The 201,922-nt window shown below is 55.8% G+C and carries 195 protein-coding genes, 2 tRNA genes and 1 pseudogene; 118 read left to right on the top strand and 80 right to left on the bottom strand.

The window, feature by feature from the left end:
• Positions 1-339: 339 nt before the first annotated feature.
• The 7 genes from H6A25_RS01315 to H6A25_RS01285 all read right to left on the bottom strand — a co-directional run bounded on the left by H6A25_RS01315 (position 340) and on the right by H6A25_RS01285 (position 8,736).
• Positions 340-1,302 carry an ABC transporter ATP-binding protein gene (locus H6A25_RS01315; RefSeq protein WP_204750205.1) on the bottom strand — a complete coding sequence of 321 codons (963 nt, stop codon included), beginning with the start codon at positions 1,300-1,302 and terminating at the stop codon, positions 340-342.
• Between the two features lie 3 nt (positions 1,303-1,305).
• Complete coding sequence (locus H6A25_RS01310; RefSeq protein ID WP_204750204.1) at positions 1,306-2,319, bottom strand: ABC transporter ATP-binding protein; 1,014 nt, start codon at positions 2,317-2,319, stop codon at positions 1,306-1,308.
• Between the two features lie 7 nt (positions 2,320-2,326).
• Positions 2,327-3,244, bottom strand: a complete 918-nt coding sequence (locus tag H6A25_RS01305; RefSeq protein WP_204750203.1) for an ABC transporter permease — start codon at positions 3,242-3,244, stop codon at positions 2,327-2,329.
• A 13-nt stretch (positions 3,245-3,257) separates the two neighbouring features.
• Complete coding sequence (locus H6A25_RS01300) at positions 3,258-4,187, bottom strand: ABC transporter permease (protein ID WP_204750202.1); 930 nt, start codon at positions 4,185-4,187, stop codon at positions 3,258-3,260.
• Positions 4,188-4,311: 124 nt separating this feature from the next.
• On the bottom strand, positions 4,312-6,015 hold the full coding sequence (locus tag H6A25_RS01295; protein WP_204750201.1) for a peptide ABC transporter substrate-binding protein: 1,704 nt from the start codon (positions 6,013-6,015) through the stop codon (positions 4,312-4,314).
• A 208-nt stretch (positions 6,016-6,223) separates the two neighbouring features.
• On the bottom strand, positions 6,224-7,153 hold the full coding sequence (locus H6A25_RS01290; protein ID WP_204750200.1) for a MurR/RpiR family transcriptional regulator: 930 nt from the start codon (positions 7,151-7,153) through the stop codon (positions 6,224-6,226).
• Between the two features lie 125 nt (positions 7,154-7,278).
• Positions 7,279-8,736: an MATE family efflux transporter gene (locus tag H6A25_RS01285; RefSeq protein ID WP_204750199.1), complete on the bottom strand. Its 1,458-nt coding sequence runs from the start codon at positions 8,734-8,736 to the stop codon at positions 7,279-7,281.
• A 503-nt stretch (positions 8,737-9,239) separates the two neighbouring features.
• Between H6A25_RS01285 and H6A25_RS01280 the strand changes: the two genes are divergently transcribed.
• The 11 genes and pseudogenes from H6A25_RS01280 to H6A25_RS01230 all read left to right on the top strand — a co-directional run bounded on the left by H6A25_RS01280 (position 9,240) and on the right by H6A25_RS01230 (position 18,301).
• Complete coding sequence (locus H6A25_RS01280; RefSeq protein ID WP_204750198.1) at positions 9,240-11,579, top strand: anaerobic ribonucleoside triphosphate reductase; 2,340 nt, start codon at positions 9,240-9,242, stop codon at positions 11,577-11,579.
• 88 nt (positions 11,580-11,667) lie between these two features.
• Positions 11,668-11,781 (top strand): annotated as a pseudogene (gene nrdD, locus H6A25_RS01275) (anaerobic ribonucleoside-triphosphate reductase); the annotation flags it as partial.
• The gene (gene nrdG / locus H6A25_RS01270) at positions 11,771-12,262 is read left to right on the top strand and encodes an anaerobic ribonucleoside-triphosphate reductase activating protein (protein ID WP_204750197.1); all 492 of its coding nucleotides are present in this window, start codon (positions 11,771-11,773) and stop codon (positions 12,260-12,262) included. The pseudogene nrdD and the gene nrdG, both read left to right, overlap by 11 nt.
• A gap of 303 nt (positions 12,263-12,565) precedes the next feature.
• Positions 12,566-12,922, top strand: a complete 357-nt coding sequence (locus H6A25_RS01265; protein ID WP_204750196.1) for an arsenate reductase family protein — start codon at positions 12,566-12,568, stop codon at positions 12,920-12,922.
• A gap of 6 nt (positions 12,923-12,928) precedes the next feature.
• Positions 12,929-13,288: a YccF domain-containing protein gene (locus H6A25_RS01260; protein ID WP_204750195.1), complete on the top strand. Its 360-nt coding sequence runs from the start codon at positions 12,929-12,931 to the stop codon at positions 13,286-13,288.
• A 9-nt stretch (positions 13,289-13,297) separates the two neighbouring features.
• Positions 13,298-13,849 (top strand): RNA 2',3'-cyclic phosphodiesterase, encoded by a 552-nt coding sequence (gene thpR, locus H6A25_RS01255; RefSeq protein WP_204750194.1) that lies wholly within the window; start codon positions 13,298-13,300, stop codon positions 13,847-13,849.
• Positions 13,846-14,643: a M55 family metallopeptidase gene (locus H6A25_RS01250; protein WP_204750193.1), complete on the top strand. Its 798-nt coding sequence runs from the start codon at positions 13,846-13,848 to the stop codon at positions 14,641-14,643. The genes thpR and H6A25_RS01250 overlap by 4 nt, the downstream gene beginning before the upstream one ends.
• A gap of 27 nt (positions 14,644-14,670) precedes the next feature.
• Positions 14,671-15,387, top strand: coding sequence for an NAD-dependent protein deacylase (locus H6A25_RS01245; protein ID WP_204750192.1), 717 nt, complete (start codon positions 14,671-14,673; stop codon positions 15,385-15,387).
• A gap of 382 nt (positions 15,388-15,769) precedes the next feature.
• Complete coding sequence (locus tag H6A25_RS01240; protein WP_204750191.1) at positions 15,770-16,171, top strand: alpha-isopropylmalate synthase regulatory domain-containing protein; 402 nt, start codon at positions 15,770-15,772, stop codon at positions 16,169-16,171.
• 114 nt (positions 16,172-16,285) lie between these two features.
• The gene (locus H6A25_RS01235; RefSeq protein ID WP_204750190.1) at positions 16,286-17,164 is read left to right on the top strand and encodes a hypothetical protein; all 879 of its coding nucleotides are present in this window, start codon (positions 16,286-16,288) and stop codon (positions 17,162-17,164) included.
• Positions 17,165-17,317: 153 nt separating this feature from the next.
• Entirely contained in the window at positions 17,318-18,301 is a 984-nt protein-coding gene (locus H6A25_RS01230; RefSeq protein ID WP_204750189.1) for an ornithine cyclodeaminase family protein, read from the top strand.
• 285 nt (positions 18,302-18,586) lie between these two features.
• Here H6A25_RS01230 and H6A25_RS01225 read toward each other — a convergent pair whose 3' ends face one another.
• The 9 genes from H6A25_RS01225 to H6A25_RS01185 form a co-directional block, all read right to left on the bottom strand.
• Positions 18,587-19,846 (bottom strand): M16 family metallopeptidase, encoded by a 1,260-nt coding sequence (locus H6A25_RS01225; protein WP_204750188.1) that lies wholly within the window; start codon positions 19,844-19,846, stop codon positions 18,587-18,589.
• 116 nt (positions 19,847-19,962) lie between these two features.
• Positions 19,963-22,110, bottom strand: a complete 2,148-nt coding sequence (locus H6A25_RS01220) for a polyribonucleotide nucleotidyltransferase (RefSeq protein WP_243423120.1) — start codon at positions 22,108-22,110, stop codon at positions 19,963-19,965.
• A gap of 190 nt (positions 22,111-22,300) precedes the next feature.
• Positions 22,301-22,567, bottom strand: coding sequence for a 30S ribosomal protein S15 (rpsO, locus tag H6A25_RS01215; RefSeq protein ID WP_118425244.1), 267 nt, complete (start codon positions 22,565-22,567; stop codon positions 22,301-22,303).
• Between the two features lie 169 nt (positions 22,568-22,736).
• On the bottom strand, positions 22,737-23,435 hold the full coding sequence (locus tag H6A25_RS01210; protein WP_204750187.1) for an aspartate/glutamate racemase family protein: 699 nt from the start codon (positions 23,433-23,435) through the stop codon (positions 22,737-22,739).
• A 23-nt stretch (positions 23,436-23,458) separates the two neighbouring features.
• Positions 23,459-24,646: a M20 metallopeptidase family protein gene (locus H6A25_RS01205; RefSeq protein ID WP_204750186.1), complete on the bottom strand. Its 1,188-nt coding sequence runs from the start codon at positions 24,644-24,646 to the stop codon at positions 23,459-23,461.
• Positions 24,643-25,878 carry a DUF4129 domain-containing protein gene (locus H6A25_RS01200; RefSeq protein ID WP_204750185.1) on the bottom strand — a complete coding sequence of 412 codons (1,236 nt, stop codon included), beginning with the start codon at positions 25,876-25,878 and terminating at the stop codon, positions 24,643-24,645. The genes H6A25_RS01205 and H6A25_RS01200 overlap by 4 nt, the downstream gene beginning before the upstream one ends.
• Entirely contained in the window at positions 25,875-26,951 is a 1,077-nt protein-coding gene (locus tag H6A25_RS01195; protein ID WP_204750184.1) for a DUF58 domain-containing protein, read from the bottom strand. Before H6A25_RS01195 ends, H6A25_RS01200 begins: the two co-directional genes overlap by 4 nt.
• 14 nt (positions 26,952-26,965) lie before the next feature.
• Positions 26,966-27,910 carry an AAA family ATPase gene (locus tag H6A25_RS01190; RefSeq protein WP_345941562.1) on the bottom strand — a complete coding sequence of 315 codons (945 nt, stop codon included), beginning with the start codon at positions 27,908-27,910 and terminating at the stop codon, positions 26,966-26,968.
• Between the two features lie 110 nt (positions 27,911-28,020).
• On the bottom strand, positions 28,021-28,191 hold the full coding sequence (locus H6A25_RS01185) for a DUF362 domain-containing protein (RefSeq protein WP_118425230.1): 171 nt from the start codon (positions 28,189-28,191) through the stop codon (positions 28,021-28,023).
• Between the two features lie 133 nt (positions 28,192-28,324).
• Between H6A25_RS01185 and H6A25_RS01180 the strand changes: the two genes are divergently transcribed.
• The 5 genes from H6A25_RS01180 to H6A25_RS01160 all read left to right on the top strand — a co-directional run bounded on the left by H6A25_RS01180 (position 28,325) and on the right by H6A25_RS01160 (position 33,034).
• Positions 28,325-28,468, top strand: coding sequence for a hypothetical protein (locus tag H6A25_RS01180; protein ID WP_204750183.1), 144 nt, complete (start codon positions 28,325-28,327; stop codon positions 28,466-28,468).
• A gap of 111 nt (positions 28,469-28,579) precedes the next feature.
• The gene (locus tag H6A25_RS12935) at positions 28,580-29,035 is read left to right on the top strand and encodes a CtsR family transcriptional regulator (protein ID WP_204750182.1); all 456 of its coding nucleotides are present in this window, start codon (positions 28,580-28,582) and stop codon (positions 29,033-29,035) included.
• Positions 29,036-29,056: 21 nt separating this feature from the next.
• Positions 29,057-29,539: a UvrB/UvrC motif-containing protein gene (locus H6A25_RS01170; RefSeq protein WP_204750181.1), complete on the top strand. Its 483-nt coding sequence runs from the start codon at positions 29,057-29,059 to the stop codon at positions 29,537-29,539.
• A complete protein-coding gene (locus H6A25_RS01165; RefSeq protein WP_204750180.1) occupies positions 29,536-30,546 on the top strand; it encodes a DUF6074 family protein in 1,011 nt (336 codons plus the stop codon). Before H6A25_RS01170 ends, H6A25_RS01165 begins: the two co-directional genes overlap by 4 nt.
• A gap of 22 nt (positions 30,547-30,568) precedes the next feature.
• The gene (locus H6A25_RS01160) at positions 30,569-33,034 is read left to right on the top strand and encodes an ATP-dependent Clp protease ATP-binding subunit (RefSeq protein WP_204750179.1); all 2,466 of its coding nucleotides are present in this window, start codon (positions 30,569-30,571) and stop codon (positions 33,032-33,034) included.
• Positions 33,035-33,078: 44 nt separating this feature from the next.
• Here H6A25_RS01160 and H6A25_RS01155 read toward each other — a convergent pair whose 3' ends face one another.
• The gene (locus H6A25_RS01155) at positions 33,079-33,612 is read right to left on the bottom strand and encodes a stage V sporulation T C-terminal domain-containing protein (protein ID WP_204750178.1); all 534 of its coding nucleotides are present in this window, start codon (positions 33,610-33,612) and stop codon (positions 33,079-33,081) included.
• A gap of 207 nt (positions 33,613-33,819) precedes the next feature.
• Between H6A25_RS01155 and H6A25_RS01150 the strand changes: the two genes are divergently transcribed.
• The 3 genes from H6A25_RS01150 to H6A25_RS01140 all read left to right on the top strand — a co-directional run bounded on the left by H6A25_RS01150 (position 33,820) and on the right by H6A25_RS01140 (position 37,980).
• Positions 33,820-34,260 (top strand): MarR family winged helix-turn-helix transcriptional regulator, encoded by a 441-nt coding sequence (locus H6A25_RS01150; protein ID WP_204750177.1) that lies wholly within the window; start codon positions 33,820-33,822, stop codon positions 34,258-34,260.
• A 103-nt stretch (positions 34,261-34,363) separates the two neighbouring features.
• On the top strand, positions 34,364-36,091 hold the full coding sequence (locus tag H6A25_RS01145; RefSeq protein ID WP_204750176.1) for an ABC transporter ATP-binding protein: 1,728 nt from the start codon (positions 34,364-34,366) through the stop codon (positions 36,089-36,091).
• 5 nt (positions 36,092-36,096) lie between these two features.
• Complete coding sequence (locus tag H6A25_RS01140) at positions 36,097-37,980, top strand: ABC transporter ATP-binding protein (RefSeq protein WP_243423134.1); 1,884 nt, start codon at positions 36,097-36,099, stop codon at positions 37,978-37,980.
• A gap of 48 nt (positions 37,981-38,028) precedes the next feature.
• On the opposite strand, the gene H6A25_RS01135 is transcribed toward H6A25_RS01140, so the two are convergent.
• The 7 genes from H6A25_RS01135 to H6A25_RS01105 all read right to left on the bottom strand — a co-directional run bounded on the left by H6A25_RS01135 (position 38,029) and on the right by H6A25_RS01105 (position 45,229).
• A complete protein-coding gene (locus tag H6A25_RS01135) occupies positions 38,029-39,423 on the bottom strand; it encodes an MATE family efflux transporter (protein WP_243423118.1) in 1,395 nt (464 codons plus the stop codon).
• A gap of 204 nt (positions 39,424-39,627) precedes the next feature.
• Positions 39,628-40,008, bottom strand: a complete 381-nt coding sequence (locus H6A25_RS01130) for a DUF7577 domain-containing protein (RefSeq protein WP_204750174.1) — start codon at positions 40,006-40,008, stop codon at positions 39,628-39,630.
• A gap of 137 nt (positions 40,009-40,145) precedes the next feature.
• The gene (secG, locus tag H6A25_RS01125; RefSeq protein WP_204750173.1) at positions 40,146-40,385 is read right to left on the bottom strand and encodes a preprotein translocase subunit SecG; all 240 of its coding nucleotides are present in this window, start codon (positions 40,383-40,385) and stop codon (positions 40,146-40,148) included.
• A 101-nt stretch (positions 40,386-40,486) separates the two neighbouring features.
• Positions 40,487-41,461, bottom strand: coding sequence for a hypothetical protein (locus H6A25_RS01120; protein ID WP_204750172.1), 975 nt, complete (start codon positions 41,459-41,461; stop codon positions 40,487-40,489).
• Between the two features lie 12 nt (positions 41,462-41,473).
• Positions 41,474-43,033: a S41 family peptidase gene (locus tag H6A25_RS01115; RefSeq protein WP_204750171.1), complete on the bottom strand. Its 1,560-nt coding sequence runs from the start codon at positions 43,031-43,033 to the stop codon at positions 41,474-41,476.
• A 49-nt stretch (positions 43,034-43,082) separates the two neighbouring features.
• Positions 43,083-44,774, bottom strand: a complete 1,692-nt coding sequence (argS, locus tag H6A25_RS01110) for an arginine--tRNA ligase (RefSeq protein WP_204750170.1) — start codon at positions 44,772-44,774, stop codon at positions 43,083-43,085.
• A 35-nt stretch (positions 44,775-44,809) separates the two neighbouring features.
• Positions 44,810-45,229: a DUF1934 domain-containing protein gene (locus H6A25_RS01105; protein WP_204750169.1), complete on the bottom strand. Its 420-nt coding sequence runs from the start codon at positions 45,227-45,229 to the stop codon at positions 44,810-44,812.
• Between the two features lie 355 nt (positions 45,230-45,584).
• Between H6A25_RS01105 and H6A25_RS01100 the strand changes: the two genes are divergently transcribed.
• The 5 genes from H6A25_RS01100 (at position 45,585) to H6A25_RS01080 (ending at position 49,649) form a co-directional block, all read left to right on the top strand.
• Positions 45,585-46,964 (top strand): oxaloacetate decarboxylase subunit alpha, encoded by a 1,380-nt coding sequence (locus tag H6A25_RS01100; protein ID WP_118425201.1) that lies wholly within the window; start codon positions 45,585-45,587, stop codon positions 46,962-46,964.
• Positions 46,965-46,976: 12 nt separating this feature from the next.
• The gene (locus H6A25_RS01095) at positions 46,977-47,357 is read left to right on the top strand and encodes an OadG family protein (protein ID WP_204750168.1); all 381 of its coding nucleotides are present in this window, start codon (positions 46,977-46,979) and stop codon (positions 47,355-47,357) included.
• Positions 47,358-47,374: 17 nt separating this feature from the next.
• Positions 47,375-47,788, top strand: a complete 414-nt coding sequence (locus H6A25_RS01090) for an acetyl-CoA carboxylase biotin carboxyl carrier protein subunit (RefSeq protein ID WP_204750167.1) — start codon at positions 47,375-47,377, stop codon at positions 47,786-47,788.
• Between the two features lie 15 nt (positions 47,789-47,803).
• A complete protein-coding gene (locus H6A25_RS01085) occupies positions 47,804-48,970 on the top strand; it encodes a sodium ion-translocating decarboxylase subunit beta (protein ID WP_204750166.1) in 1,167 nt (388 codons plus the stop codon).
• Between the two features lie 151 nt (positions 48,971-49,121).
• The gene (locus H6A25_RS01080; RefSeq protein WP_204750165.1) at positions 49,122-49,649 is read left to right on the top strand and encodes a hypothetical protein; all 528 of its coding nucleotides are present in this window, start codon (positions 49,122-49,124) and stop codon (positions 49,647-49,649) included.
• A 344-nt stretch (positions 49,650-49,993) separates the two neighbouring features.
• On the opposite strand, the gene H6A25_RS01075 is transcribed toward H6A25_RS01080, so the two are convergent.
• From H6A25_RS01075 to H6A25_RS01045, 7 genes are all read right to left on the bottom strand, one after another.
• Positions 49,994-51,184: an iron-containing alcohol dehydrogenase gene (locus tag H6A25_RS01075; protein WP_204750164.1), complete on the bottom strand. Its 1,191-nt coding sequence runs from the start codon at positions 51,182-51,184 to the stop codon at positions 49,994-49,996.
• 216 nt (positions 51,185-51,400) lie between these two features.
• A complete protein-coding gene (locus H6A25_RS01070) occupies positions 51,401-52,147 on the bottom strand; it encodes an amino acid ABC transporter ATP-binding protein (RefSeq protein WP_345941561.1) in 747 nt (248 codons plus the stop codon).
• The gene (locus tag H6A25_RS01065; protein WP_204750218.1) at positions 52,131-52,817 is read right to left on the bottom strand and encodes an ABC transporter permease subunit; all 687 of its coding nucleotides are present in this window, start codon (positions 52,815-52,817) and stop codon (positions 52,131-52,133) included. The genes H6A25_RS01070 and H6A25_RS01065 overlap by 17 nt, the downstream gene beginning before the upstream one ends.
• Positions 52,818-52,914: 97 nt before the next feature.
• Positions 52,915-53,718 carry a transporter substrate-binding domain-containing protein gene (locus tag H6A25_RS01060; protein WP_204750162.1) on the bottom strand — a complete coding sequence of 268 codons (804 nt, stop codon included), beginning with the start codon at positions 53,716-53,718 and terminating at the stop codon, positions 52,915-52,917.
• A gap of 164 nt (positions 53,719-53,882) precedes the next feature.
• A complete protein-coding gene (locus tag H6A25_RS01055) occupies positions 53,883-54,698 on the bottom strand; it encodes a transporter substrate-binding domain-containing protein (RefSeq protein ID WP_204750161.1) in 816 nt (271 codons plus the stop codon).
• A 113-nt stretch (positions 54,699-54,811) separates the two neighbouring features.
• On the bottom strand, positions 54,812-55,909 hold the full coding sequence (locus H6A25_RS01050) for a DUF3810 domain-containing protein (protein ID WP_204750160.1): 1,098 nt from the start codon (positions 55,907-55,909) through the stop codon (positions 54,812-54,814).
• A gap of 14 nt (positions 55,910-55,923) precedes the next feature.
• On the bottom strand, positions 55,924-56,514 hold the full coding sequence (locus H6A25_RS01045; RefSeq protein WP_204750159.1) for an inorganic triphosphatase: 591 nt from the start codon (positions 56,512-56,514) through the stop codon (positions 55,924-55,926).
• 205 nt (positions 56,515-56,719) lie between these two features.
• Here H6A25_RS01045 and H6A25_RS01040 point away from each other — a divergent pair, with 205 nt between their 5' ends.
• The 9 genes from H6A25_RS01040 (at position 56,720) to H6A25_RS01000 (ending at position 65,251) form a co-directional block, all read left to right on the top strand.
• Positions 56,720-57,013 (top strand): cell division protein ZapA, encoded by a 294-nt coding sequence (locus H6A25_RS01040; RefSeq protein ID WP_204750158.1) that lies wholly within the window; start codon positions 56,720-56,722, stop codon positions 57,011-57,013.
• A 43-nt stretch (positions 57,014-57,056) separates the two neighbouring features.
• Positions 57,057-59,153 carry a U32 family peptidase gene (locus H6A25_RS01035; protein WP_204750157.1) on the top strand — a complete coding sequence of 699 codons (2,097 nt, stop codon included), beginning with the start codon at positions 57,057-57,059 and terminating at the stop codon, positions 59,151-59,153.
• A gap of 63 nt (positions 59,154-59,216) precedes the next feature.
• Positions 59,217-59,669 (top strand): dUTP diphosphatase, encoded by a 453-nt coding sequence (gene dut, locus H6A25_RS01030; RefSeq protein ID WP_204750156.1) that lies wholly within the window; start codon positions 59,217-59,219, stop codon positions 59,667-59,669.
• 9 nt (positions 59,670-59,678) lie between these two features.
• On the top strand, positions 59,679-60,281 hold the full coding sequence (locus tag H6A25_RS01025; protein ID WP_204750155.1) for a Maf family protein: 603 nt from the start codon (positions 59,679-59,681) through the stop codon (positions 60,279-60,281).
• 13 nt (positions 60,282-60,294) lie between these two features.
• Positions 60,295-61,128: a rod shape-determining protein MreC gene (gene mreC, locus H6A25_RS01020; RefSeq protein WP_204750154.1), complete on the top strand. Its 834-nt coding sequence runs from the start codon at positions 60,295-60,297 to the stop codon at positions 61,126-61,128.
• Between the two features lie 4 nt (positions 61,129-61,132).
• Entirely contained in the window at positions 61,133-61,645 is a 513-nt protein-coding gene (locus tag H6A25_RS01015; protein ID WP_204750153.1) for a hypothetical protein, read from the top strand.
• A gap of 24 nt (positions 61,646-61,669) precedes the next feature.
• On the top strand, positions 61,670-63,904 hold the full coding sequence (mrdA, locus tag H6A25_RS01010; RefSeq protein ID WP_204750152.1) for a penicillin-binding protein 2: 2,235 nt from the start codon (positions 61,670-61,672) through the stop codon (positions 63,902-63,904).
• 128 nt (positions 63,905-64,032) lie between these two features.
• A complete protein-coding gene (locus H6A25_RS01005; protein ID WP_204750151.1) occupies positions 64,033-64,779 on the top strand; it encodes a P-loop NTPase in 747 nt (248 codons plus the stop codon).
• 61 nt (positions 64,780-64,840) lie between these two features.
• Positions 64,841-65,251 carry a methylglyoxal synthase gene (locus tag H6A25_RS01000; RefSeq protein WP_118427936.1) on the top strand — a complete coding sequence of 137 codons (411 nt, stop codon included), beginning with the start codon at positions 64,841-64,843 and terminating at the stop codon, positions 65,249-65,251.
• Between the two features lie 37 nt (positions 65,252-65,288).
• On the opposite strand, the gene H6A25_RS00995 is transcribed toward H6A25_RS01000, so the two are convergent.
• Together H6A25_RS00995 and H6A25_RS00990 are read right to left on the bottom strand one after the other, a co-directional pair.
• Positions 65,289-65,777 (bottom strand): hypothetical protein, encoded by a 489-nt coding sequence (locus tag H6A25_RS00995; protein ID WP_204750150.1) that lies wholly within the window; start codon positions 65,775-65,777, stop codon positions 65,289-65,291.
• 122 nt (positions 65,778-65,899) lie between these two features.
• Positions 65,900-67,240: an S-layer homology domain-containing protein gene (locus H6A25_RS00990; RefSeq protein ID WP_204750149.1), complete on the bottom strand. Its 1,341-nt coding sequence runs from the start codon at positions 67,238-67,240 to the stop codon at positions 65,900-65,902.
• A gap of 387 nt (positions 67,241-67,627) precedes the next feature.
• Here H6A25_RS00990 and hisS point away from each other — a divergent pair, with 387 nt between their 5' ends.
• From hisS to H6A25_RS00975, 3 genes are all read left to right on the top strand, one after another.
• Positions 67,628-68,977: a histidine--tRNA ligase gene (hisS, locus tag H6A25_RS00985; RefSeq protein WP_204750148.1), complete on the top strand. Its 1,350-nt coding sequence runs from the start codon at positions 67,628-67,630 to the stop codon at positions 68,975-68,977.
• Between the two features lie 28 nt (positions 68,978-69,005).
• The gene (gene aspS / locus H6A25_RS00980) at positions 69,006-70,802 is read left to right on the top strand and encodes an aspartate--tRNA ligase (RefSeq protein WP_204750147.1); all 1,797 of its coding nucleotides are present in this window, start codon (positions 69,006-69,008) and stop codon (positions 70,800-70,802) included.
• A 189-nt stretch (positions 70,803-70,991) separates the two neighbouring features.
• On the top strand, positions 70,992-71,474 hold the full coding sequence (locus tag H6A25_RS00975; protein WP_204750146.1) for a hypothetical protein: 483 nt from the start codon (positions 70,992-70,994) through the stop codon (positions 71,472-71,474).
• Between the two features lie 265 nt (positions 71,475-71,739).
• On the opposite strand, the gene H6A25_RS00970 is transcribed toward H6A25_RS00975, so the two are convergent.
• From H6A25_RS00970 to H6A25_RS00955, 4 genes are all read right to left on the bottom strand, one after another.
• Positions 71,740-72,903 carry an amidohydrolase gene (locus H6A25_RS00970; protein ID WP_204750145.1) on the bottom strand — a complete coding sequence of 388 codons (1,164 nt, stop codon included), beginning with the start codon at positions 72,901-72,903 and terminating at the stop codon, positions 71,740-71,742.
• A gap of 62 nt (positions 72,904-72,965) precedes the next feature.
• Positions 72,966-74,432, bottom strand: coding sequence for a cardiolipin synthase (gene cls, locus H6A25_RS00965; RefSeq protein ID WP_204750144.1), 1,467 nt, complete (start codon positions 74,430-74,432; stop codon positions 72,966-72,968).
• Between the two features lie 256 nt (positions 74,433-74,688).
• On the bottom strand, positions 74,689-75,765 hold the full coding sequence (locus tag H6A25_RS00960; protein WP_204750143.1) for a tetratricopeptide repeat-containing glycosyltransferase: 1,077 nt from the start codon (positions 75,763-75,765) through the stop codon (positions 74,689-74,691).
• Between the two features lie 3 nt (positions 75,766-75,768).
• Positions 75,769-76,482, bottom strand: a complete 714-nt coding sequence (locus H6A25_RS00955; RefSeq protein WP_204750142.1) for a hypothetical protein — start codon at positions 76,480-76,482, stop codon at positions 75,769-75,771.
• Positions 76,483-76,702: 220 nt separating this feature from the next.
• Between H6A25_RS00955 and lexA the strand changes: the two genes are divergently transcribed.
• The 12 genes from lexA to H6A25_RS00895 all read left to right on the top strand — a co-directional run bounded on the left by lexA (position 76,703) and on the right by H6A25_RS00895 (position 87,942).
• Positions 76,703-77,293: a transcriptional repressor LexA gene (gene lexA / locus H6A25_RS00950; protein ID WP_204750141.1), complete on the top strand. Its 591-nt coding sequence runs from the start codon at positions 76,703-76,705 to the stop codon at positions 77,291-77,293.
• An 8-nt stretch (positions 77,294-77,301) separates the two neighbouring features.
• Entirely contained in the window at positions 77,302-79,332 is a 2,031-nt protein-coding gene (gene recG, locus H6A25_RS00945; RefSeq protein WP_204750140.1) for an ATP-dependent DNA helicase RecG, read from the top strand.
• 120 nt (positions 79,333-79,452) lie between these two features.
• Positions 79,453-79,890, top strand: coding sequence for a SpoVA/SpoVAEb family sporulation membrane protein (locus tag H6A25_RS00940; protein WP_204750139.1), 438 nt, complete (start codon positions 79,453-79,455; stop codon positions 79,888-79,890).
• Positions 79,891-79,903: 13 nt separating this feature from the next.
• Positions 79,904-80,920, top strand: a complete 1,017-nt coding sequence (spoVAD, locus tag H6A25_RS00935) for a stage V sporulation protein AD (protein ID WP_204750138.1) — start codon at positions 79,904-79,906, stop codon at positions 80,918-80,920.
• On the top strand, positions 80,908-81,264 hold the full coding sequence (gene spoVAE, locus H6A25_RS00930) for a stage V sporulation protein AE (RefSeq protein ID WP_204750137.1): 357 nt from the start codon (positions 80,908-80,910) through the stop codon (positions 81,262-81,264). The genes spoVAD and spoVAE overlap by 13 nt, the downstream gene beginning before the upstream one ends.
• Before the next feature lie 169 nt (positions 81,265-81,433).
• Positions 81,434-81,520, top strand: a tRNA-Leu gene (locus tag H6A25_RS00925).
• 87 nt (positions 81,521-81,607) lie between these two features.
• The gene (locus H6A25_RS00920; RefSeq protein WP_204750136.1) at positions 81,608-82,405 is read left to right on the top strand and encodes an amidohydrolase family protein; all 798 of its coding nucleotides are present in this window, start codon (positions 81,608-81,610) and stop codon (positions 82,403-82,405) included.
• A 25-nt stretch (positions 82,406-82,430) separates the two neighbouring features.
• Complete coding sequence (pnuC, locus tag H6A25_RS00915) at positions 82,431-83,186, top strand: nicotinamide riboside transporter PnuC (RefSeq protein WP_204750135.1); 756 nt, start codon at positions 82,431-82,433, stop codon at positions 83,184-83,186.
• A 155-nt stretch (positions 83,187-83,341) separates the two neighbouring features.
• The gene (locus tag H6A25_RS00910; RefSeq protein ID WP_204750134.1) at positions 83,342-85,522 is read left to right on the top strand and encodes an S-layer homology domain-containing protein; all 2,181 of its coding nucleotides are present in this window, start codon (positions 83,342-83,344) and stop codon (positions 85,520-85,522) included.
• 193 nt (positions 85,523-85,715) lie between these two features.
• The gene (locus H6A25_RS00905; RefSeq protein WP_204750133.1) at positions 85,716-87,380 is read left to right on the top strand and encodes a SulP family inorganic anion transporter; all 1,665 of its coding nucleotides are present in this window, start codon (positions 85,716-85,718) and stop codon (positions 87,378-87,380) included.
• Positions 87,381-87,464: 84 nt separating this feature from the next.
• A complete protein-coding gene (locus tag H6A25_RS00900; protein ID WP_204750132.1) occupies positions 87,465-87,755 on the top strand; it encodes a hypothetical protein in 291 nt (96 codons plus the stop codon).
• A 16-nt stretch (positions 87,756-87,771) separates the two neighbouring features.
• The gene (locus tag H6A25_RS00895) at positions 87,772-87,942 is read left to right on the top strand and encodes a hypothetical protein (protein WP_177614155.1); all 171 of its coding nucleotides are present in this window, start codon (positions 87,772-87,774) and stop codon (positions 87,940-87,942) included.
• 125 nt (positions 87,943-88,067) lie between these two features.
• Here H6A25_RS00895 and H6A25_RS00890 read toward each other — a convergent pair whose 3' ends face one another.
• The 5 genes from H6A25_RS00890 to H6A25_RS00870 form a co-directional block, all read right to left on the bottom strand.
• The gene (locus H6A25_RS00890; RefSeq protein WP_204750131.1) at positions 88,068-88,994 is read right to left on the bottom strand and encodes a TDT family transporter; all 927 of its coding nucleotides are present in this window, start codon (positions 88,992-88,994) and stop codon (positions 88,068-88,070) included.
• Between the two features lie 6 nt (positions 88,995-89,000).
• Complete coding sequence (locus H6A25_RS00885; RefSeq protein ID WP_204750130.1) at positions 89,001-89,543, bottom strand: C-GCAxxG-C-C family protein; 543 nt, start codon at positions 89,541-89,543, stop codon at positions 89,001-89,003.
• Between the two features lie 267 nt (positions 89,544-89,810).
• Complete coding sequence (locus tag H6A25_RS00880; protein WP_204750129.1) at positions 89,811-90,983, bottom strand: NAD(P)-dependent malic enzyme; 1,173 nt, start codon at positions 90,981-90,983, stop codon at positions 89,811-89,813.
• 46 nt (positions 90,984-91,029) lie between these two features.
• Positions 91,030-91,995, bottom strand: coding sequence for a transketolase family protein (locus H6A25_RS00875; protein ID WP_204750128.1), 966 nt, complete (start codon positions 91,993-91,995; stop codon positions 91,030-91,032).
• A 1-nt stretch (position 91,996) separates the two neighbouring features.
• Entirely contained in the window at positions 91,997-92,848 is an 852-nt protein-coding gene (locus H6A25_RS00870; protein WP_204750127.1) for a transketolase, read from the bottom strand.
• 522 nt (positions 92,849-93,370) lie between these two features.
• Between H6A25_RS00870 and H6A25_RS00865 the strand changes: the two genes are divergently transcribed.
• Positions 93,371-94,342: an ornithine cyclodeaminase family protein gene (locus tag H6A25_RS00865; protein WP_204750126.1), complete on the top strand. Its 972-nt coding sequence runs from the start codon at positions 93,371-93,373 to the stop codon at positions 94,340-94,342.
• A 23-nt stretch (positions 94,343-94,365) separates the two neighbouring features.
• Positions 94,366-94,665, top strand: coding sequence for a DUF6506 family protein (locus H6A25_RS00860; RefSeq protein ID WP_204750125.1), 300 nt, complete (start codon positions 94,366-94,368; stop codon positions 94,663-94,665).
• A gap of 926 nt (positions 94,666-95,591) precedes the next feature.
• Here the strand turns inward: H6A25_RS00860 and ppdK are convergent.
• Both ppdK and mnmA read right to left on the bottom strand, forming a co-directional pair.
• Positions 95,592-98,219 (bottom strand): pyruvate, phosphate dikinase, encoded by a 2,628-nt coding sequence (gene ppdK / locus H6A25_RS00855; RefSeq protein WP_204750124.1) that lies wholly within the window; start codon positions 98,217-98,219, stop codon positions 95,592-95,594.
• A gap of 124 nt (positions 98,220-98,343) precedes the next feature.
• Entirely contained in the window at positions 98,344-99,360 is a 1,017-nt protein-coding gene (mnmA, locus tag H6A25_RS00850) for a tRNA 2-thiouridine(34) synthase MnmA (RefSeq protein WP_345941565.1), read from the bottom strand.
• A gap of 341 nt (positions 99,361-99,701) precedes the next feature.
• Between mnmA and dnaA the strand changes: the two genes are divergently transcribed.
• The 11 genes from dnaA to nifU all read left to right on the top strand — a co-directional run bounded on the left by dnaA (position 99,702) and on the right by nifU (position 111,186).
• Positions 99,702-101,000: a chromosomal replication initiator protein DnaA gene (gene dnaA / locus H6A25_RS00845; protein WP_243423117.1), complete on the top strand. Its 1,299-nt coding sequence runs from the start codon at positions 99,702-99,704 to the stop codon at positions 100,998-101,000.
• Positions 101,001-101,231: 231 nt separating this feature from the next.
• Positions 101,232-102,344, top strand: a complete 1,113-nt coding sequence (dnaN, locus tag H6A25_RS00840) for a DNA polymerase III subunit beta (protein WP_204750122.1) — start codon at positions 101,232-101,234, stop codon at positions 102,342-102,344.
• A 37-nt stretch (positions 102,345-102,381) separates the two neighbouring features.
• A complete protein-coding gene (locus tag H6A25_RS00835; RefSeq protein ID WP_204750121.1) occupies positions 102,382-102,603 on the top strand; it encodes an RNA-binding S4 domain-containing protein in 222 nt (73 codons plus the stop codon).
• Complete coding sequence (gene recF, locus H6A25_RS00830; protein WP_204750120.1) at positions 102,594-103,709, top strand: DNA replication/repair protein RecF; 1,116 nt, start codon at positions 102,594-102,596, stop codon at positions 103,707-103,709. Before H6A25_RS00835 ends, recF begins: the two co-directional genes overlap by 10 nt.
• A gap of 10 nt (positions 103,710-103,719) precedes the next feature.
• On the top strand, positions 103,720-103,998 hold the full coding sequence (gene remB / locus H6A25_RS00825; protein WP_204750119.1) for an extracellular matrix regulator RemB: 279 nt from the start codon (positions 103,720-103,722) through the stop codon (positions 103,996-103,998).
• Between the two features lie 79 nt (positions 103,999-104,077).
• Positions 104,078-105,997, top strand: a complete 1,920-nt coding sequence (gene gyrB, locus H6A25_RS00820; RefSeq protein ID WP_207750784.1) for a DNA topoisomerase (ATP-hydrolyzing) subunit B — start codon at positions 104,078-104,080, stop codon at positions 105,995-105,997.
• A gap of 27 nt (positions 105,998-106,024) precedes the next feature.
• Positions 106,025-106,282, top strand: coding sequence for a PspC domain-containing protein (locus H6A25_RS00815; protein ID WP_204750118.1), 258 nt, complete (start codon positions 106,025-106,027; stop codon positions 106,280-106,282).
• Positions 106,283-106,458: 176 nt separating this feature from the next.
• On the top strand, positions 106,459-108,981 hold the full coding sequence (gene gyrA / locus H6A25_RS00810) for a DNA gyrase subunit A (RefSeq protein ID WP_204750117.1): 2,523 nt from the start codon (positions 106,459-106,461) through the stop codon (positions 108,979-108,981).
• Between the two features lie 8 nt (positions 108,982-108,989).
• The gene (rnhA, locus tag H6A25_RS00805) at positions 108,990-109,427 is read left to right on the top strand and encodes a ribonuclease HI (protein WP_204750116.1); all 438 of its coding nucleotides are present in this window, start codon (positions 108,990-108,992) and stop codon (positions 109,425-109,427) included.
• A gap of 131 nt (positions 109,428-109,558) precedes the next feature.
• Entirely contained in the window at positions 109,559-110,722 is a 1,164-nt protein-coding gene (gene nifS, locus H6A25_RS00800) for a cysteine desulfurase NifS (RefSeq protein WP_204750215.1), read from the top strand.
• Positions 110,723-110,742: 20 nt separating this feature from the next.
• Entirely contained in the window at positions 110,743-111,186 is a 444-nt protein-coding gene (nifU, locus tag H6A25_RS00795; RefSeq protein WP_118427973.1) for a Fe-S cluster assembly scaffold protein NifU, read from the top strand.
• 45 nt (positions 111,187-111,231) lie between these two features.
• On the opposite strand, the gene H6A25_RS00790 is transcribed toward nifU, so the two are convergent.
• The 7 genes from H6A25_RS00790 to H6A25_RS00760 all read right to left on the bottom strand — a co-directional run bounded on the left by H6A25_RS00790 (position 111,232) and on the right by H6A25_RS00760 (position 118,329).
• On the bottom strand, positions 111,232-112,083 hold the full coding sequence (locus H6A25_RS00790; RefSeq protein ID WP_243423115.1) for a YitT family protein: 852 nt from the start codon (positions 112,081-112,083) through the stop codon (positions 111,232-111,234).
• A gap of 202 nt (positions 112,084-112,285) precedes the next feature.
• Positions 112,286-112,924: a SanA/YdcF family protein gene (locus H6A25_RS00785; protein ID WP_204750115.1), complete on the bottom strand. Its 639-nt coding sequence runs from the start codon at positions 112,922-112,924 to the stop codon at positions 112,286-112,288.
• A complete protein-coding gene (locus H6A25_RS00780) occupies positions 112,908-113,402 on the bottom strand; it encodes a YbaK/EbsC family protein (RefSeq protein ID WP_204750114.1) in 495 nt (164 codons plus the stop codon). The genes H6A25_RS00785 and H6A25_RS00780 overlap by 17 nt, the downstream gene beginning before the upstream one ends.
• Before the next feature lie 114 nt (positions 113,403-113,516).
• Positions 113,517-115,406, bottom strand: coding sequence for a serine hydrolase domain-containing protein (locus tag H6A25_RS00775; RefSeq protein WP_204750113.1), 1,890 nt, complete (start codon positions 115,404-115,406; stop codon positions 113,517-113,519).
• Between the two features lie 309 nt (positions 115,407-115,715).
• Entirely contained in the window at positions 115,716-116,474 is a 759-nt protein-coding gene (locus H6A25_RS00770; protein WP_204750112.1) for an acyl-CoA dehydratase activase, read from the bottom strand.
• 3 nt (positions 116,475-116,477) lie between these two features.
• Positions 116,478-117,653, bottom strand: a complete 1,176-nt coding sequence (locus H6A25_RS00765) for a double-cubane-cluster-containing anaerobic reductase (RefSeq protein ID WP_204750111.1) — start codon at positions 117,651-117,653, stop codon at positions 116,478-116,480.
• Positions 117,654-117,834: 181 nt separating this feature from the next.
• Positions 117,835-118,329: a DUF5673 domain-containing protein gene (locus H6A25_RS00760; RefSeq protein WP_118427980.1), complete on the bottom strand. Its 495-nt coding sequence runs from the start codon at positions 118,327-118,329 to the stop codon at positions 117,835-117,837.
• A gap of 153 nt (positions 118,330-118,482) precedes the next feature.
• Here H6A25_RS00760 and H6A25_RS00755 point away from each other — a divergent pair, with 153 nt between their 5' ends.
• The 24 genes from H6A25_RS00755 to H6A25_RS00640 all read left to right on the top strand — a co-directional run bounded on the left by H6A25_RS00755 (position 118,483) and on the right by H6A25_RS00640 (position 140,042).
• Entirely contained in the window at positions 118,483-118,857 is a 375-nt protein-coding gene (locus H6A25_RS00755) for a VOC family protein (protein ID WP_204750110.1), read from the top strand.
• Positions 118,858-118,866: 9 nt separating this feature from the next.
• Positions 118,867-119,628: an alpha/beta fold hydrolase gene (locus tag H6A25_RS00750; protein ID WP_204750109.1), complete on the top strand. Its 762-nt coding sequence runs from the start codon at positions 118,867-118,869 to the stop codon at positions 119,626-119,628.
• 24 nt (positions 119,629-119,652) lie between these two features.
• Positions 119,653-120,537: a VIT1/CCC1 transporter family protein gene (locus H6A25_RS00745; RefSeq protein ID WP_204750108.1), complete on the top strand. Its 885-nt coding sequence runs from the start codon at positions 119,653-119,655 to the stop codon at positions 120,535-120,537.
• Positions 120,538-120,578: 41 nt separating this feature from the next.
• On the top strand, positions 120,579-122,135 hold the full coding sequence (locus tag H6A25_RS00740) for a UDP-N-acetylmuramoyl-tripeptide--D-alanyl-D-alanine ligase (RefSeq protein WP_243423113.1): 1,557 nt from the start codon (positions 120,579-120,581) through the stop codon (positions 122,133-122,135).
• A gap of 143 nt (positions 122,136-122,278) precedes the next feature.
• On the top strand, positions 122,279-123,475 hold the full coding sequence (locus tag H6A25_RS00735) for a D-alanine--D-alanine ligase family protein (protein WP_204750107.1): 1,197 nt from the start codon (positions 122,279-122,281) through the stop codon (positions 123,473-123,475).
• Positions 123,476-123,532: 57 nt separating this feature from the next.
• Positions 123,533-124,234, top strand: coding sequence for a GNAT family N-acetyltransferase (locus H6A25_RS00730; protein ID WP_204750106.1), 702 nt, complete (start codon positions 123,533-123,535; stop codon positions 124,232-124,234).
• Between the two features lie 328 nt (positions 124,235-124,562).
• On the top strand, positions 124,563-124,697 hold the full coding sequence (gene rpmH / locus H6A25_RS00725; RefSeq protein WP_118427986.1) for a 50S ribosomal protein L34: 135 nt from the start codon (positions 124,563-124,565) through the stop codon (positions 124,695-124,697).
• 52 nt (positions 124,698-124,749) lie between these two features.
• A complete protein-coding gene (gene rnpA, locus H6A25_RS00720; RefSeq protein WP_204750105.1) occupies positions 124,750-125,091 on the top strand; it encodes a ribonuclease P protein component in 342 nt (113 codons plus the stop codon).
• A 1-nt stretch (position 125,092) separates the two neighbouring features.
• Complete coding sequence (gene yidD, locus H6A25_RS00715; protein ID WP_204750104.1) at positions 125,093-125,305, top strand: membrane protein insertion efficiency factor YidD; 213 nt, start codon at positions 125,093-125,095, stop codon at positions 125,303-125,305.
• Positions 125,306-125,415: 110 nt separating this feature from the next.
• Positions 125,416-126,375: a YidC/Oxa1 family membrane protein insertase gene (yidC, locus tag H6A25_RS00710; RefSeq protein WP_204750103.1), complete on the top strand. Its 960-nt coding sequence runs from the start codon at positions 125,416-125,418 to the stop codon at positions 126,373-126,375.
• A 21-nt stretch (positions 126,376-126,396) separates the two neighbouring features.
• Complete coding sequence (jag, locus tag H6A25_RS00705) at positions 126,397-127,080, top strand: RNA-binding cell elongation regulator Jag/EloR (protein WP_204750102.1); 684 nt, start codon at positions 126,397-126,399, stop codon at positions 127,078-127,080.
• Positions 127,081-127,154: 74 nt separating this feature from the next.
• Positions 127,155-128,510: a tRNA uridine-5-carboxymethylaminomethyl(34) synthesis GTPase MnmE gene (gene mnmE / locus H6A25_RS00700; protein WP_204750101.1), complete on the top strand. Its 1,356-nt coding sequence runs from the start codon at positions 127,155-127,157 to the stop codon at positions 128,508-128,510.
• Positions 128,511-128,520: 10 nt separating this feature from the next.
• On the top strand, positions 128,521-130,389 hold the full coding sequence (gene mnmG, locus H6A25_RS00695; RefSeq protein ID WP_204750100.1) for a tRNA uridine-5-carboxymethylaminomethyl(34) synthesis enzyme MnmG: 1,869 nt from the start codon (positions 128,521-128,523) through the stop codon (positions 130,387-130,389).
• A gap of 1 nt (position 130,390) precedes the next feature.
• Positions 130,391-131,107, top strand: a complete 717-nt coding sequence (gene rsmG / locus H6A25_RS00690) for a 16S rRNA (guanine(527)-N(7))-methyltransferase RsmG (protein WP_204750099.1) — start codon at positions 130,391-130,393, stop codon at positions 131,105-131,107.
• Positions 131,108-131,244: 137 nt separating this feature from the next.
• Positions 131,245-132,081 carry a ParB/RepB/Spo0J family partition protein gene (locus H6A25_RS00685; RefSeq protein ID WP_243423111.1) on the top strand — a complete coding sequence of 279 codons (837 nt, stop codon included), beginning with the start codon at positions 131,245-131,247 and terminating at the stop codon, positions 132,079-132,081.
• A 215-nt stretch (positions 132,082-132,296) separates the two neighbouring features.
• Positions 132,297-133,052, top strand: a complete 756-nt coding sequence (locus H6A25_RS00680; RefSeq protein WP_204750211.1) for a ParA family protein — start codon at positions 132,297-132,299, stop codon at positions 133,050-133,052.
• A 29-nt stretch (positions 133,053-133,081) separates the two neighbouring features.
• Positions 133,082-133,948: a ParB/RepB/Spo0J family partition protein gene (locus H6A25_RS00675; protein ID WP_204750098.1), complete on the top strand. Its 867-nt coding sequence runs from the start codon at positions 133,082-133,084 to the stop codon at positions 133,946-133,948.
• A 29-nt stretch (positions 133,949-133,977) separates the two neighbouring features.
• A complete protein-coding gene (locus tag H6A25_RS00670; RefSeq protein ID WP_204750097.1) occupies positions 133,978-135,633 on the top strand; it encodes a CvpA family protein in 1,656 nt (551 codons plus the stop codon).
• A 418-nt stretch (positions 135,634-136,051) separates the two neighbouring features.
• Positions 136,052-136,438: a DUF4418 family protein gene (locus H6A25_RS00665; RefSeq protein WP_204750096.1), complete on the top strand. Its 387-nt coding sequence runs from the start codon at positions 136,052-136,054 to the stop codon at positions 136,436-136,438.
• 13 nt (positions 136,439-136,451) lie between these two features.
• Positions 136,452-137,660, top strand: a complete 1,209-nt coding sequence (locus H6A25_RS00660; RefSeq protein ID WP_204750095.1) for an ABC transporter permease — start codon at positions 136,452-136,454, stop codon at positions 137,658-137,660.
• Entirely contained in the window at positions 137,660-138,334 is a 675-nt protein-coding gene (locus tag H6A25_RS00655) for an ABC transporter ATP-binding protein (protein WP_204750094.1), read from the top strand. Before H6A25_RS00660 ends, H6A25_RS00655 begins: the two co-directional genes overlap by 1 nt.
• A 249-nt stretch (positions 138,335-138,583) precedes the next feature.
• Positions 138,584-139,165 carry a putative ABC transporter permease gene (locus tag H6A25_RS00650; protein ID WP_243423109.1) on the top strand — a complete coding sequence of 194 codons (582 nt, stop codon included), beginning with the start codon at positions 138,584-138,586 and terminating at the stop codon, positions 139,163-139,165.
• A 33-nt stretch (positions 139,166-139,198) separates the two neighbouring features.
• Positions 139,199-139,885 carry a CPBP family intramembrane glutamic endopeptidase gene (locus H6A25_RS00645; protein ID WP_204750093.1) on the top strand — a complete coding sequence of 229 codons (687 nt, stop codon included), beginning with the start codon at positions 139,199-139,201 and terminating at the stop codon, positions 139,883-139,885.
• 68 nt (positions 139,886-139,953) lie between these two features.
• A tRNA-Ser gene (locus H6A25_RS00640) sits at positions 139,954-140,042 on the top strand.
• 168 nt (positions 140,043-140,210) lie between these two features.
• Here the strand turns inward: H6A25_RS00640 and dltD are convergent.
• The 4 genes from dltD to dltA are packed head-to-tail and all read right to left on the bottom strand — an operon-like array spanning position 140,211 to position 144,306.
• On the bottom strand, positions 140,211-141,380 hold the full coding sequence (gene dltD, locus H6A25_RS00635) for a D-alanyl-lipoteichoic acid biosynthesis protein DltD (protein WP_204750092.1): 1,170 nt from the start codon (positions 141,378-141,380) through the stop codon (positions 140,211-140,213).
• Complete coding sequence (gene dltC / locus H6A25_RS00630; protein ID WP_204750091.1) at positions 141,377-141,622, bottom strand: D-alanine--poly(phosphoribitol) ligase subunit DltC; 246 nt, start codon at positions 141,620-141,622, stop codon at positions 141,377-141,379. The genes dltD and dltC overlap by 4 nt, the downstream gene beginning before the upstream one ends.
• Before the next feature lie 24 nt (positions 141,623-141,646).
• Positions 141,647-142,792 carry a D-alanyl-lipoteichoic acid biosynthesis protein DltB gene (dltB, locus tag H6A25_RS00625; RefSeq protein WP_204750090.1) on the bottom strand — a complete coding sequence of 382 codons (1,146 nt, stop codon included), beginning with the start codon at positions 142,790-142,792 and terminating at the stop codon, positions 141,647-141,649.
• Positions 142,789-144,306 (bottom strand): D-alanine--poly(phosphoribitol) ligase subunit DltA, encoded by a 1,518-nt coding sequence (gene dltA, locus H6A25_RS00620; RefSeq protein ID WP_204750089.1) that lies wholly within the window; start codon positions 144,304-144,306, stop codon positions 142,789-142,791. Before dltA ends, dltB begins: the two co-directional genes overlap by 4 nt.
• Positions 144,307-144,579: 273 nt before the next feature.
• Between dltA and dsdA the strand changes: the two genes are divergently transcribed.
• The 8 genes from dsdA (at position 144,580) to H6A25_RS00580 (ending at position 153,149) form a co-directional block, all read left to right on the top strand.
• Positions 144,580-145,929 carry a D-serine ammonia-lyase gene (gene dsdA / locus H6A25_RS00615; protein WP_204750088.1) on the top strand — a complete coding sequence of 450 codons (1,350 nt, stop codon included), beginning with the start codon at positions 144,580-144,582 and terminating at the stop codon, positions 145,927-145,929.
• A gap of 137 nt (positions 145,930-146,066) precedes the next feature.
• Positions 146,067-147,239, top strand: a complete 1,173-nt coding sequence (locus H6A25_RS00610) for an amidohydrolase (protein WP_204750087.1) — start codon at positions 146,067-146,069, stop codon at positions 147,237-147,239.
• A gap of 71 nt (positions 147,240-147,310) precedes the next feature.
• The gene (locus H6A25_RS00605) at positions 147,311-148,477 is read left to right on the top strand and encodes an amidohydrolase (RefSeq protein WP_204750086.1); all 1,167 of its coding nucleotides are present in this window, start codon (positions 147,311-147,313) and stop codon (positions 148,475-148,477) included.
• A gap of 96 nt (positions 148,478-148,573) precedes the next feature.
• Positions 148,574-149,263, top strand: coding sequence for a response regulator transcription factor (locus tag H6A25_RS00600; protein WP_204750085.1), 690 nt, complete (start codon positions 148,574-148,576; stop codon positions 149,261-149,263).
• Positions 149,260-150,615 (top strand): sensor histidine kinase, encoded by a 1,356-nt coding sequence (locus tag H6A25_RS00595; protein WP_204750084.1) that lies wholly within the window; start codon positions 149,260-149,262, stop codon positions 150,613-150,615. Before H6A25_RS00600 ends, H6A25_RS00595 begins: the two co-directional genes overlap by 4 nt.
• A 127-nt stretch (positions 150,616-150,742) precedes the next feature.
• Positions 150,743-151,606 carry a PepSY domain-containing protein gene (locus H6A25_RS00590; RefSeq protein WP_204750083.1) on the top strand — a complete coding sequence of 288 codons (864 nt, stop codon included), beginning with the start codon at positions 150,743-150,745 and terminating at the stop codon, positions 151,604-151,606.
• A 35-nt stretch (positions 151,607-151,641) separates the two neighbouring features.
• Positions 151,642-152,748, top strand: a complete 1,107-nt coding sequence (locus tag H6A25_RS00585; protein ID WP_204750082.1) for a PepSY domain-containing protein — start codon at positions 151,642-151,644, stop codon at positions 152,746-152,748.
• A 23-nt stretch (positions 152,749-152,771) separates the two neighbouring features.
• Positions 152,772-153,149: a hypothetical protein gene (locus tag H6A25_RS00580; RefSeq protein ID WP_204750081.1), complete on the top strand. Its 378-nt coding sequence runs from the start codon at positions 152,772-152,774 to the stop codon at positions 153,147-153,149.
• 45 nt (positions 153,150-153,194) lie between these two features.
• Here the strand turns inward: H6A25_RS00580 and H6A25_RS00575 are convergent, their stop codons facing one another.
• Positions 153,195-154,247, bottom strand: a complete 1,053-nt coding sequence (locus H6A25_RS00575; RefSeq protein WP_204750080.1) for a DUF3298 and DUF4163 domain-containing protein — start codon at positions 154,245-154,247, stop codon at positions 153,195-153,197.
• Positions 154,248-154,462: 215 nt separating this feature from the next.
• On the bottom strand, positions 154,463-154,933 hold the full coding sequence (locus H6A25_RS00570) for a zinc ribbon domain-containing protein (protein WP_204750079.1): 471 nt from the start codon (positions 154,931-154,933) through the stop codon (positions 154,463-154,465).
• A 200-nt stretch (positions 154,934-155,133) separates the two neighbouring features.
• Here H6A25_RS00570 and H6A25_RS00565 point away from each other — a divergent pair, with 200 nt between their 5' ends.
• Together H6A25_RS00565 and nudC are read left to right on the top strand one after the other, a co-directional pair.
• Positions 155,134-155,529 (top strand): VOC family protein, encoded by a 396-nt coding sequence (locus tag H6A25_RS00565; protein WP_204750078.1) that lies wholly within the window; start codon positions 155,134-155,136, stop codon positions 155,527-155,529.
• Positions 155,530-155,544: 15 nt separating this feature from the next.
• Positions 155,545-156,384, top strand: coding sequence for an NAD(+) diphosphatase (gene nudC, locus H6A25_RS00560; RefSeq protein WP_204750077.1), 840 nt, complete (start codon positions 155,545-155,547; stop codon positions 156,382-156,384).
• A 34-nt stretch (positions 156,385-156,418) separates the two neighbouring features.
• Here nudC and H6A25_RS00555 read toward each other — a convergent pair whose 3' ends face one another.
• The gene (locus H6A25_RS00555) at positions 156,419-157,264 is read right to left on the bottom strand and encodes a hypothetical protein (RefSeq protein WP_204750076.1); all 846 of its coding nucleotides are present in this window, start codon (positions 157,262-157,264) and stop codon (positions 156,419-156,421) included.
• Positions 157,265-157,427: 163 nt separating this feature from the next.
• Here H6A25_RS00555 and H6A25_RS00550 point away from each other — a divergent pair, with 163 nt between their 5' ends.
• Positions 157,428-160,001 carry a heavy metal translocating P-type ATPase gene (locus H6A25_RS00550; protein ID WP_204750075.1) on the top strand — a complete coding sequence of 858 codons (2,574 nt, stop codon included), beginning with the start codon at positions 157,428-157,430 and terminating at the stop codon, positions 159,999-160,001.
• The gene (locus H6A25_RS00545; RefSeq protein ID WP_204750074.1) at positions 160,001-160,267 is read left to right on the top strand and encodes a metal-sensing transcriptional repressor; all 267 of its coding nucleotides are present in this window, start codon (positions 160,001-160,003) and stop codon (positions 160,265-160,267) included. The genes H6A25_RS00550 and H6A25_RS00545 overlap by 1 nt, the downstream gene beginning before the upstream one ends.
• A gap of 253 nt (positions 160,268-160,520) precedes the next feature.
• On the opposite strand, the gene H6A25_RS00540 is transcribed toward H6A25_RS00545, so the two are convergent.
• Positions 160,521-160,973 (bottom strand): immunoglobulin-like domain-containing protein, encoded by a 453-nt coding sequence (locus tag H6A25_RS00540; protein ID WP_204750073.1) that lies wholly within the window; start codon positions 160,971-160,973, stop codon positions 160,521-160,523.
• Between the two features lie 162 nt (positions 160,974-161,135).
• On the opposite strand from H6A25_RS00540, the gene H6A25_RS00535 reads away from it, so the two are divergent.
• The 3 genes from H6A25_RS00535 to H6A25_RS00525 are packed head-to-tail and all read left to right on the top strand — an operon-like array spanning position 161,136 to position 162,999.
• Positions 161,136-161,492, top strand: a complete 357-nt coding sequence (locus H6A25_RS00535) for a PadR family transcriptional regulator (RefSeq protein WP_118748156.1) — start codon at positions 161,136-161,138, stop codon at positions 161,490-161,492.
• A gap of 15 nt (positions 161,493-161,507) precedes the next feature.
• On the top strand, positions 161,508-162,362 hold the full coding sequence (locus tag H6A25_RS00530; RefSeq protein ID WP_204750072.1) for a permease prefix domain 1-containing protein: 855 nt from the start codon (positions 161,508-161,510) through the stop codon (positions 162,360-162,362).
• Positions 162,346-162,999 (top strand): hypothetical protein, encoded by a 654-nt coding sequence (locus H6A25_RS00525; RefSeq protein WP_204750071.1) that lies wholly within the window; start codon positions 162,346-162,348, stop codon positions 162,997-162,999. Before H6A25_RS00530 ends, H6A25_RS00525 begins: the two co-directional genes overlap by 17 nt.
• Positions 163,000-163,247: 248 nt before the next feature.
• Here H6A25_RS00525 and H6A25_RS00520 read toward each other — a convergent pair whose 3' ends face one another.
• From H6A25_RS00520 to H6A25_RS00495, 6 genes are read right to left on the bottom strand one after another with little or no spacing between them, the layout of a single operon-like run.
• Positions 163,248-164,342, bottom strand: coding sequence for an aldo/keto reductase (locus tag H6A25_RS00520; RefSeq protein WP_204750070.1), 1,095 nt, complete (start codon positions 164,340-164,342; stop codon positions 163,248-163,250).
• 14 nt (positions 164,343-164,356) lie between these two features.
• Positions 164,357-165,463 carry an aldo/keto reductase gene (locus H6A25_RS00515; RefSeq protein ID WP_204750069.1) on the bottom strand — a complete coding sequence of 369 codons (1,107 nt, stop codon included), beginning with the start codon at positions 165,461-165,463 and terminating at the stop codon, positions 164,357-164,359.
• On the bottom strand, positions 165,460-165,981 hold the full coding sequence (locus H6A25_RS00510) for a flavodoxin family protein (RefSeq protein WP_204750068.1): 522 nt from the start codon (positions 165,979-165,981) through the stop codon (positions 165,460-165,462). Before H6A25_RS00510 ends, H6A25_RS00515 begins: the two co-directional genes overlap by 4 nt.
• 3 nt (positions 165,982-165,984) lie before the next feature.
• The gene (locus H6A25_RS00505) at positions 165,985-166,722 is read right to left on the bottom strand and encodes a carboxymuconolactone decarboxylase family protein (protein ID WP_204750067.1); all 738 of its coding nucleotides are present in this window, start codon (positions 166,720-166,722) and stop codon (positions 165,985-165,987) included.
• Positions 166,723-166,746: 24 nt separating this feature from the next.
• The gene (locus tag H6A25_RS00500; RefSeq protein WP_204750066.1) at positions 166,747-167,274 is read right to left on the bottom strand and encodes a cyclophilin-like fold protein; all 528 of its coding nucleotides are present in this window, start codon (positions 167,272-167,274) and stop codon (positions 166,747-166,749) included.
• Positions 167,275-167,326: 52 nt separating this feature from the next.
• The gene (locus H6A25_RS00495) at positions 167,327-168,097 is read right to left on the bottom strand and encodes an SDR family NAD(P)-dependent oxidoreductase (RefSeq protein WP_204750065.1); all 771 of its coding nucleotides are present in this window, start codon (positions 168,095-168,097) and stop codon (positions 167,327-167,329) included.
• A 141-nt stretch (positions 168,098-168,238) separates the two neighbouring features.
• Here H6A25_RS00495 and H6A25_RS00490 point away from each other — a divergent pair, with 141 nt between their 5' ends.
• Complete coding sequence (locus H6A25_RS00490; protein WP_204750064.1) at positions 168,239-169,141, top strand: LysR family transcriptional regulator; 903 nt, start codon at positions 168,239-168,241, stop codon at positions 169,139-169,141.
• A gap of 49 nt (positions 169,142-169,190) precedes the next feature.
• Here the strand turns inward: H6A25_RS00490 and H6A25_RS12630 are convergent, their stop codons facing one another.
• Together H6A25_RS12630 and H6A25_RS13130 are read right to left on the bottom strand one after the other, a co-directional pair.
• Entirely contained in the window at positions 169,191-169,526 is a 336-nt protein-coding gene (locus H6A25_RS12630; RefSeq protein ID WP_243423107.1) for a TM2 domain-containing protein, read from the bottom strand.
• Between the two features lie 13 nt (positions 169,527-169,539).
• On the bottom strand, positions 169,540-169,887 hold the full coding sequence (locus H6A25_RS13130; protein WP_204750063.1) for a DUF2752 domain-containing protein: 348 nt from the start codon (positions 169,885-169,887) through the stop codon (positions 169,540-169,542).
• Positions 169,888-169,987: 100 nt separating this feature from the next.
• On the opposite strand from H6A25_RS13130, the gene H6A25_RS00475 reads away from it, so the two are divergent.
• A complete protein-coding gene (locus tag H6A25_RS00475) occupies positions 169,988-170,293 on the top strand; it encodes a helix-turn-helix domain-containing protein (RefSeq protein ID WP_204750062.1) in 306 nt (101 codons plus the stop codon).
• Between the two features lie 46 nt (positions 170,294-170,339).
• On the opposite strand, the gene H6A25_RS00470 is transcribed toward H6A25_RS00475, so the two are convergent.
• Entirely contained in the window at positions 170,340-170,834 is a 495-nt protein-coding gene (locus tag H6A25_RS00470; RefSeq protein WP_204750061.1) for an HD domain-containing protein, read from the bottom strand.
• A gap of 223 nt (positions 170,835-171,057) precedes the next feature.
• Between H6A25_RS00470 and H6A25_RS00465 the strand changes: the two genes are divergently transcribed.
• The 4 genes from H6A25_RS00465 (at position 171,058) to H6A25_RS00450 (ending at position 176,287) form a co-directional block, all read left to right on the top strand.
• Positions 171,058-172,119, top strand: a complete 1,062-nt coding sequence (locus tag H6A25_RS00465) for an acyltransferase (protein ID WP_204750060.1) — start codon at positions 171,058-171,060, stop codon at positions 172,117-172,119.
• Positions 172,120-172,263: 144 nt separating this feature from the next.
• Positions 172,264-173,346 (top strand): glycerol dehydrogenase, encoded by a 1,083-nt coding sequence (locus tag H6A25_RS00460; protein WP_207750782.1) that lies wholly within the window; start codon positions 172,264-172,266, stop codon positions 173,344-173,346.
• Positions 173,347-173,664: 318 nt separating this feature from the next.
• On the top strand, positions 173,665-174,567 hold the full coding sequence (locus H6A25_RS00455) for a dihydrodipicolinate synthase family protein (RefSeq protein ID WP_204750059.1): 903 nt from the start codon (positions 173,665-173,667) through the stop codon (positions 174,565-174,567).
• Positions 174,568-174,652: 85 nt separating this feature from the next.
• Positions 174,653-176,287, top strand: a complete 1,635-nt coding sequence (locus H6A25_RS00450) for a MerR family transcriptional regulator (RefSeq protein WP_204750058.1) — start codon at positions 174,653-174,655, stop codon at positions 176,285-176,287.
• A gap of 33 nt (positions 176,288-176,320) precedes the next feature.
• Here the strand turns inward: H6A25_RS00450 and H6A25_RS00445 are convergent, their stop codons facing one another.
• The 5 genes from H6A25_RS00445 to H6A25_RS00425 all read right to left on the bottom strand — a co-directional run bounded on the left by H6A25_RS00445 (position 176,321) and on the right by H6A25_RS00425 (position 181,126).
• Positions 176,321-177,214: an EamA family transporter gene (locus tag H6A25_RS00445; RefSeq protein WP_204750057.1), complete on the bottom strand. Its 894-nt coding sequence runs from the start codon at positions 177,212-177,214 to the stop codon at positions 176,321-176,323.
• A 260-nt stretch (positions 177,215-177,474) separates the two neighbouring features.
• Positions 177,475-178,188, bottom strand: a complete 714-nt coding sequence (dapD, locus tag H6A25_RS00440; protein ID WP_430651150.1) for a 2,3,4,5-tetrahydropyridine-2,6-dicarboxylate N-acetyltransferase — start codon at positions 178,186-178,188, stop codon at positions 177,475-177,477.
• Positions 178,185-178,931, bottom strand: coding sequence for a 4-hydroxy-tetrahydrodipicolinate reductase (gene dapB / locus H6A25_RS00435; RefSeq protein ID WP_204750055.1), 747 nt, complete (start codon positions 178,929-178,931; stop codon positions 178,185-178,187). The genes dapD and dapB overlap by 4 nt, the downstream gene beginning before the upstream one ends.
• Positions 178,932-178,951: 20 nt before the next feature.
• Positions 178,952-179,839 carry a 4-hydroxy-tetrahydrodipicolinate synthase gene (gene dapA, locus H6A25_RS00430; RefSeq protein ID WP_204750054.1) on the bottom strand — a complete coding sequence of 296 codons (888 nt, stop codon included), beginning with the start codon at positions 179,837-179,839 and terminating at the stop codon, positions 178,952-178,954.
• Between the two features lie 87 nt (positions 179,840-179,926).
• On the bottom strand, positions 179,927-181,126 hold the full coding sequence (locus tag H6A25_RS00425) for an aspartate kinase (RefSeq protein WP_204750053.1): 1,200 nt from the start codon (positions 181,124-181,126) through the stop codon (positions 179,927-179,929).
• 232 nt (positions 181,127-181,358) lie between these two features.
• Between H6A25_RS00425 and H6A25_RS00420 the strand changes: the two genes are divergently transcribed.
• The 3 genes from H6A25_RS00420 to H6A25_RS00410 all read left to right on the top strand — a co-directional run bounded on the left by H6A25_RS00420 (position 181,359) and on the right by H6A25_RS00410 (position 183,528).
• On the top strand, positions 181,359-182,471 hold the full coding sequence (locus tag H6A25_RS00420; protein WP_204750052.1) for a M20 metallopeptidase family protein: 1,113 nt from the start codon (positions 181,359-181,361) through the stop codon (positions 182,469-182,471).
• Positions 182,472-182,545: 74 nt separating this feature from the next.
• On the top strand, positions 182,546-183,025 hold the full coding sequence (gene ybaK, locus H6A25_RS00415) for a Cys-tRNA(Pro) deacylase (protein ID WP_204750051.1): 480 nt from the start codon (positions 182,546-182,548) through the stop codon (positions 183,023-183,025).
• Positions 183,022-183,528, top strand: coding sequence for an AAA family ATPase (locus tag H6A25_RS00410; RefSeq protein WP_204750050.1), 507 nt, complete (start codon positions 183,022-183,024; stop codon positions 183,526-183,528). The genes ybaK and H6A25_RS00410 overlap by 4 nt, the downstream gene beginning before the upstream one ends.
• Positions 183,529-183,553: 25 nt before the next feature.
• Here the strand turns inward: H6A25_RS00410 and H6A25_RS00405 are convergent, their stop codons facing one another.
• From H6A25_RS00405 to H6A25_RS00395, 3 genes are all read right to left on the bottom strand, one after another.
• Positions 183,554-183,958, bottom strand: coding sequence for a hypothetical protein (locus tag H6A25_RS00405; RefSeq protein WP_118747529.1), 405 nt, complete (start codon positions 183,956-183,958; stop codon positions 183,554-183,556).
• A gap of 101 nt (positions 183,959-184,059) precedes the next feature.
• Positions 184,060-186,798: a preprotein translocase subunit SecA gene (gene secA, locus H6A25_RS00400; RefSeq protein WP_204750049.1), complete on the bottom strand. Its 2,739-nt coding sequence runs from the start codon at positions 186,796-186,798 to the stop codon at positions 184,060-184,062.
• A gap of 6 nt (positions 186,799-186,804) precedes the next feature.
• Complete coding sequence (locus tag H6A25_RS00395) at positions 186,805-187,734, bottom strand: fumarylacetoacetate hydrolase family protein (RefSeq protein ID WP_204750048.1); 930 nt, start codon at positions 187,732-187,734, stop codon at positions 186,805-186,807.
• Between the two features lie 267 nt (positions 187,735-188,001).
• Between H6A25_RS00395 and prfB the strand changes: the two genes are divergently transcribed.
• From prfB to H6A25_RS00365, 6 genes are all read left to right on the top strand, one after another.
• Positions 188,002-189,120 carry a peptide chain release factor 2 gene (gene prfB / locus H6A25_RS00390; RefSeq protein ID WP_204750047.1) on the top strand — a complete coding sequence of 373 codons (1,119 nt, stop codon included), beginning with the start codon at positions 188,002-188,004 and terminating at the stop codon, positions 189,118-189,120.
• A gap of 99 nt (positions 189,121-189,219) precedes the next feature.
• On the top strand, positions 189,220-189,987 hold the full coding sequence (locus tag H6A25_RS00385) for a TIGR00282 family metallophosphoesterase (RefSeq protein ID WP_204750046.1): 768 nt from the start codon (positions 189,220-189,222) through the stop codon (positions 189,985-189,987).
• Between the two features lie 54 nt (positions 189,988-190,041).
• Complete coding sequence (gene pgeF, locus H6A25_RS00380) at positions 190,042-190,857, top strand: peptidoglycan editing factor PgeF (RefSeq protein ID WP_204750045.1); 816 nt, start codon at positions 190,042-190,044, stop codon at positions 190,855-190,857.
• 5 nt (positions 190,858-190,862) lie between these two features.
• Complete coding sequence (locus tag H6A25_RS00375; RefSeq protein WP_204750044.1) at positions 190,863-192,404, top strand: ABC transporter substrate-binding protein; 1,542 nt, start codon at positions 190,863-190,865, stop codon at positions 192,402-192,404.
• A 158-nt stretch (positions 192,405-192,562) separates the two neighbouring features.
• Positions 192,563-192,910: an Asp23/Gls24 family envelope stress response protein gene (locus H6A25_RS00370; RefSeq protein ID WP_118428469.1), complete on the top strand. Its 348-nt coding sequence runs from the start codon at positions 192,563-192,565 to the stop codon at positions 192,908-192,910.
• Between the two features lie 16 nt (positions 192,911-192,926).
• A complete protein-coding gene (locus tag H6A25_RS00365) occupies positions 192,927-194,573 on the top strand; it encodes a DAK2 domain-containing protein (RefSeq protein WP_345941560.1) in 1,647 nt (548 codons plus the stop codon).
• 79 nt (positions 194,574-194,652) lie between these two features.
• Here the strand turns inward: H6A25_RS00365 and H6A25_RS00360 are convergent, their stop codons facing one another.
• The gene (locus tag H6A25_RS00360; protein ID WP_204750042.1) at positions 194,653-195,216 is read right to left on the bottom strand and encodes a phosphoribosyltransferase family protein; all 564 of its coding nucleotides are present in this window, start codon (positions 195,214-195,216) and stop codon (positions 194,653-194,655) included.
• Positions 195,217-195,478: 262 nt separating this feature from the next.
• On the opposite strand from H6A25_RS00360, the gene H6A25_RS00355 reads away from it, so the two are divergent.
• A complete protein-coding gene (locus H6A25_RS00355; RefSeq protein ID WP_243423105.1) occupies positions 195,479-196,921 on the top strand; it encodes an NCS2 family permease in 1,443 nt (480 codons plus the stop codon).
• Positions 196,922-196,969: 48 nt separating this feature from the next.
• Here the strand turns inward: H6A25_RS00355 and H6A25_RS00350 are convergent, their stop codons facing one another.
• Both H6A25_RS00350 and H6A25_RS00345 read right to left on the bottom strand, forming a co-directional pair.
• Positions 196,970-197,866 carry a polysaccharide deacetylase family protein gene (locus H6A25_RS00350; RefSeq protein WP_204750041.1) on the bottom strand — a complete coding sequence of 299 codons (897 nt, stop codon included), beginning with the start codon at positions 197,864-197,866 and terminating at the stop codon, positions 196,970-196,972.
• Between the two features lie 87 nt (positions 197,867-197,953).
• Positions 197,954-198,670 (bottom strand): lysophospholipid acyltransferase family protein, encoded by a 717-nt coding sequence (locus tag H6A25_RS00345; protein ID WP_204750040.1) that lies wholly within the window; start codon positions 198,668-198,670, stop codon positions 197,954-197,956.
• A 134-nt stretch (positions 198,671-198,804) separates the two neighbouring features.
• Between H6A25_RS00345 and H6A25_RS00340 the strand changes: the two genes are divergently transcribed.
• The gene (locus tag H6A25_RS00340) at positions 198,805-199,941 is read left to right on the top strand and encodes a M20 family metallopeptidase (protein WP_204750039.1); all 1,137 of its coding nucleotides are present in this window, start codon (positions 198,805-198,807) and stop codon (positions 199,939-199,941) included.
• 62 nt (positions 199,942-200,003) lie between these two features.
• A complete protein-coding gene (locus tag H6A25_RS00335) occupies positions 200,004-200,930 on the top strand; it encodes an L-lactate dehydrogenase (RefSeq protein WP_204750038.1) in 927 nt (308 codons plus the stop codon).
• Between the two features lie 46 nt (positions 200,931-200,976).
• Here H6A25_RS00335 and pdaA read toward each other — a convergent pair whose 3' ends face one another.
• Positions 200,977-201,774 (bottom strand): delta-lactam-biosynthetic de-N-acetylase, encoded by a 798-nt coding sequence (gene pdaA, locus H6A25_RS00330; protein WP_430651149.1) that lies wholly within the window; start codon positions 201,772-201,774, stop codon positions 200,977-200,979.
• Between the last annotated feature and the right edge of the window lie 148 nt (positions 201,775-201,922).

Raw genomic sequence — 201,922 nt, 5'->3', positions numbered from 1 at the left:
ACGCCAATGCGGCATGGTATATTGGCCATGTTTTCGGTTGTCCCGGAAGCGGGACGAGAAAACGGCCGCAAAAATCCGGTATAATAACCGCTTTGCGGTTATTATACCATAGCTGCAAGTCCATACAGACTTGCCACGCCAAAACAAAGCGTAAAATCGGCTTTGCCGATTTTGGCTATGGTGTAACATCAACAGCAGTCGTTTTGCTCACAAAACGACTGAATACATAGTATCCTGCCGCATAGATGCGGCAACTGTTGATATTATAACACAGCTTTTCACTGGATGGGAGAAATACAAACAAAAAAGGCGCCCATTCAGGCACCTTTTTTGTTTTGCTTACACATTACGCCAATGATGACAGGCTACGAAATGGCCGGGAGCCGCTTCTTCCCAGGCCGGAATCTCCTGGGCGCATTTGTCGGTGGCATAGGCGCACCGGGGGCGGAACTTGCAGCCCGAAGGAGGATCGATGGGGCTGGGCACCTCTCCTTCCAAGGGAATCCGTTTCCGGGTCTTTTCCGCATCGGGATCGGCCTCCGGAATGGCGGAAATCAAAGCCTTGGTGTAGGGATGCAGCGGCTGGCCGAAAATAGCCTGGCTGCTGCCCAGTTCCACCATACTGCCCAGGTACATGATACCCACCCGGTCGGAAATGTGACGCACCACCGACAGGTCATGGGAGATGAACAGATAGGTGAGGTGGTTTTCCTTCTGCAATTTGATCAGCAGGTTGATGATCTGTGCCTGGATGGACACATCCAAAGCGGAAATGGGCTCATCGCAGACGATGAACTCCGGCTCCACCGCCAAGGCCCGGGCAATACCAATGCGCTGGCGTTGGCCGCCGGACAGCTCATGGGCAAACCGGTTGGCATAATCTTCGGTCAGGCCCACCTTGCCCAACAACTCATTGACCTTCTCCTGCTTTTCTTGGTTGGTCATATGGTTGTGTACCGTCATGCCTTCCGAGATGATCTCGGCAATGGTCATACGGGGGTCCAGGGAAGAATAGGGATCCTGGAAGATCATCTGAGCCCGTTTTTTGAAATTCAGCAAAGCCTTTCCTTTGATATTGGAAACTTCCTGTCCATCGAAGAAAATCTGCCCCGATGTCTGAGGATAAAGCTTCAAAATCGTACGGCCGCAGGTGGTCTTGCCGCAGCCGGACTCGCCCACAAGTCCCAGTGTTTCGCCTTTGGCAATGGTGAGGGATACATTGTCCACCGCTTTCAGCGTGCGTTTTTTGCCCGCAGGGAAATACTTGCAGAGGTTTTTGACTTCGATCAAATTCTCACTCATGCTTTAAACCTCTCTTTCATAGAAGGATTTCACCTTGGGGGCGTCGGGATGCTGGAGCCAGCAGGACAGCCTGTGGGTGTCGGTCAAAACGGTCTCCGGTGGCATCTGCTCTTTGCAGATGGGCATACAGAACTCGCACCGTGCTGCAAAGGGACAATGCTCCAAAGGCAGGATCAGATCAGGAGGTGTGCCCTGCAGAGTATAGAGCTCCTGTTTGCTCTCCTTGGCCAGCTTGGGAACCGAGCTGAGCAAAGCCCAGGTATAGGGATGCTTGGCTTCATAGAAAATCTCCCGGGCTGTACCCCGTTCCACCACCTGGCCGGCGTACATCACCTGGATGCGATCGGCAAAATTGGCCACCACACCCAGGTCATGGGTAACCAGAATGATGGCTGTATTCAATTTTTCCTTCAGTTCCCGCAGCAGATCGATGATCTGGGCCTGAATGGTCACATCCAGAGCGGTGGTAGGTTCATCGGCAATCAGCAGATGAGGCTGACAGGCCAGGGCAATGGCGATCATTACCCGCTGACGCATACCGCCGGACATCTGATGGGGATAATCCTTGATTCTCCGTTCCGCATCGGGAATTTTAACCATTTCCAGCATATGAATGGCTTCCTTGGTGGCCTCTTCTTTGGAAAGGCCGCGGTGCAGCCGGAGTGTCTCAATGATCTGCTTGCCGCAGGTCATGGTGGGGTTGAGGGAGGTCATAGGGTCCTGGAAGATCATGCTCACATCATTGCCGCGATAATTGCGCAGCTCTTTTCCGTCCATTTTCAAAACGTCTTTTCCGGAAAAGATGATCTGGGACCCTTCTTTGATCACGGCCTGTCCTTTGGGGAGAAGCCGCATAATGGCTTTGGCCGTAACGGTTTTACCGCAGCCTGACTCTCCTACAAAGCACAGTGTTTCACCTTGGTTGATATGAAAGCTTACATCTCGCACAGCCCGCACTTCACCGGCATAGGTGTTAAAAGAGACCTGGAGGTCTTTTACTTCAAGAATTTTTTCCATATAGCGCCTACTTTCTCAGACGGGGATCCAGAGCATCCCGCAAACCGTCGCCCATCATCGTGAAGGCCAGCATAGTGATGGCGATCATCACAGCGGGGAAGAACAGCTGGAAGGGATAAAATTGGAATTGTGTCTGGGCGCTGGAAGCCAGAGCGCCCCAGGAAGTGTTGGGGGACTGAACGCCCAGGCCGATATAGCTCAGGAAGGCTTCCGAGAAAATATAGTTGGGAATGGCAAAGGTAATGGAAACGATGATTACGCTCAGGGTGTTGGGGATCATATGCCGTACAATGATCCGCAGCGGCTTGACGCCCAGGGCCTGAGCGGCCAGCACAAACTCCTGACTTTTCAGCTGAAGCATCTGGCCGCGAACCAGACGGGCTGTTCCGCACCAACCGGTAACCGTCATGGCCAAAATCAATGTGAAAAGTCCCTTGCTTTGGAATGTGATGGAGAACAAAATGACCACGATCAAGTAGGGAATACTGATAATGACTTCCACAATACGCATCATCACCGTATCCACTTTTCCGCCAAAATAAGCGGAAATTCCGCCGTAAAGGCAGCCTACAGTGGCCGAGATCAACGCACCCAGGAAACCGATGATCAGCGAAACCCGGCCGCCTTGCCACACTCTGGCAAACAGGTCACGCCCCAGGCTGTCGGTGCCGAACCAGTGCTCTGCAGAAGGAGATGCATTGCGGGAGGTGGGATCCACATCCTCATAGGAATATCCGCTGATGGCCGGGCCGAAAATCACAAAAAACGCCAAAACAACCAGCATGATCAGCGCAACAATGGCCAGCTTGTTTTTCCGGAAACGACGCCATACATCCTTCAGGTAACCTACCTGTGGACGGGCGATCCGCTCCGCGCCGGGCTCTACGCCGATGATCTCAAATTTTTCTTTAGGGATCGTTTGCATATTAAGCCCTCCTTTACTTTGCTTCCGAAATGCGGATCCGCGGATCGACCAACATATAGACAAAGTCCACAACAAGCTGCATCACCACAAACAGCGCGGCGTAGAACACCGTGGTTCCCATGGTCATGGTGTAGTCGTTGTTGTTGATGGAGCTGATGTAGTAGAAGCCGATGCCAGGGATGGTGAACATCTTTTCCACGATAAAAGCACCGGTAAAGATGCCAACGATCCGTCCGGAAAGAATCGTCACGGCCGGCAGCAGCGAGTTGCGCAGCACATGGCGGCGGACGATCTGTCCTTCGCTAAGCCCTTTGGAACGGGCGGTAAGGATATAATCCTGATCCAGCACATCCAGCATGCTGGACTTGATATAACGGGCATAGGTGGCAATCGTGCTGAAGCTGAGCACAATCACAGGCATAATCAAATGCTTGGGTTCGCCCCAACCGGAGGAAGGGAGCCAGCCAAGTTTGATGGAGAAAAAATACTGCATCAACGACACCAGCACAAACACCGGAATCGTAATGCCCATAATGGCAATGACCATCACCACATAATCCGGCCATTGATTCTTTTTCAAAGCCGCTATAATACCCAGGCAAACACCTATCAGCAGGCCGATCACCAACGCAATGCCGCCTACAAGACCGGAGACCGGAGATGTGGCTGAAATCGTAGCGCTGACCGAACGGCCAGGATACAGCAAGCTCTCACCCAGGTCACCCTGGAGCATATTTTTGATATAGATCAAATACTGCTCTACCAACGGTTTATCCAAACCGTACTTTGCATAGTAATTCGCCTTGGTTTGTTCCGGCAGTTCTCGGGCCATGCCGCCCAGAGGATCACCGGGGATGCTGCGCATCATGAAGAAAGTGACGGTGGCCACAATCAGCAGCGTCAGCAGCATATACAGGATGCGCTTGAGCACATAGCGTGTCAATCAAGACCCCTCCAATCATTTGGAAAATATCCGGGAAAGAAACGGGGGGCAACGCTCCAGGCGCTGCCCCCCGTTTTGCGTCACACAGTGATTTGATTTTCAACTAGCTCGCTGTGAACGGCCCTTACTTCTCGATGTAGATGTACTTGGAACCGGTGTTGGTAAAGCCCAGATCGCTGTATCCCTTCACATAGGGCTGGAAGAAGCGCTGCACCTGGTTGGTAGCCATGGGGGACACCACACATTCCTCGTTGATGAGGATCTGCTCGGCTTTGATATATTCCTGCATCCGGGTCTCTTCGTCCATTTCAGCCGTGGCAGCATTGAGGATGGAATCATATTCCTCGTTGGCCCAGCCGGTATTGATGGCGGTGGATCCGGTGAGCAGCAGGCTCAGGGTATCGTAGGGATCGTTGTAATAAGCGCCCCAGCCCATGAAGCCGGCCTGATAATCGCCGCTCTGCACATTGGAGTTAAAGATGCCCCATTCATTGAAGCTGGTTTCGATTTCCACACCCAGTTCGGTCTTAAAGACCTGCTGGAGATATTCGCCGATGTTGCGGGTCAGGGTATTGGTGGAGCCAAAGGAGAATGTCACATCCAGAGTGGAAGGATCATCGCCCAATCCCAGCTCCTGCATGCCCTGGAGCAGCAGATCCTTGGGGGTCTTGCCCTCGGCCGCCAGCTCTTCCTGCATAACCTTAATGTTATCGCCTGCAGTTTCACGGTAATTTGTTTCGCCCACGGTCATTGTGGGAACCACCCAACCATAAGTGGGAACACGCATGCCGTCATAGCAAACTTCGTTGAACTCTTCCCGGTCTACCGCCAGGGTAAAGGCTTTGCGGATATTTACATTGGAGAACAGTTCGTCTCTGATGTTGAAGAAGTTGAACGCCAGGTTGGCCGACAGATAAGGAGCATAGTTCTTATCCTGCCCCTGGAACATCTCCACATAATCCTTGGTGGTAACGGTAACCATATCCAACTGACCGCTGGAGAAGGCGTTATAATATGTAGTCTCGTCGGTCATGATGCTGTATGTGACCTTTTCCAGCTTGACGCTGTCCGCATCCCAGTAGTTCTCGTTCTTGCTCAGAACGATGGAATTGTTATGGGTCCAGGAATCCACCTTGAAGGGGCCGTTGCCGATGTAGGCTTCGGCTTCGGAACCAAACTGATCACCGTATTTTTCGATGATATCCTGCCGCTGGGGATAATACACAGTAGCGGGAAGCATTTCGATGAAGGTGGGCTTGGGAGCGCTCAGGGTGATTTCCAGAGTCTTTTCATCAATGGCCTTGACGCCCAGCTCGGAAACATCCATCTCACCTGCGGCGATGGCCGGGTAGTTGAGCAGGGGCTCCAGGAAGAAGCTGTTGGGGCAGCCAGTGTCCGGATCGGCACTGCGCTGCAGAGAATATACATACTGATCGGCGGTGACCGGTTCGCCATCCTGCCATTTCAGTCCATCCCGCAGATTGAAAGTCCAGACGGTGCCGTCTTCATTGCTTTCCCAGCTTTCTGCCTCGCCGGGACGCATTTCATATTCGGCATCTTCACCCTCACCGGTCTGGCACAGGCGAACCAGGCCTTCCATGGTGTCAATCATGATAGTGCTAGAGTAGGAATCCATGCGGCGGGAGATATCCAATGTGGAAGGTTCCGCCGAAATAAAGGTGTTATAAGACTGTTCAGAACCCTCTTTCTCGCCTCCAGAACCACCAGGGGCACTGGGGTCATCGGTGATGGATGCACCGCCGCCGGAGCAAGCGGCCAGGGAGAAACACATGACCAGTGCCAGGAACAATGCCAGGTATCGTTTCATAAAATAGAACCTCCTTCTGTATTCCTCCGATTGTGCAGATGCTCCAATAGGAGGGTTCAAGTTATAGAATTATTGCAGTGTTTGCTATTATAAAAGTCAATAAAATAATAAAAAACTGTGAATTTCACCTAAAAAATATGGGCAAAATTCACAGTTTTCCAATTTGCGGTATAAACTATCTATAAAATCAGTGTATATACTCTAATTATCAAAAAATTTTGGAGTTTCCGTGGGATCCTTTCATTTTTTTGGTAAAGACCTGGGAAAACTCCTGAGGAGAACAAAATTTACTGGTGTGCCGGGCGCTTTTTTCGATATTCAGCGCCGCGGAAAGCAGGTGGGCCAGCACCAGAAGCCCGCCGGGAGAATTGAGAAACAGCCTGCTGGAAGCAGGGGCTGTGAGCACCAGATCCCCAAAAGGCGCCACGGGAGACTGCTCCTTGGAGTCTGTCAGGGCCAAAATACGGCACCGTCTCTGCCGGGCAAACTCACACACTTTTGTGGTCATCACATAATAATCCGGCAAAGAAATGGGCACCAGCAATGTGCCCCCTTTCAGCAAGGGGAGGGCCGACTGCACGCTGTCATTCAGCTCGGTGTTCATCACAATGGATGGAAGCCCCATAGTGGCCAGGCGCATGGACAGAAAGTCGGCAATCTGCAGGGACACGCCCCGGGCGCAAAACACCGTGCAGTCGGCATCCAGCATCATCTCCGCCCCCTGAAACAGGGAAGGAATATCGATATGAGCAAACAGCAGCTTGAGAAGATCAAACTCTTCCTGACACACCTGATACAGCAGATTCTGTTTGTCATCCAGCTCGTATTCCGGTACACTGGCATTAAGATATTCATTCTGACGCTGCACTTCGATCTTGTTTCTCTCGTTGATGTACTTGCGAAACTCATATTTCAGCTCATTGTAATTCCCATATCCCAGCGCGGTACAGTAATTTAAAATGGTCATCTCCGAAACCTGAGTCCGGCCGGACAGATTTTTCATGGTCATAAAGGACATGGAATCCGGGTTTTCCAGCATATAATCGGCCAATACCCTTTGCTTCCTGGTCATATCCCCATATTTTTCCTGGATCCGTTCGATCACATTCATGGCGTTGCCCTCTTTTCTTTGCAGCATCCAAAAGGAGCATCCCGCCCACCTTTGTCACAGCTTATTATAGTAATACACTATTTTGCTCTATTCGTCCAGAGGATTTACCAAAAACACAAAAAAAGCCCTCCGGAAAACCGGAGGGCCTTTGCTCAGATGCGTATTTTTTTCCACTTGCCGGAAACAAACCGGAGCCAGACCAGCAGAGAACGAAGAAGCTGATCGGCTGCCAAAGCAACCCAAGCGCCATAAAGGCCCAGGCTCGTCAGATTGATGAGCAGGATCGCCAGGCCAGGCCGTACAAACAGCACGGTAATGGCAGTGATCACAGCGGTAGCACGGGTATCTCCGGCCCCTCGCAATGCACCGGCCAGAATAAACTGACTGGACTGGAAAGGCTGAATCAACGCTACAAACATCAGGATCTTGGCGCCCGTTTCCACGATCTGGGGATCGTCATTGTACAGCCCCACAATGGTTCTGCCGAAGAGAATAAAGCTGGCCATGATGAACAGGGACACGCACATGCCCAGACGCCGGGTCCGGGAGGTGTAATATTCCGCCATATCGGGCCGCTTTTTTCCCAGGCTCTGACCCATAAGGGAAGTGGCCGACACAGCGAAGGCCTGGCCATTCATAAAAGACAGCGCCTGAATGTTCATACATACCTGATGTGTGGCAAAGGCCACCGTGCCCAGACCAGCCACGGTACGGGAATAGATGATCATACCGGTACGCATGACCAACTGCTCGATCATAGCGGGAATGCCCACATTGAAAATGGAGAACATGGCCTCTTTCTGAGGCTTGAATCCCCGGGGGAAATCATGGATGGACAGGTGAACATAATTCCGGTGGCCCATCACCGAAGCAAAGGCCAGAACCATAGCCACCGCCTGGCCGATGACAGTGGCCAAAGACGCACCGGCCACTTCCATACGGGGGAAACCAAAATTGCCGTAGATCAGCAAATAGTTGAAGATCACATTGACCACATTGGCCGCCAGATTGTACATCATGGCGGTGCGGCTGTTGCCGGCGCCCCGCAGGGATGCGGTGATGGTACTGGTGAGGGCCACGGTGACGATGCCCAATGCCTGGATCTGCAGATAGATGGTACCGTCGGCCAGAGTGGATGCCTCGGCCGCGCCCATAAACTTCACCAGCGGCTCTGCAAACAGAAACACCAGCACGCCGCCGATCAGCGACAGCACCAGAGTCAGCAGCAAGGCCTGACGCAGGATCAGGTTGGCTTTGTTCTGCTGGGAAGCGCCTTTGTACCGGGCCACCAGGGCAGTAGCGCCCACATTCATGGCCTGGAACATGGTCATCATCAAAAATTTGGGCTGAGTGGTCAGCCCCACGCCGGCGATGGCGGCAGCTCCCAATTTGCCCACCATCATCAGGTCCACCATAGAGGCCAGCTGAGTCAGCGTCAGCTCGATGAAGGAGGGCCAGGCGATGCGTACCACATCCCGGTACATCATCTTGGAAGTGACCCCTTCCGGCAGCTTTTCGGTGGTCTTTCGTGCGGCCACCATGTGTTCGTCCCGGCCCGGTTCCACAAGGTCCAGAGCCAGGGAGGGCTGGACAGAAGATTTCGTTTTCATAAGACCGTCGCGCAGTGCGCGGCTGCCATCACTCCCCTTTCTCCGCATTTCTTTGTAAATAGTATATTACAATTCAACTACCCTGTCCAGCCGAGGGGCAAAAAAAGTTTAGTCACTAAACAGACTCCGTTTTCACACCCCATGGTATACCATGGGGAAAAATTTACTTTTTGTAAAAAGAGTCTTCCAGATAATACCTTGCACAAATTTTGGCCTTATTTTTCTCCGAATTTTTATCCCGTCTCTCAAACCCTTGCAGCTGCAAGGCTCCCATGGGGGAAGGTCGCCAGAACGGGCCACCGGACAGGGGCTTGACTGAAAAATCCCCCTTGCATTTTTCCAGGGGGTGAATTACTATATATACAGTTTGAAACGATTATCATCACTATATATAGTATGGCAAAACGACGGCACACAAGAACAAGGGCGCTGCCCCGAATGGGCCGCCGCTGGGGAGCAGGGGGGATGCCTTCCCTGCTTCCGCCATGCAAAGGAGGTTTTTTATGGCTGCTTCCAAACGGCTGCCGGTGCGGGTAAGCGCCGCTTCCTGGGCCGGACCGGTATCCATCCGCAAACGCAGCGGAGATGTGGTGCCCTTTGATCCCAGCAAGATCCGGGAGGCCATCCGCAAATCCAATGTGTCCGTGCGGGAAGAATCCCTTCCCTCCGCTGCCCTGGATGAGCTGACCCGCCGGGTGACCCGCTCCATTCCCCAGGGCCAGATCCCCGGAGTGGAACAGGTTCAGGATCTGGTGGAGGAGACCCTTATCAAAGCCGGTTATGCCAAAACGGCCAAAGCTTACATCCTCTATCGGGCGGAACACGCCAAAATCCGTCAGTCGGAAACCGACCTGATGGAGATCTATAAAGAACTGACCTTCTCCTATGCCGCCGACGCCGACATCAAGCGGGAAAACGCCAACATCGACGCCGATACCGCCATGGGAACCATGCTGAAATACGGCTCCGAGGGGGCCAAATATTTTGTGGACAACTACATCCTTCCCCGGGATGTGGCCGCCGCGCACATCAACGGCGACATCCACATCCACGACAAGGACTTCTATATGCTCACCGAAACCTGCTGCCAGATCGATCTGCTGAAGCTGTTCAAAAACGGCTTTTCCACCGGTCACGGCTATCTGCGGGAGCCGGCCAGCATCCAAAGCTATTCCGCTCTGGGCTGCATCGCCATCCAGGCCAACCAGAATGAAATGCACGGCGGCCAGTCGGTGCCCAACTTCGACTATGCCATGGCTCCCGGTGTGGCCAAAACCTTCCGCAAGGAATATTTCAAGGCACTGGGACAATATCTCAATGCCTTCTGCTCCCTGGAATACGGTCAGGGACAGGCTCTGGTTCAGAATGCCAAAGCACAGGTGGGGGAGGATGTGTCCATGGGCCAGCCCCAGCTCTACGGCGAACAGCTGGTGCCCTGGCTGACCCAGCAAGCGCTGCCCCAGGGCGGTACTCTCACCGCTGCACAGGCCCAGAAGGCCCATGATATGGCCACCCAGACCGCCATGGCGGAAACCGACCGGGCCACCTATCAAGCCATGGAAGCTCTGGTGCACAACCTGAACACCATGAACTCCCGGGCCGGGGCCCAGGTTCCCTTCAGCTCGGTGAACTACGGCACCGACACCTCCCCCGAAGGGCGGATGGTGATCCGCAATCTGCTTTTGGCCACCGATGCCGGTCTGGGCAATGGGGAGACTCCCATTTTCCCGGTACAAATCTTCAAAGTAAAAGAGGGAATCAACTACAACTCCCAGGACCCCAACTACGATCTGTTCCAGCTGGCCATCCGCACATCGGCCAAGCGGCTGTTCCCCAATTTCAGCTTCCTGGATGCCCCCTTTAACCTGCAATACTACAAGGAAGGGGATTATAACAGCGAAGTGGCCTATATGGGCTGCCGCACCCGGGTGATGGGCAATGTGCATGATCCGGAGCGGGAAATCACCTGCGGCCGGGGCAACCTGAGCTTTACCTCCATCAATCTGCCCCGCCTGGGTATCGAAGCCCACGGGGATCTGGACCGCTTTTATGAGATGCTGGATGAGAAGATCGACCTGGTCATCCGCCAGCTGCTTCACCGCTTCAAGATCCAGGCCGCCAAAAAAAGCCGCAATTACCCCTTCCTCATGGGACAGGGTGTGTGGATCGACAGCGACAACCTGGATGTGGACGAGCCTGTGGGTGAGATCCTCAAGCACGGCACCCTCAGCGTGGGCTTTATCGGCCTGGCCGAAACCCTGGTGGCCCTCACCGGCAAACATCACGGCCAGAGCCCGGAAAGCCAGAAGCTGGGCCTGGAGATCATCAGCCACATGCGCCGGCGGATGGATGAGGAATCCCAAAAGACCGGCCTGAACTTCACCCTGTTGGCCACTCCGGCCGAAGGGCTTTCCGGCCGCTTCCTCCGCATCGACCAGAAGATCTATGGCAAGCTTCCGGGAATCACCGACCGGGACTATTACACCAACTCCTTCCACATCCCTGTGTATTTCCCCATCCGGGCCTTTGACAAGATCCGGCTGGAAGCTCCCTATCACGCCCTGACCAACGCCGGCCACATCAGCTATGTGGAGCTGGACGGGGATGTGTGCAAAAACCCCAAGGCCTTTGAGGCGGTAATCCGCTGCATGAAGGAGGCCGGTGTGGGTTATGGCTCGGTGAATCATCCGGTGGACCGGGATCCGGTGTGCGGCTATACCGGCGTCATCGACGAGGTTTGTCCCCGCTGCGGCCGGAGAGAAGGGGAAGGCGTGTCCATCGAAAAACTCCGGGAGCTGCGGAAGAAATTCCCCGGTATGCCGAATTTTTACGGCTTGGAATAATTAAATAATAAATTTCACTTTGTATAGAAAGGAAGTCTGCATCATGACCGAAGGAAAACTGACACAGAAAGAGGCCTGCGTAGGCCAGGGCGTGAAATTTGAGCGGATCCGCCGGATCACCGGTTATCTGGTGGGCACCACCGACCGCTTTAACAACGCCAAGCGGGCGGAGGAAAAGGACCGGATCAAGCATGGCGTCTAAAGAGCTGCGGCTCAGCGGCATTGTGGAGGAATCCATTGTGGACGGGGAGGGCATCCGCTTTGTGGTCTTTACCCAAGGCTGCCCCCACCACTGTCCTGGCTGCCACAATCCCCAGACCCATCCTTTTGAAGGGGGATTTTTGGGGGATACTCCCGATCTGCTGCGGCGGATGGGAGAAAATCCCCTGCTGCAAGGCCTGACCATCTCCGGTGGGGAGCCATTCTGCCAGCCGGAAGCTCTTCTCCCTCTGGCCCGCGGGGCCAGGGAACAGGGGAAGGATGTGACCATCTATTCGGGCTACACCCTGGAACAGCTTCTGGAAATGGCCAAAGACCGTCCGGCCATTGGGGATTTGCTCCACGCCTGCGATATTCTGGTGGACGGTCCCTATGTGGAAGCGCTGCGGGATCTGACCCTGTCCTTCCGGGGCAGCTCCAACCAACGCATTCTGGTTTTAAAAGAGGTTCTGCCTCCCCAATGAAAAAAGCCCTGCATACCAGGGCTTACACATGTGGAAAAAGTGGCTATGCCACTTTTTCGAGTTTTTGCAAGGGGCTGCGTGCAGCCCACCGGCCACACTGGCCCCTTGAGAAGTGCAAAAAGCCACCCACAGGTCGTGACTTTTTGCAGATTGATTCGGGATAGGGCAAAAGCTCCTTCCTGCCTATGTCGTTTTCAACAACAAAAAAGCCCTGCATACCAGGGCTTTTTTGTTGCCCCTTTTCTGGAATAGGGGTACAATAGGGGCATACAAATCCGCCATCTGTTTCACAAGGAGGAATTTATGGTATTCATCTGTTATAACAAATGCAGCACCTGCAAAAAAGCGCAGGCCTTTTTGGACAGCCACGGTCTTTCTTATGAATCCCGGCCCATCAAGGAGCAGAACCCCACTGCCCAGGAGCTGGAGAAGTGGCATAAACAAAGCGGCCTGCCTTTGAAAAAATTCTTCAACACCAGCGGCCAGCTCTATCAGAAAATGGGGCTGAAGGACAAGCTGGGGGAAATGGAGGAAAAGGCCCAATATGATCTGCTGGCCCAGGATGGCATGCTGGTCAAGCGGCCCATCCTGCTTCTGGACAACGGCCGGGTCCTTCTGGGGTTCAAAGAAGGGGAATGGGCCGCCGCTTTGGAGGGATAACAGGCTATGGGCTGTTTGGGCAATCTGCTGTGGCTCTGCCTGGGCGGCTGGTCGCTAGGCCTTTCCTGGCTGCTGGCCGGCGTGCTGTGGTGCATCACCATTGTGGGCATCCCCATCGGCCTGCAATGCTTTAAATTTGCCGGGCTGGCTCTGTTTCCCTTTGGCAAGGAAGTGGTCTACGGAGGCGGCGCCGTATCCTTTTTGTTCAATCTGGTATGGCTCATCGTCAGCGGCCTGCCCTTGGCCCTGGTATCCGTGGGAGCCGGCCTGCTCTATTGCATCACCATTATCGGCATTCCTTTCGGGCTCCAGTGCTTCAAGCTGGCTCAACTGGCTCTGATGCCCTTTGGGGCCCGGGTGAAATAAGGAGGGGCTATGCGTCTGTTTATCGCCCTGCCGGTGACAAGGCGCTGCCGGGAACAGATCTGGGGTCTTTCCCAGCGGCTGCAAAAACGGGACCCGCTGGCCCGATGGGAAAGACCGGAAAAATTCCATCTGACTTTGGCCTTTCTGGGAGAGCAGCCCGATGAAAAGGCCGCCTGTCAGGCCCTTTCCAGGGTGGAAGGCCGAGAATTTGCTCTCACCTTTTCCCACCTGGGACGATTTCCCGGGGAAAAAGGAGATGTGATCTTCCTGCGTCCGCAGCCAAGCCATCCCCTCATGGAAATACAAAAACGGTTGGCTCAGCAGCTGGAGCAAGAGGGCATCTTTTTGGAAAAACGGCCCTTTTCCCCTCACATCACCCTTCTGCGTCGGGGGAAAAAGGAAACAGCCTGGGAGCGCCTTCCCCTGTCTCCCTTGGTTCTCCCTGTGCGGACGATTTCTCTCATGGAATCCATCCCGTCCCCTGGCGGCACCAGCTACCGCATCCTGCATCAGATCCATTTGGAAGAAATGCATACCAATCGAAAGGAGCGATCCATATGAAAGTATTCATCAGCGCCGACATCGAAGGCATAGCCACCACTCTTTCCCACGAGGATTGCCGCCCCGGCAATCCCAACTATCCCTACCACTGCGACGAAATGACAAAAGAAGTGCTGGCAGCCTGTGAAGGGGCCATGGAGGCGGGAGCCGACGAGATCGTCATCAAAGACGCCCACGGCCCAGCCTGCAACATCGACAGCAAAGTCCTGCCGCCCTGCGCCCAGATCATCAAAGGCTGGTCGGGGCATCCCTTCCTGATGGTGGAGGGGCTGGACAAGAGCTTTGACGCCGCCTTGTTCGTGGGTTATCATGGCGCCGCTTCCCGGGAGGGCAATCCCATGTCCCACACCGTCAGCGGACGGGCGGCCTACATCAAGCTCAACGGCCGGATTTGCAGCGAATTTATGATGTTCAGCCTGTGCGCCGCCAGCCTGGGCGTGCCCACTGTCTACCTTTCCGGGGACCAGCAGCTGTGCGAAGATTCCCAGGATCTCCACCCCTGCCTGGTGACTACGGCAGTCAAGGCCGGTGTGGGCGGTGCGCTGCGCTGCCTGGCTCCTCAGAAGGCCCAGCAGCTCATCCGGGCCGATGTGAAGCGTGCCCTCTCCCAGCCTTTTCAGGGGAAAGTTTCCGCTCTTCCGGAGCATTTTACCGTAGAAGTGTGCTACAAAGACCACAATCTGGCGGCCAAAAACGCTTTTTATCCTGGCGCACAGCGTTTGGATGACTGCACCATCTCCTTTGAAACCGATGATTATTTTGAAGTGATGCGCTTCTTCCGGTTTGTTCTTTAAATCCTCTTGCGAAAGGAGTCCTGGTTCATGGACAAGATACAACAGCTGCAGCAGTTTGTGGACGAAAGCAGCTATATCGTCTTTTTTGGCGGCGCCGGCGTCTCCACCGAAAGCGGCATCCCCGATTTTCGCAGCACCGACGGACTCTATCATATGAAATACCACTATCCCCCGGAGCAGATCATCAGCCGCAGTTTTTTCGAAAAGGATCCGGAGGAATTTTACCGGTTTTACCGGGATAAGATGCTCTGGCCGGAGGCCCAGCCCAACCCGGCCCACGAAAAGCTGGCCCAGCTGGAACAGGAGGGAAAGCTGAAAGCGGTGATCACCCAGAACATCGACGGACTGCATCAGATGGCAGGCAGCCGCCGGGTGCTGGAGCTTCACGGCACGGTACACCGGAATTACTGCCAGAAATGCGGCAGACTTTTCGGCATGAGCGATATCCTGCGCAGCGAAGGCGTTCCCCTCTGTCCCTGCGGGGGCGTGATCAAGCCCGATGTGGTGCTCTATGAAGAAAGTCTGGATACCCGCATTCTTACCCAGGCGGTGGAAGAGATCGCCCGGGCCGATCTGCTGATCGTGGCAGGCACTTCTCTGGTTGTCTATCCTGCCGCAGGACTGCTGGACTATTTCAACGGCCGGCACCTGGTGCTCATCAACCGCACCGAAACCGGCCGGGAGGGACGAGCCAGCCTGTTTATCCAGGACAGTGTGGGAAAAGTTCTTTCCCTCCTGCACTGAAGCTGCTTTTTTGGCAGAAATCGCCCTTGACAACCAGAGAAAAATGGTTTAATCTTGTAAGAAACCAACCCAAATGCATTGACTGGGGGAAAAGAAGCCCGCCTGGCCTGCAGAGAGCTGTCGGATGGTGCAAGACAGCGGCAGAAGGCTTTTCTAACTGACCCATGAGCAGCAAGCCCAACGGCATTTTGCCCAGTAAGCGCGCCGGAAGCCCACCGTTATCAGGGCACGGGGTGATGGCCCCGACCGAGTGGGCCCTTTGGCCAACAAGAGTGGTACCGCGGGATTGCACCTGATTCCGTCTCTTGCATCTTTTTGCAGGAGACGGTTTTTTATTGGTTTGCCTCCCCTGCCAGTTTTCATCGAAAGAGGAGAAGGAAAAATGGATCTGATCAAAAAAACCCGGGACGAAAATTGGGAAGAAGAAGACTGGTGCAAAGACCGCTGGATGCTTCAGGGCTATGTGGTCAACTCCGGCTCCCATATTTCGGCAACTGCCAATGTGAGCCTGTGCTACAATGGAGATGGCATGGAGACGGTGGCCTTCGGCATCGGTCCCATCGAGGCAGCCTTTCACGCCATTGAAAACATTGTACAGACCGGCGCCCAGCTGGTCAGTTACAGCATCCGCTCGATGAGCCGGGGCATGGACGCCCAAGGCCAGGTGGAGGTGCAGCTGGAGCATGATGGAAACACCATCACCGGCGTGGGCCTGAGCACCGACATCATCGAAGCCAGTATCAAAGCCTATCTGGACGGCGTCAATCAGATTCTGGCAAAGTAACCAAAGCGGGAGGCAAGCCTCCCGCTTTTTTGTAGGGCCCGGGCCTTGTACCAGGCTGCAAATGGGGGTACAATGGGAAAAGATTTCCCTGAAAAGGAACAGAGGGAGGACACAATGGAAAAAGGGAGAACAAAGAAACCGCTTCCCACCAGGCGGACCATGATCGTGGCCTTTGTGCTGACGGCGCTGTTTGCCGCCATGGCCATGCCCCCTCTGGCGGTGCATTTCAGCGAAAAGCGAGGAAGCATCCAGGTGGAAGGCACGGTGGTGGACATGGAACGCAGCCGCTCGCTGCGTCAGAACAAAAACGGAGGATACTACAACTCCTACGACCAGTTCCCGGTATATGAATTTACCTATGGCGGGGAAGAACTGCGCCTGACTGGCGACGCCCGGGGGGATGTGGAAATCGGAGAAACCCGCTCCCTTTATTATTGGCCGGAAACCGGTCTTGTGATCGCCAAAGGCGATGCCCGGCGTCTGGTGCTGTCGGGGGTCATGGGTCTGGCCGCCTGCTGCGCCTTTGTCATCGGTACACGGGCAGCATGGATGCGGCGGGACATGGAAAAAGGCAAATCCCACCAGGCCAAAGGACGGATTTTCCGCATTCTGATCCTGACCGGTGTGGTATGCATGGTTTTTGTCATTCTGCTGGTGGCTACCGAACTTCGCTATATCTGGACCGGTGTGCAGGTGCGGGCCCAGGTCCAATACCCCGATGGAGACGGCCGTGGCGCCAGCGTCACTTTCCAGTGGAAAGACAAGGAAAAGGGCGTCCATGCGGTGACCTCGCCCTTCTCCTTGCTGCCCAACAGCTATTACCGGGGTGACAAATTGATTATCTACTACAACACCGGCTGGCAGCAAGGGCATATCCCGGCCAACCGGGGCCTTGTGTGGACCGGTGCACTGGGCGGAAGCGCCATGGGGATGATCACCCTGTCCTGGGGCATCTGGGGCCTGACCCGGCAGAAGCGCCGGCAAAAAAGCTGAATGTCCCGCACCGCACACAGCCTCTTGTAAAAACCGGAATATTGGCTTTTGCCCCTTTGAGGGCACATTCAAAAGGCGGCCTTGCGGCCGCCTTTTTTTCGTTTTATAATAGGACTATCATAAAAATCATCCAAAGGAAAGAGGGGGACCGCCATGAACCAGACTCTGATCATCGGAAAAAAAGACGCAGAAGAACTTCTCACCATGGAAGCCTGCATCTGTGCCATGGAGGAAACATTCCGGGACATTTCTGCCGGAAAAACCGCTATGCTTCAGCGGAGCATGATGCCTCAGAAAAAGGGAAATATGTTTGCTCTCATGGCATCGGACAACCAGCAGCAGGAAATCTGCGGCGTCAAGACCATTGTCTTTCCCGGCGCCGAGGCCAAGAAAAACGGCACCAGTCAGGGAATTATCCCCTTGTTTGACAGCGTTACCGGCGCTCTTCTGGCCATTGTGGACGCCGAGCACATTACTGCGCTGCGCACCGCCGCAGCCAGCGCCGCGGCCACCCGTGTGCTGGCCCGGGAGGGCAGCTGTGACCTGGGACTGCTGGGCGCCGGGCGCATTGGCCGGATGCATATCCAGGCCATATCCCAGGTGCGCCCCATCCGCCGTGTCTTCGTTTGGAACCGCACTCCCGCCGGTGGAGAAGCCTGCTGCAAATGGGCAGAAGAGCAGCTGGGGCTCACGGCCGTCCTGTGCAAAACTCCTCATGAAGCCGTAGAACAGGCGGATATTCTCTGCACCGTTACCCAGGCCAAGGAACCGCTGGTGAAAGGAGAATGGATCAAAAAAGGCGCCCACATCAACGCCGTAGGCGCCTGCGCCCCCACAGCCCGGGAGGTGGACAGCCGCACCGTCTGCCGCTCGGCCATCTACCTGGATCAGCGCCAGGCCGCTTTGCGGGACGGCGGAGATCTGGTGATCCCTCTGGAAAAAGGGGAGCTTTCCATGGACAACATCCGGGGCGAAGTGGGCCAGGTGCTTCTGGGCACCGTGCCCGGCCGGCAAAGTCCGGAAGAAATCACCTTTTTTGAATCGGTGGGCATTGCTGTGGAAGACCTGTCCGCCGCCCACCTTATTTACCGGCTGGCCCTGGAAAAAGGAAGGGGCACCATGGTGGAAATCGGCTGATCTGTTGATCAAAATCCGACCTGTACAGAAAATCCGCCGCTTGCTATTCAAGCGGCGGATTCAGACTATCGCAAAACAGATCCAGCTGGAGCGAAACCTGTTTCCTCCCCCTCATCAATCCGCAAAAATCCGCGACCTGCGGGTGGCTTTTTGCACCTTGCAAGGGGCCAGTGTGGCCGAATGGCTGCACACAGCCCCTTGCAAAAACCCGAAAAAGTGGCCTAAGCCACTTTTTCGGAACACTCACCCCGCCGCTTGCTATGCAAACGGCGGGGTTCTCTTTTTTCAGCAAAGGGCGGCGCGGATAACGGCCTGGTATTCCTCCTGGGAGGAAACCTTGCCCACAGCGGAGAAGGAGGCATTGGGCAGCTTAAACAGCTCTTGAGCCAACTGATGGACTCCATCCCGGGTGACGGCATCGTAGCCGCGGATGATGTCCTCGGCGCTGAGGGGATGGCCATAAAGGAACTCGCCCCGGGCGTTGGCATTCATCCGGCTGTTCATGCTTTCCAGGCTCATAAGAGCCGAGCTCTTCAGCTGCTCCACCGAACGCCGCACCTCTTCCTCTGTGGGGCCTTCCTGGGCAAAGGCCCGCACTTCCTGGCCGATCAGCTCCAGAGCCTGCATTTCGGTACTGCGGCCCAAAGCGGTATAGACGCCGAAATAGCCGGTGTCCCGATGAGCCGAAGAGAAGGAGTAAATGGTATAACACAGACCCTTCTGCTCCCGCACCCGCTGGAACAGGCGGGAGGACATTCCGCCGCCCAGGATGTTGCTGAGCACCTGCATCCGGTAACGGTCCGGGCTTCCGGCGGCAATGCCGGGGAAGGCCAGGCACAGATGGTTCTGCTCAATGTCCTTGGTCTTGGTGGTAAAGGAGGGCTGATAGACGGCCTGAGGCGCTGTCAGCGGCTCTCCCCCGGGCATCTTTTCAAACCGGCGGGCGATCTGGTCGATGTCGTTCATGGTAAAGCTGCCGGCTACCGACACCACGGTATTGGCGGCAGAATAACGGCTGCTGCAATAATCCCGCAGGGTATCTCCCTGAATCTTCTCCAGGGTCTCCCGGGTGCCCAGAATGGGACGGCCCAGGGAAGAGCCCTTGTAAATGGCAGAGGACAGCCGCTCGATCACCAGATCGTCGGGGGTGTCTTCATACATGCCGATCTCTTCCAGAATGACGCCCCGCTCCAGATCGGTCTCCTGCCGGCCGAACCGGGAGTGGAAATACATATCGCACAGAAGATCGGCGGCTTCCTGGATGTGGGTATCCAGCACCCGGGCATAATAGCAGGTGTTTTCTTTTGTAGTAAAGGCATTGACCTGGCCGCCAATGGCGTCAAAGGCGGTGGCCAGCTGGGCCGCTGTGCGGCTTTCGGTGCCTTTGAACAGCATATGCTCGATGTAGTGGGAAATGCCTCCCAGCTCTTCCGGCTCATGACGGGAGCCGCTTTCCACCCAAACGCCCAGGGCGCAAGAGCGCACCGAGGGAACCTGCTCATAAAGAATACGCACGCCGTTGGGCAAAGTGATTTTTTCGATCATAGTCACACCTCAAACGCAAAAATCTGCGGCCCTGCCGCGTAAAAGGCGGGGCGGGCCATGAGACCCGCCCCGTTTCCCGGAGCTTTGTCTGGCTCCGTAACAGTATTTTTTCTTTTTTACCGGATATGTTCGCCGGGCTTGGCACCGCCCCGGGCGTTGATCTCAGCAATGGCATCCTTGCGGGACAGGTTGATCCGGCCCTTGTCGTCGATCTCCACCACCTTGACCCAGGTCATGTCGCCGATATTCAGCACATCTTCCACCTTCTCCACCCGGCGGTTGTCCAGCTTGGAAATGTGGATCAGTCCATCCTTACCGGGGGCGATTTCCACAAAGGCGCCAAAGCTCATGATGCGCACCACTTTGCCATAGAAGATGTCGCCGATCTCCGGGTCCTTGACAATGGCCAGGATGGTCTTCTTGGCAGCGTCGCAGTCGGCGGCATTGATAGCGGCAATACACACCGAGCCGTCGTCCTCGATGTCGATCTTGGTGTTGGTGTCGGCGGTGATCTTCTGGATCACAGAGCCGCCCTTGCCGATGACATCGCGGATCTTCTCAGGATCAATGGTGAAGCGCACCATCTTGGGAGCATAGGCAGACAGCTCAGGACGGGGAGCGGGGATGCAGGGGAGCATCACCTCGTTGAGGATCTCCATCCGGGCCACGCGAGTCTTTTCAAAGGCTTCTTCGATGATCTCCATGGTCAGGCCATCGCACTTGATGTCCACCTGGATAGCGGTGATACCCTTCTCGGTGCCAGCCACCTTGAAGTCCATGTCGCCGAAGAAGTCTTCGATGCCCTGGATGTCGGTGAAGGTGATATGGCGGTCGCCTTCCACCACAAGGCCGCAGGAAATGCCGGCCACAGGGGCCTTGATGGGCACACCGGCATCCATCAGCGCCAGAGTGGAGCCGCAGACGCTGCCCTGGGAAGTGGAACCGTTGGAAGAGAGCACTTCAGAGACCAGACGGAAGGAATAGGGGAACTCTTCCACAGAGGGGATGACGCATTCCAGTGCACGCTCGGCCAGAGCGCCGTGGCCGATCTCCCGGCGGCCGGGGGAACGGGAGGGCTTGGCCTCACCCACAGAATAGCCGGGGAAGTTGTACTGATGCATATAGCGCTTTTCGGTTTCTTCGTAGATGGTGTCCAGCTCCTGAGCATCCCGGAGAGTGCCCAGGGTACAGGTGGTCAGAACCTGGGTCTGGCCGCGGGTGAACAGGCCCGAGCCATGGACCCGGGGCAGCAGGCCCACTTCGGCGGCCAGGGGACGCACCTCGGTGAGGCTGCGGCCGTCCACACGCTTCTGCTCATCCAGCAGCATGCGGCGCACCACATACTTCTGCAGCTTGTACATACACTCGCCGAAGAGCTTTTCGCTGTCGGGATATTTCTCGCCGAACTTCTCGATCACTTCGTCGGTGAGGGCGTCGATGGCCTTGTCCCGCACGGTTTTGTCCACGGCCAGAATCGCTTCCCGCACCTGAGCCTCGGCGTAATTCTTCACATCTTCGTACATCTCAGCGGGCACGGTGATGTGTTCAAAATCAAACTTCTCTTTGCCGATCTCCTTCTTGATGCCGTCGATGAAGGCCACCAGCTTCTTGATTTCATCGTGGGCAATGGCGATGGCCCGGAGCATCTGGTCGTCGGGGAACTGATCGGCGCCAGCCTCGATCATAACCACTTTGTCGGCAGTGCCGGCCACGGTCACATTCAGCTGGCTCTTCTGCCGCTGCTCGGAGTTGGGGCACACCACATAAGCGCCGTTGACATAGCCCATGTTGACGCCGCCGATGGGGCCGCCCCAGGGAATGTCGGAAATGGACAGGGCAATGGAGGTGCCGATCATGGCGGCGATCTCCGGCAGGTTGTCGTGATCCACGCTCATAACGGTGCAGCTGATGACCACATCATTGCGCATATCCGAGGGGAAGAGGGGACGGATGGGCCGGTCGATCAGGCGGGAAGCCAGGATGGCCCGCTCGGAAGGACGGCCTTCCCGGCGCATGAAGCTGCCGGGGATGCGGCCCACGGCATACAGTTTTTCTTCAAAGTCCACAGACAGGGGGAAGAAATCGATGCCGTCCCGGGGCTTCTTGGAAGCAGTGGCATTGACCAGCACGCAGGTATCGCCCCAGCGCACCATGCAGGAAGCGTTGGACAGGCCGGCCAGTTTGCCGGTCTCCGCCACCAGAGGCCGGCCGGCCAGGGTGGTTTCAAATCTTCTTTCGTTGGGGAATTCCATCTTGGTAATCATAAAAAAGGTTCCTCCTTTTCCGGTGCGGATACCCAATGCTTTTAGCACTTGAATGGCCGGGCCTTGCCATGAGGCCGGGTCATTCAACTGCTAAAAAGGCAGGGGGCACCGCAGGTGATTGTGATATTCTGGATGAAAGAAAATGCGCAGAAGGGAGGACAAAGATTTGTCCCCCCTTTTGCATATTTCTTTACTTACGCAGGCCCAGCTTCTTGACGATGGCGCGGTAACGCTCCACATCCTTCTTCTGGAGATAAGCCAGCAGGCCACGGCGCTGGCCGACCATCATCAGCAGGCCACGGCGGCTGTGGTTGTCCTTCTTGTGGACCTTCAGGTGCTCGGTCAGCTCGTTGATCCGGGCAGTCAGAATGGCGATCTGCACTTCGGGAGAACCGGTGTCGGTCTCGTGCAGGCGGTTGGCTTCGATCACTTCGGCCTTTTTGTCTTTGAGAATCATTGGTATTTCCTCCTGTTTTTCATTCGCCGCAAGGCTGTGTGGGGGGCCAGGAAGGCGCTTTGCTGAAACAAAGCCCGAATCCCCGGACAAAGCACAAGGGCACACATTTGGATTTTACCATAGCTGCCCATAGATGTAAAGGCAAAAAGAAGAAAAATTTGATGCTTTTTTATTCTTTCACCGAATAACCGCAATAGGTGATGGCGGCCTTGGCCAGAACCGTGGTGGGATCGACGCATTCCTCTTCCAGATGGAACAGCTCCTGGAGAATGGGAAGCTCGGTGCAGCCCAGGATAAAGTAGCCGGCGCCCTTTTCCTTCATCTGCTGCAAAACCTTGCGGAAAGCTCCTTCATCCAGGTTTTCGCTGCCCGATTTCACACCGTAGATCAACTCCATCAGCACTTTCTGCTGCTCTTCGTCGGGAGCGATGCAGGGGACGCCCTGCTCTTCCAGGGCCTTGTGATAGATCCCCGAACGAATGGTGCCGGTGGTTCCCAGCAGTCCCACCGGGGTGTCGCCGTGGCTCTCCCGGCAGGTGCGGGCGGTCTCCTCCAGCATGCTGATGAAGGGGATGGGGGAGATTTCTTTCAGCCGGGGCAGGAAATAATGGGCGGTGTTGCAGGGCATGATGAGCACATCGGCCCCGATGGAAGAGAGCTTCTTCACCGAATCGGTCATGGCGGGCACCGGATCGGTTCCCCCTTCCAGAATCGCGGTGGTGCGGTCGGGGATCTGGGCGTTGTCATCGATGTAAATGCGGATATGGTCGTTATCGCAGCCAGCCTTGGTGAGCAGTACGATCTTCTTGAACAAATCGGCGGTGGCCAGCGGCCCCATGCCTCCCAGGATGCCAATGGATTTTTTCATCTTTCTGACCTCTCAAACGGTTTTTATTGGTTTTCTTCCAGCCAGCGGGTGGCGCAATGGGCGTAGAGGGCGGCGCCCACCGGCAGACAGCCTTCGTCCGGGGTGACAAAGGGGCTGTGGAGGGCATAGGTATACCCTTCCTCGGTGCTGCCTGCCCCCAGGTTGATCATCATGGACGGCACTTTGGTGGACACATAGGCAAAGTCCTCGCTGCCCAGAGAGGGCTGGTTTTCCCGGACAAAGACCTTATCCTCCGGCACGATCTCTTTGATAAAGGGGAGCATTTCTTCGCACAGAGCCGGGTTATTATAGGAAGGAGGTGTGCCTCCGGTGGGCTCTTCCACCCGGATGGTGGCCCGGAAGGCCTTGGCGATGCTTTCGGCCACTTCCCGTACCCGGCGGATGAGAAATTCCCGGTTTTCCGGAGACAGGGCCCGGATGGTGCCTTCCAGTGTGGCGGTGTCGGCGATGATATTGCAGGCCGAGCCGCCCTGGAACACCCCTACGGTGACGATGGACAGCTGATCGGCCGGCACTTCTCTGGCCGGGATCTCTTCCAAAGCGATGAGAATATGGGCGGCGACGCTGATGGCATCCACCCCCTGATAGGAGGAGGCTCCATGGCAGCCTTTGCCCTGGACGATGATGCGGAAGCTGTCTCCCGAGGCGTGGGAGGGGCCTTTGGTGAATTTGACGCTGCCCACCGGGCTTTCCGAATTGCCGGTGCCGATGTGCATGGCAAAGGCGGCGTCCACATGGGGATTTTCCAGCACGCCGTTTTCCACCATATCCCGGGCGCCGGCCAGTTTTTCCTCCGCCGGCTGGAACATCAGCTTGACAGTGCCCGGGAGGGCGCTTTCATTTTCCTTCAGCAGCTTTGCCGCTCCCAGCAGCATGGCGGCGTGGAAATCGTGGCCACAGGCGTGCATACAGCCGTTTTTGCTGGCAAAGGGCAGATTGGTCTGCTCCGGGATGGGCAGAGCGTCGATGTCTCCCCGCAGCAGGATGGTTTTGCCCGGCTTGCCCAGGGTGACCACCACCCCGGCCTTGCCGCAGCGCTCCCCTTCAATGCCCATGGCACGAAGCTGGCTCATGATCCGTTCCACAGTGTCGTCCAAATCAAAACCCACGCCGGCGTGAGAGTGGATATACCGGCGGTTTTCGGTGATCTCCTCCTGGAGTTCATAGGCGCGTTTCAGATAGGGATTCATTTGATTTCCTCCTTATGATTTCGGGCCGAACGAATGGTTTTATTATAGTACTCCCGGGCCTGCTTGACAAGGACGCGATCCACCGGCGAGGGATCGTAGCGGGCCGACAGATAGACCTGCCGCAGAAGGGTCAGCCCCTCCTGTTCATAGCAGGACAGACACCGCTGCAAAATCTCCCGGGTGGTGCTCTCCGGGGTGATGTGGATACCCCGTTTATGGGCATCCCGGAGAAATCGGGCATAGTAATGGCGCACCGCCCGGCGAGGGTCCCGGGGCGTAAAGATCTCCCGCCGGGGGCTTTTGGGCTCCCGCCATTCTTCCCGGGTGTCCTCCATCTCTGTTTGCCGGTCGTCACCATACCGCCGCCTGGTCATGCGCCAGAGCACATAGCCGATGGCGGCCATCAGCGCCAGGATCAGAGCGCCGATGATGATGCGCTGCACCCACATGGGCGTTTGCGTTACCTGTTCATATTCCATTCCCTTGAGTCCGAAGGCCAGCTCCATCTCTCCCTCGGTGGGCAGCGTGGGCTCGAACTTTCCCTGAAACAGGGAATAAATAAACCGGAACACATAGGCCCCCACCGTGACCAGAACCAGCACAAGACGGGCCAGATTGACCACAATCAGATTATACAGCAGAGCCAGGCCGTTTCGGTAAAGGATCTGAGCCGGCTGGGTGGCCGAAAGCAATGTGAGTACAGCCAGAAAAACCAGCACAGCCAGATTCCGCAGCAAAAACTTCTTGTCTTCCAGCATGGCCGGGCTGTGGCGCAGCATCCGGGTCTGGAGCACCGAAGACGCCAAAAAGAGAAAGGCCAGGGGCACCCCGTCGGTGAGGGCCGCCACCCCGCCGTTGGCCAGGGCCAGAAGGGGCATGGCAATGGCCAGAATGATGGAACAGCGGTTGAAATTCTCCAGGGCCATATCATAGGAATGATAATAGATCTTGCGAAACACCAGCAGCGTTCCATAAAGACAGCCAAAGAGATAGATTCCTATGTCCGGGACGGTATGTAAAAAGAAAAGTCCCAAAAGGCAAAGCAGCAGGGCCGGGCGTTCCCATTTGCTTTTCCGGCTGTTCAGCAGACGGCACAGCGCCACAGTCAAAGGGGGAAGCAGACACAGGGGCAGGGGAACTCCGTCTCCTTTTATCTGAGTGGCAAAATAGTTGCCCAGGATGAAATAAAAGGAAAACTCCGACACCATTTTAAAACAAAACAGCAAATTCATCCCCTCACCTCCTGGGAGCCCATCCCATCTTCCCTGGCGCAGATGATAAACAGCCGGCCCTGGCTCTGCTGCAGCAGGGGAGCCAGAAAAGCATCGCCCTTGTGCAGCGGCGCCGGAGTGATCAGGACATGGGCCTGTCCGTCCCTGGCCCCAAGCACCGCCCGGTTGACCAAGGAGGAAAAAGGTTCCCGCACGTCATAGGTGGCCCGTCCCAGGCCCTCCAGGATGGCGCGGGTATGGCCAGCGCCCAGGCCATCAGACACCTGGTTCCACTGGCCAATGGCGCCGGCGGTGGCTGCGTTGGTGAGAAAAGAGCAGGAAAAGCCCCGCTTCTCCAGCGCCTCCAGCACCATGCGGGTGAGGGAAAAGCACCGTTCCAGTTCTTCATGGCTGCCCCCCTCCACATTGAGCAGCACAGTGACGGTGTTTTCCACCGTGTGATCCAGCTCTTTGACCATCAGATGGCCGGTACGCACCGAGTGCTTCCAGCTGATGGACTTCACAGGCTCCCTGCCGGTGTATTCCCGGGCGCCGATGGTGAGCATAGGGTCTTCCAGAATAAACCGCTGTACCGAAATGTCTCCCAGAAAGCCGCCCAAAGCCCGGCTGAGAGCCGGCTCTTCCACCCGGGCCGGCAGCACCACGATCTCATAAAAAAGGGGGACATTCCGGGACCGGCTGGTAAATCCCAACAGGTCCCCGCCGGTGATGGACGCGTCGGAAATAATGCGCCGCCCTCTTTGGGGAAGACTGGCCTTGATGCGCCGGGTGAGCTTTTGGCGAGGACCTAAAAAGCAGGAAGAATACAGCCGGGCCACTGTGGGATCGCTTTGGAAGTGACCCAGATAGGCATTGAGACAGATGTCGTGGGGCAGGTTCTGCACCACCTGGAGATAGGACACCGGCAGCCATTTGCCGTTTTGTATGGTGGTGAGAATCTGAAATTCCTCCCCCGGTTCCACCACGCTCTGGGACGGCCGGCAATGATAGGAAACATGGAACAGTGCATTTTTCACCGACACCAGCTCGCAAATCAGGGCGCAGACAATGAGCAGAAAAAGAAGGAAAAGCAAAACGCCTCCCTCCTTTACAGGTTTTCTGTGGGCACCGGCACGGCGGCGATGAGTTTTTGCAGATAGGTCTGCACATCCCGGGAGGAAGCCAGGGAAGAGGAGGACAGACGATGCCCCAGCACATGAGGCGCCATATCCTTCACATCCTCGGGAATGACAAAATCCCGGCCGTGGAAGGCGGCTGTCACCTGAGCGGCTTTATACAAAGCGATGGCGCCCCGGGTGCTGACGCCCACGGAAAAGCCGCTGTCCTGGCGGGTTTTTTCCACCAGATCCATCAGATAGCCGGAAACCACGGGAGAAAATTTCACCTGGGTATAGTTTTCCCGCACATAGGCGATGTCCTCCGGGGTGACGGTGGCCTGCAAAGAGTCGATCATATGGGCTGTGCTGGGCCGGCCGATCAGCTCCAGCTCCTCCTGCCGGTCAGGGTATCCCATGTGCAGACGCATGAAGAACCGGTCGGTCTGGGCTTCCGGCAGAGGGAAGGTGCCGTAGGACTCCAAGGGGTTCTGGGTGGCCATCACCATAAACGGCTCTTCCAGGGGATAGGTCTTGCCGTCCACCGAGATCTGCCGCTCCTCCATGGCTTCCAGCAGACTGGACTGGGTGCGGGGCGTGGCCCGGTTGATCTCGTCGGCCAGCACGATATTGGCGAAAAGGGGCCCGGGACGAAATTCAAATTCCCCGGTCTTCTGGTTGTAAAAATCGATGCCGGTCAGGTCAGAGGGCAGCAGGTCCGGGGTGAACTGGATGCGGCTGAACTTGCCGCCCAACACCTTGGAAAAGGCTCTCAGCATCATGGTTTTGCCGGTGCCCGGCACATCCTCCAGCAGCACATGGCCCGAACAGACAAAGCAGGTGAGCACCAGCTGGGCCACCTCTTTTTTTCCCACGATCACCGAGCACACCGGCTCTAAAACGGCGTCGCGGAACATTTCAAATCGTTTGATATCCACAGGCAAAAACTCCTTTCCAAACATGGGGATACAGAAATTCCTATATAGATATGACAAAGGCCGTTTTGCAAAGGATTTCTTTGCAAAACGGCCAGGCTTGTCCGAATGTCTTATTCCTCGCTGATGGCGCCAACGGGGCAAGTAGAAGCACAAGCGCCGCAGGACACACAGGTGTCGGCATTGATCTCGTAGTGAGAATCGCCTTCGCTGATCGCGCTGACGGGGCACTGAGCCGCGCAAGCACCGCAGCTTACGCAAGCATCGCTGATTTTATAAGCCATGGGAAAAGCACCTCCTCTTTAAATTACAGATTCATCATACCATGATTTGCGGAAATTGCAAATGAATTTTTTGCGAATCTTCGGAAAAAATACCCTCATCGTAAAAATGACAAAAAAGGCGGTGTCAAAAGAAATGGAAAAACATCAAAATCTGGAAAACCCGTCCTGGCAGCAGCTTCGTCAGCAGTTGGGCGGACCTGTGACCCTTCCCCACGAAAACCGGTTCGGCCAGGCGCCGTCCCCGGCCGCTCTTTCCTCCCAGCCCAAAACCCGGTGAACCGGTTTTGGGCTACATACGCCGCCTCTTGCAATTTCAAAAATATTTGTTATACTGTTGGCATAAGGTCAAAGAAAGTCAAAGTCAAATATTTCACAAGAAGGGGATCCCATGAAACTATCCGATCTCATCGCTCAATTCATCACCGAGCAGCTCACCGGCCAGGATGCCGTGGAGCTGCAGCGCAGCCAGCTGGCCAGCCGCTTCGGCTGCGCCCCCAGCCAGATCAACTATGTGATCGAGACCCGGTTTTCCCCGGCCCGGGGGTTCAGTGTGGAATCCCGCCGTGGCGGCGGGGGATATATCCGCATTGTCCGGGTGCCCATGGGACCCTCTGCCCTTTTGCAGCACACCGTGGCCGCATTGGGCCAGCAGGTGGATCAGTCGGCAGCCCAGCTGCTTCTGTACGACCTGCACAAGGCAGGGATCCTGGGAGAGGAATGCTTCTGCGCCCTGAAGGCCTGCCTGGGAGACCAGGCTCTCTCCGCCGTTCCTCAGCTCCTCCGTCCCCGGCTGCGGGCGGAAATGCTGGGGGCCGCTCTGGCGGCTCTGGCGGCAGAGCAATAACCGAGAAAGGAGACGATGGGTATGCTGTGCCAGAAATGTGGCAAGAATCAAGGAGAAGGCACTTTCCGCTGCTTTTCGGAAAACGGGTGGGTGACCATGTGGCTGTGTCCGGACTGCGCCAGAGAGGAAGAAGCCATCCCCTGCAAGGGCAATGGGGCCCCTTCCCTGGCGGATCTGCTTCCCCCTGCACCGGAAGCGGCGCCTTCCCCCGGCCGGGTCTGCCGCTGCGGCGCCCGGGAGGAAGAGATCCGGCGCACCGGAAAACCAGGCTGCGCCCATTGTTATGAAACCTTCCGGGATCTTTTTGCCCCCTTGATCTCCAAAATGCAGGGAGATCATTTCCACCAGGGGCAAGTCCCCCGGAGTCAGGAGGGACAGCAGAACATCCTGCGTCTGCGCCGGCAGCTTCAGCAGGCAGTGAAGCAGGAAGAATATGAGAAAGCCGCCCTTTTGCGGGATGCGCTGCATCAGATGGAAAGCACCCCCAAGGAGGGAAATATATGACCCAGAACGCATGGCTGAGCGACCCCTATCTGGCCCTGGGCGCCCAGGTTCGTCTGGGGCGCAATGTGGACGGTCTGCCCTTTGGTGCCCGTTTGCAGAAAGCAGAGGCCCTTCGCCTGCTGCATCGGGCCGAGGATGCAGCCAAGCGGGCATCGGGCGCCCAGATGGCTTTGGTACCTTTGCAGGATCTTTCCCCCGATTGCCGCCAGGGCCTGGTGGTCCAGGGGCTGATTTCCCGGGATATGGAAGAAAAAGACCATTGCGGCCTGATCTGGGGCCAGGACAAAAGTCTGGGGATTCTGGTCAATGGGGAAGACCACCTGACCATCCAGGCCCAGGGAAAAGCCCCTGATCTGGAACGGCTGCTAAAAGAGGCCATGAGCCTGGAAACGCTGCTGGAAGAGAGCCTGGATTTTTCCTATGACCCGCAGTGGGGTTTCCTCACCCAGGATCCCCAGCGTATCGGCACCGGATTGCAGGCTTCGGTGGTGCTCCATCTGCCCCTGCTCACCCGCACCGGCCAGATCCGGAATGTGGCGGCTGCGCTCCGGCAGGTGGGCATAAAAATGGAAAATGCCTACGGCCGCCGGGAAAGCTATCGACTTTTGAACCAGATGACACTGGGCATGGAGGAAGAAGAAATCATTCACAAGGTCAATGAGTCCGCTCAGGAAATTGCATCCCGGGAAATGGCCTGGCGGCAGGCATTCCGCCGCCAGCACCCCGGGGTGATGGAAGACCGGGTATGGCGGGCCATGGGCATTGCCCGCTGCGCCCGGCGGATGGATTGGGAGGAAGGGCAGCTGGCTGTCTCCCAGCTGCGGCTGGGAGCATCCCAGGACATTCTGCCCGGGTTTTCTCCCAGAGAGCTCATGGGGCTGGAGGAAGAGATCCATCCGGCTCTTCTGACTCTGCGGGCAGGCCGGAGCCTTTCCCCTCAGGAGGAAGAGGAAGCCCGGGCCCGCTGCTTCCGCCGCGTCCTTTCCCAAAAGCCCTTGGAGGACTGAACAAAGGAGGTCACCATTTCACATGGCAAACAACAGATGGACGGAAAAAGCCCAAAACGCCCTGCGCCTTTCCTATGAGGCGGCCAGCGCCCTGGGCCACAACTATGTGGGTTCGGAGCATATTCTTCTGGGCCTTTTGGGAGAAAAACGGGGAGTGGCCTCCAAAATACTCCTGTCCTATGGGGTTTCCGGGGACGCCCTCACCGCCGCCATCGTCCGGGCCATCGGCAAAGGAACTCCCGGCGTCCAGCCCATGGGTATGACGCCCCATGCCAAGGAGATCATGGAACGGGCTGCTGCCGAAGCAGCCGGCCAGGGGGCGGGATACATCGGCACCGAGCATCTGCTCATGGCGATTCTCCGGGAGAAGGACAGCGCTGCCATGGGGCTGCTGCGGACTTTGGGCGCCGACACCCGGGCCATTTGCCGGACGCTGGACGAGGGAGGGAGAGAAGAATCCCCCCTTGCAAATCCGGGAGAGGGCCGGAAAAGCGGGGAGAAGCACACACTCAAGGCTCTGGGACAGTTCGGCACAGACCTGACCGCCCGGGCCCGGGAGGGCGAACTGGATCCGGTGATCGGCCGGGAGCAGGAAATCCAGCGGGTGATGCAGGTTCTTTCCCGGCGCCAGAAAAACAATCCCTGTCTCATCGGGGAGCCGGGCGTGGGCAAGACCGCCATTGCCGAGGGTCTGGCCCAAAAGATCGTTCAGGGGGATGTTCCCGAAACCCTCAGCGGCAAGCGGCTGATTACACTGGACCTCAGCGCCATGGTGGCCGGGGCCAAATACCGGGGTGAATTTGAAGAGCGGCTGAAAAATGCTCTCCAGGAAGTGAAACAGGCGGGAAACATCATCCTCTTTATTGACGAGCTGCACATGATTGTGGGGGCCGGGGCGGCTGAAGGAGCAGTGGATGCCGCCAACATCTTAAAACCTGCCCTTTCCCGGGGCGAACTCCAGGTGATCGGCGCCACCACCACCCAGGAATACCGGAAGCACATTGAAAAAGATGCCGCCCTGGAGCGCCGCTTCCAGCCGGTGACGGTGGAAGAGCCCTCCCAGGAGGACGCCCAAAAAATCCTGCTGGGCCTGCGGGACAAATACGAAGCCCATCACAAAATCAAGATCACTGACGAGGCCATCCGGGGGGCGGTGGAGATCAGCGCCCGGTATATTCCCGACCGGTATCTGCCGGACAAAGCCCTGGACCTGCTGGACGAAGCGGCTTCCCGGGCCAGGCTGAAAAATATGACGCCGCCGCCATCTCTCAAGGTGTTGGAAGATACCATTGCCCAAACGGAAAAGGAAAAGGAAGAAGCAGCAGATGCCCAGGACTTTGAACGGGCTGCTGCTTTGCGGGATGAAGAAAAGCAGCAGAGGACCCATCTGGAAGAGCAAAAAGAGCAATGGGCCCTTTCCCGGAGCCGGATCTCCGGAGCCATCGGCCTGGAGGACATCGCCCAGGTGGCCGCTTTGCTCACCGGTATTCCGGTGGCCCGGATGACCGAGGACGAAGCCCTTCGCCTGGCCCATCTGGAAGAGGAACTCCACCGCCAGGTGGTGGGACAGGAGGAAGCCGTGCAGGCCGTGGCCAAAGCCATTCGCCGGGGACGGGTGGGACTGAAGGACCCGAACCGTCCCGTGGGCAGCTTTCTCTTCCTGGGTCCCACCGGCGTGGGAAAAACCCAACTGGCCAAGGCGCTGGCCTACAGCGTTTTCGGGGAGGAAAAATCCCTGATCCGTCTGGACATGAGCGAATATATGGAGCGCCACAGCGTCTCCAAGCTGGTGGGTTCTCCGCCGGGATATGTGGGCTATGAAGAAGCGGGACAGCTCACCGAAAAAGTGCGGCGCAGACCTTACTGCGTGCTGCTTTTCGACGAGATCGAAAAGGCCCACCCCGATGTGTTCAATCTGCTTTTGCAGGTACTGGACGACGGCATTCTCACCGATTCCCAGGGCCGCCGGGTGGATTTTAAAAACACCATCATCATCATGACCTCCAATGTGGGAGCCAGCCAGCTGCAAAACAAGCGTCCCCTGGGCTTTGGCGGCGCACAGGGAGAAGCAGAGGGGCGGCAGATGAAAAAAGAGCTGCTGGCCCAGCTGAAAAAGACCTTCCGCCCGGAGTTTCTGGGCCGCATCGACGACACCATCGTCTTTACCCGTTTGCAGAAGGATGAGGTCCGCCAGATCGCTGCCCGTCTGATGGATCAGGTGGTGGAGCGGCTCCGGAGGGCCGGACTGGAAGCCTCCTATGACGGCGCTCTGCTGGATCACCTGGCCGAAATCGGCTTTGACCCGGATTATGGAGCACGGCCGCTGCGCCGGGCGGTACAGACCCGGATTGAGGACCTGGCCGCCATGGAGCTGTTGGAAGGCCATGTGAAAAAAGGGGATTGTGTGCTGTTTACCCTGGATGATGACGGGGTGCTGCTGAAAAAAACAGAGGACCGGGAGCCTGCTTTTGCTCCGGCCCTTTCCTGAAAGCAAAAGCCCCGGCGGGAAATCCCGCCGGGGCTTCATTTGTTTCAGTGTTCCATGTGCCGGCCCAGAAAGGCAGCCATGGCCTGGCAAAGTTTGCTTTCGCTGTCGGAGGAGGTCTTGCTTTCTCCCAGACAGACTACCGCTCCCAACAGATCCCCTCCCGCCAGAATGGGGGCGGCGGAAGTGACAACCAAAGGTGTTTCTCCCTGGCACAAGGGCAGAGGTTTTCCTGCACCGGCCCGATACACCTGCCGCTCCTCCATCATCTGACATAGTTCCGGGGAGAGCCGGCCTTCCTGCACCTCTTTGCGGCAAGGCCCGGCCGCAGCCAACACCGAGTCCCGGTCGGTGACTACGGCGCTGCAGCCCAGGGTGCGGAAAATGGCATCGCACATCTGCTGGGCAAATTCCCCCTGATCATCCATCATGGAATATTTTTTAAAAATCACGCTGCCGTCCTTTTCAGTAAAGATCTCCAGCGGGTCTCCCTCCCGGATGCGCAAAGTGCGCCGGATCTCCTTGGGGATCACCACCCGCCCCAGATCGTCAATGCGCCGGACGATACCGGTAGCTTTCATATGCCAATTTCTCCTTTTATTTCAGATACTGGGAATAGTGTATGGAATCCATGGGCGGTTATACGGACAAAGACGGGAAGAAATCCTGATGTCTTTTCTGCTTTTTCCGTCCTTCATATAAGTTTTCCATCCCCTCTTGACGAGACAAGATGCTTTGGCTATACTATTAGTTAGTGTCCTAATTAGTTTTAGAAAGAAGGATGGCGATTGAAGCTGGAACGGATGATCGGCGCCCGGATCAAATCCCTTTCCAATCTGCTCAAACGGCGGGTGGATCAATCCATGTCCGCAATCGGGATCGAGCCTCTCACTGGAATGCAGGGGCGCATTGTGGGTTACCTGGGGCATCATCAGGATCAGGATATTTTTCAGAGGGATATTGAGGAAGAGTTTCAGATCCGCCGCTCCACGGCCACAGGTATTTTGCAGCTCTTGGAGAAGAAGGGACTTCTGGAGCGCCGCCCGGTGGCCCGGGACGGCAGACTGAAAAAACTGGTGCTCACCCCCAAGGCCCTGGCCGTTCACCAGTGCATTGAAGAACGGATCATCCAAAGCGAAAATGATTTGTACAGCTGCCTCACGCCGGAAGAGCTGGAGCAGTTTTTCATCATCACCGACAAGCTCCGCCATCATCTGGAAAAGAAATAAACAACCGCCGCCTCGGGCGGCGTTTCTCCCGTCTATATAGTTAGGATGCTTACAGTCAGCTCCATAACAATTTGCTATATTTTTCAATTTTAAGGAGGTCCCTATGCTCAAAACACTGCTTTCCCATCTGCGGGAATTTAAACGGGTCTCCATCCTCACACCCATCTTTGTGGTGCTGGAAGTGGTGATGGAGGTGCTCATCCCCCTGATGATGGCCGCCATCATCGACAACGGGGTGGAGAAGGGGAACATGGACTATGTGTACCGCACCGGTCTGCTGATGGTGCTCATGGCGATGCTCTCCCTGTTTTTCGGCGCCTGCGCCGGACGCCTGGCCGCCAAGGCCAGCAGCGGCTTTGCCCGCAATCTGCGCCGGGGTATGTTTGCAAACATCCAGCGCTTTGCCTTTTCCAACCTGGATAAATACTCCACCGCCGGCCTGGTTACCCGTATGACCACCGATGTGACCAATGTGCAAAACGCCTTTCAGATGATCCTGCGCATGTGCACCCGAGCGCCCACGATGCTGCTGTGCGCTCTGATCATGGCCTTTTCCATCAACGCCCGCCTGTCCCTTATCTTTGTTGCGGCCATTATTTTTCTGGGCTTCTGCCTGGTGCTCATCACCAAAAACTCCCATCCGGTCTTTCTCCGGGTCTTCCGGAAATATGACGCCCTCAATGCCAGCGTCCAGGAAAATGTGGGCGCCATCCGGGTGGTGAAGTCCTATGTGCGGGAAGACCATGAGATCAGCAAATTTGAAAAAGCCTGCCAGAATGTATACCGGCTGTTTGTCCGGGCCGAGCGGGTGCTGGTGCTCAACGCTCCGGTGATGCAGCTGACTGTCTATGGCTGCATTCTGTTGCTGTGCTGGCTGGGCGCCAAGATGATCGTGGTGGGCGATCTGACCACCGGTCAGCTGATGAGCCTGTTTTCCTATGTGATGAACATCCTGATCAGTCTGATGATGATCTCCATGGTCTTTGTTATGATCACCATGGCCCGGGCTTCGGCCGACCGTATCGCCCAGGTACTCACCGAAGAGCCCGACCTGGAAAACCCGGAAAATCCGGTAACCACCGTCAAAGACGGCTCCATCCAGTTTTCCCATGTGACCCTGCGGTATTCCGCCGGAGGCAAACCGGTGCTGCGGGATGTGGATCTGACGGTGGAACCGGGGGAAACTCTGGGCATCATCGGCGGCACCGGCTCTTCCAAATCCAGCCTGGTGCAGCTGATCCCCCGGCTCTATGATGTAAGCGAAGGCTCGGTGGCTGTGGGCGGTGTGGATGTGCGCCGCTATGACCTTCAGACCCTGCGCAATGAAGTGGCCATGGTACTTCAGAAGAATGTGCTTTTCTCCGGCACCATCCGGGAAAACCTGCAATGGGGCAAAAAAGACGCCACCCAGGAAGAACTGGAGCACGCCTGCCGTCTGGCCCAGGCCCACGACTTTGTCACGGCGCTGCCCCAGGGGTATGACACCTATATCGAGCAGGGCGGCACCAATGTGTCCGGCGGCCAGAAGCAGCGGCTGTGCCTGGCCCGGGCCATTCTGAAAAATCCCAAGATCATGATCCTGGACGACTCCACCAGTGCCGTGGACACCCGCACCGACAAGCTGATCAGGGACGCCATGGCTCAGGAGCTGCCGGGCACCACCAAAATCATCATTGCCCAGCGGATTTCCTCGGTGCAGGACTGCGACCACATCCTGCTTCTGGACGCCGGAAGCGTCTGCGCCTATGGCACCCATGAGCAGCTTCTCAACACCAGCCCCATCTATAAAGAGATCTATCTTTCCCAGCAGAAAGGAGGGGACGAAGAATGAGCCCTATGCACAAAGGCCCCATGATGCAGAAAGGCCCCGCCGTGGCCCATCCCTGGAAGGTGCTGCGCCGTCTGTTCGCCTACTTGCTCAAGCGCTATAAATTCCAATGTCTCCTGGTGTTCGTGCTCATTTTGTGCGGCACCGCTGCCATGGTCATGGGCAACCTGTTCATCAAGACATTGATCGACGATTATATCGTCCCGTTCCTCACCCAGAGTTCTCCCGATTTCACCCCCTTGCTCCTTCAACTTGCCCGCATGGGCCTGATCTTTCTGGTGGGCGCCCTGTCCACTCTGACCTACAACCAGATCATGGTGTATGTGACCCAGGGCACCCTGCGCAGCCTGCGCTGCGATCTGTTCCGTCATATGGAGACCTTGCCCATCCGCTATTTTGACACCCATCCCCACGGGGATATCATGAGCATCTATACCAACGACATCGATACTCTCCGTCAGATGATCAGCCAGAGCATGCCTCAGCTGGTGTCCTCGGCCGTGACCATCCTGGGTGTCCTGTTCTCCATGATCTCCCTGAATGTCCCACTTACCTGCCTGTCCTTGTTTATGGTGGCGCTGATGCTGCTCATCACCCGGCAGATCACCAGCCGTTCTTCCCGCTATTTTGTGGCCCAGCAGAAAAACCTGGGCACGGTCAATGGCTACATCGAAGAGATGATGGAAGGGCAGAAGGTCATCAAAGTCTTCTGCCACGAAAAGGAAAATGTAGACCGGTTTAACCAGATCAATGACCAGCTGTTTCACAGCGCCGACAACGCCAACGGCTTTGCCAACATCCTCATGCCCATCATGGGCAACATGGGCAACCTGAGCTATGTGCTCACCTCCATTGTGGGCGCCCTTCTGGCCATCGGCGGCGTAGGCGGCTTCACACTGGGCGGCCTTGCCTCCTTCCTCCAGTTCAACCGCAGCTTCAACCAGCCCATCTCCCAGATCTCCCAGCAGATCAATGCCATCATCATGGCCCTGGCCGGCGCTCAGCGGATCTTTACCCTGCTGGACGAAACACCGGAAGAGGACGAGGGGGATGTGACTTTGGTCAATGCCTCTTTAGACAAAAACGGCAAGCTTCAGGAGACCCCGGAACGCACCGAGCTGTGGGCCTGGAAAAAACCCGACGGCTCTCTCATCCCCTTGAAGGGCGATGTGCGCATGAAGGATGTGACATTCGGCTATGTGCCGGAAAAAACTGTGCTTCACAACATCAGCCTCTATGCCAAGCCGGGCCAGAAAATCGCCTTTGTGGGCGCCACCGGCGCAGGCAAAACCACCATCACCAACCTGATCAACCGGTTTTACGACATCGACCGGGGCGAGATCCTCTACGACGGCATCCCGGTCAGCCGCATCCACAAAGAATCCCTCCGCCGCTCTCTGGGCATTGTTTTGCAGGATACCCATCTGTTCACCGGCACCGTCATGGACAACATCCGCTATGGCCGTCTGGACGCCACCGATGAAGAAGTGATCCGGGCCGCACGCCTGGCCAACGCCGACACCTTTATCGAACAGCTGCCCCAGGGGTATGCCACCATGCTCACCGCCGATGGCGGCAGCCTGTCCCAGGGCCAGCGCCAGCTGCTGGCCATTGCCCGTGTGGCCGTGGCCGACCCGCCGGTGCTCATTCTGGATGAAGCCACCTCTTCCATCGATACCCGTACCGAACGGATCGTTCAGGAAGGCATGGACAATCTGATGTCGGGCCGAACCGTCTTTGTCATTGCCCACCGCCTGTCCACCGTCCACAATTCCAACGCCATCATGGTGCTGGAAAACGGCAACATCATCGAACGGGGCACCCACGAAGAACTGATGGAGCAGAAAGGCCAGTACTATCAGCTCTATACCGGCAAATTCGAATTGTCCTGATCCAGTCAAAGAAAAAAGCTGTCCGGAAAAATTTCCGGACAGCTTTTTTTACGCTTCTTCTTTTTTCACAATGGCTTTTTTCCGCCATTTGCCCCGGCGGTAGGCGATCACCGACAGCATAGCGCCCATACACCAGGAAATCAGCAAACTGATAAACAGGCAATAGGGGGAGTGCATCACGGCCGCCAGGCCATAGGCCAGCGGCACCCGGATGACCACTGTGGTGATCAGGGAGATCCACATGGGGGTCATGGTATCGCCAGCGCCCCGCATGACGCCGGACAGAGTCTGAGTAATGGCCATGGCGATATAGCCCAGCGCCAGCACCCGCAGCATATTCCGGCCCATCTCCACCACTTCCGGCGTGTCGGTGAACAACCGGATGAGAGAGGAGCCAAAGATCACAATGGCCGCCACCAGCACAGCGATGACCACCAGTCCCAGACGCAAACCATCCCGGATGCCTTCTTCCACCCGGTCGGTGCGTCCGGCACCCATATTCTGGCCGGTATAGGTGGTCATGGCATTGCCAAAGGTGAAGTTGGGCATCATGGCAAAGCCGTCCACCCGCATGACCACGGTGTTCACCGCCACCACCAAAGCGCCGAAACTGTTGGTGAGCGACTGCACCACAATGGCCGACATGGAGAAGATGGCCTGGGACAAACCGGAAGGCAGGCCCAGGATCAACAGCTCCTTGGCCAGAATGGCATGGGGTCTGAGCGTGCGGAAATTGATGTCCAGCGTCTCTTTCATCCGGCAAAGACGGAACAGGCAAAGGAAAGCCGACAGGAACTGGGCGATGATGGTGGCAATGGCTACACCGGCCACACCCCATCCAAAGCGCACCACAAACAAAAGGTCCAGAACGATATTGGTCAGACAGGCCGCCATCAGAAAAATCAGCGGCATCACCGAGTCGCCCATGCCCCGCAGTACACCGGCAATGATATTGTAATAGGCCATGCCGGCAATGCCCAGGAAATAGATGATAAGGTAAGAGGAAGTCATATCAAAGATCTCTGCCGGCGTATCCACCATGCGCAGAAATGGCGGCACCAGCAGCGGGCCGACGATCATAATGACAATGGAAGCCAGCAGGGTCAGGGTGATGACCGTTCCCACCGTGTCAGACAGCTCGGAGCGGCGTTTGGCGCCAAAATACTGGGCCACCATCACATTGGCTCCGGTGGAAATGCCCACAAACAGTACCAGAAGCAGATTGATCATGGGACCGCTGGCGCCCACGGCGGCCAGGGCATTGTCCCCCACATAGCGGCCCACCACAATGGAGTCCACCGTGTTGTAAAGCTGCTGAGCCAGATTTCCAATCAGCAAAGGGATGGAAAACTGGATGAGTTTTTTCACCGGGCTGCCCACCGTCATATCCTGGGCGCCCATAAAGCGGGCAAGGCCTTTGGCCATGGGATCACTTCCTTCCATGATTTTCACCGGCAAACAGTTTAGAGTCGAAACTGCTGTAATGCAAATCATATCACAAAATCAGGGATTCCGCAAGCGACCCAGGAGGTCCTTTTTAAGAGATGCAAAAACCGGCGCACAGGTCTGGGGTTTGCAAATTGATAAGAGGTAAAGCAAATGCTTCCCTCTGGCTATATCGGTTTTTCCACAGTCTGGCGTTTCCTGTCAAGGCAGTTTTTTGCCGCAGCGGCGGCAGAAATCATAGTCCTTTTCTGCCGGGGTCCCGCAATAAGGGCAAAAGCCTCCTTCCGGCCTTTTGTTTTCTTCCTCGGGGGAGGAGGGGGAAAACCGCTTTTCCAGCGGGTCAGGTTCCTCCCCTTCCTCGGTGATATCAAACACCGAATACCGGTTTTCCCCGGTGGCATTTTTGAACTGATAAACGGCCTGCAACACGGCAAACACAATAAAGACCACACCGAACAGGGCAAAAATTCCGGCCCCCATCTGCACCGCCGCCATGGTCCAGATGACGCCGAATACGCCGGCCAGAATACTGCTCAGCCCTCCCATCATGGAAGGACCCCGCCCGGGCTTGATGCTTTTCATAAAATACCCTCCTTGCCATAACCCCATTGCGCAACCAACCATCCGATTTTTCTCAGTATAGCACAGGTTTCTTCGCAGAAAAGAAACAGAATGTAAAAAAAGACCTGGGAAAAATCCCAGGTCTGTTTGTTTTTCTCTTACAGGATGGTGAGAATAAAGGTGAGGACGATAAAGCAAATGGCGGTGATGGTGGTCAGCCGCTCCAGCTTGGCGTCCAGAGAACGGGCTTTATTCTTTCCGAAGAAGGTATCGGCCACACCGTTGATGGAACCGGAGAGGCCGGCCTGCTTGCCGGACTGGAAAATAACGGTCAGAATCAGCACCAGGCTGACAATCACCTGGACAATGGTCAATACAAGACGAACGGTCTCATTCATTCTAAAAAAACCTCCGGTCAATCATAGGATGGTAAATACTTTGATTTCAATGCACTCAATATAATATCATGTTCTGGTGAAAAATGCAAGGATTTTTTCTATTACAGCAAGATCAGGCCGTATTTCTCCACCAGCGGCCCCAGATCTTCCTCTTCCAGCGGCCAGGTGCCGTCATAGACAGCCCGGCCCCAGAAAGCCCGCAGCGCCCGCTCCAACAGCACCGGGTCCTGCACACACAAGCTGACGGGCATTTTCACCATATACTGCTCTGCGGCAAAGAGATCCACTGCATCTTCATCGGGCAGCAGCAGGCGCAGGGCGGTGCATCCATCGCTTTCCAGATCCAGCAGCTGCTGGGTGAAATCCCCCTGGCACTCCAGCTCCCCGTCGATGTCAAAGGTGGGATCCAGCAAATGGTCCCGGCCATTGGATACAGCGATGAACCAATCCTCTTCGGGAGGATCGGCCATCACCAGCTCCCGCTTCCAGAATCCCGTTTCCTCTCCCAGCTTTCCCAGATGGGCGCAGGCGCCTTCATCCGGCCCCATCATCAGACAGGACCGGGGGAAGGCGGCCACCAGCTGCCGGTCGCTTTCCTTGGGCAGAATGACCCCCACCGGAATGCGGGCATCCTCCCACAAGGTGCTGAACAGGCGGGGCAGCTCTTCCATCACCTCTTTGTCTCCGGCGGTAAAGAGCACCGCTGCACAACCCATGCTTTGCAGCAGCACCAGAGACGCATCCCCATCCCAGCCGTCCGGGGTATGGCTCTCTTCGTCCAGGGTGAGGCAGGCCACAAAGGCCGGCTTCCCGGGGCTTTCCTGACAGGCCAGCAGAGCAGCCCGCTGCTGCGGCACGGACATGCCGCAATCGGCCATGACGAATCCCTGGGCGTCCCCGATGATGGTTTTGAACTGCTCCACCCACTGCTGGGTGCCCTCTCCCTCCTGTTCCGGCAAGGGAAACAGCAGGCGGTCGGGCCGGTGCAGCGGCCAGGACAGTTTTTCGCTTTCGCCTTCCGGAGAAGGCTGGGGACACAGCAGGGCAGGAAGGGAAAAGGGAAGTGGTTTCATCATTCGCTCTCCTTTTTAGGCGGCCGGAGTCTCCCCGCTCTGGGTTTCTTCCGGTGCAGGGGTCTCCTCTGCCTGAGGCAGGTTGGTAAAGTTGCCGTATTCATCCACGGTGTATTGCAGCGGCTGCTTGGCATATTCCCGGGCCAGCTCCAAAGCATACTGAAGCTGCTTGTCCGCCACCACCTGCTGAGAGGCCATGTCAGTGAGCTGCTGGTTGATCAGGGCCGCTGTCTGGGCGTCCAGATAATTCTGGGGTGCAATGCCCCGATAGCCGCGGAATGCATTGAGGGCATCGGCGGTGAGCTGATCAAACTCATACATATCGGCTTTCTGGCTCTCGTCCAGAAGGCCCAGCGCCACCAGCGCGCAGTTGAGTTTATAGGTATCTTCCGACCAGTTGGTGATGTTGAGGAACCGCTCGGGCACCTTGTCGCACTGAGCCGCCGGATGGGGCTCTGCCGTGTTTTCCACCTCATGGTCAGGGGCCAGGCCTACGCCGTCATAGTCCGGGGTAGAAGGGGCGATCAGCTCCAGGCCGGTGATGACCACGGCGGAACCGTCGTCGAACACCAGATGATACTGGCCCCGGGCCTTGCCATAAGTAGTGGTGCCTACGCTTTCGGCATAGCCCAGATCGCACAGAGAACTGATGACGATCTCCGAAGCACTGGCGCTGCCTTCATCCTGAAGGATGAGGATCTTGTTGAGCCGGGGGCCCATGCCCTCGGATTTGTAGACCTCGATGTTCTTGTCCTCTCCCTGGCGGCTGGAAATGGCGAAGAAATTCTTCCCTTCGTCGGGGATCAGCCGGTTGAGGGCGTTGAGGGCCATGTTCACTTCGCCGCCGGGATTGCCCCGCAGATCCAGAATAAGCACGCCGCACTGGTTTTCCACCATGTCCTTGATGGCAAAGACAAACTGGAGGTAGGAAGTGGTTTCAGCAAAGCGGGTCCACTTCATATAATAGATGCCGTCCTCCAGCACCTGGGAGGAAAAGTTGGAGACCTGAATATAACTGCGCTCCAGCACAAAGGTGTGTCCGCCGGTGCTCCGCCGGATGCTGACGGTGACCTTGGTGCCTTCTGCACCCCGCAGCAGGGGAGAGACCTGATCCAGCGTCATGCCGTGGGTATAAGTGCCGTTCACCGACACCAGGATATCCCCCGGCCGGATGCCGGCTTTCTGGGCGCTGCCCCCTTCGGTGACGGCGGCGATGCGCACATCTTCCCCGTACTGTTCCAGGGTGACGCCCACGCCCACATAACTGGCATTGCTGGGATAGCTCACATCATACTGACCGGCAGGCACATAGTTGGAATACCGGTCATAGCTGCTGAGCATGCTGCTCATCAGCTTTTCGTAAGCCTCAGGATCTTCTTCAAAAAGGGTCTTGAGGCCTCTGGCCAGCGGGTCATCGCTCATGGAGGAATCCACCGCCACCTGGCGGATCAGATCCACAATGGCCATCAGGTTGTCATACTGTTCCTCTGCTGTGTAGGCAAACGCCGGCACGCTCAGGGAAACACAAAGGACCAAAGCACACAAAAGCGCTGTGAGTTTTCTCGCGGTTTTCATCTTTTTTTCCTTTCCTGGGACAGACCAAAAGAGAACAAAGACAGTTACATTACATCTTGTCAGGGGCGGTGACGCCAAAGACCGACAGGCCGTTTTCGATGACGGTGGCCACCTGGCATATCAGATAGACCCGGGCATCCCGCAGGGCCTCTGTCTCTGCATCCCGGATACGGCTGACGGTATAGAACCGGTGGAAGGCAGCGGCCACATTGTTTACATACCGGTTGATGCGGGAAGGCTCCCGATCCCGGGCGGCCAGGCGGATCTCTTCAGGCAGGCGAGCCAGTTCCCGGATGAGTTCCAGCTCCTCTTCGCTTTGCAGCAGAGACAGGTCGGGATTCAGGCTGCACTGCACCCCTTCCTGCTCCAGGTTCCGCAGGATGCTCTTGACCCGGGCGTGGGCATACTGGACATAATACACCGGGTTTTCATTGTCCTCCCGCACGGCCAGACCCAGGTCAAACTCCAGATGGGTATCGGCGGCCCGGGAATTGAAGAAGTAGCGGGCGGCATCGCAGGAGATCTCATCCAGCAAATCGGACAGGGTGATGGCCTTGCCGGTACGCTTGCTCATACGCACCACTTCGCCGTCCCGCATCAGCCGCACCAGCTGCATCAACACGATCTCCAGCCGGTGAGAGCCGTCCAGGCCCAGGATGTCCAGAGCGGCCTTCAGACGGGCCACATGACCGTGGTGATCGGCGCCCCAGATGTTGATGACCCGATCAAAGCCCCGCTGCTCAAACTTGTTCCGATGATAGGCGATATCGGCGGCAAAATAGGTATAGAAGCCGTTGGCCCGGCGGAGCACATCGTCCTTTTCGCATCCATAATCGCTGGTGCGCAGCCACAGAGCCCCTTCATTTTCATAGGTGGCGCCCTTCTGGGTGAGCAGATCCACCGTCTCCTTTACATAACCGGAGTCATGGAGGGTGGATTCAAAGAACCAGGTGTCATAGGTGATCCGGTACTTTTCCAGATCCCGGCGCATTTTGGCCAGGTTCTTTTCCAGGCCGAACTGCACCAAAGCATCATGACGCTCCTTCTGGGATACATTCCGGTAGGAATCCCCATGCTGCTCATAGAAGATTTTGGCCAGTTCCCGGATGTCGTCGCCGTGATAGCCGTCCTCGGGGAAGGGGACATTCTCTTCCCCGTCCAAGATCTGAAAATACCGGGCCTCCAGAGACTGAGCGAACTTTTCGATCTGGTTGCCGGCGTCGTTCACATAGAATTCCCGGGACACATCGTTGCCCGCCCGGGACAGAACCTCCGCCAGGCTGTCGCCCAGAACGCCGCCCCGGGCGTTGCCCATGTGCATGGGGCCGGTGGGGTTGGCGGAAACGAATTCCACCATGATCTTTTCCTTTTTCCCGCTTTGGCTGCGGCCGTAGTTTTTCCCTTCCTCCTGGATATCCCGCAGCACATTTTCAAAATAACCGTGGCCCAGGCGCAGGTTGAGGAAGCCAGGGCCGGCGATTTCCAGACCGGAGAAGATGGTTCCCTCCAGCTGGGCCTTCTCACAGATGGCCTCGGCGATCTTCCGGGGATTCATGCCCAAAGGCTTTGCCGCCTGCATGGCAAAGGTGGAAGCAAAGTCGCCGTTCTTCACATCCTTGGGGATCTCCACCGGAGCGGTCTCAAAGGGGTGGGAGGGCAGCAGTCCTTCTTCCGCCGCCTTCCGGTAAGCGTTGAGGATCAGGCTCTGGGCCTGCTCCTTTGCGTTGAGCACATGATTCATAAGGTCAAACCTCCAAATTTATTCTTCCTCTGCATCTAGGGGCGCACTTCGATCTGCAAATGATTTTCTGAAGCCAGCTGGCCCTCCAGCTCCACCTGATAGCGAATGGACAGAGTGCCGCCTTCCTGTCCCATATGGGTCACGAGGTGATGGGTCACCGTGGCCAGCTGCAAAAGACCGTAGGGGGTGCGGTAGAGGCTCTCATGGCGCAGCCCTTCCTGAAAGCACAGGCGGCTGTGGTTTTTTCCCGTGCGGATGATCTCCACCCGCCCCGGTTCCACTTTCAAAGTGGTTCGGGTGTTCTCCATGCCGGTCATGGCGCTTTCTTCATAGGAGATAAAAACGCTGCCGCCCCGGAAATAGAGCTTGCCATGTACCGTCAGTTCCATCTCTTCCGGCTCCTGCTGGGGATAGCGCTGGCTGCTGCGGAGGACGATCGTCACATCCCGGCTCATCCCGCTCCTCCTTTCCCGCCAAAGGCGGCTTTTATATAGATACTGACAATATGTTATTGTATCATATCCTGTCAACTACGGCAAAGGTCAAAGCGAAAAAAAAGAGCCCCGAAATATATGGGGCTCTTTGCGGCATATTCTTCTTTTTAAAATTAAATTATATCATACTTTCCTTATAAAAGAAAAGCATGGAGAAAAAGAAAAAAGAAAAAAAAGTCCCTTTGGCCCCTTTTTACATTTTCTTTAGAATCCGTTTAGAAAATAACAATGTTCTTTGATTTTAAGCAATTTTATGGTACTATGAAAATAACGGAAATTTTGATCTGTCACTTTTAATCAGATGGAGGAAAAGCAGATGAAAATCAACATCACCGAAACGGTACTTCGGGACGCCAACCAGTCGCTGATCGCCACCCGCATGCCCATGAGCGACTTTGAGCCCATCCTGGAGACCATGGACAAGGCCGGCTACTATGCCCTGGAGTGCTGGGGCGGCGCCACCTTCGATTCCTGCCTGCGCTACCTGCATGAAGATCCCTGGGAGCGTCTGCGCAAGATCCGCAAAGTGGTAAAGAACACCAAGTTGCAGATGCTTTTGCGCGGCCAGAACCTGCTGGGCTACAAGCACTATCCCGATGACATCGTCCGGGCTTTCGTGCGCAAGAGCGTGGAAAACGGCATCGACATCATCCGCATCTTCGACGCCCTCAACGACCTGCGGAACATCGAAGTGGCGGTGGACGAGGCCATCAAGGCCGGCGCCCATGTTCAGGGTACCCTGTGCTACACCACCAGCCCCATCCACACCCCGGAAAACTTCGTGAACCTGGCCCGTCAGCTGGAGAAGATGGGCTGCCACAGCATCTGCATCAAAGATATGGCCGGCATCATGTCTCCCAAGGAGGCTTATGACCTGGTCAAGGCGGTGAAGGAAGCTGTCAAGCTGCCCATCGTGGTTCACACCCACTGCACCACCGGCCTGGGCCCCATGACCTATCTGAAGGCCATCGAAGCCGGTGCTACCACCATCGACTGCGCCATCGCCTGCATGTCCGGCGGCACTTCCCAGCCCCCCACAGAGTCCATGAACTACACCCTCAAGCAGTTCGGCTATGACGCCGGCCTGAACGAGGATGTGCTGAAAGAAATCAACGATTTCTTCCGCCCCATCCGGGACAAGGCTCTGGAAACCGGCCTGCTCAACCCGGTGGTCATGGGCACCGATCCCGATTCCCTGACCTATCAGGTGCCCGGCGGCATGCTGTCCAACCTGATCGCTCAGCTGAAGGCCCAGAACGCTCTGGACCGTCTCCAGGAGGTTCTGGAAGAGACTCCCAGAGTCCGCGCCGATCTGGGTTATCCGCCCCTGGTCACCCCCTCCAGCCAGATGGTGGGCGTGCAGGCGGCCAACAATGTGCTCTCCGGCCAGCGGTATAAGAACATCACCAAGGAGATCAAGGCCTACATCCGCGGTGAATACGGCAGAGCTCCCGGCGAGCTGAACGCCGAGCTGGTCAAGAAGGTGCTGGGGGATGAGAAGCCCCTGGAGTGCCGCTTTGCCGACACCCTGGAGCCCGGCTTTGAAAAGGCCAAGAAGGAAATCGGTGACCTGGCCCGCAGCGATGAGGATGTGCTGTCCTATGTGGCCTTCCCCCAGATCGCCGAGAAGTTCTTCAAAGAGCGGGAGGAGCGGGAACACAACACCGTCTCCTATCAGATCCGCAAAGTGGACTAAGGAGGCTGCGGTATGACAAACATCGTTTTGGCCATCACGGAAATGTCGGTGGGCGAAGCTCTGGTCACCGCTGGTCTTGGCATTGTGGTGGTTATGGCTGTTCTGGCCCTTCTGGCCGTGATCATTGCCATCATGTCCAAGATCGTGGCCCGTCTGGCTCAGGAAGACAACGCCCCCGCCAAGGCGGAGCCTGCGGCACCCGCTCCGGCTCCCAAGCCCCAGGAGCCCCCCAAGCCCCAGGGCAAACCCATCCCCGTTACGCAGTCCCGCGGGGAATGTGACCTGACCACTGTGGACGAAAAAGACGCTGCCATGATCATGGCCATCGTAGCCGACCAGATGGGCGAGCCGCTGAATACCCTGCGGTTCATCTCCATCCGGCCCATCGACTAAGGGAGGAACAAGAGCAAATGAAATACATCGTCACACTCAACGGCAAAAATTATGAAGTCCTGGTGGAAAAGGGCGAGGCCATTCTGGAAAGCGTCACCGACGCTCCTGTGGTGGTAGCAGCCGCTCCTGCAGCACCCGCTCCGGCTCCCGCCGCAGCACCTGCTCCCGCAGCCGCCCCGGCCCCCGCTGCTGCTCCCGCTCCTGTGGCCGCAGCCGCCGGCACCAAGGTGGAATCCCCCATGCCCGGCTCCATCATCGACATCAAGGTCCAGACCGGTGCCGCTGTCAAGGAAGGGGATGTGGTCATCATCCTGGAAGCCATGAAGATGGAAAACGAGATCACCGCTCCCTGCTCCGGTACCATCGCTCAGATGGCCACCACCAAGGGCGCTCAGGTGAACACCGGCGATCTGCTCTTTGTGATTTCCTAAGCGGAGGCCCTTTTTATGAATATCACCGAAGTTCTCAAGGGTCTGGTGATGGACAGCGGATTTTCTGCCATCACCTGGCAGCAGGTCGTTATGATCCTGGTAGCCTGTGCCCTGCTGTATCTGGCCATTGTGAAAAAATTCGAGCCCATGCTCCTTTTGACCATCGCTTTTGGCATGTTGCTGGTCAACCTGCCTCTGGGCGGACTGATGAGCCCGCCGCCGGAAGGGGAGAGCTGGACCAAGGCCGGACTGCTGTATCTGTTCAGCCAAGGCGTTAAGAGCAGTATTTTCCCCTGCCTGATCTTTATGGGCGTAGGCGCCATGACCGACTTCGGTCCCATGCTGGCCAACCCCATGAGCCTGCTGCTGGGCGCTGCTGCTCAGCTGGGCATTTATGTGGCCTTTGTGCTGGCTATCGTCATGGGCCACACCATTCCTGGCATCGACTTCACCCCTCAGCAGGCAGCGGCCATCGCCATCATCGGCGGCGCCGACGGCCCCACGGCCATCTTCCTTGCCACCAAGCTGGCTTCTGAGCTATTGGCTCCCATTGCGGTGGCGGCCTATTCCTACATGGCTCTGATCCCCCTGATCCAGCCCCCCATCATGCGGCTGCTGACCACGGAAAAAGAGCGGAAGATCCAGATGAAGCAGCTGCGGAAGGTCTCTCAGACCGAAAAGATCATCTTCCCCATCGCCGTGACCATCGTGGTGGTGCTGATGCTCCCCTCTGTGGCTCCTCTGCTGGGTATGTTCATGCTGGGCAACCTGTTCCGGGAAAGCGGCGTTGTGCCTCGCCTCAGTGACACCGCTCAGAATGCTCTGATCAACATCATCACCATTCTGCTGGGTGTGTCTGTGGGCGCCAGCGCCGACGGCACCATCTTCCTCAAGCCCCAGACTCTGATGATCATCTGCCTGGGCCTTGTGGCTTTTGCCTTCTCCACCGTCGGCGGCGTGCTGCTGGGCAAGGTGATGTGCAAACTGTCCCACGGCAAGATCAACCCCCTGATCGGTGCGGCCGGCGTGTCTGCTGTGCCCATGGCCGCCCGTGTGGCCAATGTGGAAGGCCAGAAGTACAACAAAGCCAATTATCTGCTGATGTTTGCCATGGGCCCCAATGTGGCCGGCGTAATCGGCAGCGCTGTGGCGGCGGGCTTCCTGCTGAAAATGTTCGGCTAAACCGCAAGCCTCAAAAAAGAACGCTGTGCAACGCACAGCGTTCTTTTTTTGCCGTAATCCACAATTTTTCTGGGGAGCCTTCTGTAATTTTTCCCAGTGACGCAAAAAATATTTTATTTTATAATAAATGTATCCAAAGGAGGTGTTTCCCGTGAAAAGAAAGACAAAATGGATACTTTCCTCACTGGCCCTGCTTCTTGCCATCGGTCTTGGTGTCGGCGGCTGGCTCTATTATGGCTTCCAGCGGGATCAGATCGCCGCTTTAGAGGACTTTAGCCTTTCCATGAAGATCCTCCAGAAACCCAGCGACAAAAACGAAGGAACGATCACCGTCCAGTGCACTCTACGAAACAATACGCCCTGGCCCCAGCGCATCGCCTACAGCGGCTCGGTGTTTACTCCCTTCTCCTATAATGAAGCCCTGGGCCGGCCCGATCCCACTCTCCAGTCCACTCTCAGCGTCACCGATCAGCCGGTGCTGCTGCCCTTTGAAAGCATCACCGAAACCTACACCTTTGGTTCAGAGGACCGGTATCATTTTTACGCCGGTTGGGGAGAGGGAACCCTGCTGGGATGCAAAGCCCGGTTTTCCTGTATTCCTTTGAAAAAATTTGAAGAAAACCACACTTTTGCAGATTGGAACGAATGCAAAGTGGATCTGAAAGACATCCCGCTGTAACCTGTAACAAGCAAAAAAGCAGCGCCGCGAAATGCGGCGCTGCTTGAGCGTGTCGAAAAAGTGGCTTAGGCCACTTTTTCGAGTTTTTGCAAGGGGCTGGCGGCGAGCCGCCCAGCGTGACGCTGGACCCGTTCCTTTCTTTGCCTTGGCCGGTTGTGTTGACCCGGGCAAAGAATGTTTGCCAGCGGGCGCCCCGCCCTTGAGAAGTGCAAAAAGCCACGCACAGGTCGCGGCTTTTTGCGGATTTATAGGGGTAGGGCGGATGACCCTTTTCGTTATATAGGTTTTTCGACAGTCTGAAGCAGCGCCGCGAAATGCGGCGCTGCTTTTTGTTGTGATCTATTTTAGAAATCGATCTCCAGGTCGTAATAGCAAGCCTTCAGCAGCTTCTCCATCTCTTCCTGGGTGGGGATGCGGGGATTGGTGCCAGTGCAGGCATCGCCAATGGCCAGCTCGGCCACCTGGGGCAGTTTCTCCATGAACTCATTCTCGTCGATGATGCCGCCCTCGTAATCCTTGATGCAGGAGGGGATCTCCAGGGCCTTGTTCATCTTCTTCAGCTCTTCAATCAGGCTGGTAACCAGCTCTTCGGTGTTGCTGCCGGAGAGGTGGAGGAATTTAGCGATCTGAGCATAGCGCTCCGCAGCTTCCGGATTCTTGGCGTTATAGCGAATGACCTTGGGCAGGTACATGGCGTTGGCGCAGCCATGGACGATGTGCCCGCCGGAGAAGGCAGCGCCGGTCTTGTGGGCCATGGAGTGAACAATGCCCAGCAGCGCATTGGAGAAGGCCATACCGGCCAGGCACTGGGCGTTGTGCATCCGATCCCGGGCGGCCATATCTCCCTGGAAGGAGGCGATCAAATCCTCATGGATCATATGGATGGCGTGGAGGGCCAGAGGATCGGTGTAATCGCAATGAGCGGTGGACACATAGGCCTCGATGGCGTGGGTCATGGCGTCCATACCGGTGTGGGCCGTCAGCTTCTTGGGCATGGTCTCGGCCAGATCCGGGTCCACAATGGCCACATCGGGGGTAATGTTAAAGTCGGCCAGAGGATACTTGATGCCCTTCTCATAGTCGGTGATGACGCTGAAAGCTGTGACCTCGGTGGCTGTGCCCGAAGTGGAGGGAATGGCGCAGAAACGAGCCTTGGTGCGCAGGGTGGGGAAGTTGAAGGGGGTGATCAGCTGCTCAAAGGTGGTCTCCGGATATTCATAGAAGGCCCACATGGCTTTGGCCGCATCGATGGGGGAACCGCCGCCCATGGCCACGATCCAGTCGGGCTCAAACTCCCGCATCATCTGGGCGCCGCGCATGACGGTCTCCACAGAAGGATCGGGCTCCACATTCTCAAACAGCTGCACTTCCATGCCGGCCGCCTTCAGGTTGTTCACCGCTTTATCCAGGAAGCCAAAACGCTTCATGGAACCGCCGCCTACCACAACAATGGCCTTTTTGCCTTTCAGATTCTTCAGTTCTTCAATCGCGCCCTTACCATGATACAGATCCCGGGGCAATGTAAATCGTGCCATAGCAATTCCTCCTCAGTTTGCGGCCGTGCCGCATTTGTTATTTTTTTAACGCTTAACCTCAAAAAAAGAACGCCGCAGCGTTTCTTTTGATTTCGGCCTTATTATGCGCCTTTTTTTCCCAAAAAGAAAGAGGCAAAGTGGACAAAACTTTGATATTTTTTTGTCAATATCGCCGAAACAAATGGGCCGGAGGAAAACTCCGGCCCATTTTGAAATTTACAGCACTTTGGACAAGAACTCCTGCAGGCGGGGGTTTTCGGGATGGCCGAAGAACTCCTCCGGCGGCTGATCCACCAACAGATGGCCCTGGTCCATAAAGAGTACCCGGGTACCCACTTCCCGGGCAAAGCCCATTTCGTGAGTGACCACCACCATGGTCATGCCCTGGGCGGCCAGGTCCTTCATAACCTCCAGCACCTCACCCACCATTTCCGGATCCAGAGCCGAGGTGGGCTCGTCAAAGAGCATCACATCGGGCTGCATGCACAGGGCCCGCACAATGGCGATACGCTGCTTCTGGCCGCCGGAGAGCTGGGCCGGATATGCCTGGGCACGATCTTCCAGGCCCACTTTGCGCAGCAGATCCATGGCCATGCTTTCGGCTTCGGCCTGGGGCATCTTCTTCACCTTGATGGGAGCCAGAGTCATGTTCTCCAGCACGGTTTTGTGGGGGAAGAGGTTAAAATGCTGGAACACCATGCCCATCTTCTGACGATGCTGATCCAGATTGATCTTTTTATCGGTGATATCCACACCCTCAAAAATGACGCTGCCTTCGGTGGGGATCTCCAGCAGATTGAGAGAGCGGAGCAGGGTGGATTTGCCCGAGCCGGAGGGGCCAACGATGACCACCACCTGGCCCTTGTCGATGGTCAAGTTCACATGGTCGAGAGCGGTGATCTCCGGGCCGAATTTTTTCACCAGGCCCTGGACTTCGATGAGATGATTAGCGGGCGTCGCCACGGCGCATCCTCCTTTCCACATAACCCAGCAGTTTGGAAGCCGGGAATGTCATACACAGATAGAGAGCGGCAGCCAGCAGCAGCGGACCCATGGTCTGATAGGTGGCGCCGCGGGTCAGGTTGGCGCCGAACATCAGCTCGCTGACGCCGATGGTGGAGCAAATGGAAGATTCTTTTACCAATGTAACAAACTCGTTGCCCAGGGCGGGAAGAATGTTCTTCACAGCCTGGGGCAGCACGATCATGCGCATGCACTGACCCTGGGTCATGCCCAAAGAGCGGGCCGCCTCGGTCTGGCCCCGGTCCACCGCCAGAATGCCTGCCCGGATGACTTCCGCCACATAGGCCGAACTGTTGATGGCCAGAGCGATGATACAGGGCAGGAACATGGCAAAGTTCATAAATCCGAAGAGCATATAGTTGGGCAGCTTTACCGCGCCGAACACGCCATAATAAATAATGGACACCTGTACCAGCATAGGAGTACCGCGGATGATCTCAATAAAAGCGCCGGAAATGAATCTGAGGATCTTGCTTTTGGACAGACGCATCAATGCCAGACAGATGGCAGGGATCACGGCAATGACCACCGTGAGGAAAGCCAGCACCAATGTGTAATAAACACCGTCTCTGAAATAGGGCCAGTACTCCGGCAGGAAGGAGAAGGATATATTCAAGCCGGTAACCTCCTTTGTTCTCTCTCTGTTTTTCGCCTTGGGAAGTGCTCAAGAGCCGGACGGAGCGACTCCCCGTCCGGCCCGTATTTTTTTAATACTCGGAATCCAGGTTGGCCTGGTTGACCATCTCGTCCATCTCGCCGGAAGCAACCACATCGGCGATGACGGAATTGATGTGATCCAGCAGCTCGGTGTTGCCCTTCTTCACGGCAATGCAGCTGCCGGTAGCGTCATAGGGAACCTCAAAATCGGCGATCATCAGATCGGGGTTCTGGGCGATAAAGCCATTGGCCACAGCCACTTCCACGATCACGCCTTCTACCTTGCCGCTGCTGAGGGACATGATCTCATCAGGCAGCTTGGGCAGGGAAACCAGCACAGAGCCGGGGAACTGCTCCTTGGCGATGCCTTCCTGAATGGAACCGGTCTGGGCCGCGATCTGCTGGTCTTTGAAAGATTCCAGGGAAGTATACTTTTCGGCATCCTCTTTGCGGATGATGCAGCACTGTTCACCGAAATAATAAGGATCGGAGAAGTCCACCTGCTTTTTCCGCTCTTCATCGGGGGACAGGCCGGCGGCCACAAAATCAACGCTGCCATTGTTCAGCTCATTGAGCAGGCTGTTGAAGTCCATGTCCTTGATCACCAGCTCTTTGTCCATCTCTTCGGCGATCTTCTTGGCCAGAGCCACATCGAAACCCAGGATGGTGTCCTTGCCGTCGACCATCTTATGGAACTCATAGGGAGCAAAGTCGGCGGAAGTGCCCAGCACCAGCTGGTCCTTTTCCTCTTCCTTTTCACCGCCGCCTGCCTGGCCTTCTTCCTTGGTGCAGGCCGCCATGGAAAGGGTCATCACAGCTGCCAGCAGCAAGGCTGCAAATTTCTTCAGTTTCATCTTCATTTCCTCCACAGTAATCCCCATAAGGGGCGTTTTGATTGCGTGCAATAATTATACATCGCTATTCATATTGATTCAATAGCAAAATACCCATCAACTTGTATGAAATCCCCCAATGGAAAGGGAAAATACTGGTTCAATGTGACGGAAGAGTGAAAAAATCATTCCTCCGAAGGGGCCTGGGCCTTGGCTTCTTCCATATACTGATCGAACAGCCCCTGCTCCTTCACTTCTTTCACCGTTTCATTGATTTGCTCCAGCAGCTGGGTGTTGCCCTTTTTCACCGCCACAGCGCAGGTGCTCTCTTCATAAAACACCTCAAAGGAAGCCTGGGCCAGATCGTCGTTCTCTGCCAGGTAGCCATCGGCAGTGTCTTTATCCATCAGAACAGCATCCACCTTGCCGGTTTTCAGCTGCATGATCATATCGGGCACCTTGCCCAAAGAGACCAGGGGAGAGTCGGGCATCTGATCCTTGGCCACTTCTTCATGGATAGAGCTGGTCTGGGCCGCTACCGAATGACCGGCCAGGCTATCAGGGGTGGTGTAGGTATCCACATCTTCCGCCCGCACCAGACAGCAAATGCCGCCGGTATAATAATAATCGGAAAAGTCCACCTGCTGCTTCCGCTCTTCATTGGGAGCCATGGAAGCGATGACAAAATCCACCGTGCCATTGTTCAGTTCATTGAGCAGGCTGTTAAATTCCATATCCTTGATTACCAGCTCTTTGCCCATGTCGTCGGCGATCTTCTGGGCCAGGGCCACATCGCAGCCCATGATGGTGTCCTCGCCGTTGACCATCTTGTGAAACTCAAAGGGAGCGTAGTCGGCCGAGGTACCCAGGACGATCTGGTCTTTCTCCTCCTGGTTCTGGGAGCCGTTTCCGTTTTGTCCCTCTTCCTTGGTGCAGGCAGTAAGAGTGGCGGCGGTGATACCCGCCAAAAACAGGGCGGTGAGTTTTTTCAGCAGTTTCATTGCAATTCCCTCCATCAATCTGAAATGCATCCGCGTTGTCTTTGATGGGATAATTATACGATACTCCGCATAAAATTGCAATAGTTATTTATTCATCATTCTGCATAAATTTCTCATTCCAAACCGTCCAGCGTATAGGCAATGAGCAAGTCCGCCATATTGCCGTAACTCTGGATGCCGGCGGTCTGGTTCTGGGCTTTCAGATAGGCATCGTTGACGGCCGTGCCCGCCGTTTTGGCCGGGCCTTCGAACTGACTGAGGTAATCGTTGAGAGCCCGGATATCCCGGCGAAGATTTTCTCCCACCTGACTGCTGAGCAGGGAGGACAGCTCCGGAGACACATCGTAAAGGGCATTGGACAGATAAATATAGCCGTTGATGACGCCGCTGTACCGCACCCCTGGGTCATCGCTGGTCACACAGGCCAGATAGGCAGAAAAGCCTGCTTCATCCTCAGGAGCCACTCCCAGACAGTGAGCCTGTTCATGGGCGATGTTATAGGCCAGATGGGTGCTCACCGTGGGCCCTACAGTGGGTTCGGCGGTAAAGGGGAAGTAATAGCCTGCAATACCCACCCAGGGCATCAGTTTCCCCAGCAGCCGGGCCTGCTTTGCCATAGTCACCCGACCGGCTCCATAGACCGGATAGCTTTCGCCCAGTTTTTCATACTGGGCGCCGGTCTCCTGGCTGAGGGCGGAAAAATCCCCCGCCAAAAAAGTACCGTCTTCCTCCCGGGGCGCCTGATCGGCCAGCTCATTGGCCTGCCGGACAAGGATCATGGCGCTTTCCATCAGTTCATCCACCGACCGGGGCCGCACGGAAAGGCCCAGTTCCTCTGCCAGGGAAGGGGCCTGATACTGTACGCCCCACAGGAAGGTAAAAGCACCGCCCAGCCAAAGGGCCAGCGCCGCCACAGAGCAGAGCCCCCGGAGAAATCCCCGGCCTTTTCCCCGGATGGCGCCGCCCAGAAGAAACCAAAGCACCAGCGCTGCGGCCAGGGCCAGAAACACCTCCGAAAGGGGAAGGGGGATCTTTTCGGTGCAGAAGGCGATGGCCCCTGTCACCGCCCGGGCCATGGCCCGGCTGCCATCACCGAAAAAGCGCCCCATCAGTAAAACGATGCACCAGAACAGTCCGCCCCACAACGCTCCGGGAAGGGCCCGGCCCAACAGCTGCCGCAGTTTTCCATAGCTCCTTTTCAAAAAGGTCAATATGTTCCGCCCCCTCATGCCAGAAGCTCCATGGCCCGGGCGAATTTGGATTTTTCCCAGCCTTTCAGGCCCAGGCCCTTTTCCAGTTCCCGGCGCAGGGTGTCAAACTCCTCTTCGGGGCCCTCTTTCAGTTCCAGCTCCCATTCGTCGATGGGTGCCTCTTTGTCTCCGGCCTGGATGCGCCCTTGATCCCTGCACACTTCCACCACCAGCCCCTCACGGGAAAACAGGGCGGACAGGCGGCAAAACTCCATCCGGGCCTTTTCCTGAAAGGGCCCTCTCAAAACATCCCGCCAGTTTTCCGGCAGATCGGATCGGTTCAGCAGAGCCTGTACCCCTTGATCCAGTGTGTCCGCCTTTTCTTCGATCTCCACCCGGCGGGCTACCCCATCCTGCACTCCGCCGCCTTTGACGGTGCACACCGACTCCGGCCCTTCCTGACGCAGGCGCAGGGCAAAACCGGCCTTGGCACAGCCGGATTCCGGCGTATCATAATAGAGGGCGCTCATGGGCGTTTTCTTCCGTGGCCCCAGAAAGGGAGCCAGAAGAGGATGGGCAAACAGGTCCATGCCTTCCTCACCTTTGTACTTCACTTCGATTTCCATGGTCTGCTCCTTTGCTCCGCAGATGATCTGCGGCCATACCGTGTGGATCCTGTCCATTTTATATGGGTATTGTATCACGGCCCGTCCATCGTCTCAAGAAGGGGGTTTTTTCCCTTAACAAACAGCAGTTCCTATGATATACTTTTATATTAGGTATATTATCCTTAGAAAAGGCGGCCAAAGCCGCCGGAAAGGGCGGGTTTCTGTGAAGAATCGAGTGACGGTGACCATTGGAGGCATGGAATATCATCTTCTGGCCGATGACGACCCCCAATATGTGAAAAAGACCGCCGAGCTGGTGGACCGCAAACTGCGGGAAGTGCAGCATGGTTCTGCCAATCTTTCGGCTTTGACAGCGGCAGTGATGGCCGCTTTGAATATTGCAGACGATTATTATAAAGCCCAGGCCTCTTCGGACAGCCTGCGCAGCCAGATCCGGGAATACGCCGATGAAGCCGCTTCCCTGCGGGCTGAGCTGGCCCGGCTGAAACGGGGATAACCGGACACCCCAAAAAACAGACCAGGCAAAGGAGGAAAAAGCCATGGCTTTGGAGCTGATGAGCCCTGCCGGTTCTTTGGAATCGGCCATGGCCGCCATTGCCGGCGGCGCCGACGCCATTTATTTCGGCGCCGGGGATTTTAACGCCCGGCGCAGCGCCAAGAACATTTCCGGAGAAGAGCTCCCCGAGCTTTTGCGCTATTGCCGCCTGCGGGGCGTGCACACCTATGTGACGGTGAACACCCTTCTCACCGACCGGGAACTGCAAAAGGCCGCTTCCCTCATCGCTACGCTGAACCGGGAGGGCGCCAGCGCCGTCATCGTCCAGGATCTGGGCGTAGTGCGCATGGTGCGGGCTCTGGCCCCCGATCTGCCGGTGCATGCCTCCACCCAGATGACCGTCCATGATCTGGCGGGGGCCATTGCCTGCAAAGAGATGGGCTTTTCCCGGGTGGTGCTCTCCCGGGAGCTGCCTTTGGATGAGATCCGCTTTATTACAGAACGCTGCGGCATCGAAACCGAAGTGTTCTGTCATGGCGCCTTGTGTATGTGCTATTCCGGCCAATGCTATCTCTCCGCTGCCATCGGCGGCCGCAGCGGCAACCGGGGCCTGTGCGCCCAGCCCTGCCGCATGGCCTATGGCTTCGACGGCGGAAAGCCCGCTCCCTGGCTCAGCCTGAAGGATCTGTCCCTGTGCACCCACTTGCAGGAGCTGGAACAGGCCGGGGTGGCCTGCGTCAAGATCGAAGGCCGGATGAAGCGGCCGGAATACACCGCTCTGGTCACCCGCATCTACAAACGGGCCATCCAGCAGGGAAGAGCCCCCACCCAGGAGGAAATGCAGCAGCTGGAACAGGTTTTCTCCCGCAGCGGCTTTACCGATGGGTATTATACAGGAAAAACCGGTCCCCAGATGTTCGGTGTCCGCCGGGATGAGGATGCCCGGGCGGCCCGGGGCGTTTACGCCCAGGCCCGCCAGATCTTTGAGGGAAAGGAAGAGCCCCGGGTGCCCATTCATTTGTCCTTCACCGCTCTGGATGGGCGGGAGATGAAGCTGACCGCCACCGATGGGGACGGTTTTTCCTACGAAGCCCAGGCCCCTATGGCGGAACGGGCCATTTCCCGTGCCACCACCCAGGAAGAAGTGGCACGGAATCTGTCCAAAACCGGCGGCACGGTGTTTTATCCGGAAAAGATGGACATTACTCTGGACCCCATGCTGCGCATCCCGGCCAGCACCATCAACGCCATGCGCCGCCAGTGCCTGGACGGTCTTACCTCTTTGCGCCGCCGGCCGCCCCGGCGGAGGGAAGGGGAGTGGCAGCCCGGTCCCCGGCGTCTGGAACACCAGGGGGAGCCCGGCCTGATCTTCCAGGTGCAGCGGTTTGACCAGCTTTCTGCCCCTCTTCTGGTTCTCCAGCCGGACTATATATATCTGCCCCTGGAGGAATGCGTCCGGCATCTGCCGGAGTGCATCGCCCTGCAAGAGGAAAAGGGCATTCAGGTGGCTGCGGTTCTGCCCCGAATCATGTTTGATAGCCAGTGGCCTCCTTTCCTTGCGATGCTGCGCCAATGCAAAAAGGCGGGGATCGGCCAGGTGGTGTGCTCCAATGTGGGCCATGCCGCCCTTCTGAAGGAAAGCGGCTTTGCCCTGCGGGGTGATTTTGGGCTGAACATCATGAATTCCCAGGCGCTGAAAGAGCTGAAAGCCCAGGGGCTCCAAAGCGCCACCCTGTCTTTTGAAATGACCTTCCCCCAGATGCGGGATGTGAGCAAGGCTTTGCCCTGCGAAGCCATCGTCTATGGCCGTCTGCCCCTGATGATCTTTGAAAACTGCGCCATCCGCCGGGGAGCGGGAAAATGCGCCTGCAAAGAAGGGCAGCATTTCCTTTCGGACAAGACCGGCCGCCAGTTTCCCCTCTTTCCCGAGGCGGGATGCCGCAACACCCTCTACAACAGCGAACCGGTGGTGCTCAGCGACAAAAAGAAGGATTATACCCGTCTGGGCCTTCGCCATGTCCGCCTGTGCTTCACCACTGAAAGCGCCCAGGAATGTGCCGCCGTGGCCCGCCGCTACGACCAGGGCCTGGCCATGGAAGGACGCTTCACCCGGGGTCTTTATTACCGGGGCGTGGAATAAATCCATAAAAATTTTCTTTTTGTTCGCCAAATCTTCTGCCTGATGCGTTAAGATAGGAGTACTATGGAAACACTAAAAATACAATGTATCCCTGATAAAATGGGCCGTCTGGCCCCTGTGCCCCAATATGCCACCCCTGGCTCCTGTGCCATGGATCTGCGGGCTTTTCTCCTGGAACCCATGACTTTGAAGCCCATGGAGCGGGCCGCCATCCCCACGGGCATCGCCATTCAGCTGCCACCCCTCCATGCCGGGCTGGTACTGGCCCGCAGCGGCCTTGCCACCCGCCAGGGACTGGCTTTGGCCAATGGAGTGGGGCTCATCGACACCGACTACCGGGGAGAGATTCTGTGCAGCGTCATCAATCTTTCCTCCTCTCCCATCACTGTGCGGGACGGCGACCGGATCGCCCAGCTGATGGTGGTGCCGGTGGTGCAGGCCCAGCCCATGCCCTGTGAAACCCTGGATCCCACAGAGCGGGGGGCCGGCGGTTTCGGCTCCACCGGCCGGAACTAAGGAGGGCCTATGCTGATTCTGGCTTCCGCCTCCCCCCGCCGCCGGCAGCTGCTGCGGGGGCTGGGGCTCGCTTTTGATGTTCGCCCCCAGAACTGTGAGGAAATGAGCAACGCCGCCCTTCCTCAGGATTATGTCACCCAGATCGCTTTGCAAAAGGCCCGCAGCGCTTTAAAGGGGGCCGGGGAAGAGGATGTGGTGCTGGCCGCCGACACCGTGGTCTGTCTGGAAAACACCATTCTGGGCAAACCGGGCACTCTGGCCCAGGCCCGTCAGATGCTGGAAATGCTCTCGGGCCGCACCCACAAGGTGTGCACTGGCCTGGTGCTCATGAGCCGCAGCCGTACCCTGACCCATTGGGAAGAGACGGCGGTGACCTTTTACCCCCTGTCCCGGGACATGATCGATTGGTATCTTTCCACCGGCGAGCCCATGGACAAGGCCGGCGCCTATGGCATCCAGAGCAAAGGCGCTTTACTGGTGCAGCGGGTGGAAGGGGATTTTTACAATGTGGTAGGCCTGCCTCTGGCGCCCCTGGCCCGGCTGTTTTCGGAAATGGGGCTGCCCTGGGCGGGAGAAGGGGGCAGCGGGCCCCTGTCAAACGATCCGGCGTGAGGTGCCGCAGAACATGAAACTTTTTTCTTCCAAACTATTTTGCTGGGCTTTGGCCCTGTTTTTGTGCGCCTCGGTGCTGCTGGGGTTCAACCTGGCCACGGGCAGGCTCTCTTTTCTTACCAACGGTACCGGCGTGCTGGTGACCCCGGTGCAGCAGGCTCTGACCCGGGCCGGGAATTTTGTCAGCGATGTGTTCGGCTATTTTTACCGCTATGACAGCCTGGTGGAGGAAAACCAGGAGCTGGAAAAGCGGGTGCAGGAGCTGGAACAGAAGGAGCGGGAATATTACGCCGCCATCGACGAAAACACCTATCTGCGGGAGCTGGCCGGTCTACGCCGGAAAAACTCCCAGTTTGAATACGAGCTGGCCGAGGTGATCGGTCTTTCCAGCGACGGCGTCTCCACCACCTATACCCTCAGCCGGGGGGAAAAGGATGACATCGAAGTCAATGACGCCGTGGTCACAGGCGACGGCCTGGTGGGGTATGTATCCAGCGTGGGCTATAACTTCTGCGAGGTCAAACCGGTGACCGACATTTCCCTGAAAATGGGTGCTGTGATCTCCCGCACCCGGGAAGTGGTGGTGGCCCAGGGCAGCTATGACCTGGCGGAGGATGGACTTCTGCGCCTGTCCTACCTGAAAAACGACAGCGATGTGCTGGTGGGCGACACGGTGGAGACCTCGGGCTACGGCGGCATTTTCCCCAAGGGACTGCTCATCGGCACCATCACCGAGGTGCTCCCCGAAAGCCACGGCATCTCCACCTATGCCAAAGTGAAACCGGCCGCCCAGCTGGATTCTTTGAAAAAGGCATATATCATCAAGTCCTTTACCATCACGGAGTAAGCTCATGCAAGAAAGAAAAAATTTTCGCTGCCGGATGGCTCTGTATGCATTGCTTCTGCTTGTGTGTTTTCTGCTTCAGTCCTCCCGGGGCACGCGCCTTGTTCTGTGGGAGGCCTCTCCCGATGTGCTTCCCTTCCTTTTTGCAGCGGTGGCCCTGTTTGAGGGCCCCTTTGTGGGAGCGATCTTCGGCTTTGCCGGGGGAATCCTTCTGTCGGTCAATTCCACTGCCCCCGAAGCCCTTTTGTCCATGTATTACAGCCTGGGCTGCTTGGGCGCAGGTTTTTTTGCATCCCGCTATATGCGGAGAGTGTTCCCCACGCTGCTGATGTGCGGCATTTTTCTCTCTCTGTTCAAAACCCTTTTGTCCTTTTTCTTCTTTTATGCCCTGGTCTATGAAGCCCATTCCCCAGGGCTATTGCTCACGGCGGGGAAAAGCCTTCTGCTGTCCCTGCCTTTTTCCCTTGTGGTCTATCTGATCGTCAAACACATTCATTCCCGCTTCACCGCAGAGGAATGACCCTGCCCCCGGAGAGGATCGTTTATGAACCGAAGAAGTCAACTGAAACGAATGGCCCTGCTCAGCGGTTTTCTGGTGGTCGCCCTGGGCCTGATGGTGCTGCGCCTTGTGGATCTGCAGATTGTCAATGGCGCCGCCTATCGGGAAGAAGCCCAGCGGAAGATCCTGCGCACCTATGACCAGCCGGCCTCCCGGGGCGAGATCCTGGATTGCTACGGCCGTCCGCTGGTGTCCAATACCCTGGGCTTTTCCATCTCCTTCGATTACTATTCCTGGGAAAAAGAAGAACAGAATCAGGTGATCCTGGACATCTGCGCCATCACCCAGCAGGCAGGCCTGGAACATTATGACACCCTGCCCATCACAACCGATGCCCCCTTTGCCTACACCTTTGCCTCTTACGAAGAAGACACGGCCAAAAACCTCCGTTCTTTCATCGAGGACAACGAAAAGCTGTGGCGCATTCCGGTGGAAAAGGATGAGCTGAAGGAAACGGCCAATGAAAAGCCGGAGAAAGATGCGGACACCGATGAGCAGGCGGTACACTCGGCGCTCCAGGCCCTCAGCGCCGTGGTGGACCAAACCGCCCCCGACTACATCGTGCGAACCCTGGAAGATCTGTCGGCTCCGGAGCTGATGGAGCTTTTGCGGGAGAAATACGACATCGATCCCTCCCTCTCCGATGGGGAAGCCCGGCTCATTGCCGGTGTCCGGTATGAAATGGACCAGCAGCAATTTTCCTCCTACAACAATCTTTACACCTTTGCCAGTCAGGTGGATGTGGAAACGGTGTCCCTGGTGGAAGAGCGGAGCAGCCAGCTGCCCGGCGTCACCATCACAGTGGACAATATGCGCCAGTATGACACCACCTATGCCTCCCATGTGCTGGGCCGGGTGGGGAAGATCTACCGGGAAGAATACGATGAGCTGAAGGACCAGGGCTACGGCCTCAATGACACCATCGGCAAGGACGGCCTGGAAAAAGCCTATGAATCCTATCTCCGGGGCATCGACGGGGAAAAGGCGGTGGAGACCAACATCGACGGAGATATCACCAATGAGACCGAAACCAAGCAGCCTCAGCCGGGAAGCAATGTGATCCTGACGCTGGATCTGGATCTGCAGGCCGTGGCCGAAGAATCCCTGGCCAGCACCATCCAGTCCATCAAAGAGCGGGGCCAGCGCAACCACACCAGCGGCTGGGATGTGGAAGGGGGCGCCGCAGTGGTCATCGACATCGACACCGGCGGCATTCTGGCCTGTGCCTCTTATCCCACCTACAATCTGGCCACCTTCAACCAGGATTACCAGATGCTCTATGACGACCCGCTGAAACCCATGTTCAACCGGGCCATCATGGGCGCTTATCCTCCCGGCTCCACCTTCAAGCCGGTGACCGCCCTGGCCGCTTTGGAAAGCGGCACCATCACCCCTTCCACCAAGATCCGGGACGAGGGCGTTTACACCTATTATGCCTCCAGCGGTTATACCCCTGCCTGCTGGATCTGGAACGACAAGCGGGGCACTCACGGTCTTCTGGATGTGAGCGGTGCTCTGAAATACTCCTGTAACTACTTCTTCTATGAAGCCTCCCGTCTCATGGGCATCGACACTCTGAACTACTATGCCAAACAGCTGGGTCTGGGACAGAAAACCGGCGTGGAACTGCCCGGCGAAGTGGCAGGCAACCTGGCCGGCCCGGAAAGCCGGGAAGCAAACGGCGAGACCTGGTGGCCCGGCGAAACCCTCCAGGCCGCCATCGGCCAGAGTGAACAGCAGTTCACCCCCATCCAGATGGCAAACTATATGGCCACCATCCTCAATGGCGGCACCCGGTACCGTCCCCACTTCCTCAAGCAGGTGATAAGCTACGATTACACCCAGGTAGTGGAAGAATACCAGCCGGAAGTCCTGGCCGAGATGGATATCTCCGAAAGCACCATTGAGGCCATCAAGGAAGGCATGCGGGGTGTGGTTACCGACGACGGCACCGCCGCCAGCGTTTTCCGGGATTATCCCATTGCCGTAGGCGGCAAAACCGGTTCGGCCCAGACTACTGCCAGCAAGAGTCAGTCGGCCCACGGCGTCTTTATTTCCTTTGCCCCCTATGACGATCCCCAGATCGCCATATTTGTCCTGGTGGAGCACGGCGGCAGCGGCGGCAATGTGGCTCCCATCGTCCGGGATATTTATGACGCCTATTTTGGCAAACAGACCAATCCCGATCCGGCGCCTCAGGAAAACACTCTGATTTACTGATTTTCTAATGGGCCGCCATTGATTTTCCATTGCATGCCGGCATCTGATACAGTATAATAAAATCATTATGGGGAAAATGCTCCGCCGCCTTTGGTGGCGGAGCACAAACGGGAAGGAGATGTTCTTCGGTGGGAACGGTGATCATCACGGCCTCCGGCAAGGGAGGAACGGGTAAGACCTCCTTTTGCTGCGGCACGGCGGTGGCCCTGTGTGCCCTGGGAGAAAAAGTGCTTCTGGTGGATGCAGACAGCGGTTTGCGGAACCTGGATATCGTCCTGGGCATGACCGACCAGCTGCTGTTTTCCTTTTCCGATGTGATCGCCGGACGGGCTTCCCTGAAAGAGGCAGCCGTCAGGCACCCCATCGTCAAAAACCTGCGGGTGCTCACCGCCCCGGCCTCCAGCAAGCTGGAAAGCTGCGTCACCAAAGAAAGGGTGGCCGCTTTTCTCCAGAACTGCCGGGCCCATTTTACTTATACCATTGTGGATTGCCCTGCGGGGCTTCCCGACACCATTTCCTATTTTGCCGCCGGGGGAGACCGGGCGGTGATTGTGTCCACCCCGGATTATACCTCCCTGCGGGGAGCTGAGCAGGCCGCTCAGATCTTCTACCGGGAAAAGATGGACAATGTGCGCATTGTGGTCAACCGGGTACGACCGGGGATGATCGAGCAAGGGGATATGGTGAATATCGACCGGGCCATGGATCTTGCCGGCCTGGGCCTTTTGGGGGTGGTTCCCGAGGATCGGGATATCATCGCCTGCGGCAACGCCGGAAAAGTGCTGATGCTCTATTCCGAAGGCCCGGCTGTCACCGCCTATCAGAATATCGCCCGCCGCCTGAAGGGGGAAAAGGTGCGGCTGATGAAGCTTTGAACAAAGGGCCGGGGTCTCCCGGCTTTCCATACAGATCGGAGAAACGGAGTGAGAATAGATTATGAATATCGCCATCATTGCGCAAAACAGAAAAAAAGAGCTGATGGTTCAGTTCTGCATCGCCTATTGCGGCGTTCTCTCCCAGCATGAGCTGTGTGCCACCGGTACCACCGGCAAGCTGATTATGGAGGCCACAGGGCTGAAGGTCAACTGCCTGCTGCCCGGCATCAGCGGCGGCGATGAGCAGGTGGCCGCACGAGCGGCCTACAACGAGCTGGACATGGTGCTGATCTTCCGGGACCCTCTGGACAAATACAGCGGCGATTCCGATTTCACCAACCTGCAGCGTCTGTGCGACATGAACAACATCCCCTTTGCCACCAATGTGGCCACGGCGGAAGTGCTCATCCAGGGCCTGATCCGGGGCGACCTGGCCTGGCGTGATATCGTCAATCCCAAAAACAACAAATAATAAAAAACGCCGCCTGTATCTCAGGCGGCGTTTTTTATTATTCATCCACTTCACCTGCCACAATAGAGGGCAGGTTTTCCTTTTCCTCCGGCTTGAGCAGGGCGTTCAGTTCTTCCATCAGCTCATCTTCGTTGAGGATGGTGTAATAGCGGCGGTAACTTCCAAACACATCGGTTTCCAGTCGGTTCATTTCGCCCAGATGAATGGTCCGGCCATCCTCCAGAGTGAGCATATAGGTCACGGCTCCCTGGGGAAAGGGTTCCGCCATTTGGAAGGGCAGAAAATGGGGAACAACCCAGGCTTTTTTCAAAATACTTTCCAAAGCATCCTGAGGAAGCTCCTGTTCCACTCCCTGAATGGGATAATAAACATGGAGCGTATCCCACTCTGGCGCCCGGTACAAAATGGTATCCACCTGCTGTCCCTTTAAAAACAACGGGCGGGGCACATAGAGCACAAGGAGCAAAAGCAGCACCACCAAAGCGGCAATCCACCGAACTTTTTTCCGTTTGTCCATCTTCTTCATTCCTTGCACCCCTCTCTGTGATTTCGTGACTTCATTTTACCAGATTTGAAAATTTTCATCAACCATAGGGGTAAAAAAATACCCCGGTTTGCAACCGGGGTATTTTTGACAGTTAGCAGAAATCAGATCTTTTCATAGAGCCGGTACAGAAGCAGAATGCCTTGCTCCACGGTGCAGGGGGCCTTGGGAGCCAGGGTGGTGTCCGATGTGCCATTGATGACGCCATTGGCTACCAGCGCCTTCATGCCTTCTGCGGCCCAATCGGATACCTGGTTTTCATCGGTATAGCCCTGGATCACAGCCGGTTTGGTCAGCAGCTTAACGCCGGTCTCCTTTTCGATATAGGAAATGGCCCGATGGATCATGGTGGCCATCTGCTCTCTCGTCATGGTCTGTTTGGGAGCAAAGGTGCCGTCGCCCATGCCGTTGATGATGCCGGCCTGGTAAGCCTTGCGCACCGCTTCGCTGTCGGTGTCCTGGAATGTATCGGTCGGAGCGGCTTCCATCTCCTTGCCGGTGGCCACGGTGATCATCTGGACGATCAGCTGGGCAAACTGCTCCCGGGTGGTGCTGTCCTGATAGGCGGGGTCATCCACCAAAGCAGGAACCAGACCGGCCTCCTTGGCCGCCGTTACTTCCTTTTCCGCCCAGGAGGAAGGGGTGTTCTCCCCGTTGCTCAGCAGTTCCTTCAGACCGGGATAGGCCATCTTGTACTCTGCAGGGGTTCCGGCCAGGAAGGTCATGGTTCCGGTCTTTTCCATCTCTTCCACCTGCTGCTCATTGATGGTCAGAGCCGCACCCAGTGCATAGTTGATGGTGTAGTCATTGTACTGGTAATTGCCGCCTGCATCCCGGGCCTCCTGGCTGTGGAAGGCATAGTCCACCAGGCCGTTCACCGCCAGATAGGAGTAAGTGCCATTTCCCAGATAGGTGCCGAAATCCTCCATGTTGACAATACCGGCGGCCTGGGCGGTGCTGTGGTTTTCCTTTCCTGTGCCATAGACCTGGATGGGGAAGCTGCCCTCGCTGTCCGATCCGTAATAAATCTGACCGCCGCCGCAGTCATCCCAGCCCATGGGCTGCATATCTTCCGGCACAACAATGCCGTCATAGCAGAAATTATAATAGGTCATGGGGTTTTCATGCTGGATCTCAAACTGGATGTGGGAGCCTTCCTTGAGCACGGGAACTTCTCCATCTCCCCCCAGCCCCAGATCAGAGGCCTTCAGGCTGCCCAGGTAGCCGTCATAGGTGACGGTGACCTTCACATCCTCCGCCTTCACATCCTTGAGGGAGGAATACACATTCACCGACAGCCACTCAGAGGGCACTTCCATCTGTGCCTTTTGGGCCGTGGGCATTTGGAGCCCTGCGGCCTGCACCGGCAGCACACCGGCCAGCAGCACCATGGAAGCCAGCAGTGCCGTCATCCGGCGGCCCAGCATAGACCATGTTTTTTTCATCAAGCATCTTCCTTTCTGTTTCATTGTGCAATTATATTACCATATCCTCCAGTTTCTTTCAACAATGATTCTCTTCCGGCTCTTGACTTTCCCTTGCAAAAAGGATAGAATATCCCCAAGCACCGTGATGAAGGCGACTTAGTATCCGGTCACCGCCGCAGCAGAGAGAAACGCCCTGGCTGAAAGCGTTTTGCGGAAAGGAACTGGGGAAGACAGCGCCGGAACGGCGGGCGGAGACGCCTGCGGCAGCCTCCCGCACCCTTGAGGCAAAAAGGGCGGTTTTCCGCCGAAATTGGGTGGCACCACGAAAGACTGCGCTTTCGTCCCATGTGAGGGACGAAGGCGTTTTTTTATTTCTATTTCTCTCAAAAGAACAGGAGAAGGACTATGAGCAAAATGAAACCCCGCACCCTTTCCGGTTTTATGGAGCTTCTGCCTCACCGGCAGGCCCAGATGAACTGGATGATGGACATCCTGCGCCAAAGCTATGAGCTGTATGGCTTCACCGGCCTGGACACGCCGGTGATCGAGGCCGCCGAAGTGCTGCTGGCCAAGGGCGGCGGCGACACCGAAAAGCAGATCTACCGCTTCCAGAAGGGGGACAGCGATCTGGCTCTCCGCTTTGATCTCACCGTACCCCTGGCCAAATATGTGGCCCTTCACTATAATGACCTGGCATTTCCCTTCCGCCGGTATCAGATCGGCAAGGTCTACCGGGGCGAGCGGCCCCAGCGTGGACGCTTCCGGGAGTTTTACCAGGCAGACATCGACATCATCGGCGACGGCAAGCTGGACATCCTGTGCGAAGCCGAGATCCCCTCGGTGATCTACCGCACCTTCACCGCCCTGGGCCTTGAAGATTTCCAGATCCGGCTGAACAACCGGAAGGTGCTCAGCGGTCTGTTTGACCTGCTGGGGCTGGGGGACAAGGCCACCGATGTGATGCGCACCATTGACAAGCTGGAGAAGATCGGAAAAGAAAAGGTGCTGGAAGTGCTCACCGGCGAGTTTGCTGTGGCAGAAGATGCTGCCTCCAAGCTGCTGGAAGTGCTGGAAAGCGCCGATCCCATGGAAGCGCTGGAAACACTGAAAGGCCAGAACGAGCTGCTGGACACCGGCATTCAGGAGCTTTCCCAGGTGGTGCGCCACATGGGAGATTTCGGCGTACCGGAGACCCACTTCAAGGTGGACCTGACCATCGCCCGGGGCCTGGACTATTACACCGGCACCGTCTATGAGACCCAGATGACCCGGCATCCGGAAATCGGCTCCATCTGCTCCGGCGGCCGCTATGACAACCTGGCGGAGTTCTACACCGATAAACAGCTGCCCGGCGTTGGCATTTCCATTGGCCTGACCCGGCTGTTTTATGTGCTGGAAGAGCAGGGACTTTTGAACGACGAGCTGCTCACCGCCCCAGCGGATGTGCTGATTCTGCCCATGACCGAAGACATCAGCCCGGCCATCTCCCTGGCCACTCAGCTGCGGCAGGCGAGCATCCGCACCCAGCTTTACACCGAACAGAAGAAATTCAAAGCCAAGATGAGCTATGCAGACAAGCTGAAGGTGCCCTTTGTCCTCTTCCTGGGCGAGGATGAGGTCAACGCCGCCGCCGTTTCCATCAAGAACATGCGGACAGGGGAGCAGGAGACCATTCCCCAGGAGCAGGCCTCGGGCTGGCTGCTTTCCAAGATCGCCCTTCTCAGCCAGGGCAAGCCCATCCGTCCGGAAGAATAAACGATTATCACCATAAGGAGATGTTTTTATGTCGATTTTTCTCAACCCTCAACGGCATTACTGCGGCTCCCTGCGGGAAGAGCACATCGGGCAGCGGGTCACCGTCTGCGGCTGGTGCGCCCGTATGCGGGACCTGGGCGGCCTGATCTTCATCGACCTGCGGGATCGGGAAGGCATTGTCCAGTGCGTCTTTGACGAGGCCGACAACAAAGAGCTGTTTGATCTGGCTTTCACCGTTCGCTCGGAATACACTCTGAAGATCGAAGGCGTGGTGCGCCAGCGCTCTTCCATCAATGACAAGATCCCCACCGGCCGCATTGAGATCCTGGCCGACAGCCTGGAAATCTACGAAAAAGCCGACACTCCGCCCTTTGAGATCAGCGACGAGGCCTCGGTCAACGACGCCCTGCGGCTGAAATACCGTTATCTGGACCTGCGCCGTCCCTCTTTGCAGAAGTCCCTGGCTCTGCGCCACAAGATCGCCCATGTGGCCCGGCAGTATTTTGACGAGCAAGGATTCCTGGAAATCGAAACCCCCATGCTCACCAAATCCACCCCCGAAGGGGCCCGGGACTATCTGGTGCCTTCCCGGGTGCATCCCGGCGAGTTTTACGCTCTGCCCCAGTCCCCCCAGCAGTACAAGCAGCTGCTGATGCTCTCCGGCTTTGACCGGTATATCCAGATCGTCCGCTGCTTCCGTGACGAGGACCTGCGGGCCGACCGTCAGCCGGAATTTACCCAGATTGACCTGGAGATGTCCTTTGTAGATCAGGAAGATGTGATGGCCGTCAACGAAGGCTTCCTCCAGCGGGTATTCAAAGAAGTGCTGGATGTGGACATCACTCTGCCCATCCAGCGCCTGCCCTACCAGGAGGCCATGGAGCGCTTTGGCTCCGACAAACCCGACCTGCGCTTCGGCTACGAGATCTTTGATCTGTCGGAAACGGTGAAGGGCTGCGGCTTCGGCGTCTTTGACGGCGCATTGGAGCAGGGCGGCACTGTGCGGGGCATCAAGATCGAAGGCGGCGCCAAATTCAGCCGCAAGGAGATCGACAGCCTGACTGAGTTCGTCAAGACCTATCGGGTAAAGGGCCTGGCCTGGGCCAAGGTCAACGAAAACGGTGAGCTGAGTTCTTCCTTTGCCAAGTTCCTGAAACCCGAGACCATGGACGCTCTGCTGGAGAAGGCTGGGGCAGGGAAGGGAGACCTGGTGCTCATCGTAGCCGACGCAGACCGGGAGACCGCCCTCAATGCACTGGGTATGCTCCGGTGCGAAGTGGCCCGGCGGATGGATGTCATCCCCGAAGGGGTCTACAAACTGCTGTGGGTCACCGATTTCCCCCTCTTCGAGTACGGCGAGGACGACGAAGGGAAGAAGCGGCTTTATGCCAAGCACCATCCCTTCACCGCTCCCAAGGACGAAGATCTGCCCTTGTTTGAACAAAACCCCATCGCCATGCGGGCCAAGGCCTATGACATCGTGCTCAACGGCACCGAGCTGGGCGGCGGTTCCATCCGTATCCACCGCAGCGATGTGCAGCAGCGGATGTTCAAAGCCCTGGGCTTTGAAGAAGCCGACATTCAGGAGCGTTTTGGCCATATGATCGAAGCCTTCCGCTATGGCGCACCTCCTCACGGCGGCCTGGCCTATGGCCTGGACCGGCTGGTGATGCTCATGGCCGGACGGGACAGCATCCGGGATGTGATCGCTTTCCCCAAGGTGCAGAACGCCAGCGACCTGATGATGCATTGTCCTTCTCCTGTGGACGAGAAGCAGCTGAAGGAACTGAGCATCGCTCTGGATATCCCCGAAAAGAAAGAATAATTTCAAAAGGGTCGGGCGGCGAGCCGCCACTCCCTTATCCCCCAAAAGGGCCGGTATTTGCCGGCCCTTTTTTCTATCCAAATTCCGCAGCTCCGATTTGTAAATATTGCCTATTTCTTTTCTTTGGCAGCGTGATAAAATATATATATAACCAATTTATGCTGCCTATGAAGAGAAAGGGGGATCACTATGACCTTCGTCAGAAAACATAAATGGACTCTCATCGTACTCTGTGCTCTGGTGGTATTGTGGACGGTACTGGAAGTAACGCAAGGACTGCTTACTCAGTATACCAGTTCCCTGCGGGAACAGCTTCCCGCCCTGCGCAATCAGGCCCAGGTGGAAGCCATTGAGGCAAAAATCGAATTTTTGCAGCCGATCATCCGGTTTGTAGGTAATTCCTGGGGCTACCTGATCTATTTCTTTATGGCACTGCCCCTGTTGACTCTGCTTTTCAAGCTGGAACCCTGGCTCACCCTGGCCTATTATTTGCTGGCCCATCTGTGCACCTACATCTTCTCCTGCTTGATCATGGGCGGCGGGTTGGAGATGGTTACAGCTCCCCTGAAGCAAAGCGGATATATGATGCTGCGGGGCTACCTGATCTGGGCGGTTTTCGCTGTGGTTTTTTACCTGCGGAAGCGCCAACAACAAAAAGTGGCACAGGCATAACAAACACAACAAAAAAGCAGCCGGGGTATCCCGGCTGTTTTTTATCCAAAAATCCCTATATCGAAAAGGGACTGCCTGCCCTGCCCCTCATCAATTTGCAAGAAGCCGCGACCTGTGCGTGGCTTTTTGCACCTATCAAGGGGCCAGTGTGGCCGAATGGCTGCACGCAGACCCTTGCAAAAACTCGAAAAAGTGGCCCAAGGCCACTTTTTCGATCAGCTCCAGCCGGGAAATTTTCCCGGCTGCTTTTTTGTTTATGTAGATCTTACAGGCTCTTGTTGTAGGCCACGCCGTCGATCATGGTCATCATGCACTTGCTCAGGCTGCTGAAGGGATGGCCGCTGAACACAGCCAGGTCAGCATCCTTACCCACTTCGATGCTGCCCACTTTGTCCGCTACACCCAGCAGACGGGCGGGATTGATGGTAACGCCTTCAAAGGCGGCCTGCTCATCCAGACCATTGACCATCAGGATGCCCACGGTGGCGGGGAGGAACTGGGTCTGGGAGCCGGAGTCGGCGGTGAGGCATACCGTGATGCCCGCTTCATGGAGCGCTGCGGGGGTGTGCAGGCTCAGGCCATGGATTTCCTGCTTGCCCGGTCCCCACAGATGAGGGCCTACCACGCAGGTCACATTGTTCTTCTGGAGCACATCGGTGATCTTATAGCCCTCGGTGGCATGCTCAATGGAGAAGTCCAGATCAAACTCCTTGCAGATGCGGATGGCGGTGCAGATATCGTCGGCCCGATGGGCATGGATACGGCACTTCATTTCCCGGCGCATGACGGGCACCAGGGCATCCAGCTTGAAGTCGGGCTTGGGAGCCTTGGAGGGATCTTTCTCCGCCTTGAGCAGAGCATCGGAATAATTCTTGGCATCATAGAAGGTCTGGCGCAGCAGAGCGGCTGTACCCATACGGGTCATGGGCATCTGGTTCTTTGTGCCATAGACACGCTTGGGATTCTCGCCCAGAGCGAACTTCATTTGCTCGGTGCCGGGGATGATCATTTCCTCGGCGGTATGGCCCCGCAGCTTATAGACAATGCCGGTGCCGCCGCACACATTGGCCGAACCAGGCAGGGTGCAGACGGTGGTAAAGCCGGCGTTGCGCACCTTTTCAATGGCATAATCGCAGGGATTGATGGCGTCAGAGGCCCGCACCTGGGGAGTGATGGGATCGCTCATCTCGTTGCCGTCCTTGCACAGAGCCGGCATGGTGTCGGGTTCATTGAAGTTGGAGATATGGGTATGGGCGTCGATGAAACCGGGGGTCACCCAGCCGCCCTTCACATCGATGACTTCCGCATCGGCGGGAATGGCCACATTGGCTCCCACGGCGGTGATTTTTCCCTTTTCCACCAGCACGGTACCGTTTTCATAGGTCTCGCCGGTGACTGTCACAATTTTTCCGTTGGTAATCGCAATCATTTCGCCAAGTCTCCTTCTCATTGTTTTTTATGGTCAAGGCCAAGGGCCATGATCCCGAAATATCAAAGCAAAGGGGCCACCAGCCGCAGAAGCCCTGCTTTCACCTTATCCGGCAGGGGACGGCTCTGGTATTCCTCTCTGGTGAGGCGGCGGCTTTTTTCCTGATCCTGCAAAAAAACCTTCCGGCACTCCAAAGCAAAATCCCGGTCATAGACCAGGGCGTTGAGTTCATAATCCAGGTCAAAGGAACGGATATCCAGGTTGGTGGATCCTATGGACGCCACCATATCGTCCATGACAAAGGTTTTGGCATGGAGAAAACCGGGATAACGGTACACAGGAATGCCCCAGCGGAGCAATTCACCGGCATGCCACATGGTCACATGATAGGCATAGGCCTTGTCCGCCACTCCGGGGATCATCAGACGCACATCCACCCCCGCCCGGCTGGCGCAGCGCAGCGCCGTCAGAAGGGCGTCGTCGGGGATAAAATAGGGGGTCTGGATATAGAGATAGCGGCGGGCCCTTGTGATCATGCCCAGATAGCTTTCCTTGGTATAGGGATAGAGGCTGTCCGGGCCGGAAGAGACGATCTGCACGCCCACTTGCCCGGTGTTTTCCTCTTTCATGCACTGTTCCAGGCTCTGGGAAGAGTCGATTTTATCCACATAAGGCCGGGCGGCCTGAGAATCCAGAAAGACCCAGTCCCGGATGAACTGGCGCTGTACCTGCTGGACACAAGGCCCTGTCAGCCGCACCGAAGTATCCCGCCAAGGGGTGATCCGTCTGTCTTTCCCCAGGTAGTCGTCGCCGATGTTGATGCCGCCGGTATAGGCCACTTTGCCATCAATGATAACCATTTTCCGGTGCATCCGGTAATTGACCTGCAAAACGGTGCGCAAAGGGGAGGGGAGGTACCCATACACCATGCCGCCAGCCCCCAGCAAGGGATCAAAGTCCGCCTTATGGGTTTTGAAACAGCCCAGTGTGTCGTAAATAACCCGCACCTTCACGCCCTGCCGGGCTTTTTTCACCAACAGATCCAGCAGTTTTCTGCCGCATTCATCCCGGGTTTTGAAGATAAAATACAGCACATGGATGGTCTCCTGGGCTTCCTCAATGTCCCGGAACAGGCTTTCATACTTTTTTTCTGCATCCACCAGCAGGCGTGCGCTGTTGCCCTGGGTGTAGACGGCCCCTGCTCCCTGCAAGTTAAGCAGCATCAGATCCCGGCAGCCTTCCCGTCCCTGACTGCTGAGATTGAACTGACCGGAAAGCAAAGCCCGGGCATTTTCCCCAGGGCTTGGTCCGTATTCGGCCAGGCGGGGATTGGGCCGGAACCGGCGGCGGAAGAGCCGTAATTTTCGGGTACTGCCCAGAAAGAAATAAAGCAGGAAGCCCAACCAGGGCACAAAGGCAAAGACCAAAAGCCAGGCCAATGTGCTGCCCACCTGTTTTTTGCGAAAAAACAGGATGGAAATTGCAGCCATCACATTGAAAAAATAGAGCAGAAACAACAGGGGGCTCACATCTTTCCTCCTTCTCATGATCTTCGCCACGGTATTATTATAGCATAGTTTTCCTGCGGCATACTTACCGAAATACAAGGAAAAAAATCGTACAATTCTCACAGCCAATATGCGCAAAAGGGCGCCCGCCTAAGCGGACGCCCTTTTGCTTCTTTATTGTTGTGGGGGGAATAAAGAGAGGTATGTTGCTGATATCATAATAACACACCCATCAAAAAAGATGTGGACGGTTTGTAAAGAAAATTTGAAAAATATATTATTTTTCCCCTTGATAAAAGGCCAGATTCTGCTGCAATCTCTGATTTTCCGGCTCTTTTTCCAAAGCCCGGGCACCATAGAAACAGGCCTTCTCCTTTTGGCCCAGATGCCAGAAGGCCAGGGCGGACAGATCCCAGGGGACGCTGCCCCAGGCGAAATCCTCATTGATATAGGTTTTGTCCCGCTGAGAAAGGGCCAGGGCGCTTTGGCTCATGAGCAGCACCCCGGGCCAATTCTCTTCCTGGGAAAAATACCAGGCACACTCCACATAACCCTCCCGCAACGAAGGCGCTTCCGCCACCGCCCGGTAAAACCAGCGCAAAGCCTCTTGCCGCCGCCCGGTCTCCAGACAGCACCGGGCCAGATAACGCATGGAAGCCGCCCGTTCCGCTTCCCAGGTGGAGCGGGGAAGTGCCAGATGGCGCAGAAGCTCCTCTTCGGCCTTGTTCCAATCCCCCTGGTACATATACTCCCGTCCCAGGTAGTGAGCACAGCGGGGATCTTCCGGCTCTTCCCGGGCGGCCAGCTCCAAAAGGGGCAAATACTGTCCCCGGGATTTTTGGGGATCGGGCCAGTGGTGCAGACACACCCCCACAGCATCCCCCAGGGCAACTTCTTTTTCCCCCTGCCATTGCAGCACTTCGTGCACCGGATAATGCCAGACGAAACCATGGCGGCGGTGGATCTTGTTCTGCCAGAACACCATGCCCTCTCTTCCATCTTCTCCATGACTCCACACAAAGCGGCACCGGTATTGAGGGCAAGGCTGCATCAAAGCCGCTTGTTCCAGCTTTTTCCGCCAGTCTTTTTCGAATACTTCATCCAGATCGGTGCAGACGCACAGATCGGCATCTTCCGGCACCAGCTCCAAAGACAGATTCCGGGCTTTGTCAAACCGCCAGGGGACGACCTCCCGGCAGGCTACCCAAGCCCCCCGGGAAGCCAGGGCGGCCGGAGTGCCGTCCTGGCTTCCCGTGTCCAGCACATACACCCCGTCGGCCTCTGACATGGAATCCATCCACCGGTCTGCAAAAGCTTTTTCGTCTTTGCAGATGGCATACACATAGATTTTCATCTTTCAGCCATCCAAACGAAGCACTGTGAGAGACAGATTCTGATACAGACCGTCTTCCAGGCAGATCACCTGCAAGACAGCCCCCTGGGTAGCCAGAATCGCCCCCAGAGATGCGGTCTCTTTTCCCCGCCAGAGTCCTCCGGGCACAGTCTGACCGTCCAGCAGCAGCTGGATGCCGGCTTCCTCACCGGAATAGTCCTGCACCCGGCCCTGAAGCAGTACCAGATAGGCTCCCTTTTCCAGCCGGATGCCCTCTTCCTCCATGCAGATGCTATCCCCCTGCTGGGCGGCCAGAGCCAACTTCAGCGCCGTATTCTTCTCCCCTTGCTGACCGCCCACCACCGGGTCTACGCCGGTGAGATAATCATGGGCCGGCCCATCCCAGGAGCAAAAACAGGAACATGGTTCACAGGAGCCGGAAGGGCAGGGGAAAAAGGGCCGCTGGTTTTCCTTGTCTTTTTCCCGCTCTGGCCCGGAAGGGCACTGACAGCTGAGACTCAGCCCTTCCGGCACCCACTGGCCGCTTTCCCTGGCCCACTGGAGAAGGGGGCTTTCGGCAAGGGGCTGTTTCACCTCCGGCCGGTTTCCTTTCTTTTCCTCATAACTGCCGTCGGGCCACACCCGCACCACACGGCGTACCCGGTGAAGGAGCGGAGCTTCCTCCGTCTCCTCTCCGGAGACCCGGCCGGTCTTTTGCTTCCAATCGATCTCCTTCAACAGGGATCCCTCCTTGTTTCTCGTGAAACTTTTTCATGGATCCGGGGCAGTCCTGTCCCAGGCCCCAAAACCATTACACTGACAGCATATGCCGAAGCTGGATTCTCTGTGCCTCCCAAAGGTTTTTTACCATATATCGGAACAAATGTTTGCCCTATCCTGTGTTTTATGGTATACTATATATAATTCTATGCCATAAGCCGTCCCTTGAGGTGATCCCATGAAAAAACTCAGTCCCATGCGACAGAAGATTCTGGACTATATCTCCCGCTATACCGATGAAAATGGCTATCCTCCCGCCGTGCGGGAGATCTGCCAGGCGGTGGGGCTCCGCTCCCCGTCCACCGTCCACTCCCATCTGAAAATCTTGCAGGAAGGGGGATTTTTGGACAAGGGCGAGGGCCGCACCCGGTCCATTACCCTGAAAAACCACCCTACCGGTGTAAAAAAGATCCCGGTGCTGGGGGTGGTCACCGCCGGCCAGCCCATCCTGATGCAGGAGGACATTCTGGGCTATATCCCCTTTGAATACCACAGCGGGGAATATTTTGCCCTGCGGGTCCGGGGTGACAGCATGATCGGAGCCGGCATTCTGGATGGGGACGATGTGATCGTCCGCCGCCAGGACACCGCCGATCAAAAGGCCATCGTGGTGGCCATGCTGGAGGATGAAGCCACCGTCAAACGGCTGGACAAATCCAATGGCCATGTGCGCCTGCTGCCGGAAAACCCTGCCTATGACCCCATTGATGGGGACAACGCTCAGATTCTGGGGCTGGTGGTGGCAGTCTACCGCCAGTACCACAGCTAGGTGTTCCCATGAGCCATCTCACAGACGATATCCGCACCTTGCGGGGTGTGGGAGAAAAGAAGGCCCAGCTTTTTCACAAGCTGGGCCTTTTCACCCTGGGGGACTGCCTGGAGCACTTTCCCAGAGAATATGAGGACCGCAGCCGCTTTTATCCCATTGCCCAGGCCCCTGTGGGGGAAAATTGCTGCATTCTGGCCACCGTGGCCCAGCCCCCTTCCACCCGGCTGATCCGCAAAGGGCTGAGCATCACCAAGCTGCGGGCCTTTGATGAAAGCGGCCAGATCGATCTGGTGTATTTCAACCAGCCCTATCTCAGCTCTCAGCTGCGCCAGGGGGAGGAATACGCCTTTTTCGGCAAAATCGAAGGGACGCTGCTGAAAAAACAGCTGACCAACCCCCAATTTGAACCGGCAGGACGGGGGATGATCACCGGGCGATTGCTGCCGGTTTACCGTCTCACCGGCGGCCTTTCCCGCACGCTGATGCTCCAGGCCACCTCCCAGGCCGTCCAGTATACCGACGAGCTCACCGAAAGCCTGGACGAGGACATCCGCCAGCAATACGATCTGTGCCACATCCGCTATGCCTATGAAAACATCCACTATCCCATCCACCAGGAGGCGCTGGAAAAGGCCCGGAAACGGGTGATTTTTGAGGAATTTTTTCAGTTTGCCTGCGGTTTGCAGCTGATGGGGCAGCAGAATATCACCGCCCGGGGAATCAGGCTGACCTGGTATCCACCGGAGGATTTCTATCAGGTTCTTCCTTTTTCCCCCACCGGCGCCCAACGGCGGGCGGTACACGAGGCCTTTGCCGACATGACGGGAGGCAAACGGATGAGCCGCCTGGTGCAGGGGGATGTGGGCAGCGGCAAAACCATGGTGGCCGCCGCCTGTCTGTGGCTGGCTGCCAAAAACGGAATGCAGGGGGCGCTGATGGCTCCCACCGAGCTTCTGGCCCGGCAGCATTACGAATCCCTTCAGCCTCTGATGGAGCAATGCGGCATTTCCTGCGCCCTGCTCACCGGCTCCACCCCCAAAAAGCAGCGGGAAACCATGCTGGAAAAACTGAGCCAAGGGGAGATCTCGGTTCTCATCGGCACCCACGCTCTCATTGAAAACAATGTGGTCTTTTGCCGTCCGGCCCTGACCATCACCGATGAGCAGCACCGCTTCGGCGTGCAGCAGCGGCAGCTTTTGTGGGACAAAGGAGCGGACACCCATTCTCTTGTGATGAGCGCCACGCCCATTCCCCGCACCCTGGCCCTGATGCTCTATGGGGACTTACAGGTATCGGTGCTGGACGAATTGCCCCCGGGACGCAAGCAGGTGGAGACCTACGCCGTGCCCCCCAGCTATCGCCCCCGGCTGGATGCCTTTATTCAAAAACAGGTGCAGGAAGGGGGACAGGTGTACATCGTCTGTCCTCTCATCGAAACCGAAGAAGGGGAGGACGAGCGGCAATCGGCGGTGGCCTATGCCAAGGCACTGGAGCAGCGGATCCCCCAGGTATCCATCGGCCTGATGCACGGCAAACTGAAAAGCCGGGAAAAGGAGCAGGTGATGGAGGATTTCGTCCAGGGAAAGATCCAGGTGCTGGTGAGCACCACCGTGATCGAGGTGGGCGTCAATGTGCCCCGGGCGTCCCTGATGATCGTGGAGGATGCCGACCGGTTCGGTCTTTCCCAGCTCCACCAGCTGCGGGGCCGGGTGGGCCGTGGAGACCGCCAGTCCTATTGTGTGCTGGTGTCCGCCAGCAAAAGCGCCAAAACGCAGGAGCGGCTGCGGGTGATGACAAAGTGCCACGATGGCTTCCGCATTGCCGAAGCCGATCTGAAGCTGCGGGGGCCGGGAGACTTTTTCGGCGACCGGCAGCACGGTCTGCCGGAGTTCAGAATCGCCGATCTGTCCCAGGATGTATCCCTTTTGCAGGCTGCTCAGAAAGCGGCCCAACAGATGCTGCGGCAGGATCCGGATCTTTCTTCCCATCCTCTTCTGCTGGAAAAGGTGAAGCAGCTTTTTCACCGGGCCCGGCAATAAAAACCCATTCTTTCCCCATCAAAAAAGTGGCCTTTGGCCACTTTTTTGTATGATCACCCTTTTCCGGCATATACTACCGGCAAGAAAACAAGCCGGTGCGCCGGCAGAAAGGGTTTTTTCATGGATATTACCAATCAGGAATATAAAAAGCTCTATCAAAAAGCTTCCCCGCCCTCGCCCTTGCTGAAAGATGCCTCTCTGGCCTTTGTCACAGGGGGCACCATCTGCACTCTGGCCCAGGCCATTCGCAACTTTCTGCTGAGCCAGGGCCTGGATGAAAAGACAGCCGGAGCATCCCTTTCCATCATCCTGGTCTTTCTGGGGGTGCTGCTCACCGATCTGGCTATCTATCCCAAAATCGCCAAGTTCGCCGGAGCGGGCACCATTGTCCCTATCACCGGCTTTGCCAATTCCATCGCCGCCCCGGCCCTGGAATACAAAACCGAAGGACTGGTGCTGGGTACCTGCGTCAAGATGTTCACCATTGCCGGGCCGGTGCTGGCCTGCGGCCTGACGGCTTCGGTGATCTACGGCCTGCTCTATTATATTTTTGCATAAAGGGGGAGGGAATATGAAAAAAACAGGGAACACCTATTGTTTTCAGGATCCGCCCCGGGTGCTCTCCTACGCCTCGGTGGTAGGCAAGAAGGAGGGAGAAGGCCCTCTGTCCCGGGATTTTGACTATATCAGCGACGACAACACCTTTGGAGAACAAACCTGGGAAAAAGCCGAAAGCCGGATGATGTCCATGGCCCTGGAGCGGGCTCTTTCCAAAGCCCATCTGCCCCTTTCCCAGCTGGGGTGCATCCTGGGCGGCGATCTGCTCAACCAGTGCATCGGCACCACCTTTGCCCTGCGGCCTACCAATGTGCCTTTCCTGGGGCTGTACGGGGCCTGCTCCACCATGGCGGAAGGGCTGCTGGTGGCCTCCTGCCTGGTGGAAAGCGGATTTGAGCAGACGGCCTGCGCCATCACTTCTTCCCACTTCTGTTCCGCCGAACGGCAATACCGCTATCCGCTGGAATACGGCGGCCAGCGGCCCCAGACGGCCCAGTGGACGGCCACTGCTTCCGGGGCGGTGGTGCTGCAAAAGGGAGGCATGGGAGTGCGCATCACCCATGCCACCCCCGGCCGGATCGCAGACCCTGGCGTCACCAGCCAGGCCAACATGGGCGCCGCCATGGCCCTGTCGGCCTACGAGACCATCCGCCGCTTCTTCCAGGACACCCATACCGGACCTTCTCACTACGATCTCATCGTCACAGGGGATCTGGGAAAGGTGGGGCATCAGATCGTCATCGATCTGTTTCAGCGGGACGGCATCGATATGCGCCCCACCTATGACGACTGCGGTCTTTTGCTCTATGACGGCAGCCAGGATGTCCACGCCGGCGGCTCGGGCTGCGGCTGTTCGGCAGCAGTGCTTTGTTCCTATATCCTCAAAGCCATGGAGCAGGGGATTTTCCGCAAGGTGCTGTTCTGCGGCACCGGCGCCCTTCTCAGTCCCACTTCCTGCAACCAGGGGCAGAGCATCCCTGGGATCTGTCATCTTGTTTGTTTGGAGGCCGATGAAAAATGGAATATGTAAGAGCCTTTCTCACCGCCGGGGTGATCTGCGCCATCAGTCAGGTGCTCATCGACCGGACCAAGCTGACTCCCGGCCGGATTCTGGTGACTTTTGTGGTGCTGGGGGTCATTCTTACCGGCATCGGTCTCTATGAGCCGGTGGTGAAGTTCGGCGGGGCCGGAGCCACTGTGCCCCTTCTGGGTTTTGGCTACACCATGGCCGAAGGGGTAAAGGAAGCCATCGCCCAACGGGGCTTTCTGGGGGCCTTTACCGGAGGGCTCACCGCCACCGCCGGCGGCATTGCCGCTGCCGTGGTGTTCTCTCTGATCGGCGCGCTGATCTTCAAAAGCCGGGACCGGTCATAAAAGGGGAGGGGAAACCCTCCCTTTTTTCTTTCGGCAAAACCCCCTTTCTTTTTCAGGCCAAAAGGAAAAAGGGGCAACATCGGTCATCCAGGCCTCCTGTCCTCGGTTTTCCCCATTCTTGACGGGAAAGGGCAGGGCGTGCTATACTAATTGCTGGTTTCTGCTTTCTGCCGCTGTGGCGAAACAGGCAGACGCAAGGGACTTAAAATCCCTCGGTCTTTTGACCGTACCGGTTCGATCCCGGTCAGCGGCACCAAAAAGAGCCTTGGCATTGCTGCCCCGGCTCTTTTTTTGCGGTTTTCTCCCATATCTTTGCTGCCAAAAGGAAAGAAAGGTGTTTTCTGTGCGCCCCAGAATCGACTGTCACACTCACATCATTTCCCCGGCCATCCGGGACGAATACTTCCATCGTACCCAGGGATTTGCCCTGGTGATGCAGCTGCCTTCCAGTCTGATGGAAAATCCCCAGTGTATCCAGACGGTGCTTTCCGATCCCCGGCTTTTTTTGTGTCCCTGTGTGGATCTCCATCGCCCCATCCCCCCTCAGCTCCGTGAGCTGGTACCCCATCTGGATGAGTGGAAGGTAGTGGGTCTCAAAGTCTACCTGACCTACCAGAAGGGAAGAGCCTGCGACGAAAAAATGACCCCCATCTATGAATTTGCCCGGCAGCACCGGCTGGCGGTCACCTTCCACACCGGCCTTTGCTCTCTGATCCTGCCATCGGAGAATGACATGGAAGGCTCCCAGGCCAAATACATCGCCCTGGCGGCTCAGCGTTTCCCGGAGGTAAACTTCATCATTGCCCACATGGATGATCCCCGCTTTATGGAGTGCGCCGCCCTTCTGCACCGGCACAAAAACCTGTTCACCGATGTGTCCGGCGCCTATGAAACCGGCACCAAAGAGGGAAACGATGTGCAGGGAGCCATCTATACCTTCCGCCAGGCCCTTTTGTCCCAGCCGGAGCTTTGGAAACAGTTCCTCTATGGTACCGACTTCTGCCCGCCCCTCCATCTTGGTCAGCTGGAGGAATACGACGAGACCATCGAGAAGATTTTCCCGCCGGAGACTTTTGACGCCATCTATTATCAGAATTGCCTGCGTGCCTTTCCCCGGCTGAGCCGCTGGCTTTCCCTTTAAAAATCAAAAGAGAGGACGCTTTTTCATGAACACTTCATCCCAGTTCAAAACATTTCTCAAAAGCTTTACCCCCTATCAGATCGGCTATCTTGTGGTAGTGCTGCTTCTGACCATCGGCTTTACTGTGTTTTTGCCCCACATGATGCTGGAGGATATGTCCAACTCCTTTGTGGTGGTCTGCTCGGTGATTGCTGTTCTGGCCAATCCTGTGTGCGAGCTTCTGATCTCCAAACAGAGCAAGCTGAATTTTATGGTGGATCTGTTTTTCATTGAGATCCCCGAATTGGTGCTGTGCATAGCCCTGGGCTGGTACACCATCGCCATCATCACCGTAGCTTTCTGGATCCCCATCGACATCATCAGCTTCCTGCGCTGGAAGCGCCATCCCGATGAAGTCCAGCAGGAGCTGACTGTGGTCAAACGCCTGAGCTGGAAACAGGATATTCTGGTGATCGCCGGTATTCTGCTCTTTGGCCTGGTGGTGGGGCAGCTGATCCAGATGATCCCCGGCGCCGAAGACTCCTTCCTGGACGCTCTGGCCAGTGCCTGCGGCATCGCCAACGGCATTCTGCTCCTGCTCCGCTACACCGAGCAGTGGTATGCCTGGTTTGTCACCCTGCTGCTTTACACCGCCCTGTACATCATCTCAGGCAGCTACATCATGCTGATCACCGTGGCGGCCATGCTGGTCAACACCTGCTATGGCTTCGGCAAATGGCTGCTGTATACCCGCTCCCGCCGGAAAAAGCAGGAAGAGGCCTTTTCTCCTGCCTCTCATTGACCGAACAGAAAACAAAAGAAAACACTTCCCATCGCCCTATCAAGTTTTTTACAAACGGACCCCCGGTTCTCGCCTTGACGAAACCGGGGGTTGGGTTTATATTGTTAATCAAAGGGATTTTAATTTTTTGTAAATGGTATAAGGAGGAAGGTATTGTGAAAAAAGCCCTTTCCCGGCTGACAGCCGGGCTCATGGCAGGGGTGCTTTGCATTTCCCTGTGTCCCTCTCCGGCCAAGGCCGCCTCATCTGTGTCGGTCAAAGCCAAGTATCTCTATTCCGGCGCGGCCCATGCCAAATATACCAACCTGGCTTACTATGCTGAGCCGGTGGTGGCCGACATCAACAAGGACGGCCGGGACGAAGTGGTCAGCGTGTCCTTCGCCATCACCGTCACCGACGCCCAGAGTGGCAAAACTCTGTGGCAGGTAGACTCCGGCAAAGACCGCTCCACCCCCTATAACAGCGAACCCTCCGCCCATTATTCCGGCGCCTGGTGCTCTCCCGTGGTGAAGGACATCGACGGCGACGGCTATGTGGAAATCATCTCCACCCACAAAAATCTCATCTCTGTGCTGGATCACAACGGCTATTTCAAGAAAGGCTGGCCCAAGTATCTGGAAGTGGACAGCTTTATCCGTTCTCTGGCCGTGGACGACTTTGACGGCGACGGCACCTGCGAGATCGTAGTAGGCGCCGGCGTCAACTCCGAGGCCTCTGTGTGGGTCTATGACTGCTACGGCGTTTTGTTCCCCCACTGGCCCCAGCTTTCTCCCGACCAGCAGGATCAGGCAGAAAGCTACGGCATCTTTGCCAACGGCATTTCCACCGGTGACATCGACGGCGATGGCCTGCCGGAGATCATTGCTCCCACCGACAACCGGTGCATCCAGGCTTTTGAACTGGACGGCTCCCTTATTATGGCCGACGCCGAAACCTTCGGCGACAGCCCCTGGGGCTCTGTGCGCACCTATATCGACTACGACCATGAAAAAACCGTGGCCCAGCGGGGCTGGGATACCGACCAGGGCAAAGTGGATATGAAAGAGCGTCTGTGCATGGAATTCGGCCATGCCGGCTCGGTGATCGACGACCTGGACGGCGACGGTAAGAACGAAGTGGTGGTCACCGGTATCGTCATGGATACCAACTCCATCTCCAACGCCTTCTGGCTGGACAGCCTGTGCATGTCCGTGGCCGTTTTCAACGGCGACCGCACCCGCTATCAGAACACCGAAAAGGGCTTTGACTGGACCACCATTCCCGTCAACCTGGGCTCCCGCATCAAGGACTGCCAGAACTCCGGCTCCTCCTTTGTGCTGCCCGAGCCTGTCACCGCCGATCTGGACGGCGACGGCAACAAAGAGATCCTGTTCAATTCCTTTGACGGCAAACTCTACTGCTTCTCCCTGGATCAGACCATGAAGAGCTTTACTCTGCCGGCCACCACCTCTACCATTGCCGAATATGCTGCCCAGCCTGTCTGCGTGGACATCAACGGCGACGGCAAAAAGGAGATCATCTTTGGCTCCTGGACCGACAGCATCACAAACCCCAACCATGATACCACCAGCGAAAACACCGGCGTCAACGGCTCGCTGTATATTCTGGACAGCGATCTGAAGCTGATCTCCCGCACCCAGCTGCCCGCCGAATATCCCGGCTATCTGGGCGCTTATCAGACCAACGGCGTCAAAGCAGCTCCCGCTGTAAAGGATGTGGACGGCGATGGGGAATATGAGGTCATTCTCAACACCTCTTACCGTTCGGTGTGCGCCTATGACCTGATGGGCTCCACCATCTATGACACTCCCTTCACCGATATGCGCTGGCATTGGGCCAAGGACTATGTAAACACCTGCGTAAACCGGGGCTATTTCAACGGCACCGGCAACAACACCTTTACCCCCGGCGGCACCATGACCCGTGCCATGCTGGCTACGGTACTCTACCGCATGGCCGGCTCTCCCCAGGTGACCATCGACAATCCCTTTACCGATGTGCCTGCGGGTCAGTGGTATACAAACGGCGCCATCTGGTGCTATGAAAAGGGGATTCTGGCCAACATGGACAGCACCAGTCTGGACCCCAATGCCCTGGTGACCCGGCAGGAGCTGGCCTATATGCTGCATCAATACAGCGGCGCGCCGGAAGAGCCCTCTTCGGCCCTCACCGATTTCTCTGACAGCACCTCGGTGTCCGATTGGGCCCAGGATGCCATGGAATACTGCGTGGGCCTGGGCGTGCTCCAGGGCAGCGAAGGCAAGCTCAATCCCCTCAATTCGGTCACCCGGGCCGAAGCCGCCACCATGCTGGTGCGCTTTGCCGACGCTCAGTGATCAAATTCTTCCCTGCATTATTTTCCCCAGGCGGTGCGCCGCCTGGGGAATTTTTTTGATCCATGCAAAAATATCCCTGTTTTGCTGGAATTTCTTGCCCTTTGTTCACCGCCATGATATACTTTTTTTGCATTTTTATACTTTTGTCCTTTTGCAGGGGAAAAAGAAAATATATTCCGGGGGGAATAACAAAATGCTGCAAAAATACGCAAAAGATTTGAAGAAGGAATTTGCAGGCTACAACGCCAAAGGACTGCTGTCCGATGTGATGGCCGGCCTGACGGTAGCGGCGGTGGCGCTGCCCCTGGCTCTGGCCTTCGGTGTCAGCAGCGGCGCTTCGGCGGCTTCCGGCCTGCTCACCGCCATTGTGGCCGGCGCCATCATCGCCCTTCTGGGCGGGGCTTTTTACCAGATCTCCGGCCCCACCGGAGCCATGGCCGCCATTCTCACCTCCGTTGTGGCCCAGTATGGCTTGAATGGCGTGTTCCAGGCCACTTTCCTGGCTGGCGTGCTTCTGGTGATTGCCGGGCTGTTCAAGCTGGGACGGCTCACCGCCTTTATCCCCATGCCGGTGATCACCGGCTTTACTTCGGGCATCGCTGTGATCATCGCTCTGGGACAGGTGGATAACTTCTTTGGCGTCACCTCCATAGAGGGTTCTGCCATTCAGAAGGTGGGGGGATACTTCACCCACGGCTTTGATCCCAACTGGACCACTGTGGCCATTGGAATTTTTGTGGTGCTCTTTATGGTATTTTTTCCAAAAAAGTGGAACAGTGTGGTGCCCGCATCTCTGGTGGCCATCATCCTGACCACCGCCGCTTCCATGGTGCTGAAGCTGCCGGTAAACACCGTAGGGGAGATCCCTTCCTCTCTCATGCTGCCCCAGCGGCTCGATCTGCTTTCTCTGGATCTGAACACTTTGAGCGGGCTTTTGGCTCCGGCCATCAGCATCGCCGCTCTGGGCATGGTGGAAAGCCTGCTCTGCGGAGCCAGCGCCAGCCGGATGACCGGCGTCAAGCTGGACAATGACCGGGAGCTTCTGGCCCAGGGCATCGGCAACATCCTCACCCCGCTGTTTGGCGGTATTCCGGCCACTGCGGCCATTGCCCGTACCAGTGTGGCAGTGAAATCCGGCGCCCGCACCCGGCTCACCGGTGTGTTTCACGCCCTTTTCCTGCTGATCTCCATGCTGGTGCTGGGGCCGGTGATGGGGCAGATCCCTCTGTGTGCTTTGGCCGGCGTGCTGATGGTCACCGCCTGGCGGATGAATGAGTGGAAGACCATCCGCTACATTTTCTCCAAAAAATTCAAAGGCGCTATTCTGAAATTCCTGGTGACCATGGCAGCTACCATCCTCTTTGACCTGACAGTGGCTATTCTGCTGGGCATTGTGGTATCCCTGGTGCTGCTGGCCGTGCGGCAGTCGGAACTCCAGGTCAACTACGAAGATGTGCTTCCTCATCGCCTGGCCGCCCCCGACGCCCTTCTGGCTCACCGGGCCGAAAACGCCCGGGTGGTCTATATCACCGGTTCCATTCTGTTTTCCAACACCCAGATGATCGAGGAGATCGGCCAGCAGGTAAACGGCTTTTCCAGCGTGATCTTTTCCATGCGGGGCGTCTCCTATATGGATATCTCCGGCGCCCAGGCTTTCCTGGATCTGCTGCGCCAGGTGCAAAACCGGCAGGCCCAGGTGTTCCTCTGCGGCGTGTCTCCGTCGGTGCGGCAAATGATGGACCGCAGCGGCATCACACAGCAAGCAGGGGAGAAGGCCTTTTACTGGAGCGTGGAGCAGGCCCTCACCCAGGACGAGCCCACTCCTGCGCCCTATCTCCAGACGGCGGCCAAAAACTGATCCCCCCAACCCAGAGTTGGTTGCAAAATCCCACAGGGATGCTATAATAAAGCTACATACTTTAAAAATGATGGAGGAAACACAATGAAAGCATATGATATGATCCACAAGCAGGAAGTGGAAGTGGACCGGAAGGGCCTGATCGACCTGATGCTCAACAACCGGCAGATCGACCTGAAGTTTGCCCAGAAGAAAACCGATGGCGACGGCTACCTCACCTGGGATGCAGAAAACTGGACCACTGTGGACGGCAAGCGCTTCATCCGCTGCTACTCCCTGGAAGGCCGGGTGCTCCGTGACTCCACTACCCACAACATCTACGATCTGGACAACGACTTTTTCCCTGAGCAGGCTGAAAAAGTAGAGATCAACTAAGCTTTTCTTCGGATTTATGGAACTGACCCCGTTGGCCTTGGGTGTTCTGTGCTTTCTCATCGGCAGCATCTGCCTGAAAAAAGAAAAGCACTACAAGACCTTTTTCATTCTGGCCATTTTGTGTTTTGCCGCCACACTGGTACTTTCCATCCTGCGCTTGCTGGACGGCATGACCATTCCTTTATAGCGATAACCATATGCAAAAAAACCGCCGGACAAAACCGGCGGTTTTTTATCCACAACCTGTGGACAAGTATTGTGGATACTTTGCGCAAAAAAATGCCTGAGATTAACTCTCAGGCATTTTTCGATTTATTTCGCTGTCTGCTTAGGTTCTTGAAACAGAAAGATCAGATACCGAATCAAGGCATAAAGGGTGGTGCAAGTGGCGATGATGGTCTCCACCAATACCACCGTATTCAAAAAGGCCATGGGGTTTCCCAGATTGGCCGCGCAAGCCATCAGCTGTTTGGAAGCGATAGCGCTGATGACAAAGGGAAAGGTATAGGCGGAATAGCTGGGGAAGAAGGGCAGCTTCCAATATTGCACAAACTTGATACAGGCCAGCACAAAGAGTACCGTCGCCACGGCCCACAAAACAGTGAGCAGGGACAAGGACTTGGGTGTGACCGACTGAATATACCCGGCAATGCACAGACTGGTAGGTGCGGCATAAATACAGATGACCGGCTTGGCCGGATCGGGAACCGGCCTTTTCACATACCGCATGGTCACCAAAATCAGCAGGACCACCAGAGCCACAATGCCAAACCAGACACAGGCCGATCCGATGGACTCGGTCCCAAAGGCCGGTGCAGTGATCCCGGCCATGGCAATACCCACATAGACGATAAACCAGCTGGCAAAAACCTTTTCTATGGAAAAATGCAGCAGAAACTTCACAGTGAAATAGAGGATCATCACCACATGGATGGCCACACCCACAAACCAAATTGCTTTGGCTGGAGAACCAATATATGGTTTCACATATGTGGCTAACATCATCACAGCCATGGGAAAGGCACAGAACACGCTGGCCATGATGGGATTTTCCATCTCTCCCAGGAATTTTTTCAGATCCAGGACCACGCCGATGAGAAACATCACCATCAGCACGGCGCCTACTGCGCCGCACAAAAGCCGCAGTCCTTCGGAGTAGGACTGGAGCAGATTGCCCAGGCCGAACATGCCCAATATCACAGCACAAATAGGGATGGGAACTTTCTTGAATACATTCATGCTGCACTATGCCTCCAGCGGAGCCACTCTGGTTTTAATGTACTCCTCATAGGGCAGAACGGTGATCTCTCCTTCTGTGGGAATGCCCAGCTCTCTGGCGATGATCTCAGCGGCCTTGGCTGCACAAATGCCGGTGTAATAAATGCACTGGCTCTTGTGGCCGCCCTTGGACATATCAAACTCACGGGTGAGGACGCGGCAGCAAGCAACGCCTTTGGTGTTGTTGTCTTTAAACCAATCATGAAGCTCCTTGGTCAGACCCATACACTTGACCACATTGGGATCGGTGGGACCTTTGTGCTCGGTGCGGCCAAAGAACATACCGATGGCCAGAACACCGCCGTTGAGAGCGCCGCAGATGCAGCCCGATTTCCCCACACCAATGGCCATACCGGAGGCCATGCGGATCACATCTTCCGGCACATCCAATTCAAAATTGGAACGGATGATTTCCATCACCGCTTCACAGCAAAAGAAGCCTTTGCGGAACGATTCTTCCGCTTCCTTCTGAATTTTTGTCAGATTGATGGATTTTGCATTGACTTTCATATCTTGTACCTCCTGAACATCTCACTTTTCCCCAGGGTTTGTTAATTATATCACAACTTTTTTATGCTGTAATCCATTATTCGAAAAAACGATCGTGTTTATATGTACTTATAGAGATTTCCAATAACAAAAAGGACGCTTGGATTTTATCCAAGCGTCCTTTTTGTTATTGATCAGCTACACACCCAGCCAAGCGGCCGGGCGAAAATCCTGCCTCTTCACCCATATAAGCCGGCGACCGGCCAGTATGGGGGCGCAGGCTCTGCGCTAGATGCGGGCTACGCCGGTTTTGCGGGCGGCTTCGGCCACAGCCTTGGCCACAGCGGGAGCCACTCTGGGATCGAAAGCGGCGGGGAGGATGTAATCGGCATTCAGCTCCTCGGGGGAGACAATGTCGGCAATGGCATAGGCAGCAGCAGCCTTCATCTCATCGTTGATGTCGCTGGCGCGCACATCCAGAGCACCGCGGAACACACCGGGGAAGGCCAGAACATTGTTGATCTGGTTGGGATAGTCGCTGCGGCCGGTGCCGATAACGGCAGCGCCGCCCTTCTTGGCCTCTTCGGGATAGATTTCAGGCACAGGGTTGGCGCAGGCAAAGACCATGGGATCCTTGTTCATGGTAGCTACCATCTCTGCGGTGAGCACGCCGGGAGCGGACAGGCCCAGGAACACATCAGCGCCCTTGACCACATCGGCCAGAGTGCCCTGCTTCTTATTCTTGTTGGTGATCTTGGCCATAGCGGCAATTTCAGGGTTGAGATCGGTGCGGCCGTCATAGACAGCGCCGCCACGGTTGACCAGGATCGCATCGCCAATGCCCATGGACAGCAGCAGGCGAGTAACAGCCACAGCGGCTGCGCCGGCGCCGGAAACCACCATGGTCAGGTCGCTCAGCTTCTTGCCGGTGAGGCGGCTGGCGTTGATCATCGCTGCGGCAGTGATGATTGCAGTACCGTGCTGGTCATCGTGGAAGATGGGAATATCGCACTCTTCCTTCAGGCGGCGCTCGATCTCAAAGCAGCGGGGAGCGGAGATATCCTCCAGGTTGATGCCGCCGAAAGAACCGGCCAGCAGCTTGACGGTGTTGACGATGTCGTCCACATTCTTGCTGCGCACGCAGAGGGGGAAGGCATCCACATCGGCAAAGGACTTGAACAGGGCGCACTTGCCCTCCATCACAGGCATACCGGCTTCGGGGCCGATGTCGCCCAGGCCCAGCACAGCGGTGCCGTCGGTGACAACGGCAACCAGGTTGCCGCGGCGGGTATATTTATAGCTCAGGTCCACATCCTTGCTGATTTCCAGGCAGGGCTCGGCAACGCCGGGGGTATAGGCCACGGTCAGGTCGTCGGCGTTTTCCACCTTGCAGCGGGCGATGACTTCGATCTTGCCCTTCCAGTCCTCGTGGGCCTTGAGAGCCCGTTCCTTGATATCCATAGTACAGATTCTCCTTTTATATTGTGATAAAATAGGAAAAGCGATGTTATTTGCGGCTGATGGCCTTCTGAGCGGCAGAGACAATGGCAGCGGCAGTCAGGCCGAAGCGCTCCTGGAGATAATCCACAGTGCCCACTTCGCCGAACTCATCCTGTACGCCCACCATTTCCACAGGCACCGGATGGCTCTTCGACAGAGATGCAGCCACAGCGCTGCCCAGGCCGCCCACCACATTGTGATTTTCAGCTGTGACAAAAGCGCCACACTTCTGGGCATAATTGCCGATGGTGTCATCGTCCAGAGGCTTCCAGGTGAAGCAGTCGATGACAGCAGCGGAAATGCCCTGTTCCTCCAGCACCTTGGCAGCCTTCAGAGCTTCGCTGACCATGATGCCCGAGGCGGCGATGCACACATCGGTGCCGTCCCGCAGCACGGGAGCCTTGCCCAGGGTGAAGGTGGAACCTTCCTCATAAATGCCCACGGCATTTTTCCGCAGCATCCGGATATAGAAGACGCCGTATGCGTCCTGAAGCATCTTGATCACCTGCTCCAGCTGCACGCTGTCACAGGGCTCAATCAGGGTGATCTTGGGAATGCTCATCAGGCAGCCCATATCCTCAAAGGGCATATGAGTGCCGCCGTTATATGCAGCGGTGACACCAGGATCGGAACCCACGATGCGCACATTCTGCTTGCCATAAGCGCAGGAGATGAAGATCTGATCCATCACCCGGCGGGTGGCAAAGGGGGCAAAGGAATGGGCAAAGGGAACCATGCCGGCGGCAGACAGGCCGGCGGCCATGCCCACCATGTTGGCTTCCTGGATGCCGCAATCCACAGCCCGATCGGGGAACTCCTTAAAGAAAGCCTGCATACCGGAGGAGCCGATCAGATCGGCATCCAGAGCACAGATGCGGCTGTCTTCCCGGGCCATATCGCACAGAGTTTTGCAGTACACTGCCCGCATTTCTTTCTCTTCGTTTTTCAGAGTCTCTTTCACTTTGTAGCTCATTTTACCGCACCTCCAGCGCTTCCCGGGCCTTGGCCAGCACCTGTTCGGCCTCGATCACCGAGGGGGCGATCTGCTCGGGCTTGAATTTCAGATGGTGGCAGGGGAAGGTTTCCATAGCCAAACGGCAGCCGTTGCCCTTGATGGTGTCCAGCACGATCATGGAAGGCTGACCCTTATGGGCTTTGGCGCTTTCCACCGCTTCCAGCAAAGCGTCCACATCATGGCCGTTGACCTTCTGCACATGCCAGCCGAAATCCTCGAATTTCTGTCCGATGTCGCCCAAATCCAGCACATCGTCCACAGCGCCGTCCAGCTGCTGCTTGTTCCAGTCCACGAAGGCAATGAGATTGTCCAGCTTCAGATGGGCGGCGGACAGAGCGCCTTCCCACACCTGGCCTTCATCACATTCGCCATCGCCCAGGATCAGGTAGGTGGTAAAATCCTTGCCCCGCATCTTGGCGCCCAGGGCCAGGCCCAGCGCCATGGAAATACCCTGGCCCAGAGAGCCGGTGGTCATGTCCACGCCGGGAGTCTTCAGCCGGTCGCAATGGCTGGGCAGTGTGGTGCCATTCTGATTGAGCGTCTTCAGCCGCTCCAGGGGGAAGAATCCCTTGAGAGCCAGGGTGGCATAGAGGGCCGGGCCTGCGTGCCCTTTGCTCATCACCAGCCGGTCTCTTTGTTCCATGGTGGGATTCTTGGGATCATAGTTCATCTGGCTGCCGTAGAGCACCGCCAGGGTCTCCACCACCGACATGGAGCCGCCTACATGGCCAAATCCCAGATGGGCCAGCTCTTTGATGGTCTCCACCCGGATCTCTTCGGCGAACACCCGCAGTTCTTTGTTTTTTTCCATGTTCGCAACACCCTCTATCCTTTGTTATTTGTGGGACATTTTGTTGTTTTTTTAACGATCACTGTCAGAAGAAGATCTTCAGATTGTTTTCATTATACCACAGCTGCAAGTCCATACAGACTTGCACGCCGCCAATGCGGCGTAAAATCAGCTTTGCTGATTTTTGCTATGGTGTAACATCAACAGCAGTCGTTTTGTAAACAAAACGACTGAATACACAGTATCCTGCCGCACATGTGCGGCAACTGTTGATATTATACCATGAAGCGAAGCGACATGGGATATTGGCCATGTTTTCGGTTGTCCCGCTTGCGGGACGAGAAAACGGCCGTAAAATCCAGTATAATAATCGTTCTGCGGTTATTATACCACACTGGTCCGCCGTGTGTCAGCATGGATTGTGAACATTTCCCCAGGGGGTACTTTTCTTTTTTTTGTTTTTCCGGCCTTTTTCATTTCTTCCCAAAGGCTTTTCTTTTTTCCTCTCATGGAGTATCATGGATACAAAAGGAGGGAAGCGCCATGCTTTATCTGAACAAACAGGACCTGATCCGCTCCATCACCCCCCAGGAAATGATGGATGCCATTGAAAAAGCCTATGGGCTTTTTACGGCCGGGAACTACTTTATGCCCGACCGCCCCACTGTGGAGTACCAGAACAAAACCATCGTCTATATGCCCTGTTTTGCCGATGGGGCCATGGGCCAGAAGATCCTCACCGTTTTTCCGGAAAATACCCAGCGGGGCCTTCCCGCCATTGACGGGCTGATGCTTTTGTGCGATTACGATACCGGCATCCCCCAGGTGATGATGGACGGCAAAGCCCTCACGGCCCTGCGTACCGGCGGAGTGGGCGGCGTTGCAGTACGCCATCTGTCCCAGGCCGATGCCTGTACTTTGGCCATCATCGGCGCCGGCGTGCAGGGAGCCAACCAGGCCGCCTTTGCCTGCGCTGCCCGGCCCATCGGGCACATCTATGTATACGATTCCTACGCAAAGGATCCGGCGCCGTTTATCCACAGGCTGGAGGAAGTTCTGGGGGAAGATCATCCTCCTGTCACATTCTGCTCTTCCCCGGAGGAAGCCGCCCGGCAAAGCCAGATCCTCATCACTGCCACCACATCCAATGAGCCGGTTTTCCCTGATGACAGCACCCTTTTTGCCGGAAAATGCTGCATTGGGGTCGGTTCTTACAAGCCCACCATGCGGGAATATCCCCCCTGCCTGTGGTCTTTGCTTTCCCAGGTCTATGTAGACCTTCCCTTTGCCTGTGAAGAAAGCGGCGATCTGAGCCAGCCTTTGCAGGAAGGGCTTCTGACCATGGATCAGGTATACACCATGGGCCAGCTCCTGGCAGGCCAGGCGCCAAGGCCAAAAGAAGGGGAGACCGCCTTCTTCAAAACGGTGGGCATGGCGCTGTTTGACCTGATCGCCGCCCAGGCCATCGCCCAGAAGGCCATGGAAAAGGGCATCGGTCAGAAAATCGAATTGTAACAGCAAAGGAGTGCGCCAACTGTATGAAACCCATTTTTGCTTTTATCCTCATGGGAGCCCAGTACGATCCGGAAAAGGATCAGGCCCATTTTGAAACCGAAAGCAAGCACACCTATATCTACACGGTGCAGAACTGGGAGCAGGCCAAAGACCGGGTGCAGGATCTGTACCAAAAAGGCTGCGGCGCCATTGAAGTGTGCGGCGCTTTCGGCCCGGAGAAAACCCGGGAGCTGATCGACCTGACGGAGGGCAAAGTGGCCATCGGCTATGTGACCCACTTTGCAGAGCAGGACGCCCTCTTTACCGCCTTTTTCGGCAAATAACCACAAGATATGCTATGTTGTCCCCAGGAAATATCCACAGGGTGTGGATAACCCCTGGGGATAACTTTTTGTAAAAAGGAGATAGATGATTGCACTTTGTTCAGAAAGACCTTTTTTCTTCAAAAACAGGCCATAAAAAACCGTGGGATTTTTCCCACGGTTTTTTCTGTTTTCAGCAACAATGCTTACTTGTTCAGCAGCTCCATGGCTCTGGCCTGGGCGGCGGCAAACGAATTACAGTTACAGCTAAATATATCCTTCCGGGTGTCATAACTCAATCCTTTTAGCCCTGGGAATCAAAAATCATTTCACCAGTCTTACCATCAATAAGGCAATCATGCTGCTCCCAATCAGGATCAGTGCAATCCACAATTACATTGATGTACTTTCCAAACGAGAAGTAAAGCTCCAGGAACTTTCTGCACTGTGTCAGATATTCAACATTCCTATCCAGGATATCTGCGAATATCCCAATGCAGCCACTTCAGATCTGGAATTATCCAGATTAACGAGCCGAAAAAACGCCAAACACTTAACAGTCAAGCATCTCAGCAATCCCTTTTGTGAAGGACGATACTATTGCTATTATTTTAGGCCAAAGCATTCCATTTCGATCAACCAGACGACAGCATCTAACCCTTCACATACGGGAAACTTAATTTGTCCAAAATTACGGAACTGGCTGCCGTGAAAATAGCAGCAAGCACAGATAAAATGCACTTTTGCGTTCCCATTTGGATTTGCAGAAACAGCCTAAAATAGCAATAAAACCCCCCGCCATTCCTTTTCGGGAATGCGCGGGGGGTTTGTCGATTAGATCGTAACCTCCACGGTCAAATCATGCCATTTTGACGGTTTTATGCCGTATCCATGGGAATTATAGAAGGTTTGCGCTTCGTCAAATCCAATGGTAAATGACAGCAGCTTTACTTGCGGGGGTTCTTGACGGCGGCCTGAGCAGCTGCCAGACGGGCGATGGGCACCCGGTAGGGGGAGCAGGACACATAGTTCAGGCCGATCTTGTGGAAGAACTCCACAGAGGCCGGATCGCCGCCATGCTCGCCGCAGACGCCCAGCTTGATGTCGGGACGGGTCTTCTTACCCTTTTCCACAGCCATCTTCACCAGCTGGCCGATGCCATCCTGGTCCAGGGAGGCGAAGGGATCCCGCTCCATGATCTTCTTGTCATAGTAAGCGTTGAGGATCTTGCCCACATCGTCACGGGAGAAGCCGAAGCCCATCTGAGTCAGGTCGTTGGTGCCGAAGGAGAAGAACTCAGCTTCCTGAGCGATCTCGTCGGCGGTAACAGCGGCCCGGGGGATCTCGATCATGGTGCCCACCAGGTACTTCATTTCCACACCGGACTGAGCGATGATCTCATCGGCGGTCTTGGTGACCACATTCTTGACAAATTTCAGCTCGCTCACCATGCCCACCAGGGGGATCATGATCTCAGGCTGGATATCCAGGCCAGTGGCCTTCTTCACATTGATGGCAGCCTCGATAACGGCACGGGTCTGCATCTCAGCGATTTCAGGATAGGTGACAGCCAGACGGCAGCCACGATGACCCAGCATGGGGTTGAACTCATGGAGATCAGCGATGATCTGCTTCAGCTCGGCAACTTCCATGTTCATCTCGCCGGCGATCTCGATGATATCCTCTTCCTCCTGGGGCAGGAACTCGTGGAGAGGGGGATCCAGGAAACGGATGGTGACCGGGCGGCCTCCCATGGCCATGAACAGGCCTTCAAAGTCACCGCGCTGCATGGGCAGCAGCTTCTCCAGAGCCTTGCGGCGCTGCTCTTCGTTCTTGGAGACGATCATCTCGCGCATGGCCTTAATGCGGTCGGCTTCAAAGAACATATGCTCGGTACGGCACAGGCCGATGCCTTCGGCGCCGAAACGGACAGCCTGCTCAGCATCCCGGGGAGTATCGGCGTTGGTGCAAACCTTCAGGGTGCGGATCTCGTCAGCCCAGCCCATGAAGCGGCCGAAGTCGCCGGTCATGGAAGCGGGAACGGTCTTGATCTCGCCCAGGTACACATTGCCGGTGGAACCGTCGATGGAGATGTAATCCCCTTCGCAGACCTTATGGTCGCCGATGAGGAAGTACTTCTCGTCTTCGTTCATCTTCACTTCGCCGCAGCCGGCTACGCAGCAGGTGCCCATGCCGCGGGCCACAACGGCGGCGTGAGAGGTCATACCGCCGCGGACGGTCATAACGCCCTGGGCAGCGGCCATGCCTTCGATGTCTTCGGGAGAGGTTTCCAGACGGACCAGAACCACCCTGCTGCCGTCCTGAGCCGCAGCCACAGCTTCAGCAGCGGTGAAATAGACCTTGCCGCAGGCAGCGCCGGGGGAGGCGGGCAGACCCTTGGTCACAGGAGTAGCGGCCTTCAGGGACTCATCGTCAAACCGGGGATGGAGCAGAGCGTCCAGCTGCTTGGGCTCCACCTTCATGATGGCCTCTTCCTTGGTGAGCATGCCTTCGTCCACCATGTCCACGGCGATCTTCAGAGCGGCCTGAGCGGTACGCTTGCCATTTCTGGTCTGGAGCATATAGAGCTTGCCCTTTTCGATGGTAAACTCCATATCCTGCATATCTTTATAGTGCTTTTCCAGCTTGTCGGCAATAGCGGCAAACTGCTCGTACACTTCGGGCATAACTTCTTTCAGCTGATCGATGGACTGAGGAGTCCGGATGCCGGCCACCACATCTTCGCCCTGGGCGTTCATCAGGAACTCGCCATAGAGGTGAGGATCGCCGGTGGCGGGGTTGCGGGTAAAGGCAACGCCTGTGCCGCTTTCGTCGCCGGTGTTGCCGAAGACCATGGACTGGACATTGACGGCGGTGCCCCAGGAGCTGGGGATGTCATTCATGCGGCGATAAACGATGGCCCGCTGGTTGTTCCAGGAACGGAAAACCGCCTTGACAGCACCCATCAGCTGCTCACGGGGATCGGAGGGGAAGTCTACGCCCAGCTTGGCCTTGTATTCGGCCTTGAACTGCTCGGCCAGCTTCTTCAGGTCGTCGGCATCCAGCTCGGTATCCAGCTTGACGCCCTTTTCGGCCTTCATCTCGTCGATGAGCTCTTCGAAATACTTCTTGCCCACTTCCATGACCACATCGGAATACATCTGGATGAAGCGGCGATAGCTGTCATAGGCAAAACGGGGGTTGCCGGTGATCTTGGCAAAGGATTCCACCACTTCGTCGTTGAGGCCCAGGTTCAGGATGGTGTCCATCATGCCGGGCATGGAAGCCCGGGAGCCGGAACGGACGGAAACCAGCAGGGGATTGTGGGGATCGCCGAACTTCTTGCCGGTGATCTCTTCCATCTTCTGCAGGTATTCGTAGATCTGATCCTCGATGTCCTGAGCGATCTTCTCCCCGTCTTCATAATAACGGGTGCAGGCTTCGGTGGAAATGGTGAAGCCCTGGGGCACAGGCATGCCGAGATTGGTCATCTCAGCCAGGTTGGCACCTTTGCCGCCCAGCAGCTCACGCATATTGCCGTTGCCCTCGGAAAACAGGTAAACGTACTTATGCATTTTCTACACTCCTTATGTGTTTCTATACAAAACTCTTGGTATCCAGGGATCAGAATGCAGACTGCTCCACATTCGGATTTATTATATCAGACAATTTCTCTCATTGCACGAAAAATTTTTGAAATCAGGGCTGTTTTTCAATATACCCCCCGCCAATGACCCGTCCATCCCGGTAAAAAACCGCCGATTGACCGGGGGAAGGGGCCCGCACCGGGGAGGAAAACTCCACTTTGGCCCGGCCTTCGGGCAGATAGGTCACAATGGCTTTGTCCAGGCGGCGGCTGTGGCGGATTTTCACATCGGCCTCAAATGGCTCCCCGCCATATTCCGGCGCCGTACGGCACAGGCTTTCCACCGTAATCACCTCAGCGGTGGGAGGGGTCAGGGAAAGAACCACCTGATTCTGCTCCGGCCGGATCTCCCTGACAAACAGCCGCCCCTCGGCTGCGATGCCCAGTCCCCGGCGCTGGCCCAGGGTATAGTGGTGGATGCCTTTGTGTTTTCCCAGAACATGCCCCTCTTCGTCCACAAAATCTCCGGGAGGCAATCCCAGGCCCCGCTGTTCCATGAAAGCGGCGTGATCCCCTTCCGGAATAAAGCAGATCTCCATGCTGTCCGGTTTCTCTGCAGAACTGAGCCCGGCCTTGCGGGCCAAAGCCCGGGTGTCTTCTTTGCTGGAAAGCTCCCCCAAGGGGAAGAGTATATGGTCCAGAAGAGCCGGCGGGAGACGGTAAAGCATATAGCTCTGGTCATTGGGGGAGGAGGACATATACAGTCCGGTGATGCCGTTTTCCAGCCGGCGGGTCACGGAATAATGGCCGGTGGCCACATAGGAAGCCCCCAACTCCTGGGCTTTCTGCCAGAGAACATGAAACTTCACCGCCGGATTGCAGAAAATACAGGGAATGGGGGTAATGCCCCGGCGATAGCCTTCCATAAAGGGGATAATGACCTTTTCTTCCAGCTGCTCTTTTACATCCACCGGCAAAAAGGGGATGCCCAGTTCCAAAGCGGCCTTGCGGGCTTCTTCCGCTCCATCGCTGCCGGTATCCAGATAAACACCGGTAACCTGATACCCTTTTTCCAGCAAAATGCGGGCACACAAGGCGGAATCCACGCCGCCGGACAGCCCCAACACCACTTTCTCCAAATCGTTCCCCTCTTTTCCATGTTTTGAATCCCGTCCATTGTACCCCACTTTTCCCCCGGGTGCAACAAAAAGGACAAAGGAGCAATTTTTTCAACAGCCTGTGGAGATTTTTGTGCACAACAAAGTTTTTCCGTTTTTTGCAAAATCCACCGGGGATATCTTCCCTTTTTTCCGCTGTTATATTATAATGTATTATATTTAGTTTATGGAATACTCCCCGGTTATCCACAGGTTATCCACCGATTTTTTGTTGTGCTGGGGAATTTATTGTGATACAATATAGTCTGCTGTTTTATAGGCTTTACAGAAAAATTTTGAATGGATGAGAAGATATGATGAGCCCTGCCGAACTGCTGCAAAATGTGATCCATGTGCTGGAACAGCAATTCACACCTGTTGTCATCTCCACCTGGTTTGGAGACGCCTCCGCCGTGACGGTGAAAGACGGCGTTTTTATTTTGCTCACCACCTCCCGCATGAAGCAGGAGATGATCGAAAACCGGTATGCACAGCCTTTCTGCGATGCTGTACGGGATCTGACCGGCAACGATCTGGCCCTGCGGGTGCTGTGCGGTGATGAAGAGCTGAGCCTGTGGAAGGCGGCCAACGAAGATACCGTCTATGCCAACTACACCTTTGAACGCTTCATCGTGGGCAGCAGCAACAAGTTTGCCCATGCAGCAGCCTATGCCGTGGCCCAGAAGCCGGCCAGCGCCTACAATCCGCTGTTTATCTACGGCCAGTCCGGACTGGGCAAAACCCACCTTCTCTATGCCATCGCCGGTTATATCGTCCGTACCCGTCCGGCCTACCGCATCGTCTATGTCAAGGGCGACGATTTTACCAACGAACTGATCAGTGCCATCCAGCGGGGCGATGTGGCATCCTTCCGGGAAAAATACCGCATGGCCGACCTATTGCTGGTGGACGATATCCAGTTTATCGCCGGTAAAATCAGCACCCAGGAGGAATTTTTCCACACATTCAACACTCTCCACGAATCGGGCAAACAGATCGTCCTCACTTCCGACCGGCCTCCCAAAGAGATTCTTACCCTGGAAGACCGTCTCCAGTCCCGCTTCGAATGGGGTCTGCTGGCCGACATCCAGCCCCCGGATTTCGAAACCCGTATGGCCCTGGTCAATGCGAAAACCGAAATGCTGGGAGCGGAACTGCCTCCCAATGTGGTGGAATACATCGCCTCCTCCATTACAAACAATGTGCGGCAGCTGGAAGGCGCGGTAAAAAAGATCTTCGCCAAACACTCCCTGATGGGCCGGGCCATCGACATGGCCCTGGCGGAAGAATGCATCCGGGACATCTTCAAGGCAAGTCCGGGCCTCAAGCCCACACCGGAACTGATCCTGGAAGAGACAGCCAACTTCTATAACATCACCACCGAGCGGATCTTGGGTTCGGCCAAAACAAAAGATGTGGTAGTGCCCCGGCAGGTGGCCATGTACCTGATCCGGGAAATGACCGACTTATCCTTCCCGGAAATCGGCCGGTTTATGGGAAGAGACCACACCACCGTGCTTCACGCCATCAACAAAACCCAGGTGCAGATCGAAAAAGACGAGAGCTTTTCCGCCGCTCTCAGCGACCTGAAAAAGAACATCCAGAACCGATAAAAGACAAAATCCACATTTTTTCCCCCAAGGGCTGTGGAAGGACGTGGACAGCTGTGGACAAAAAACAGGTTGTGGACAACCCCACAAAAAGAGAAAAATCATCCACACCCCCTGTGCAAGGCATGAGCCATTGAAACAGAAGACTTAGGGGAAACTTTCCACAAATCCACAGGCCCTACGACTGTTACTATAAAAATGAATAACAGATAAGAACTGAAAGGAGCCCGCAACATGAAGTTTACCTGTGAAAAAGCGGTGCTGAACGAAGCCATTTCCATCTGCATTCACGCCGTAGCCACAAAAAGTACCATCGCTGTATTGGAAGGTTTGCTCATTACAGCAGATGAAGAACTGACTCTTTGCGGCTACAATTTCAAAACAGGCATCAAAAAAACCTTTCCCGCTGAAATCAAGGAAAAAGGAAGCATTGTACTCAATGCTAAAATCTTCAGCGACATCGTACGCAAACTGCCGGACGATATGGTGGAGATCGTCTGCGACGATCACTACATGACCACCATCCGCTGCGGCATGAGCGAATTCAATCTGATCGGCGCGTCCCCTGCGGAATTTCCGGAACTTCCCAACGTGGAAAAAAGTCAGGGCATCAACCTGTCCTGCAAACTGCTGCGCAGCATGATCGACCATACGGTTTTCGCCGTATCCGACAACGAAAACAAGCCCATCCACACCGGCTCCCTCTTTGAAATCACCGGCAACCAGCTGACGGTGGTATCGGTGGATGGCTACCGGCTGGCCATGAGCCAGGAAGAAGTGGAAAACGGCAAAGGGGAAAATCTCTCCTTTGTGGTTCCCGGTGAAACACTGAAAGAAATCAGCCGTATCATTCCGGACAGCGAAGACAAAATGGTTCACATCTATCCGGAGAAAAAACACGCCCTCTTTGAAGTGGAAGGCACACTGGTGACCACCCGGCTTCTGGAAGGAGAATTTCTCAATTACCGCAATGCCATTCCCAGTGACTGCACCACAAAACTGGAAATCAACGTAAAGAGCATCATCGACTGCGTGGAACGAGTGAGCCTGATCATTTCCGAGCGGCTGAAAAACCCCGTCCGCTGCTGCTTTGAAGGAAACAGCCTGAAAATTTCCTGCGTCACATCCCTGGGGCGGGCTTACGATGAATGCACCATTGAAAATTGCCCGGAAAAAATCGAAATCGGCTTCAACAACCGGTATTTGTTGGACGCCCTGCGGGCCTGCCCGGAAGAAAAGGTGGTTTTGGAGCTGAAAAGCAGCCTGTCCCCCTGTGTCATCCGGCCGGTAGAAGGAACAAAATTCCTTTACATGGTGCTGCCTGTGCGGCTGAAAGCCGACGCCTGATCGAAAAACGTCGTTCCTTTTCACAAGGGAGGAGCTTATGGAAACCATTAAAATCCCCATTAAAACCCCATTTATCAAGCTGGACAGCCTGCTGAAATTTGCCAATCTATGCCAAAGCGGCGGAGAGGCCAAGGAGCGCATCCAGGGGGGCGAAGTGAAGGTCAACGGGGAAACCTGCCTGGCCCGGGGCAAAAAATGCGTGCCCGGTGACAAAATTTTGTTCGAAAACACTGAGGTGGAGATCACTTCATGCAGTTAGAAGCCATTCGCCTGGGGTATTTTCGCAACTATCAGGATGTTTCTCTCACTTTTCCCGAAGGAGTGACCATTCTGGCGGGAGAAAATGCCCAGGGAAAAACCAATTTGCTGGAGGCCATCTTTCTTCTCACCGGCGGCCGCTCCTGGCGGGCGGCACGGAGGGGAGATCTGATCTCCTTTCAGCAAAGCCAGGCCCGGATCGAGGCCAAGGTTTTTTCCCGGCAGCGGAAATTTTCCATGGAGCTGACCCTGCCCCGTACGGGGAAACTGCAAAGCACCGTCAATGGCGTCAAGCAAAAACGGCAGAGCGATCTTTCGGAAGTGTTTCGCTGCGTGCTTTTTTCCCCGGAGGATCTCTATCTGATCCGGGAAGGTCCGGCGGCCAGAAGACGGTTTCTCGACACCGCTTTGTGCCAGCTGCGTCCCCGGTATGCCCTGGCTTTGGGGGAATACAACAAACTGCTGGAGCATAAATCCAAAATTCTGCGGATGCAGGAGGAAAACCCCTCTCTTCTGGCGGTTTTGCCCGATTTTACCCGGCGTATGGCCAAATGCGGCGCCGCCGTCATCCGTTACCGGGCTTTTTTCGCTGAAAAACTGGCCCGGGAGGCCTACCAGATCCAGCAGACCATTTCGGGCTGCGGGGAAGAGCTTGTGGCAGAGTACCAGACGGTGTCCACGGTGAAAGATCCCAAGGCTTCGGAAGAGACCATCGAAGGCTGGCTTCTGGAGCATGCCGAGAGTCATGCAAAGGCCGAGCTGGCGGCGGGTCAATGCCTGACGGGGCCCCACAAGGACGATCTGCTGCTGAGTGTCAACGGTTCGGCGGCCCGGGGCTTTGCCAGCCAGGGACAGACCCGCACCGCTGCTTTGGCGCTGAAATTCGCCGAGCGGGAAATTTTCAAAGACGACCAAGGGGAATATCCGGTGATGCTGCTGGACGATGTGCTCAGCGAACTGGATTCCCGGAGACAGGAATATCTCATCGGAAAAACCGGCGGCGGTCAGGTGATCATCACCTGCTGTGAGCGCACCCAGCGGCTGCGTCAGCTGCAAGGGGCGGCTTTTCTGGTGGAAAAAGGGACCATATCTCCCTTAAGTCAGTGAGGAATGGAGTATGTATCTGCATTTGGGACGGGATATTGCCGTATCCCGGCGGACCATCGTGGGCATTTTTGATTTCGATACCGCCACATACGGCAAGCGCACCCGGGAATTTCTCACAAAAGCACAGAAGGAGGGGCGGGTGGTCACCGTCAGCGATGAACTGCCCAAAAGCGCCGTGGTCTGCGAAGAGGATGGCAAGACGGTGGTCTATATCTCCCAGATCTCCTCTCAGACCTTGCTGAAGCGGGCCAGCAGCCAGCCTTTGCCGGAAAATCTGCTGTCTTTTTGATCAAAACAGGAAACAAGCCATCCGCCCCGTGGACTTTTGAGCCGCGGCGGCAATTTCCATAGAACGCGAGGAAGAAGCAATGACTGATATCCAAAAAGTTGAAACCACTTATGACGAAAGTCAGATACAGGTGCTGGAAGGCCTGGAAGCGGTGCGGAAACGGCCGGGTATGTACATCGGCTCCACATCCCAGAGAGGCCTGCATCATCTGGTTTATGAAATCGTGGACAACGCCATCGACGAGGCGCTGGCCGGTTACTGCACCCATATCGAAGTGACCATTGAAAAGGACAATGTGATCTCCGTGCGGGACAACGGCCGTGGTATCCCGGTGGGTATTCACCATAAAATGGGTATTTCCACGGTGGAAGTGGTCTATACCATCCTCCATGCCGGCGGCAAATTCGGCGACGGCGGCTACAAGGTCTCCGGCGGCCTTCACGGTGTGGGCGCCAGTGTGGTCAACGCCCTGTCCCAGTGGCTGACGGTGGATGTGTATCTGGACGGCCATGTGCATTCCATCCGCTTTAACCGGGGCGTGCCGGAAAGCCCCCTGCACATCACCGGCGACACCAATGAGCGGGGCACCTTTGTGCGCTTCAAAGCCGATGACACCATCTTTGAAACGGTGGAATACGATTACGATGTGCTGCTTAACCGGCTGCGGGAGCAGGCCTTCCTCAACGCCGGCGTCACCATCACTTTCACCGACCAGCGGGACGATGAAAATATCCGGGTCAATGAGATGTGCTATCAGGGCGGTATCCGGGAGTTTGTGGAGCATCTGAACCGGAACAAGACGCCCCTCCATTCCGAAGTGATCTATCTGTCCGCTCAGAAAGAGGACAGCATGGCGGAAGTAGCCATGCAGTATAACGACAGTTATAACGAAAATATCCTCTCTTTTGCCAACGACATCAACACCACCGAGGGCGGCACCCACGAGACCGGCTTCAAATCGGCTCTCACCCGGGTGATCAACGATTATGCCCACAAATATAAATTCCTGAAAGAAGACGACAAAAACCTCTCCGGTGACGATACCCGGGAAGGTCTGACCTGCGTCATCAGCGTCAAGCTCACCGAGGCCCAGTTCGAAGGCCAGACCAAAACCAAGCTGGGCAACTCTGAAATGCGGGGCCTGGTGGATGGAGCGGTCTACGAGGCGCTGTCGGCCTATCTGGAGGAAAATCCCCAGACCGCCAAGACCATCATCGACAAATGCCTTACCGCAGCCCGGGCCAGGGAAGCGGCCCGGAAGGCCAGAGAGGCCACCCGCCGGAAAAGCGCATTGGAAAGCGCCTCTTTGCCGGGCAAACTGGCCGACTGCCAGGAAAAAGACCCCACCTATACCGAAATCTACATCGTGGAGGGCGACAGCGCCGGCGGCTCGGCCAAAAATGGCCGGGACCGGCGGTATCAGGCCATCCTGCCCTTGTGGGGCAAGATGCTCAATGTGGAAAAAGCCCGTCTGGACAAGGTGTACGGCAATGAAAAGCTGATGCCCATGGTCACCGCCTTCGGCGCCGGCATCGGGGATGAATTTGATATTTCCAAGCTCCGTTATGGCAAGATCATCCTGATGGCCGATGCCGATGTGGACGGCAGCCATATCCGTACCCTGCTGCTCACCTTCTTTTTCCGTTTCATGCGTCCTTTGATCGAAGGAGGCCATGTGTATATTGCCCAGCCTCCTCTGTATAAAATTGTAAAGGGGCGGAATGAGCCCCGGTATGCTTACAGCGACGATCAGCTGAAAGAGATCCTGCAGCAGATCCCCGGCGCCGAAGTCCAGCGCTACAAAGGCCTGGGTGAAATGGACCCGGAACAGCTGTGGGAAACCACTATGAATCCCCAAAACCGCACATTGCTCAAGGTGAATATGGAGGATGCCGCCGCAGCCGATGAGATCTTTACCATCCTCATGGGCGAGAAGGTGGAACCCCGTAAGAATTTTATCGAGCAGAATGCCAAGTATGTAAACAATCTGGATATCTGATCCTGCAAGCGGGAAAGGAGAGGTACTATGAAACGACTGCACAAAAGCCGCAATGATCGGGTGCTGGCCGGGGTATGCGGCGGCATTGCCGAGTTTTTCGGCATTGATCCCACCCTGGTGCGCCTGGCCTGGGCTGTAATGATCTTTTTCGGCGGCAGCGGATTGCTGCTGTATATCATCTGTGCTCTGATCATTCCCAATGACACAGGGGACAACTACTATGGCCCCTCCCAGAACCAGGGAATGAATATGGACGGCACCGACGAAGACGGCGGCTGGCGCTGATTGGGAAAACGGTTTTTTGCAGCCCTGGCCTTTGGGCTAGGGCTGTCAAAGACCGGGGGGTTCCTGCCACAGCCGTGCCTTGTGGGGCAAAGCTGTGGCAAGGATCTCATGTTAATTTGAACAAAAAGTAGATTTTTTACTGATAATACATATAGTATTTGAAAACAGGTGAAAACATGAGTGAAATCAACGATTTGACCTTTGAGGGCCAAACGATCATCGATGTGGATCTGGAAAAGGAAATGCGCAAGTCCTACATCGATTATGCCATGAGCGTCATCGTCAGCCGGGCCTTGCCCGATGTGCGGGACGGTCTGAAGCCGGTGCACCGGCGTATTCTTTACGCCATGTACGAAGACAATCTGACAGCGGACAAGCCCTACCGGAAATCGGCTACCACCGTAGGTAATGTGCTGGGCCGTTACCATCCCCATGGCGACGCTTCGGTGTATGATGCCCTGGTGCGTCTGGCCCAGGATTTCTCCCTGCGCTATCCTCTGGTGGACGGCCACGGCAACTTCGGCAGCGTGGACGGCGATCCTCCGGCAGCTTACCGTTATACCGAAGCCCGTATGGCCAAGCTGGCGGCCAATATGCTCAGCGATATCGAAAAGGACACCGTGGATTTTGTCCCCAACTACGACGACAAAATGAAGGAGCCTTTTGTGCTGCCTTCCCGGTTCCCCAATCTGCTGGTCAACGGTTCTTCGGGCATTGCCGTGGGCATGGCCACCAACATCCCGCCTCACAACCTGCGGGAGGTCTGCCAGGCCATCTGCTATGTGATCGACAACCCGGAAGCCACTTTGGAGGACATCTGCCGCTTTATCAAGGGGCCGGATTTTCCCACTGGCGGCATCATCATGGGCCGGGCCGGTATCCGGGCGGCCTATGCCACCGGAAGAGGGCGGATCATTGTCCGCTGCCGGGCAGAAATTGAAGAGCATGGACAGGGCCGGTTCCGCATCGTCATCACCGAACTGCCCTACATGGTGAACAAGGCCCGTCTGATTGAAAACATCGCCGATCTGCACAAAGAGCGCCGGGTGGAGGGCATCACCGATCTGCGGGATGAATCCGACCGGGACGGTATGCGTATCGTCATTGAGCTGCGCCGGGATGCCAATCCTCAGGTGGTGCTCAATCAGCTGTACCAGTATACCCAGATGCAGGAGACCTTCTCGGTGATCAATCTGGCCCTGATCCACAACCAGAGCCAGCCCCGGGTGCTCACCTTGCGGGAAATGCTGGACGAATACATTCGGTTCCAGTATGAAGTGGTGGAGCGACGCACCCGCTATGATCTGCGCCGGGCCCAGGAGCGGGCGCATATTCTGGAAGGACTGAAAATCGCCTGCGAGAACATCGACGAAGTCATCCGCATCATCCGCCAGAGCTATGACGATGCCAAAGTGCGCCTGATGGAGCGGTTTGATCTGTCGGATGTCCAGGCCCAGGCTATTCTGGACATGCGTCTGGGACGGCTGCAAGGGCTGGAAGTGGAGAAGATCGAAAACGAATTGGAAGCTCTGCACAAAAAGATCGCCGAATACGAAGATATTCTGGCTCATGCCGAAAAAATCTACGCCATTGTGAAGCAGGAGCTCACCGAGATCTGTGAAAAGTTCGGCGACGAGCGGCGCACCGAGATCTCCATGGTGGAAAATGAGCTGGACATTGAAGATCTGATCGAAGAAGAGCAGTGCGCCTATACCCTGACCCGACTGGGGTACATCAAGCGGCTGCCGGTGTCGGCCTACCGCACCCAGAAGCGGGGCGGAAGGGGCATCACCGCCATGGCTACCCGGGAAGAGGACATTGTGGAAACGGTGTTTACAGCTTCCACCCATGACCATGTGCTCTTCTTTACCAATCTGGGCAAGGTGCTGCGGCTGAAGGGATACATGATCCCAGAGGCCTCCCGCACCTCCAAGGGAACCAACATCGTCAATCTCCTTCAGCTGGAAGGGGGAGAGCGGGTCACCGCCATGATCCCCATCAAGGAATTCTGTGACGAAGCCTATGTGTTCTTTGCCACAAAACAGGGTGTGGTCAAGCGCACCCATCTATCCGATCTCCATACCGCCCGAAAGGCCGGCGTGCGGGTCATCACTCTCAATGAGGGAGATGAACTCATCGGCGTGCGTCTTACCGATGGACAGGACAAGGTGATCCTGTGCACCCATGACGGCCGGGGCATCCGCTTTGATGAGAAAGAAGTGCGCACCATGGGCCGTTCGGCTGCCGGTGTGCGGGGCATCCGCCTGAGTGAAGGGGACTATGTGGTGGGCGTGGCCTGCGACAGCGAAGGCCAGTATCTGCTCACCGTCACCGAAAACGGTTATGGCAAGCTGACTTCCCCCCGGGAGTTTACCGAGCATCACCGGGGCGGCGGCGGTATCATTGCCCACAATCTCACCGACAAAACAGGGCCGTTGGCCGGAATCAAGTCGGTGGATACCTATAACGACATTCTGCTGATCACCGATGAAGGCGTGATCATCCGCACCGGTGTGGAGACCATCCGGGTTTGCTCCCGTTCGTCTCAGGGCGTCAAACTGATGCGTCTGGATGAAGGGGTCAAGCTGATTTCTTTGGCCAAGGCCGATAAGGAAGAAGATGCCGGAGAAAGCTTAGAAAATACAGAAAATGGGGAAAATGCCCAGCAGTCCCAGCCTGAGCCGGAGAAGGGAGAATAAATCTCTCTATGAAGCAAGTGGAAGTATATACCGACGGGGCCTGTTCAGGAAATCCGGGCCCCGGAGGCTGGGGCGCCATTCTCCGGTTTCAGGGGATCGAAAAGGAGATCGCCGGTTTTGAACGGGAGACCACCAACAACCGGATGGAGCTCACTGCGGCCATCCAGGGCCTTTCCCGGCTGAAAGAGCCTTGTCAGGTGGAGCTTTACACCGATTCCCAGTATCTCTCCAAGGCCATCAACGAAGGATGGCTGGAAAACTGGAAAAAAAGAGGATGGGTGAAAAGTGACAAGAAGCCGGTGCTCAATGTGGAGCTGTGGCAGGCGCTGGATGCGCAGCTGAAACGGCATCAGGTGACCATTCATTGGGTCAAAGGTCATGGGGACAATCCTTTCAACAACCGGTGCGATGCTCTGGCCACCGGTCAGATCGCTCAAAAGCGGTAGAAAGGGAAAGCGTATAAAATTCCTGTTGCAATATACACTAAAATGGTGTATATTGAAGGCGGAGAAACAAATCTTTTTGCACAGCATCCAAGCATCATGCTTTGCAGGAAGCCACATAGAAAGGATGTTGCATCATGTTTGTTTATGCAGATAACGCAGCCACGACCCGCATCGCTCCCCAGGTGCTGGATGCCATGCTGCCTTATTTGAAAGAGGAATATGGCAATCCCTCCACTTTGTACAAGCTGGGCCGGGAGGCCAAAATCGCCATAGAAAAAGCCCGGGAGCAGGTGGCTCAGGTCATCGGCGCCAAGGCCGAGGAGATCTTTTTCACCGGCAGCGGCACCGAGGCCGACAACATGGCTCTGAAAGGGGTTCTCTATGGCCCCGCCGGCAAGGGGAAAAAGCATCTGATCACCACCAAAATCGAGCACCATGCTGTTTTGCATACCGCCATGGCTCTGGAAAAAGAAGGATTCCAGGTGACCTTCCTGGATGTGGACAAAAATGGCCGGGTGGATCTGGAAGAGCTGAAACAAGCCATCACACCCGATACTGCTTTGGTGTCCATCATGGCGGCCAACAACGAAGTGGGAACCATTCAGCCCATTGAAGAGATCGGAAAAATCTGCCGGGAAAAGGGTGTTTTGTTCCACACCGATGGGGTACAGGCCTTCGGCCACATGCCTTTGGATGTGAACAAAATGAACATTGACCTTTTGTCCCTGTCGGCTCATAAGATCAACGGTCCCAAGGGCAGCGGCGCTCTGTATATCCGCCGGGGGCTGGGCCTGCGCCCGGTGATCGAAGGCGGCGGCCAGGAGCGCAACCGGCGCAGCGGCACCGAAAATGTGGCCGGTATCGTTGGCCTGGGCCAGGCAGCTCAGCTGGCCATGGAGACCATGGAAGAAGAGTCGGCACGCCTGAAAGCGCTGTCCCAAAAACTCATCGACGGCGTGCTTCAGATCCCTGAGACCATTCTCACCGGCGATCCGGAAAACCGTCTGCCCGGTGCCTGCAGTTTTGCCATCAGCGCCATTGAGGGCGAATCCCTGGTGCTCTATCTGGATATGGAGGGCATCTGCACTTCCACCGGTTCGGCTTGCTCCACCGGCAGCCTGGACCCGTCCCATGTGCTTATGGCCATCGGCCTGTCCCATGAGGTCTCCCATGGCTCTCTGCGGGTGAGCCTGGGCCGGTTCAACACCGAAGAAGAAGTGGATTATATCATCGAAACACTGCCGAAGGTGGTGGAGAAGCTCCGGAGCATGTCCCCGGTGTGGAACCGCAAGTGATCGGCAAGGAGGAGTTTGTTATGCTGTATTCGGAAAAAGTTATGGACCATCTGGCCCATCCCCGGAATGTGGGTGAGCTGGAGGATGCCAATGCCGTGGGTGAGGTGGGCAACCTCAAGTGCGGCGATATCATGAAGATCTACATGAAGATCGATGAAAACGAAGTGATCCAGGATGTGCGTTTTCAGACCTTTGGCTGCGGCGCTGCGGTGGCTACCTCTTCCATGGCCACCGAAATGGTCAAGGGCAAGACGGTGAAGGAAGCTCTGGAGCTGACCAATGCCGCTGTGGCGGAGGCCCTGGATGGACTGCCTCCGGTGAAGATGCACTGCTCGGTGCTGGCGGAAGAAGCTGTCAAGGCTGCTTTGGCCAATTATTATAAGGGCCAGGGCAAAGACCCGGTCCAGTATGTGGGCTGCACCGGCGACTGCAAGGCCTGCCACGGGGAAGAAGATCATCACTAAAAAAGAAAAAAACGGCTGCATCTGAGATGCAGCCGTTTTTCTGTTTTATCGGTATTTTTTCTGCATGGAGAAGCCCCGGCCCTTGACTTCGGAAATACGGCTGACCATGAGGAAGCATTCCGGATCGATCTGATGGATCAGCTTTTCCGCCTTGGGCAGTTCCCGGCTGGACAGCACCGAAAGCACCAGCTGGGTATTCTGCCGCAGATAGCCGCTTTCTGTCTGGATCAGAGTGACGCCCCGGTTGAGATCCTGAAGGATGGCCTGGCGGATCTCTTCGGATTTTTCGCTGACCACCTTGATTTCGATGCGGGAAGTACCCATGAGCAGCATTTTGTCCAGCACCATGGTATAGATCATCACCAGCACCACGCCATAGAGCAGTTTTTCCGGGGACTGGAACAGCCCCTGGCTCAGCAGGATACACACATCAAAGAAGTACATACACACCGAAACCGGCGCCCGGAACAGTCGGTTGAGGATGAGGGGAGGGATGTCCATGCCGCCGGTGGAAGCGCCGGCCCGGATGACTAGCCCCAGGGAGGCGCCTACCCCCAGACCGGCAAAAAGGGTGCACAGCATCACATCTTCGGTGAGCATATAATCCCCCAGAAGCCGCTGCCAAAACTCCAGAGCCAGGGGATAAATAAAGCTGCTGAGCAGTGTAGTGGCGGCAAAACGGCGACCCAGCACGCACAGTCCCAAAAGCAGCATCACCATATTAAAGGCCAGCACAAAGGCGGAAATGGGCACTCCGATGAGATAATTGGCGGTGAGGCCCAGGCCGGTGGTACCGCCCATCACCAGTCCGGTGGGCAGAACAAAGAGCTTGACGGTGAGGGCATAGAGCAGATTTCCCGCAGCCACAATGGCAGCGGAAAGCATCCATTTTTTCAAAATCAGATCAATCCTTTCCCAGGTATTTTCACAAAAAAACGCTTGTCAGAGATTTTTCCTGACAAGCGTGGATCGGGCAGATGCCCCATACTCATGGGATAATATCATGGGATTTGCCTTTTTGTCAAGCAAAAAAGCAAGAGCTCCGGGTTTTCCCCATAGATTTTCCCCAGGCTGTGGAAAATGTTTCATGTGAAACCGGTCAGGCGCCGGGGGCGAGAAGGGGTGTGGGATCAGGGGGGAGAACTTCGGCATTAAAGAAGGCTTTGACCCGGGCCAGGGACTCCCGCAGCAGATTCTGAGGCAGTTGGGCTTTCAAAACGCTGTTGGGCGTGCCCACCCCTTCACAGGAAAGCCCCAGCTGCCGGCCCAGGTAAAGGGCTCTTCCCAGGTGATAGTCCTGGGTCACCACCAAGAGGGTTTCCAGCTGATACACATGCCTGGCCCGGTATAGGCTGGCATAGGTGTTCAGGCCGTGGTGATCAGACAGAATATCCTCTTCCGGCACACCTTGCTCCAGAAGCCAGCTTTTCATGGCGGCGATTTCGTTGCGCTGCTGGTTTTCTCCGTCACCTGAGATAAGAATGGTTTGACTTTTGCCTAGCTGATAAAGGGCCAGGCCTTCCTCCATCCGTCCCAGCAGAGCCGGACTCATGTTCCCGGAAGAGTCCACCTTGGCTCCCAGAATCAGAATGGCCTGGGCCGGCTGGGCTTCCTCCCGGCTGACCCGATGGTCCCGGGACAGGCTCCATATCCGCATCTGGATGAGAATAAATGCCAGAATGCCCAGGCAAACAAGGGAGAGCAGGGGAAAAGGCCATTTTTTATAGGGTTTCTTCATGGTTTTGCCTGCCCCAATCTTTGCACACATCCACCCAGCCCTGGCAAGCGCTGTATTGAGCCAGTTCCTCACAGGTGAGGGGAATGGCAGAGTTGCCGCTGCCGCAGGCAGGATAGACAATATCAAACCGTTTCAGTGATTCATCCAGATAGATTTTCACATCCTCCGGTACGCCAAAAGGGCAGACGCCGCCCACCGGATGGGTGGTATATTCCTCCACTTGCTGGGGGGTGAGCATTTTGGCTTTTTGGTGAAACAGGTCTTTGTAGCGGTGGTTGTCGATGCGGGCATCACCGGCGCATACGATGAGGATAGGGCCGTCTTCTGTGAGAAAAGACAGGGTTTTGGCAATATGGCCTGGTTGGGTGTGCAGAGCGTGGGCGGCCAGCTCCACGGTGGCGCTGGACTCATGAAAGAACAGGATGTCATTTTCCTTTCCAAACTGGGCCAGATGGGCCCGGGCTGATTCTACTGACATAGGGATCTCCTCCACAAGTTTTTTTGGGTATTATAGTATGTTTTGTGGGAAAACACAAGAAAAAGGGCCGCTTTCGCAGCCCTTTTCAGAAAACTTTAAGAAATCGTCAGGGGATCAGACCAGAATCAGATAGCCCTTGTCTTGTTTTTTGTATTCGCCGCCCATCAGGCTGTCATAGCAGGTGACCATGTCCTCGTCCAGAACCATCAGCCGGTGATTTTCCGGCACTTCCGGCAGTGTCTCCAGTGTTTTGTCAAACCGGTAGACTTTGTTCAGGGTGTGGGGGTCGTAAGCGCCGGTAAAGCCTTCGCCCTGGTATTCCGGAAGGCTCTCTGCGTCCCGGAAAGTATAGGAGGCCATGACACAGTGCTCAGCGCCGTCCTTCCTCTCAAAGCAGGGGGTGATGAGATCCCGGCTGCCATTGGCCGGAGTGCGCAGGAAGCCGGTGCCCTTCTCATCGTCCACCGGGGTGAAGGAGCCTTCAAAGAGGCCATACACGCCGCTGTCGCTGCGTCCCGAGCAGGAGGCTACCAGGATTCCTTCGTGATCCGGCAGGGGGTTGATGATAAAGCCGGTCATCAGTTCACAGGGGATCAGATCCCAAGGGGAAGTGCTGCACAGCACATATTTTTTGCCTATCCGATCTTTCCAGGCCTGGCTGACGGGAGGCAGATTCCGGGGAGCCTGCATGGCAAAGGGAGCCACCTTGCCCCGCAGATCCAGGATCATGAATTTCTGGCCCTCATGTTCCTGGAAAGAAATGCGGGTGTCGTTTTCCCCTTCGAACACCTTGCCGTTCCATTTCAGGTTCTTGTGGATGCCCTCGCTGTCCCCACGGGTGCTGTCCCGGGTCACATTGAGCACAGCCCCGTAGAAATGGGCGTTGAGCACGGCGCTGGGCACCAGATAAGTACCTTCAAACTGCTCTTTCAGCTCCTGAGGCACCGGCTGATACTGGGTGTAGATGTTGACCCCTTCGGTCTCCAGCATAGCAGTGGCAAACAGCCGCAGGATGGTCTCCAGCACATCGATGCCGCAGTCGTGGGTTTCCGAAATGGCCAGAACGGCATCGTATTTGGGGATGATGATAAACTGAGTGGTAAACTGGAAGCTGTTGCCGCTTTTTTGCAGCACGCCTTCGCCCAGATCATAGTCCTTGTCCTTCATGTCCACATTGTCCCAGCCCAGGCCGAAACCGGTGCTGCGGGTATCGCCAGGGAGGAAGGAAACCCCTTGATGCTTGGCCATTTCCTCTTTGCTTTCCTTGCTGAGGATGCTGGAGTCTGTGAGGAACTGATTGCCGAACAGGCACAGATCGCTCATGGTGGTGGTATAACCGGCGCCGCCCTGGATGAACAGCAGTTCATGGGGCTTCTTTCCTTCCTGCACCAGGGGATACTCCGTGTTGCGCACAGGGGAGAGGCGGCTGGAGTGGGCGCCGATGGGTTCGGTGATGTGGTCTTTGCAGTATTGGGCGTAGCTCATGCCGGAAACGGCGGCCACGGCCATTTCTGCCAAGGTGAAGCCGTCATTGCAATAGACGGAATATTCGCCGGGAGCGGCTTTCAGATAGCTGTGGGCCATGTAGTCATACACTTCTTCGTAGTAGGTGTCGTGGCTCACATCGGAGGCGGAAAAATGCTTCCACTGGGTGCCCGGAAGGCCGCTGCTGTGGCTGAGACAGTGACGCAGGGTGATCTGACGGTACCGGTCGTCCAGCATCTTAAGCCGGGGCAGATAGGTGACGATGGGCTCATCCAGGTCCAGCTTGCCCTGTTCCACCAGCTGCATCACGGCAACGGTGCAATAGATCTTGGACACCGAGGCCACATTGTAGGTGCAGTTTGTATCGGCAGGCTTTTTCTCTTCGCCTCCTTGGGTGCCCAGGGAATCGGCGGCCAGGATCTCTCCATGGCGCATGATGGCATAGGACACAGAGGTGTAATCCTTCTTCAGGTTCATCCCCAGGATGGCGGACAGCTTTTCTTTCAGCGCTTGGTTCATTTTCCTTTGTTCTCTCCTTTCGGAAGTCCCCGGACACCTCCGGGACATTATGAATATGGATATAGTATACCATAGGTTTCTTCTCCATTGACAGGGAGAAATTAGGGTTTTTACTATAAAATATCGCACAATTTTTTGCTGCATTTTTTGGCAGGGAAAAAGAGAGGGGAGAAAAAAGAAAACCACAGTTACAAAAAGTTATACACAGGGGTTATCAACACCCTGTGTATAACATCTGTGGACAACACAAACAAAAAATGCAAAAAATAAAACTGTTCCAGATGCCTGCGGCATCTGGAACAGAATATTTTAGCGGATTTTTTGCCAGCCGATGATGGCGGCGCCGATGGCGCCGGCCATCTGGGAGCGGGGATGGGTGTGCACCGGCCAGTCGATATAGCTTTCCAATGTTTTGCGGAACACTTCGAAGCGGGCCAGACCGCCGCTGAAGAACAGATCTCCCTCCGGCCGCAGTTTTTGGGCGAACAAAGCGGTGCGCTGGCAGATAGAGCGGATGACTCCCAAAGCAATATCGCCCCGGGCCCGGCCCTGGGCCAACAGGCTGATGATCTCGCTTTCGGCAAAAACGGTGCACATGCTGGTGATATCCACCGGTTTGGCGTCTTTGGTGAATGCATCGATCTCGTCCAGAGGACAATCCAGAATCCGGCCCATCATTTCCACAAAGCGGCCGGTTCCGGCGGCGCATTTGTCGTTCATGACGAAATCGGCCACATTGCCGTCTCGATCCAGCAGAATCGCCTTGCTGTCCTGGCCGCCGATGTCCACCACACCGGCGATGCCGGGGCACAGATAGGCCGCCCCTTTGGCATGGCAGGTGATCTCGGTAACCCGCTTGTGGGCCTGGGGCAGCAGTTCCCGGCCGTAGCCGGTGGTGACCACATATTCCACTTCCGAAGAATACATGGCGTCATAGATCTGTCCCATCCGCTCCCGGGGACGGGCGGCGGTGGGAAGCAGAATGGTTTTTACCACAGTTTCTCCGTCGAACAGGGCTCCCTTTGTGGTGGTGGAGCCGCAGTCGATACCCAGACTGAGACGGGCCATGGCTTAAAGCATCTCCAGGAAGGCGGCCAGACGGGTGCTGATCTGTCCGGCGTCGGAGGTGGAGTAGTCGGTTTCCAAAGCGATGTAGGGCTTCTTTTTCTCTTCGGTGACAAAGCGCTTGATAAGGAAGCTTTCCACATTGTAGGTGTGGCAGGCCTGGAGCACCACCTCCACCACAGCATCCACCTGGTATTCGTCGATGAGACGGTCCATCAGCTTGAAGCGGTTATGGTCAGGAGTCATGCAGGAGCAGCCGATGTTCAGATACCGGCGGGCCAGGGCATCGTAGATATCGGGGTTCTGTTCGTCCACCATTTCATCCACCGATTTGGCGCCGCTGCAGTTTTCGAACACCACCACCTGGGCGCCGTTGTCTTCCAGGCACTTGATGACCTTTTCGCTGGCGCCGCCGATGGGGCTGCCGGTGACCATGATCCGGGGACGGCCGGCGAACTTCTGCTTGGGGCAGTCAGGGGTGCCGTCGTCATAGGTGTCCTTGATCTTCTGGGTCAGAGCCTTGACCTCCTGGATCAGCGCTTCTTTGTCAAATTTGAAGGTGGAGCCATAGAGGACCTTGTACATATCGCCGCCCAGCATGGGAGCGGGATTGAGCTTCATCAGGCTGTAGAAGTCCTTGAGAGCCTGGCGCTCTTCGTTTTTCAGCTTGATGGCCTTGCGCACATCTTCATCGGTGATGGTGACGCCGAAGTGGCTCTCCAGCTTCTCTTTGAACTTGATGACTTCCTTTTTCCACAGTTCCAGGGCCTCCGGGCTCTGGCTGTTGGGCAGCTCCATTACATAGACGGGTTTGAACTCGCCCAGCATTTCATACATCTTCTTTTTGCCGTCGCAGGTGGTTTCACCCACGATCAGGTCGGAGAAATAGAAGAAGGGGCACTTGTCGGTTTTGGCAAAGCCGTAGCTGGATTTGACCAGAGGGCACAGGTTGCGGGGCAGGTCCTTTTCGGCTTCGGGGATGGTTTCACCGGACATGGAGCACAGACCCACTACGGCGGCCCCCATGGCCATGGGAAGCTCCTGGGGCAGATAGGTGCAGAAAACGCCCACAAAGGGAACGCCCTTCTGCTTCATCTCCATGGCGGTGACAAAGGATTTTTTCCGCTGTTCGTTGAATTCCTCAAACACAGCGGGCAGGTCTTTAATGAGTTCGCGGTTCATTCTTGTATCTCCCATCTTTCATCATAGAATGGCATAGTGAAAGGGAAAAACCCATACATATTCATTCTAAAACACGGATGATGCAAATACCAATCGTTTCTCTTGATAGATGGGGTAAGGACTGATAGACAACAGCGATAAAGACAAAAGAATCCCCCAGGCGAAAACCTGGGGGAGGGATTTACGATTTGCGGGAATTGCGCAGGGCTTTATATTCTTCAAAGGAAAGCACTTTCTGGCTTTTCAGATGGGCGATCACCAGCTCTTTCTGCTCTTTGGGGAACACCAGGTTCCGTTCGCTGGCGGCCAGATGGGCACGCAGCCGCACTTTCTTTTCGGAATATTCCTCGATGTCATAATAGAAGATCTTGCTCCAGGGGGTGGGCATCACATTGCAGAAGATCCCCTCTTTGGAAAGGCCGGAAGGGGTGATGGCCACCAGCAGCACGGCCAGCACCGTGCAGATGTTAAAGGCCAGGGTGTACTGGGTGAAAGCGCCCCGGCAGGCCTGGATGACCACCACGGCGCACACAATGCCCAGCATGATCAGACGGCCGGGCACCATGCCCCGCACTTTGATCTGCCGGCGGAACTGGAAAAAGCGGATGAGCAAAAACAGGTCGAAGGCGGCAATGAGGATGATCAGGCCGCTGTCGAAAGTGAGATCAAATGGCATGACACGACTCCTTTTTGGGCAAATGCCCGGAATTTCTTCTATCCTATCATATTTTGACGCCGGAGAAAAGGGGGCAAAGACAAATATCACATTGAACCAGGGGGGCAAAAATGGTATGATAAAAGCACCAAATGCCATGAGAGGAGAAAAAGCATGGATTATCGGTTTGCCCATTTCAATTTCAATGTACTGGATATGGAAAAATCCCTGGCTTTTTATAAAGAAGCGTTGGAACTGGAGCCGGTGGAGGAGAAAAACGCTCCCGATGGCGCCTTCCGCATCGTCTATCTGGGAGACCCGGAAAAAAGCGGTTTCCTGCTGGAGCTCACCGCCCTGCGGGACCGGACCGAGCCCTATGACCTGGGGGACGAGGAGTTCCATCTGGCCCTCACCGTCAGCGACTATCAGAAGGCCCATGACAAACATGCGCAAATGGGCTGCATCTGTTTTGAAAATCCCCAGATGGGCATCTACTTTATCCAGGACCCGGACGGTTACTGGATCGAGATCGTGCCCGCCTGCAAATGAGGTGACAAGGTGACCATTGATGTAAAAGGTCTGCCGGTGGATTATATCGACCAGGGGGAGGGGCCGGTGGTGCTGCTGCTTCACGGCTGGGCCGCTCCCATCGGGGCCTACCAGCGCATTGTGGATAAACTTTCGGCGCGCTACCGGGTGCTGGTTCCCCAGATGCCGGGCAGCGGCAAGACGCCGGAACCGTCCCAGGCCATGACACTGGAGGATTACGGGGCATTTGTGCTGGATTTCTGCCAGGCCGCAGGGGTGGAAGAGTGTATTCTGATGGGCCACAGCAATGGCGGCAGGATCATTCTTCACTTGCTCAGCCAGGAGAATTGCCCTCTCCGCTGCAAAAAAGTGGTGCTGATGGACGCCGCAGGGGTGCCTCCTGTGCGCCCGGCCAGCTATTATGTGAAGATCTATTCCTACAAAATGGCCCGGAAGCTGGCGGGTATGCCGGTGCTCAAACTGATTTTTGGTCCGCTTTATCAGAAGATGAGCCGCAACCGGGGCAGTGAGGACTACCGCAATGCCTCCCCTGTGATGAAAAAGACCCTGGTCAACCTGGTCAATCTGGATCTGACGCCCCTGATGCCCAAAGTACGGCAGAACACATTGCTCATCTGGGGGGAAAACGACACCGCTACCCCTTTGCGGGACGGGAAGATCATGGAAGAAAAACTGCCGGAGAGCGGTCTGGCCGTCATCAAAAATGCGGGGCATTTTCCGTTTCTGGATAACTGGCCCCAGTTTTCTGCTGTGCTGGACGCTTTTTTGTAAGGGAAGAAAGAGAGAGGATGGAAGATGGCAAAGACGGCTCTTTCTCCGGAAGCGGAGAAATTTTTGTGGGAGAGCCAGCGCAATGAGCTCACCGAAAGCCTGATCTATGAGGGTATTGCCGCCCGGGAGAAAAATCCCCGGAACCAGGAGACCCTTCGCAAAATTGCCCATCAGGAGCGGGAGCATGAGAAGATCTGGCGGTCTTACAGCGGCAAGGAAGTGTCCCCAAACCGGAAAAAGGCCTTTTTCTATTTGCTGCTCAGCCGCATTCTGGGATTTACCTTTGTGCTGAAAAAGATGGAGAAGGGGGAAAACGCCGCCACCCGGAAATATGCCCAGGTGATGGAGCAGATCCCCCAGGCCGAGACCATTTCCCAGGAAGAGGAAAAGCACGAGCAGGAGCTTCTGGAAATGCTGGACGAAGAAAGGCTTCAGTATGTGGGCAGCATGGTGCTGGGACTCAACGATGCTTTGGTGGAACTCACCGGCACCATTGCCGGCATGACCTTTGCCTTGATGAATACCCGTCTGGTGGCTCTTTCCGGGATCATCACCGGAGTGTCGGCCACATTTTCCATGGCGGCCAGCAACTATCTGGCCCAGCGGGCCGAGGGAAGTGAGGACGCTTTCCGTTCCAGTCTGTACACCGGCGTGGCTTATCTGGTGACGGTGGCCATTCTGGTGCTGCCTTTCCTGCTTTTCCCCACAGGGATGTATCTCCCGGCCCTTTTGACCATGCTGGGATGCGTCATTTTGATCATCCTGGCTTTTAACTACTATATTTCGGTGGCAAAATCCCTGCCCTTCCTGCGCCGGTTCGGGGAGATGGCGGCCATCAGTCTTTCGGTGGCAGCCATCAGCTTTGTCATCGGCCTTGTGGTGAAAAAGTTCCTGGGGATCGACATCTAAAATAAATACCATGATTTCAGCATAAGATTCGGAGAGAGTGTATGACTATTTTGGAAACCATTTTCATGGCGGTGTTGGCTCTGGCCGCAGCCGGGGTGGGGGCGGTGTATTTCGTCCACATGCTTCAGCTGTGCTCCTATCAGTTCGGCCAGTACCGGCATTATCTGCAAAAGAACACCAAAAGCATTTTCAGCCTGCGCCGGCTGGAAAGCCTGCTTTTGCTGCTGCCCTGGATCCTGAGCCAGGGCCGGGCCGATCGGGGCGCTTATTATGGAGTGATGCTTCTGGGCTACTGCGTGCTCAACCGGCCCAGAAAGGCCAAAAAACCCCTGGTGTATACTGCACGGGTCAAGCGGCTTCTGGCAACATCGGCGGTGCTCTATGTGCTGGCCCTGATCCCTGGCTTGCTTCTGCCCTATGGCATGGCCATTTTCGGCGTGGTGCTGCTGTGCACCCCTCTGGTGGTGCTGCTGGCCAATTTCATTAACACCCCTGTGGAAAAAATGGTGGCCCGCTATTATGTGGAGGACGCCCGGAAAAAGCTTCAGAGTATGCCCGATCTCACTGTTGTGGGCGTCACCGGCAGCTTTGGCAAAACCAGCACCAAGTATTTTCTCAACACCCTTCTTTCCACCAAATACCATGTGCTCATGACCCCGGGCAACTATAACACCACCCTGGGCGTGGTGCGCACCGTGCGGGAGATGCTTTCGCCCACCCATCAGATCTTCCTCTGCGAGATGGGCGCCCGGCACAAGGGGGATATCAAGGAGATCTGCGATCTGGTCCATCCCCGCTATGGCATCATTACCGCCATCGGAGAGCAGCATCTGGAGAGCTTCGGCACGGTGGACACCATCATTGACACCAAGTTTGAGCTGTATGATGCCATTCCCATGGACGGACTGTGCTTTTTGAATGAGGACAATGAATTTATCGCCGCCCGGAAGGTGGGAAGCAATGTGGTCCGCTACGGCCTGGAAGGGGAGAGGGACTACAAAGCAAGCGATATTACCGTTACCCAAAGCGGTACAGAGTTCACCGTCTCTGCTCCCGGAGGGGAAAGTTTCCGCTATAAGACCCGGCTGCTGGGTGAACACAATGTGCAGAATATCACCGCCGCCATCGCCGTGTGTCATAAACTGGGCATTTCTCTGGAGGAACTCCAGCCCGCAGTGCGCCGTTTGGAACCGGTGCCCCATCGGATGCAGCTGATCCGGGGTGGGAGCAACTATACTGTCATCGACGACGCCTATAATTCCAATCCCAAGGGGGCCCAGGCTGCGCTGCGCACTCTGTCCATGTGCCAGGGACTGCGGATTCTAGTCACTCCCGGTATGGTGGAGCTGGGAGAGCGGGAGTTTGATCTCAACTTCCAGTTTGGCAAACAGGCGGCGGCTTGCTGTGATTATGTGGCTCTGGTCAATCCCCGTCAGGCTGAGCCTATCCGTCAGGGCCTGGCGGCAGCCGAGTTCCCCGAGGAAAAAATACTGGTGGCCGATACTTTGCAGCAGGCTCTGGCCTTTGCCCAAAGCTGCGGCCAGCCCGGTGAGCCCCGGTTTGTGCTGTTGGAAAATGACCTGCCGGACAACTATTAAGCCGTGCCCTTTTTTTCCGGAGAGATTTGTGGTATCATCTCTAGGGCAGCAATCAGGAAAAAGTGAAAACTGTTTGCAATAATAATTATTTTTAAAACAAATTGTGAACTATTTGTCTGCAATGGAAACGGAGAGGATTGGGTATGAAGATTCGCGTGGGCGTCTTTTTTGGCGGTAAAAGCGTGGAGCACGAGGTCTCGGTGATCTCGGCCATGCAGGCCATTGCCGCTTTGGATCAGGAGAAATACGAAGCGGTGCCCATTTATATCACAAAGGACAACAAATTCTATACCGGTCCTCATATGGGCCAGATCGACACCTATAAGGATATCCCGGCGGCTTTGAAGCAGGCCACTCGGGTGGTGCTGGTGGGCGGAGAAAACACCGCCACCCTTCAGTGCTATCCCCCCAAGAAGCTGGGAAACAGCACCGTGGGAGAGATTGATGTGATCCTGCCTGTGACCCACGGCACCAATGTGGAAGACGGCGCCTTGCAGGGCTTCTTTGAATATCTGAACATTCCCTATGCCGGGTGCGATGTGTGTGCTTCGGCAGTGGGCATGGACAAATGGGCCATGAAATCCCTGTTCAAAAGCGCCGGTCTGCCGGTGGTGGAGGGGATTCTGACCCACAAAAAGAAATGGTTCCACGACACCGAGGCGGAGATCCAGCGGGTGGAGGCCGTCTGCGGCGGCTACCCGGTGGTGGTCAAGCCGGTGAATCTGGGCAGCAGCATCGGCATCAGCAAGGCCAGAGACCGGCAGCAGCTGGAGGAGGCGGTGGAGACCGCCATGGAATATGCCGACCGGGTGATCGTGGAGACCTGCGTTGCCAATCTGCGAGAGATCAACTGCTCGGTGCTGGGCGATCTGGACGAGTGCCAGAGCTCGGTGTGCGAAGAGCCTCTCAACGCCACAGACATCCTCACCTTTGGAGATAAATACGAAAGCGGCTCCAAGGGGTCTTCCAAGGGAATGGAAAGTCTGAGCCGGAAAATTCCCGCCGATCTGCCGGAAGATGTGACCGAGAAGATCCAGCACCTGGCTGCCGAGGCCTTCCGGGCCATCAACGGCAACGGCGTGGCCCGTATCGACTTTATGATGAATAACGAGACCGGTGAGGTCTTTATCAATGAGATCAACACCATTCCCGGTTCCCTGGCCTTCTACCTGTGGCAGGAGAGCGGTATTGCTTTTGATGAGCTGCTGGACAAAATGATCTGGCTGGCCATCAAGCGGAAGCGGGAAAAGGATGCGCTGACGGTGACTTTTGACACCAATATCCTGTCCAATAACGCCCTGAGCGGTTCCAAAGGCGGCAAGATGGGCAGCAAACGGTAAAATCACAGGGGGAAGGGCGGCTCAGGCCGCTCTTTCCGAAGGAAGTGGGGAAAGAGGATGGATCTGAACAAGCTGGAAGAAGCACTGGAACAGGACCGGCTGTGCCATATCGACATGATCGACTGCATTCGCCGGGGGTTTGCCCAGGTGGAAAAGTGGGATGAGCGGGGTGTGCTGCTGTATAACACCGGCTGCAATCAATACCATCTCACGGCAAAGGACCCCTCCTTTTTGGAGGAAGCGGTGGCGCTGTGCCGTCCCGGCCGGACGCTGGTATGCCATCAGGAGGAATATGTTCCCCAGGCGGTGAGCCGCCTGGGTCTTAATCGGATGGATTTTTACCACGGCGTCTATTCCCATTCGGCCCCGCCGCCTCAAAGAGGAGAGGAGCCTGTGATTCGCACGCTGGATCCTTCCTGGCTGGATCAGGTGTCCCCCCATTACTACGCCGACAGCGAAAGGGCCATGCTGGCCCGCACTCTGGCCCGGGGAGAAATCTTCGGCGCCTTCAAAGAGGAAAAGCTGGCCGGGTTCATCGGCTGCCACGAAGAGGGTACTTATGGCATTCTGGAAGTGATGCCCGATTTCCGCCGTCAGGGCATTGGCTATGCCTTGGAGCGCCATGTGATCGGCTGGCTGCTGGAGAGGGGAAGAATCCCTTATTGCCAGATCCGGCCGGACAACAAAGCATCCCTTTCTTTGCAGAACCGGCTGGGACTTCAGCTGTCGCCCCGGGTGGTCCATTGGCTGTTTCCCTGATGGGAAACAGGCCTTTCCACAAGATAGCCACAGGTTGTCCCCAAGTTATGCACAGATTCCACAGGTTTATCCACAACTTGTGGGGAAAACCAGTGGAAAAATACAAAAAGTTATATAAAATAAAAATATAACAAAAAATCAAAAACAATGGGATAATTTCTTTGCAAAAAGCCAGAATATTAGGCAAAGGATGGCTTTTTGAGGTTGACAGAAAGGCTCCCGGCACATTATAATACAAAGTGCGCAGTTGTCGTAGGCAGCGGCATGCGTCTGAGAACATCAGGCTTATGCCGGTGTCTTACCTAAAATCATTGGGGAGGTGAGCCAAATGCTGAGAACATACCAGCCGAAGAAGCGCCAGCGCAGCAAGGAACATGGCTTTATGAAGAGAATGAAGACCAGAAACGGCAGAAAGGTTCTGGCCAGAAGACGGGCCAAGGGCAGAGTACGGCTTTCTCACTAAAAACTAAGACCGCGCCATGCGGTCTTAAATTTTAATACCGAGGCTTTTCATTATGCAGCATACCCAGTCCCTTTGTGAAAATAACCGGTTCCGTGCCCTCTATGCCAGGGGGAAATCGGCGGCGGCCCCCAGTCTGGTGGTCTATGCCAGAAAGAATCGTCTCAAAACCATCAGCCGCATGGGGATCACCTGCAGCGTCAAGCTGGGGGGCGCGGTGCAGCGCAATCGGATGCGCCGCCGCTTACGGGAGGCCTATCGCCTTCAGGAGAGCCAGTTCGCCCCGGGCTATGATATTGTCATCGTGGCCAGGTCCCGGTGCATGAAATGTTCTTTTGATGCTTTGCAGCGGGATATGATGGAGCTGTTTTCCAAACTGGGCCTTTTGAAAAAGTGAAATGAAAAATCTGGTACTTGCGCTCATACGGTTTTACAGAAGGCGGCTGTCCGGGCTGAAACGGGCCCCTACCTGCCGCTTTGTTCCCACCTGCTCTCAATACGCCTTGGAGGCGATTGAGAAATACGGCCTTTTGAAGGGCGGCGCCCTGGCTCTGTGGCGCATACTGCGCTGCAACCCGTTTTGCAGGGGCGGATATGATCCGGTGCCGTAACAAAAAAATGTCCGTCCCTCTGCCGGGGATGGGCCTTTGACAGGATTCTGCAATTTGGCAGAAGGAGAAGATCTATGCTTGATTTTATAGCGGTCCCTTTCGGATACGTTATGCACTTTATCTATGAAGGGGTGGGCAGTTACGGCCTTTCCATTATCCTCTTCACCCTTTTGACCCAGATCATCCTGCTCCCCTTTAACTGGAAACAGAAAAAGGGTATGATGGATGTGCAGCGCATCCAGCCCAAGATGCTGGAACTGCAGAAAAAGTACGCCAACAACCGGGAAAAATACGCTCAGGAAGTGCAGAAGCTTTATGATGAGGAAGGGGTCAGCCCCCTGTCCGGCTGTCTGCCCATGCTGCTGACGCTGCCCATCATGATGGGGCTTTATTATGTGGTGGCCCAGCCTCTGCGGTACTTCATGGGCCTGAGCACCGAAGAAATCGCCAAGATGGCCGAGCTTCTGAACATCGAAGGTCAGAGCACCATTCAGATGCAGGCTCAGGTGGTCGCCCAGTATTTTGATAATTTCAACCTGCTCAGCCAGCACTTTGACGGGCTGATGAAGGTGGATTTCAATTTCCTGGGTATCAATCTGGCTTTGACCCCCTCTTTCAAGGAATTCAACATTTTGTGGATCGTCCCCATTCTGTCGGGCGCCACTGCTTTTTTGCAAAGTTATGTCATGCGCCTGATGCAGAAGCGTCAGGGAGTGGTGCAGGATGCATCGGCCAATGCTTCCGCCGCCATGATGAATGTGATGATGCCGGCCATGTCCATTTATTTTGGATTTATCCTTCCCGCCGGTCTGGGGGTCTACTGGATCTCCCGCAACATCTTTTCCGTAATCCAGGAGCTGATCCTCACCCCTTACTTTATCAAGAAGGGCCGGGAAAAGGAAGCTCAGATGATCGCCGAGCAGGAAGAGAAAAAGAAGCTTCGTCAGGAACAGATGGCCCAGCGGCGGCTGGAACAGAGCCAGCAGGCCAAATCGGGCAAGGAAAAGGGCAAGCAGTCCGGAAAGAACAAGGAAACAAAGGACGCATCCCAGGACGACGGGCAAGTTTAAAGTGCACGGAAGGTGTTTGAAATGGTAAAAAGTGTAGAAGCAAAGGGCGAATCCATCGACGCGGCGGTGGCCAATGCCCTTGCGCAGCTGGGGAAAGAACGGGACGATGTGACAGTGGAAGTGCTGGAAAAGGGCAAAAGCGGCTTTTTCGGCATCGGCGCCCAGCCGGCTGTGGTTCGGGTGAGCTATGAGACTTCTCCCGCCGATACCGCCATCGACTTTTTGGAAGGGCTTCTGACCCGTTTTGGGGTGGAAGCTCAGGTGGAATGCTCGGTGTGTCCCGAGGAAGAGACCATCCGTCTCAATCTGGTGGGTCAGAACATGGGCTCTGTCATCGGCCGGAGAGGAGACACTCTGGACGCCATCCAGTATCTCACCAATATCGTTGCCAATAAAAACGAGGAAAAACGGTGGCATCTGGTGCTGGATACCGAAAACTATCGGGCCAAGCGGCAGGCTACCCTGGAGCGGCTGGCAGTGAATACTGCCCAGAAAGCTCTGCGTTATAAGCGCAGCATGGCTCTGGAGCCGATGAATCCCCAGGAGCGCCGTATCATCCATTCGGCCCTTCAGGATTATGAAGGAGTGAGCACCCATTCGGTGGGCGTGGAGCCCAATCGAAAGGTGATCGTGGTGCCGGAAGGCGCCCGGGAAAACCGGAGCGGCCGCCAGAACAAAGGCGGACGGGGCCGTCAGGACCAATAACCAAGTGACCCAGAGGGGCGCGGGGCTGTAACGCCCCCGCCCCCTTTTTTCTGCATCGGAAAGGAGAAAGCACCATGATGGAAGATACCATTGCCGCCTATTCCGGCGGTACATTGCCCGGGGCCATCGGTATCTGCCGCATCAGCGGCCCCCAGGCCTTTGCTTTGGCCGATGACCTGTTTTTCCCCCAAAAAGGAGGAAAGATGAGCCAGGGGCCTTTTTACACCATGCGCTATGGACAGGTGTGGGCCGCAGACGGCCGGGCTCTGGATCTGTGCCTGGCCTGCTGCTATCCCGGGCCGTCCAGTTACACCGGGGAGGATCTGCTGGAGATCTTCTGCCATGGTTCCCAGGCGGTGGTGGCCTGCATTCTGGAGCGGGCCATGGAACTGGGCGCCCGCCCGGCCCAGGCAGGGGAATTTACCAAGCGGGCCTTTTTGGCCGGAAAGCTGGATCTCACCGGCGTGGAGGCCGTGGCCGATCTTATTGAGTCCCAGTCGGCCGCCGCTGCTAAAAATGCAGCTTCTTTGCTGCAAGGGGGAATTTCCCGGCCCATCCGTCAGATGCGGGAAAAGATCTTTCAGCAGCTGACCCATTTTTACGCCGTGTGCGATTATCCCGATGAGGATCTGGATCCCTTTGTCAGCGAAGAGGCCCGGAAGGTGCTGGAGGAATGCACCGCAGAGCTGGATAAGCTCTATCAGGGCTTCCAGCGGGGAAGGGTGCTGAAGGAAGGGCTGCCGGTGACCATCCTGGGCCGTCCCAATGTGGGAAAATCCTCCTTGCTCAACAGTCTGGCCGGGTATGAGCGGGCCATTGTCACAGACGAGGCAGGCACCACACGGGATGTGGTCACCGAATCGGTACGCTGCGGGGATACCGTGCTGCGGCTGTCCGATACGGCCGGATTGCGGGAGACCTCCAGCCAGGCGGAAAAGATGGGCATTGACAAGGCCCGGGAGAGCGCCCGGGAAAGCCGGCTGGTTCTTTGTGTCTTTGACGGTTCAGCTCCCTTGACCGAAGAGGACAAACAGGTGATGGAAACGGCTCAGGGCCTGGAACGGGCTGCCATATTGAACAAATGGGACAAGGGCGCCCTGGATTTCCCTGAGGTGGAACAGGCTTTCTCCAAGGTATTCCGCTTGTCGGCCAAAACCGGAGAAGGGGTATCGGAGCTTTGCCAGTGGCTGGCAGGGCTGAGCCAGGGAGAAGGGGAGACCCTGGTGACCAGCGCCCGGCAGGCGGCTCTGCTGGGCAAGGCGGCGGAAAGCTGCCGTATGGCAGCGGAAAGTGCCGCCATGGGATTTACCGCCGATGCCTTTCTGGCCGATGGGGAAGAGGCCGTGCGGCTTTTGGATGAAGTGCTGGGAGATGCAGTGAGCGAGGATATTGTCCACGGCATTTTCTCCCGGTTCTGTGTGGGAAAATAGGAGAACAGTCATGTCTTATCTGGCAGGAATATATGAAGTGGTGGTCATCGGAGGGGGCCACGCCGGCATTGAGGCGGCGCTGGCCGCCGCCCGGCTGGGTCACCGCACCCTGATGATCACCACCAATCTGGACAGTGTGGGCAATATGCCCTGCAACCCTTCCATCGGCGGCACCGCCAAGGGCCAGCTGGTACGGGAGATTGACGCTTTGGGCGGAGAAATGGGCCGGGCTGCCGATGCCTGCGGCATTCAGTTTCGTATGCTCAACCGGGGAAAAGGTCCTGCTGTCCATTCTCCCCGGGCCCAGGCCGACCGGGCCGCTTACAAGCAGTATATGAAGGAAGTTCTGGAGCATTGCGAGAACCTGTCCATTCGCCAGGGAGAGGCGGCGGAGATCCTCACCCAGGAAGGAAAGGTCTCCGGCGTGCTGTGTGTGGGAGGCGCCCTTTATGAGACACGGGCGCTGGTGGTGTGCACCGGTACCTTTCTCAACAGCCGTATTTTTATCGGAGAACAGAATATCCTCTCCGGCCCGGACGGTCTGGCTGCCGCCACCCACCTTACAGAATCGCTGGAAAAACTTGGATTGCGCACCCGCCGGTTCAAAACCGGCACCCCGGCCCGGGTGGATGCCCGCTCCATCGACTTTTCCGCCTTGGAGGTGCAGCGGGGAGATGAGCTGCCCCGTCCCTTCTCCTTTGACTTTCAGGGGCAGCTTTATAACGACAGCTTGTGCTATCTGACTTACACCAACAGCCATACCCATGAGATCATCCGAAAATCTTTGGATCGGTCCCCATTGTACGGAGGAGAGATCCAGGGAGTAGGGCCTCGATACTGTCCGTCTATTGAGGACAAAATCGTCCGTTTTTCCACAAAAGAAAGACACCAGGTCTTTATCGAGCCTTGTGGCAAAAATTCTGGTGAGATGTATTTGCAGGGGCTTTCCACCTCTCTTCCGGAGGATGTGCAGCTGGCTTTCCTGCGCACCGTGCCCGGACTGGAAAAAGTGGAGATCATGCGGCCGGGGTATGCCATCGAATACGACTGCCTGGATCCCACCCAGCTCACGGCCGGACTGGGAGTGCGGGGTGTGCCCGGACTGTATGCCGCCGGACAGATCTGCGGCACTTCCGGTTATGAGGAAGCGGCAGGCCAGGGTCTCATTGCCGGAGTCAATGCCGCCCGGTTTCTGGAGGGAAGGGAAGAGGTGGTGCTGGCCCGGTCCGACGGTTACATTGGCACCTTGATCGATGATATCGTCACCAAGGGTACCAATGAGCCCTACCGTATGATGACTTCCCGTTCGGAATACCGGCTGCTGCTGCGCCAGGACAACGCAGATGCCCGCCTGATGCCCCTGGGCCATGCCATTGGTCTGGTGTCCCAGCAGCGGCTGGATAAGATGCAGCAGGACTATGACCAGGCGGCGCAAGAGATCCGCCGGCTGGAAAAGACCGCCGTTTCCGGCCCGGCTTTGGCTCGGGTATTGGAAGAGCGGGGCAGTGCGCCGGTGGGGCAGGGAATCCTGCTCAGCGATTTGCTGCGGCGTCCTGAGATCAGTTATGATTGTCTGGCTCCTTTGGACCCGGGCCGTCCCTTCCTTTCGGAAAAGGTGCGGGAGCAGGTGGAGATTCAGACCAAGTACCAGGGATATATCCAAAGAGAACTGCGCCAGGTGGAAGAACATAAAAAACTGGAGGAAAAGCGCCTGCCGGAGGATCTGGACTATCTGTCCATGTCCACTTTGCGGTTGGAGGCCCGGCAGAAGCTGGACGCTCTCCGGCCCCGGAGCCTGGGGCAGGCCTCCCGAATCTCGGGAGTCAGTCCTTCGGACATGGCAGCGCTGATGATTTTGCTGGGGCAAAGGGGGAAATGAGATGAGCTTTACCGATGTGATCGCCCAGGGATGTTTCACATGGAACATTCCTTTGCCCGAAGGGGCTTTGGAAGGGCTGGAGGAATACACCCGGCTGCTGCTGGAGAAAAACCAGGTGATGAACCTGACGGCCATTACCGAGCCGGATCAGGTGGCTGTGCGCCATATGCTGGATTGCCTGTTCCAGCTTTCCTGCGGAGATTTTGAAGGCAAGCGGGTCATTGATATCGGCAGTGGGGGAGGGTTCCCCGGCATTCCCTTGCAGATCGCCCGGCCCAGCGCCCGGTTTTTGCTGCTGGACAGCCGGAAAAAGCGGGTGGATTTTTTGCAGGAAGTGTGCGATGCCATGGGCCTTCCGGCTGAGACTATGGCAGGCCGGGCCGAAGAAGCGGCCCGGCAGAAGCAGCTGCGGGAGAAATTCGATATTGCTGTCTCCCGAGCCGTGGCGCCCATGAATATCCTTTGTGAGCTGTGCCTGCCTTTTGTCCGGCCCGGCGGATTGTTCCTGGCTATGAAGAGCCAGAACGAAGGGGCCGAACAGGAGATCCAGGGGGCGCAAAAAGCCATCCGCACTTTGGGAGGACGGCTGAAGGAGCAGCGTAGTTACCAGCTGCCCGGCACCGATGTGCATCACCAGGTGGTACTGATCGAAAAAGTGAAAAATACCCCGCCAGCCTATCCCCGGCGGTATGCAAAAATCGAAAGCGCCCCTTTGTAAGGGGTGCTTTTCTTTGTGCGGCGGTTCGCCACTGGGGGAGGGAGGAGGTTTCGACAAAAGATTCTCTTTTTTCCTCTCTCTATGTGACACTTTTTGCAGAGAAATACTGATAAAATGTCACCATGGAGGTGATGGACATGCTGGAACGGTTCTCTCTTCGGCGGACAAGCCGGGAAAATCAGCCCTTGCGGTTTTTGCAGGTGGAGGATATCCGCATCAATCCCAACCAGCCCCGGAAATTCTTTGATGAAAAGGCTTTGGAAGAGCTGACGGCCAGCATCCGGCAGTATGGGCTGATCAATCCTCTCACTGTGCGGGAGACAGGAGAGGGCTATGAGCTGATTGCCGGGGAACGGCGGCTGCGGGCCAGTCGGGGGGCCGGTCTGTGTATTGTGCCCTGCTATGTGCTACCCTCCAGTGACCAGGATTCCTCGGTATTGGCGTTGGCGGAAAATCTTCAGCGGCAAGATCTGGATTTTTACGAAGAAGCCCAGGGGATTGCCCGTTTGATTCATGTCCATGGCCTGACACAGCAGCAGGCAGCGGACAAGCTGGGAAAGACCCAGTCGGCCATTGCCAATAAACTGCGCTTGCTTCGTTTGCCGCCGGAGGTCATCGCTCTTCTCCGGCAATACCGGTTCAGCGAGCGTCATGCCCGGGCTCTTCTCCGGCTGGAACATGAGGAGCAGCAGCTGCAGGCGGCCCGGGCCGCCGTCCGCCATGAATGGACTGTGGCACAACTGGAGCGGTATGTGGAATCCTTGCGTCAGACGGGGCAGAAAGGCCTCCGTTCCCGCCCCAAAATGCTGGGCGATGTGCGTCTCTTCATCAACACCCTGAGCCGGGCGGTGGAGACCCTGGGTCAGGCTGGTGTGGGGGCGGCCATGCAGCGCCGGTATGAAGGGGAGGAAATGGTGGTTACCATCCGTATCCCCGCTGCCGCTCCCGCCGGGACGGGCAGCGTTTCTCCATAACCTTTTGATCCTCTCTGTTTTTTGTTCCATGTGAAACATTTTCACATGGAACATTTTTTTATGTTTCACATGAAACACCAGGGAGAAAACAGGAGAAAAATACTTCTGCTGGCTTTTGTGCTCTTGCGGCTTTGCGGTTTAGGCATTATAATAGAAAAAGACGAAAAAAGATGAAAAAGCCTTATTATGGGAAAAGAAAAACGGCGGAGGAAGAAATGGGCAAAATACTGGCAGTTGCAAATCAAAAAGGCGGTGTGGGAAAGACTACAACCGCAGTAAATCTGGCGGCCTGTGTGGGCAGCCTGGGGAAAAAAGTCCTGCTGTGTGATTTTGACCCACAAGCCAATGCCACTTCGGGTTTTGGGCTTACCGAACGGGTGCGTCGGAGCATTTATGATGTGATCACCGGAGAAGTGCCGGTGAAAGATGCCGTTCTGCGCACCAAATGGTGTGATGTGCTGCCGGCCCACATCAATCTGGCGGCCGCTGAGGTGGAACTGGCCTCGGTGGAGGGCCGGGAACACCGATTGAAAGAGGCGCTGGATGAGCTGGCTCCCCAATATGATTTTATTTTTATCGATTGTCCGCCTTCTCTGGGCGTGCTCACCGTCAATTCCCTGGTGGCCTGCCAGCAGGTGCTGGTGCCCATGCAGTGTGAGTACTATGCCCTGGAAGGGCTGAGTCAGCTGGTCAACTCCATTCGTACCGTCAAACGGTCTCTCAATCCTCAGATCGATATCGAAGGGATCGTACTCACCATGTATGATGGACGCACCAATCTGACCATTCAGGTGGCCGAAGAGATCAAGCGATTTTTTGGAGAAAAGGTGTACCGCACGGTGGTGCCCCGGAATGTGCGGCTGTCGGAAGCACCCAGCCACGGGATGCCCATTCTGGCCTATGAGCGCACCTCCCGAGGGGCCGAGGCCTATCAGGCCATCGCGGAGGAATTTCTCCGCCGGAATCAGTAGTCAGCAGAAGGGGAGAGGAGGAACACCCTATGGCAGCAGGACATAAAGGCCTGGGAAAGGGCCTGGGATCTCTGTTTGGAGAAGAACTTACCGAAGCACAGGGATCGGTCTCTCAGGTGGAGCTGCGGCAGATCGAACCCAACCCCGTCCAGCCCCGCCGGGATTTTGATGAAGAAACATTGGCCCAGTTGGCCGAAAGCATTCGGGAAAACGGGTTGATCAGTCCCATTACCGTGCGGAAAACCGAGGGGGGCTATCAGATCGTGGCCGGGGAGCGGCGCTGGCGGGCCTGCCGCCTGGCCGGTCTGGACAAAGTGCCGGTGATGGTTGTGGAAGCCGACGACAAGCTGGCCTTTGAAATGGCCATGATCGAAAACCTTCAGCGGGAAGACCTGAATCCGCTGGAAGAGGCAGAGGGATATAGGGAACTGATGGATCGGTTCCACATGACACAGGAAGAAGTGGCCCGGAAGGTGGGGAAAAGCCGTCCGGCGGTGGCCAATGCCCTGCGGCTTCTGGGATTGCCGGAGCCGGTACGGGAGCTGGTGCGCACCGGGGAGCTGTCCCAGGGCCATGCACGCACCCTGCTGGGCCTCTCCAAAGAAGAGACCCTGATCAAGGCAGCGGAAACCGTGCTTGCCTATGGTCTTTCGGTGCGTCAGACCGAAAAGCTGGTGAAACGGCTGGAGCAGCTGGACCAAGGGAAAGAAGAGGAAACCGTCCTGGATGAGGGACAGATCTATATTGATGAACTGGAACACCGGTTGGCCCAGGTCACCGGCCGAAAGATCAGCATCAGCCAGGGAAAAGGCAAAGGCCGGATCACCATTGAATATTACGGCAATGAGGATCTGGAGAGCCTGACCCAGGTGATCTGTTCCATGAAGAAGCAATAGACCAGAGCGGACCAGGAGGATTTTCAGCTATGAAAAAAAGCAAGTACCTTCGGGGAGAAGGCTTGGCCCTGCTCATCGCTTTGGTGGTGGGATTTGTTGCCTTTTATGTCTTTTTGCCCCCCATTTCTCTGCAGTCCAGGGAATTTTATTTCTTTGCCATTCTGCTGATAGGCGTATGGTTTCTGGCCCGCATTCCGGTGGTTTCGTCCTATGTGGAAGAAAAGGGGATGCAGGGGAAAAAGAAGAAACTCTATTCCTTTTTCCCACTGCTCATCGCTGCATTGCTGGTGGTGCTGCTGGTGCTCTTCAGCATACTCTCTCTGAAGATTTTCAACGCATCCCGGTACAGCAGTTTGCTCCGGGTGGAAGAGGGAAGCTTCACCCAGGATATCCCTCAGATCACCTATGATCAGATCCCCATGCTGGACACCGAAAGCGCCCAGCGGCTGGGAGACCGGAAAATGGGAGAACTGGCCGCCACCAACAACGAAGAGCAAAAGTCCCTGGTTTCTCAGTTTGAAGTATCCGACGATTATATCCAGATCAATTACCAGAATCGTCCCATGCGGGTGACCCAGTTGGAATATGCCAGTTTTTTCAAATGGCTCACCAACCGGAAAGAAGGTCTGCCCGGCTACATCATGATCGATATGGTGACCCAGGAGACCCAGCTGGTCCGGTTGGAGCAGGGGATGAAGTATTCTCCCTCGGAATATTTCGGACGGAACATTGAGCGGTATATGCGTTTCCGCTATCCCACAATGCTGCTGGGAGAACCCAGCCTGGAAGTGGATGACGACGGCACACCCTATTTTGTGGCGCCCCGGCTGAAAAACAGAATTGGTATGCTGGGCGGTACCGATGTGGTGGGAGCCGTATTTGTCAATGCGATTACCGGCGGCCATACCTATTATGATCTGGCCGATGTGCCCTCCTGGGCTGACCATATTTGCCCGGCCGATCTGCTGGTGGAGCAGTATGATTATTACGGCGCATACAACGACGGCTTTTTCAATGCCTATATCGGTCAGCGGGGGGTTACCCGAACCACCGAGGATTACAACTACATTGCCATGAATGACGATGTGTTCGTTTATACCGGCGTCACTTCGGTGAGCAGCGACCAGTCCAACATAGGCTTTTTGCTCTGCAACCAGCGGACCAAGGAGGCCAAGTTTTATCCGGTTTCCGGCGCCACCGAACAGTCGGCGCAGTCTTCGGCCCAGGGCGCGGTGGAAGATCTGGGATATACGGCAACTTTCCCCATTCTGCTCAATATCAACAATCAGCCTACTTATTTCATGTCCCTCAAGGACAGTTCTGGTTTGGTGAAAATGTATGCCATGGTCAATGTGGCAAACTACCAGCGGGTAGCGGTGGGGGACACCGTGGCGGAATGTGAGAAGAAATACACCCAGACCATGCAGGCCGACAGCAGTTATGTGCCCCAGGAAACTCAGCAGGCCAGCGGCTCCATTGAAGAGATTCGCTCCGCTGTGGTGGGGGGATATACCTGGTATTATTTCAAGATTATCGGTTATCCCCAGTATTTTGCCATGTCTGTGGAACAAAACACATCGCTTCCGGTGCTCAATACCGGCGACAGCGTCACCATCACCTATGACAGCCAAGCGGTGGATGGGGTGGCCAAGGCATTGGATGTGACCCGGAACCCTGCATCCTGAAAAAGAACAGACCAAACAGGCGGCCTTTGGCCGCCTGTTTTGAGCGTGTCGAAAAAGTGGCGAAAGCCACTTTTTCGAGTTTTTGCAAGGGTCTGCATGCAGCCGATTGGCCGCTTCTGGCGGTCAATCGGCCACACTTGTCCCTTGAGAGGTGCAAAAACCGACGCACAGGTCGCCGGTTTTTGCGAATGGATGAGGGGGAAAGCAAGCTTCTACCCTCTGGCTATATCGGTTTATCGACAGACTGACAGGCGGCCTTTGGCCGCCTGTTTTCTTTTGCCGGATAGTAAAAGTCGATGAATAAAAAGGAATCTATTGAAAATATCACTTGGACATTTGAACGGAAATATGGTTATATAGTGAGGCAGACAAAAAACATTGTTTGTTTTTTTTCGCCAAAACAGAAAGGAAGAGAAAAATGAAGCAGAAAATAGTATCGGTAGGGACCATCTTCCTGGGAGCGCTGTTGGCTATTGGGCCGCAGACATTGTTTCAGCCCTGTCCGGTTACCGAAAAAGTGATGAAGTGCCATTGGAGTGCCCAGTCTCTTATTGCTGTGGGAGTGATCCTGGTGGCATTGGGGCTGGCTCAGCTTCTGGTGAAAAACGATTCTTGCCTGAAAGTACTGTGTTTTGTGGGGATTGTGGTTTTTGCCTCCGGCCTGCTTTTGGTCAATCTGCTGATCGGTGGCTGCGCCAATGCAGAAATGGCCTGTAATATGAAAACCTTCCCCATTGTCAATGGTTTGTCTGCGGTGGGAATCCTGCTCCAGCTGGGGGGCATTGTACGGAAAGGAAACAAGTAAAAGGATGAGTTCCGTGGGGATTATTGGTAAAACAGCACTGAAAAATCTCAAACGCCGTTCGGTGCGTACATTGTGCATGGTGTTTTTTGCTTTTATGCTTTCCGCCTGCCTGTTTTGCTGTTCGGTGTTGACAGACAGCATGGAAAGCAGTCTGCAAAACACCACCGACCGGCTGGGGGCAGATATTATCGTGGTGCCGGAAGAATATGAGGGGGAAATGGCAGATTCTCTTTTTATGGGAGAGCTGTGCAGCTTTGATTTTGACAAGAAATGGGCTGATACCATCAGCCAGCTGGAGGGAGTGGATCAGTGTACTCCCCAGCTCTATATGGCCTCTCTTGCCGCCGATTGCTGTTCGGCTGCCACCCAGATGATTGTCTTTGATCCACAGACTGATTTTATCGTAACTCCCTGGCTGGAAGAGGAAGGGCTGCCATTGCCTGGGGAAGGGGAAATGTATATCGGCGCACTGATTAACCCTCCCGAGCCTGACAGCATTAAATTTTTCGGGGAGAACTATTCTGTCATTGGCCGGCTGGAGCGAACCAACACCAGTTATGATACCTGTGTCTTTATGACAGCCGATACAGCAGAGCAGATCCGCAGCAGCCAGGGCTGGGCGGATGCCTTTGGAGAGCCGGAACAATCGGCTCATGATTTGGTTTCTTCGCTGATGATTCGGGTGGAGGAAGGCAGTGATGCCAAAGCAATCGCCCGAGCGATCAACTATTCCATTGAAGGAGCGCCGGTAAAGGCCTATACCACAAACGGTATTTTCAGCGGCGTGCTCCGTTCGGTGGAGAGCATGGACGGCTACACCAGAGTGCTTATGGGGGTGCTGTTGGTGCTGGTGGTGGTGGCGCTGGCTTCGGTATTTACCATCACCATCAATGAGCGTACGGTGGAGTTCGGTATTTTGTCCTCTCTGGGAGTGGGAGCAGGCAGGTTGTCAGGTATTGTTTTAGCAGAAGGGCTGGTGATCGGCCTTTTGGGCGGCTTTCTGGGAGCGGTGGGAGCATTTGCCGGACTAGAACTTTTTTCCACGCCGATTAAGGTGATGCTCTCCATTCCGCGCCTGGATACCAGCTGGCAATATCTTTTGCCCTTGGCAGGCACTTGCATAGGATTGTCTGTCGCGGTTTCCCTGTTGTCCTCTCTGTATTCCGCTTGGAAGGTGGGCCGTTCCCGGCTGGACGGATTGCTGAAGGGAGAGGAACTGTGATGGTAAAAACAGAAGGATTGACCAAAAACTATACTCGTCAGGGAAAGACCTTCCAAGCGGTAGATCATGTGGATCTGCAAGTGGAAAAAGGAGAGGTGCTGGTGCTCACCGGACCTTCTGGCTGCGGCAAAAGCACGCTGTTTCATCTGATTTCTGGAATTATCCAGCCGGATGAGGGCCAGGTCTACTTTGACGGGCAGAAGATCAGTTCCCTTTCTGCAGCAAAGCGTACAGCGCTGCGCCGCCAGCATATCAGTTATATTCTTCAGGGGGACAGTCTGCTTTATAATTTTACGGTGCTGGAAAATATCTGTCTGCCTCACCTTCTTTCCGGCTGGAAAGATAAAAAGGAGTTGGAAACAAGGGGGATGAGCCTGCTGGAAGAATTTAGAATGGCAGACTTGGCTGGGAATTATCCTGCGGAGCTTTCCGGCGGCGAGCGGCGGCGAGCTGCTATTGTCCGGGCTTTTGTCCATGGCCCCCAGCTGGTGGTGGCCGATGAGCCCACCAGTGATCTGGATGAGGAAAACACAGGCATTATCCTGGATTATTTTATGAGACAGAAGGAAAAGGCCATTTTGATCAGCACCCATGATCTTTCCTGTCTCCGAACAGGGGTGAGCCATTATGCAATGGCAAAGGGAAGAATTGAGAAAAAAGGGATTATTGATTGATGCGTGAAACCAGGCGGATTTTCCGCCTGGTTTTTTCTATAAAGGGTCCATCAAAGCAATCGCTCAAGGGGATTGTCAGGGAATCTCTGCAAACGGAAGATCTGATAGCGATAGACTGGGGAGAGTAAAATCCATGTTCCCATTTTGACAAGGGAGCGGAGGAGTTTTTATGGACAGGGGGGCAGGGGCATAGTATAATAGAGGCCAACAAAAAGGAAGTGAGACAGAGAAAAGCGAAGGAGGGATTTTATGAGGAGGATGAAGCAACGCCCCCGATTTTACGGTAGCAAGACCATGGTCCGCCGTTTCCAGGAGATCTACTTGTATTTTTTCCTGTATTGCGTCATTGGCTGGCTCTATGAAGTTTTCCTGGAAGTGGTGGTTTACCGGTGGGGATTTTCCAATCGGGGTGTCCTTTTTGGGCCTTATTTGCCCATTTATGGTATTGGGGCTTTGGTCTTTCTTTTGTGTTTTGGCCGGTATGTGCAAAAGCCAGTCAAAGGAGCCCGGCGATGGCTGCAAGTGGGCTTGGTTTTTTTGGGTTGTATGACGGTAGCCACAGCCATTGAGCTGGCGGCTACCTATTGGATGGAGTACACCGTGGGCAGCTGGCCCTGGCAGACCTATGTGGACTATAAAATCAATTTCCAGGGACGGATCGCCTTGTCACCCTCTATTCGTTTTGGCTTGGGCGGACTGCTGTTTCTCTATGTGATCCAGCCGCTGTTTTACAAGCTGGCCCGGCGCATACCGGACAGGCTTTTGGCATGGCTGACAGGCATACTGGCGCTGGTGATGGCGGTGGATTTTGTGTTCTATCTGCTGAAATAGGAAGCGTTATTTTGTGAAAGGGGAAAGAAGAGGATGACTGGGAAGCGGCAGCAAGGGCTTTATATTATTTTGTCGGCGGTATTTCTTTCCCTGGCCGTGACCCTGGTGGATGCTTTTCTTCAGCCGGACTATGTGCCAAAAGTGCTGGTGAAAATTTTGTTTTTCCTGCTGCTGCCCCTTTTTTATTTTGGGTGGAACAAAAAGGAGCGGCCCCTTCTGAAAAAACTATTCCGTCTGAATGGAAAGACCATGGTGCAGGCCGTGCTGTTGGGGCTTCTGGTTTACGGGGTGATCGTGGGAGGCTATTTCTGTACAAAGAGCTTTGTGGATTTTTCTCAGGTAACAGGCACTTTGCAGGAAAAGCACGGTATTACCGGCGAGAATTTTATCTTTGTGTCCCTGTATATCTCCCTGGCCAATTCCTTTCTGGAGGAATTTTTCTTTCGGGGCTTTGCTTTCCTTTCGCTAAAACCCTATATCGGCCGGAAACTGGCCTATGTATTCAGTCCGGCGCTGTTTGCTTTTTACCATGGGGGGATGCTGGCCGGGATGTTTTCCTGGTGGGTGTTTCTGGTGCTGCTCACAGGGCTTTTTGTGGGAGGGTGTATTTTTAATTACCTCAATGAAAAGAGCGAAAGCCTTTATCCCTCCTGGGTCACCCATATGTTTGCCAATTTCGCCATCAACACCGTAGGGTTTATATTGTTTGGCGTTTTATAGATCCAGGGAGTGGATGGCTTGACAGGGGTACAGAAAAGAGATAAAATATCATTTATGTATCCCCAAATGGAGAGATGTCCGAGTGGTTTAAGGAGCTGGTCTTGAAAACCAGTGATCCCGCAAGGGACCAAGGGTTCGAATCCCTTTCTCTCCGCCAATGAAAAAAGACCCTCGCTTTTTAAAAAAGCGAGGGTCTTTTTGCTGTTTTCAAAACTGGGCATAGACAAATTGAGGAGCGCTGGACAGGTTGGCCAGCATGAGATAACCGTAAAAAACCAGGAGCAGCAGGTAAAAGAAAGCCACCTGAGCAAAAAAGCGGAAGCGCTCACTCTGCCAGAGCCTGTGAAGCGAATTGATAAAGCCCTTCATTCAGTTTCACCCACCCTTCTCTGGCGATGTGTGTGTTGTCCTCAAAGAAATAGGGAGTGTATTCATAGGAGGAAAGGTCCAGAAGTTCCGCGCCGTAATCCCGGGCAACGGCCTGGATCTTTTCATAGTACTCCTGGCGCTTGTCAGAAGACAATCCCATATAATCATACCAGGGGCCGTTGAAGGGCAGACTGACCAGCAAAGGCCGAATCTGAAGATCCCGGCACACTTTTAAGAAGCAGATCATGTCTCCATATTCCTGGGAGCTCAGATAGTCGGCTTTGGCCGCAGAGCCTTTTTTGCTCTTGATGTAGTTGTTTTTATACAGGTTATAAAAGCCGTTGTCCATGCCAAAGGGGTTGGTGGTGTTGGCTTTGGCGCCGTCCACCGCGGCTTTTTCGCTGAGGGTCTTCCAGTCGGGCTCAGGGGCGCCCTGGGGATACTCCTGGGAGGAAACACCTCCGGCCAGGGCCTTGAGGGAGAGGGAGACCATGAGCTTGTCCTCCAAAAAAGCCAGATAGAGTTTGCAGGACAGCTTCTCCAGGAAGGTGGCGTTTTTGGTGAGATAGACCCGCTGATAGCTTTTGACCCGTTTGGCCATGGCCGGGTCGGCCTTGAGCAGTTTGTCGGTGCGCTCCAAAATATAGTTTTTGGTGTCTTCCGATAAATGGGGATTTTGCAGCATCTGGATGTAGTTGTACTCCGAGAAGCGGGAGGTGTACACCTGGCTGGATACGCCTTTGCCCCGGAACCATTGGGGGGAGAGAATGAATACCGCCTGTTTCTGGGGCAGTTCATCTCCCATCGCCGCCAAAGCGGTGGCGTGGTAAAGAGATTGGTAATAGCCCGCACCGATGAGCATCAGCCGGAAAGGCTGGCCCGACAGGACTTTGGCCGGATGATAGGGAGTGGAGCGGCCGTGGCGAAATTCCGAAGAGCCGAAAACCGGAATGGAAGTGGCAGTCAGGTTTTCGGTGATGGCCCGGCTGTACAGCAGCTTGTCGTCGTTGACCCAAGCGTCAAAGGAAGGGCCGGTAAAGTCCAGCTTTGTGATTCCCAGGTGAATCACAAGGACGGTAAAAGAAAAGAGGAGAAAGGCCAATCCCAGGGCCTTGCACTTTTTCATTGGGCCATCCGGCTTTCCACCAAATCGGCGATGAGCCGGGGTGTGGCGATCTGGCTGCGGCTCACCTCAGAGGGGGAGAGTTTCACATCAAACTGGCTTTCCAGCTCCACCAGCAACTCCACCAGTCCCAGGGAATCCAGCAGGTCGTTTTCAAACAGATCCAGATCCAGCTGATCTTCTTCCAGCGTTTCGCCGCAAATGCCGGAGAGAATGGAAAGGATTTTTTCTTGTGTGGTATTCATGGATGTTTCCTCCTTTGGAATGAATCAGGTGAACAGGGCTCCGGAAAAGATCAAAAAGCCCACCATCACCAGGTTAAGGGTGACAAACCAGGACAGCAGCCCATACCAGGTGCAGTTCCGGTACTTTTTATAAAAGGAACACTTTTTTTGATAGACTTCGGTGGCGGCCAGCAGCACGCCGTGGTAAAGGCCATAAAGCAGGTAATAAAGGGTCAGCCCATGCCAGGCGCCCATCACCAGCATATTCAGCAGGAAGGCCCAGCAGGCTCCAGACAGACGGCTTTTGAACCATTTCCCCTTGATGCCCCCCATAAGAAAGCGGGAAAAGAGGTAATCCCGGAACCAATGGGACAAAGTAATGTGCCATCGGTTCCAGAAATCCTTCATGTCCCGGCTGAGGAAGGGAAGGTGGAAGTTTCCCGGGGTGCGTACCCCCAGGATATAGGCACAACCCACTGCCATGCGGCTGTAACCGGCAAAATCGAAAAACATATAGATGCCGTAGCACCAGCCATAGGCCAGGGCCAAAAGGAGCCCGCCTTTGGGCTGGCACAGGCTGAGCAGGCGAAAGGCCAGAGGGGAAAGTACGAATTTGTAAACCAGACCGATGAGAAGCTGTTCCAGCCCATCTCCCAGAAGGGTCAGATATTCCTCCCGGGTGTAGCGTCGCCGGAAGTCCTCTTCAAAACGGCGGCTGCGGTCGATAGGCCCGGCGCTGAAGGTGGGAAAAAAGAGAAGAAAGGCCCAAAAGGCGGGAAGGGAAAGGGAAGAGATCACCCCGTCATAGGTCTCGATGATGATCTGGGCCACCCGGAAGGTAAGATAGGAAAGTCCCAGGAAAGAAAAGAGGGAAAGAGTGGTGACTTCGCTCCATTTCATCAGCAAAAGGGGGATCAGACTGAGGAAAAGAGCCAGGGCGTAATGCCAGGGCACGGGACCCTTTTTTTGCCGCAAAGGGATATAGAGGAACACCAGCAGGCTTTCCCACAGGAGATATGCCCCCAGCCACGCAAGCTGCAGAGGCGTCCCGGCCAGCACCGTCAGAATCATCACCAGGGAGGCGAACAGACCATAAGGGCCGATGGCCTTGCCACGCAGCCCCAGAAACAGGGCCGGCAGGAGCAGCAGGGTCATCAGAGTGAAAAAGGGAACACCGGAGAAAAAACTCATGGCAGCATTCCCTCCAAGGCCTTACGATCGGTTTTGCCATTGGGCGTCACCGGAATCTTGGGGAGAAAAACCAGCTTTTTCGGCACCATATAGCCGGGAAGGAAGGTTCGCAGCTGCTTTTTCATTTGGAGGGAAGCGGCCAGGGAGTCTTCGATTCCCTCCCGCTCCACAAAACCTACCAAAGCGTGAACGGAGCCTTCCCGCATTTGGGGCAGCACCACCGCCCGGCGCACCCCAGGCAGTTTCAACAGGTTCTCTTCCACATCTCCCAGCTCGATCCGGTAGCCGTGGAGCTTGATCTGGTGATCGCCCCGGCCGATGAAATGGAGCATCCCATCGGGAGAGAGAAATCCCAGATCTCCGGTGCGGTAGGCGGGAATGGCCTTCCCTTGCCGCACAGGACTGCAAAAGACCTTCTCTGTCATATCGGGGCGGCGGAAATATCCTGCTCCCACCGTGTCGCCTAAAATGACGATTTCGCCCTGCTCGCCATAAGGCAGCGGCGTACCATCCGGGGACCAGATCTCCAGGGTGATCCCTTCTTTGGGCCTGCCTACCGGAAGGGCCTGCTCCTCTGTCATGGAGAGGGTGATGGGGGTCTGGGTAACGCAGACGGTGGTTTCAGTGGGGCCGTAGGTGTTGATCACCTGGCAGCGGGGAAACCGCTGAAGCAATGCCCGGGCCGTGCTGGGAGGCAGCGTCTCACCGCAGAAAAGGAAAGCACGCAGCCGGGGCAGAAGCTCCTGACAGAACCGGGGATCGGCCAGGCACAGGGCGGCAAAAGAGGGAGTGGAGACGAAATAAGCTCCCTGAGTAGTCTGGAAAAAATTCATCAGGGCGCCGTAGTCCTCCTGAATACTGCGGGTCATGGGACGCAGCGTGCCGCCGCAGAAAAGACAGGTATAGGTGTCCAGCACCGAAAGATCAAAGGAAAAAGGAGCCTGGTTCAAAAAGACGGCGCCGGCTTTGTCCTCCCGGGAGCCGGCCAGCTGGCAAGACCAGTCCAGGAAGTTTTCCAGACACCGGCGGGGGATCTGTACTCCCTTGGGGCGTCCGGTGCTGCCCGAGGTAAAGATGATATAGAAAATGTCCTCCGGCTGAACCCGGGCCTCCTGGGGAGGCCCCATACCGGGGCTTTGAGCCAGAGAGCGGATGGTATCGGGAGAAAAGGCCCGGGGATGGGGGAAGGGGAGAGCCTCCGTGCACAGAAGCACCGGCGTCTGGGTCTCTTCCAGAATTTCCGTCAGGCGCTGGGCAGGCAGGGAAGTGTCTATGGGACAATAGGCCCGTCCGGCTTTGGCGCAGGCCAGAAAGCACACCAGCATCCAGGGGCTTTTGTGCCCATAGACCACAAAGGGTTCTTTTCCTGGGCCGAAGCGGGACAGAAGACAGGCAGCCAGCCGGTCGGAATATTCCTCCAGCTGCCGGTAGGTGATGGTTTCTTCCCCTGTGGACACTGCAATCTGGTGGCCCCGCTGTTGGGCGTGTTGGGATAAAATACGGAACAGATCCATCAAAGGACCTCCTTTCGCCCGGCCGGATGGGTCGGGGATTGTTACCGGCACAGTATAGCATAGCCCTTTCGATAATTTCCTTGCGAAAATCTTTCAATTTTCATAATTTCCTCTGGGATTTCTTCAAAGATTCTTCAAAGATTCTTCGTGCATTTTTCCGGGAAACTTGGTATAATGGCAGAAGAGAAAAAGAAAAGAAAAATTATACGAAAAGTCTAGTTTTCATTTAAAATTACAAAATCCCCAGGGTGTGCCCTGGAGAGGGAGGAAACAATGGAACAGATGATCTGCGGCAAAAGTCCCCGGCAGTGGGAAGAGGAATTTCCGGTGGTGGGGGATCTGGTGAAACTCAAGGAGACCTTCTGGATCAATCCCAAGAAGGTGGGAACGGAGGAGGCTCTGAAACAATGCAGCCTGTCTCTCTTGGATGTGAAGGAGGCGGAGGCCCGGCTCCAGCGGTTCGCCCCCTTCATCGCCAAAGCATTCCCGGAGACAGCAAAGATGGGAGGGATCATCGAATCCCCTGTACAGGCCATTCCTCAGATGCAGAAGGCCCTGGAAAAGGAATGGGGTATCCAGATCCCCGGCGGGATGCTGCTCAAGTGCGACAGCCATCTGCCCATCTCCGGTTCCATCAAGGCCAGAGGGGGCATCTATGAGGTGCTCAAGCACGCCGAAGATCTGGCCCTTCAGGAAGGGATGCTCACCCTGGAAGATGATTATTCTCAGCTGGATAGTGATAAATTCAGAGATTTCTACTCTAAGTATTCGATTGCTGTGGGTTCCACCGGCAATCTGGGGCTGTCCATCGGCATCATGAGCGCCCGGCTGGGATTTAAGGTCAGTGTGCATATGTCCGCCGATGCCCGCCAGTGGAAAAAGGATCTGCTGCGGGAAAAGGGAGTCACCGTGGTGGAATATCCGGAGGATTACAGCAAGGCGGTGGCCGAAGGCCGGCGTCAGGCGGAAAGCGATCCCATGTGCTATTTTGTGGATGACGAAAACTCGGTGAATCTGTTTATGGGCTACGCTGTGGCGGCCCAGCGGCTGAAAGGGCAGCTGGAACAGATGGGCGTTTTGGTGGATCAGGAGCATCCCCTCTTCGCCTTCCTGCCCTGCGGTGTGGGCGGCGGCCCTGGCGGCGTGGCCTTTGGTCTCAAGCTGGTCTATGGAGATGCCGTTCACTGCTTTTTTGCCGAGCCCACCCATGCCCCCTGCATGATGCTGGGACTGGTGACCGGGCTGCAGGACAAGGTGTGCGTCCAGGACTTCGGCATTGACAATCTCACTGCCGCCGACGGTCTGGCCGTGGGCCGTCCCTCCAGCTTTGTGGGCAAGACCATCGAACCTTTCCTCAGCGGCAGCTATACGGTGGACGACGGCACATTGTACCGCCGCCTGGCTCTTTTGCGGGACACCGAAAACCTGGCTCTGGAACCCTCGGCCCTGGCGGGAATGGAAGGGGTCCGCTGGCTGCTGGAAAGCAAAGCCGGACAGGCCTATCTGGAAAAAGAGGGCCTTTTGGACAAGATGCAACAGGCCCACTTCATGCCTTGGGGCACTGGCGGCAGCATGGTTCCTCCGGAGGTGATGGAGGAATATTACCGCAAGGGCAAGGAATAAAGATAAAGCAGCTTTTTTGCAAATTGCATAAAAAGAAGCCGGGGAATTTGGCACCCAAAAAAGGGGCTTTTCTTTGACAATTTCCCGGGAAAAAGGTAAGCTATAAGGTAGTAAGATTGAAAAGGAGGATGTTTCCCATGATTCTTATTAAAAATGGTTTGGTTAAAACAATGGCCGGCGAGGATATCGAAAATGGCCAGGTTCTGCTGGATGGCGACAAGATCGCCGCTGTGGGCAAAGAAGTGAATGCCCCCGCCGATGCACAGGTTATCGACGCGGCCGGCTGCATCGTGGCTCCCGGCTTTGTGGAAGGCCACTGCCACATCGGCCTGGACGAAGAGGCCATCGGCTTTGAAGGCGATGACTACAATGAAATGACCGATCCCGTCACTCCCCAGATGCGGGGCATCGACGGTCTCAATCCCATGGACGAGGCATTCTTTGACGCATACAGCCATGGCGTGACCACCGCCGTCACCGGCCCGGGCAGCGCCAATGTGGTGGGCGGCACTTTCCTGGCCGTCAAGCTGTGCGGCAAGCGGGTGGACAACATGGTGGTGAAAAACCCTGTTGCCATGAAGATCGCCTTTGGCGAGAACCCCAAGCGCTGCTATGGCGCTTCCCAGAAGAAGATGCCCATGACCCGTATGGGTACCGCCGCTCTGCTGCGGGAACTGCTGGTCAAGGCCCAGAACTACCGGGAAGAGATGGACGCCTATGAGGCCGATCCCAAGAACAACAAGAAGCCTACTTATGACTGCAAGCTCCATGCCATGCTGCCTGTCATGCGCAAAGAGATCCCCCTGAAGTCCCATGCCCACCGGGCCGATGACATCTTCACAGCCCTGCGCATCGCCAAGGAGTTTGATCTGGATATCACTCTGGACCACTGCACCGAAGGCCATCTCATCGCCGATGAGCTGGAAAAAGAGGGCAAGGGCTGCCTGGTTGGTCCTACCTTTGGCGCCAAGAGCAAGTTCGAGCTGAAGAACAAGTGCTGGGATACTCCCAAGACCATGGTGGAGCACGGCCTCAAGACCGCCATCATCACCGATGCTCCGGTTATTCCTCTGAAGTATCTGCCCCTGTGTGCCGGTCTGGCCATCAATGCCGGCCTGGACGAGCAGGAAGCCTGGAAGGCGGTCACCATCAACCCCGCCGTCATCACCGGTATTGCTGACCGGGTGGGCTCCCTGGAAGTGGGCAAGGACGCCGATGTGGTCATCTACAAGGGCAACCCCCTCACCGACCTTCAGTACACCACCAAGTACACCCTGATCAACGGCCAGATCGTTTATCAGGCTGAATAAAAAATCATTTCACAGGGCCGGGGGGCAGCAGGCTCTCCGGCCCGGGTTTTAGAAAAAGGAGGATGTTTCCCATGATCCTGATCAAAAACGGCCTGGTAAAGACCATGGCTGGAGAAGATATCGAAAACGGCCAGGTGCTGCTGGACGGCGGCAAGATCGTGGCTGTGGGTAAGGAAGTCAGCGCTCCGGCCGATGCACAGGTCATCGACGCTGCCGGGTGCATCGTGGCTCCCGGCCTGGTGGATGGCCATTGCCATATCGGTCTGGAAGAGGCCGCCATTCAGTTTGAAGGCACCGACGGCAATGAGTGCACCGATCCGGTGACTCCCCAGGTGCGGGCCATCGACGCCATCCAGCCCATGGACGAGACTCTGGCTCAGGCGGCTGCCGCCGGTGTGACCACAGCGGTTACCGGCCCGGGCAGCGGCAATGTGGTGGGCGGCACCTTTGTGGCCATTAAGATGCACGGCAAGCGGGTGGATGATATGATCCTCAAATATCCGGTTGCCATGAAATGCGCCTTCGGCGAAAATCCCAAGCGGGTTTACGGCACCCAGAAGAAGATGCCTATGACCCGGATGGGCACTTCCGCCCTGCTGCGGGATCTGCTGGCCCGCACCGTGGAATATGACGAGGCCTGGAAAAACTACAAGGCCGATCCCAAAAACAACAAGAAACCCGCCATCGATGTGAAACTGGAAGCCATGCTGCCGGTCATTCACAAGGAGATTCCTCTGAAAGCCCATGCTCATCGGGCGGACGATATCTTTACCGCCCTGCGCATTGCCAAGGAATATGATGTGGATATCACCCTGGACCACTGCACCGAAGGCCATCTCATCGCCGATGAGCTGGTGAAAGAGGGCAAGGGCTGCCTGGTTGGTCCCACTCTGGGTGACAAGAGCAAGTTCGAGCTGAAGAACAAGAGCTTTGATACTCCCCGGGTGCTCAACGAAGCCGGGCTGAACATCTGCATCATCACCGATGCCCCGGTGATCCCCCTGGAGTATCTGTCCCTGTGCGCCGGTCTGGCTGTCAACGCCGGCCTGCCGGAGCAGGAGGCCTGGAAGGCCATCACCATCAATCCTGCCGTCATTACCGGAATTTCTGACCGGGTCGGTTCTTTGGAAGTGGGCAAGGACGCGGATGTGGCCATTTTCCGCGGCAATCCCATCACCGATCTGCAGTATACCGTGGCGTATACCATTATCGATGGCCAGATCGTTCACAAAGGCTGATCAGACTGCGTAAATTGCAAAAGCCCGGGGAAGGTTTTGGCCGTATCCCCGGGCTTTTCTTATTGGTTTTCACAGCGGAGTAAAGGAGGAAAACAAATGCGGGTGCTGGTGGTGGAAGACGCCAAGGATATGAATCGTCTGATCGTCAAAACGCTGACCCGGGCAGGGTACAGCGTGGACGGCTGCTACAATGGGGAAGAAGCTCTGGATTTTTTGGCCGGAGCGGAATATGACGCCATCTTGCTGGATGTGATGATGCCCAAGCTGGATGGCTATGCTCTGCTGGAAAAATTGCGCAGCCAGGGGATGGATACGCCGGTTTTGTTCCTCACCGCCCGCGACGCCATTTCCGACCGGGTGAAGGGGCTGGACCTGGGAGCCGATGACTATCTGGTCAAGCCCTTTGATTTTGAAGAGCTGCTGGCCCGCATCCGGGCCATGACCCGGAAAAAATCCGGGAAGCGAAGCAATGTGTTCACTTTGGGGGATCTGCAGGTGGATGCCCAGAGCCACACCGTCACCCGGGGCGGCAAAGAGATCAATCTTCTGCCCAAGGAATTTACCATTCTGGAATATATGATCCGCAATCAGGGGACCGTGCTCTCCCGGGAGCAGCTGGAAAACCAGATCTGGAACTATGAACGCTCCGGCTCTTCCAACAATATTGATGTCTATATCAGCAAACTGCGGAAAAAGATCGATGGGGAAGGCCAGAGCCGGCTGCTCCATACCATCCGGGGCGTGGGCTGGGTGCTGCGAATGGAAGAAGGAAAGGGGAATCCATGAGAAAAATATCCGTCAAGCTGAAGATCACCCTGTGGATCACTTTGCTCATGACCATTCTGTTTTTGTTTTTGGTGGCCTTTACCTTGTTCATCAGCCGGACGGTGGTGCTTTCCAGCGCCCGGCAGCAGCTGGTGTCCACCACCCGGAACAGTGTGGGGAATATTTCCTTTTCCCAAGGAAAGCTCGGCACCACAGAGGGATTTTCCTTTTATCAGAACGGCGTATCCATTCTGGTGTACAGCCAGTCGGAATCCTTGCTGGCCGGCCAGCTGCCGGTGTCCTTTACAGCCAGTGAGCCCTTTCAGAATGGCCAGGTGCGCACAGTGGAAGGGGCCGGAATTTCCTATCTGGTGCTGGACTTCTGGCTGCCCAGCAGCTGGGAAGAAGGGGTGTGGGTGCGAGGATTGATGGAAGTGCCCAATGATGAGCAGACCAGCGAAAACCTGATGAAAATCGCCGCCATTGCCCTGCCGGTGTTTATTCTCCTCACCGCTGTGGGGGGCTATCTGCTGGTGCACCGGGCTTTTCGGCCTCTGGAACGCATCAGCGCCACTGCCCAGGCCATGGGAGAAGCAAAGGATCTGTCCAGGCGCATCGGTCTGCCGCCCGGGCGGGACGAGTTTTCACGCCTGGCCCAGACCTTCGATCAGCTGTTTGCCCGTCTGGAGCGGTCCTTTGAAGCGGAAAAGCAGTTTACCGCCGACGCATCCCATGAATTGCGCACACCGGTGTCTATTATCAAGGGAGCCTGCGAATATGGGCTGAAATACGATGAGACCCCGGAAGAGCGCCAGGAGACTCTGGAGATGATCGCCCGGCAGGCGGAAAAAATGGCTCAGCTCATCGCTCAGCTGCTCAGCATGACCCGCCTGGACCAGGGCACCGAAGGGGCCCGGCTGGAGCCGGTGGACCTGGGGGCCTTGGTGGAAGGTCTGATCCGGGAGCGGGGATATGAGGAGGACAAACTTATTTTGTCTGTCGCCCCCGGTGTGAAGGTGCAGGGGGATGGGGCGCTGCTGTCCCGGCTGACGGAAAACCTGGTGGAAAATGCGCTGAAGTATGGAAAAACGGGAGGTCATGTATGGGTCACCGTCAAATCCCAGGGAAACGAAGGAATCCTGGAGGTGCGGGATGACGGCATTGGCATTCCCAAAGACCAGCAGGAAAAAATCTGGCAGCGTTTTTATCAGGTAGACCCTTCCCGCAGCGATGAAAGCAGCGGTGTGGGATTGGGACTTTCCATGGTGCGCCAGATCGCCCAGCTCCACGGAGGCACGGTGACGCTGGACAGCGTGGAAGGGATCGGCAGTGTGTTTGCTTTGCATTTGCCTTTGCAAAATGAAAAAATGTGATCTGAAACCGGCTTGTTCCCTTGGGGAATAAGCTGGTTTTTTTCTGAAAAATTTTTTTGGGAATTTCATGTAAATTTCATGTTCAGGGGTTATAGTAACATCAGAAACAAGAAAGGAGCTCACTACTATGACAAGAAAAAAATTGATGATCAGCGCCGCGGCGCTTAGTCTTTTGGTTTTGGCCGGATGCAGCAAGGATGGAATGGCCGGTTATATTGGCACAACGGAAGCCAAGAATGTGGCTTTGGAAAACGCCGGTCTTACAGCCAGCCAGGTGAAATTCACCGATGTGGAATTGGATGACAAAAACGGCACCTATTATTATCAGGTGGAGTTCACCGCTGATGGGAAGGAATATGAATACGATATCGACGCTCTCACCGGTGCCGTGATCGAAAGCAAGCTGCCGGCCGGTGTCCAGGCCCAGCAGAATACAGCAACTTCCGATGACGATACGGCAGGCAATACAACACCCGATACCAACACCGCTGGCAGCAATACCAATAACAACACCAATACCGGTACAGCATCTGCGGCTCTCACCGCCGATCAGGCCAAGGACAAAGCCCTGGCTCATGCAGGGCTCAAGGCCGATCAGGTGACCTTCGTCAAGAGCAAGCTGGATTGGGATGATGGCCGTCAGGTGTACGATGTGGAGTTCTACACCAGTGACTACAAAGAGTACGATTATGAGATTGATGCTTCTACCGGCGAAGTCGTCAGCTACGACTTTGATGCCGAAGGGTATGCACCTCCTGCCACAGGCAACGGCCAGAGCGGAACCATCACCGCCGATCAGGCCAAGGAAAAGGCTCTGGCTCAGGTTCCCGGCGCGACCGTTTCCGATATCCGGGAGTTTGAGACCGATTACGACGATGGCCGCCTTCAGTATGAAGGCAAGATCTTCTATGATGGAATGGAGTATGAGTTTGAGATCGACGGCTACAGCGGCGCCATCCGCAACTGGGAAGCCGAATCCATGTTTGACTAAATAGCCATACGGACTGGGAAAGAGAGGTACAGCAAATGAAAAAGACGATGCAGAAGAGCAGAAAGCGCCTGGGTGCGTTGGCTTTGGCTGCCGCCATGATGCTGGGAGCACTTCCGATCACCACAGCGGCCCCCAATCAGGTGACCACCGTCACTGGAGAAATGCGGCCTCAGGTATCTGTGGTGGTGGACGGTGTGGAACGGGATTTCTACAACGCCCAGGGCCAGCAGGTTTACGCAGTTTTTTATGATGGCACCCATTATCTGCCCGTGCGGGCCATCGGCGAGCTGATGGGCAAGAATGTGAACTGGGATCAGTCCACTCTGACCATTTCCCTCACCGCTCCCCGTACCACCGGCACAGTGCAGGGTACTCCCGGCACAGCTGCCCAGGTCCAGAGCATCCAGATGGAAAACCGCCCCGACTTCACCATCCTGGTGGAAGGGGAAAAGAAGAATTTCCAGGACGCCCAGGGCCATGCCGTTTATCCCATGCTGTACCAGGGAACCACCTATCTTCCTGTGCGGGCCATTGGTGAGCTGATGGGCAAGAATGTCAGCTGGAACAGCCAGGATGCTGTGATCACGCTGGGTTCTTCCTCGGGCAGCCTGGTCACCGATGCCGACAGCTTTGAGCAGGGAGGCACTCAGTCCAGCGGCAACCAGGGCAATCAGCAGACAACTCCCTCCGGCAGCATCACTCTGGAGCAGGCCAAGCAGAAGGCTCTCCTTCATGCAGGCTTGAGCCAAAGCCAGGTAACCTTTGTCAAAGGCAAGCAGGATTGGGACGACGGCCGTCTGGTTTATGAAGTGGAATTTTACACCAGCGATTACAAAGAGTACGATTACGAGATCGATGCCGCCACCGGCATCATCCTCAGCTATGATTTTGACGCAGAGGATTATACACCCCAGCAGAACACCGGCAGCTATATCGGTGCAGAAAAGGCCAAGAGCGTGGCTCTCCTTCATGCAGGCTTGAGCCAGAGCCAGGTGACCCGTCTCCGCTGCCAGCTGGAAAAAGACGATGGACGCTGGGAATACCAAGTGGAATTTTGCTACGGTACCATGGAATATGAATATGAGATCGACGCCTACACCGGGGTCATTCTTTCCCGGGATGCGGAGCCCATTTACGATTGATCCCTTGAAGCGGAGGTAATGAAATGAAACAAGAAGTGCGTATTTCTCTCAACCTGGTGGAACTGGCTGCCGGTGTGCTGCGGATCCTGTCTTTCCTGCTGCTGGCCGCCGCCTGCCTGACCACAGCGGCTCTGGTGATGATGGCCCTGCGGATGCCCGCATCGGACAGCCTGTGGTATCTGATGCATGAGATGGACGATGAGCTGTTGGGAGCATTTTTCTTCTGGGGCGGTTTTGCCATCATCGGTTATCTGGCCCGGATGCTGCGGCGGGAAGTGGCCAAGGCCCAGCCTGCACAGCCTGTGTCCGGCGGGGATATGGAGCAGACCCAGTCCATGCCGGTCTACCGGTACCCCCAGCCCATTTGTTCTCCCCAGGAAGAAACACCTGGGCAGCAGTAATAAAACAAAAAACCGTGGAAGAGATTCCACGGTTTTTTTGTGCAGTTATGGGGAGAAAAGGGTGTAGGCGCCGGTTTTTTCCTGTACATAAATGGCGCCGGTTTGCTGCCCCACGCCATAGCGGCCCACCGTTTCCTCCGGGGGCAGATACAGACGGATGATATAGATGGGCTCACCGCCTGCATCACCTTCTCCTTCCGAGACCATGCGGATGCCGGTGCGCTCATCCTGAGGAAGCTGGGGCACCACCTTTTCATAGAGAAGGCGCATGGCGGTTTTTAAATATTGGGCGTCCATATTCACTGTGGGAATGGGAGTGGCAAACAGATCCTGCTGGTCATAGGGAAGAGAGACCTCCGGGAAGCCATAGGCCCGGACGGCAATGGTCTCCTGAGGCAGGTAGAGGCAGATCTGGTCCCCGGACAGATAAAAACCCACCTGGCTGATGAGATCGGGCAAAATGTCCTGGGCATTGGGATAAAACTGCTGGGGATCGCTTTGGATCAGTTGGGTGAAATGGTTCACCACCTGCTGGGATACGGTCTGCTTGTCGCCGGCCAGGATCTGATCCAGGGAGAGGGACTGGCCGGAAGAGGTGAGATAGGTGCCGCTGAGACGGCGGAGAGTGGGGTAGGGACCATTGGTGTTCTGGTATTCGGTGCGCAGAATGCTCAGAAGGCCGGCATTGTTGTAAGTGATCTCATAGGAGCTTTCGATGGTATAGGGCTGAAAGCTTTCTCCCAGAAGCTGTTTATCCTCTTCGGCCTGAGCCTGCCAGTTGTGGGCGGCACTGGCCAGATACTCTTCCTCGTCCTTTTCAAAAAGCTGGTTGAGAGAGGCAATCCCTTTGGTGCTGCCCAGAAGCACCGGATGGCTGTGGGAGATGGTGGCCAGCAGGGTTCCTTCCCCGTCGCGCACCTCCTGCTTCTGGCATTTGCTCTGAATGGTCACAGGGCCATCGGCGCTGAGGGACAGTTGGGAAGAAGGGGCAGCCGTTTCAGCAGAAAGAGGAGAATCCCCCTTGTTTTGCGGAACGGTACAGCCGCAAAAAGGCAAAAGAAAAAGACAGCACAGACAGAGGGCGGCCATGGACTTCATAGCAGCCTCCTTTCCCGCCGGAGAAATGCCGGCGCGGCAAAAAGATTTCGCAATTTTTATCATTTGGCTATTGTACCATTATTTTGAGAAAAATCAAATATATTCTTTCAAAATAACCAGCACCAGGAAAAAAGAAGGGGAAAAGTAAAACAAAAAAAGCGCGATCCTCTCCCCGGAGAAGGGGAGAAAGATCACGCTTTTTTGCGCTGGAAAAACTACGGCTCCACACGGGCTCCGCACTGGGAACAATAGGGCCCATGGGCCAGAGCACCACAGTTTTGGCAGATACGCTCTTCCCGCTGGATAATCTCCGGGGTGGGCATCATGGCACCGCAGGAGGGGCAGAAACGGGTGCCTTCTTCCATCATGGTGCCGCAGGCCGGACAGGCGATCATGGGCACAGGCTGGGAAGCGGCGGTTTTGGCGGCTTCGGCCTCCTGGCGGATCTCCCGGATTTTCCGCAGGGAAGTGTCCACGGTCTCCATAAATTCTGCGGCTTCTTCCGGGTTTTCCCCTTTGGTGGAATAATACCACTGGCCCAGGGCCCGATAAGCCTTTTCGATCTCCCGCTCTTCGGCGGAAATGGCCAGGGTGGCCTTGGCACTGCCGGCCAGCTCCCTGGAGACCTGTACGGTGGTCTGGGCCACTTCAGAGAGTTTTTTGCTCAGATCGTTCAATATGGGCATAGAAAGGACCTCCTTATTTGCAAAAGCCATAAAGTTGCAACTTGTTGCTTTTATTATAATGCCTGGAAGGAAAAGCCGCAAGGGTGGAAAATCATCGCTTTTCTCCATTCTTTTCCTGGGTGTCCTTGCGGCAGGGAGAGAAATGTGGTAGTGTAACAATGAAAGCAATCCATTGAAAAGGGAGCGGAGGTTTTGTGAAGATGAAAAGTCTGAAGGGAATCCATCATGTGTGCATCAAGGCGCCGTCGCTGGAAAAAATGGAGCAGGCTGTGGAATTTTACACCCGGGTGTTCGGCATGCCGGTGATACGCCGGTGGGGACAGGGGGAGAAGAGCGCCTGCATGGTGGATACCGGCGCCGGTATTCTGGAGATCATGGCCGATGGAAGCGGTGAGGCGCCGGGGCCCATTCCCCATGTGGCGTTGGCGGTTACCGGTGTGGATGAATGGGTGGAACTGGTGCGGCAAGAGGGCTGCCCCATCACCATGGAGCCTCAGGACAAACTGCTGCCCTCCCAGCCGCCCTTTCCGGTGCGCATTGCCTTTTTCCAGGGCCGTGCTGGGGAGCTGGTGGAATTGATGGAAGAAAAGGAATAAAAGGAGCTTTTGGCTATGTTTCAGGATATTGCCCCCCATCGGTTCAGCAATGTGTTTTTCAAAGATGCCATCCATCCGGAGGATGTGCTGCTTTGTTACAATGGCAGCCATGTGCTGCTGCAGCCGGTGGGTGAGGGGGACTACGCTTTGCCCCGGGCCTGCCAGCTGCCACAGCAGGCAGCTATGGAGGCCATCTATCTGTTTTCGGTGGACAAGACCCGGTATTTTGGGTTCTGGCATCCCCACGGAGTGGGAGATGTACCGGGACTTTGCTGGCAGAGCACCCAGGTGCTGCGTACAGTGAAGGATCAGGTAACTTTGTTTGCCGGTATGGAAGGCTGGCATCTGTACCGGTGGTTCCGGGTCAACCAGTTCTGCGGCCGTTGCGGAAAACCCATGGAGCTGAAAGGGGATGAGCGGGCGGTGATCTGTTCCGCATGCGGCAATGTGGTCTATCCCCGGATCAATCCCGCCATTATCGTGGCAGTGGAAAATGAAGGGAAGCTGCTGCTGGCCCGCAACGCCAGCAGCCCTCCGGGCCGCTACGGTCTGATTGCGGGATTCGTGGAATTTGGCGAGTCGCTGGAGGATACCGTCCGCCGGGAAGTACGGGAAGAAGTGGGACTCAAAGTCACCGATGTGCAGTATTACAACAGCCAGCCATGGCCCTTTTCCGAATCGATGATGCTGGGCTTCTTTGCCCGGGTGGAGGGAGATGCCCAGCTGCATCCGGACAAGAAGGAGATCGCCGAGGCCAAATGGGTATCACCGGAGGAATTGCCCCCGCCGGTATCCCGCATCAGCATTGCCCAGGAATTGATGCAGGAATTCAAACGGCGCAAAATGGGAGAATAACAAAAGCCGGTCTGCTTTGGCAGACCGGCTTTTGTTAGCTTCGACCGGCGGCGGGGAGATTTTTTAAAATCTCCTGCTGCGAAGGAGAGAGGGAAGAAAAATCCCGTTCCACCTGAATGTCGGGAAGGGTGGAAAAATAGATTTTGCTTCCGTAGTCGTTATAGCACATCAGATATTGCTCCCCTTCCAGCTGGAGCCGGGCATAACCCTCTTCCGATCGGGCATAGAGCACGCCGTTCAGAATAAGAAAACTCTCCACATCCCGCAAAAGGCGGACGGTATAGCCGATATTCAGCTCCCGGGCTTGGACATCCACCAGCTGCAGGCGGCGGAAGCCATCCTGGCCGGTGACTTCTTCTATGCGGAAGCGGCCCGAACCAAAGGGGGCCACACAGGGGGCGGCGGGAAAGGCCTGGTATTGGGGCGTGAGGGAAATCAGTTTGTTGTATTCGGCCAGGGGAAAAAGCCGCAGGTCATGGACCAAAGTGACGCCGCTCCAGGCTTTGGCATAGCGGGGATAGTGTTTACCGGTATACAGCCGGCAGGTGCCCTCCTGCCAATGGGCGGCAGCCGCACCGCTGACGCCTTTCACATAGAGGGTGTCTTTATCCAGACGGTAGGCATAGACCCGGTTGACCAAAACCCTTTGCCTCCCATCCTGGGTGAGGCAAAGGTCCAGATACCGGTTTCCCTGCCGGTCGGTGTATGCCACGATGGAGAAATCTCCGGCTGTGAGCCAGGATTTCCGGTGAACGCCCTGGGGTAGGCCGGGCCAGTTTTCCCTTGCAATCAGTGCGGCAAGGATCAGGATGGTGGGCAGAAAAAGCAGCAGGAAAGGACGGCGGATATGGGAAAATACCTGTTTGATTTTTGCTTTCATATCCCCACCTCCCTGTCTCCCATTATGATAAAACTTTTCCGGGGAAATGAAAAGAAAAACTTCTCTTGACAAAGAGGAGCAAATCTGTATACAATATAGATACCCCCCGGGGGGTGGGGTGTTCTCAGTTCCCCCGGGAATCCGTTGGGAGGGGAGTATGGGAATGAAAACCAAATTCAATGTAACCGGCATGACCTGTTCGGCCTGTTCCGCCCATGTGGACAAAAGCGTGCGGAAGTTGGAGGGCGTGAGCGATGTCAATGTGAACCTGCTGGCCAATTCCATGGTGGTGGACTATGATGAAAAGACGGTCACCCCAGAGGAGATCATCAAAGCGGTGGAAAAGGGCGGTTATGGCGCCAGCCTGCCTGCGGCTTCGGCCGGGGAAGCACCCCGCCAGAGTGCAGTGGATCAGGCCAATGAGGAGACACGGAAGGTAAAGGTGCGGCTCATCCTTTCCTTTGTCTTTATGATCCCCCTGTTTTACCTGGCTATGGGGCATATGATGTCCTGGCCGCTGCCTGCTTTTTTCCTGGGAGAGGAAAACGCGCTTACCTATGCCTTTACCCAGTTCCTTCTTTGTCTGCCGGTGGCCTATGTGAATCGGAAGTATTTTATCAATGGGTTCAAGACTTTGGCCCGGCGCAGTCCCAATATGGACTCCCTCATCGCCATTGGCAGCACAGCCGCCATCGTCTATGGAGTCTATGCCATTTATAAGATCGGCTGGGGTCTGGGCCATGGGGACAGCCATATGGTCCACCAATATTCCATGGATCTGTATTTTGAAACTTCGGCCATGATCCTGGCTCTGATCACCCTGGGCAAATTTTTGGAGAGCCGCAGCAAAGGCAAAACCTCGGAGGCCATCACAAAGCTGATGGATCTGGCGCCCAAAACCGCCACGGTGGAACGGGATGGACAGGAAGTGGAGATCCCGGTGGAGCAGGTGCAGGCCGGGGATATTCTGGTGGTGCGGCCGGGACAGAGCCTGCCGGTGGACGGTGTCATCACAGAGGGTACCACCGCCATCGACGAGTCGGCTCTCACCGGGGAGAGTATCCCGGTGGAAAAGGGGCCTGGGGACCGGGTCACCGGAGCTTCCATCAACAAGACAGGCTTTTTTAAGTTCCGGGCCGACAAAGTGGGGCAGGATACTGCTCTTCAGCAGATCATCCGCCTGGTGGAAGAAGCCGGGGCCAGCAAAGCGCCCATCGCCAAATTGGCCGACAAGGTCAGCGGCGTCTTTGTGCCTGCGGTAATCGGCATTGCCCTTCTGACCTTTGCCGTCTGGCTGCTCATGGGAAAGACTTTTGAATTTGCCATGTCCATGGGCATCGGCGTACTGGTGATCTCCTGCCCCTGTGCCCTGGGCCTGGCCACTCCCACCGCCATTATGGTGGGAACCGGCAAGGGGGCCGAGCAGGGCATTCTGGTCCGTTCAGCCCAGGCCTTGGAGATCGCCCGCACAGTGGATACTGTGGTGTTGGACAAAACGGGTACCGTTACAAAGGGAAAACCCCAGGTGACCCAGGTCATTCCCGCTCCCGGTGTGGCGGAAGAGGAACTTTTGCAGCTGGCCGCCGCCCTGGAGCGGCCTTCGGAGCACCCCCTGGCCGAAGCGGTGCTGGTGTATACCGGTGAAAAGGGGATTTGTCCTGTGCCGGTGGAGGAATTTGCCGCCCTGTCGGGCCGGGGCGCCAAGGGGAAGCTTCAGGGAGAAACTGCCCTGGCCGGAAACCTCCTGCTGATGCAGGAAGAGGGGATTGAGCCGGGAGATCTGGCCCAGGCCGGTGAAAAGCTGGCTCAGAAGGGGAATACCCCCTTGTATTTTGCCTGGAAGGGCCGTATCATAGGATTGATCGCCGTGGCCGATGTGATCAAGGAAACCAGCCCCCAGGCGGTAAAGGAACTGGAGAAAATGGGCATTCAGGTGGTCATGCTCACCGGGGACAATCAGGTCACCGCCCAGGCCATCGGAAGAGCCGCTGGCATCACGAAAGTCATCGCCGGAGTGATGCCCCAGGACAAGGAACGCCATGTGCGCCAGCTCCAGGAGCAGGGGCATAAGGTGGCTATGGTGGGCGACGGCATCAACGATGCCCCTGCCTTGGCCCGGGCCGATGTGGGCATTGCCATTGGCGCCGGTACCGATGTGGCCATCGAATCGGCCGATGTGGTGCTGATGCATTCCGACCTGATGGATGTGCCCGCCGCCATTCAGTTGTCCCGGGCCACCATCCGCAATGTGAAGCAGAACCTCTTCTGGGCTTTGCTCTATAACAGCATCGGCATCCCTCTGGCCGCCGGTGTGCTCTATCCCGCCTTTGGCCTGCGGCTCAACCCCATGTTCGGCGCCGCTGCCATGAGCATGAGCTCGGTGTGTGTGGTCAGCAATGCCCTGCGGCTGAAGTTTTTCCGTCCCCGGTTTGAGGGGAAAGCATTGCCCGCTGTGCCCCAAGAAGAAATTGAAATTATCAATACAAATAGTATAGAAAATAAACAAAATCACGAAAGCGAGGAAAAATCCATGAAAAAGACCATCATGATCCAGGGGATGATGTGCCCCAACTGTGTGAAGCATGTGAAGAACGCCCTCAGCGCTCTGCCTGGCTGCCAGGTGGAAGTGGACCTGGAAAAGGGTATGGCCCAGGTGGAGATGAGCCAGCCTGTGTCCGATGACACCCTGCGCCAGGCTGTCACCGACGCCGGCTATACCGTCACGGAGATCCGCTGATGCAGGCCGAGAGGCAAAAGGTAGAGCGGCTGCTCAAGACCGCCCGGGGCCAGCTGGATGGCATCCTGAAAATGGTGGAGGAGAACCGGTATTGTATGGATATCTCCAATCAGATTATGGCCACTCAGGCCATTCTGCACCGGGTGAACCGGGAGATCCTCCAGGCCCATTTGCAGCACTGTGTCCGTCAGTCCCTGGAAACCGGAGAGGATAGTCAGCAAAAAATCGATGAACTGATGGCCCTTTTTGATAAAGCGGTGTTTTGATATGCAAAAAAGCACTCCTGTAAACAGGAGTGCTTTTTTGCACAGGCTGTGGAAAACAGATATAGCGGAAGCGGATTCTGTGTTCTACCCTTATTGATTCGCAAAAAGCCGCGACCTGCGGGTGGCTTTTTGCACTTCTCAAGGGGAAAGTGTGCGCCATAGGCGTGCATGCAGACCCCTGCAAAAACTCAAAAAAGTGGCAGAAGCCACTTTTTTGATGCGCGCAGCACTCCTGCAGGCAGGAGTGCTTTTTTTACTCAATTTCAAATACCAGTGACAGAGTCTGGGTATCAAAATCGCCGGTGTCCCGGAAATCCTGAAAACTCTTGCGGATTCGGTAAGTGCCGGAGGATAAGCTGCCGTAAAGAGGTTCCCAAAGGACTTCCTGCTGGCATTCGCCATCCGCAGCTACCAGATAGGCCAGGGAATCCCAGGCGATCTCACCCTGGACTGTGGGCGGTACCGGCTGCCATGCGCCTTTTTCCAGCCGTTCCAGGATATAATCGCTGCCAAATTGCAGCTGGCCGGTGGGCTGGCCGCCGGATTGGTGGATGGAAAGGGTCAGACCGGTGGAGCAGATATCCTCTGCATATACGGTGATGCCCCAATCGGGAAGAGAAACACTGACCGGGGCGGCACTCTCCTGGCTTTGAGCGCCGGACAGGGGAAGAAAGAGAGCCAGAATCCAGGCAAAAATGTGATTCATTTTCCATTCCTCCGTGGTAAAAAGCTTCTTACTGAAATAGACGAAAAAATTTGCCGGAAGTTCCTTTGTGCAGAGAGTACTCTCTTGACAATATATCGAATATCGAGGTATAATCAAAGAAAGAAAACATCGATGTTCGAGGTATTGGAAGGAGGGGAGAAGATGAAAATCGACAAAAGCCTGCTTTCGGGCACCACGGTGCTGCTGGTGCTCTCCCTGCTTCAGCAGGAGGATCAGTATGGCTATCAGATGATCGCTGCCCTGTCTGCGCGGTCGGACAATGTGTTCCAGATGAAAGAAGGCACCTTGTATCCGGTGCTGCACACCCTGGAAAAGCAGGGACATATCAAAAGCTATGAAAAAGAGACCCCTCAGGGCCGGAAGCGGAAATATTACCGGCTGACGGCCAAAGGACAGCGGCTGCTGGGGGAAAAAGCCGCCGAGTGGAAGGCATTTTCCCAGGGGGTGGAGAAGGTGGTGTCCGCCTGCACACCTCAGCTTCAGCCGGAAAAGGCGTAGAAGGGAGGGAATACCATGGCAAGGCCGGTGTTTGCAAGGTTTTGCAATGCTGTCTGCGAAAAAATCCGGTTTCGTCCCGACCGGCCAGGGGTATATGAAGAGCTTCTGGCCCACCTCCAGGACAGCGCCGCTTTGCTGGAAGAGGAAGAGGGGATGGAAGGAGCCCAGGCTGCCGAAGAGGCGGTAAAGCGCATGGGCGATGCGGAGGAAATCGGTATTTTGCTGGACAAAGCCCATTCTCCCTTGCTGGGGTGGCTGTGGATTCTTTCCAAATGGTTTTTGGGCATTTCCCTGGTGTTGGCCTTTTTTGCCTTGTGGCCCATGGAAGAGCTGCGGGATCAGTTTTACCGGCCCTGGCCAGAGGAAATGTTCCATGCAGACCGGCAGGAGATTCTGAAGCAGGGAGGCCCTTCGGAAAAGGCCCGGTTGGGAGCCTATACCTTTCAGATCGAAGAGGCCACCTTGCAGGATGCCTGGAACCCCCGTTACCCCGATATATATACGGGCAATTACGGCCCGGAGGTGTGGCAGACTCTGGAGCTGAATGTGACCCTTCGCAGCTATACCCCTCTTTTCTATCTGGATGTGCCGAAACTCAGCCCCTATCTTTCCATAGAAGGCAGCGAAGGACAGGTTTATTTAGGCAGCTGGCATCCCGATGCCGATTACAGCCAGCCTTTGCTGCAAATAAGCAGCAGCCGCCCTTTGTTTTTCTGGCAGGAATGCCGCCTCACCATGTATATGGATTATGGCCAGAGGGAGGAATTTCTCAAAAACCAATGGCTGGATCTGGTTTATGAAAGAGAAGGGAATACATTCCGCATTCGCATTCCTCTGGAGGAGGTGACAGAGCATGAAAAGACCTCCTAAAGTATATCACCGTGCCCTGCGCACTTTGCGCAATGTGCTTCTGGCCCTTCTGGCTCTGTGGCTTTGGTGGGCGTCTCAGGGCTATCCGGCCCTGACGCCCCGGCAGGCTCTCCGGTGGCAGGAGAAGGTCCACATGGTGGAAAAGGTGGATTATCTGGATACGCTGCCTGTGGGGCTGAAAGACAAAGACCGGCTGGTGCTGGCTGAGAAAAAGGATCTGCTGGAAGTGTGTGTGGCCCAGAAAGTGGGTTTTCTTCGGTGGAGCGGCCGCAATCTGGTACGCTATCATCGGGAGCAGGAGCTCCAGGCGGTTCCGGTGATGTGGGAAGACAATCTGGAAGGCTCTCTGCTGCTGTTTGCCTGGGCGCCGGAGGGCACATACCGGGTGGAAGGGGTGCTCACCGACACCCGATATGATGAGCCGGTACAGGTCTTTTTTGAAGGAGAAGAAAAAATGGGAAGCCTGTTTCTTTGTCAGGGAGAAAGGCCGACAGAGGAAGAATGGCTGGGCTTTTTCTTCGATCTGAACAGTCCCCAGGATCTGACCTGTCAGCAAAGAACGCTCCGCTATCAAATAGAAGTGCGGGCCTATGATCAAGGGGGAAATCTGCTGAGAGAAAGCTCCTATGGGGTATGAAAAAGCACGGCGTATTTTGAAATACGCCGTGAGGATGTCAAAAAAGTGGCTTTTGCCACTTTTTTGAGCTTTTGCAAGGGACTGCGTGCACGCTTTGGCGCACACTTGTCCCTTGAGAAGTGCAAAAACCGGCGCACAGGTCGCCGGTTTTTGCAGATTGATGAAGGACAGGACAAAAGGCCTGACCCCATAATATGAGTTATTTGACAGTGTGAAGGCGCATCCTGAGGTACGCCTTGTTTTGGTTGTTACAAACCAAAATGCCGGTTGATCTCCTTCATGCGGGCCATCTGATCCACATGGAAGGGACAGCGGCTGTTGCAGTGGCCGCACTGGATGCAATCCGAAGCGTGCTTTGCAAGCTCCCGGTAATGTTCTTCTGCCATGGCGTCGCCCCGCAAGGCCAGGTCGTAGTACTTGTTCACAAGGCCGATCTGGATTCCCTGGGGGCAGGGGGCGCAGTGGTTGCAGTAGACGCATTTTCCCACGGCATCCGGGGGAGTGAAAGAACCCAGGACAGAATAGTCCTTTTCCTCCGGGGAGGCCTCGAAAAAGCCCAGAAGATGTTTGATCTGCGCAACCGAGCTCATGCCAGGCAGTACAGTGAGCACACCAGGCCGGTCCAGAGCGTATTGCAGGCACTGATAATGGGTCAGGGCCTGGCCGAAGGGGGACAGGGAAGCATCCAGCAGCTGGCCGCCGGCAAAAGGCTTCATCACCGCAATGCCCACGCCTTCCGCTTCGCACCGGCGGTAGACGGCGGTGCGTTCATCGGTGCTGCCTTTGCCATAGGTGCCCTTGTGGTAATCGTAGGCGGCATTCACCGAAAACATCAGCATATCCAGGGGTACATCGTCCATCACCTGCTGGATGGTGGCCGGAGTGTGGGAGGAAAGGCCCAGATGGCGCACAACGCCCTGCTCCTTTAGTTCCATCAAAAAGGCCAGTGCGCCGTTTTTCTGGTATTTCCGCCAGTCGGCCACTTCGTCCAGACAGTGGATGAAGCCGTAATCGATGTAATCGGTGCCCAATTTCTCCAGCTGCCAGTGGATGCTTTTTTTGATGGATTCGGCGTCCAGGGTAAAGCCATAGGGGCCGCCTTGGTAGTTTGCACCGAAATGAATCTGATAGCGCACATTCTTCCGCACATCCCCCAGGGCCGCGCCGAAATAGGGGAAGGTACGGCTTTCCGCTGTGGCCAGGTCAAAATAGTTGACGCCCCCTTCGTAAGCCTGACGAATGGTGGCGATGGCGTCTTTCTCGTCGGCTTGGGCAATGTAGGAAGTACCAAAGCCCAGCACGCTGATTTTGTCGCCGGTTCGTTTGTTGATGCGGTATTCCATATGGTTTCTCTCCTTTACAGGCCGGCTTTTGCGGCTTCTTCCATGATGGTGGGGATCTGGATCTTTTGGGGACAGTGTTTCAGGCAGGCGCCGCAATGGAGACAGCGCCCGGCCCGGTCGGCAGAGGTCAGGCCCTGGATCTTCCAGGTGGAGCCGCTGATCCGGTGTTCGTTGTAGGCCTTGATCAAAAGGGGAATGTTCAGGTGGGCAGGGCAGGTGTCGCAGCAGTAGCGGCAGCCGGAGCAGGGAACACCCAGGTCTTTGAGGAAAACCTCAGCGGCCTGGGAAAGGGCCTGCCGTTCCTCTTGGGTGAAAGGCCGGGCCTGGGAGAAGGTGGCGGCGTTTTCCCGCACCTGCTCCGGGGTGGACATTCCGCTGAGCACCGTCTGCACGCCAGGCAGCTCCATTAAAAACCGGAAACCCCAGGAAGAAATGGACCAATCGGGGGCGGCCTTTTGCAAAATGTCCCGGGCTTCCTGGTTAAGGGTGGAAAGCCGCCCGCCTTTCAGGGGTTCCATCACCCAGATGGGGATATGGTGTTTTGTAAGAATGTCATACTGGCCTTTGCCATCCAGCAGCGTCCAGTCCAGATAGTTGAGCTGGATCAGGGCCATGTCAAAGCCATCGTACCAGTTGAGGAACTTTTCCAGAGTCTCCGGAGAACCGTGGGAGGAAAAACCGATGTGGCGGATCTTCCCGGCTTCCTTTTGCCGGAGAAGAAAGCCCAGATAGTCCTTTTGCGGGTCGGTGTAGTCCTGGATGTAGTTTTCATCCAGGCTGTGCAGCAGATAGAAATCAAAATAATCGGTTTTCAGACGGCGAAGCTGCTCTTCAAATACGCTGGCGATGTCCTTTTTGGCGGCGGCATAGAACTTGGTGGCCAGGAAAAAGCTGTCCCGGGGGTGGCGGGAAAGGGCGTCCCCCAGTGCCCGCTCGGAATCTCCCTGCTGATAGGTGTAGGCGGTGTCAAAATAGTTGATCCCCTGGGCGATGGCTTCGTCCACGATTCGCCGGGCCTGCACGGTGTCGATGTGATTGGGCTCTCCCGGCAAAGTGGGGAAGCGGAGCGCTCCCAGCCCCAGCCAGGAGATGGAAAGTCCGTTAAAATCCCGATAGATCATTTCAGGTGCAATCCAAACTGGCGCAGTTCCTCCAGTTTTTCCGGGGATTTATTCTGTTTGCCAAAAGCAGTGAAAGTGCCCATATCCTCCAGCTTGAGATAATCCAGGAAGGAATTTTGATATTCATAGATGGCGCCGCCATACACATTGTCGCTGCCGGAAGAAAGGACCAGGGCGGCTTTTTTCAGGTTCTTCGGCTTATCCAGGGCATAGATTCGGTTGATGGCGCACTGGAGCTGACCGGTGAAGCTATGGTAATACACCGGGGAGGCCAGCACGATCATCTGGGCCTGTTCCAGGAGAGGATAGACCTGCTGCATATCATCCTGCTGGACACACTTTCCATTGCCTTTGGTGTGGCAGTATTCACAGGCCAGGCACCCGGCGATCTTTTTTTGGCATACAGGGACGATATCCACCTGATGCCCTGCTTCCCGGGCGCCTGCAGCAAAGGCTTCCACCATGGCCGCGGTGTTTCCCTCTTTCCGAGGACTTCCATTGAGTACCAGAATGTTCATTTGTTATTCCTCCGTCTGTATCCGTGTCAGTGCGTTGTATTCTTCGTCGCTCACCGGTTCCAACCATTCATTGGAGGCATCCGGGGCAGGGATCTCTATGGCCGCATGGGAAAACCAGTCCTCGGCGGCGCCGTGCCAGTGCTTTACTTCCGGGGGAATATACACCACATCCCCGGGATGCAGGCTGCGGGCCGGCTGTCCCCATTGCTGATACCAGCCCTCGCCGTCGGTGCACAGCAGGATCTGGCCGCCTCCATGGTGGATGTGCCAGTTGTTGCGGCAGCGGGGCTCAAAGGTCACATTGCATACCGTGATGCCCTGGGTGGTGAGAGGGTTGAGATAGCTTTGGCCTGTAAAATAGGCGGCATAGGCGTCGTTGGGCTGTCCCAGGCCGAACAAAGGCTCTTTGGCGTTTTCGGTATCCTGGGCATAAACCTCCCGCACCATGGGAAATACCGCCCAGGCATTGGGCCAGCCCACATAAAAGGCGATATGGGTGATGATCTCCACCATTTCGGTTTTGGTCACACCATGATTTTTGGCGTTTTGGATGTGGTATTTCAAAGAATTGTCGGTGATTCCCTTGGAGACCAGGGCCACCACAGTGATCATGGACCGATCCCGCAGGGAGAGCCGATCTTCCCGGGACCATACCTGGCCAAAGAGCACATCGTCATTGAGCTGGGCGAATTTGGGAGCCAGATCTCCCAGACCGTCCCGGCCTGCTGTTTGCTTAATCATAGAGCAGCATCCTCCTTACAGTGGTCAGTTTTGCGCCGGAGTGAGAGAAAAGGTCACTTGCACATCTCCTTCGCCCAATGCCTGCAGAAGTCCCTCACGGGTGGCGTTTTCAATCTTTCCCAGGCGGGTAAAGCTCCAGGTGTTGGTGCCGTAATAAATGGTGATGGAGTTGCCCTGATAGAGAATCACATCCCCTGGCTGGGTGGTGATGGACTGATCGTTTGTGGGAAGGCTTTGTCCCAGATTTCCCACCTTTTCAAAATCGCCGTAGTCGCTCATATCCACAGTGAGATCTCCCTGGGAGAGAAGCTGGCGCAGGGCATCGGCGCTGGAATTGTTTTCAAAGCGGGCGGTGAAGGTCTGTCCGCCGGCGGTGATATAGAAATTATTTTGCATGGAAGGTTCCTCCTGTTCAGGTTCCTGGGGATCTTGTTCCGGCTGCGTGGTCTGGGAAGGGGGAGTGGGATCCGGTGGAGTTTCGGCGGGCTTGGTGCAGGAGACCATGCAGGGCAGCAGAAAAAACCATAACAGCATAGAAGTGAGAGCTTTCATCGGTGCAATCTCCTCCTTTTTGTTCCGCAGTTGTCTGGCCGGGTGTATTTTATTAAAGGAAGGCGCCGTTGCACACCTGAATGACCTGGCCTTTTACATGGCGGCCCATTTTGCTGGCCAGGAACAGACAGGCATAAGCCTGGTCCATGGGATCGCATTCCGGACCGGGGAAATAGACGAAATGGCCGCTGTGCTCCAGCATTTTGGCGCCGCCTGGCTGCTGGCCGGCCTTGTTGGCTACATGGGCAGGAGTAACGGTAGCGCCAGGAGCTACAGCATTGCAGCGGATGTTGGTGTCGATCAGGCGCATGGCTACATTTTTGGTCAGGGTGTTCAGGGCGCCCTTGGTGGAAGTATAGGTGGCGCCGCAGAAGGGACGGGTGCCATTGACCGAAGAGATGTTGATGATCACGCCGTCGTTTTTGGGAAGGAAGATTTTCAGTGCTTCCCGGATATAACGCATCGGTCCGCCCAGATTGGTATTCATCACATAGAGCATCCAATCATCATCGGTTTCGTCGATGATCTTTTGTTCGCCGATGCCGGCGTTGTTGATGAGAATATCCACATCGCCAAAGGTCTCCAGCGCCGTTTCAAAAACCCGCTTGGTGTCCTCAGAGGAGCACACATCGGCTGTTACGCCGATGGCCCGGCCGCCTTTGGCCCGGATGTCTTCCACCACCTGGTCCAGTTTTTCCTGTCCCCGGGCAGTGAGGACGACGGCCGCTCCTTCCTCAGCGAAAAGCTCGGCCATGGTCTGGCCCATGCCATAGCTGGCCCCGGTGATGATGGCCACTTTGCCCTGAAGCATTTGCTTATCCATAAAAAACCTCTTTTCCCGATTTGTTTATTTTTAATTTCAGTATAATCCGCAGCCAAATATATATCAAATACTTATTTATGATAGGAAAGTATAGTTGAAACCTATAGCTAAATTTGTTATTCTGTGGATGGAGGGGATTGAATGGAACTGCGTGTGCTGCAATATTTTTTGGCTGTGGCCCGGGAGCAGAGCATTTCGGCTGCGGCCCGCTCCCTGCACCTGTCCCAGCCTACGTTATCCACTCAGCTGAAGGCGCTGGAAGAGGAAGTAGGCAAACAGCTGCTTATCCGGGGAAGCAAAGGCTCCCGAAAAGTGATGCTCACCCAGGAAGGAATGATCCTGCGTAAGCGGGCCGAAGAGATTCTGGAACTGGTGCACATGACACAGCGGGAAATTGCCTGTTCCGATGAAACGATTGTGGGAGATGTGTATATCGGTGCAGGGGAGTCTGATCTCATCCGTATTTTTGCCAGGGCGGCCTGTTGCCTGCAAAAGCAATATCCTGGTATCCACTATCACATCCGAAGCGGAAATGCCGTTTTTGTAAAGGAATACCTGGACAGAGGTCTGATTGATTTCGGGGTCATTTATGGGCCGGTGGACACCGGGAGATATCAGGCCATCAAACTGCCTGTCCGGGATACATGGGGTGTTCTCATGCGCCGGGATTCCCCCCTGGCGCAAAAAGAGCACATCACCCCTCAGGATCTTTGGGATAAGCCGCTGATCCTCTCGGCCCAGGAAAGCGACCACTGGCCCATGGCCCGGTGGATGGGGAGGGATATCGAAGAACTGTCTGTGGTAGCCACTTATAACCTGGTGTTCAATGCTTCGCTGCTGGTGGAAGAGGGACTGGGGTATGCATTGTGCTTTGATAAGCTGATCAATGTAAGCGGCGACAGTAAATTGTGTTTTCGCCCCCTGCATCCCCGGATGGAAGGAGCAGCGTCCATCATCTGGAAGAGGTATCAGGTCTTTTCCAAGGCGGCGCAGAAATTCATCGATGCGCTGCAGGAGTGCTGCGGCCTGGAAGAACAAAAATAAAAAGGCTTCGGTTTTGCCGAAGCCTTTTTTATTTACGCTGTAATTCTTATTATAAAACTAACATCAGGTTATTGAAGTTCAGATCCCGGGTTTTTTTCTGGATGGTAAACCAATCGATAATGGTCAATACACCGCACAGGCCCACGGTAAGGAGTTTCAAAATACCCATACCGGTTTCTCCCAGCATAAAGCGATCAATTCCCAAAGTGCCCAGAAAAATGGATACCAGCAAAAGGGTGGTGGGATCTTTCATTTCCACAGCTGAGACCAAGGAAAACTTAGTTTCGTCTATTTCCAGAAGTTTTTGCTTGAGAAAAACGATTTTCTCTGCTGGTAAGTACTTTTGATTGGTCATGATGTAGGTGTCTACTTTGTCCTGCGTCATTTCAAATCCTCTCCTATTCCAATAAAATGTGGAAAAGCCACAAACGGCACAAATGATAAATGAACAACAAAGAAAAAAAGCAAAAACAGGATGAGCGTATCCAAGAACAGTTTTTTTCAAAATAACAAGAACTGTGGGCAAATAAAAATAGAAAAAAAGGTGTGGGAAGAAAGAAGAGGTGATAGGAGATTGCTAGGTTCCATTGTCCCTTCAAAAAAGAAAGCCATGCCCGGGTTAAACCACAGCCAGGACAAGAAATTCCCGTTAGTCTGCGCAGGGGACATCCCCAGATACACAATAAACCCAATATGCTCAAAAAAATAAGATGATTTCTGACTGTTTTCCAAGAAAATTGGAGCATAAAGGCCACCTCTGGTACAAAATAAAAATACCACAGTATTTTTATTTTGTCAACCAATATTGATATAATAGTATTCTAATATTTGACTAGAGGGATTCTCATGTTAAACCATCAGATTCGCACATTGCGGTTGGTCCGAGGAATGAGTCAGGTGGAATTGGCCAGGCGCTTAGGTGTGACTAAGCAAAGTGTTTCTAATTGGGAAAATGATAATATCCAGCCGTCTATTGAGATGCTGAAAAAACTGGCAGATATTTTCTCGGTTTCTACTGACTATTTGCTGGGACTGGAAAAAGAAGAGTTTATTGATGTCAGCGGACTTCCCCCGGGGGTAGTAACGCATTTACGCCAAGTGGTGGAAGATTTCCGTATTTTAAAAAAAGAAGCGGAAGAAAAGAAAAAATAAAAAAGGCTTCGGTTTTGCCGAAGCCTTTTTTGATAATTTCACATGATTATTTGCTGAGAAGCAGCTGCCGGAGGAACTTCTTTCCGGTGGTTGTTTTGAAATGGTCTTCCTGCACCTTTTCAATGGTGGCCAGATCGGCCTGTTTTTCATCCAGATTCACCAGGAAATCAGCCTCAATGAGGATCTGCAAATCGATGTCCTGGATATTGTCGTAGCTGTGGTGATGGGCCACCAGCCAGCAGATCCGGTCTACAAACTCCTTGTCGGCATAGCCACATTTTTCCATCAGAGCCCGGCAGGCCTTTTCGCCCTCTTCTTCCTGCTGCTTGCCCTGGCAGGAGCCGTACTTTTCCAGACAGGGCTTGATGCCGATATCGTGGAGAATGGCGGCGGTTTCCACAATGTTCATGGTGGTGGAGCTGAGCTGCTCCCGGGAAGCGATGGCCTTGGCAAAGCCATAGACCTTCAGAAAATGATTGATCCGCTTGGGGGAGCCTTCCTCCCAGGCGATCATCTCGCCGATCAGTTCGCCGTTTTTCATCTATATAACCTCCTGAATGGATAAAATAAAATCCTTTGGGGATAATGAATCATTTTACACAGTTTTTACAAAAATGCAAGAGGAAACGGGCAATTTTACCCTATTTTTTTCACAAAACCCAGGTGTGTTTGGAGAAAAAATCCATTTGCGCAGGCAATGTCCGGTTTTCCTCCGGCGGCAGATGTGCTATACTGAACCTATTCCAGACAAAGGGGAAGAAAGAATGAAAGAGAATACTCAGGGCCGGCTGCTCTATGCCGACCTTTTGCGGGCTCTGGCCATGGTTGCGGTGATCGTGGTTCATGTGTGTGGGAACAACTGGCCGGGGATGGATGTGCGCAGCACAGAGTGGCAGATCCTCAATGGGTTTGACAGCCTGGTGCGCTGGTGTGTGCCGGTATTTGTCATGCTCAGCGGTATGTTTTTTTTGGACCCTCAGCGGAATGTGACCTATCAAAGCATTTTCCGCAAAAATCTGCCCCGCATTGCCGCCGCTTTTTTGATCTGGTCCACCTTCTATGCTCTGTATACCGCCTTTTTCAACAGCCGGGCCGGTACGCCTGATTCCCTGGGGCAGATCATCACCAACATCGCTTTTGGTCATTATCATTTGTGGTTTCTCTATATGATCATGGGCCTGTATCTCATCACTCCCATTCTACGCCTCTTGATCAAAGGGGCCAGCCGGCGGGATCTGGAGTATTTTTTGCTGCTTTATTTTGTTTTTACTCTTTTTCTGCCTGCGTTCAACAGCACTCAGGCAGGGCAGGTGGTCAGCGGCGTGGTGTACCGGCTGGACCTGAAGGCGCTGGGGGGATATATCGGCTATTATGTGGCCGGGTATTACTTCAGGACCTATGACTTTACGCCGAAAGTGAAAAAGCTCATCTATGCCGCCGGGATCCTGGGGGTGGTGTGGACCTGGGGCATGACGGTGGTGGCCAGCCTGGAATGGAATGCTCCCAATGAGACCTGGTTTCTCTATCTCACCCCCAATGTGGCCATGATGTCGGTGGGGCTTTTCCTCTTTTTCAAAGAGCATTGCCACGGAACCCGTCTGGGAAAATGGGGACTGGCTTTTTGTTTGAAGGTTTCCCGGTTGTCCTTTGGGATGTACCTGGTCCACGCCTTTTTCAACAGCCGCCTGGTGGCCCTGGGATTGAATGCCGTCACCTGGACACCGCTGGCGGCCGTGCCGGTGGCTACCGCTTTGGTATTCCTTTTCAGCTTCGTTGCAGCATGGATCATGAGTCATATTCCCTTCCTGCGCAAATACGGAATGTAAGCACGGGAAAGCCAATCAAACACAGGGAACAGGTCCATGTTAAACTTTTGACAAACTGACCAAAATCCCTGTGTTTTTTTATGAAATCTGCTTCTTGAAAACAGAAGAAAAGAGACTACAATAGGGGGCAAAGGAGTGATTCTTATGCTGAAACTCATGCGGGCCCCCGCCAAATATGTGCAGGGCGAGGACGCATTGCTGGAACTGCGTCAGAATGTAGAGGATTTGGGAAAGAGCTTCCTGTTTATCTGCAGCGGAAGTGGACGAAAAGCCACGGAGGATAAAATCCGTCGGAGCTTTGCCTCCTCGGAAGCCCAGATTTATTTTGAGACCTTCGGCGGCATCAGCTCCCGTGGGGAAATCGAGAAAATGGGCCATCTGGTTCAGGAAAAGGGAATCGATGTGGTCTGCGGTGTAGGCGGCGGCAGCGCCATTGATACCGCCAAGGCCACGGCCTACTATCAGCATAAGCCGGTGGTCATCATCCCCACCGTTTGCGCCACCGATGCTCCCTGCACCGGTCTTTCGGTGATCTATCAGGACGATGGTACCTTTGACAGTTATCTGTTCTATCCCCGGAACCCGGATGTGGTGGTTGTAGATACTTCCATCATCGCCAAGGCTCCGATACGGTTTTTGGTTTCCGGCATGGGAGATGCCCTGGGCACCTTCTTCGAGGCCCGGGTCTGCGAGAGGAATCATGCGCCCAGCCTGGAAAATGGCGGCATAACCCGCTCGGCCATGGCACTGTGCCGGTTGTGCTGGGATACTTTGCAGGATAAGGGGCTTCTGGCTAAGGTGGATGCTCAGCAAGGCCTGCTGACTCCGGCGGTGGAGGCCATTGTGGAAGCCAATACCTATCTCAGCGGTGTAGGCGCTGACAACGGCGGTCTGGCGGTGGCCCATTCGGTGTACAACGGTTTTACCGCTCTGGAAGAACTCACCGCCATGCATGGAGAAGTGGTGGCTTATGGCACTCTGGCCCAGTTGCTGTTGGAGGATGGCCCCACAGAAGAATTCTGGCAGGTGCATCGCTTCTGCCGCTCGGTGGGATTGCCTGTGACCCTGGAAGAAATGGGGATCACTGACAAAAGCCGGGTGATCATCGCTGCTGAAAAGGCCTGTGCCCCTGGCGAGTCCATCCACAATATGGCCTGGGAAATCAGCCCGAAGAATCTGGAGCAAGCGCTTCTGTCGGTAGATGCCCTGTCGGCCCAACAGAAATAAGAGAAAAGAAAGTGTAACTGTGTCTTCTTCCGGACTGGCAAAAAATTTATCTGGCTAGAAGGGATTGTTCGTTCTACCCCTCACTAATTTGTAAAAACCGGCGACCTGTGCGTCGGTTTTTACACTTCTCAAGGGGCAAGTGTGGCCCAATGGCTGCACGCAGCCCCTTGCAAAAACTCGAAAAAGCGGCTTTGCCACTTTTTCGACATGGGAAAAGGAGGAGCAACTGCTCCTCCTTCTTTCATCTTGACGAAAGAGCGGGGAGATGCTACCATGAATTTTAGAAAAACTGCCCAAAAAACAAAGGGAGGAGAAACCATGTCCAGTAAGTTTTTTGAAATTCACGGTGTACTGCCCCCGGTGATCACGCCATTCACCAAGGAAGGCAAGGTGGATTTTGAAGCCTTCCGCCAGAACATTGAACAATGGAACGGTACCGGCGTTGCCGGGTATCTGGTGCTGGGCTCCAACGGGGAAACCCCCTATCTGGAAGAGGAAGATAAACTGGAGCTTATCCGCATTGCGGCTCAGCACAAAGCCCCGGGCAAATTGCTTATGGCGGGAACCGGGCTGGAAAACACCCAGGCCACTATCCGTCTGACCAAGAAGGCCGCCCAGGCCGGGGCCCAGTGCGCCTTGGTCCTCACCCCCAATTATTATGGGGATCAGATGGGGGATGAAGCCCTCATCGCCTATTTCACCAAGGTGGCCGATGAAAGCCCCATTCCCATTCTGATCTACAATGTGACCAAGTTCACCCATGTGAATATTTCTCCCCGGGCGGCTTCCATTCTGTCCCATCATCCCAACATCATCGGCATGAAGGACAGTTCGGGAAATATTGCTCAGCTGATCTCCTTTATGACCCAGGGGCTGGACCCGGAATTCAATTTGCTGGTGGGTACTGCTTCGGCCTGGTATCCGGCTCTGGCCATCGGGGTAAAGGGGTCGGTGATGGCTCTGGCCAACTGCTGTCCCCAGGAGTGCGTGGAGGTGCAGCGTCTTTTTGAAGCGGGAGACTATGCCGCATCCCTGGAACTTTATAAGAGGATGTTCCCGGTGAATGCCTGCGTCACTGGCAAGCTGGGAGTTCCTGCTTTGAAGTATGCCTGCAATCGGTTGGGATACCAGGGGGGAGAGCCTTGCCCGCCCCTGCTGCCTTTGACCGAGGAACAGCAAAAACAGGTGGATGCCATTCTGGAAAAGGCAAAACTGGTGTAAAACCAGATTTTGAGGATAAAGCCCCTTGACTGTCAAGGGGCTTTATCCTTTATACTGGCCTCAAAAGGGGAAGGAGGCAGGAAATATGACCATCAAAGAAGTGGAAAAACTCTGCAATATGGAGCGGGCCACCCTTCGGTTTTATGAACAGCAGGGGCTGATTTCTCCCCGGCGGCGGGAAAACGGCTACCGGGAATATTCCCAGGAGGATGTGCAGCAGCTGCTGCGGATCAAATTGCTGCGGGCATTGGGAGTATCCCTGGAGGAGATCGGTGAGATCAAAGGGGGAGCGCGGTCTTTATCCCAGGCACTGAAAGAGAATGTGCGCCGTTTGGAAAGCCGGGAACAGACGCTGGCCCGGGCCAGGGAGGTGTGCCGCAGCATTGAGGAAACGGGCATTTCTTTTGCCGATCTGGATGCGCCCCGGTATCTGGCCCAACTGGAAGAGCCGGAGGAAACCCTCCGCAAGGACAGACCGGATCCGGTGTTTTCTCCTGTACGCCGGTATCTGGCCCGGGGACTGGACACCGGACTTTGCTCTCTGCCCTGGGAATTGCTGTTTGCTTTGGTTTTGAAAATCGATGTTTTTTCCTGGGAGGGGATACATTGGTATCTCTTTTCCTGCTTGTCTGCGCTCACCCTGCTATTTTGGGAGCCGCTGTGCCTTCATCTATGGGGGACGACACCGGGCAAAGCCATTCTGGGGCTGCACATCCAGGGGGAAGAAGGAGGATACCTCTCCTATGGACAGGCTTTGCACCGTACATGGAAGGTCTTGTTTTATGGCCAGGGGCTGAACCTGCCTTTGGTGAGTTTATGGTGTTCGTGGTGCAGTTTCCGCCGGGGAAGAAATCTGGAAAAGCAGCCCTGGGAAGAGGAAAACATCCTTTTCCTCCGGGAGGATAAGGAAAGGGTACGGGGGATTGTTTTTGTGGCCTGCGGGCTGATCATGGCATTGATCAATGTCACCGCCCAGCGGCAGGGGATGCGGGTCCCCAATGGCCTGCCCCTTACGGTGGAAGATTTTGCGGAAAATTACAATGCGTTGGCTCAGTACCTGGATATGGACTACGGGCGGCAGCTGAACGCCCAGGGCCGGTGGGAGAACATTGCTGTGGACTATTCCCCCGAGGGAAGCCGGGTTCCCCGCCCTGAGCTTGCATATACCGTAAAAAATGGCGTGCTCACAGGGATCGCTTTTTCTATGTGGGAAGAAGGGATCGGCGTGGCCGCCACTGGCCGGGAGATCATGGTGCTTTCCAGCCTGGCCGTGGAAGGGGCTCAGAAAAGGGCCGATCCGCTGGCTTTGTGGGTACGTCCGGTGGCCAAGGAAATTCAGAAAAGCGCCACCGATTCCTTCCTTTTTGAAAAAGGGGCTGTGCGTTTTCGCTGTCATGTGGTCACCGATGGTTCCAATTTGCCTTTGGGAGATGCCAATGGGGTACTGCTGCAGCAGGGAGAAAGCTATCAGGCGGATTTTTCCATTGAAATTCAGCAGGACGCCCGCACAAGGCCCCGGCTGGTTCTGTGGCCTCTGAGCGCCTTGGCATTGGGGTGTGGTCTGATCCTGGTGATCGTTCCCGCCAAAGTGTGGACGCTGTGGGATCTGCTGCACTTTTGCCCGGCCGCCTATGGCGAAAAAGCAGGTTCTTTCTTGCAAAAAGCAGGTTTTGTGTTCTGCGCTCTTGGAATGTTGCTGCTTCTTTGGATGGTGTTATAATAGAAAAAGCGCCGCACAGCGGCGCTTTTTTGATTATTCCTGACCCAGGATGACGATGCCCACCGCCGCAATGGCGATGACCAGGTATTGAGCCTTGGACAATTTTTCTTTCAGCAGCAGACGGCTCCACAACAGGGAGGCGATGCAATAAGAAGAGATCATGGGCGCGGCCACGATGGCGTTGGCGCCGATGGCGAACACATAGGCAAACTGACCGGCGGTTTCACACAGGGCGGCAACCATTTTGGGTTTTTCCTTGGAAAGGGTGATCTTTTGCTTTTTGATGATCACCACATAGATGAAGGCACATACCGCCATGAACAGGAAGGTCAGTTCATAGGCGATGTTGGCCTGGGCTTCCGCAATGGCCCGGTCCAGCAGCAAAGCGTCGGCAAAGGTGCCCAGACCATCGATCAGGCAATAAAGCAGGGGGAAGACAATGGCCAGCACGCTGCGGGTGTACTTTTTATCTGCCGCAAGGCCGCTTTGCAGGCGGATGGTGTCGTCTTTCTTCTTTTCAATGACAGACAGGGCAAAAACGCCGATGCACACCAGAGCCACGCCGAAAAACTGCATGGCGCCCATGGTGTCCCCCAGGATAAAGAAGCACAGAAGAGCGGCCACTGCACCGGAAGAGTTGCACACCGGGGAAGAAATGGACAGCTCGATATACCGCAGGCCCGCATAACCCAGGATCATGGCCAGGATGTAGAGGAAAGAAGCGGGGAGATAGGTGATGATGTCCACAAAAGAGAAGGGGGTGCCGGCTGCAATGAGATAAATGGCATGGATACCCATGACTGTACCCACGGCCATGACCATTTTCCAGTGGCTGTAGATATCATCGGATTTGGAACCCATTTTGGAAAAAAGATCGGAACCGCTCCAGAACAAAATGGCGATGAGCGCCAGAACAAACCAATTCATAAATCAAACATCCTTTTCTTATTTTTTATCTGTTAAAAATGGAGAAAAGGGCAGTCCGGGGGCGGTCTGCGGGGAAACCGGGTATTGTGCCAACATTGGATCCGCTTGCAAGGGTGATGCTTCACAGAGCGCCCCTCCTTTCTGAAAGTGAAGTGGCGAACCGGTTCATTCTACTATAAATTGGTTCCCGGCACAAGAGAAAGGGACAAAAAAATCGCGTCTGCATAAGTTGCAGACGCGAGTTTTTGATAAAAACTATATTACAGGCTGCGCAGAGCATCCACCAAAGCGGTTTTGGACTGGGTGCGCTCATCTTTTTCCTTGATGATCTTGGCGGGGATACCGGCCACCACAGCACCGGCGGGCACATCGCTGATGACCACAGCACCGGCAGCTACCACGGCTCCTTTGCCAACCCGGCAGCCTTCCAGCACCACGGCGTTGGCGCCGATGACCACATCGTCCTCAATCACTACCGGCTGAGCGCTGGCAGGTTCCACCACGCCGGCCAGCACAGTGCCTGCGCCGATGTGGCAGTTTTTGCCCACGGTGGCCCGGCCGCCCAGCACGCATCCCATATCGATCATGGTGCCTTCGCCGATCACGGCGCCGATGTTGATGACGGCGCCCATCATAATAACGGCATTGTCGCCGATCTCCACACATTCCCGGATGGTGACGCCCGGCTCAATGCGGGCATTGATGTTTTTCATATCCAGCAGGGGAATGGCACTGTTGCGCCGGTCATTCTCCACTTCGCTCTGGATAATGCGGTCTTTGTTGCTCTCCAGCACCGGGGCGATGTCCGCCCATTCGCCAAAGACTACCTGAACAGAGCCCTCGCCGAAAACCTTGCAGCTTTCGGGGAACTGTACCGGCTCTTTCACCTGAAGATAGACCTTCACCGGGGTCTTTTTCTTGGCTGTGTGGATGCGGTCGATGATTTCCTGGGTGTTCATAGCGTTCCTCCTCAGTGAGCGTTGTGGGGGAACAGAGCGTCCCCCATGGAATAAAAGCCCTTGGGGGCCGACAGTGCAAACTCAGCGGCCTTGATGGCTCCAGCCACAAAGACCTGCTTGGAAAGGGCGGTGTGTTTGATCTCGATCAGTTCATCGTCTCCGGCAAAGAGCACGGTGTGCTCTCCCACAATGGTGCCGCCCCGGATGGCATGGATGCCGATCTCTCCCTTTTGCCGGGGGCAGACGCCGTCCCGGCCGTGGACCTCCGGAAAGTCGCCGCTTTCCTCAATGGCCCGGGCCAGCATTTTGGCAGTGCCGCTGGGGGCATCGATTTTTTTGTTGTGGTGCTTTTCGATGATCTCGATGTCAAACCGATCCTTCAGAACAGGGGTGATGGTGCGCAGAATTTCCTCCATGATGTTGATGCCCAGGGAGGTATTCTGGGTGCGCACCACCGGCGTATAGGCAGAAAGCTCCCGGCACATGGCTTCCTGAGCCGGGGAAAAGCCGGTGGTGGACAATACGCAGGGCACTTCCTGCTCCCGGCAGTAAGAAAGAATCATTTCCAGATTGGCCGGATGGGAAAAATCAATGACCACATGGGGCTTTTCCGGCAGCAGGGAAAGGGAGGAAAAACATTCCTCGTTCAGCGGATCGATGACGCCCAGCAGTTCCCAGCCCTCATGGTCCTTGATGGCCGCGGCAATGCGCTTGCCCATGGCTCCATAGCCCACCAGAGCGATTTTTTTCTGTTCCATCTTTTTTGACTTCCTTTTTGTTATTTCAGAATGGTCAGGGCTTTTTCCAGCCGCTGGCGGGTGCCTTCACTTACAGGGCCCAAGGGCAGACGGCAGGCGCCTACCTTCATGCCCAGAAGGTTCATGGCCTCTTTCAAGGGAGCAGGGCTGGTCTCGGCAAACAGGGCGTGGATCAGCTCCAGGTATTTCAGCTGCACATCCCGGGCGTGGGCGATGTCTCCCGACTGATAGGAGGACACCAGTTCATGGGTCTGCTCCGGGGCGATGTTGGCCAGCACCGAAATGACGCCACTGCCGCCCAGGGCCAAAAGGGGCAGCACTTCATCGTCGTTACCCGAAAGCATGCAGAAGTCCTGGCTCAAAAGCCGGGCGGCGGCGGTGACATAGGCAATGTCGCCGCTGGCTTCCTTGATACCCACGATGTTTTTGTGATGGGACAGCTCCTCCAGCACATCCAGGGGAATGGAGCAGCCGGTGCGGGAGGGCACATTGTAAAGCAGGATGGGGATGTTGACCCCGTCGGCAATGGTGCGGAAATGGGCCAGCATACCGCTTTTGTTGGCTTTGTTATAATAGGGGGTGACCACCAGCAGGCCGTCGGCGCCCATGGCTTCGTAGCGGCGGGCCATGGCGGCGGCATGGAGGGTGTCGTTGGAACCGGCGCCCACGATCACCGGAATGCGTCCGGCCACTTTGCCGATGACGGTCTGGGCAATCTTGTCTTTCTCCTCCTGGGAGAGAGTGGGAGTTTCGGCGGTGGTGCCCAATGCCACAATGCCGTCGGTGTGATGGTTCAGCTGAAATTCCACCAAGGCTTCCAGCTGCTGGTAATCTACCTGACCGTCAGCGCCAAAGGGGGTGGCCAGGGCCACCAGGGAGCCGCTGAAAGTGCGCAGGGGTTGGGACATATGATCGGTCTCCTTTCATCGATCCGATGGAGATAAGGTTTCTGCTTTCAATATAGCTGGGAAAAGGGAAAATGCTCCCCCTGAGGCTTACAGGTCAAATTCCTTTGCCAGGGCGGTCACCGCCTGCTCCTTGTTCTCCTTGTCGATGGTGAAGGAGATGGAGATTTCCGAGGTGGTGATCTGGTAATAGGGGATGCCGCTTTGGGCCAGGGTGTCAAAGACACGGGTGGCCACGCCTGTGTGGGTGGCCATGCCCACGCCCACCAGGGACAGCTGGGTCAGATCCCGGCGGATATCCAGAACCAGGGCTTTTTCTTCCGGCTCACGGCCCAGGGCTTCTTCCAGCTCGGCGGCTTGCTCGTCGCTGCAGCTGAAGGAGAAGGCCACCTTGCCGTCCAGAATGGTTTGGTTGATCATGTCCAGGTTGATGTTGTTCCGGCTGATGAGACGGAAGATGGAGGCCGCTGTGCCGGCGTTGTAATCCATATGCCGGAAAGTGACGATGGCACAGTGTTCCTTGATGCTGATGCCGGTCACCGGCATCTCTTCGAAAAATACCTGCTGGCTCATAACGGTGGTTCCTTTCTTTCCCTCTTCCAGTGTGCGGCCCAGATAGAGCTCCACACCGTATTTTTTGGCCAGTTCCACGCTGCGGGTCTCCAGCACGCCGGCGCCCAGGGCGGCCATTTCCATCATTTCTTCATAGGAAATGCGGCTGAGGGGTTTGGCGTCGGGATAGATGCGGGGGTCCACCCGGTAGACGGCATCCACATCGGTGTAGATTTCACAGGGGCAGTCCAGTTTGGCGGCAATGGCAACCGCGGTAGTATCGCTGCCGCCCCGACCCAGGGTGGTGATGTGGCCGTCCTCGGTGATGCCCTGAAAACCGGCCACCACCACGATTTTGCCTTCGTCCAGATATTGCTCCACCCGCTGGGTGTTGATTTCCTTGATAAATGCCTTGGAATGGACGGCATTTGTGATAAAGCCCGATTGAAAACCGGTCATGGAGATGGCATCCACCCCCAGGGCCTGGAGGGCCATGGCCATCAGGCTTACCGTCTGGATCTCTCCGGTGGACAGCAAGGCATCCAGTTCCCGTTTGGAGGGGGAGGGATTGACCTGCCGGGCCAGGGCGATCAGGCCGTTTGTGGTCTTGCCCATGGCCGAGCACACCACAACCAGGTCGGTGCCCTCTTTTTTCAGCTGGGCCAGACGGCGGGCGATGGCCATGATCTTTTCAGGGGTGGCCACACTGCTGCCGCCGTATTTATGTACCAATCGCATGAAGATCGTCTCCTCTCATATCCTCCGGCGGGGAGGAGGGAGTCTAGGGATATCTTATCATACCCCCAAGGCCTTTGTAAAGAAAGGGAAAAGGGGAGGAAACTTCATTTTTTTTCGGAAAGTGTGAAGAAAAGACAGTGCCGGCTCTTGCGATTTAAGCGGGATAGGATATAATTGACCTGGGGAGGAATTTCCCAATCGCCGCACAAGCGGCACAATGGAGGTTATACCTATGGAAAATTATATTCAATATCGCCGGGATCTGCATCAGATCCCCGAAGTTGCCCGTCAGGAATTCAAAACCAGTGAATATGTAGGGGCTCATCTGGCCAAGCTCCACTGCCAGGTGGAGAAGGTCTGCGGCACTGGTTACACCGCCTTTTTTGACAATGGTGCAGAAGATACCATTGCCTTCCGGGGCGATATGGACGCACTGTCCATCAAAGAGGAGACCGGCCTTCCCTTTGCCAGCCAGAACGGCTGCATGCACGCCTGCGGCCACGATGCCCACATGGCCATGATGCTGGCCCTGTGCGACTATCTGGAGGAAAACCACAAGAAGTATAAATTCAATGTGCTGGTGATCTTCCAGCCGGCCGAAGAGAGCATCGGCGGCGCCAAAGTGATCTGCGAGAGCGGCGCGCTGGACAAGCATCATGTGAGCAAGGTGTTCGGTCTGCATGTGTGGCCCAAGCTGGAGAAGAACGCCATCGGCAGCCGTCCCGGCCCCATGATGGCCAAGACTTCGGAAATGACCATCACCGTCCATGGCAAGAGCGCCCACTGCGCCCGGCCTGACCTGGGCATCGATGCCCTGACCGCCGCCTCGGAGATCATTTCCCGGCTGTATCAGGTGAAGAAAAAGGAAATGGCTCCCGATGCCGAGTATCTGCTTCATGTGGGCAAGATGGACGCAGGGGATGCCCTGAACATCGTCTGCGAAAAGGCAGTCATCCTGGGCAGCGTGCGTGCTTTCTCCCTGGATGTGTTCAACTTTATGGTGCGCCGCATCCACGAGATCGCCGCCGATGTGGACAAGGAGTTCGGCACCAAGACCGAAGTTTATCTCACCGAGGGCTATCCTCCGGTGAACAACGATCCCGCTCTGTATGAGGACTACAAAAAGGCCATGGAAAAGGCGGGCATCACTCTGCTGGAAGCGGAAAAGACCATGATTGCCGAGGACTTTTCCGAGTACGAAGCCCGGTATCCCGGCGTGTTCGGCTGGCTGGGCCTGGGGGATGTACCTTCCCTGCACAACAACAAATTCGACTTTGACGAGGCCGTCATGGCTACCGGCATCAAAGCCTTTGTGGGCCTGCTGGACTATTTCAACGAAAAATAAGCACCGATATGCAGGGGGAAAGGCGGGAAGAACCGCCTTTCCCTTTTCTGTTTGCAAAAAAGGGAGGAGTTTTCATGCCGTCGCCCATCAAGACCAATGTGAGCCGTATCCTGGACAGCGCCGGGGTCTCTTACAAAATGCACACCTATGAAAGCCACGGGGAAGCGCTGGACGGCCAGTCGGTGGCAAAGGCGCTGGGAGTGGACCCACGGTGCCTCTTCAAGACCCTGGTGACAAAGGGCCACGATGGAGAACACCGGGTTTTTGTGGTGCCCTGTACCGGTGAACTTGACTTGAAAGCTGCCGCCCGGGCCGCCGGGTGCAAATCGGTGGAGATGATCCATGTAAAGGATCTCCAGAAGGTCACCGGCTATATCCGGGGCGGATGCAGTCCTTTGGGGATGAAGCGGCCATACCCCACCGTGGTGGATGAAAGCTGCAAGGAATGTGAAACCATCATCGTCAGCGCCGGGAAGATCGGTTTTCAGGTGGAAGTGCATCCCGAGGATCTGCTGCGCCTCTGCGGGGGAAAGACGGCCCCCATTGCCAAATGAAGCGGCTGATCGTGGTGCGGGGGCCTATGGGGGCGGGGAAAACCACCTTGTGCCAGGTGCTGCTGCCCTATTTGCAGCCAGCCTTCTGGCTGGATGGGGACTGGTGCTGGGAGATGGAGCCCTTTACCGCCGATGAAGCCATGCGGGAGATGGTGATGGAAAACATCGCCTTTCTCCTGGGCCAGTTTCTCCGGGCGGAAGGGAAAGACAATGTGCTTTTTTCCTGGGTCCTCCACGAGGACGCCATTTTGGAAGATTTGCTCCACAGGCTCTTTCCCCTTCGGTTTTCCCTCCATGTGTTCAATCTGGAACCGGGGGAACAGGCCCTGACAGAGCGGCTCCAGGGAGATATCGCCCGGGGCGCACGGGAGGAAGATGTGGTGGAGCGAGCCTTGGAGCGGCGAAGGCATTACCCCGGCCTGCGGGGAGAACATCTGGACACCTCTCGGCTTACGCCGGAAGAGACTGCTCATGTGATTTTGGAAAAACTGGGAAAACAATAAAAAGGACTGCCGGAAGGCAGTCCTTTCAGTTTATTTCCATCCATTCTTCCAGTAAACCGGTGTCCACAACGCCCCCTCGAACAGTGTAATAGTGATCTTTCCAAAGGGCTTCACCAGGGCTGAGAATGGTGAGAGAGCCTTGCTCATTGCCCTGGGCATCATACCAGGAAAGGGAGTAACTCCAGCCATCAGAATGAGCTTTTGTTTTGCGGTAAAAGCGCAGGGAAACAAATTGGTCGGCTATCCGGGCGATTTTTTGAGGATTTGTGATTTCCACTTTTTCGCCGGTGGTGCCTGATTGGATGACAAGGGTATGGGCCTGGGACAGATCGAAGGTGCAGGGACGGAAGAAAAACAAAAGGGCGGCGGTCAGAACAAAAAGAAGAACCAAAGGGAAAAGGGCCTTTTTTGGTTTTTCGGAAAATGCCATAAAAACTCCTCCTTTCCGCAGATGGATCGATCAACTTCATTTTATCACATTAAAAACACAAAGGGAAGAAAAAGGACCGGCCTTAGCCGGTCCTTTTGAGATCAGTCATTTTTACCGCAGCATTTTTTGTACTTCAGACCGCTGCCGCAGGGGCAGGGATCGTTGCGGCCGGGCTTTTTGTTTTTGCGCACCGGCTGGCGGGTCAGAGTGCCGTCGCCGGAGGTGGCGGTGGGCTTCATCAGCTGTTCCCGCTGGGGCGCGGACTGACCCATGATCCGGGCAATGAAGATCATCCGGGCGGTATCGTCCTTGATCTCATTGATCATCTCATCGAACATATCAAAGCCCTGGCGCTTGTATTCCACAATGGGATCGTGCTGGGCATAGGCCTGCAGGCCAATACCCCGGCGCAGCTCGTGCATGGCGTCGATGTGATCCATCCAGTGGGTGTCCACCACTTTCAGCAGAACCACCCGTTCCAGTTCCCGCATCACATCGCTGCCCAGGTCGGCTTCCTTCTTTGCGTAGAAGGCGTGGGCCTTTTCCTCCAGCTGCTCCTGAATGTCCTGGGGAGACAGTCTATCCAGCTCTTCCCGGGTGTACTGCAGTTCGCCGGGAGCCAGGAAGATCTTCTCCCACCGCTTCACCAGCTCTTCGGCCTGCCAGGTGTCCAGATACTTGTGCTCTCCGGCCACCCGGGCCACCGAGCGGGCGATGGAATCGTCGATCATGGACAGGATATTGCCTTTCAGATCCTCTCCGTCCAGCACCTTGCGCCGCTGGTCGTAGATGATCTCTCTCTGACGGTTCATCACATCATCGTATTCCAGGGTGTATTTCCGGGACTGGAAGTTCCGGCCTTCCACCTTGCTCTGGGCCGATTCAATGGCATTGGACAGGAATTTCTGATCGATGGGGGTGTCTTCGTCCAGGCCCAATTTATCCAGCATGCCGGTGAGCCGGTCGGAGCCGAAGAGACGCATCAGATCGTCTTCCAGGGAAATATAGAACCGGCTTTCGCCCGGGTCTCCCTGACGGCCGGAACGGCCCCGCAGCTGGTTGTCGATACGCCGGGATTCGTGGCGCTCGGTGCCAAGGATGCACAGGCCGCCTGCCTGACGGACGATTTCGGCGTCTTTCTGGGTAGCTGCCTTGTGCTTTTCCAGGGACTGGGCGTATTGGGCCCGGGCCTGAAGCACCTCTTCGTCCTGGGTGTCGGCATAGCCAGTGGCCTCGCTGATGACCTCTTCGGGGATCTGGGCTTTCACCAGATCTTCCCGGGCCATGGCTTCCGGGTTGCCGCCCAGCATGATGTCGGTACCACGGCCGGCCATATTGGTGGCGATGGTGACAGCATAGGGCTTGCCGGCCTGGGCCACAATGGCCGCTTCTTTTTCATGGTATTTGGCGTTGAGCACCTGGTGCTTGATGCCCTCTCTTTTCAAAAGACGGCTCAGCTCTTCGGATTTTTCGATGGAGATGGTGCCCACCAGCACAGGCTGGCCTTTTTCGTGGCACTCCACGATTTTCCGGATGACGGCGCGGAACTTGCCCTGCTCGGTTTTGTAGACAGCGTCGGGCAGATCCTTCCGGGCCAGAGGACGGTTTGTGGGGATCTCGATCACATCCAGCTTGTAGATCTCCCGGAATTCGTCCTCTTCGGTGAGGGCGGTGCCCGTCATGCCGGAGAGCTTTTCGTACAGACGGAAGAAATTCTGGAAGGTGATGGTGGCCAGGGTTTTGCTTTCCCGCAGCACCGTCACCCCTTCTTTGGCTTCGATGGCCTGGTGCAGGCCCTCGTTATACCGGCGGCCGAACATGAGACGGCCGGTGAACTCGTCCACAATGACGATCTGGCCGTCCCGCACCACATAGTCCACATCCTGGTGCATGCAGCCGTGGGCCTTGATGGCCTGGTTGATGTGGTGCATCAGAGTGGTGTTTTCCGGATCGGTGAGGTTTTCCACATTGAAATATTTTTCCGCCTTGGTCACGCCCCGGGGGGTGATGGTGGCGGTTTTGCCTTTTTCGTCGATGATATAGTCGGCCTGGATGTCGTCCTGGCTCTCCTTGGCGTCCACCTCGATGACCTTCAGAGGGGTGAGGGTGCGGACAAAGGAGTCGGCCTGCTTGTAAAGGTCAGTGCTCTTGTCTCCCTGGCCGGAAATGATCAGCGGCGTACGGGCTTCGTCGATGAGGATGGAGTCCACCTCATCCACGATGGCGAACACATGGCCCCGCTGGACCATGTCCCGCTTGTAGATGGCCATGTTATCCCGCAGATAGTCAAAGCCCAGCTCGTTGTTGGTGCCGTATGTGATATCGCAGGCATAGGCCTCCCGCCGCTCCTGGCTGCTCATGTCGTGAAGGATGGTGCCGCAGGTCAGGCCCATGAACCGGTAGACCTTGCCCATCCAGTCGCTGTCGCGCTTGGCCAGGTAATCGTTGACGGTGACGATGTGCACACCCCGCCCGGTGAGGGCGTTGAGGTAAGCGGGCATGGTGGCCACCAGGGTTTTGCCTTCGCCGGTCTTCATTTCGGCGATACGCCCCTGATGGAGCACGATGCCGCCGATGATCTGCACCCGGTAGGGTTTCATCCCCAGCACGCGCCAGGCGGCTTCCCGGCAGGCGGCAAAGGCTTCCGGCAGAAGATCGTCCAGGCTTTCGCCTTTCTGGTACCGGTCTTTGAACTCACGGGTTTTGTTTTTCAGCTCCTGATCGCTGAGGGCGGCGTATTCCTGCTCCAGCGCTTCCACCGCCTGGACTTTGGGTTGAATCTTTTTCAGCTCCCGGGTGCTGGAGTCGCCAAAGAGCTTTTTGAGAAATGCATTTGCCATTGGGTTTCACCTACAAACTTCTCTGATAATATGATTTCGGCCCTGGGCCGGGGATTCTTCCACTGTGTTGCACAGGCTGCCGATGGGCGGAATGCGGCACTCCACTTTGTCCCCTTTTTTCAGAAACCGGGGAGGATCAAAGCCCAGTCCCACACCGCCGGGGGTGCCGGTGGCGATGATATCTCCCGGCTCCAGCGTCATGCCCTGGGACAGATCGGCGATGATCTGGGGCAGGGAAGTGAGCAGAAGGCGGGTGTTGGAATTTTGGCGGATTTCTCCGTTGACCAGAGAGCATACATCCACTTCCACCGGGAAGGACAGGGCGCTTTTGTGGAGGATGCAGGGGCCCATGGCGGTATAGCCGTCCAGGCTCTTGCCCCGCAGCCACTGGCTGTGCTGCTTCTGGATGGTGCGGGAGGACAGGTCGTTGAACACCGAATAGCCGAAGATGTAGTCCTCTGCCTGCTCCGGGGAAATGTCCCGGCCTTCTTTGCCGATGATGACCGCCAGCTCCACTTCATAATCCAGCTGGCTGTCCAGATCCAGCCGGGCGGGAATTTTTTCCCCATCTCCTAAAATAAAATGGGCACGCTTGCCGAAATAGACGGCGTGATGGGAAGCGCCCTCTGTGGGAAGATCGGTTTTGGTTTCCTCCCGGTGATCCCGGTAGTTGACGCCCACGCACAGAATATCGTGCAGCGGCCGGTCAATGGGGGCCAGGACACTCACCTGGGAAAGGGGAATGCCGTCGCATCGGGCTGCCTGCATCAAAAGAGGCAGTTCTTCTTCTTTCAGGGAGACGATCAGCTGCTGCATGGTGCGCATGTCCCGGGAAAGCAGGGAAGAGAGGGGATGCACCGAGTTTTCATTTTGGGAGAGAAGTCCTAAAACGGGCTGCGCTCCAGGAACTTTTTCCACATAGCGAACAAATTTCATAAGCCGTCCTTTCCGGCCGAAGGCTTCCGCCAGCGCCTGGTATGAACATAAGAGCATACGGGAATATTCTAACACAGTATACCACATTTTGAAAAGAAAGATATAAACAAGATATAAAATTATTGGAAGGAATCTCCCACAGGTCCCATCCTTTTGCCGGGATGTGATGGCGGGCCGGCATGAAAAATCTGTAAACACATCCAAAACCATATAGACAGAAACCGGGGGAATCATATATAATGGTAGGTACTTATGGGAGGTATCGGAATGATACAGTTAGAAGAACTGCGTACCAATTTGATCAATATAAAGCCTGAGCTGATGGAGCTGCGGGGAGCCCTGGATCTGGAGAATGGCGCCAAGGAAGCTTTGGAGCTGGAGCAGAAGACTTCGGCCCCCGGCTTCTGGGATGAGCCGGAGCAGTCCCAGAAGGTTCTGCAGCGGATCAAGCAGCTGAAGGACAAAGCCACCCGCTATGAAAAGCTGGAGGGCCTTTATAACGACACCCTGGAGCTGATCGATATGGCTCTGGAAGAGGGCGAGGAAAGCCTTTACCAGGAAGTGCAGCAGGATTATGACAAATTCCAGGCCATGCTGGAGGAAGAAAAGCTTTCCACCCTGCTCAAAGGGGAATATGACAAAAACAACGCCATCATGTCCTTCCACGCCGGAGCCGGCGGCACCGAGGCCCAGGACTGGACCGGGATGCTGTACCGGATGTATACCCACTGGGCCGAGCGCCGGGGTTTCCGCTATAAGATCCTGGACTATATCGGCGGAGAAGAAGCAGGCATCAAAAGCGCCGACATCCTGATCGAAGGGGAGAATGCCTTCGGTTACCTGAAAAGCGAAATGGGCGTCCACCGTCTGGTGCGGGTTTCGCCCTTTGATGCATCGGGCCGGCGGCACACCTCCTTCGCGGCGGTGGAAGTGATGCCCGAAATGACCGATGATGTGGATATCGACATCCGCCCCGAGGATCTGAAGGTGGATACCTACCGTTCCGGCGGCGCCGGCGGTCAGCATGTGAACAAGACCGAATCGGCCATCCGCATCACCCACATTCCCACCGGCATCATCGTGGCCTGCCAGAACGAGCGCAGCCAGCACCAGAACCGGGAAGTGGCCATGCGGATGCTCAAGTCCAAACTGATGGAGATCAAAGAGCGGGAGCACCTGGACAAAATCGAGGATATCAAGGGCGAGCAGAAAAAGATCGAATGGGGCAGCCAGATCCGCTCCTATGTGTTCATGCCCTACACCCTGGTGAAGGATCACCGCACCGGCTGTGAAAACGGCAACATCCAGGCGGTGATGGATGGGGATCTGGACAGCTTCATCAATGCCTATCTGAAGGCTTCGGCCACAGGAAACTGGGCAAAATAAGAAAAAACAGGGGCGGGCCCAGGGTCCGCTGAGGAGAGCCGTCCTGCTGGGGCGGCTCCCTGCTTTTTAAGGAATTTTTGGAAAGCAAAGGAGAACAGTATGCGTATTGCGGCCATCGGTGATGTGTGCGGCCAGCCGGGGCTTTTGACTCTGGAAAAAAAACTGCGCCTTCTGCGGCGGCAGGAAGGGGTGCATTTCATCGTCGTCAACGGGGAAAATGCCTCTATGCGGGGCATCACTCCCAAGCAGGCACGGGAGATCTATGACGCCGGAGCCGATGTGATCACCCTGGGAAACCATGCCTATGCCCAGCGCTCCATCTGCGATTATCTGGACGACGGGGATCCCATCATCCGCCCCCACAATCTGGCCCCTCAGCTGGCGGGAGGCGGGTTTTGCCATGTGGATTACAATGGAGTGGACATTTGCGTCATCAACCTGCTGGGACGGCTGAATATGGATTTCCGCACCGGCGATCCCTTTGAAGCGGCGGACCGGCTGCTGAAACAGGAGAAAGCCGATATTTTCCTGGTGGACTTCCATGCCGAGGCCACCAGCGAGAAAAAGGCCCTGGGCTATTTCCTGGACGGCCGGGTGTCGGCGGTGTGGGGAACGCACACCCATGTGCAGACCGCCGATGAACGGATCTTGCCCCAGGGCACCGGCTTTCTCACCGATCTGGGGATGACCGGAGCCCAGGAGTCGGTGATCGGCGTCAAATACCAGCAGTCGGTGTCCTATTTCCGGGGAGAACTGGGGCCCAGATTCGAATCCAGTGACCTGGACTGCGCTTTGCAGGGAGCGATTTTTGACATTGATGAAAAAACCGGCCGCTGCCGGAGTGTGCAGCGGGTGAACATCCGGTAGGCAGTAGCGGAAACCACGGAAAAGGCGGGAAACCGCCGGAAAGGAGGGACCCTTTTGTCCCTGTTTATCGCGGAAGATCTGGGAGATATGGCGGTGCGGTGGGCGGCGCCCATTTTGGAAAGCCCCGGCGTACAGCATCTGTATACCACCCGCCAAGGCGGCGTCAGCCGGGGAGAGTTTGAAAGCCTGAATTTCCGTCACACCGGTGACAGCCCGGAAAACATCCGGGAAAATTGCGTGCGTGCTGCGGCACTTCTGGGGTGTGATTATGAGGATATCGTCCGCACCCGTCAGGAGCACACCGATTTTATCGATGTGGTGCGCGGGTGGGCGCCGGGGATGCGCATCGGCTTTGACAACAAGCAGCCCAGCGATGGCCTTGTCACCAATGTGCCCGGGGTCTGCCTGATGGGTTTTTATGCCGACTGTCAGCTGCTGATGTTCTATGACAGGCGGAACCATGCCATCGGCTGCGTTCATTCCGGCTGGCGGGGCACGGCCCAGGCCATCGGGGAAAAGACCATTGCCCTGATGAAAAAGGAGTATGGAACAAACCCGGAAGACCTGGTGTGCGCCATCGGCCCTTCCATCTGCCAGGATTGTTTTGAAACCGATCGGGATGTGTATGATCTGCTGATGGCCCGTTTCGGAAAAGAAGCGGAGCAGTTCTGCCAGGTGCGGGGGGACAAATTCCACTGGGATACCAAGGGGCTGAATTTCTGGCGCCTGACCCAGGCGGGAGTGCCAGCGGAGCAGGTGGCCGTCAGTGAGGAATGTACCTGCTGCGGTGAAGAGAAGCTGTGGTGGTCCCACCGGCGTCAGGGTACCCATAGAGGTGTTCATGCCGGACTGATCGCGCTGGAACGGTGAAGCCTATGAGACGATCTTTTTTGGCGCTGCTGCTGATTTTGTCTTTTTTGTGCGGCGGCTGCCACACCACCGAAGCGGGGGAGGAAACCCAGGAGAATCAGGATGCGGTGGGCCTTCCTCAGCAGCAGGAAGAGGAAGAAGAGACCATCGTGCCCGGTGAGAAAACCGCCATTGCCCTGGCATACAACCCCTCGGACTCCCTCAATCCCTTTCAGGTGACCACCGAATACAATTATTATCTGCTGCCGCTGATTTATGAAGGGCTGTTTGCCGTTGGACCGGATTTTCAGCTGGAAAATGTCCTCTGCGAGAGCTATGAGGTGGATGGCGACCAGTGGACCTTCTATATCAAGCAAGGGGTGCTCTTTCACGACGGCACCGAGCTGCAAGCACGGGATGTGGCTTATTCCATCAACCAGGCCCGGGAGAGCACCCTTTTTTCTTTCCGGTGTGCAAACATCACTTCCTGCACTTACAGCGGCCGGTATATGGTGCGCATCCGGCTGGCCACTCCCGATTCCCAGCTGCCCTGGCTTCTGACCACGCCGGTGGTGCCCCGCAACGACGGGGATGAGGAAAATCCTCTGGGCACCGGACGGTTCATGGTCCAGTCCCAGGACGGAAGCGTCACTTTGCTGCGCAATGACAGCTGGCATGGAGGCGCGGTGGGGGTGGAGAGCATCCGCTTGTCCGCGTTGTACCGGGACAGTGAGCTGTCCTATGTGGTGGGGTCTGGCGTCATTGATGGGGTTTGCTTTGAAAAGCCCTTTGCCACCGATACCGCTATCCGGGGTGATTTCGATGTGGCCACCTTTGCCACCACCGATTTTCACTATCTGGGCATGAACAAAAACGGCGGGGCCCTTTCCGATCCTCTGGTGCGCCAGGCTATTTCGGCCGCACTGGACCGGAGCCTTCTGGTGCAGAAGGCCTTTTCCGGCTATGGAGACGGTGCATCCCTGCCGGTGTCCCCTCAGCTGGAGCAGTTTGAGGCGGAGGAAAAGGATCCGGACGCCCTTTTGAAACAGGCCGGTTACGCCGATACCGATGGGGACGGCATTTATAACGATCCGGAGGGCAATAATTTGATTTTGGAGCTGTTGGTGCCGGAAGGCAGCGAAATGAAGAGCCAGGCGGCAGAGATCGTCTCCCAGTCCCTGGTGGGAAGCGGCATCCAGGTCACGGTGCGCACCCTGCCCCAGGAAGAATTTCAGCAGGCTTTGAGCCGGGATGATTTTGACCTTTATTATGGGGAGACCATTCTGGACGGCCGGTTTGACATCAGCCAGATGGTGCAGCGGGGCGGAAGCCTGTGCTACGGCGGAGCCAGTGAAGCGCTGACCCAGGCTATCGCAGCCTGGAAAAGTGCCCTTCCCGGTGAGGAAGAAGAGGCACAGCAGGCCCTTTATGATGTGTTCCAGGAGGAAATGCCCTTTGCACCCATGGCTTTTGGCCGGGGCTGCGTGGTCACAGGTAAAAATGTGATGCATCAGGTGGTGGGTGCCAGCCGCAACCCCTATTACAATCTCCACCAATGGGCGGGATGAGAACTTCCCAGGGGAAAAAGCAAAATATTCGTGCATTTTCCATGGGGATATGATACAATAGCCCAAGAATCAGATGGGGGAGCCCCAAGGCTCCGGAATTTCCATAGAGATCCATGGGTGACATGGCTGTGTTTCTACCTGAATAAGGGGGTACTAATGTGAAATTGACAACAGAATATGGAAATGTGACGCTTTCGGCGGAAGTAGTGGCCTCCATTGCAGGCATTGCGGCCACCAACTGCTTTGGCGTCAAGGGTATGACCCATACTTCGGTAAAGGACGGCATCGTCTATCTGCTCAAGCGGGAGGCCATGACCAAGGGTGTCAAGGTGGCCGAGCGGGATGGGAAGATCGACTTGCAGCTCCACATCGCCGTGGATCACGGCATCAACATTGCCACAGTGTGCCAGTCCATCATCAGTGAAGTGCGCTATAATGTGGAGCGCCTGGCGGGAGTGCCTGTGGGGCAAATCGAGATCTGCGTGGATTCCATCCGGGTGGATTGACAGGAGGCGTAGGAATTTGGTTAAGATTATCGACGGTGAAAATTTCAAGAATATGATGCTGGCAGCCGCTGCCGTCATCGAAGAGAAGAAGCAGGAGATCAATGAGCTGAATGTGTTCCCGGTTCCCGATGGCGATACCGGCACCAACATGTCCATGACTCTCAATGCCGCTGCGGCCGAGCTGATGAAGTTCGAAAAGCCCACTCTGGGCAAAGCGGTGGATTTGACTTCTTCTGCCCTTCTTCGGGGCGCTCGGGGCAATTCCGGCGTTATCACATCTTTGCTGTTCCGCGGCTTTGGCAAGCGGCTGAAAGAGCTGGGCAGCGCTACGGCCCAGGAGTTTGCCGAGGCGCTGCAGGAAGGGGTCAACACCGCTTACAAAGCGGTGATGAAGCCCACCGAAGGCACCATTTTGACGGTTTCTCGCCTGGCGGCCGAAGGCGCACTGAAGGAAGCGGCTGGCAATGAAGAAGTGGACGAAGTGCTTTCTGCCGCCATCACAGCGGCCCGGGAAGCGCTGGAAAACACGGTGGAACAGAACCCGGTGCTGAAAAAGGCCGGTGTGGTGGATGCCGGCGGCTATGGCTGGGTGCTCATTCTGGAAAATATGCATGCCAGCCTGACCGGGGTCAAGCCCAAGAGCAAATTCTCCTTCCTGGCTCCCAAGCAGCCCAAGGTGGAGATGGCGGCTGCGGACTTCTCCCAGTTTGACGAAGGGGAGATCAATTTCGCCTATTGCACCGAGTTTATCGCCGCCCGGGAAGACCAGAAAAAGAGCGTGGATAAATTCCGTCGTTTCCTGGAGACCATCGGCGACTGCGTGGTGGTTGTGGAGGACGATGAGATCGTCAAGGTCCATGTGCACACCGATACGCCGGACAAGGCTCTGGCCGAGGGACTGAAGTTCGGCCAGCTGCTGACGGTGAAGATCGAAAACATGGTTCAGCAGCTCCACCGGAAGAATGAGGCTCCCGCCGAAGTGAAGCGGCAGGTGGCCGCCCCGGAGAGAAAGTACGGTTTTGTGGGCGTGGCAGCGGGCGAAGGCATTTCCTCGGTGCTCAAAGACCTGGGCATTGACAACCTGGTGGAAGGCGGCCAGACCATGAACCCTTCCACAGAGGATATCCTCAACGCCATCGACCAGACCCCGGCAGAGATCGTCTTTGTGCTGCCCAACAACAAGAACATCATCATGGCGGCCGAGCAGGCTGCCGAGCTGTCGGAAAAGCTGGTGTATGTGCTGCCCACCAAGATGGTCACCCAGGGCATCACCGCCATGCTGGCCTTTGATCCGGACGCCGAGCCGGAGCAGAACCGGGCTTCCATGATGGAGGCCGCCGGCAAGGTCTCCACCGGTCAGATCACCTATGCCGCCCGGGACAGTGAGTTTGATGGCAAGAACATCAAACAGGGCGACTTTATGTCCCTGGTGGAAGGCAAGCTTCTCAGCAACAGTCCCCGGTTTGAAGATGTGGCCCGGCGCCTGGCCCGGGATCTGTGCAGCCGCAAAAGCGGATTCATCACCATTTTCTACGGTGAGGGCGCCGATGAACAGCAGGCTGAGCAGGTGAAAGAGATGTTCGCCAAGGAAGCAAAGAACGCAGAAATCACCGTGATCGAAGGCGGTCAGCCGGTGTATTCCTACATCATTTCGGTGGAATAAGACACCCGAGATCGTTATAGCCAAAAATGAAAACCGGCTCCTTTTCACATAGAAGGAGCCGGTTTTTTGTGTTTATCTATTATTCTTCTGTTTTCACCGTGCCGTCGGGGTTAAACAGGGGAAGCTTTTCCAGATAGATGATGTCCTCCCGTTTCTGGGCGTCCCCTTCGGCCAGGATTGCCATACGGCCGCAGACAATGCCGCCGGCCTGGATGACAAGGCTTTCGGTGGCTGCCAGGGACTGACCGGTGGAAATCACATCATCCACCAGCAAAATGCGCTTGCCCCGCATCATTTCGGCATCGGCTGTGTCCAGATACAGGCTTTGTTTGCCTCGGGTGGTGATGGAGTGGACACTCACCTCAAAAATGCCGGTCATATAAAGCTTGGGCTTTTTGCGGGCCACAAAATAATGGCGATCGCCATTTTGGCGTGCCATTTCATGGGCCAGAGGGATTCCTTTGGCTTCGGCGGTGATGATGTAATCATATTCCGGCGCCCGTTCCAGCAAGGCTTTGGCACAGGCCACCGTCAGGGGTGCATCGCCAAAAATGACAAAGGCCCCGATGGACAGGTTTTCATTCACCGGACAGATGGGGAGCTGACGCTCCAGACCGGCAATGGTCATGGTGTGATAATGCATGGCGATAACGCCCCTTTTCACTGATTTTCAGAGGGGAACAAGCGCCTTCCCTCCGGGCATATTATACTGGTTTTTGGAGGAAAGCTCAAGAGAAGGCGGAATTTTTGGAAATAAAAGAGAAGAAAGCAAATAAAATGTGAATTTTTTATGAAAAATTCCAGCTTGCTTTTTTCTCCGGTCTCTTGTAGACTAAAGTCGGTAAGCCATTCCACTCTGTCCGGATGGGCTGGCTTTCCAAATATTTTTTGGAGGTATTTCGCCCATGAGCCAAATGGAAAAGCTTTTTAAGCTGAAGCAAAATGGCACTACCGTCCGGACTGAGATCGTGGCAGGCCTGTCCACCTTTATGACCATGGCCTATATTGTGGCCCTCAACCCCAACCTGCTTACCGGGTTTGGGGCAAACGGAGGCCAGCAGCTGTGGAATGCGGTGTTTATGGCCACGGTTCTTTCGGCGGGCATCGGTACTCTGGTGATGGCCTTTGCGGCCAACAAGCCTTTTGCCATGGCCCCTGGCATGGGTCTGAACAGTTTCTTTGCGCTGGTGGTGGGCAACATCGCCGTCATGACCGGGATGGAGTACACCGGGGCTTATAATGCCGCCCTGTGCATCATTCTGCTGGAAGGCATTCTGTTTTTGGTGCTGTCCTTCCTGCGGGTGCGGGAAAAGATCGTGGAGGCCATTCCTCTGGGTGTGCGTATGGGCATCGCCCCGGGCATCGGCCTGATGCTGATGAACATCGGTTTTGGTTCCAACGCCGGTGTCTATACCGAGGATGGCGGCCCCTTCTATATGCTGGGCACCTTCTTCACAAACCTCACCTCTTCCATTACCCGGGACACCATGGGTAAGGAAGGCTATGCCACCATGGTGCTCTATGTAGTCACCACACTGGTGGGCCTGTTTGCCATCGTGGCCATGAACCACAAGGGCATCAAGGGCTCTGTGCTCTATGGCATGCTGGTGGCCGCTGTGGTTTACTGGGTGGGCGGCTTCATCTTCCTGGATGGGTTTGCTCCCTTTGCTTCCCTGAAGGACGCTTCTTTTGTGCCTCCCTTCGCTGATATGATGCACACCACCTTTATGAAGTTTGACTTCGCCGACTTCTTCCAGATCGGCTGGGCCACTGCTGTGATGCTCATCATCACTTTCTGCATGATCGATATGTTTGACACCATCGGCACCCTGGTTGGCACCGCCAGCCGGGCGGGTATGCTGGACAAGGATGGCAAAATGCCCCAGATGAAGCAGGCCCTGGTGGCCGATGCGGTGGGCACTCTGGCCGGTTCCATCACCGGTACATCCACCGTTACCACCTTTGTGGAATCGGCTTCCGGCGTGGAAGCCGGCGGCCGTACCGGTCTGACCAGCCTGGTAACCGGTGTGCTCTTCCTGCTTTGCATGTTTATCGCCCCCATCGCTGCCCTGATTCCGGCGCCGGCCACTTCGGCCGCCCTGATCTATGTAGGCGTGCTGATGATCGGCGGACTGAAGAACATCGACTGGAATGATATCAGCCAGGTGGTACCTGTGGCGCTGATGCTCATCTTCATGCCTGTCACCGGTTCCATCGGTCATGGTATCGGTATCGCCATCATCTCCTATACCGCCATCAAGCTGTGCTGCGGTAAGGCCAAAGAGGTCACTGTGCTGACTTATATCCTGGCCATCCTCTTCCTGCTCAAGTTCTTCCTGGTGGTCTAAACGATAATCATCCAAAAACCGGCGGAAAAATTCCGCCGGTTTTTTGTTTCAGGCCCCTTCTGTGGCTTCCAGACGCATCCGGGCAAAAAAATCCTGGGAGGACAGACCGTGGGGACGGTTGAAGCGTCCCAGCAGGAACAGGGAAGCAGGGTCCCGGGTAATGCGGGACACCCGGCTTTCACAGCTGAGGGTGATCTGATACCCCAGGTTTTTTAAAATTTCTTCGCTTTGGGCGGTGTAAAAACCAAAGGGATAGGCGTACAGCGTGGGTTCTTTTCCTGTGACATCGGTGATGGCCTCATGGATCTTCTGGGTGTCTGCGGTAAAGACCTGGGCGTAGTGTTCGTCGGTTTCGCCCGATAGCCTTTTGGCCCCTGAACGGCTTTCCTGACCCGAGGCGTCGTGCATATCGTAGCTGTGGCTGCCGATGGACACATAGGGGGATCGGGAAAGGGCCTTCACCTGTTCCCAGTCCAGGTGGGAATAGTTCAAATGGCGGACGGCATCGGGCTGGGAATACAGATTGGAATAACGGCCGATGACGCTGACCACGGCAGGCATCTGGTATTTTTGCAGCAGGGGATAGGCATTGGCAAAAAAGCTTTCATAGCCGTCGTCAAAGGTGAGAAGAATGGGGCGTTGGGGAAGATCGCCTTCTCCTGCGGCGTAGGCGATGAGCTGAGAAGGAGAGACCGGGGTGTAGCCCGCCTTTTGCAGCCATTGAAGATCGCTTTCCAGCTCCTGGCGGGAGATCACATAATCCCCCAAAAGGCTGCTGTCCTCTTCCAGCACATGGTGATACATCACCACCGGCACATCCACGCCTTCCTGGCCACTGGCCGGGAGAAAGGGAGACTCCGGTTCAGGCCAGGCCAGAGCGAACAGAAAGCAAAGAAGGGAGAGCAGGGCTGCATAGCCCCGGGACTTTTGCCAAAACTTCTTCAAAAAAAGGCCTCCTTTTGAAGCATTCCATGGGAAATGGATATGCAAAAAAGAAGGCCTTTATGTGTTTCGGATCAGGAGAATGGAAACTTACATTTTCGCTTTTTCTTCCACGATGAGCTGACGGATGTGGGTATCCAGATCTTTCAGTTCATCCCGGCTGAACTGGGCGGTGTGTACCGGGGGCAGGAATTTGATGCGCACTGTGGCCGGGTGAATCCAGAAGCCGTGGGCTTCCATCACCTTGTAAGAGCCGCTGATGCACAGGGGAACAATGGGCACTTTGGCCTTGGAGGCCGCCCGGAAAGCGCCGGTTTTGAAGGGGCCTACCTGTTCGCCCCGGCTGCGGGTGCCTTCGGGGAAGATGAGCATGCTGTACCCTTCTTCCAGAAGAGCGGTGGCTTTGCCCAAGGATTCCACCGCCTTGCGGGGATTGCTCCGGTCCACAAAGACACAGTGGAGCAATTTCATCCAGCTGCGGATGAAAGGCACTTTTTCCAGCTCTTTTTTGGCCAGAACACCACAGGGCCTGGGCAGATAGCCCAGCATCAGGGGGATGTCAAAATTGCCCTGGTGGTTGCCCACATAGACCACGGCCCCCTGGGGAATGTTCTCAAGGCCGGTGATCTCCACTTTGACTCCGGCTGCTTTCAAAAGCCGACGGGCCCATTTCCTCACGGCTTCTTCCATAATGGCGTCGCTTTCTTTGATACGCCCTTGGGCGGTGAGCTTTTTGCACCGGTAGAACTTGGGCAGCACAGCCACCAGATAGGCCCAGAAATAGATAAACCAAAGGATCGTTCGCATAAAATACCCCCACAGGATGTTTTTGTCACTTTGTACATTGTATTGTAACCCATACCGCCGTCCCTGTCAAAAGTCTTGTCTTTTTGGAGCAAGGGGTTTACAATGAAACAAAAAAGGAAAGGTCGGTATTTTTTATGGACGAGCAGGGAAAGCGCATCAAGGAATATGTGGAAGCACACCGGCAGGAGATCATAGGGGATCTGGTGGAGCTGACCAAGGCACAGTCTCCCACCACCTGCAAGGAGCTGGCCGATGCCTGCGGCCAGAAGATCCGGGAACTGGTAAAGGAGCGGGTGGGCATCGATGGCACGATCTACCCCCAGGAAAAGCGGGGCGACCATATGAGCTTCACTCTGGGTGAGCAGAAGGAACAGATTCTGATGCTGGCCCATTTCGATACCGTGTGGGACAAAGACGCTCTGCCTCTCAAGCAGGAGGGGGATGTGCTCTATGGTCCGGGGGCCTATGATATGAAGGCCGGACTGGTGTCGGCCATCTGGGCTATGAAGATCTGCAAGGAGCTGGAGCTGCCTTTGCACAAGCGGCTATGCCTGCTGTGCAATTCCGATGAAGAGGTGGGCAGCGGCACTTCCCAGGCCCTCATTGAAGAAAAAGCCAAAGAGAGCGCGGCGGCTTTGTGTCTGGAGCCCAGCCAGGGCCAGACAGGCAATCTGAAAACCGCTCGGAAGGGAACCGGCAAATATGTGGTCACCGTTCATGGCCGGGCGGCCCATGCGGGCAATGAGCCGGAAAAGGGCGTCAGCGCTCTGGAAGAGGCGGCCCGGATCATTCTGTTCCTCCACAGCCTCACCGATCTGGAAAAGGGAACCACCGTCAATGTGGGCGTGACCCACGGCGGTACCCGGGCCAATATTGTGGCGGCCCAGGCGGAAATGGAGATCGATGTGCGCACCTGGACCATGGAAGAGGCCCAGCGCATCGATGGCATCATCAAAGGACTGAAGCCCAGCCGGGAGGGAATCACTCTGGAAGTGGAAGGAGATATCGGCCGTCCGGCGCTGGAGTTTACTCCCCAGAATCAGCAGCTGTTTGCGCTGGCTCAGAAAACCGCAGAAGAGATGGGCCTTTCTGTGGAAGGGGCCTTTGTGGGCGGCGGCAGCGACGGCAACTTCACCTCGGCCCTGGGTGTTCCCACCCTGGATGGTCTGGGAGCTGTGGGCCAGGGCGCCCATGCCCAGCATGAGCAGGTGCAGCTCAGTGCCTGGTTGGAGCGGGTGGCTTTGCTGGCTCAGCTGGTGACCCGGATATAATATCAATATACATATTATATAATAATATACATATTATATAATAAGGAAGAGACGGAGAAATCATGGAGAATCAAACAGTGGGGATCATCGGCGCCGGTCATGTGGGCAGCCATGTGGCCATGAGCCTGGTGACTCAGGGGATCTGCCGCCGGGTGGTGCTCATCGATATCGATGAAAAGAAGGCCCGGGCCCAGGCCGACGATCTGATGGACGGCCTCTGTCATCTGCCCTGGCCGGTGGAGATCAAGGCGGGAAGCTATGAAGATCTGAAAGATGCCCAGGTGGTGGTGATGGCCGCTTGCGGCGCGGCTATCGAGGAGGACCGGCTGCAGGAGCTGGCCGACACTTTGAAAGTGACCGAAGAGGTGGCTCCCCGGCTGAAAGAATGCGGCTTTCAGGGAGTGGTGGTCTCCATTTCCAATCCTTGCGATGTGATTGCCCAGAAGATGTGGGAGATGACCGGCCTGCGGGTGCTGGGCACCGGTACGGCCCTGGATTCCGCCCGGTTCAGCCGGCGAGTGGCTGCTTTGCTGGGTGTGGCCCCCCAGAATGTGTGTGCCTATATGCTGGGCGAGCATGGGGACAGCCAAGTGGCGGCCTTGTCCCAGATCACCATCGGCGGACAGCCTCTTTCCCAATGGATGGAGCAGCATCCGGGGAAGGTCACAAAGGACGATCTGAACAAAGCCGCTAAAGAGACGGTGGAGACCGGCTGGCAGATCGTACTGGGCAAAGGTTCCACTGAGTTTGGCGTGGCCTCGGCCGCCGCCGCCATTACCCGGGCCATTTTGCGGGATGAGAAGCGGGTGATGCCCTGCTCGGCCCTTCTCACCGGCCAGTATGGCCAGGAGGGGGTCTTTGCCAGCACCCTGTGCGTCATAGGCCGGGACGGTGCCGAAGAGGTGTGGCAGCTTCCTTTGAATCGGGAAGAGGAAGAAGCCCTGGTTCGCTCCTGTGAGATCATCCGCCGCTTTGTGAAAGAAAATTAAACAGGATAAGAGCCTTGGGAATTACTCCCAAGGCTCTTGCTTTTGCTCAGGCGCTCAGTTCGTCCAGGGTGCCGAAGGTGTAGCCCATATCCTCCCATTTGGTGAGCAGTTCATCCAGAATATCTGCGTTGGTCTGGGAGGTGCTGTGGAGCAGCACAATGGCGCCGGGGTGGATGCGGGGCAGCAGCTTGTTATAGGCCTCTTCCGGAGAGGGCTGCTTGTCGGTGTACCAGTCCACATAGGCCAGGCTCCAGAAAATCGTTTGGTATCCCAGTGTCTGGGCCTGTTCCAGATTGCTTTCGCTGAATTTCCCCTGGGGCGGACGGTAATATTTTTTCATCTCTTCCCCGGTGATTTCCTTGTATTTTTCCTCCACGGCGGTAAGTTCTTCCCGGAAACTGTCCAGATCGGCGATTTGGGACATATCCGGGTGATGATAGGTGTGGTTGCCCACAATATGCCCTTCGTCCACCATCCGCTGCACCAGCTCCGGCGCGGTCTCCAGAAAATTTCCCACCACAAAAAAAGTGGCTTTGGCATCGTGCTTTTTCAGCGCGTCCAGAATGGGGGCGGTGCAGCCGTTTTCAAAGCCGCAGTCAAATGTGAGGTAAATAGTCTTTTCCTTGGTATTTCCCAGGTAACGGGCATTGTATCCGGAAAGATATTCGCTGGTGGCGTTGCCCACCGGTGCTTCCCCTTCTTTTTGGAAGCTCAGACCCCAGTTGGTGTTGGAGGCCGAGGCCGTCACAGCCGGAGGGGAGGAGGAGAAAAAAGAGAGCACCAGGGCAAAGGCCAGGGCGGCGGGGAGCAGAAGCAGCGCTGGCCGACGAAGGATTTTTTTCAGCAAAATACATCCCACCTGTCTGTCAAGATGGAACATCTCTATGAAAAAATCCGTCTATGTATACGGGAAAGTGCCTTTCTTACAAAATATTCACACAAAAACAGATGGGTTATGGTATGATGGGAAAAATCCGTCGAAAAAGGAAGGA

The organism is Intestinimonas butyriciproducens (assembly GCF_016901775.1).
Classification (GTDB): domain Bacteria; phylum Bacillota; class Clostridia; order Oscillospirales; family Butyricicoccaceae; genus Pseudobutyricicoccus.
The sequence above is the reverse complement of the archived record's forward strand: the minus strand, read 5'-3'. Positions and strand labels throughout refer to the sequence as shown.

What these genes read in the sequence shown, in the direction of transcription:
- H6A25_RS01315 (WP_204750205.1), bottom strand. Translation starts at nt 1,302, where the DNA reads ATGAGTGAGAATTTGATCGAAGTCAAAAACCTCTGCAAGTATTTCCCT.
- H6A25_RS01310 (WP_204750204.1), bottom strand. Translation starts at nt 2,319, where the DNA reads ATGGAAAAAATTCTTGAAGTAAAAGACCTCCAGGTCTCTTTTAACACC.
- H6A25_RS01305 (WP_204750203.1), bottom strand. Translation starts at nt 3,244, where the DNA reads ATGCAAACGATCCCTAAAGAAAAATTTGAGATCATCGGCGTAGAGCCC.
- H6A25_RS01295 (WP_204750201.1), bottom strand. Translation starts at nt 6,015, where the DNA reads ATGAAACGATACCTGGCATTGTTCCTGGCACTGGTCATGTGTTTCTCC.
- H6A25_RS01290 (WP_204750200.1), bottom strand. Translation starts at nt 7,153, where the DNA reads ATGCTGCAAAGAAAAGAGGGCAACGCCATGAATGTGATCGAACGGATC.
- H6A25_RS01285 (WP_204750199.1), bottom strand. Translation starts at nt 8,736, where the DNA reads ATGAAAACGAAATCTTCTGTCCAGCCCTCCCTGGCTCTGGACCTTGTG.
- H6A25_RS01280 (WP_204750198.1), top strand. Translation starts at nt 9,240, where the DNA reads ATGGCTGCTTCCAAACGGCTGCCGGTGCGGGTAAGCGCCGCTTCCTGG.
- nrdG (WP_204750197.1), top strand. Translation starts at nt 11,771, where the DNA reads ATGGCGTCTAAAGAGCTGCGGCTCAGCGGCATTGTGGAGGAATCCATT.
- H6A25_RS01265 (WP_204750196.1), top strand. Translation starts at nt 12,566, where the DNA reads ATGGTATTCATCTGTTATAACAAATGCAGCACCTGCAAAAAAGCGCAG.
- H6A25_RS01260 (WP_204750195.1), top strand. Translation starts at nt 12,929, where the DNA reads ATGGGCTGTTTGGGCAATCTGCTGTGGCTCTGCCTGGGCGGCTGGTCG.
- thpR (WP_204750194.1), top strand. Translation starts at nt 13,298, where the DNA reads ATGCGTCTGTTTATCGCCCTGCCGGTGACAAGGCGCTGCCGGGAACAG.
- H6A25_RS01250 (WP_204750193.1), top strand. Translation starts at nt 13,846, where the DNA reads ATGAAAGTATTCATCAGCGCCGACATCGAAGGCATAGCCACCACTCTT.
- H6A25_RS01245 (WP_204750192.1), top strand. Translation starts at nt 14,671, where the DNA reads ATGGACAAGATACAACAGCTGCAGCAGTTTGTGGACGAAAGCAGCTAT.
- H6A25_RS01240 (WP_204750191.1), top strand. Translation starts at nt 15,770, where the DNA reads ATGGATCTGATCAAAAAAACCCGGGACGAAAATTGGGAAGAAGAAGAC.
- H6A25_RS01235 (WP_204750190.1), top strand. Translation starts at nt 16,286, where the DNA reads ATGGAAAAAGGGAGAACAAAGAAACCGCTTCCCACCAGGCGGACCATG.
- H6A25_RS01230 (WP_204750189.1), top strand. Translation starts at nt 17,318, where the DNA reads ATGAACCAGACTCTGATCATCGGAAAAAAAGACGCAGAAGAACTTCTC.
- H6A25_RS01225 (WP_204750188.1), bottom strand. Translation starts at nt 19,846, where the DNA reads ATGATCGAAAAAATCACTTTGCCCAACGGCGTGCGTATTCTTTATGAG.
- H6A25_RS01220 (WP_243423120.1), bottom strand. Translation starts at nt 22,110, where the DNA reads ATGATTACCAAGATGGAATTCCCCAACGAAAGAAGATTTGAAACCACC.
- rpsO (WP_118425244.1), bottom strand. Translation starts at nt 22,567, where the DNA reads ATGATTCTCAAAGACAAAAAGGCCGAAGTGATCGAAGCCAACCGCCTG.
- H6A25_RS01210 (WP_204750187.1), bottom strand. Translation starts at nt 23,435, where the DNA reads ATGAAAAAATCCATTGGCATCCTGGGAGGCATGGGGCCGCTGGCCACC.
- H6A25_RS01205 (WP_204750186.1), bottom strand. Translation starts at nt 24,646, where the DNA reads ATGAATCCCTATCTGAAACGCGCCTATGAACTCCAGGAGGAGATCACC.
- H6A25_RS01200 (WP_204750185.1), bottom strand. Translation starts at nt 25,878, where the DNA reads ATGAATTTGCTGTTTTGTTTTAAAATGGTGTCGGAGTTTTCCTTTTAT.
- H6A25_RS01185 (WP_118425230.1), bottom strand. Translation starts at nt 28,191, where the DNA reads ATGGCTTATAAAATCAGCGATGCTTGCGTAAGCTGCGGTGCTTGCGCG.
- H6A25_RS01180 (WP_204750183.1), top strand. Translation starts at nt 28,325, where the DNA reads ATGGAAAAACATCAAAATCTGGAAAACCCGTCCTGGCAGCAGCTTCGT.
- H6A25_RS12935 (WP_204750182.1), top strand. Translation starts at nt 28,580, where the DNA reads ATGAAACTATCCGATCTCATCGCTCAATTCATCACCGAGCAGCTCACC.
- H6A25_RS01170 (WP_204750181.1), top strand. Translation starts at nt 29,057, where the DNA reads ATGCTGTGCCAGAAATGTGGCAAGAATCAAGGAGAAGGCACTTTCCGC.
- H6A25_RS01165 (WP_204750180.1), top strand. Translation starts at nt 29,536, where the DNA reads ATGACCCAGAACGCATGGCTGAGCGACCCCTATCTGGCCCTGGGCGCC.
- H6A25_RS01160 (WP_204750179.1), top strand. Translation starts at nt 30,569, where the DNA reads ATGGCAAACAACAGATGGACGGAAAAAGCCCAAAACGCCCTGCGCCTT.
- H6A25_RS01155 (WP_204750178.1), bottom strand. Translation starts at nt 33,612, where the DNA reads ATGAAAGCTACCGGTATCGTCCGGCGCATTGACGATCTGGGGCGGGTG.
- H6A25_RS01145 (WP_204750176.1), top strand. Translation starts at nt 34,364, where the DNA reads ATGCTCAAAACACTGCTTTCCCATCTGCGGGAATTTAAACGGGTCTCC.
- H6A25_RS01140 (WP_243423134.1), top strand. Translation starts at nt 36,097, where the DNA reads ATGCACAAAGGCCCCATGATGCAGAAAGGCCCCGCCGTGGCCCATCCC.
- H6A25_RS01135 (WP_243423118.1), bottom strand. Translation starts at nt 39,423, where the DNA reads ATGGAAGGAAGTGATCCCATGGCCAAAGGCCTTGCCCGCTTTATGGGC.
- H6A25_RS01130 (WP_204750174.1), bottom strand. Translation starts at nt 40,008, where the DNA reads ATGAAAAGCATCAAGCCCGGGCGGGGTCCTTCCATGATGGGAGGGCTG.
- secG (WP_204750173.1), bottom strand. Translation starts at nt 40,385, where the DNA reads ATGAATGAGACCGTTCGTCTTGTATTGACCATTGTCCAGGTGATTGTC.
- H6A25_RS01120 (WP_204750172.1), bottom strand. Translation starts at nt 41,461, where the DNA reads ATGATGAAACCACTTCCCTTTTCCCTTCCTGCCCTGCTGTGTCCCCAG.
- H6A25_RS01115 (WP_204750171.1), bottom strand. Translation starts at nt 43,033, where the DNA reads ATGAAAACCGCGAGAAAACTCACAGCGCTTTTGTGTGCTTTGGTCCTT.
- argS (WP_204750170.1), bottom strand. Translation starts at nt 44,774, where the DNA reads ATGAATCATGTGCTCAACGCAAAGGAGCAGGCCCAGAGCCTGATCCTC.
- H6A25_RS01105 (WP_204750169.1), bottom strand. Translation starts at nt 45,229, where the DNA reads ATGAGCCGGGATGTGACGATCGTCCTCCGCAGCAGCCAGCGCTATCCC.
- H6A25_RS01100 (WP_118425201.1), top strand. Translation starts at nt 45,585, where the DNA reads ATGAAAATCAACATCACCGAAACGGTACTTCGGGACGCCAACCAGTCG.
- H6A25_RS01095 (WP_204750168.1), top strand. Translation starts at nt 46,977, where the DNA reads ATGACAAACATCGTTTTGGCCATCACGGAAATGTCGGTGGGCGAAGCT.
- H6A25_RS01090 (WP_204750167.1), top strand. Translation starts at nt 47,375, where the DNA reads ATGAAATACATCGTCACACTCAACGGCAAAAATTATGAAGTCCTGGTG.
- H6A25_RS01085 (WP_204750166.1), top strand. Translation starts at nt 47,804, where the DNA reads ATGAATATCACCGAAGTTCTCAAGGGTCTGGTGATGGACAGCGGATTT.
- H6A25_RS01075 (WP_204750164.1), bottom strand. Translation starts at nt 51,184, where the DNA reads ATGGCACGATTTACATTGCCCCGGGATCTGTATCATGGTAAGGGCGCG.
- H6A25_RS01060 (WP_204750162.1), bottom strand. Translation starts at nt 53,718, where the DNA reads ATGAAACTGAAGAAATTTGCAGCCTTGCTGCTGGCAGCTGTGATGACC.
- H6A25_RS01055 (WP_204750161.1), bottom strand. Translation starts at nt 54,698, where the DNA reads ATGAAACTGCTGAAAAAACTCACCGCCCTGTTTTTGGCGGGTATCACC.
- H6A25_RS01045 (WP_204750159.1), bottom strand. Translation starts at nt 56,514, where the DNA reads ATGGAAATCGAAGTGAAGTACAAAGGTGAGGAAGGCATGGACCTGTTT.
- H6A25_RS01035 (WP_204750157.1), top strand. Translation starts at nt 57,057, where the DNA reads ATGGCTTTGGAGCTGATGAGCCCTGCCGGTTCTTTGGAATCGGCCATG.
- dut (WP_204750156.1), top strand. Translation starts at nt 59,217, where the DNA reads ATGGAAACACTAAAAATACAATGTATCCCTGATAAAATGGGCCGTCTG.
- H6A25_RS01025 (WP_204750155.1), top strand. Translation starts at nt 59,679, where the DNA reads ATGCTGATTCTGGCTTCCGCCTCCCCCCGCCGCCGGCAGCTGCTGCGG.
- mreC (WP_204750154.1), top strand. Translation starts at nt 60,295, where the DNA reads ATGAAACTTTTTTCTTCCAAACTATTTTGCTGGGCTTTGGCCCTGTTT.
- H6A25_RS01015 (WP_204750153.1), top strand. Translation starts at nt 61,133, where the DNA reads ATGCAAGAAAGAAAAAATTTTCGCTGCCGGATGGCTCTGTATGCATTG.
- mrdA (WP_204750152.1), top strand. Translation starts at nt 61,670, where the DNA reads ATGAACCGAAGAAGTCAACTGAAACGAATGGCCCTGCTCAGCGGTTTT.
- H6A25_RS01000 (WP_118427936.1), top strand. Translation starts at nt 64,841, where the DNA reads ATGAATATCGCCATCATTGCGCAAAACAGAAAAAAAGAGCTGATGGTT.
- H6A25_RS00995 (WP_204750150.1), bottom strand. Translation starts at nt 65,777, where the DNA reads ATGAAGAAGATGGACAAACGGAAAAAAGTTCGGTGGATTGCCGCTTTG.
- H6A25_RS00990 (WP_204750149.1), bottom strand. Translation starts at nt 67,240, where the DNA reads ATGAAAAAAACATGGTCTATGCTGGGCCGCCGGATGACGGCACTGCTG.
- hisS (WP_204750148.1), top strand. Translation starts at nt 67,628, where the DNA reads ATGAGCAAAATGAAACCCCGCACCCTTTCCGGTTTTATGGAGCTTCTG.
- aspS (WP_204750147.1), top strand. Translation starts at nt 69,006, where the DNA reads ATGTCGATTTTTCTCAACCCTCAACGGCATTACTGCGGCTCCCTGCGG.
- H6A25_RS00975 (WP_204750146.1), top strand. Translation starts at nt 70,992, where the DNA reads ATGACCTTCGTCAGAAAACATAAATGGACTCTCATCGTACTCTGTGCT.
- H6A25_RS00970 (WP_204750145.1), bottom strand. Translation starts at nt 72,903, where the DNA reads ATGATTGCGATTACCAACGGAAAAATTGTGACAGTCACCGGCGAGACC.
- H6A25_RS00960 (WP_204750143.1), bottom strand. Translation starts at nt 75,765, where the DNA reads ATGAAAATCTATGTGTATGCCATCTGCAAAGACGAAAAAGCTTTTGCA.
- lexA (WP_204750141.1), top strand. Translation starts at nt 76,703, where the DNA reads ATGAAAAAACTCAGTCCCATGCGACAGAAGATTCTGGACTATATCTCC.
- recG (WP_204750140.1), top strand. Translation starts at nt 77,302, where the DNA reads ATGAGCCATCTCACAGACGATATCCGCACCTTGCGGGGTGTGGGAGAA.
- H6A25_RS00940 (WP_204750139.1), top strand. Translation starts at nt 79,453, where the DNA reads ATGGATATTACCAATCAGGAATATAAAAAGCTCTATCAAAAAGCTTCC.
- spoVAD (WP_204750138.1), top strand. Translation starts at nt 79,904, where the DNA reads ATGAAAAAAACAGGGAACACCTATTGTTTTCAGGATCCGCCCCGGGTG.
- spoVAE (WP_204750137.1), top strand. Translation starts at nt 80,908, where the DNA reads ATGGAATATGTAAGAGCCTTTCTCACCGCCGGGGTGATCTGCGCCATC.
- pnuC (WP_204750135.1), top strand. Translation starts at nt 82,431, where the DNA reads ATGAACACTTCATCCCAGTTCAAAACATTTCTCAAAAGCTTTACCCCC.
- H6A25_RS00905 (WP_204750133.1), top strand. Translation starts at nt 85,716, where the DNA reads ATGCTGCAAAAATACGCAAAAGATTTGAAGAAGGAATTTGCAGGCTAC.
- H6A25_RS00900 (WP_204750132.1), top strand. Translation starts at nt 87,465, where the DNA reads ATGAAAGCATATGATATGATCCACAAGCAGGAAGTGGAAGTGGACCGG.
- H6A25_RS00895 (WP_177614155.1), top strand. Translation starts at nt 87,772, where the DNA reads ATGGAACTGACCCCGTTGGCCTTGGGTGTTCTGTGCTTTCTCATCGGC.
- H6A25_RS00890 (WP_204750131.1), bottom strand. Translation starts at nt 88,994, where the DNA reads ATGAATGTATTCAAGAAAGTTCCCATCCCTATTTGTGCTGTGATATTG.
- H6A25_RS00885 (WP_204750130.1), bottom strand. Translation starts at nt 89,543, where the DNA reads ATGAAAGTCAATGCAAAATCCATCAATCTGACAAAAATTCAGAAGGAA.
- H6A25_RS00880 (WP_204750129.1), bottom strand. Translation starts at nt 90,983, where the DNA reads ATGGATATCAAGGAACGGGCTCTCAAGGCCCACGAGGACTGGAAGGGC.
- H6A25_RS00875 (WP_204750128.1), bottom strand. Translation starts at nt 91,995, where the DNA reads ATGAGCTACAAAGTGAAAGAGACTCTGAAAAACGAAGAGAAAGAAATG.
- H6A25_RS00870 (WP_204750127.1), bottom strand. Translation starts at nt 92,848, where the DNA reads ATGGAAAAAAACAAAGAACTGCGGGTGTTCGCCGAAGAGATCCGGGTG.
- H6A25_RS00865 (WP_204750126.1), top strand. Translation starts at nt 93,371, where the DNA reads ATGCTTTATCTGAACAAACAGGACCTGATCCGCTCCATCACCCCCCAG.
- H6A25_RS00860 (WP_204750125.1), top strand. Translation starts at nt 94,366, where the DNA reads ATGAAACCCATTTTTGCTTTTATCCTCATGGGAGCCCAGTACGATCCG.
- ppdK (WP_204750124.1), bottom strand. Translation starts at nt 98,219, where the DNA reads ATGCATAAGTACGTTTACCTGTTTTCCGAGGGCAACGGCAATATGCGT.
- dnaA (WP_243423117.1), top strand. Translation starts at nt 99,702, where the DNA reads ATGATGAGCCCTGCCGAACTGCTGCAAAATGTGATCCATGTGCTGGAA.
- dnaN (WP_204750122.1), top strand. Translation starts at nt 101,232, where the DNA reads ATGAAGTTTACCTGTGAAAAAGCGGTGCTGAACGAAGCCATTTCCATC.
- H6A25_RS00835 (WP_204750121.1), top strand. Translation starts at nt 102,382, where the DNA reads ATGGAAACCATTAAAATCCCCATTAAAACCCCATTTATCAAGCTGGAC.
- recF (WP_204750120.1), top strand. Translation starts at nt 102,594, where the DNA reads ATGCAGTTAGAAGCCATTCGCCTGGGGTATTTTCGCAACTATCAGGAT.
- remB (WP_204750119.1), top strand. Translation starts at nt 103,720, where the DNA reads ATGTATCTGCATTTGGGACGGGATATTGCCGTATCCCGGCGGACCATC.
- gyrB (WP_207750784.1), top strand. Translation starts at nt 104,078, where the DNA reads ATGACTGATATCCAAAAAGTTGAAACCACTTATGACGAAAGTCAGATA.
- H6A25_RS00815 (WP_204750118.1), top strand. Translation starts at nt 106,025, where the DNA reads ATGAAACGACTGCACAAAAGCCGCAATGATCGGGTGCTGGCCGGGGTA.
- gyrA (WP_204750117.1), top strand. Translation starts at nt 106,459, where the DNA reads ATGAGTGAAATCAACGATTTGACCTTTGAGGGCCAAACGATCATCGAT.
- rnhA (WP_204750116.1), top strand. Translation starts at nt 108,990, where the DNA reads ATGAAGCAAGTGGAAGTATATACCGACGGGGCCTGTTCAGGAAATCCG.
- nifU (WP_118427973.1), top strand. Translation starts at nt 110,743, where the DNA reads ATGCTGTATTCGGAAAAAGTTATGGACCATCTGGCCCATCCCCGGAAT.
- H6A25_RS00785 (WP_204750115.1), bottom strand. Translation starts at nt 112,924, where the DNA reads ATGAAGAAACCCTATAAAAAATGGCCTTTTCCCCTGCTCTCCCTTGTT.
- H6A25_RS00780 (WP_204750114.1), bottom strand. Translation starts at nt 113,402, where the DNA reads ATGTCAGTAGAATCAGCCCGGGCCCATCTGGCCCAGTTTGGAAAGGAA.
- H6A25_RS00775 (WP_204750113.1), bottom strand. Translation starts at nt 115,406, where the DNA reads ATGAACCAAGCGCTGAAAGAAAAGCTGTCCGCCATCCTGGGGATGAAC.
- H6A25_RS00770 (WP_204750112.1), bottom strand. Translation starts at nt 116,474, where the DNA reads ATGGCCCGTCTCAGTCTGGGTATCGACTGCGGCTCCACCACCACAAAG.
- H6A25_RS00765 (WP_204750111.1), bottom strand. Translation starts at nt 117,653, where the DNA reads ATGAACCGCGAACTCATTAAAGACCTGCCCGCTGTGTTTGAGGAATTC.
- H6A25_RS00760 (WP_118427980.1), bottom strand. Translation starts at nt 118,329, where the DNA reads ATGCCATTTGATCTCACTTTCGACAGCGGCCTGATCATCCTCATTGCC.
- H6A25_RS00755 (WP_204750110.1), top strand. Translation starts at nt 118,483, where the DNA reads ATGGATTATCGGTTTGCCCATTTCAATTTCAATGTACTGGATATGGAA.
- H6A25_RS00745 (WP_204750108.1), top strand. Translation starts at nt 119,653, where the DNA reads ATGGCAAAGACGGCTCTTTCTCCGGAAGCGGAGAAATTTTTGTGGGAG.
- H6A25_RS00740 (WP_243423113.1), top strand. Translation starts at nt 120,579, where the DNA reads ATGACTATTTTGGAAACCATTTTCATGGCGGTGTTGGCTCTGGCCGCA.
- H6A25_RS00735 (WP_204750107.1), top strand. Translation starts at nt 122,279, where the DNA reads ATGAAGATTCGCGTGGGCGTCTTTTTTGGCGGTAAAAGCGTGGAGCAC.
- H6A25_RS00730 (WP_204750106.1), top strand. Translation starts at nt 123,533, where the DNA reads ATGGATCTGAACAAGCTGGAAGAAGCACTGGAACAGGACCGGCTGTGC.
- rpmH (WP_118427986.1), top strand. Translation starts at nt 124,563, where the DNA reads ATGCTGAGAACATACCAGCCGAAGAAGCGCCAGCGCAGCAAGGAACAT.
- rnpA (WP_204750105.1), top strand. Translation starts at nt 124,750, where the DNA reads ATGCAGCATACCCAGTCCCTTTGTGAAAATAACCGGTTCCGTGCCCTC.
- yidD (WP_204750104.1), top strand. Translation starts at nt 125,093, where the DNA reads ATGAAAAATCTGGTACTTGCGCTCATACGGTTTTACAGAAGGCGGCTG.
- yidC (WP_204750103.1), top strand. Translation starts at nt 125,416, where the DNA reads ATGCACTTTATCTATGAAGGGGTGGGCAGTTACGGCCTTTCCATTATC.
- jag (WP_204750102.1), top strand. Translation starts at nt 126,397, where the DNA reads ATGGTAAAAAGTGTAGAAGCAAAGGGCGAATCCATCGACGCGGCGGTG.
- mnmE (WP_204750101.1), top strand. Translation starts at nt 127,155, where the DNA reads ATGATGGAAGATACCATTGCCGCCTATTCCGGCGGTACATTGCCCGGG.
- mnmG (WP_204750100.1), top strand. Translation starts at nt 128,521, where the DNA reads ATGTCTTATCTGGCAGGAATATATGAAGTGGTGGTCATCGGAGGGGGC.
- rsmG (WP_204750099.1), top strand. Translation starts at nt 130,391, where the DNA reads ATGAGCTTTACCGATGTGATCGCCCAGGGATGTTTCACATGGAACATT.
- H6A25_RS00685 (WP_243423111.1), top strand. Translation starts at nt 131,245, where the DNA reads ATGCTGGAACGGTTCTCTCTTCGGCGGACAAGCCGGGAAAATCAGCCC.
- H6A25_RS00680 (WP_204750211.1), top strand. Translation starts at nt 132,297, where the DNA reads ATGGGCAAAATACTGGCAGTTGCAAATCAAAAAGGCGGTGTGGGAAAG.
- H6A25_RS00675 (WP_204750098.1), top strand. Translation starts at nt 133,082, where the DNA reads ATGGCAGCAGGACATAAAGGCCTGGGAAAGGGCCTGGGATCTCTGTTT.
- H6A25_RS00670 (WP_204750097.1), top strand. Translation starts at nt 133,978, where the DNA reads ATGAAAAAAAGCAAGTACCTTCGGGGAGAAGGCTTGGCCCTGCTCATC.
- H6A25_RS00665 (WP_204750096.1), top strand. Translation starts at nt 136,052, where the DNA reads ATGAAGCAGAAAATAGTATCGGTAGGGACCATCTTCCTGGGAGCGCTG.
- H6A25_RS00655 (WP_204750094.1), top strand. Translation starts at nt 137,660, where the DNA reads ATGGTAAAAACAGAAGGATTGACCAAAAACTATACTCGTCAGGGAAAG.
- H6A25_RS00650 (WP_243423109.1), top strand. Translation starts at nt 138,584, where the DNA reads ATGAGGAGGATGAAGCAACGCCCCCGATTTTACGGTAGCAAGACCATG.
- H6A25_RS00645 (WP_204750093.1), top strand. Translation starts at nt 139,199, where the DNA reads ATGACTGGGAAGCGGCAGCAAGGGCTTTATATTATTTTGTCGGCGGTA.
- dltD (WP_204750092.1), bottom strand. Translation starts at nt 141,380, where the DNA reads ATGAAAAAGTGCAAGGCCCTGGGATTGGCCTTTCTCCTCTTTTCTTTT.
- dltC (WP_204750091.1), bottom strand. Translation starts at nt 141,622, where the DNA reads ATGAATACCACACAAGAAAAAATCCTTTCCATTCTCTCCGGCATTTGC.
- dltB (WP_204750090.1), bottom strand. Translation starts at nt 142,792, where the DNA reads ATGAGTTTTTTCTCCGGTGTTCCCTTTTTCACTCTGATGACCCTGCTG.
- dltA (WP_204750089.1), bottom strand. Translation starts at nt 144,306, where the DNA reads ATGGATCTGTTCCGTATTTTATCCCAACACGCCCAACAGCGGGGCCAC.
- dsdA (WP_204750088.1), top strand. Translation starts at nt 144,580, where the DNA reads ATGGAACAGATGATCTGCGGCAAAAGTCCCCGGCAGTGGGAAGAGGAA.
- H6A25_RS00610 (WP_204750087.1), top strand. Translation starts at nt 146,067, where the DNA reads ATGATTCTTATTAAAAATGGTTTGGTTAAAACAATGGCCGGCGAGGAT.
- H6A25_RS00605 (WP_204750086.1), top strand. Translation starts at nt 147,311, where the DNA reads ATGATCCTGATCAAAAACGGCCTGGTAAAGACCATGGCTGGAGAAGAT.
- H6A25_RS00600 (WP_204750085.1), top strand. Translation starts at nt 148,574, where the DNA reads ATGCGGGTGCTGGTGGTGGAAGACGCCAAGGATATGAATCGTCTGATC.
- H6A25_RS00595 (WP_204750084.1), top strand. Translation starts at nt 149,260, where the DNA reads ATGAGAAAAATATCCGTCAAGCTGAAGATCACCCTGTGGATCACTTTG.
- H6A25_RS00590 (WP_204750083.1), top strand. Translation starts at nt 150,743, where the DNA reads ATGACAAGAAAAAAATTGATGATCAGCGCCGCGGCGCTTAGTCTTTTG.
- H6A25_RS00585 (WP_204750082.1), top strand. Translation starts at nt 151,642, where the DNA reads ATGAAAAAGACGATGCAGAAGAGCAGAAAGCGCCTGGGTGCGTTGGCT.
- H6A25_RS00580 (WP_204750081.1), top strand. Translation starts at nt 152,772, where the DNA reads ATGAAACAAGAAGTGCGTATTTCTCTCAACCTGGTGGAACTGGCTGCC.
- H6A25_RS00575 (WP_204750080.1), bottom strand. Translation starts at nt 154,247, where the DNA reads ATGAAGTCCATGGCCGCCCTCTGTCTGTGCTGTCTTTTTCTTTTGCCT.
- H6A25_RS00570 (WP_204750079.1), bottom strand. Translation starts at nt 154,933, where the DNA reads ATGCCCATATTGAACGATCTGAGCAAAAAACTCTCTGAAGTGGCCCAG.
- H6A25_RS00565 (WP_204750078.1), top strand. Translation starts at nt 155,134, where the DNA reads ATGAAAAGTCTGAAGGGAATCCATCATGTGTGCATCAAGGCGCCGTCG.
- nudC (WP_204750077.1), top strand. Translation starts at nt 155,545, where the DNA reads ATGTTTCAGGATATTGCCCCCCATCGGTTCAGCAATGTGTTTTTCAAA.
- H6A25_RS00555 (WP_204750076.1), bottom strand. Translation starts at nt 157,264, where the DNA reads ATGAAAGCAAAAATCAAACAGGTATTTTCCCATATCCGCCGTCCTTTC.
- H6A25_RS00550 (WP_204750075.1), top strand. Translation starts at nt 157,428, where the DNA reads ATGAAAACCAAATTCAATGTAACCGGCATGACCTGTTCGGCCTGTTCC.
- H6A25_RS00545 (WP_204750074.1), top strand. Translation starts at nt 160,001, where the DNA reads ATGCAGGCCGAGAGGCAAAAGGTAGAGCGGCTGCTCAAGACCGCCCGG.
- H6A25_RS00540 (WP_204750073.1), bottom strand. Translation starts at nt 160,973, where the DNA reads ATGAATCACATTTTTGCCTGGATTCTGGCTCTCTTTCTTCCCCTGTCC.
- H6A25_RS00535 (WP_118748156.1), top strand. Translation starts at nt 161,136, where the DNA reads ATGAAAATCGACAAAAGCCTGCTTTCGGGCACCACGGTGCTGCTGGTG.
- H6A25_RS00530 (WP_204750072.1), top strand. Translation starts at nt 161,508, where the DNA reads ATGGCAAGGCCGGTGTTTGCAAGGTTTTGCAATGCTGTCTGCGAAAAA.
- H6A25_RS00525 (WP_204750071.1), top strand. Translation starts at nt 162,346, where the DNA reads ATGAAAAGACCTCCTAAAGTATATCACCGTGCCCTGCGCACTTTGCGC.
- H6A25_RS00520 (WP_204750070.1), bottom strand. Translation starts at nt 164,342, where the DNA reads ATGGAATACCGCATCAACAAACGAACCGGCGACAAAATCAGCGTGCTG.
- H6A25_RS00515 (WP_204750069.1), bottom strand. Translation starts at nt 165,463, where the DNA reads ATGATCTATCGGGATTTTAACGGACTTTCCATCTCCTGGCTGGGGCTG.
- H6A25_RS00510 (WP_204750068.1), bottom strand. Translation starts at nt 165,981, where the DNA reads ATGAACATTCTGGTACTCAATGGAAGTCCTCGGAAAGAGGGAAACACC.
- H6A25_RS00505 (WP_204750067.1), bottom strand. Translation starts at nt 166,722, where the DNA reads ATGATTAAGCAAACAGCAGGCCGGGACGGTCTGGGAGATCTGGCTCCC.
- H6A25_RS00500 (WP_204750066.1), bottom strand. Translation starts at nt 167,274, where the DNA reads ATGAAAGCTCTCACTTCTATGCTGTTATGGTTTTTTCTGCTGCCCTGC.
- H6A25_RS00495 (WP_204750065.1), bottom strand. Translation starts at nt 168,097, where the DNA reads ATGGATAAGCAAATGCTTCAGGGCAAAGTGGCCATCATCACCGGGGCC.
- H6A25_RS00490 (WP_204750064.1), top strand. Translation starts at nt 168,239, where the DNA reads ATGGAACTGCGTGTGCTGCAATATTTTTTGGCTGTGGCCCGGGAGCAG.
- H6A25_RS12630 (WP_243423107.1), bottom strand. Translation starts at nt 169,526, where the DNA reads ATGACGCAGGACAAAGTAGACACCTACATCATGACCAATCAAAAGTAC.
- H6A25_RS13130 (WP_204750063.1), bottom strand. Translation starts at nt 169,887, where the DNA reads ATGCTCCAATTTTCTTGGAAAACAGTCAGAAATCATCTTATTTTTTTG.
- H6A25_RS00475 (WP_204750062.1), top strand. Translation starts at nt 169,988, where the DNA reads ATGTTAAACCATCAGATTCGCACATTGCGGTTGGTCCGAGGAATGAGT.
- H6A25_RS00470 (WP_204750061.1), bottom strand. Translation starts at nt 170,834, where the DNA reads ATGAAAAACGGCGAACTGATCGGCGAGATGATCGCCTGGGAGGAAGGC.
- H6A25_RS00465 (WP_204750060.1), top strand. Translation starts at nt 171,058, where the DNA reads ATGAAAGAGAATACTCAGGGCCGGCTGCTCTATGCCGACCTTTTGCGG.
- H6A25_RS00460 (WP_207750782.1), top strand. Translation starts at nt 172,264, where the DNA reads ATGCTGAAACTCATGCGGGCCCCCGCCAAATATGTGCAGGGCGAGGAC.
- H6A25_RS00455 (WP_204750059.1), top strand. Translation starts at nt 173,665, where the DNA reads ATGTCCAGTAAGTTTTTTGAAATTCACGGTGTACTGCCCCCGGTGATC.
- H6A25_RS00450 (WP_204750058.1), top strand. Translation starts at nt 174,653, where the DNA reads ATGACCATCAAAGAAGTGGAAAAACTCTGCAATATGGAGCGGGCCACC.
- H6A25_RS00445 (WP_204750057.1), bottom strand. Translation starts at nt 177,214, where the DNA reads ATGAATTGGTTTGTTCTGGCGCTCATCGCCATTTTGTTCTGGAGCGGT.
- dapB (WP_204750055.1), bottom strand. Translation starts at nt 178,931, where the DNA reads ATGGAACAGAAAAAAATCGCTCTGGTGGGCTATGGAGCCATGGGCAAG.
- dapA (WP_204750054.1), bottom strand. Translation starts at nt 179,839, where the DNA reads ATGTCCCAACCCCTGCGCACTTTCAGCGGCTCCCTGGTGGCCCTGGCC.
- H6A25_RS00425 (WP_204750053.1), bottom strand. Translation starts at nt 181,126, where the DNA reads ATGCGATTGGTACATAAATACGGCGGCAGCAGTGTGGCCACCCCTGAA.
- H6A25_RS00420 (WP_204750052.1), top strand. Translation starts at nt 181,359, where the DNA reads ATGGAAAATTATATTCAATATCGCCGGGATCTGCATCAGATCCCCGAA.
- ybaK (WP_204750051.1), top strand. Translation starts at nt 182,546, where the DNA reads ATGCCGTCGCCCATCAAGACCAATGTGAGCCGTATCCTGGACAGCGCC.
- H6A25_RS00410 (WP_204750050.1), top strand. Translation starts at nt 183,022, where the DNA reads ATGAAGCGGCTGATCGTGGTGCGGGGGCCTATGGGGGCGGGGAAAACC.
- H6A25_RS00405 (WP_118747529.1), bottom strand. Translation starts at nt 183,958, where the DNA reads ATGGCATTTTCCGAAAAACCAAAAAAGGCCCTTTTCCCTTTGGTTCTT.
- secA (WP_204750049.1), bottom strand. Translation starts at nt 186,798, where the DNA reads ATGGCAAATGCATTTCTCAAAAAGCTCTTTGGCGACTCCAGCACCCGG.
- H6A25_RS00395 (WP_204750048.1), bottom strand. Translation starts at nt 187,734, where the DNA reads ATGAAATTTGTTCGCTATGTGGAAAAAGTTCCTGGAGCGCAGCCCGTT.
- prfB (WP_204750047.1), top strand. Translation starts at nt 188,002, where the DNA reads ATGATACAGTTAGAAGAACTGCGTACCAATTTGATCAATATAAAGCCT.
- H6A25_RS00385 (WP_204750046.1), top strand. Translation starts at nt 189,220, where the DNA reads ATGCGTATTGCGGCCATCGGTGATGTGTGCGGCCAGCCGGGGCTTTTG.
- H6A25_RS00375 (WP_204750044.1), top strand. Translation starts at nt 190,863, where the DNA reads ATGAGACGATCTTTTTTGGCGCTGCTGCTGATTTTGTCTTTTTTGTGC.
- H6A25_RS00360 (WP_204750042.1), bottom strand. Translation starts at nt 195,216, where the DNA reads ATGCATTATCACACCATGACCATTGCCGGTCTGGAGCGTCAGCTCCCC.
- H6A25_RS00355 (WP_243423105.1), top strand. Translation starts at nt 195,479, where the DNA reads ATGAGCCAAATGGAAAAGCTTTTTAAGCTGAAGCAAAATGGCACTACC.
- H6A25_RS00345 (WP_204750040.1), bottom strand. Translation starts at nt 198,670, where the DNA reads ATGCGAACGATCCTTTGGTTTATCTATTTCTGGGCCTATCTGGTGGCT.
- H6A25_RS00340 (WP_204750039.1), top strand. Translation starts at nt 198,805, where the DNA reads ATGGACGAGCAGGGAAAGCGCATCAAGGAATATGTGGAAGCACACCGG.
- H6A25_RS00335 (WP_204750038.1), top strand. Translation starts at nt 200,004, where the DNA reads ATGGAGAATCAAACAGTGGGGATCATCGGCGCCGGTCATGTGGGCAGC.